We start from the raw sequence: 230,686 nt of genomic DNA on the forward strand, positions 1-230,686 counted from the left end.
GCCCTGTGCGACCATCTGGTTCGCCGCCGCCTGCACCATGAAATAGGCGCCGTGCAGATTGACCTCCATCGTCCGCCGCAGGGTCTCGACCGGCATGTCGAGGAAGGCGTGGAAGGGACAGATGCCGGCGTTGGACACGAAGACGTCCACCCGACCCAGCGCCTGAACGGCGGCGGCGACGAACTGCGTCGCGCTGTCGGGCTGGGCCACGTCGCCGTCGACGGCGATGGCGCGGCGGCCCAGGGCCTCGATCTCGGCGACCACCTCGGCGGCGGCCGCATCGTCCCGGAAGGTGTTGAGGGCGACGTCGGCGCCCTGACGCGCGGCCTCGATCGCCGTCGCTCGTCCGATGCCCCGCGATGCGCCCGTGACCAGGACGACCTTGTTCTCAAGCAGCATGGGGGCTCCGGCGTTCTTCAGGTTGCAGTCAGGATTTGGCCGACCAGCCCAGGTCGCCGCTGATGGCGTCTGCGGCCTCGGTGACGGTCTTGGTCAGTTCGGTCATGCGCGCGTCGGACATGTACTGGGCCGCCGAAGACACGCTGAGCGCGGCGACGATCTGGCCGTTGACCGAGCGGATCGGCGCGGCGACGCAGCGGATCTGGTCCTCGTTCTCTTCCAGATCGAAGGCGTAGCCCTTCTGGGCGTAACCGTGCATCCGCTCCAGCCAGACCGCGCGGGCGGTGGAGTCAAAGGCCTGGCCTGGTTCGGCGTACAGGTCGATCCAGTCCGCCTCGGTCTTGTCCAGGATCAGCGCCTTGCCCAGTCCGGTCGAGGCGATGGGGTGCCGTTCGCCCAGGCGCGAACCGATGTTGATGCGGCGTCGTCCCGCGACCTTGTCCAGATAAAGCGCATGGCGGCCGTCCAGCACGCCCAGATGCACGGTGTCGTCGGTCACGGCCGACAGCTGCTCCAGCCAGGGACGAGCGACACGCGGCAGGTGCATCTGCTGGCTGGCGGCATGACCCAGCTCCAGCAGTTTGGGCCCCAGCGAATAGCCCTCGCGCGGGCGGAAGGACAGCAGCCGCCGCTCCACCAGGGCCGAGGCCAGACGGTGGGTGGTGCTGCGGGTCAGCTCCAGCTTTTCGGACAGTTCGGCCAGCGGCAGGGAACCCTCGATCAGGGCGTCGATGACGTCCAGACCACGCAGCAGGGTCTGGCTGCCGGACGCCTTGGCGCCGACCTCTTCATCCCCATCGACCTGTGCGGTCTTGATTGACGGCGTTCGTCCCATTTCGTAATCCTCATTCTCAGAATGTAGCAAAACGCGCAAGTCGCTCCGTCACAAGAGCCTGACTTTGACGCCATGCACGGAGGAACGCCAGTGAAATCCCGCATTATGGGAGCGAATTGCCAAGCTTTGGTGATGACGCGATGACCCGCCTGCCCCGTATCAAACATGTGCGCGCCTTCGTCGTGAAGAACGACGGAACAGGCGGCGGCGCGGACTATCACGATCAGGGCGACGGCCACTGGATCGACGACCACATCGCCACGCCGATGGCGAAATACCCGGAATACCGCCAGAGCCGCCGCAGCTTCGGCATCAACGTCCTGGGCACCCTGGTCGTGGAGATCGAGGCCGAGAACGGCGTGGTCGGCTTCGCCGTGACCACGGGCGGCGAACCGGCGGCCTATATCGTCGAGAAGCATCTGGCCCGCTTCCTGGAAGGCCGCGATCCGTCCGAGGTCGAGAAGATCTGGGACCAGATGTATTTCTCCACCCAGTATTACGGCCGCAAGGGTCTGGTGGTGAACGCCATCTCCGGCGTCGATCTGGCGCTGTGGGATCTGCTGGGCCGCCTGCGTCAGGAGCCGGTCTTCGCCATGCTGGGCGGGGCGGTGCGCGACGAACTGACCTTCTACGCCACCGGCGCTCGACCCGACAAAGCCAAGGAACTGGGCTTCATCGGCGGCAAGATGCCGCTCCACCACGGCCCCGCCGAGGGCGAGGAAGGTCTGCACAAGAATCTGGCCGAGCTGGAGGCCATGCGCAACGCCTGTGGCGACGACTTCTGGCTGATGTTCGACTGCTGGATGGCGCTGGACCTCAACTACGCCACGCGGCTGGCGCACGAGGCCCACAAGCTGGGTCTGAAGTGGATCGAAGAGGCGCTCAGCCCCGACGACTACTGGGGCTATCAGGCGCTGAAGAAGAACGCGCCCAAGGGGATGCTGGTCACGACCGGCGAGCACGAGGCCACCCGCTGGGGCTTCCGCATGCTGCTGGAAATGGAATGCTGCGACATCATTCAGCCGGACGTGGGCTGGTGCGGCGGCGTCACCGAACTGCAGAAGATTTCGGCCCTGGCCGACGCCAAGGGCGTGCTGATGATCCCGCACGGCTCGTCGGTCTATTCCTACCACTTCGTGGTGACGCGCCATAACAGCCCGTTCGCGGAGTTCCTGATGATGGCCCCCGGCGCCGACGAGGTCGTGCCCATGTTCCATCCGCAGTTGATCGGCGAGCCGGTTCCCGTGAACGGCCGCCTGAAGGTTCCCGACACCCCCGGTTTCGGCGTCGAGCTGAACCGCGACATCGCCCTGCATCGCCCCTACGCGCGTTAAGACGAAAGCCCCTCCTCCACCATGAAACTGCTGCGTTACGGCCCCAAGGGCCAGGAAAAGCCGGGCACGCTGGACGCCGAAGGGCGCATCCGCGACCTGTCGGGCGTCGTCGCCGACATCACCCCGGATCAACTGCACGGCCCCGCGCTCGAAGCCCTGAAGGCCATCAATCCGACCACCCTGCCGCTGGTCGAGGGCCAGCCGCGTTACGGCGTGCCGGTCAACGGCAGCCGCAAGTTCATCGCCATCGGCCTGAACTTCGCCGACCACGCGGCGGAATCCAACCTGCCGATCCCCGAGGAGCCGGTCGTCTTCACCAAGGCCATCACCTGCCTGAACGGGCCGAACGACGACGTGATGATCCCGCGCGGTTCGCTAAAGACCGACTGGGAGGTCGAGCTGGGCATCGTCATCGGCAAGCCCGCGACCTATGTGACCAAGGCCGAAGCCCTGGATCACGTCGCCGGCTACGTCCTGATCAACGACGTGTCCGAGCGCGCCTTCCAGACCGAGCGCGGCGGCACCTGGGACAAGGGCAAGGGCTGCGACACCTTCGGCCCCGTCGGCCCGTGGATCGTGACCGCCGACGAGGTGGGCGACGTCCAGAACCTGGACATGTGGCTGGACCTGAACGGCCAGCGGATGCAGACCGGCAACACCCGGACCATGATCTTCGGCGTCGCCGAGATCGTCTCCTATCTGTCGGAGTTCATGACGCTGGAGCCCGGCGACCTGATCACCACCGGCACGCCCCCCGGCGTGGGTCTGGGCCAGAAGCCGCCGCTCTATCTGAAGCCGGGCGACACGGTGCGTCTGGGCATCCAGAAGCTGGGCGAACAGGGCCAGACCTTCGTGGAGTGGACGCGATGAACGCCTATCGGGACCGTTTCGCGGGCCGCGCCGCCGTCGTCACCGGCGGCGCCTCGGGCCTGGGCAAGGCCGCCGCCGCCCGCATCGTCGCCGAGGGCGGCAAGGTCGCCCTGTGGGACCTGAACGCCGACGCCCTGAAGGCCGCCGCCGAAGAGATCGGGGCCAGCCATGTGGTCGCCCTGGACGTCGCCGACGCCGATGCGGTGGCCGCCGCCGCCGAACAGACCCACCGGCTTCTGGGCGGCATAGACATCCTGATCGCCTCGGCCGGCATCACCGGCGCCACCGTGCCGGTGCAGGACTTCCCGCTGGACAGCTGGCGCCGTGTCATCGACATCAATCTGAATGGCGTCTTCTATTGCTGCCGCGCCATCACCCCCTTCATGCTGAAGGCGGGCTATGGCCGCATTGTCAACGTCGCCTCGGTCGCGGGCAAGGAAGGCAATCCCAACGCCAGCGCCTATTCCGCCTCCAAGGCCGGGGTCATCGGCTTCACCAAGTCGCTGGGCAAGGAACTGGCCGGCAAGGGCGTCATCGCCAACAGCCTGACCCCCGCCACCTTCGAAAGCCCCATCCTGGAGCAACTGCCCCAGAGCCAGGTCGACTATATGCGCTCCAAAATCCCTATGGGTCGCCTGGGCGAGGTCGACGAAAGCGCCGCCATGGTCTGTTTCATGGCCTCCGAGGAATGCAGCTTCACCACCGCCTCAACCTTCGACACATCAGGCGGAAGAACGACATACTGAAGGAATAGTCGGGTGGCGTCAGGTCTTCGCATCATCGATTCCCACGTCCATCTGTGGGACCTGTCGCGCGCCCGCTACGGCTGGCTTCAGGACGATCCCCTGCCGAACAATCCGGCGGGGGACATGACGCCCATCGCCCGCCGGAACTATCTGCTGGACGACTATCTGGCCGATACGGCAGGCTGGCGCGTGGACAAGATCGTCCATGTCGAGGCCGGTCAGCCCAGGGGCCGGCAACTAGCCGAGACAGACTGGCTGCAAGCCCTCGCGGACAAGCGCGGCTATCCCCACGGCATCGTGGCGGGCGCCGACCTGCTGGACCCCGATCTGGACGCCCTGCTGGAAGCCCACGCCGCGCGACCGAACGTGCGGGGCGTTCGCCAGATCGTCTGCTGGCATGAAGACCCGCTGAAGACCTATACCGACCGCGACCTGCTGCTGGACCCGCAATGGGTCGCGGGGTTCGCCAAACTGGCCCGGCATGGGCTGTCGTTCGACCTCCAGCTCTATCCGTCGCAGATGGCGACGGCGGCGGCCATCGCGGCGCGCCATCCCGACATTCCGCTGATCGTCAATCACGCCGGCCTGCCGACCGACCGCGACGATAGCGGCATGGAGCGCTGGCGCGCCGGTCTGCGCCTTCTGGCGGCCCAGCCGCAGGTGTCGATCAAGATTTCCGGCCTGGGCATCACCGACCGCGCCTGGACGCCGGAGTCGATCCGTCCCGTCGTGCTGGAGTGCATCGACGCCTTCGGGACCGAGCGGGCCATGTTCGCCTCGGACTTCCCGGTCGAAAGCGTCCACGGAAGCTTCGACGCCTTCTATTCCGCCTTCGACGCCATCACGGCCGACTTCTCGGCCGACGAGCGCGAGCGGCTGTTCGCGGGCGCCGCCGAGGCGATCTATCGACTCTGACGCCGCCCGCCGACGGCGTCAGGGCCTGTAGCCCAGCCGCGTCGCCGCCTCTTCCAGACTGTCGCCGATCAGGGCCAGATTCTCGATGGCCGCCAGGCTCCATTGCGCCGCGTCGTTGGTGGACACCTGCGCGTCCTCCTGAATGGGACGCAGCACGTCCACGCCGCCGACGGTCGTCGAACGCGCGCCGAGCAAGGCCTGCAGCTTGGCCGGGTCCTTGCCCAGGAACTCGCTCCAGGCCCGCAGGGCCAGGGCGGCGTCCTTCTCCTCGTGCGCGGCGAAGGCGGTCAGGCGCGAGTGCGCCTCCGTCAGCGCCCGCCCGCGCGGCGCCTGGCCCAGCAGACCGGCGATCTCGCTGTCCGGCGCATTGTAGTAGCGGCAGTATTCCAGCCAGGCGGCGCGATAGGACGGCACGTCCAGCAGGTCCAGCAGCTCGGCGTTCATCTCGGCCACGCCGAAGACGGCGTTCAGGTGCGACACGGCGACATAGTCGCCCTGGCCCTGATAGCGGCCGGTGGCCAGGTCGAACGGCGCCTCTCCGGCGAACCAGCGGCGCTTCAGCCCGCCGATGGTGGTCATGCCGTTGACGATCCGGTCGCGCCAGCGCCGGTCGCCGGTCCGCTCCCACTCGGTCAGCCAGGCGGAGATGAAGGCGCCCCAGCTGGTGCCGAAGCCGGACACCACCTGCCCCTCGGGCACGGCGCGACCCGGCGCGGGCGGCAGCTTGCGCGAGATGTCGACGTTCAGAAGCGCATGATCGGACGTGTTCAACTCACGCATCAGGTCGCCGACCCGCTCGTCCGCCGTCAGGAAATAGTAGATGCGGCGATAGGCGACGTTCGAGACGCGCGGCTGCTTGGACGAATCCGACCAGTGCTGCACCCCGTGGCGCGTGCCGAACCCCTTGAACCGGCCCAGGTGATAAACGTCCACCTCGCCCGTGTGGCGCGTCATGGCCTCGGCCAGTTTGAACACATCGGCGCGGCCCGTCCGCAGATAGCTGGTCCACAGCCACAGGTCGGTCGAAAGCTCGGAATTGTCCCAGGCGTATCCGCCCACGTCGTAACGCCACATATGACGATCCGGGTCGTAGGTGTGCATCACGTCGCCGTAGGACCAGAAGCCGTACCAGCGGCGCTGATCGACCTCGCGCACATAGTGATCCAGCAGATGGGTCAGGCGGCCTTCCAGCGCGGCGCGCACGGGCGTGGACGCATCCGGCAGGGACCAGTCGCCGAACACCCCCGCCGCGTGCAGCCGGGCCGGCTCGACCGTCAGCCGGGCCGGATCGGCGACCTGGGCCGCCATGTCCGAGAAGGTCTGGTGCGACGGGGTCGCGGCCAGCGCCCACAGGGTCAGCTCGGACGTGCGGGCGATGCCGTGCGCGTCGTCCCACCCGGCCTCGTAATCCTCATAGGTGATGTCCAGGCCGACCAGTTCCTCGGCCGTCGTGTCCATGCCGTTGGCGCTGCGATAGGGCCGCAGGTCCATGGCCGGCGCCTCGGGCGACCACATCCAGGCCGTCAGCTGGGCTGTGTCCGTATGGGCGTTGCGGATGTCCAGCGCGACCGGGGCGCGCTGCCAGAAATCCTTCAGACCCAGGGCCACCCCGCCCGAGACGCCGCCGACATAGGCCAGGCCCCGGCTGCGCTTGCCCGCGTTGGAATCGATCCAGGCGTGACCCTCGCTGGTCCGCTTGCGCAGGGTGAAGCCGTCGGGCGACAGCTGGTTGAAGGCGAAGTCGCCCCACTCCGGCACCCATTGCAGGCCGTCGTTCTTCAGGATGTCGGGCAGGTCGGCGAAGGCCACCGCCCGGCCCTCGATCTGGGCCTGGCGCACGGCGGCGGTCGGATTGGCGCGGGTGCGCAGGCCCGTCAGGGTGCGAACCGCCTCGCCCCACACGCCCTCGCCCTCACCGGCGAAACGGATGTGGCGGTTATAGCTGGCGTCCGTCATCGGCGTGTCGGCGACGACGCCCAGGCCGCGAATGAAGTCCGTCTTCGGATCGCCGTCGAAGATGAAGCTGTGGACGATCCGCACGGCGTCCGACCCGGCGTAGAAATACAGCCGCACCGACACCGGCAGCCAGTCGCGCGTTCCGTCCGTATGGACGCCGTCCAGCTTGATCACCGCCCGCACGGGGCCGGACTGTTCGACCACGGCCTGACGGATGCGGACGCCGTAGCGCGAGGACTTCACCGCCCCGCCCGCCTCCAGTTCCGGCTTGTCCTGAGACAGGGCGACCAGCGACAGCTTGCCGACCACGGACCGCCCGCCGCGCGTGGCGCCGGAAACCAGGGCGTCGCCCGACTTGGGCACCCGCCATTCCAGATCGCCGACGGTGACGACGATCTGCTGGCCCTGATCGGCCGCACGAACCGGCTGCGTCGGCGCGGCCGGGGCGCCGGGAACCAGCGTCAGCCCGTCCATCGCCGCATCGCCCGTCACGGCGTGGGCCGACCATTTCAGCGAGCCGTCGGGCCAATAGGCGATGGGCCAGGACTGAACCGGCGTCGCACGACCCGTTCCGTCACGGACGCCGAACGCCTGATTGGGGCGAAGCACGCCGCGCGGCCACGGCACGCCGAAGGTGGTCCCGTCCAGACGGGCGGGCTTGTCGCCGTCCAGCCAGCGCAGCGGCGTAGCGGGCGCGGCCTGGCGCGGCGCGGCGATCGCTGCGCCCGACATGGCCTGTGCCGCCGCGAGGGCGCCCGCGCCCATGAGCAGGTGACGCCGAGAAGGTTGGAACGACATGGTCAACTCCCGCCGCCCCAGCGGCGATTATACTCTGAAAGAAAAACGGCCGCCGCCCGCTGGGGCGACGGCCGTGATCGCCGCGACGATCAGTATTTGTAGGTCGCGCCCAGGAAGAAGCGACGGCCCGAATAGCCCCTGTTGATCAGGCGGATGTCGCCCGCGTAGGTGCTTTCATCCTCCTCCGTCAGGTTCTTGCCTTCCGCGAACAGCGTCAGCCCCTTCAGGCCCGGCTTCCAGGAGATCTTGCCGTCCAGATAGCCCGTCGGCTCCTTGATGACCGGATTGCCCGACTGATCGGCGGCAGTGACCAGATATTCCGACCGATAGTTGTAGGCCAGGCGAGCGTTGATCGGCCCACGCTCATACCACAGCGTCGCATTGTAGCTGTTGCTGGACAGACCGGGATAGGGCAGCGGCGAACCGTCCAGTTGGCTGAAGACGCCGACGTCCGAAGCTTCCTGATAGGTGTAGTTTACATCGGCGCCAAAGCCCGACAGCAGGCCCGGCAGGAAGGTGAATGCGGTCTTGGCAGTAAGCTCAATGCCCGAAATCTTGGCGCCTTTGCCGTTGATGTAGCTGTTGTACGAGTACAGCACGCCGTCGCCGAACACGTCCCGTAGACCAAGGTTGGTACGCGCCGGAACGTAGAAACTCTGGATATCCTTGTAGAAGAACCCAGCCGAGAACTGCGTATCCCGGTTCGGATACCATTCGAAGGACAGGTCGTACTGAGCCGCCTCATAAGGCTTGAGGTCAGGGTTGCCCGCCGAGCAGCTGTCCGGACCATCTTCTGCCGTGCTATCGTTGGCGTAGTTGATGGTGCAGGTCATGTTCGGCACCAAGAAGTTATACAGTGGCCGCGCCATCAACTGGGCGTAACCAACGCGCATGCTCAGTACATTGTCGATCAGCCAAGCGTTCACGTTGAAGCTGGGCAGCCATTTCGTATACTCGCGGGTCTGTTCAACAAGAGTGTTGGACACGACCGCTGTTGCAGCGGAGCCGCCAACCAGGCGCGTTTCGTTGCGAATAAACTTACCGAATGTCTGAGTCTGGGTATGCACTCGACGAAGGCCCAGGTTCCCGACCAGGTCCAAGCCGAAGATCGGCAACGCCCAATCCAGACGCACATACTGAGCATCTGTCTTCTCGTTCATTCCAGAAGGGATCTGGTTGTAGGTCTTACCGTCGTTAGCGACGCCCGAATAAAGGTTATCCAGATTGAAGTGGCTGGTGTCCAGATGTTGGGCGACGGCATTGAAGTTGGGGTAGAGCCAGTTCGCCGGCAGGGAGCCGCCGCCGTAGTGGAAATCTGACGGCAGCGGCGTCATCGCGTCCGCGAACACCGAATTCGAAAAGGCGCGGGACCAGACTTGGGTCGTGGACCAATAGTTTGTCTGATACGGGAACGGATTGGTGGGCAGGATAAGCGGATCGACGCGCGCCGTCGAATTGATCGAGTTTGAATAGAGGACGATGTTATCAATTTCGGAGGAAAGATTAGCGCCTGGATCGATAATAAATCCACCGTAATCGTAACCCTTGTTTTCCGATCTTGAATATCTTCCGCCAAACTTGATATTGGTCAGGAATGTCGTTCTCGGGTCGAAATCGACATCCAGCTTATACTGGTCTTCTTTCGCGCCCTGCTGAGAGGGTCGATACTGGATTTGATACTGACTGACAGCCGATAGATCCGAAGGTGAATAACCTTGAGCAAAGGTGAAAGTCGGCGCAGACGTCCCGGGCTCCAGGCTGACGACCAAGCCGGGGGTGTTGAAACCGACCGAGACATTGTTTGTCTCATTCAGGGTATCGGTTTTGGCGTTGGCCCCCAAGAAGTCGACCTTGAAGCGGTCGCTGTGCCATTTCAGGCCGTAGGTGATGTATTCGGAGGTGCTCTCCGACCGGAAGTCGCGCGACGAGATGCTGAACGCGCCTTCGCCGCCCCGCCCGGCAGTATTCACGCAGTTGCCGACGGTGTATTTAATGACGTTGTGGTTCGCATCGACCACCACGCCCGGGACGTTCTGGGCCGTCGCGGCGTTAACGCGGGAACAGTTCGCACCCGTGTAGTTTAGACGATCCAGAGATGTGAAGTCGGTGCCGTAGTTGATGTCGTTCAACTGCTGCGTCCGCTTGTTCGTCTGATAGGTGACGAAACCGCGCAGATTGTCCGTGAACTTGTATTCTGCCGTGAACTCGCCAGACGTGCGCTCATCGTCGCGGGTCCAGACGCGATAACGCGGGATACGCGGGTTGTAATCATACCATTGGCTTTGGCAGGCTGTGCGCGCCGCCGTTGTGGTCATAAGACTAGCGTCTGGCGTCGTGATGGTGGCGCAGGCCGCCTCGCTGTTGATCCCGGCGAAATAGTCATTCACCGCACGACTATAAGTCGGATTGTAGAAGGTGACCGTCTTGTCCGGCGAATTATCGAAGTCCCCCAACCGCGCCCACGAGTGATCGTCGTAGAAGTCGCCCCGCGTCAAAACATTGTCGTAGGTGACGTTGGCCATCAGGCCCAGACGGCCGTCAAGCAGTTGCGTCGCACCGAACAAGCTGGCGCGAGGCTTCCAGTCCGGCAGGGTGTCCAGCTTCTGTCCCGCCAGGGTCATGGAGAAGGTGGGCTTGCGGAAATCCAGGGGCTTGCGCGTCTGGACCGAAACCGTGCCGCCGATGGCGCCTTCGGTCATGTCGGCGGTGAAGCCCTTGAAGACGTCGATCGACTTGACGATCTCGGCCGGCAGTTCGCGGAAGTCGTTGGACCGGCCGCCGCCGCCATAGACGTTCAGATTGCCTGCCGTGGACAGGACGCTGACGCCGTTGATCTCGACCCGGTTCAGGTCCGGCTCGACGCCGCGGATGGAGACGGCGTTGCCTTCGCCGAAGTCACGCGACAGCTGAACCCCGGTGACGCGGCCCAGGGCCTCGCCGACGTTCTTGTCGGGGAACTGGCCGATGTCGTCGGCGACGATGGAGTCCGACACGGTGCTGGCCGAACGCTTACGGTTCATGGCCGACTGAAGGCTGGAGCGCGTGCCGACCACCACGACCTCGTCGACGGTCGAAACCGGGGCGTCCGACGCCTGGGTTCCCGTCGCCTGTTGCGCGGTCGCGGCGCCGGCGGACGCCAGCATGAGCGCGGCGGCGCCGGCGGTGTACATGAAGCGGCGAGCCCATCGCCCGTTCGACTGTGTCGTCACTGAAGTTCCTCCTCTGGCCTATGGCCTTATTGTTTGAGCGGCGCCTTCACCGCCCCCCGGCGGCTTTCATGGTTTGAAGGCTGTGGCGCGAGCATCGAAGGCTCGCCAGTTCGTCTGCGGCCGGTCCGCACGCCGACGTTCATTCGCCGGTCGCGAAGACGCGAACCTTCACGCTTTCCCTCCTGAGGCGGTCCTTGTCGGACTCGAATTCTCGTTGCGAGGCCAGCTATAGCACCGAGTGAGATTTGTGCCAAATATGAAATTGTTATTTCATATTGTGAGATTAAATCGGCACCTCCAGAAAATCTCGTGTCAGATCAGGCGATTGCGGCCCCACAGGCGCTCGAACTTCCAGCCAGTCAGGCTTTCGACGATCTGTCGCGCTTCAGGGTTGGAGGGTTCGGTTTCGCCCGCACGCAGACGGTCGATCTCGGTCATCAGGACCTTGTGGCTGGGCTGATCCAGACGGAACGACCAGGACAGGATCGCGCCCGCCGCCATGACCAGGATCGGTCCCGCGACCAGAAGACCGGCGACGGTGGCGACGGCGCCGGGCGTCTGGACGACGGCGGCCCCGCTGGCGGCCGCCTTGGGCGAGACATAGCCGCCCACCTCGATGATCCAGCCCGTCAGGATGATGGCCCCCGACTGGGCCACCTTGCGCACCAGGGTCATGACCCCGGCGAAGATGCCCTCGCGCCGCTGGCCCGTGACCGCCTCGTCCACGTCCGGCAGATAGTTATAGACCGACCAGGGCACGAAGTTCAGCGTGCCGCGCCCCAGCCCCGCCAGGACGATCGGCCCCAGCAGCCAGAAGGCGGCGCCCAGGTTGAACCCGCCCGACGCGGGATTGATCAGGGCGAACAGGTCGTGCCCGCCGATGCTGGGCCGCACGAAATAGAAGACCATCAGCAGCACCAGGGCGCTGGTGAAGAAGCCCGCTGCGATCCTATAGGCGATCACCGGGCCGATGCGGATGACCAGATTGATCGCCACCATCACCGAGATCAGCTGGGCGACATACATCACCGTCATCATCTGCGAGATCATCACCGTGGCGCCCAGCATCACCGTGGCCACGAATATCGGGAAGGCGGTGTTGAAGATGTCCTGCGAGATATAGCCGCCCAGATAGATCGACAGATGCTGGCGGAAGGCGCGGATGCGCAGCGTCGAGAACAGGTCGCGGAACATATTGATCGGGATCAGAGCCGCCCGGCGCAGGTTCAACGGCTCGGCCTTCATCGCCTTTTCGTCGTCGGTGAACGGCCGCTCCCAGGTGAAGATCACCACCAGGATCACCACGGCGCTGAACAACAGGCCGAAGATAGCCGCCATGATCAGGAAGGTCTGGGCCGAATCCTTGCCGCCGAAATTGTTGATAATCAGGGTCGGCAGATAGGAGGCCAGGATGGCCGAGCTTTGCGCCACCAGCATCCGCGCCCCGGCGAACTTGGCCTTTTCCTTGTAATCCTTGGTCATCTCGGCGGCGAGCGTCTCCCACGGAATGAGAAACATCGTGTAGAGCAGCTCGAAGAAGATGAAGGTCGTCAGATAATAGACGAAGGTCTGGCCGCTGATGAAGATCAGGGCGAAGCTGGGCAGCAGGGGAATGGTGATCAGGAGGAAGATCTTCCTGCGCCCCACCGTTCGCCCGATCCAGGTGTGGCGCAGATTGTCCGACACATAGCCGATCAGCGGACAGGTGACGGCCTCCAGCAGGCGCGGCAGGCCCAGGATCAGGCCCGCCTGCACCGGCGTCAGGTCGCAGAAGGTCGTGAAGAAGTAGAACAGCCAGCCGGTGATGACGGCCTGCGCCCCCGCCCCCAGCATGTCGCCGGAGCCCCAGCCCCAGTAGTTGTACCAGCGCGGGGTGCGGGGGGACGATTGCGTGGACGTCATCTCGACTTCTCCAGACCGCGCCGCGTCAGATGTACTGACGCAGGAATTCACCCAGGCACAGGATCGCCAGGGACTGGCCGTAAGGCATGGAGGTCAGGGGAATGTCCTTGTAGCCCTGCAGCTCGTCGAAGACCGGGGTGCCGAACGACACCTGCTGCAGTTCGCCGTCGTCGGAGATGTTGGCCAGGACGCCCTTGACCGCCTTCAGCGCCATCGGGGCGTATTCGGCGCCGATGTAGCGTTTGCGAACCGCCTTCAGGATGCCATAGGCGAAGCCGGCGGTGGCCGAGGCCTCCAGATAGCTGTCGTGATCCGGGATCAGGGTGCGCCACAGGCCGCTCTCGTCCTGATGCTGGGCCAGGGCCTTTACCTGGGCCTCCAGCGTCTCGATCAGGAAGCGACGCAGGCTGTCCTCGGGCGGCAGGTCCAGCAGTTCGATGAACTCCGGGATAGCGATCGTGACCCAGCAGTTGCCGCGCGCCCACAGGGCGTCGGCGAAGTTGTGGCGTCCCAGGAAGGTCCAGCCGTGGAACCACAGGCCGGTCTTGCGGTCGAACAGATATTTGATGTGGATGAGGAACTGCTTCTTGGCCTCTTCGACATAGTGCGGGCGGTCCAGAACCAGGCCGATCTTGGCCAGCGGCAGGACGCTCATCATCAAGGTGTCGTCCCAAAGCTCCTGCGGGTTCTCGTCGTTGAAGACGATGTGCTGGAAGCCGTCCTCCTCGGTGCGGGGCAGACCGTCCATCAGCCATTCCGCCCAGGTGTCGAGGTAGGGAATGAAGGTCTGGTCGCCCGTCTGCTCGTACAGATAGGCCAGGGTCAGGAAGGGCGAGACGGTGTTGATGTTCTTGGTCGGCGTCCCGGCGGCGAACCGGTCGCGGAACCAGTTGAGCATGATGTCCAGCGCGGCCGGATCATTGGTCTGCTCATACAGCTTGTAGATGCCGTACAGGCCGATGCCGTGCGTCCATTCCCAATCGTTCCAGCCCTTGGTGTCGATCACCCTGCCGTCTTCCAGACGCAGCAGGAACTCGCCGGTGTCGTCCTTGATGTTCACCAGATTGTCCATCAGGCGCGCGATGGCGTCGCGGACGTCGGCGTAGGGCAGGTCGTGGATCAGGTTCGGCATCGCGGATTCCCAAGGCGCCGGGGCGCCGTCATTCACATCAGGGCGGAGATGATCGGGCAGGGATTTCCACGGGCGCGACGGCGACAAGCCGTCACGCGCGTCCTTGGCCTTCCCGACAGTTTCCACCCTATTCTCGAAAACGACGCCTAGCAACGCCGTCCCATTTCTTATATGCCGCTCTCATTATGTGAGCATAAATGCCCCGTCAAGAACGCGGCTGACACTCTGCAAAGCCTTCGGGGCGGGCCGTTCGGCGAGAACGGCACGTCGCGATCAACCTGTTCGAGGCCAAAGACCATGTCCGACCCCATGTACGACAAGATTTATCAGGCGACCCACCCGGACATGATGGACGGCGCGACGAACCAGCAGCTGCGCGACCGCTATCTGGTCGGCGGCCTGTTCTCGCCAGACAAGGTCAGCCTGAACTATTCGCACAACGAGCGGATGGTGCTGGGCGGGGCCATGCCGGTCGCCGGCGCCCTGAGCCTGCCGACCCATTCCGAACCGCCGTCCCTGGCGGGCAAGCCCTTCCTGCACGCGCGCGAACTGGGCGTGGTCAACATCGGCGGCGCCGGTTCGATCACTGTGGACGGCGAAACGGTCGAGCTGGCCTTCCGCGACGGCCTGTATGTGCCGATGGGGTCGAGCGACATCACCTTCGCCTCGAAGGATGCGGCCGAACCGGCGCGCTTCTATCTGATCGCCATGCCGGCCCACGCCCGCTACGACCTGACCAAGATCTCGATCGAAGAGGCCGTGCCGCTGGAGATGGGGGCGCTGGAGACGTCCAACGAGCGCACCATCTATCAATATATCGTCCCGGCCAAGGTGAAGTCCTGCCAGCTGCTGCTGGGCGTGACGGTGCTGAAGCCCGGTTCGGTGTGGAACACCATGCCGCCGCACCTGCACGACCGCCGCTCGGAAGCCTATCTCTACTTCGGCCTGGGCGAGAACGACCGCGTCTTCCACTTCATGGGCGAGCCGGACAACGCGCGCCACATCGTCATGGCCGACGGCGAGGCGGTGATCAGCCCGCCGTGGTCGATCCACATGGGTTCGGGCACCTCCAACTACACCTTCATCTGGGGCATGGGCGGCGAGAACCTGGACTATACCGACATGTGCAAGCTCGACATCTGCCAGCTGCGCTGATCGGGACAGGGGAGAGAAACTTAAATGAGCAATCCGTTTGATCTGACGGGCAAGGTTGCGCTGGTGACGGGCGGCAACGTGGGTCTGGGTCAGGGCATCGCCCTGGCCCTGGCCGAGGCGGGCGCCGACATCGTTTCGGTGGCCCTGGCCGATTCCGACGACACCGTGGCCCGGGTGAAGGCCATGGGCCGTCGCGCCCACGCCGTCAGCGCCGACCTGACCTCCATCGAGCCCGTCGAGCGCGTGCTGGCCGAGGCGTTGGAGGCGATGGGCCGGGTCGACATCCTGGTCAACAACGCCGGCCTGATCCGCCGCGCCGACGCGGTCGACTTCACCGAGGCCGACTGGGACCTGGTGATGAACATCAATCTGAAGACCGTCTTCTTCATGAGCCAGGCGGTCGCCCGCCTGTTCATCAAGCAAGGCGACGGCGGCAAGATCATCAACATCGCCTCCATGCTGTCCTTCCAGGGCGGCATCCGCGTGCCCTCCTATACGGCGTCCAAGTCGGGCGTGGCGGGCCTGACCAAGCTGATGGCCAACGAATGGGCGCCGCACGGCATTACCGCCAACGCCATCGCCCCCGGCTATTTCGCCACCGCCAACACCCAGGCCCTGCGCGAGGACCCGGTGCGGTCGGCCGAGATCCTGGGCCGCATCCCCGCCGGTCGCTGGGGCCAGCCCTCGGACCTGGGCGGCGCCGCCGTCTTCCTGGCCAGCCGGGCCTCCGACTATGTCCAGGGCGCCATCCTGCCGGTCGACGGCGGCTGGCAGGCGCGCTGATCTGGAAATCGTCATCCTCGGGCCTGTCCCGAGGATCCATAATCACGGTTTCAAAGGTTGGCGCACTCTGCCGACCCACCGGGAGTATGGATCCTCGCCACAAGGGCGAGGATGACGACAAAAGACTGAAGGCGTTCGCTCTCGTCTCGCCTTCAGGCAAGGTGCATATCCGATCCCGCTGCGGTTAGTCTCATGTCCCAGAACGCCTTATCCAGACACATCCTCTGCTTCGGCGAGATGCTGCTGCGGCTGTCGCCGAACCAGAACGAACTGCTGCTGCAGTCCCCCGCCCTGACCGTGCGTCCGGGCGGGGCCGAGGCCAATGTCGCGGTGTCCCTGGCCCGGTTCGGCGTTCCGACGCGGATGGCCACCGTCCTGCCCGACAACGCCCTGGGCCGCGCGGCCCGCGATGCGGTGCGCCAGCACGGCGTCGACACCACCCCCATCGTCTTCACGCCGGGCCGGATGGGGCTGTATTTCCTGACGCCGGGCGCGGTCAGGCGTCCGTCCGAGGTTCTCTATGACCGCGCCGGTTCGGCCTTCGTCCAGCATGTGAACGCGGTCTTCGACTGGGACCGGCTGCTGGACGGGGTGGAATGGCTGCACGCCTCGGGCGTCACGCCCGCGACCGGCCCCAACGGCTCGGCCGCCGCCGTCGCCCTGATCGAGGCCGCCGTCCGCAAGGGCGTCAAGGTCAGCTATGACGGCAACTTCCGCGGCAAGCTGTGGGAGCAGTGGGACGGCGATCCGCCCGCGACCCTGGGCCGGATGCTGGCGGGGGCCAGCATCGCCTTCGCCGACGACCGCGACTTCGCCCTGGTGCTGAAGACGACGTTCGACAGCCCCGATCCGGCCGAGCGTCGTCGCCGGGCCGCCGCCGCCGCCTTCGCCGCCTTCCCTCGACTGGAGCGGATCGCCTGCACCCTGCGGGTTCAGGACAGCGTCGCCGACCAGGCCCTGTCCGCCGTCCTGCTGACCCGCGACGGCGACGAGGTGATCGAGACCCGAACCGAGGCCATCCATCTGACCGGCGTCATCGACCGCGTCGGCGGCGGCGACGCCTTCGCCTCCGGCGTCCTCTTCGGTCTGTGGAGCGGCTGGTCCGATCAACAGGCGCTGGACTTCGGCCTGGCCGCCGCCGGCCTGAAACACGCCATCCCCGGCGACTTCAACCTGGCCTCCGCCGAAGACGTCCACGCCGCCCTGGGCGACGGCGGGTTCGACATCCGGCGATAGGCCGAACCCTGACAAGGAAAGACCCGCGATGCTGACGGCGATCCTCATGGCGGCGGCGATTTCGACCTGGCGGTTCGATCTGGCGGCCCAGCCGACCGCGCCGGACCGGATCGCGGTCCAGCCGGGCCAGACCTATCAGCCGAACGCCTATGGGTTCGAGCCGGGCGCCGCGTCGGACGGCTATCTGTTTTCGGCCGCCGTGCCCGAAGGCGTCTATCGCGTCACCGTCCGCTTCGGCGGCTCCCAGGCGGGACGCACCACCGTCAAGGCGGAGGCCCGCCGGTTGATGGTCCGCGATGTCGTCACCGCGCCCGGCGCCTATCAGACCCGTAGCTTCCTGGTCCATGTGCGCGGCCCCGCCCTGCCCCCGCCGCCCGCCAATGCGCCCGGCGGAACGGCCGTGGTCCTGACGCCGCAGGAGCTGGCCTCGCGCACCTGGGACGACCGGCTGACGCTGGAGTTTCTGGATCGCCCGCAGGTGGCGGCCATCGACATCGAGCCGGTCGCGGCGCCGGTGGTCTATCTGGCAGGGGATTCCACCGTCACCGACCAACCGTCCGAACCGGCGGCTAGTTGGGGCCAGATGCTGCCCGCCCTGCTGACGCCCGATGTCGCGGTGGCCAACTACGCCCAGTCGGGCGAGACGCTGAAATCCTTCCTCAGCGAACTGCGCCTGGCCAAGATCCTGACCACGCTGAAGGCGGGGGACTGGCTGTTGATCCAGTTCGGTCATAACGACCAGAAGACCCAGTGGCTCCAGACCTATGTCGATCCCGACACCACCTATCCGGCCTATCTGAAGGTCTTCATCGCCGAGGCGAAGCGACGGGGCGCCCATCCCATCCTCGTCACCTCGCCCGAGCGGCGCAACTTCCGCGACGGGCGCATCCAGGACACGCTGGGAACCTACGCCGAGGCCGCGCGCCGGGTCGCGCGCGAGGAGGACGTGCCGCTGATCGACCTGAACGACGCCTCGCGCCGCATCTATGAGGCCCTGGGCCCCGATCAGGCGCCGCGCCTGTTCAACGACGGCGGCGCGGACCACACCCACCACGACAATGCGGGCGCCTGGCTTCTGGCCCGCGCCGTGGCCGCCCAGATCGCGGAAAAGGCGCCCGATCTGGCGGCCCATGTCGCGCCGGACTTCCGCCGCTTTACCCCCGACGCCCCGCCGATGGCCGAGACCGCCGTCGCGCCCAGCCTGACGGCCAGCCGCGAGCGCCCGCGCGGCGATTGACCGCGCCCAGACCGATTTGACGGGCGCGGCGCGACGCACTACCAAATGATGAAACAGAATACCGAATAATCGGAACTGGAGGAATCATGAGCTCGCTTCACGCCTTCCGCATGCAGCTGAAGCCCGGCGCGGTCCAGGAATACAAGGCGCGTCACGACGCCATCTGGCCCGAACTGGCCGAACTGCTGACCGCCAGCGGCGTCAGCGACTATTCGATCTTCCTGGACGAAGAGACCCTGTCGCTGTTCGCCGTGCTGCGCCGCGCGGACGACCACACGCTGGACGTCCTGCCCAACCATCCGCTGATGCGGAAGTGGTGGACGCACATGGCGCCCTTGATGGAGGTCGAGCCGGGCGACAAACCGTGCGAATGGCCGCTGCAACTGATGTTCCATCAAGCCTGATGCGCGCCCTTCTCCTCGCGGCCGCCGTCGCCGCCGCCCCGCTGGTTCAGGCTTCCGCCGCCGTCGCCCAGACGGCCCACGCCACCGCCGACTTCACCGCCCCCGCCCAGACCTTCGGCCGCGTCTCCTATGACGCCCGCTCCCTGATGATCGACGGCAAGCGCCTGGTCATCTGGTCCAGCGAGATGCACCCCTTCCGCCTGCCCAGCCCCGAGCTGTGGCGCGACGTGCTGCAGAAGATGAAGGCCAGCGGATTCAACACCGTCGCCTTCTATTTCGACTGGGGCTACCATAGCCCCAAACAGGGGGTTTACGACTTCACCGGCATTCGCGACCTGGATCGGTTGCTGAAGATGTCAGAGGAGGAAGGTCTCTATGTCATCGTCCGGCCCGGCCCCTACGCCAACGCCGAACTGACGCGCGGCGGCTTCCCCGGCTGGCTGGTCAATCAGCGCGCGCCGTCGCGGACGGACTCGCCGGACTATCTGGCCGCCGCCGACGAATGGCTGACCCACATCAACGGCATCATCGCCCGGCACCAGATCAACGGCGACGGCCGGGGCAACCAGGGTTCGGTCATCCTCTATCAGATCGAGAACGAGCTGGCGGTCACGACGCCCGCCCACCGGCGCTACATGGACCATCTGTACGCCAAGGCGCGGGCGGACGGCATCAATGTGCCGATCTTCCACAACGACCAGGGCCGCAACGGCTATTGGGCGCCCGAGAGTTCGCCCGTCGACAAGGTGGTCCACGGGCCGGTCGATCTCTACGCCTTCGACGGCTATCCGGGCGGCACCTGCACGGTCGGGGGCCAGACCACGCGCGGGGCGGCGGCGCCCGACTGGGGCTTCTATGGTCCCGGCGGAGCCAAGGGCGGGGCCTCGGCCTCGCCTTCGACGCCTGGCTTCATGGCCGAGATCGGCGGCGGCTGGTTCGACTACTGGGGCTCCAACGGCGGTTACGAGTGCAACGCCCGTCAGCGCGGCGAGCGGTTCCAGCGCGTCTTCTATGGCGTGAACCTGGCCAACGGCATTTCGCTGCAGAGCATCTATGTCGGCTTTGGCGGCACCAGCTGGGGCTGGCTGGCGGCGCCGGTGGTCTTCACCAGCTACGACTATGGCGCGGCCATCTCCGAGGCGCGCGACCTGCGGCCCAAGGCCGAAGAGATGAAACAGCTGGCGGGCCTGCTGGAGTCGGTTCCCGATCTGGCCGGGATGATCCCCGCCGGGCCGGTCGAAATCTCGTCGCCGAACATCCAAGTCTATCATAACCGCAGCCCGGAGACGGACGCCCGCTTCCTGCTGGTCACGCACAAGCCGTCGAACGGCCAGAGCCACGACGACTTCACCGTCACCGCCAGCCTGCCCGACGGCCGCTATGTCGTGCCGATGACGCTGAACGGGTTCGACGCCAAATGGCTGGTCGCCGGCGTGAACCTGGCGGGACAGCGGCTGGTCTATTCGACGTCAGAGGTTCAGGCCGTCCTGCCGTCCGCGCGCCAGCCGGTCGTCCTGATGTACGGCCGCAAGGACGAGCCGGGCCAGACGGTGCTGCGCTTCGCCTCGGCCCCGACGGTGACGGTGCTGGAGGGGCAGGTCCGTTCCGCCTTCGATCCGGCGACCGGCGACCTGAAGCTGGACTACGCCCATCAGGGTCTGGCCCGGGTGAAGATCAGCGGCGGCGGTCGTCCCGACCTGCTTCTGCTGATCGGCGAGGAGAAGGAGGCCGCGCGTTTCTGGCGTCAGGGCGATGTGCTGGTGCGCGGCCCGGCCCTGGTCCGTCACGCCCGCATAGAACGCGGCCAGCTGCTTCTGACCGGCGACACCAACGCCGAAACGCCGCTGGAGCTGTGGTCGTCGGCGCCGGTGCGGTCGGTGCGCTGGAACGGCGCGACGGTGGCCACGCGCGCCACGGCGTCGGGCGGGCTGGAGGCGCGCGCCGCCCTGCCCGGCCCCGCCGATTTCGCCCTGCCCGCCCTGACGAACTGGCGCGCAGCCCCCGGATCGCCCGAGGCCAAGCCGGACTTCGACGACAGCGGCTGGCAGGCCATCGACAACCGCGCCTACGCCAGCAACACCCTGCGTCCCGACGGCCAGCCGAATATGCTGATGGACGCCTATGGCTTCCACGAGGGGGACGTCTGGTATCGCGGCCGGTTCGAGGGCGGGCCGAACGCCCAGACGATCGAGCTGTTCTACGGCGCGGGCGGCGCGGGGATGTTGCAGCTGTTCCTGGACGGCGAACTGGTCGGTCAGGACGAACTGCCCACCGGAATGCCGCGCCCGATCACCACCGGACTGGCGCGCTTCCCCCTGCCCGCCGCCGCCCGCACGCCGGGCCCGCACGCCCTGTCGGTGATGGTGAGAAACAACGGCCACAACTGGAATCTGGACGCCAACGACTTCCACAAGGAGGCGCGCGGCCTGGTCTCGGTTTCGGTCGGGCCGCGCACCGGCCCCGGCTTCTCGGTCCCCGTCGCCTGGAAGATTCAGGGTCGTCAGGGCGGAGAGGACTTCACCGACGCCGTGCGCGGCGTCGCCAACAACGGCGGTCTGTTCGGCGAGCGGAACGGCTGGCACCTGCCGCAGTTCGACGACACGCGCTGGGGCGCCGCCACGGTGGGTCAGCCGCTGCCGCCGGGCGTGACCTGGTATCGCACCGGCTTCGACCTGAACGTGCCGCAAGGGCAGGACGCCTCCATCGGCCTGGCGTTCGGCGACATCGACACGTCGCGCTCTGACCGGGCCTATCGCGTCCTGATCTTCGTCAACGGCTGGCACATGGGCCAGTTCATCGCCAACGTCGGACCGCAGCGGGTCTTCACCCTGCCCGAGGGGATATTGAACGCGCGGGGCCACAACACCATCGCCCTGGCCGTCTCGACCGACGGGGCGCCGGGCAATGTGCTGGAGGACGTGCGCCTGATCACCCAGCGCAATGTGCGCGGCGGCGTCCAGACCACCACGGAAGGATCGCGTCGATGACTACGCCTCGTCTGCCCCGTCGCGCGCTGCTGGCGCTTGGCGCGGGGGCCCTGGTCGCCCCCGCCGTGGCCCCCTCCGTAATCCATGCCCAGACCCCGCCGACGACGCCCCCCGCGCCGTTCGAGGTCCGTCCTCTTTGGCCCGGCGCCGCGCCGGGCGGCGAGGCGGTGACGGTTCAGGAACAGGTCGTCCTGCGCAATCCGAACGGCGATCCCAACGACACAGCCTTCGTCCATGTGCGCGATCCGTGGATCATGCTGCGTCGCCCGGCGCGGCCCAATGGGGCGGCCATCCTGATGATCCCCGGCGGCGGCTATCAGCGCGTCGCGGTCAGCAAGGCGGGCGGCGCCATCGACGCGCGCCTGGCCGAGATGGGCTACACCGTCTTCATCATGGACTACCGCCTGCCCGGCGACGGCTGGGCCGCCGGTCCCGCTGTCGCCCTTCAGGACGCCCAGCGCGCCATCCGCATCGTCCGCTCGCGCGCGGCCGAACTGGGCTTCGATCCCAACCGCGTCGCCGTCGCGGGCTTCTCGGCCGGGGGCCATGTGGCGGGAATGCTGACCACGCGGTTCCACAGAGACGCCTATGCGCCCGTCGACACCATCGACCGCCTGTCGGCCCGGCCCGACTTCGCCGGACTGATGTTCCCGGTCGTGACCCTGACCCCGCCCTACGCCCACGGCCCGTCGGCCCGCGCGCTGGTGGGAAGCGATCCGACCGAGGCCGCCCGCGACGCCTGGTCCATCGAACGCCATGTCCCCGCCGACAGCCCGCCCGTCTTCATCGCCTCGGCCGCCGACGACCGGGTGGTCCCGGTCGAGAACAGCCTGATGCTGTGGCAGGCGCTGCGCGCACAGAACGTCGCCACCGAACTGCACGTCTTCGAAAAGGGCGGCCACGGCCTGACCGACCCCGGCCAGTCCGGCCCGCCCGCCTGGGAAGACCTGTTCGACGCCTTCCTGAAACGCGACCGGACGCCGAAACCCTAGCTGCGGCCGCCTGTCGCGCCCGGCGGCGTCGGACCGGACAGCCCTTGCGCGCAGGCCGCGATGGAGGAAACTGGCCCGGCCTTGCGTCTGGTTCGTAAGAGCAAAGTCAGGGGGCGTAGATCATGAGACTGAACCCAGCGGCGGCGCTTGCCGCGCTTGTGCTGGCATTGTGCGGGCCGGCGGCGCAGGCCCAGACGCAAACACAGACGCAGACGATCACCACGCCCGAGCAGGCGTTCGGTCATGCGGTGGGCGACGACTATCGGCTGATCAACTATCAGCAGTTCGAGCGGTATCTGCATACGCTCGCCGGCCAGTCGGACCGGATGAAGCTGCTGGAGATCGGCCGTTCGACCGAGGGCCGCACCCAGTATGTCGCCGTCGTTTCGTCGCCGGCCAATATCGCCCGGCTGGACCATTATCGCGACATCGCCCGGCGGCTGGCCAAGGCGGAGGGCGTGGACGAGGCCCAGGCGCGGGCGCTGGCGGCGGAAGGCAAGGCGGTGGTCTGGATCGACGGCGGGCTTCACGCCACCGAGACCGTGCCGCCCCAGGCCCTGATCGCCGCCGTTTACGAGTGGGTGACGGCCCAAGACCCCGAGGCGCTGCGGGTGCTGGACGACGTCATCATCCTGTTCGCGCCGCTCAATCCCGACGGCTGGGACCTGGTGTCGGACTGGTACATGCGCAACCCGGACCCGGAAAAGCGCGAGTTCGCCAGCCTGCCGCGCCTCTATCAGGCCTATGTGGGGCACGACAACAACCGCGACTATTACCTGTCGGCGATGACGGAGACGACCAACGTCAACCGGATGCTGTTCCGGGAGTGGTTCCCCCAGATCGTCTATAACCACCACCAGACCGCGCCAGCCGGAACGGTGGTGTTCATGCCGCCCTTCCGCGATCCCTTCAACTACAACTACGACCCGATGGCGATGACGGGATTGTCCGAGGTCGCCGCCGCCATGCACAACCGCCTGATCCAGGAAGGCAAGCCGGGCGCGACGATGCGCAGCGGCGCCTCCTATTCCACCTGGAACAACGGCATGGAACGGTCGATCACCTATTTCCACAACGCCATCGGCCTGTTGACCGAGATCACGGGCCACCCCACCCCCAGCCGCATCGCCCTGGTTCCCGACAACCAGTTGCCGCGCAACGACCTGCCGGCCCCCATCGCGCCGCAGACCTGGCGGTTCCGGCAGTCCATCGACTATTCCCTGTCGATCAATCGGGCTGTGCTGGACTACGCCTCGCGCAATCGCGACCGGCTGCTGTTCAACATCTGGCGGATGGGCGCCAATGCGATCGCCAAGGGCGAGACCGACACCTGGCGCGTGACGCCGTCGCGGATCGAGGCGCTGGAGACGGCGGCGGGCGAACGGTCGGGCCGAACGGCCGACCCCGCCCTCTACGACACGGTGCTGCGCGATCCGGCCCGGCGCGATCCCCGCGCCTATGTGATCCCGGCGGATCAGGCCGATCTGCCCACGGCGGTCGCCTTCCTGAACAGTCTGATCAAGACCGGGGTGGATGTGGATCGGGCCACGCGCGCCTTCACCATCGCCGGCAAGACCTATCCGGCCGGCTCCTATGTGGTGTGCACCAACCAGGCCTATCGCCCGCATGTGCTGGACATGTTCGAGCCGCAGGACCACCCGCATGATCTGCAATATCCGGGCGGGCCGCCGGCCCTGCCCTATGACGCCACCGGCTATACGCTCGCGCTGCAGATGGGGGTCCGGTTCGACCGTATCCTGGACGCCTACGCCGCGCCGCTGGAGCGCGTGCCGGACCTGATCGCCACCCCGCCCGGGCGGCTGAGCGGCCGTGGTCAGGCCGGGTTCGTGGTGGACCATGCGCCGGTCAACGGCTTCATCCTGACCAACCGCCTGCTGAAAGCGGGGCAGCCGGTCTTCTGGCTGCGCCAGCCGACGCGGGCGGGCGGGCGAACCCTGGACCCCGGCGCCCTGTGGATTCCGGCCAGCGACGCCTCGCGCGTCCTGGTCGATCAGGCGGTCAGCGATCTGGGTCTGAACGCCGAGGCGGTCGCCGCCAGGCCGGCCGGCGAGGCCATCGCGCTGAAGCCGATCCGCGTCGGCCTGGTCGACCGCTATGGCGGCTCCATGTCGGCGGGCTGGACGCGCTGGCTGCTGGAGCAGTTCGAGTTTCCGTTCGAAGTGGTCTATCCGCAGCGTCTGGACGCGGGCGATCTGAAGCGCGACTTCGACGTGCTGGTCTTCGCCCCGGACCTGCTGCCCAGCGACTTCCCGAACGGAAACGGCCGTCGCCAGCCCGCGCCGGACGCCATTCCCGAAGCCTATCGCGCCTGGCTGGGCGACATCACCGCCGAGCGGACCCTGCCCCAGATCGCCGCCTTCGCCCGCGCCGGCGGCACCGTCGTCACCGCCGGTTCGGCCCACCGTCTGGCCATGGCGCTGGGCGCGCCGATCGACGACGTGCTGTCGACCACAATCGACGGCCGCACCCGTCCCCTGCCCTCGACCGACCTCTTCATTCCGGGCGCCCTTCTGGCCCTGGACGTCGACCGGACCCATCCCGTCGCTTTCGGCGCGCCGGAGCGGCTGGACGTCTTCTTCGACGAGAACGCCGCCTTCAGGGTGCGCGACGGGGCGCAGGTCGCGGGCCGTTATCCCAGCCCGACCGTCGTCGCCAGCGGCTGGGCCATCGGGCCGGAGAAGCTGGCGGGCGCCGCCGCGCTGGTCGATGCGCCGATGGGCCAGGGGCGCGTCATCGTTCTGGGACCGGATGTCGTCAATCGCGCCCAGGCGCGGGCGTCGGTCCGCTTCCTGTTCAACGCCCTGCTCTATGGCCCGGCGACGGTGCGGTGATCGGCTGAGCGTGCAAACAAAAGGGGCGAAGACTGCGGTCTTCGCCCCTTCTTTCTGGTCCTGGAGAGGCGATCAGCGCGGGGCCAGTTGCGTCTCGAAGAAGGCGCCCAGCCGCTGGCGGACATCTTGGGTGGCGGCGGCGTTCGCAGGGACCGCCTGACGACTGCGGCTCGGATCGTCGAAGCCGTGGGCCGCACCCTCGTAAACGGTCAGTTCGACCGGCGCGCCCGCCGCCCGCGCCCGTTCGACCAGCCGCCGGCAGCTTTCGGGCGAGACTTCCTCGTCCGCCGTGCCGATGAAGACCTGCACCGGCGCATAGGTCTTGTAGCCCTGGCGAAAGCGGTTCTGCAGGCCGCAACCGGGATAGAGGGCGATCCCGGCGCGAAAGCCCAGACGCCCCATGTCGCCCGGCTTGTCGTCGGCCATGGCGGCCAGGGTCGCGCTGGCCCCATTCGAAAAGCCCATCAGGCCGATCCGGTCGTCCGCCACCCCGTCCAGCCCGCGCAGGAACCGCATCGCCCCATAGGCGTCCAGCGGGCGAACCGTGACCTCGTTGATCTCGGGCGGGCGGGTCGCATAGGTTCCGGCGGCGAAGCCGGTGGGATAGCCGCGCGGCCCGAAACTGTCGACGATCAGGGCGTAGTAGCCGCGATCGGTCCAGTAGTCGGCCCAGAACTTCAGCCGCCGCGTCAGGGTCGACGCCTCATAGACGCCGTTCGCCAGGGACGAATAGACCCCGCCCCGCCCGTGCATCAGCACGACCGCTGGCGCGCCCGCAGGCGACGGGGCGGCGGGCCTGAACAGATAGCCCACCAGTTCGGTGCGCGGCGCGTCCATGCTGCGGAACGTCACCCGCTCGGCCGCAGCCGGGGCGGATGCGGATGCGGGTGCGACGGCTGCGGCCTGCATCGCCCAGACCGGGCTCGCCGCCCCCATCAGAGCCGCAGCGATAGCGGCGGAAAGCGTGCGTTTCATCGCTCTCTTCTCCTGCATCGCGACCCGATTAGAAGGACTTGCGGATGCTGGCGTACCACCAGCGGCCGCGGTTGGAGTGGACGCTGCCCGAGAAGCCGAAACGGTCGTCGGTCAGCGGCGGATCTTCGTTGAAGATGTTGCGCGCGCCGACGCGAATGCGCGTGCCGCCGAACGGGCCGCTGCGGGGCAGTTGATACTGGACGTAGAGATTGTGGGTCAGCCACTCGTCCACGACCCAATACTGGTCGGAATTCACATAGGTCGCGCTGGTGTCGTAGAATTCGGAGACGTAGCTGGAATACCAGCCCGAGGTCCAGCGCCCCATGTTCCAGGTCAGGGAGGCCGTGACCTTCCACTCCGGGCGGCCGTTGCGGCGAACCAGATCCTCGACCCCGCCGATATTCACGCCCGCGATCGTGCCGGCCGCCAGGGCGTCCAGCAGGACCTGATGCTGGTCGCTGGCCTCCTGATAGAGTTTCAGCTTCTGGCTGGCGTTGAGGCTGAGGCGCCAGTCGCCCAACGGCGTATCGCGAAGGCTGTAATACAGCCTGAAGTCCAGCCCCTCCGACTCTCGCGGCTGGAGGTTCATATATTCGTCCTTGATCGACAGCAGCTTGCCGACCGGCGCCAGGCCCGCCGCCGCCCCGTCGGCGATCTGCTGGGCGTCGGGCGCGGCGCGGATGACGTTGGGATGGGTGCCGCCGATCTGGCGCAGATAATAGTCCATGATCAGCTGGTTCGTGCCGCCGAAGATGCCGACCAGATTCTCCTGCCGGATCTTCCAGTAGTCGACGGTGAAGGTCAGATCGCCGTATTTGTCGGACCAGAGCTGCGGCTCCAGCACCAGGCCGACGCTCAGGTTCTCGGAGTCCTCCGCCTTGAGGTTCTTGTTGCCCGACCGGCTCTCGATCCGATCCTCGCTGGTGCAGTATTCGTTGTTCGTAGTCAGCGTCGGGATGGCCTTTATGGCCAGTTGCACCGCGCAGGCCGCATAGTCGCGCCGCGAGTTCGAACGCTCGAAGTCAGACTGATGAAGCTGCAGAAGGTTCGGCGCGCGGAACCCTTGCGACCAGGCTCCACGGAACATCAGCCAGCCGTTCGGGCGATAGGCCACGGCCACCTTGGGCGCCCCGACCGTGCCGAACAGCGAATAGTTCTCCACCCGACCGGCCAGTTGCACATCGAAGGACCGCACGAACGGCACGTTCATCTCGGGCGAGACCACCGGCACGGCCAGTTCGACAAAGGCCGAATAGACGTTGCGCGCGCCGTGGCTGTCCGGCGTATAGGACACGCCCATGACGTCGCTCTGGGACACCTGGCCGCCCAGGTCGGTGAAGGTCGTCGTGCCGTCCAGACGAGGATCGCGATCCTCCGAAAAGGTCTCCCGACGGGCCTCCAGACCGGCCGCGACGCCGATATGGCCGGCGGGCACAGCGTAGAAGTCGCCCTTGGAGACCTTGAAGTCCCAAAGCATCAATTCGGTCTCGGCCTTGCGATAGACCTTGACCAGCATGGTGTCGATCGTCGCCTGGTCATTCAGGCCGAAGGCGCCGTCCTTGGGGCTGTTCAGATCGCCGCCGACGAAGGGATTGTAGGCGGCGCGGGTGGTCAGATTGATCGCGGCCTGCAGCCCCGTCATGCTGACCCCGTCCATCTTGTCGGTGGTTTCGGCCTTGCTGTACAGGACCGCGCTTTCCCAGTCGAAGCCGCGCCATTGTCCGCGCAGACCGCCCAGATACCGGGTGGTGACGTTATCCACGTCGATGGTGCGATAGCCCAGGTCCGAGAAGCGGAAGTCCTGAACCTGCACGGCCGCGCCGGTGCTGGGGAAGGCCGTCGTCCCCGTGCCGGTCGTCAGGCCCGGCAGACGCGCCGTCACCCCGACCGCGCCCAGCGGGTTCCAGTAGGCGGTGGGCGACATCAGCACCCGCTGGGTGTCCAGCGGCGTGTCCTGCTGACGCTGCGACCAGGTCTTGCCCCAGTAGTAGCCAAGCTCGCCGAAGAACTCGACGCCGTTGTCGAACTCATGATTGACGAAGGTGAACAGGTTGGCCCGATCCACCGCCGAGGTGATCGTCCGCATCGTGTCCAGATCGTAGCGGAGATTGACGTCTTCGCCCGTCGTGGCCAGGCTGGAATTGTCGAAACAGGTCCCGGCGACGAAGCCGTTGGCCAGACAGCCCGAATTGGTGCTGGGCTGGACGTGGAAGACGCCATTGGTCGTGCCGGTGGCGGAGGTCAGGGTCTGACCGTTGACGCGGGTGACGGCGCCGGCGGGCTGATAGGTCGTGGGGTTCAGGCGAACGCCCTCGGCCCAGGCGGTGATGGTGCTGTAGGTGCCGTAGTCCAACCCCGTGGCCCGGCCGTCGAAGCGCGCCACCCGGCCGGCGACCGTCGCATAGTCGCGCTCCCAGATGTAGAGCGGATCGCGGGTCAGATAACCGCCCATGACCGACACATTGGTCTTGCCGTTGTTGAAATCCTTGCCGGCCTGGAAGTCGAAGGAATATTCCTCCATCCCGCCCTCGTCCTGGCCCATGGCGGCCTGGGCGGTGAAGCCTTCGAAGTTGTCGCGCAGCACATTGTTGACCACGCCCGCGACGGCGTCCGTGCCGTACAGCGCCGCCGCCCCATCGGCCAGGACCTCGACCCGACGCAGGCCGAAGGTCGGTATGGCGTTGGTGTTGACCGTCTGGACCGGCACGAAGCTCTCGACCTGGGTGCCGGGGTGCGGCACCAGTCGCCGGCCGTTCAGCAGGACCAGGGTGTTGCCGGTCCCGATGGAGCGCAGGTCGATCGAGGCGACGTCGCCGCGCGCATTGTTGATGCCGCCATTGTCGGAATCCGCCTCGTTGAAGCCCACGTCGCCGATCTGGGCGATGGCGCGATAAAGGTCGTCCCCGTCGGCCGCACCGATGGCGTCCAGATCGGCCTGATCGACCACGGTGACAGGCAGGGCCTCGTTCAGCCGCGCGCCGGCGATGCGGCTGCCGACGACCACGACCTCCTGCACCTCAGCGGCGCGGGTGTCTCCGTCGGCCCGGCGTTGCAGGACGATGGTCAGGCCCTCGTGGGACGCGACATACAGATCGGTGTCGGCGAGAAGGGCGCTCAGCGCATCCTCGACATCCATGAAGCCGCTGACCGCAGGACCGCTGCGTCCGGCCAGATGCGCGGTCGGCGCCGAGATCGTCACCCCCGCCTGACGCGCCAGCTCGGGAATGGCCTGCGAAAAGGGCTGAGCAGGCACCTCGAACTGTTTGACCTGGGCCTGGGCGCCATGCGCCGCCAGAACCAGCACCGCCCCCGCCGCGCCTGCCGCCAGGCGCTTCTTCCACGACACCATGAGATCCCCCGATCCGTCAGCCTATGTTCCCCAGACACGCCGGGCTAAGGCAAAGACGAAGGATCGCGCGGATTTCCTCCACGCCGACCGTGATTTTCAGGCCTGGCTTAACAGAATTCTTTTCGGGCCGATCTCGGCGCGCAAATTCAGACTGTGGGCCACCGCCCGCGCAAAGCCCGCCGGGTCGTTGGCCTCGAACAGGCCGGTGATGCGCAACTGGGCGACCTTCGCCCCGCCGAACTGGATGGGCGCGCCGCGAAAGCGTGAGAACTGGGCGGCCGCGACGTTCAGGGTGTCGTCGTGAAACGCCAGCTTGCCGTCGCGCCAGGCCAACAGACTGTCCGCCCGGCCGGCTTCGATCAGGGTCGGCGCCGACGACGATCCGGCCATCGCTTCGTCGCCGAGGACGAGCGTCTGGTTCGCAGTCAGCGGAATGACCCGGTCCTGGTCCGACACCAGTTGCAGCGCGCCCTTCAACGTCGTCACCTGCAACGGCGACGCCTCCAGCCGCTTCACCAGAAAGGCGCCGCCCTGCGTCGTCATGGTCGCGTTCGCCGCCCGGATCAGGAACGGCCGATCACGTCGCGTCGCCACGTCGATCAGCGCCTCCCCGAACGACAGAACCACCTCCCGCACATCGCTGTTGAAGCGCACGTCGATGCGAGACAGCGTGTTCAGGCTGACGATGCTGCCGTCGTCCAGCGTCACGCTTCGGACCTCGCCTCGCGCGGTCTCGATCCGCCGCGACCGCCTCAGATAGGCCGCCGCGAACCCGACACCGCCCAGGGATGCGGCGCCGAGGCTGGCCGCGAGCAGAAGGCGGCGCGACGGCCGTGGCGCATCGCTCTTCGGCGCGGCGGTCAGGGCGGCCGCTCTTCGGCTGTGCAGGGCGACGGCGCGGGCCTTGGCATAGGCGCCCAGATGACGCGGATCTTCGGCGGTCCAGGCGTCCAGCGCCCGCTGCTCGGCCTCGGTGAACGGCGCGCGATCCAGCCGCGCCGCCCATGCGGCGGCCTGCCGGTCTATCGCCTCAGCCGTGTCCGTCTCGGCCATGAACCCTTCGCCTGCTACGTGCGTCACGCACCCTTGACGCACGCGGAGCATCATATCCTCCATCGGCATAGGCGGCCATCAACAGACCGAACGCCTTGGCGATGTGTTTTTCGACGGTGCTTTCCGGCGTTCCGGTCTGTTTCGCGATCTCCTTCTGCGACAGGCCGGAGATGCGGCTGAGGACGAAGATGCGACGGGTCTTCTCCGGCAAGGTCGCGATCATCTGCGCCAGCAGACGCAGTTCATTGCGCCCGACGACCTCGTCTTCCGGCGTGACCGCATCCTGCGGAACTTGCAGCCTGTCGAGGTCGGCGACCGCATCGATCGTCACCACGCTCTGACGCCTCAACCGATCGACAGCCGCCGAACGCGCCGTGCGAAAGAAATAGGCGCGCACATTGGTTATGCCGCTGACGTCCGGCAGCGTCACCAGCCGCGCATAGGCGTCCTGCACGATGTCGTCGACATCGGCGCTCTCCGCCCCGCGCCGCAACCAGGCGCGCACGGCCGGCTCATGCGGCATCACCTTGCCCGCAAGCCACAACGCCCTCTCGTCCGATACCCCCATGACCGAAAGGTGACACGCCCCTTCGCCGAACGACAAGCGTTGAATGATCTTGAAAATCGCGCGGCTGAAACGAGAGCCAATATTCAACCCCACGTGTCACCTGGCTGACACATTGCAGGGCAGGCGTGAAGGTTACGCCCGCCTAAGGCGACGGCGTCACGGCGAAGGTGCGGACGGCGTCGTCGAAGCGTCGCAGGTTGTCTTCGCCGTCATAGACGCCGTGCGGGCCGGCGAAATAGGCGACGGTCAGTTGGTCGGCCGGAACGCCGACCTGATCCAGGACATAGCGCCCGGCGTAGGCGGGGGTCGTCAGGTCGAAATAGCCGGCCGCCCAAAACAGCTTCATGGCGGGTCGCGCCTGCATCGCCCTGGCCAGCCCCTCCATGGCCTGCGGCGAATCTCCGTGGCTCCAGGCGGCGTTCACCAGGAAGTTGAGGCTGTAATAGGGGTCCGTCGTCGCGAAGCCGAGATCATGGCGGATGTAGTCGCCCAGAACCGTATTGACGATCGGGCCGATGCTGGCGGGGGTCGGGGCCGGCTCGCCCGCCTTGCTCTTGGGCGCGACGCCCAGCGACGGATCGTCCAGCGCGCCCAGGGCGCCGGGCTCCAGCGGCGCGGTCACGCGCACGTCCAGCATGCCGGTGCGGAGCCCCTGGTCTTTCAGCAGGTTGAACATCCACGCATTGCTGGAAATCCGCAGGTTCTCCCTCAGGATCAGTTCGACCGGCAGGCCGATCAGGGCCGACATCCGCTCAGCGATGCTGCGGCGGTCGGCCTCGGGCAGGCTCGCGCCCTGGATCAGGGCCGCGACATAGTCGGTACGGGCGAAGGCCAGCGCCTCCTGATAGACTTGATCGACGGTGCGTCCCGCCGCGTCGATCCGCCCGTGACGCCAGGCGCCCGCCGCCATGGTCGGCAGACTGACGACATAGGGCATTTCCAGCCCGGCCACAGGCGCGGCCAGGGCGACCAGCAGCACCCCGTCGAAGGTCAGGGTCCGGGTGTCCGCAGCGATCAGAGCGGCGCGGATCGTGCCATAGCTCTCGCCCATCAGATAGCGGGGCGAGGCTTCGCGTCCGTTCGTCTTCAGCCAGTTCAGGATGGCGGTCTGCACCGCCCGGGCGTCGGTTTCGCCGCTGTACCAATATTTGTCGTCCACGCCCGGCAGGGCGCGACTGAAGCCGGTGCCGACCGGATCGATGAAGACGATGTCCGCCGCATCCAGCGGACTGTAGGGATTTTCGACCAGTCCGCCCTGCCCCGACGGCGCCTTGCGAACCGGCCCCAGGGCCGACAGATGCAGGGGCGAGGACGAGGCGCCGGGCCCGCCGTTGAAGGCGAAGATGACGGGCCGTCTCGTCGGGTCCGCGACATCGTCGCGGGTATAGGCGATAGTGACGACCGAGGCGCCGGGTCGTCCATCCGGTCCCGGCACGAGGTTGTCGGCGACCGTGGCGCTATAGGTCACGGCCTGACCGTTGAACCGTCCGACGTGGCGGGTGATCGCGCGGCGAACGGGGATCGCGGCGGAAACGGACGGCGCCGCCTCCGTCGCGGGCGCCTGCGCCAGGACCGGCCCCGCCAGGACGAAGGCGGCGAGGATCAGGGCCGCTGCGCCCCTCATCGACGACCGCCCCGGATCAAGGCGCGCACATCGTCCGAAAAGGCCGCCGCCGTATCGCCGAGATAGAGCATATGGCCGGATTCATAGGTCTTCAGCGTCAGCCGATCCGTCGGCACGCCCGCCTTGGCCAGGGCGTCCTGCGCCGCGGCCGGGGTCGTCACCATGTCGTAATAGCCGCTGGCCACGAGAACCCGCAGATCGCCGTTGCGGCGCATGGCGGTCGCCAGATCGCCGGCGAAGGACTGGCCTTCGGGAACGCCGGTGCGTTTCCAGTTCCAGCCGGGGAGCAGATCACGCCAGACGATGGCGCCATAGGGCCGGTCCTCATGGACGTTCAGGTCCTCGCCTAGCATCTTGTGGAAGGCGGCGACGAAGCCGGGGACATAGCGTCCCATGGCCGGATCGTCGGCGACCGGCTCGCCGCCGTCATGCGCCGACGGCAGGGTGTAGCGGCCGTCGTACAGGCCGACCGTCAGGCCCAGATCCGCCAGCAGTTGCTGCGAGAAGGCCCTGGGCGACAGGACCAGCCCCGGCAGCCAAGCCTGGACCGGCAGGCCGGTATAGGCCGACAGCCGCGCCGCCATCGCCGCCCGCTCCGCCTCGCCCAACGTCCCGGCGGCCGCCTTGTCCAGCGCCTGGAGATAGTCGGTCGTCGCAAAGCGCGTCACCTCTTCATCAAAAGCCCGGATCGTCAGCCCCCGACGGTCGATCCGATGCTGAACCCAGGCTGTCGCGGCCATGGCGGGCAGGTTCAACGCCGCCTCACGGGACGGTCCCGGCCCCGCCGTTCCCGGCCCGTTCAGGCTTGAACCCAACAGGATGACGCCATTCACCGTGACGCCCCGCATGACCCCGCCATAGGTCGGGCCGCCCATCAGGGCGCGCGGCAGAAGCGCCGCCCGGGCGCTGCCATAGCTTTCGCCCATCAGGTATTTCGGCGCGTTCCACCGGCCGTTCCGCGTCAGCCACAGTTCGATGAACCGGGCCACGCTTTCCGCGTCCTCGTCCACGCCATAGAAGTCCTCGGGCCTGCCCTCGCCGACGATGCGACTGAAGCCTGTGCCGACGGGGTCGATGAAGACCAGATCGGCGACGTCCAGCAGACTGTCGGGATTGTCGACCAGACCGAAGGGCGGGACGCTGCCGGGGTTCACCTCCCGGTCCAGCCGCACGCGGCGCGGCCCCACGACGCCCATATGCAGCCACAGCGAGGACGACCCCGGCCCGCCGTTGAACACGAACAGCACCGGCCGGTCGCGATCCCCGCCCGTCTTGACGTAGGCGAAGCTGTAGATCGAGGCGATCGGCGCATCGCGGTCGTTACGCAGCAGAGTCGCCCCCGCCGTCGCCGTATAGGCGATCCGTCGCCCCCGAATGGTGATTTCATGTTCTGTCGTTACGGGCGCGGCGACCGCGACCGGCGGGTCCGCCCGAACCGGCGTCGAGACGCCCCCCACAGCCGCCATCGTCAGGGCCGACAAGGCGCCCGCGAACCATGTCGCGCGTCCCGGAAGCGTCCGCTCAGTGATCATGGTCGTCGTCCATCCCCTGGCCGAACAGGAAGGCTTCGCCCGCCACGCCCTCCGAGGCGTCTTCCCGCACCCTGGGCGGCTGGATGACGACCGGATCGGCGAAGGGCCTGACGCCGAGCGCCTGGTGAATCTCGCTCGGGAAATAGACCACGCCGCCCTTCATCACCATTCGGATCGCGCGGATGGCGTTGATGTCCTGGGTCGGATCGCCGGGGATCAGGAAGAAGTCCGCCAGCTTGCCGCGTTCGATGCTGCCCAGCGACTGGTCCCGGCCCAGATACTGTTCCGCCTTCAACGTGCCCAGGTTCAGCGCCTCGGCCGGCGTCAGGCCCGCCTTGACGTAAAGCTCCAGCTCGCGATGCACGGTGAAGCCGGTGCCCGCGTCCGTCCCCGGCAACAACTGTATGCCCGCGTCGTGCAGCAGCTTCACCGTGTCGAGAATCTTCTGGAACGCCGCCTTGTAGGTCTGATCGACCGCGGGGCTGTCGATGTCGACGAAGGACCGGCGCCGGTATCTCTGATAGCCGATGGGCATGTGATCGACATAGGCCGTCGCCGAAGGCGGGATTTCGCCGGCGCGGCTCAGCATCAGAACCTCCAGCGCCACGACGGTCGTGTCCAGGGCCACGCCCTTCTGTTGCATCAGTGCGACGGTGCGCCGAACCGGCAGGCTGCCCAGGTCCAGATCCGCCGCGCGCGCCATGCCCGTCAGACGCAGGGTGGTGCGGGAATCCTCGCCGGGCTTGAGCAGCCAGCCCAGCATCAGCTGGTTGACGTGCGCGATCTCGTCATATCCGGCCGCGATGGCCTGATCCGGCGTGACGAAGGCCGGGACGTGGCCCGTCACGCCCATGCCCAGACGATGGGCTTCCTGCGCCACCGGCGCGACCCAGTCGGGGTGCAGGGAGTTGTAGATCTTGATCTGACGATAGCCGCGCTGGCCGTACCAGCGAACATCCTCCAGCGCCTGATCCAGCGTGTCGGCCACCCGGCCGGTCCTCACCGAATAGGGACTGCGGCCCTCCAGCATCCCGTTTCTCGTAATGCGAGGACCGGCCACCAGCCCTTGATCGATGTCGCGCGTCAGGTTCAGCAGAAAGGCGTTGCCGTTGCCCATGTCCCGCACCGACGTCACGCCCGCGCCGAGGTAGAAAAGGCCGGTCTGCTGGCTGGAGTGCGAATGCATGTCGTGCAGACCGGGGACCAGCGTTCCGCCCTGACCGTCGATCACGTAATCGCCGGCCTCGGTCGGCAGGTCCGGTTCGGGCACGACGGCGGTGATCCGCTCGCCGAAGACCGACACCGACGACAGGGGCGACAGCGTTCCCGTCTGCGGCTGGAAGATGCGGACGTTTCGGATGCGGACGGGCGCATCGAAGCTATGCGCCAACTGGGCCTGAAGCGCATGGAGGCGCTCGTTCTCCAGCGCCGCCGTCATCTGCATGAGTTCCGGCGCGGTCGCCTCCAGCCCCTCGCGCACCGTCACCGACGCGCCCGAGAATTCCGCGACCATCCGCCCGGCCTCGTCCAGCATCACATAGCCCGGCTGAAGCTGAAGGCCGGTCAGGCGATAGATGACGACGGGCGTGTTCCGGGGCCCGAACGTCTGGCTGCGGACGACGCTGAGCGACAAGCGTCCGCCGGGGATGACGTCCAGGCTCTGCCCCGGCCTGGCCTTCAGGATGTTGGCGTAGAGCGCCAGACTCCAGGGGCTGTCGTCATTGGCGACGTAAAGCACCGGGTCCGCCGCGGCCCGCTCTCCGCCGTCCGCCTGACTGCGCCAGCGCGCCACGCCGCCCGCGCGTTCGAAACGCTCCTCGACCCGACCGCCGAACAGGGACACGCCGTCTATGGTCCACAGGTCCGGCACGCCGTCCGCGCCGAGGACCAGATGTTCCCGGTGTTTGGGGCCGCGCCCGTTGTCATCGACATGATAGTCGACATCGACGGTCGAAGCCGTCTGATCGACGACCAGCCATCCGACCTTTTCGCCATTGGAGACCACGGCGTAACGCTGGCTTTCCGCCAGAGCGGGCGCGGCGCCGAAACAGGCGGCGGCGACGGCGAACAGGGTCAGCCAGTGGCGCATGGGCGTTTCCTCAATGCGGGGACGCGAATCTGGAGATGGAAGGCGCGGCGTCCCGGCGCAGATCGAACAGCGCCTGATGCAGCCGGGACAGCCCACTGTCGATCGTCGCGGGTGGGATGCCGAAGCCCAGCCGCATATGCCCCGGCCGGCCGAAGAACTCCCCCGGCGCCGTGACGATCTCATGATCGCGCCACAGGGTTTCGGCCAGTCGGCGCGTATCGGCGTGACCGACGATGCGCGGGAAGGCGATGCAGCCGTAATCCGGCAGGTCGCCCTCGATCAGATCATCGGCCTGCATGGCCGCCATGTGACGTGCGACCACCGGCCGGCTGGCCTGCAGAACCTGTCGCCAGTGCGCCTCGAACGGCTCCGGCTTTTCCAGAACCAGGGCGCCTATGGCGTGGGTCAGCTTGGACACGCCGAACTCGCGCGCCGCATTGACGCCGGCGATGCGCCTCGCCGTCGCCCGCGTCGTCACGATCCAGCCGCATCGTAACGAAAACAGGCCGAACACCTTCGTCAGACTGTTGACGCTGATCAGATTGGGCGCGAGCCGCGTGGCGGGCGGATCGCCTCTGTCGGCGGCGAAGTCGGCATAGACCTCGTCGACCAGCACATGGGCGCCGACGGTCGCCGCCACGGCGGCCAGGGCCTTCAGCGCTTCCGCATCCAGATGACGCCCGGACGGATTGTGCAGATTGGTGATCATCACCAGCCGCGTGTTCGGTCTCAGCTTGTCGCGCAGTTCCTCAGGATCGATGTCGAAATGAACGCCTCGGCGCGGCAGCGCCTCGACATCCGCCCCCGCCAATCGCGCCAGCTCGCCCAGAACGTCGAAACCGGGCGTCTCGACCAGAACGTGGTCGCCCGGCGCGACAAGGGCGGCCAGCACCTGGGCGACGCCGTTGCAGGCCCCGGTCGTCGGCACGACGCCCTGTTCGTCCAAGCCATAGCGGTCGGCCAGCGCCGCCAGCAGATGGGGATTGCCGCGACCGAACACGCTCTCGAACCGATCGGTCACGCCATTGGCGAAGGCGTCGCCGACGACGCGGGCCAAAAGGGCCTCCGGCTCCGCCACCGTGCTTTCGAACAGGATGGAGGCCCCGGGCGGCAGGGGCATGTGGCGGTAGAGGGATCGTCCGAAGGCGGCGAAATCCTGGATGTCGTAGATCGCAGCCCTGGCTGCACGCTCGCGGCTCAAGGTCTCGGCTCCCGACGTTCTGGGCCTGGGGATCGGATATTCATGTGTCGCAAAGCCTGTCCCGCCGCGACCGAAGCCGCCCGTCCCTGATGCCTGCATTGTTAGCGCTGCGGCAGGGACGGTTCTTTGCGTTTCAGGGCTTGCCGTTTCCAAAGATTGAATAGCTAATGCCGAATATCGCCGAGTTGGAGACTAGACGATGTCCACGGGCCTGGACGCCATCGACGTTCGCATCCTGCAACAACTCCAGGTCGATTGCTCGATCTCGACCTCGGAGCTGGCCGAGCGCGTCGGCCTGTCGCAATCGCCGTGCTGGCGGCGTATCCAGCGCCTGCGCGAGGAGGGCTATATCAAGGCCCAGGTCGCCATTCTGGACCCGGAGCGGATGGGCTTCCAGATGCACATCTTCGCGCAGCTGAAGATGAACAACCTCGCCGAGAACGAGCGGGAACGGTTCATCCGCGAGATCGCCGCCATTCCCGAGATCGTCGAATGCTATTCCGTGCTGGGCGAACGGGACGCGATGATCAAGGTCATCGCCCCCGACATAAAATGGTATCAGGACTTCATCTTCCGAAAGATCCTGAAACTGCCCGGCGTCATCGACATCAGCTCGACCGTCGCCCTGTCGGAAATGAAACGCACCACCGCCCTGCCCGTGCGCCAGGGCGTCTGACCGGGCTCAGGCGGCCGTCGCGGCCCCTCGACGGGGCCGGGCGTAATAGGCCAGACCCAGGACCAGCCAGCCCGCCAGCAGCACATAGGGACGCCAGTCGGTCCCGAAGCCCAGGGCGGCGATGACGACGGCGGCGACGACGCCCAGCACTGACAGCAGCTTGACCGTGAGCCGGCTGAACCTAAGGTTCGCCTGGTCATGCACCTCGGGATGGGCGCGGGCGACATTGTAGGCGGCCAGGCAGGTGCCGAGATATTTCATCATCGTCGGCACGTTCACCGCCAGCAGCAGGAAAAGCAGGCTGGACGGCAGGAACAGAGCCGCCGACGAAGCGACGAAGGCGACGATGGTCGCCACGTGCGGCGTGCCGAACCGGGGATGGATGCGCGCCAGGGCCGACGGTAGGACGCCCGACCGTCCCATGGCGAACAGGAACCGCGAATAGACCAGGAAGACCGCGTTCATCGACTTGGCCAGGGCGATCACGGCCGCCGTGACGATCAGGGGCGCGGCCCATTTGCCCAAGGCGACCTCGGCGGCGGCCAGAAGCGGCGCCTCGCTGGTCGCCAGCACCTTCGGTCCCGCCAGGCTCAGGGCGGTGAAGGTGATCGCCAGATAGACCGCCACGGTCAGCAACAGACCCAGCGCGATCCCCAGCGGCACGACCACCCTGGAATTGCGCACCTCGTCCCCGACCTCGGTGGCGGTCTCGATGCCGAGAAACAGCTGGATCATCAGCGGCAGCGCCGCGACGATCGGCGTCCAGCCGCCCGAAACCGCCTGCGCCAGCAGACCCGGCTTCAGATCGGGCGCGCCGACGACGACGAAGACGGTGAAGATCGACAGCAGAACCAGCATCAGCACCGTCTGCGCCTTGGCCGCCACCGTCACGCCGACATAGTTCAGGCCGAAGACCAGCACGAACAGGCCGAACATGACCGGCTTGGCCGGCAGGGGCAGCACCATCGACAGATAGTTCACCAGAACCCGCGCCAGAACGATCATGACCACCGCATTGCTCAGCACCCTCAGCCAGACGATGGCGAAGGCGATCAGCGGGTGGGTGAAACGGCGCTGCCATTCATAGGAGGCCGCCGTGCTGGGCGCCGCCGAGGCCATATAGGCATAGACCAGGGCGAACAGGATCATGGGCAGGGCCGCGACCGCCACCGTGATCAGTATGCCCGCCCCGCCGACCGCCGCCGCCGGCCCCAGGACCGTGAAGATGCTGGCCCCGATCGCCGTGCCGGCGCCCAGCATCACCAGGTCGAGCAGGCCGACGCCGTGCTTGAGTTCGGTCGATGGGGCCGAGGAAGACGAACTCATGCAGCGTGTCCGGGCGAACGATCCGCGCCCATTTCAGGCGCACCTGATCCTAGCCTGCGACGCCAGACAGAACTATTCAAACCCATGCGCGCATCTGCCTAAGGGCGAATGCTTTAGTCGCGTCTGCGATTGACCCCGCATTGTCCATACCCTTTCGAGCGCATTCTCGAATGCAGCGCACCTTCTCTTTCCTCACAGCATGGGACTGCCCGCGCATTGATTATTCGCGTGAACCGAGGTTGCGGTTCCGGCGATGTCCGCGACGCCCGACTTGACGCCCACAAAGCAAGAAATGTGGCCGGGACATTTTCTAATGTAGATGTCGCAAGCGGAGTTGAAGATGACCGGACTTTCCAGACGACACCTTATCGGTGCGACCGCCGGCGCCGTCATTCTGCCCGCCGTCGACGCCCTGCCTGTCCTGGCCCGAACGCCGTCCGGGCGTCAGAGGCGGGTCGGCGTCTTCAACGGCCGGTCGATCGCCTATACCGCCGGTCTGGACGAGATCGTCGTCGCCGATGCTCAAGGCGCGCCCTTCGTCCGCTTCGTCTGCACCAGCTATGTGCGCGAGGACGTCGATCGTCGCGACCGTCCCGTCCTCTTCGCTTTCAACGGCGGCCCCAGCTCCTGTTCGGCCCCGCTGCATATGCTGGCCCTGGGTCCGAAGCGGATCGAACTGGAACAAGACCCGAAGGCCCCTGCCCTGTCGCCCGCCCGGCTGGTGGATAATCCCGAGACCGTGCTGGACGTCGCCGACATCGTCCTGATCGACCCGCCCGAAACCGGCTTCACCCGGCTGTTGTCCGAAAGCGGCCGCAGGAGCGCCTATTCGGTCGAAGGCGACGCGCGGGCGGTGTCGGACTTCATCCGGGGCTGGATCAAGGCCAACGGCCGCGAGACCTCGCCGAAATATGTCCTGGGCGAAAGCTACGGCACCATCCGCGCGGCGGTCATGGCCGGTCAGCTGGCCCAGGACATGCCGCTGGACGGCGTCTTCCTGTTCGGCCAGGCGGTCAACATGATCGAGACGTCCCAGCGCGTGGACAATATGATCGCCTATGCGACCAACCTGCCCGCGCTTGCCGCCATCGCCGTCTATCACGGCAAGGCCGACAAGGGCCGTCGCCCGATGAACCGCTTCATCGACGACGTCTATGCCTGGGGCATGACCGACTATCTCGCCGCCCTGGTCCAGGGTCGGTCCCTGCCGCAATCCCGCCGTCGCGCGGTGGCGGCCGAACTGGAACGGCTGACGGGGATCGACGCCGACGTCTATTTCGACGGCGATCTGACGATTTCGAAGGTCGCCTTCGCGGGTCGGCTGCTCGCGGACAGGGGGCAGAGGCTGGGCCTCTACGACGCGCGCTATGTCGGGCCGGCGCCGACCCAGGGCCAGCGCCCGCAGGACCCGTTCGGGGCCAAGGTGTCGGACGGCGTCCTGCCGATGATGCAGCAGTATCTGCGGAGCGAACTGGCGCCCGAACGCGACGCCGCCGACTATCGCCCGCTCGCTCCCGGCGCCGAGGCCTGGACATACGACCCTACCGGCGGCGGGGGCGGGCCGTTCAACGAATACGACTATCCCGCCCGGCTGGTCCCCGCCTTCAGGGCCAATCCGCGTTTTCGCCTGATGATCGGCACGGGAATCTACGACCTGACGACCACGGTCGGCCCGGCCCTCTATCTGGCGGCCCAGAGCGACTATCCCGCCGGGCGCGTCATCCAGCGGCGTTACGAGGGCGGACACATGGCCTACACCAACCGGCCGGCGCTGACGGCCTTCACCCGCGACATCCGCAGTTTCGTGACCGGAACCGCCTTCGTCGATTCCTGATCAGGCCCGTCCCATGCTCGTTCTGGACCGTGATTTCGTCCGCACCCATCTCGGCTACGAGGCCTGTATCCCCCTTATGCGCGAGGCCATGTCCGCCCTGTCCAGAGGCGAGACGCGCCAGCCGCTGCGTTCGATCGTCCCCCTCGACCGGGGCCGCGCGTTCGGCGTCATGCCCGGCGCGCTCGCGGCGGACGGCCCGTTCGGCGCGAAACTGGTCAGCGTCTATCCCCAGAACCACGCCATCGGTCTTCAGTCCCATCAGGGCGCCGTCGCCCTGTTCGATCCCGCGACGGGCGCTCTCGCCGCCCTCGTCCACGCCGGAGAGGTCACGGGCATCCGCACGGCCGCCGCCAGCGCCGCCGCCTCCCAGGCCCTGGCGCGCCCCGACGCCTCTCGGCTGGCGGTCCTGGGCACGGGCGAGCAGGCCGCAGCCCATGTGCGCGCCTTCCACGTCGCCTTCGACCTGTCGGCGGTGACGATCTGGGGTCGGTCGCGCGACCGCGCCTGCGCCCTGGCCGCCAGTCTGGCGCAGGAAACCGGCCTGCCGGTCACGGCGGTCCCGACCGTCGCAGAGGCTGCGGCCCGGGCCGACATCCTCTGCACGACCACCGCCTCGGCCGAGCCCATCCTGCGCTCCGGCGACGTGCCTGACGGATGCCATGTGAACCTGGTGGGCTCCAGCCATGACGGCCCTGTCGAGATCGACGACGATCTGGTGGCGCGCGCCCGGTTCGTCGCGGATTACAGGCCGGGCGTCCTGGCGCAGGGGGCCGAGTTCCTGTCGGCCAAACGCGCCGGGCGGGTGGACGACGCCCATGTCGTGGCGGAAATCGGCGAGGTCTTTCTGGGCCTGACGCCCGGCCGCACCTCAGAGCGGGACGTCACCCTTTACAAGTCGCTGGGCCATGTCGTTCAGGATCTGGCCAGCGCGCGCTATCTGGTCGACAGGGCCGTCGCCCTGGGACAGGGCGTGCAGATCGCCTTCTGACGGCGATCAGGCCGGCGGCGTCGCCGGCAAGGCTTCCAGCAGACGACCCACGTCGTTCATGTCGTTGAACACGGCCAGCGACACGCGGAACCGATGCTGGGACACGGTGATCCGCACCTTGGCGGCCGCCAGCCTGTCGGACAGTTTCGGCCGGGCGTCCTTCAAGGCGAAGGCGACCAGGGCGGTTCGGCTGTCCAGCGGCGTCAACGGTTCATAGCCGCGCCGCCTCAGCTCCGTCTGCACCGCATCGGCCAACGGTTGTCGCGCCCTCTGGATGGCGTCGACCCCCAGCCGGTTGATCCAGGTCAGCGAGTGATCCAACTGCACCGCCCCCGTCCAGGAGGTCGTACCCATGGCGAACCGGCCGGTCGCATCGTCCCGCGCCGCATAGTCGGCCGGCATCGGGCCGGGCGCATCGTAGGGGAAGGCGTGGCTCTGGAAGCTGCGAACCTGATGATAGCCCCACCAGGGCCGCCGGATTTTCTCCTGCACTTCCTTGCGGACATAGAGGAAGCCCAGGCCGAAGTCCCCCATCAGCCATTTGTAGGAGGCGCAGGCGGCGAAATCGACGCCCGCCGCCTTCAGGTCCAGGGGGGTCGATCCCGCCCCATGCACGATGTCGACATAGACATAGGCGCCGTGGGCGTGGGCCAGGTCGCAGACCCGTTTCAGGTCATGCTCGAAGCCGTTGATGGTGGAGACATGGCTGATCGACACCAGCCGCGTCCGCGCGTTCACCGCCGCCTCCATCGCCGCCATGTCGATCCGGCCCTCGGACGTCATGGGCAGGGTGACGACGTCCATCCCCGCCTTGGCCAGCTCGCCATAGGTGTAGAAGGAGCCGAAGAAATGCAGGGCGTCCGTGACGATCCGCCCGCCCGACGCCGGAATGTCCAGCGCCTGCAACACCAGATTCTCGCCCATCGTGGTCGACTGGACGAAGCACAATTCGTCGGGCTCGGCCCCGACCAGCGTCGCGAACTGCCGGATCGCATTCTCTTCCATAGCGCCGGGGTCCAGATCGGGCGCCCCGACCTCGCGCGTCTTGTAACGCAGATAGTCCTCCAGGGCGGCGCGCGCGCCCAGCGGCAGGGGGTGGGTCGCCCCGCTGTCCAGATAGGTCATCGGCATGGTCGCGAAGGCGGCGCGCGCGGGCAGGGTCAGCGGCGGCTCACCCGCGGCTTCGCGCGCCGCGACCGGCTGCGCCACACCTGTCGCCGGACCCACGGCGGCGGCGGCGATCAGGGCTCTGCGGGTGAAATGCACGGCGGACTCCGAAGCTGTTCGCAACGACCGGCGCCATATTAGGCGCGCGCCGTCGAATAATCCTTTCGTCTTCCGCGACGACGGCGGGACCGAAAGGCAGGAATAGTCCCCTGGCGTCTGTTAGCGTGCCGGATCATCGTTCGTCCGACAGGCGCCTTCATGTCCCCGGCCCGTTCCCTGAGCGTCCATGACGCCGCCGCCGTTCGCGCCGGCCTGGACCTCGCCGCCCTGCGCCCCGCCATCGCCGAGGCCATGATCGCCCTGTCCCAAGGCCGGGTGCGCCAGAATCTTCGCAGCTTCATCGGTCTGGGCGAGGGCCGCACCTTCGCCCTGATGCCTGCGGCCTTCGACGGTCAAGGCCTGTTCGGCGCCAAGCTGGTCAGCGTCTTCGCCGACGGCGCGGGACGCAAGGCGCACGAAGGCGTGGTGGTGCTGTTCGACGGGCGAACGGGCGTTCCCGTCTGCATCGCCGACGCGGGCGAGATCACCGCCCTGCGCACCGCCGCCGCCAGCACGGTCGCGACCCAGGCCCTGGCCCGCCCCGATGCAAGACTCCTGGCGGTTCTGGGCGCGGGTCGTCAGGCCGCCGAACACATCGCCGCCATCGCCCAGGTCCGTCCGTTGGAAGCCGTCCGCGTCTGGGGCCGCGACCTTGACCGCACCCAGGCCTTCGCCGCCGAAACGAGCGCCCGGATCGGCGTCGCCGTGACTGCGACGGAAACCCCGCGCGACGCCGCCCGCGACGCCGACATCCTTTGCACCGTCACAGCGTCGGTCGATCCGGTGCTTGAGGGCGCCTGGGTCGCGCCCGGCGCCCATGTCAATGTGGTGGGGTCCAGCGGCCCGACGGCGGCCGAAATCGACACCGATCTGGTGGCCTGCAGCCGCTTCATCGTCGATCACGCCGAACACGTTCGCGCCCACGGCGGCGAGTACCTGCGCGCCCTCGCCTCGGGGCGGATCACGGAGGATCATATCGCCGCCGAGATCGGCGCGGTCCTGTCCGGCGCCGAACCGGGGCGTCGATCGGACGCCGAAATCACCGTCTATAAGTCCCTGGGCCACGCGGCCCAAGACATCGCCGCCGCAGGTCTGTTGCTGGGCTAGGGTTTGCAGGCGGCGTCGGCGACGCCCTGAACCCGACGCCATTGATAGACGTCGACCTCTTCTCCGCGCGGCAGATAGGTCACGGGGAAGGTCCGGCCGTCCCGCGTCGTCTGAAGCGTCAGCCGGCGTGTCTGGTCGCCCTGAACGGCGTCCATCGCCACCGCATAGGTGACGACATCCCCGTTGCGGAGACCCGCCTGGTCCGCCGCCGAACCGGGGATCAGCCCCCGTATCGTCTTGACGTCCCCGACCAGCGAGCGGGGATCGAAACCCAGTTCGAAGCGCCGGGCCTTGCCCACCTCGCGGGTGAAACAGGGGCCGAAGTCGCCGGGCTCCGGCGTCATCAGCGCGCCCGCCTTCATGGCCGTATGCAGATCGCGCCCCGCCTCGCCCAGTTCACCGACCAGCAGCGCCACCCAGGCGGCCTCGTCCACCGTTTCGCCCGCGCGACGCCGGCGGTTCATTTCCGCGATCAGATCGTCGACGGATCGGGCGCCGTCGGAGGCGCGACGGATCATGCCGTTGACCGTCGCGAAATACAGGGCGCCGCGGTCATAGGGCAGAACGCGGATGCGGCTGTCGTCCCAGAACCGCGCCGCGATCTGATCGTCCGGCGTGCCGTTCAAAGGGTTGGAATAGTAGCGGCGCGCCGTATCGTTGATGTCCGCCAGATAGGCGTCTGCCGACATCAGCCCCGCCCGGAACGGCAGCAGCGCCTGATAATAGACGGCCACCCCCTCGCCATACCACTGGCCTCGCCCGTCCCACTGGGTCCAGGTGTGGATCATCTCGTGCGACAGGGTGGTCTTCAGATCCTCGGGATTGGTCTGGGCATTGTATGTGACCAGGAAGGATCGCGTCAGCGCCACGCCGCCCCCGGCGTTGATGGGGTTGAAGCGCATGAAGACCCGATAGGGCGGATCGCCGGGTTCGGCGAAGAAGCGGCTCATCCAGCCGTGCAGCCGATGGGTCCAGACCATCAACGGACGCGCCTCGAACGGCGTCTCGCCCAGCCAGGCGGCCGAGAACCCGGCGTCGCCGACCGTTTCCGGCTCGCGGTGCATCGGCCCGGCCATGAAGACGGTGGACGACAGCCGATCGGCGGCGCCCTGCCCCAGGTCCACGTCGCCCTCGCCATAGCTGGACGTCGCGCGCGCGCCTTCGCCCAGGCCGGCCAGATCCCAGCGCAGGGCGACGCGATAGTCCGTCCCGACTTCGGGCAGCAGGATGAAGGTGTTGCCGACGCCGGACACGCCGCCGCCCTCGGTCCTGAGGCTATAGGGCGGCCCCGACCCTCGCCGGGGCGGCGTATTGTCGATCGGCGCGCGATACCGCACCGTCACCTCGCCATCGACGTCGCGCGCCGCCAGCCAATGCCGGGAATAGACCAGGGCCGCGGGATCGTCCCGCACCGTCAAGGGCACGACGCCCCGGCTGTCGGTCACGACCAGACCGGTCAGGGTGTCGGCTATGGTGTCGGTGTTGGCGATCACCACCGGCAGCGTCAGCAGGGGCTCGCCCGCCTTCGCCTTCAGGTCGGAGGCGACCCACTGGACGTCCATCCGCCCCAGACCCCGCGCGACATCGACGGCGCCGGGCCGCAGGGTCACGGTCAGGGAAGGCGTCTCGGCCCAGACCGATGCGCCGCCAAGGACCGTCCATGCGACCAGGGCGGCCAGGCTGCGGCGCGAAAGGACAAAAAGGCTCATGACGACCGCATCCCTGGGAAAATGGCTCCGACGACACAGGCGTCGCCGGAGCCACGACGATCAAGATCAGAAGTGCGCGTTCAGGCCGACGAAATACTGACGGCCCAGAATGTCGCCATAGTTCCGCGTCGGATAGGACGGCTCCTCGTCGGTCAGATTGATCACCCCGGCGCGGATCGCATAGTCGCCGAAGCGATATTCGCCGGACAGGTTGTGACGGATGTTCTCGCTGATCACCGGCGTCGGCGTGGTCTCGATGGTGTCGAACCGGTTGACCCTCGAAACCGGCAGATAGTTCATCGTGTAGCTGAGCCGGATCGGCCCGCGCGCATAACGGGCGTCGAACCGCGACACCCAGTCCGGCGTCAGGGTGGTGTCGTCCGTCCTGTTGTAGTCGAAGCCGGTGACGGAGGTTTCCAGAAGGGCGTTGTGGGTGACTTCCAGCCCCAGTTCCAACCGGCCCCAGTCGGCGCTGCGACGGAAGGCGTCCGCCACGTCGAAGGCGTAGTTGACGGTGTAGATTTCACCCTCGTAGCGCACCGTGCCGGCGTTGAAGGTGGTCGATCTGGCGGTCGCCACCTGTCCCTGGCTGTTGAAGGTGAACTGGCTGCAGACATCCGCCGGCCTGGGCGAGGAATCGAAGCAGGTCGCCAGGAAGTTCTGCGGCGTGAAGGCCGACAGACCATCGCTCAGCTCCACCTCGACCCGGTCGGCCACCAGCGTCAGGCCCGGCGCGAACGTCGGCTGGAAGACGACGCCGAAGGTGGTCGTGTCCGAAACCTCGTTCTTCAGGTTCGGATTGCCGCCGGTCGTGACCAGGACGTTGGTGAAGTTCTCGCCCGGGTCCTGGAAGCCGGTCAGCGGCCCCCAGCCCGGATTGGCGGCGAACAGGGCCTGACAGTTGGCCAGACGCACGGAGGGATTGGGTCCGCTGTTGATCCGGTCGGAATCGCACGGGTTCTGCGCGATCGCATCCAGGCCCGTGCTGGACGGCGCGAACAGCTGATCCAGGGTGGGCGCGCGGAAGTTGCGGCTACGCGACGCGCGCAGGGTCAGGCCGCTCACGACCTCCCAGCGCAGGCCCGCGCCCCAGACGTTCTCCTTGCCGGCGATGGAGTTGTCGACGATGCGATAGGCGCCGTTCAGCTCCAGAGACTTGACGAACGGCAGGGTGAAGTCGCCGCCGAACACCGGCGCCAGGACCTCGGCCGAAAACTCGTTCGTATTATAGGCGCCGCGCGTTGCGGAAGTGGGCGTGCCCGATCCTACAAGGCCCTGCCGGTTGGCGTCGAACGGATTGAACTCCGCCTTCTCGCGCCGATACTCATAGGCCAGGCTGAAGCTGGCGGGACCGGCCGGCAGGGCGAACAGTTCGCCGCCGATGGTGGCCAGAAGGTCGTCCTGGGTGTTTTCGAACTTTTCTCCGACCGGCACGGCCACATAGTCGCGCATCGCGCTGGTGATGACGCCGGCGCCGAAGATGTTGATCGGCACGCAGCCGGGGGCGTCGTTGGTCGTCGAGGCGTCGGCGTTGACCGCGCAGACGGGCTGGCCTCCGCTGCTGACCGCGTTGACGGCGTTCTCCAGCCGCGAGGTCCAAGTGTCCCACCCGGACCGTTCGCCGCGGGTGACGCCCCGGCTGGCCGACACGCTCCAATAGAAGTTGCGATCCGCCCAGTCGAAGTCGCCTTCCAGCGCGACCAGACCGCGCCACACGTCCGTATCGCTCACGACCTCGCGGGTCGGCAGGATGTCCGCGAAATTCTTGGACAGCCATAGCGGCGCCCCGGCGGCGAAGCCCGGATTGGCGGCGCTGAGCTGGGCCAGGGCCGTCGGGGTCAGGAAGGGATTGGTGCGGAAGAAGGCGATGGGGCCGGCGCCGGAATCGGCCGAGTTCAGCACCGTGCGCGACGTGCCCTGCGTGCCATAGGGATCGCGCCCCTGGGTGTTGGCATAGAGCAGTTCGCCCTTCAGCTTGATCCGGTCGGTCAGGTCGTAATGGCCGATCAGGTTGGCGTTGAACCGTTCGACGCCGGTGTAGAGCGCCGCCAGATCGCGGAAGTCATAGCCGTCTCCGCCCGTGGCGAACGGCACGCCCGCCACCGCCCCGGTGTCATAGGCGACCAGACTGTTTCCATCGGCCGAAAACTGTTGGGGCACGCCGCCCGAACGCACCAGGAAACGCCCGACCGGCGCGGGGATCGAGAAGATCACCCCATTGTTGTTGAAGGGCCAGAAGTGCGCGTCCAGCAGCTCGCGCACGGACGGAATCCCGTCGGACGGGCCGGTGTTGGCCGAGTTGGACACCGTCAGCCGCGCCAGGTTCGAACGCGGACGGTCCTGACCATAGAGCGAGTCCGTCTTCGACCATTCCACATCGGCCGCCAGATTGGCGCGGCCGTCCAGGACGTTCTGGCCCAGCGTCATACGCAGGCTGCGCTGCGGATAGTCTCCGCGCGAAGAAACGCCGTACTGGGCGTCGACCTCCACGCCCTCGAAATCGTCCTTCAGCACATAGTTGACCACGCCGGCGATGGCGTCCGAGCCATAGACGGCCGCGCCGCCCGCCTGGACCACGTCCACCCGCTTCAGCAGGCCGACCGGGATCAGATTGGTGTCGACCACCCGGTCGCCCATGCCCGACGACGAGGTCACGAAGCGACGCCCGTTCACCAGCGACAGCGTGCGGCCGGCGCCCAGGCCGAACAGGTTGGGGAACTGCTGCCCCGAACCGGCCTCCGAACCGGACCCGTTGGCCACCGGCGCGGACGGCGTCGCCGAGGTGATCTGGTTCAGCGCCTGCCCCACCTGGACGAAGCCGCGCTCCGACAGCACTTCGGCGTCGATGACCGAAACCGGCGCGGCGGTCGTCGTCTGGACGCGACGAATGCGTGAACCCGTGACGACCACATCGTCAACGCTTTGGCTTTCATCCTGCTGCGCGACCGTCGGCGCCGTCTGGGCCAGGGCCGGAGCCGCGCCGCCGAACACCAGCAGGGCGGACCCCGCCATGGTCGTGGCCATCAGGCGCTTCTTCATCGACATGCGCGTCATCGTATCCCCTCGATCTGCGTTCTGACCGCGCGAGCGACATCCCCATCGCCGCGCCTCTGCCGAAAGGCTAACCCCGCCCAGCCGGCACATTCTTTCCTATTTCAGGCTCGACGCTGATCGTCACACAACTTTCATGCACGTGAGAGGACAAACAGGACTGAAATATCTCCACACATTCTCAGCGTTCAAAAGCGGCTTCATCCACGCCACGCTAGAGTCAGCTGCTGTTTCCCAACACTCATGCACCGGCGAAGCCGTTTCGGCGCCGCCCAGGGCGGCGACGCAAACCCGGGCCGCGACGCATAGATATTGCGGCGGACGACCGCGCCCCGCGAAACCCTCTATTCGCCGAGCCACAGACACGCGCGACGATCATGCCTCCGGCGCATCGGGAAAGCCTCCAGTTTGCATAACGCTTGCGCCCATAGCTGCGTAACCTGTTTCCAAACGACGGGGAGCGCAGGCATGAACCTTCTCACACGGATCGCCATGGGGTCGGGCGGCCTTGCCTGCGCGCTCGCCCTGACCCTCATGTCGGGACCGCCCGCCCATGCCGCCGAAACGCCTTCGGTCGCCTCTGGGCAAGACGCCGCGCCGCCCCCGACCGTGACCCACCACAGCCTTCGCCTGGCGCGCGGACGCCTCGACTATCAGGCCGAGATCGGCCGCATCGCCATCCGGGACGTCGAGACGTCCGAGGCGCGCGGCCATATGGGCTATGTCGCCTATCGCGCGCCCGGCCGCGAACCGCGCCCCCTGATCTTCATCTGGAACGGCGGCCCCGGCGCCAACTCCGCCACTCTGCATTTCGAAGCGGCCGGCCCCCTTCGCGGCGAGGACGATCATCTGGTCGACAACGCCGAAACCTGGCTGAGCGCCGCCGACCTCGTCTTCGTCGATCCGATCGGCACGGGGTTCAGCCGCCCGACCAGCACAGCCGCCGCCGACGAATTCTACGGCACGGTCGGCGACGTCGCCTCGGTCGCCGAGTTCGTCCGATCCTGGCTTCTGCTGCATGACGCCCAGGACCGACGTGTCTTCCTGGCCGGCGAAAGCTGGGGCGCCGGCCGCGCGGCGAACGTGGGCTATCGCCTGTTGAAGCAGGGCGTGCCGATCAGCGGCCTGATCCTGATTTCCGGCGGCGACGGCCTCGACACCGCCTATGTGTCGCCCGAGACGGCGACGGCCCTGCACGTCATCGACCTGGCGCCCGTCGCCCTGTTCCACCACAGGCTGCCGCCGGAACTGGGGCTGACGCCCGAAGCCGCCCGCGCCGCCGCCGAGGCCTGGGTTGGCACGACCTATGCGCCGGCCCTGGCCCGTCGCGCCGAACTGACCGACGCCCAGCGCAACGCCGTCATCGCCGACCTCTCGCGCTTCACCGGCGTACCGGCCGACCGGATCGACCCCGCCGCCCTGACCTTCACGCCCCGCCAGTATCTGCAGGGCCTGCTGCAGGATCAGGGCAGAACGCTGAACGTCTTCGACATGCGGCTGACCGAAAGCCCCCGGATCGGTTTCACCGGCGCCATCGACCGCTACCTGCGCCGGACGCTGAACTATGTGACGGACCTGGCCTATGTCGGCCTGGACGATGTTCAGGCCGGCTATGCGCCTTACGACCGTTTTCCAGCCGGCGTCGGCGCGCGCTGGAACTATGCGACCGTGGAAAATCCCAGCCCCGAGGCGGTCAAGGCGGCGATCGACGACGCCGTCCGTCGCGGCGGCGGACCACCCCGCATCGGCCCCCCGCTGCCCGCCACCGAAGAGGCCCTGGCCCTGTCGCCGACGCTGAAGGTCCTCATCGCCTCCGGCCGCTACGACTCCCTCGCCAGTTGCGCCCGCGACGCCGCTGTCGCGCAGACCCTGCCCCCGTCCCTGCGTTTCGCCCTGACCTACCGCTGCTACGACGGCGGCCACATGTTCTACCGCAACCCCGCCGCCCGCCTGCAGTTCAGCCAGGATGTCGCCGACATGGTTTCGCGATGAGGATTGTGACGAACTGAGCCGTCAAGTCGGGCGCTGAATCGCCGTCCGTAGGCGGCTGCGCGATCTTCACACGCCGTCCTGCGCCAGGATCAGGGCGCCCAGCACGCCCGCGCGGCCGCCCAGTCCGGGGGCGGTGATGTAAGCGTTCAGGGCGGTCGGGTCGTCGAGGTGGGGCAGGTAGCCGCCCAGTCGCTCGCCCAAGGCCCGGCGCACGCGCGCCAGAAGATGTTCGGCGCCGCCGACCCCGCCGCCGATGACGATCCGGCGCGGCGCCAGCACATAGGTCAGATTGGCGGCCATCTGGGCCAGGTGGCCGGCGACGATCTCCCAGACCGGATCGTCCTCACCCACGGTTTCGCCCGGCCGCCCCAGACGCGCGGCGACGGCGGGACCAGACACCAGGCCTTCCAGACAGTCGCCGTGGAAGGGGCAAATGCCCGCGAACGGGTCGGGATGGGCGGCGGTGCGGACCGACATATGGCCGGCTTCCGGGTGAAGCGCGCCGTGAACCAACCGCCCGTTGGCCACGACGCCCATGCCGACACCCGTTCCGACGGTGACATAGACGTGGTCGTCCAGTCCCCTGCACGCCCCCCATCGCCCCTCGGCCAGGGCCGCGCCGCCGACGTCGGTGGCCAGACCGATCGGCGCGCCGAACCGCCGGAGCGGTTCCAGCAGGTCGGCGTCGGACCATCCGGGCTTGGGCGTTCGGAGGATGCGGCCGTAATCCGGCGCGTCGGCCGCCACGCGAACGGGACCGAAACTGGCGACGCCGATTCCGGCCAGCCCGCCCGCGTCGGCCTGGCCTTGCAGCACCTCCACGACCGCGCCCAGGGTCGCCTCCGGCGTGGTGGTCTCGATACGGACGCAGTCGCCCAGATCGTTCGGTCCACGGCCAAACCCGACCAGGGTCTTGGTGCCGCCGATCTCGATCCCCGCATAGGTTTTCATTTGTCGGCGCTCCACCAGATCAATTCATAGGGCGCCAATCTGACGGGTCCGGCGGGGATGTCACGCCCCGTCAGCCGATCCCGACCGGCGACGTCCAGATGGGAGGGTCGGATCACGATCTGGGGCTCTGGCGTGAAGTTGGCCAGGCACAGGAAGGGCCGCCCTTCCGAGCGCGCAAAGGCCAGAACCTCGGCGCCGACATCGACCGGCGTCGCCCGCCCGGCGATCCCCGCCGGACCCAGCGCCCGCGCCCGATCCGCGAACAGACGCAGCGCGGACAGGGCGTCGCCGCCCTCCCCTCCGACCTCGGCCGCTTCGGCCCGCGCCCAGTCCATGTCCGGCCGATGCAGCCAGCGGCCTTCCGCCGCGCGGGCGGGGTCGTCCAGATAGGTCGTGTCGTTGCCCAGTGCGATCTCGTCGCCCATGTAGATCAGCGGCCAGCCGTCCAGCGCATGGATCACGCCGTACAGCAGCCGAAGCCGCGCCCGCGCCAGGTTCTGATCCACCCCGGACTTGCCGATGCCGACCAGGGCGGCCGCCATGCCGTTGGTCGAAGGCACGCCGCCGGGCGCGGTCTGGAAGCGCCGTCCGTCGGAGAAGCCGCCGCCGTCGTAGAAATCCGACCAACGGCGCAGATCCTCTGGCGGCGCATACTGGGCCAGGGCGTTCCAGATCAGGTCGTCATGACACCGGACATAGTTCAGCCAGGCGGCGTTGTCGGGCCGTTGGGCCGCCGCCGCCAGCAATCGGTTGACGATGCCGACATCGCCGTCGGCCAGCGCCCCCCACAGGGCTGTCATCACCCCGTTGTTGTAGGCCAGGCCGCACGCCGCCGAGGACACGCCGAAGAAGGGCAGCACATCGTCCAGGCTCTCGATCGCCTCGGCCAGCAGCACCACGCTGGGCGCCGCAATGTCCAGCGCCGCGCGGAAGGCCTCCACTATGGCGTAGGTCTCGGGCTGGTTGCGGCAGTTCGTGCCTTCCCGCTTCCAGAGGAAGGGCGCGCTGTCCAGCCGAAACCCCTGAACGCCCTTGTTGGCCAGGTGCAGCAGGACATCCAGCATCTCCAGGAAGACATCCGGGTTCGAATAGTCCAGATCCCATTGGAACGGATAGAAGGTGGTCCAGACCCAGGCGCCCATGTCGGCGTCGAAGGTGAAGCTGCCCGGCGCCGTATCGGGAAAGACATCGACCAGATGGGCTTCCCAACGGGCGACCTCCGCCTCATCCCTGGCCTGGCGATAGAAGGCGCGGAAATGCGGGTCGCCCGCGCGCGCCTTGACGGCCCACTCATGTTCGCGCGCCGTATGGTTGCAGACGATGTCCAGCAACAGCCCCATGCCGCGCGTCCGCAGTTCTGCGGCCAGCCGTTCCAGCGTCGCCATGTCGCCCAGGGCGGGTTCGACGGCCCTGTAGTCCTGAACCGCGAAACCGCCGTCGCTCTCGCCCTCGCGCGCCTTCAGCAGGGGCAAGGGATGAAGCCAGCGCACGCCGAGCGCCTGAAGATAATCCAGTCTGTCGATCAGACCGTTCAGGTCGTCGGCGAAACGGTCGACATAGAAGGTATAGACCCCCTGGCCCGACCGACCGATCCAGTTCGGGTCCGCCTTGCGCTGGACGTCCAGCGTCTTCAAGGCTTCGGGACGCGACTGGACGGCGCACGCCACGGCCTGGTCGACACGCGCCAGCAAGGCGGGCGCGGCGTCGCCGTACAGGGATTCAAGGCGATGGGTCAGGACCGCTCGCGCCGACACAGTGTCGAAGGCGGCGTCCGGCGTCGTTCGAACAGGCGCGCCGTTCATGCCGGAACCGACGGCTGTGCGGCGTCGGTCAAAGCCGGCCTATCGTGTTGTTCAACGACCACGACGGGCCTCCGTGACTTCACACGCCGACGACAGGCGCCGGCCATAACGAAAGAGGTGGCGGCGCGAAGGATCGCGCCGCCGCAAGTTGCTCAGTTCAGATCAAGGCGCAGGGTCAGGCCGATGGTGCGCGGACGCGGCCCCGCCAGCAGGGTCGGACCATTGGCGGCCGTCGGCCCCCGCTCGTCGCTCAGGTTCTCGCCATACAGACGCAGTTCGTACTGGTCGAACCGCACCCCCACGCTGGCGCGATAGAGCTGATAGGGGTCCAGGCTGTCGATAGTCGCATCACCGATCCGGTTGCGCCCGACCGCCGTGACCGACCCATTGGCGAAGACGTCGTACTTGCCGATGCTGCGGTCATAGTTGACGTCGAACCGGACATTGTAGGGCGGCGTATTGATCAACGTCTGACCGCCGGCCAGCCGAGGATTGGCCGCCGCGAAGCTGGCGTTGACGTCGGTGAACTCGGAATCGTTCACATTGGCCACCAGATTCAGGTTCAGCCCGTCGATCGGCGTGTCCCACGACGCCTCCACGTCGAGGCCGCGCGTTCTGGAATCGCCGAGGTTGGCGAAGGCCGACAGACCGATGGAGGTGTTGAAGGCGCTCTGAAGGTTCTTGTAGTTGATCTCGTACAGGCTGGCGGCGATCCGCACCTTGCGGTCGAACAGGCTGCCCTTCGTGCCGACCTCGACGTTCAGCAGTTCATCGGGCGTCAGGGCGATGCCGGTCGGCACGCCGTCGGCGATGACAGCGTCGGCCTGTGCCTTGGATTGCAGGATGCCGCTGCGGAAGCCCGTGCCCGCGTTGAAGAACATCATCCAGTTATCCGTCGGATAATAGGACAGGTTCGCGCGCCAGGTCAGGGCGTCGGGCTTGGAGGTGCTGGACACCGGCACGCCGTTCGAAATCGAGTCCGCCGAACGGGTGTCGCGGAAGTAGCGCAGCCCCACCAGCGGAACCAGCTTGCCGCCCATCAGGTCGTAGCTGACCTCGGAGAAGATCGAGGCGTTCTCGGTCCGGGTGATGGTCTGGCCGCTGAGATTCAGGGCGGGGAAGGCCAGGCTGAAGGTGTAGAGCCCTTCGGCCTTCTGGTAGAAGACGCCGCCGACCGCGTGCAGCGGCCCGGTTCCGTTGGTCGCCACGCGGAACTCGTTGACGAAGCTGTGCGAGTCGCCGCCGTTCGTCAGCGTCCCGATGCCCAGCGGCGCCCCCAGGTTCAGCCCCACCTGGAACCCGCCCGGCAAGGATTTCTGATAGGCGGTGGCGTTGGTCAGCGTCACGGAATCGAAGCGACGGGTGATGGTGCTGGAATAATATTCGGCGCGACGACGGTCATAGCCTTCGACATCGCCCTGGTAGGAGGCGTAGGGCGGATCGATGGAGTTCATCACGTTGAGGTAGTCCTGGTCCGTGCTGAACTTCCAGGCGCGCAGGCGGACCGAGGTGCGATCGTCCGGCGTCCACAACAGGACGGCCTGCATATCCTTGGCCACCACCGTATTGGCGTCGGTGACGCGCGGCGTGCCCGTCGGCGCGCCCGAGTAGATGTCGTTATAGCCCTGGCGATAGTCGTAGCCGCCGCTGACCCGCAGGCCCAGCTTGTCCTTGATCAGCGGCATCGAGACGGCGGCGGCGACGCGATAGTTGGGATCGCTGGCGTTCGCCGTGGTCGACACCTCGGTCTCGGCCTGGAAGGTCTCGTGATCCAGGTTGGGGTTGCGCGTCCGATAGATGATGGTGCCGCCCATCGAGCCGGAGCCGTACAGGGTGCCCTGCGGCCCGCGCAGCACCTCGACCCGCTCCAGATCGAAATACTGGACCGGCGGCGCGGCCTGGAAGTTCGGAACGCCGAACGGGGTGTCGTCGAGGTAGTAACCCACCATGCCGTCGCCGACGGGGCCGCCCGCGCCCGACCCCCGGAAGGAGAAGACGCGATAGCCCGCGCCGATTTCCTGGGCCTGGGAGGCGCCGGGGATCAGGGAGATCAGATCGGCGCCGTCCCGCACGCCCTTGTCCTTCAGCGTCTCTTCCGAGAAAGCCTGAATGGCGACTGGCGCGCGGTCCAGACGCTGGGCGCCCGTCTTCAGGGCCGTGACGACGATGTCGTCCACCGACGACGGCGCCTCTTGCGCCGGGGCGGTCTGCGCCCAAGCGGGCGCGGACGCCAGGGCGGCGCCGCACGCCAGAGCGATCACGCTGGCGGTGCGGACCATAGTGTCGCGCCTGTTGTTTTCCGATCTTCTCGTCATGACTTTGCCCCTCCCCAGGGCCGTTGCTTGTGCAATCGTTCAGGTGGTTTCGGGCGTGAAGTCGGACGCCCGGCCGTTTTCAGATCGCCTTCAGCCGCTGGCTGACGGCGGATGCAGCGCGGCCCTCAGTCCGCTTTTCCAGGCGGCGGCGAAGTCGCGCGACACCCGCGCCTGGGGCGCGATGAAGTCAAAGCCGTGATAGGCGCCGGGGGTCACATGCAGTTGAACGGGAACTCCGGCCTGGACTAGACGGCGCGCATAGTCGATGTCCTCGTTCACGAAGAGGTCCAGACCGCCCACGCCGATGAAGGCCGGCGCCAGACCGGCGACCGTGTCCAGGCGGGCCGGCACGGCGCCGTAGGGAACAACCGCCGACCCCGCCTCCAGGCCCAACAGGCAGGACCAGCCGAAACGGTTCCCGGCCTCGTTCCAGCCGATCGTGCCGATGAAGGGCGGCACGCGCATGGTCGATCCCGTCCGGTCGTCCAGCATGGGATAGATCAGCACCTGATAGCATAGCGGCGCATCGCCCCGGTCGCGCGAGGCGATGGCGACCATCGCCGCCAGACCGCCGCCCGCGCTTTCCCCCATGACCGCGACCCGCGCCGGATCGACGCCCAGCGCCTCGGCGTTGGCGTGAACCCAGGCCAGGACGGCGTAGCAATCCTCCATCGGCCCCGGAAAACGGGTTTCGGGCGACAGCCGATAGTCGACATTGGCCACGACGCAGTCGAACTCGGTCGCCAGATCCTGGCACATGACCGTCGTGTCCGAGACGCGGCCCAGGATGAAGCCGCCGCCGTGGATGTGGACGATGGCCGGGCGCAATGTGGCGCTGGGCTTGGCCCCGATCAGTTCGAACCCGACATCCGGCTGCCCTCGGCGGCCGGGCGCCGTGCGCCGTTCGACCGTCGCGGGGGATGAAGACGGCTGTGGATTCATGGGCGGAAAGGCGCGAAGCGCCGCCAGACTTTCCTCAGTCCAGGCCGGAAGCGGGCGCTCCAGAATCTTGATCGCGCCTTCGCGAAGCTCGGGATCGACACGGCTCAGGATCGGATCGGCGGCGGTCGCGGGCTGGCCAGCGGCGAAGGCGGCTTCGCCCCAGCCTGCAAGGGCCGTCGCGGCGACCCCGGCGCCCGCCAGGCCGAAAGCGAATGATCGGCGATTCATCGCCACCCTCCCCGTTTCGCGGTCTTCGCCGCTTCACAATCCTACTCTGACCGAAAAGCAATCGTTTGCAATAGGAGATTTGGCGTTTTGAAATCGATTGTGTCGGCAAAGACCCGATGATGGGTTCGAGCGGCGGCGCCCGCGCCAAGTTGATCTTGCCAGGTCGTGAAACCCGGCGCAGGATGAAAATGCAAACGATTGCGACGTCCATGGACGAAGAAGCGGTCGACACGCCAGGGAGGGCGGACAGATGAAGACGACGAAGGGGCGCGCTTGGACGCGCCTGGCCGGGCTGGTGCTGGCCGGACTGTCGCTGGCCGGGACGGCCGTGGCGCAGACGACCCCGGCGACGACGCCGCCGCAGGTTCTGGTCGACGCCGAGGGCACGGTGCAGGTTCCGGCCATGACCGTGCCGGTGTCCAGCCTGCTCAGCCCCCAGGCCCGCGCCTATGTGGCCGAACATCTGGTCCAGATGCAGAAGCCCGAACTTCTGGCCCAGAAGGACGGCGTGCCCATCTTCATGCAGCCCTATCTGGACCGCCAGAACGCCCAGTTCGCCTATGATCGCGCGGACACGCGCATCGGCGGCGTCCACGTCTATGACTATCGCCCCAAGGCGGGCGTCGCCGCCGAGAACGCCAGGCGCGTACTGATCAACCTGCACGGCGGCGGCTTCATGGGATGCTGGCCCGGCTGCGCGGAACTGGAGTCGATCCCGCTGACCGACCTGGGGCGCATCCGCGTCGTGGCGGTCGATTATCGCCAGGGGCCGGAGCATCGTTTCCCCGCCGCCAGCGAGGATGTGGCGGCCGTCTATCGCGAACTGCTCAAGACCTATCCGGCCCAGAACATCGGCATCTACGGCTGTTCGGCCGGCGGCATGCTGACCGGCATGTCGGTCGCCTGGTTCCAGTCTCACGACCTGCCCCGACCGGGCGCCGTGGGCGTCTTCTGCGCGGGCGCCACCCTGTCGGCGGCCGGTTTCGGCGGCGATTCCGACTATTTCAACGGGCCGCTGGGGGATTCGCGCCTGCCGCCGCCCTATCCCAATCCCGCCCAGGGCGACGCGGCCCGCCTGCCCTATCTGGTCGGGGCGGACCTCAGCGACCCGCTGGTGTCGCCGACCTCGTCCGACGCGGTTCTGGGCCGCTTTCCCCCCACCCTGATCATCACCGGCACGCGCGGCTTCGAACTCAGCTCCTCGGTCTATACCCATACCCAGCTGGTCCGTCTGGGCGTGGACGCCGAACTGCACGTCTGGGAGGGGCTGTTCCACGGCTTCTTCTACAATGCCGACGTGCCTGAATCCCGCCAGGCCTATGATGTGATGCTGCGCTTCTTCGACCGGAAGCTGGGTCGCTGATCCTTCCCATGACGACAGCGCCCGAAGCCGCCGGCTTCGTTCAGACGCCCGCGCCCTCGGGTCGCGGGCGTCTCTACGCCTCGACCGCCATGCCCTGCGCGCCCTTGCCGGAGCGCGAGGTCTTCGTCTGGACGCCGGACGGCTGGAACGGCGAAAGCCCCCTGCCCGTCCTCTATGTCCAGGATGGCCAGAACCTGTTCGACGCCCGCCGCGTCCCCTATGGCGCGGCCTGGGAAATCGACGCCTGCCTGTCGCGCCTGATCGCGTGCGGCGCCGCGCCGCCGATTCTGGTCGTGGGCGTGGCCTGTGCTGAAAACAGACTGGCCGAATATGCGCCCCATCCCATCCTTCAGCGCGCCTCGCCCTCGGCGCGGGCGGCCATCGACGCCGCCTGGGGCCGCCTGCCTCCCGCCGGGGCCTATGCGGCTCTGGTGGTCGAGCGGATCAAGCCGGTCATCGACCGGGCGTTTCCGACCCGCCGAGCCCCCGGCTCGACCTTGATCCTCGGTTCATCCATGGGCGGGGTCGCGGCGCTAGAGTGTCTGGCCCGCCATCCCGAGGTGTTCGGCGGGGTCGCGGCGCTGTCGGCCCACCTCAGCCTGCTGCCGGTCGATGGAACGGAGATGATCCCGCAGGATTTCGCCGCCGACATTGCCCAGGCCGTCGGCGCATTCGCCCAGGACCAGATGCCGCCGCCGGGCCGTCACCGCATCTGGCTAGACCGCAGCGAACTGGACATCGACCGTCACTACGGTCCCAGCCACGACGCTTTGGTCGCCGCCATGATCGCCAAGGGCTATCGGCCCGGCGTCGATCTGATGCGACGCGCCTTCACCGGCGTGGGCCACAACGAGGCGGCGTGGCGCGACCGTCTGGACGAAGTTTTGACCTTCCTTCTGGCCGACGTCCCTGCCTGACGGCCCCGCGCCTCAGACCGTCGCGGGCCTGGGGCGCGGCGTATGGGCCCACAGGGCGCAGACCGCCGCAATCCCCATCAGAACCCCGCACAGCGTCAGCACGTTTCGCGCGTCGCCGCCCAGCAGGCCGTTGAAATAAAGGGGCATGGTGACGGCGTTGATCAGCATGGGCGTCACGATCATCATGTTGAAGATGCCCATATAGACCCCGGTGCGCTCGGGCGGGATGCTATTGGCCAGCACGATATAGGGGTTGCCCATGATGCTGGCCCAGCCCAGTCCCACGCCGATTGCGGGCAGGAACAGCCAGATCTTGTCGTGGATATGCGGCAGGGTCGCCATGCCCAGGCCCGCCGCCAGCAGACAGGCGGCATGGGTGACGGCCGGTCCCCACCGCTTGGCCAGCGGCACCAGGGCGAAGGCGGCGACGAAGGCCACGCCGTTGTAGAATCCGCCCATCTCGCCATTGTCGATCACAGCCCGGCGGAAGCCCTCGGACAGCGGGTCGTGCTGATTGTAGATCGACCGGCTGATCGAATAGATCACATAGTTCCAGTAGCCGAACATCGCATACCACTGGAACAGGCTCATCAGGGCGAGCTTGCGCATCGTGACGGGCATGTCGCGGATGGCGCTCCAGATTTCCGACACCGTGCCCCAGGGCGTCATCGGCCGCGCCTTGATCGCCGCCCGCTCCGCCTCCGTCAGCGGCAGTTCGGGCACCCGCAGGATGGACCACAGGATGGTGCCCAGCGACAGCACCGCCCCGACGGTGAAGGCGATCCGGGTGATGATCGGGATGTTGTGCGCATCGACGGCGTTCACATCGAAGCCCAGCAGGTTCACCAGCAAGGACGGCGACAGATAGGCCAGCATCTGGCCCAGGCCGGTGAAGGCGCTCTGCGACAGGAAGCCGAGACGCCTCTGATCGTTGTTCAGCCGGTCGCTGACGTAGGCGCGATACGGCTCCATGGTGATGTTGTTGCCCGCATCCAGAATCCACAGGGTGCAGACGGCGGCCAGGATGGTGGGGCTCAGCGGCATGTAGAACAGGCCGATGGCGCACAGCACCGCCCCGACCACGAAATAGGGCGTCCTGCGCCCCCAGCGCGACGCGGTGCGGTCGCTCATCGCGCCGATGATCGGCTGGATCAGCAGGCCGGTGATCGGCCCCGCCAGCTGCAACAGCGGAATGCTGGCCTCGTTGGCCCCCAGATAGGAATAGATCGGCGCCATATTGGCCTGTTGCAGGCCGAAACTGAACTGAAGGCCCAGAAAGCCGATGTTCATCTCGATGATGCGCCAGAACGGCAGGTGCGGCTTATAGGACGTCACGGCGGATCACCTTGGAAAGAAGCACGGCGTCGGCGCGATCCGCCGACCGCGAAGATCAGTGAGAGGGGGCGAACAGGCGTCCCAGCCAGAGGTCGAACAGAACCGGCCATTGGCTGTTCGGCGTATCCGGCCGCCCCAGGCCGAACCCGTGCCCGCCCTGCTGGAACAGATGCGTCTCGACCGGCACGGCGGCCTGGCGCAGGGCCGTCAGCATCGACAGGCTGTTCTCCGGCGGCACCGCCGTATCGTCCAGGGCGTGGACCAGGAAGGTCGGCGGCGTCCGGGCGTCGACGTGACGGTCGGGCGACCGAAGCGCGATCAGCTCGGCCGACGGCTCCGCGCCGATCAGGGACAGGGCCGACTGGGGATTGGTGAAGGGCGGCGTCATGGCGATGACGGGATAGATCAGGCCGACGGCCGACGGCCGGGCGTCGATCCGGTCGATGGCGTCGCGGGGCGGCGTGGACCGAAGCTGATGCGCCGTCGCCAGCGAGGCGGCCAGATGCCCGCCCGCTGAATAACCCAGGGCCGCAATCCGGTCCTCGCCCACGCCATCGGCCGACGCGCGCGACCGGACGATCCGCAAGGCCCGCTGGGCGTCCTGCAAGGGCACGGTCCAGGGCGACGTCCATCCCTCGCCCGGCAGCCGGTAGATCAGGACATAGACGGTGTAGCCCATGCGGTTGAAGGCCTCCGCCGTCGCCGCCCCTTCGTGGGTTCCGACGACGAAACTATAGGCGCCGCCGGGCATCACCAGGAGCGACCGGCCGTTCGACCGCTCCGGCGCGAACCGCTTCAGAAAGGGCTCGGCGACATTGCGGAAAAAGCCGGGCGGGGCGTTCGCCGGAACCGGCACGGGCTTGAACCCGCCCTCGGGCGGCCCCTCGGGCCACAGCTTCAGTTCCTCGGCCCTGCGCCAGCTGTCAGGCAAGGGCCCGATCGGCGAACCGGCCGGCGCCGGGCTCTGGGCGGCGACGGCTGGACCGGACACCCCGGCCGCTGCGACCGCCGTAAGGCCGACCCCGATCAGATGACGCCTGTTCAGGCCATGGGGCTCGGTGCGCTTCATGGCTGCATCTCCGTCCGGCCGAACGCCGCCGCCAGGGCGGACCGCCAGGCCTGGGTGAACTGTTTGGACACGCGGGCCTCGGGGACCACGAAGTCGAAGGCGTGATAGGCGCCGGGGACCACCATCAGGGTCGTCGGCACGCCCGCCGCCACCAGTCGCCGCGCGTATTCGATGTCCTCGTCGACGAACAGGTCGATGGCCCCCACGCCGATGAAGGCCGGCGCCAGACCCGCCAGGCTCGAGACGCGCGCGGGCACGGCCGCCGCCGGAACCCCGGCCGATCCGGGCGTGGCATTCAGAAAGGCGCGCCAGCCGAAGGCGTTGGCGGCGGCGCTCCAGCCGATGGCGCCGATATGGGCCGGAACCGCGCCGACGCTGCCGGTGCGGTCGTCCAGCATGGGATACAGCATCACCTGAAGGCACAGCGGGACTTCGCCCCTGTCGCGCGCCATGATCGCCAGCAGGGCCGCCAGTCCCCCGCCGGCGCTTTCGCCCATGATGGCGATGCGCGCCCGGTCGACGCCCAGAGCGTCGGCCTCGTCGTGCAGCCATTTCAGGGCGGCGTACAGATCCTCGACCGGCCCCGGGAACGGCGTCTCCGGCGACAGGCGATAGTCGACGTTGACGACCAGACAGTCGAACCGCGCCGCCAGATCCTGACAGAAGGGCGTCAGATTCTTCGCCCGCCCGGAAATCATCCCGCCGCCGTGAATGTGCAGCACGGCCGGACGCTTCGGCCCCTCGGACCTCTGGCCGATGACCTCGACCGAGACGGGCGGCGCCGCGCCCAACCCCTTCACCGTCCGATCCACGACGGCGGGCGCCGGGGCTGGAAGACGCGCGGGCGCCGCCCAGGAAGCTCTCAAGGCGGGCAGTCCCGCCACGGTCAGGACCGGCAGCGGCTGGGCCATCTGCGCCTCGGCGCTGGCCCGCAGTTCCGGGTCGACCAGGCTCAACGGATCGACCGCGCCCGAGCGCGCCGCAGGCGACGCCATCGCACCCAGCGGCCTGATCGCGCAGGCTCCGGCCGCGGCCAGAGCGCCGGCGCCCAGCCAACGTCTCGAAATCAACATGACGCCTCCCTTGGCCACAATTGCAATCGATTGCAGCTCTTTCCATATCTCTACGCCGATTGCGACATTCGCGCAATCACTCGATGACCGCGTTGACCTGCGCGCGTGCGCGGGCCATCGATGATCCATGAGTTCCGGGTCAAAATCCGTCACCACCCTGGCCGATCTGGCCCGTTTGGCCGGCCTGTCGACATCGACCGTATCGCGGGCCCTGGCCGGCAATCCGGTGATCAAGCCCGCAACGCGCGAAAAGGTCGAGGCCCTGGCCAAGGCGCACGGCTATCGGCCCAATCTGGTGGGCCGCAACCTCCGAACCGGCCGGTCGCACGCCGTCGGCGTGGTCCTGCCTCTGGGTCACGAGGTGGGACAGCCCGTTTCCGACCCCTTCTTCATCACCCTGCTGGGCCATCTGGCGGACGCCCTGACGACGCGGGGGTACGATCTTCTGCTGTCGCGCGTGATCCCGCGTGGCGAGAACTGGCTGTCGGACATCGCCGAATGCGGCCGCGTCGACGGCGTCATCGTGATCGGTCAGTCCGACCAGATGGACGTGATCGAGGCCGTCGCCCAGCGCTATATGCCGCTGGTGGTCTGGGGCGCCCAGTTTCCCGGCTACGCCCAGACCGTGGTCGGCACGGACAATCGGCTGGGCGGCCAGTTGGCGACGCGCCATCTGCTGGACAACGGCCGTCGGCGTCTGGCCTTCTTCGGCAATCCCGAATACCCCGAGCTGGGCGAGCGGCATCGCGGCTTCCTCGACGCGCACGAGGCCGCCGGCGTCAGCGCCCCGGCCCACCTGTTGCCCGTCCACCTGACGCCCCAGACGGCCTATGAGACCATTCGCGCCTTTCTGGAGGTCGACGACACCATCGACGGCGTCGTCGCCGCCACCGACATCATCGCCATGGCCACGCTGAGGGCGCTGAACGAACACGGCCTGTCCGTCCCGTCCGACGTCGCCGTGGTCGGCTACGACGATCTGGAAATCGCCATCCACGCCTCCCCCCCGCTCACCACGATCAAACAGGACATCGCCGGCGGGGCGGAAGCCATGGTCGACATCCTGCTGGCGCGCATGGAGGGCCAGTCCAAGACCTCTGTCATCCTCCCCCCTCGACTGGTGATCCGCAACTCGGCGCCCCTGTCGTAGGCGCAAGGTCCGCAACGCCGCCTCGACAACCCTTGGCGAGCCCGCCTGTCCATCAGGGGATGAAAACGCTCGTTATTCCGATCACCCACATCATGAAATCAAGGACTTGGCCGCTCGCCGTAAAGGGCTTGTTGCGCAATCCATAATCAGGCCCACTGTCGGATCGACGGCTGCGCGGGCGCGGCCGCGAGGGGACGGACAGGAAGCGTATGACGACGGGCTTCGCCACGGATCGGGTCTTCATCGGCGGCGTCTGGCGGCCGTCGGACGGGGGCATGACCCTGCCGATCGAGAATCCGTCCACGGGTGAAGCGCTGGGCAAACTGGCGGCCGGAACCGCCGCCGACGTGGACGCGGCCGTCCAGGCCGCTCGCGCCGCGTTCGAGGGCGAATGGGGGCGGACGACGGCGGTGGAGCGCGGCCGCATCCTGGCCCGGATGAGCCGCGAGGTGGAGGCCCGCATCGACCAACTGGCCGAACTGGAGGCCCTGGATGTTGGCAAGCCGCTGAAACAGGCGCGCAACGACGTCGTCGCTCTGGCCCGCTATCTGGAGTTCTACGCCGGCGCGGCGGACAAGCTGCACGGCGAGACCCTGCCGTTCCAGGACGGCTACACCGTCTATACCCTGCGCGAGCCGCACGGGGTGACGGGGCACATCATCCCCTGGAACTATCCGATGCAGATCATCGGCCGCTCGGTCGTGGCGGCCTTGTGCGTCGGCAACGCCGTGGTGCTGAAGCCGGCCGAACAGGCGTCGCTGACCGCCCTGGCCTTCGCCCATGTCGCCGCCGACTGCGGCCTGCCGGCGGGCGCCCTGAATGTCGTGACCGGCGCGGGGGCCGAGGCGGGCGCGGCCCTGGCGGCCCATCCGGGGATCGACCACCTGTCCTTCACCGGCTCGACCGGGGTGGGCGTGGCGATCCAGCAGGCGGCGGCGGTCAACGCCGTGCCGGTGACGCTGGAACTGGGCGGCAAGTCGCCCCAGCTGGTGTTCGACGACGCCGATCTGGACAAGGCCCTGCCCTTCCTGGTCAACGCGGGCACCCAGAACGCGGGCCAGACCTGTTCGGCGGGATCGCGCGTCCTGGTCCAGCGCGGCGTCTATGACGAGGTCGTTCGCCGCATGGCCGAACGCTTCAACGCCCTGACCGTCGGGCCGGCGATGGACGACCGAGACGTCGGCCCGCTGGTCTCGAAGAAACAGCAGGCCATGGTCGAACGCTTCATCGACAGGGGCCGCGACGACGGCCTGATCGCGGCGCAGGCGACGTTGGGCGACCTGCCCCAAGGCGGCGCCTATGTCGCGCCCACCCTGTTCGCCGGGGTCGCGCCCGATCATCCGCTGGCGCAGCAGGAAATCTTCGGTCCCGCCGTCGTCGTCATGCCGTTCGACACCGAGGAAGACGCCGTCGCCATCGCCAACGGCACGCCCTACGGCCTGGTCGCCGGGGTCTGGACGGCCGACGGCGGGCGCCAGATGCGGCTGGCCCGACGACTGCGGGCCGGACAGGTCTTCATCAACAACTATGGCGCGGCGGGCGGTGTCGAACTGCCCTTCGGCGGCGTCGGAAAATCGGGCCACGGTCGCGAAAAGGGGTTCGAGGCGCTCTACGCCTTCACCGCCCTGAAGACCGTCGCGGCCCATCACGGATAACAGGGGAGCAGACGTCGTGGAGGGGAACAGATCCAAGCGGCTGGAGGGCAAGCGGGCGATCGTCACGGGCGGGGCCTCCGGCTTCGGCGCCGGCATCGCGCGCCGCTTCGCCGAAGAAGGCGCCCGCGTCATCGTCGCGGACCTGAACGGCGAGGCCGCCCGCGCCCTGGCCGCCGACCTGGGCGACGCCGAACTGGGCGCAGCGGTCGACGTCTCGAACGCCGCCGACGTGGCGGCCCTGGCCGAGACGGCCAATCGCCTGCTGGGTGGGATCGACATCGTGGTCAACAACGCCGGCGTCGGTCATACGCCCCAACCGCTGGACGAACTGGCGGACGAGGCTTTCGACCGCATCGCCGCGGTCAACATGCGCGCCATCTATCTGATGTCCAAGGCCTTCGTCCCGGCGATGAAGGCGCAAGGCTCGGGCGCCATCCTGAACATCGCCTCGACCGGCGGCGTCAGCCCCCGCCCGAACCTGACCTGGTACAACGCCTCGAAAGGCTGGGTCATCACGGCGACGCGGGCGATGGCGGTCGAGCTGGCGCCCTTTCAGGTGCGGGTGAACGCCCTGAACCCGGTGGCGGGCGACACCCCCCTGCTGAAGACCTTCATGGGGGCGGACACGCCCGAGGTGCGGGCCAAATTCCTGGCCTCCATCCCCATCGGCCGCTTCTCGACGCCCGAGGACATGGGCGCGGCGGCGGCCTTCCTGTGTTCGGACGACGCCTCGATGATCACGGGCGTAGCGCTGGAGGTGGACGGTGGCCGCTGCATCTGATCGGGTCTTCGACCTGCTGGTCCTGCCGGGCGACGGCATCGGGCCCGAGATCATCGGCGAAACCCTGCGCGTCGCCGACTGGTTCGGCCGAAACGCCGGCCTGCGCCTGAACCTGACCCAGGGTCTGGCGGGCGGGGCCAGCATCGACGCCGTGGGCGCGCCGGTATCGGGAACCGTCGTCGATCAGGCCCTGGCCTCGGACGCCGTCCTGTTCGGCGCCGTGGGCGGGCCGAAGTGGGATCACCTGCCCCGCGCCCAGCGGCCCGAGATGGGCATATTGCGCCTGCGTCAGGCGCTGGACCTCTACGCCAATCTGCGGCCCGCCGTCTGTTTCGACGAACTGCTGGACGCCTCGGCCCTGAAGCCCGAGCTGATCCGGGGGCTGGACGTATTGATCGTGCGCGAGGCGACGGCGGGCGTCTATTTCAGCCTGCCCCGCGCCAACGAGGTCGATGCGAACGGCGCCCGCCGCGCCTATGACACCCAGGCCTATACGGAAGGCCAGATCGCCCGCGTCTGCCGCACGGCCTTCGAACTGGCCCGCACCCGCAGGCGCCGCCTCTGTTCAGTGGACAAGGCCAATGTCATGGAGACGGGCGCCCTGTGGCGCGCGGTCGCCAGCGAGGTCGCGGCCGACTATCCCGATGTCGAGCTGTCGCACATGTACGCCGACAACTGCGCCATGCAGCTGGTGCGGCGGCCGGACCAGTTCGACGTCATCGTGACCGACAATCTGTTCGGCGACATCCTGTCGGACGCGGCGGCCGCCCTGACGGGATCGCTGGGCCTGCTGCCCTCGGCCTCGCTGTCGGGTCTGGGGCAGGGCGGACGCAGCCGGGGCCTTTACGAGCCCATCCACGGCTCGGCGCCGGACATCGCGGGCCAAGGCGTCGCCAATCCCATCGCCGCCATCCTGTCCTTCGCCCTGTGCCTGCGCTGGTCGCTGGACCGGGCGGACCTGGCCGACCGGCTGGAGCGGGCGGTGCGCCGGGTGGTGTCCAGCGGCGTGCGCACCCCCGACATAGCCCAGCCTGGCGTCGCCGCCGTCTCGACCACCCGGATGACCGACGCGGTTCTGTCCGCGCTGGACGCCGAGACCCAATGAGGTTCGACCGATGAGCGCCCCGACAATCCAGACCGTGATGGACCTGATCGACGGCCGCACCGACGATCTGGTGGCCCTGACCCAGGACCTGATCCGCTTTCCGACGGTGAACCCGCCGGGCGAGGCCTATCGTCCCTGCGCCGAATACATCGGCGATCGGCTAAAGCGGCGCGGCTTCAAGGTCGAATACGTCCGGGGCGAAGGCTCGCCCGGCGACAGCGACAAATATCCCCGCACCAATGTCATCGCCCGCTGGGAAGGCGCCGAGCCCGGCCCTTGCGTCCATTTCAACAGCCATATCGACGTGGTCGAGGTCGGCGCCGGCTGGACGGTCGATCCCTTCGGCGGAGAGGTGAAGGACGGTCGCGTCTATGGCCGGGGCGCCTGCGACATGAAGGGCGGGCTGGCGGCCTCCATCCTGGCGGTCGAGGCCCTGATCGATTCCGGCCTGCCCCTGCCCGGCGCGCTGGAGATTTCGGGCACGGTGGACGAGGAATCCGGCGGCTACGGCGGCGTCGCCTATCTGGCCGAACGCGGCTGGTTCTCCGAACCGCGCGTCAACCACGTCATCATCCCCGAGCCGTTGAACGTGGACCGGGTCTGCATCGGCCATCGCGGCGTCTGGTGGGCCGAGATCGAGACCAAGGGCCGCATCGCCCACGGCTCCATGCCCTTCCTGGGCGACTCGGCCATCCGCCACATGGGCGCGGTGATGGAGGCGTTCGAGAGCAAGCTCTATCCCGCCATGGCCGCCCGCCATTCCGACATGCCGGTGGTGCCGGAAGGCGCGCGCCAGTCGACGATGAACATCAACTCCATCCACGGCGGCCAGGCCGAGGGTTTCGACGGCCTGCCGGCGCCCTGCGTGGCGGATTCGACCCGCATGATCATCGACCGCCGCTTCCTGATCGAAGAGACGCTGGACGACGTTAAGGGCGAGGTGAAGGCCATACTGGACGGGCTGGCGGCTGGGCGTCAGGGCTTCCGCTACGAGATGCGCGACCTCTTCCAGGTGGCGCCCAGCATGGCGGACCGCGACGGGCCGGTGGCCAGCACCACCGCTGCCGCCATCCAGACCGTCCTGGGCAAGCGGGCCCAGTTCGTCTGCTCGCCCGGCACCTACGACCAGAAGCACGTCGACCGCATCGGCAAGCTGAAGGACTGCATCGCCTATGGTCCCGGCGTGCTGGACCTGGCGCACCAGCCGGACGAATGGGTCGGAATCGAAGACATGACCAACTCGGCCAAGGTCATGGCCCGCGCCGCCTACGACCTCCTGACCCGACGACGGAGCTAGGGCCCTTGGACGACGAGAACATCATCGGCCCGCGCCTGCGCGCCTTGCGCGACCGTCTGGGTCTGTCGCAGCGCGCCCTGGCCCGCAAGGCCGGCGTCCCCTCCAGCACCGTCAGCCTTGTCGAGAGCGGCCGGACCAGCCCCTCGGTCGGGTCGCTGAAACGCCTGCTGGACGCGGCGGGCGTGTCGCTGGGCGAGTTCTTCAGCTCCGACTTCGAAGCCCCGACCAAATATTTCTATCGCCACGACGAACTGACCGACATCTCGCGCGGCGAGGTGTCCTACCGCCAGCTGGGTCGCGGCCACGACAGCAGCCTGCAGATTCTCTACGAGACCTATCAGCCCGGATCGGACAGCGGCCGGGTCATGCTGTCCCACGAAGGGGAGGAAGGCGGGCTGATCATTTCGGGCCGTCTGGAGGTCACGGTGGACGGCCAGTCGCGGGTGCTGAAGGCCGGCGACGGCTATCTGTTCCCCAGCCCCCTGCCCCATCGCTTCCGCAATGTGGGCGACACGCCTTGCATCGTGATCAGCGCCTGCACGCCCCCGACGTTCTGACAACGCGATTATTTGATCAGAATCCTGATCAAGTTTCTTTATTTCCGAGAGATGTCAGCTATTTGCTGGCGACAAGAAATAGGCTTGCCGCGCCTCGCGTTTGGTCAGCTACTTCTCATGTGGCGACGGGGTGGAACGGGGAGCCGGCGGCTGGCGCCGCAGGGTTCGACGGGGGCCATCCGGGTCGATCACAGGGACGGCGGGCCCCGTAAGTCTCGCTGATCGGTCGCGCAAGATCGCTCAGAACGATCCGGCGACCACGCAGGGGGTGTGGACGATGAATCGTCTTTTGGTCAGCGTATCCGCCGGGGCGCTCGCCGCCCTGATGTCTGTCGGCCTGGCGTCCGGCGCCCAGGCCCAGGCTCAGTCCCAATCCAAGCCGCAAGAGGCCGAGCGCGCCGACCGTGTGGACGACGTCATCGTCACCGCCCAACGCCGCGAACAGGCGGCGCAGGACGTCGGCATCGCGCTCAGCGTCCTCAGCGGCGAGACCCTGACCAAACAGGGCGTCACCAACGTCAACCAGCTTCAGAACGTCACCCCGAACCTGGAGGTCGAACCGGCCTTCGGCGGCGGCGCGGCCCAGTTCCGCATGCGCGGCGTGGGCTTTCAGGACTACGCCTCCAACAACTCGCCCACCGTCGGCGTCTATGTGAACGAGGTCGCCTATCCGGTCCCGGTGATGACGCAAGGGTTGATCTTCGACATCGACCGGGTCGAGGTGCTGCGCGGGCCGCAGGGCACCCTGTACGGCCGCAACACCACCGGCGGCGCCATCAGCTTCGTGACCAAGCGGCCGACCGAGGATCTGGCCGCCGGCCTGATGACCGAATGGGGAACCTTCGAACAGTTCCGGGCCGAAGGCTATGTCTCGGGTCCTCTGGGCGGCGGTCTGCGGGGCCGTCTGGCCGTATCGACCGAACAGGGCGGCGCCTGGCAACGCAACCGCGACACGGGCGAAAGCCTGGGCGACGCCGACCGCACCGGCGCACGCGCCCTGATCGCCTGGGATCCGACCGAGAACCTGTCCCTGTTGCTGGACGTGCACGGCGGTATCGACAAGTCCGAGAACCAGGGTCTGTATCTGCTCAGCGACCTGACGACGCGCGGCGGTCGCGCGGGCAGCCGCCTCATCCCCGCCGACCGGGATCACTCCAAGACCGGCTGGGGCATCTCGCCCCGTTTCGCCGCCTCCATCGGCCGCAGCCCGGACGCCAAGCCCGGACGCGACAACTCCTCCTGGGGCACGTCGCTGAACGCCAACTGGGCGCTGAACGGCCTGAGCCTGATCAGCATCACCAGCTATGAGACGCTGAAGCGCAGCGAATACGGCGACTGGGATTCCAGCCCCTCGGTCGAGGCCGACACCTTCTTCGGCAGCGACGTGGACGTCAGTTCGCAGGAACTGCGCCTGGCCTCGGACGGCGACGGGCCGCTGACCTGGGTGGCGGGCTTCTATGCGTCCAAACAGGATCTGAACGAGCGCTATTTCTCGGACTTCATCGACATCTACGGCACCTACGCCCAGGTCACATACGACCAGTCGGTCAAGTCGTGGAGCGTGTTCGGCCAGGGCGAGTACGCCATCACCGACAGGCTGAAGGCCATCCTGGGTCTGCGTTACGAGGAAGAGACGCGCGAACTTCAGGGCTTCGGCTCGGCCTTCGGCGGCGCCACGGCCCTGCCGCCGACCACGGTCGAGACCAAGATGACGCCCCTGACCGGCAAGGCCGCGCTGGAGTTCAAGCCGACCGACAATCTGCTGATCTATGGCTCGGCCAGCCGGGGCGCCAAGTCGGGCGGCTTCACCACCTACAACACCGGCGACCGCAGCGGCATCCAGCCGTTCAACCCGGAAATCCTGTGGGCCTATGAGGTCGGGTTCAAGGCCGATCCGTCGCGCATGCTGCAACTGAACGGCGCGGCGTATTTCTACAAATACACCGACCAGCAGGTGCTGTCGGCGGTCTGGGGCCAGAACGGTCCCGTCGGACGGTTCGCCAATGTGCCGTCCTCGCACATCTGGGGCGCCGAGCTGGAGGCGGTGCTGCGGCCCGTCGCCGGCCTGCGGATCAGCCAGTCGCTCAGCTACAAGAAGGGCGAATACGACGAATACGAAGCGATGGACGTGCCGGCCTCGCGCCTGGCCGGTCGCGCCGTCTATGTCGACAAGTCGGGCGATCCCATCCTGTTCCCCGCCTGGTCCTATTCCGGGTCGATCAGCTACGACTGGTCTGTCAGCGGCTTCGCCGTCACGGCCGAAACCAACTACAGCTATCGCGATGAATATCCGTCCTGGCTGGGCGCCAAATACGACGTGCCCGCCTACTGGCTGGCCAACGCCAGCGTGACCGTGGGCCCCGAGAACGCCAACTGGTCGGTCGCCTTCTGGGCGCGCAACCTGTTCGATCAGGAATACGACCTGACGCGCAACTTCTTCACGACCGCCGACATCGCCCAGCCGGGCCGTCCCCGCACCATCGGGGTGCGCCTCAGCCTGGCCTATTGAGGTCCGGCCGGGCGGTGCGACCCCGCGTCGCATCGCCCGCCGCGCCCCTGATCGCGCCGCACGAAATCCTGATCGGAACGCGGGCGAAGCCCGTCTTTTCAAGATGTTGAAGCGTCGGAATAACAGGCTTTCCTTCGTGGGCCTTTCATCCGCTATTGGTCGTTGCGAAAGGACTTCTGCATGACCGCCCAGGCCGCCAACGACCTCGATCCCTTCTGGATGCCGTTCACCGCGAACCGCAGCTTCAAGGCGCACCCCAGGTTGCTGGCCTCGGCCAAGGACATGCACTATTTCACGCCCGACGGCCGCCGCATCCTGGACGGCACGGCGGGCCTGTGGTGCGTCAACGCCGGCCATGCGCGCAGGCCCATCGTCGAGGCGATCCAGCGCCAGGCCGAGGTGCTGGACTACGCCCCCACCTTCCAGCTGGGCCATCCGCTGGTGTTCGAACTGGCGGCGCGGCTGGGGATGCTGTTCCCGGGCGACATCGACCACGTCTTCTTCGCCGGTTCGGGTTCCGAGGCGGTGGACAGCGCCCTGAAGATCGCCCTGGCCTATCAGCGGGCGCGCGGCTTCGAGAACCGCACCCGCCTGATCGGGCGGCAGAAGGGCTATCACGGCGTCGGCTTCGGCGGCATTTCCGTGGGCGGGCTGGAGAACAACAAGCGCGGCTTCCTGACCCTGCCCGGCGTGGATCACCTGCCGCACACCCTCGATCTGGACCAGGCCGCCTTCTCGCGGGGACAACCGGCCTGGGGCGCGCATCTGGCCGGCGATCTTGAGACCCTGATCGCCCGGCACGGCGCCGAGACCATCGCCGCCGTCATCGTGGAGCCCCTGTCGGGTTCGGCCGGGGTCATCGTGCCGCCGGTCGGCTATCTGGAGCGTCTGCGCGAGATCACCGCGCGCCACGACATCCTGCTGATCTTCGACGAGGTCATCACCGGCTTCGGCCGCGTGGGCGGGGTGACGGCGGCCGAGACTCTGGGCGTCATCCCCGACCTGATCACCTGCGCCAAGGGGCTGACCAACGGGGCTGTGCCGATGGGAGTGGTCGGGGTCCGCAAGGAAATCTACGACGCCGTGGTGAACGGCGCGGCCGGGCCGGGGATCGAATTCTTCCACGGCTACACCTATTCCGGCCACCCGCTGGCCGCCGCCGCCGCCCTGGCGACCCTGGACGTCTATGAGGCCGAGGGGCTGTACGACCGGGCGCACGACCTGGGCGGCTATTGGCAAGAGGCGGTCCACAGCCTGAAGGGCCTGCCTAACGTCATCGACGTGCGTAATCTGGGCCTGGTCGCCGCCGTCGAACTGGCCCCCCGGCCCGAGGCGCCGGGCGCCCGCGCGACCGAGGTCTTCCACCGCGCCTTCGATACCGGCCTGCTGATCCGGGTGACGGGCGACGTCATCGCCCTGTCGCCGCCGCTGATCATCGACAAGGCCCAGATCGACGAACTGATCGGGGGTCTGGCGGACCTGCTCAAGACCACGCCCTGAAAGACGTCCTGACGGGACACGCGATTTGGGCGATGCTGCACCATCGGCGAAGAGGAGACGGCGCGACGTGACGAGGGGGGAGGCAGACAAGGTGTGGAGCCGGTTCAGCCGCGCCCTGCTGGCGGCCGCCCTTCTGCTGGGCCTGACCGCCCTGCCCGCCGTCGTTCAGGCGCAGGCGTCCCCCCGAACTCCCGGTGATCGGCTGGTGCTGGGCCTGCCGCTTGAACCGCCGAACCTGGACCCGACCTCGGGCGCGGCCGCGGCAGTGGACGAGGTGGTTTACGCCAACGTCTTCGAGGGCCTGACCAAACTGACCCAGAACGGCGCCGTCGCGCCGCTTCTGGCCGAAAGCTGGGAGGCGTCGCCCGACGGCCTGACCTGGAGCTTCCACCTGCGGCGCGGCGTGACCTTCTCCGATGGTTCGCCCTTCGACGCCTCGGTCGCCAAGTTCAGCCTGGACCGCATCACCGCGCCCGGCTCCACCAACGCGCAGAAGGCGCTGTTCGCCCCGATCCAGCGGGTGGAGGTCGCCGATCCGGCGACCCTTCGCATCCATCTGTCGCGACCGATGGCGACCCTGCCCTATGTCCTGGCTTGGGGCGATGCGGTGATGGTGTCGCCCAAAAGCGCCGCGACCGAGGCCGTCGCCCCGGTCGGCACCGGCCCGTTCCGCCTGCAGAGCTGGCAGCGCGGCAGCCAGCTGACCCTGACGCGCCGCGACGGCTATTGGGGGACGCCGCCCCGGCTGAACACCGTCGTCTTCCGCTTCATCGGCGACCCCACCGCAGCCTTCGCCGCCGTCAGCGCCGGGGACGTGGACGCCTTCCCCAACTATCCCGCCCCCGAGAACGCCGCCCAGTTCCAGCGCGATCCGCGATTCCGCGTCGTGGTCGGCGCGTCCGAGGGCAAGGTCATCCTGGGCATCAACAACGCCAAAGCGCCCTTCAACGACGTGCGGGTGCGCCGCGCCCTGTCCTACGCCATCGACCGCGACGCCCTGATCCAGGGGGCCATGTTCGGCTTCGGCCAGCCGATCGGCAGCCACTATTCGCGTCAGGCGCCGGGCTATGTCGATCTGACCGGCCTCTATCCCCACGATCCGGCCAGGGCGCGGCAATTGCTGGCCGAGGCGGGCTATCCGAACGGGATCGACGTGACCCTGCGCCTGCCGCCCCGCCCCTACGCCCGGCGCAGCGGCGAGGTGCTGGTCTCGCAACTGGCCCAGGCGGGCATCCGGGCCAGGATCGAGAATCTGGAATGGGCTCAGTGGCTGGATCAGGTGTTCAAGCGACATCAGTTCGACCTGACCATCGTCGAACACGTCGAGCCGATGGACTACGACATCTACGGACGGAAGGACTATTATTTCGGCTATGACAGTCCCGCCTTCGACGCCCTGCTGAAACAGGTCCAGGCCGCGCCCGACGAGGCGACGCGCACCCGCCTGCTGGGCGATCTGCAACGCCGCATCGCCGAGGACGCAGTCAACGGCTTCCTGTTCCAGTCGTCGCGCATCGGCGTGTGGAAGGCGGGTCTGAACGGCCTGTGGATCAACGCCCCCATCGCCGCCAACGACGTGACCGGCGCATCCTGGGCCGGAGCGGGCGCGGCGGGCGCGGCGACGGGGGACCGCAGCGCCGGCGGCCTGGCCTGGGGCTGGATCGGCCTGATCGCGGGGGCCGGCCTTCTGGCCTTCGTCGGCTGGCGGTTCGGCGCGGCCTGGCTGGCGAAGAAGCTGGGCGGCCACGCCCTGACCCTGCTGGCGGCGACGGTCGTGATCTTCCTGTTGCTTCAGGTCGTGCCGGGCGACCCGGCCAGCTACATGATGGGGCTGAACGCCAGCCCGGAAAGCATCGCCGCCCTGCGCCAGCAGATGGGTCTGGAGGGCTCGGGCCTCGAACGCTACTTCGCCTGGCTAGGCGATCTGCTGACCGGCCGCTTCGGGACCAGCTACACCTATCAGGTGCCGGTCGGCGGTCTGATCGCCGAGCGTCTGGCCGTCTCCGCCCCCCTGGCCCTGATGGCCACCGTTCTGTCCCTTCTGGTCGCCCTGCCCATCGGCATCGCCGCCGCCAGCCGTCGCGGCACGGCCGTCGACACCGGCCTGATCGGCCTGACCCAGATCGGCGTCGCCCTGCCCAATTTCTGGATCGCCATGCTGCTGATCCTGCTGTTTTCGGTGAACCTGGGCTGGTTCTCGGCCGGCGGTTTTCCGGGCTGGAGCGCCGGCTTCTGGCCCGCCTTCAAGGCCCTGATCCTGCCGGCCGTCGCCCTCGCCGCGCCTCAGGCCGCCATCCTGGCGCGGGTGCTGAGAACCGCCCTTCTGGACACGATGAACGAAGACTATGTCCGCACCGCCCGCGCCAAGGGTCTCAGCGTCAATCAGGCCCTGTGGCGGCACGCCCTCAGGAACGCCTGGATTCCGGTCCTGACCATCCTGGGCCTTCAGTTCCCCTTCCTTCTGGCCGGCGGCATCATCATCGAGAACGTCTTCTCCCTGCCCGGCCTGGGTCGTCTGGTCTTCCAGGCCATCACCCAGCGCGACCTGATCGTGGTGCAGAGCGTGGTGGTGGTGCTGGTCTTCGCCGTAGTCCTGGTCAGCTTCCTGATCGACCTGGCCTATCTGTTCGCCGATCCGCGTCTGAGGGGGCGTCGCGCATGACCGAAGCCGTCGCTCTTCCCACCTCGACACAGGCGCGCGCGCATTGGCCCCTGTCGCTGGTCGTCGGCCTTGTCCTGACGGCGGCGGTGATCGCCACCGCCCTGACCGCCCTGGTCTGGACGCCCTACGACCCGGCGGCGGTGGACATCGCCGCCAAGCTGACGGCCCCATCCGCCGCCCACTGGATGGGGACCGACCATTTCGGCCGCGACGTCCTGTCGATGATCATGGCGGGGGCGCAGAACTCCCTGATCGTGGCCCTGGTCGCGGTCGGCGTCGGCGCGAGCGTCGGCACGCCGCTGGGCCTGCTGGCGGCGGCGCGCGGCGGCTGGATCGACGAGCTGGTGATGCGCGGCAACGACCTGATCTTCGCCTTCCCCGCCCTGTTGCTCGCGGTCATGATCACCGCCGTCATGGGGCCGGGCGCGATCAATGCGATCATCGCCATCGGCGTCTTCAACATCCCCGTCTTCACCCGCGTGGCGCGCGGCGCGGCGCAAGGCTTGTGGACCCGCGAATATGTGCTGGCCGCCCGCACGGCCGGCAAGTCCAGGGCCCTGATCTCGGTCCAGCACATCCTGCCCAATCTGACGAGCCTGCTGATCGTCCAGGCGGCCATTCAGTTCGCCGTCGGCATCGTCGCCGAGGCGGGCCTGTCCTATGTCGGACTGGGCGCCCAGCCGCCGGCGCCCAGCTGGGGCCGGATGCTGGCCGAGGCCCAGACCATGATCGGCTTCGCGCCCTGGCTGGCCGTCATGCCGGGCCTGGCCATCTTCGTGACCGTGCTAGGCCTCAGCCTGACCGGCGACGGCCTACGCGACCTGTTCGACCCCCGCGTCCGGCGGGAGCGTTGACCATGACCGTGCTGGACATCCGCGACCTGACCCTGACCATCGGCGCGACGCCGATCCTGAAGGACGTGTCCCTGTCCGTCGCCCCCGGCGAGATTCTGGGTCTGGTCGGCGAAAGCGGCTCGGGCAAGTCGATGACGGCCCTGGCCGTTCTGGGCCTGACGCCGCCGCGCGCGACCCTGACCGGCGACATCCGCCTGAACGGCCGGGTGATCTCCAACGCCCCCGACGCCCTGATGCAGCAGGTGCGCGGGCGCGAGGTCGGCATCGTGTTTCAGGAGCCGATGACGGCCCTGAACCCTGTCATGACCATCGGCGATCAGGTGGCCGAGACGGTGCGCCTGCACAGGAAGGTGTCGCGCAAGGCCGCCCTGGCCGTGGCCCGTTCGGTGCTGGACCGTGTCGGCCTGCCTGCCGACCGCTTCCCTCTGTCCCGCTATCCCCACGAACTGTCGGGCGGCCAGAGGCAGCGCGTCGCCATCGCCATCGCCATCGCCCTGACGCCGAAACTGCTGATCGCGGACGAGGCGACGACGGCTCTGGACGTGACGACCCAGGCCCAGGTGCTGGACCTGTTGAAGCGGCTGGTGCGCGAGGACGGCATGGGCCTGATCCTCATCACCCACGACCTGGCCGTGGTGGCCGAGACCTGCGACCGCGTGGCGGTGATGAAGGACGGCGAACTGGTGGAGGCGGCGCCCGTCGGCCGCATCCGCACGGGCATGACCCATCCCTATTCGCAACGCCTGCTGGCCCATGCGACCCATGCGCCCGTGCGCCGCAGCCGCCCCCAAACCGACGCCGCCCCGGTGCTGGAGGTCCAGGGTCTGGTGCGCGACTACGGCGGCGCACCCGTCCTGTTCGGCAAGTCCAGAACCTTCCGCGCCGTCGACGACGTCAGCCTGTCGATCCAGCCGGGCGAGAGCGTCGGCCTGGTGGGCGAAAGCGGCTGCGGCAAGTCCACCCTGCTGCGCGCCATACTGGCGCTGGAGCCGCCCCAGGCCGGCCGCGTCCGGGTCAAGGGCCGCGACATCACCGCCGCGCGCGGCGCCGCGCTGAAGGCCATTCGCCGCGACATCCAGGTGGTGTTCCAAGACCCCTACGGCAGTTTCGACCCGCGCTGGAAGGTGCGCGATCTGGTCGCCGAAAACTTTCACCTGCTGGACGCCCGCCCCGCCCCCTCGGAGGCCCGCCGCCGCATCGACGAAATGCTGGAGCGCGTGGGCCTGAACAGCAGCGCCGCCGACCGCTATCCGCACGAATTCTCGGGCGGCCAGCGCCAGCGCATCGCCATCGCCCGCGCCCTGATCACCGAACCCTCGGTCATCTGTCTGGACGAGGCGGTCTCGGCCCTGGACGTCTCGGTGCGGGCCCAGGTTCTGGACCTGCTGGCGGACCTGTCGGATCGTCTGGGCCTGTCCTACCTCTTCGTCACCCACGACCTCGGCGTCGTCCGCAGGGTGACGGATCGCCTGCTGGTCATGCAGGCCGGACAGATCGTCGAACAGGGCGAAACCACCGCCGTCTTCGCCGCCCCGTCGCACCCCTATACGCGGAAACTTCTGGCGGCGACGCCGGATCTGGTCCGCAATCACGTTCTGGAAAAGGAAACCGCCGGATGAACCGCAGAACCGTCCTCGGCTCGGCCCTGATCGGCGCCGCCGCCTCCGCCGCCTCGGCCGCTTCGGCCAGGCAACCCGCCGCCGGATCGGCCGCCCGCGTGTCCGGCCGCACCGGCCCGCTGAACCTGATCACGGATGTCGAAGGCATCAAGATCGGCCAGGCCCACGACGCCGACGTGCGCACCGGCGTCACCCTCATCCTGGCCGAAAAGCCGGCGACGGCCGCCGTCGACGTGCGCGGCGGCGGCCCCGCCGGACGCGAGACCGACGTGCTGCGTCCCGAGAACCTGGTGCAGGAGGTGGACGCCATCATCCTGTCGGGCGGCTCGGTCTATGGCCTCGGCTCGGCCGACAGCGTCGCCGCCTGGATGGGGATGCGCGGGCGCGGCTACGGCATGGGCGGGGCGCCGGGCGTGCCGCCCTCGCCCATCATCCCGACCGCCTGCCTCTACGACCTGGCCAATGGCGGGAACAAGCAATGGGGGATGGAGCCGCCCTATCGCCGCCTGTCGGTCCAGGCGCTGGAAGCCGCCGGCGACCGCTTCGACCTGGGCACGGCCGGCGCGGGCTATGGCGCGGAGGCCGGGGCGCTGAAGGGCGGGATCGGCTCGGCCTCGGCGGTGATGGACTCGGGCTGGACCGTCGGCGCCGTCGTCGCGGTCAACAGCGTCGGCTCGGTCGTGGCGCCGGGCGGCAAGACCTTCTGGGCCGCCCCCTATGAAATCGGCGACGAGTTCGGCGGCCTGGGCGCGGCCGGCCTGCACGCCTCGGCCGAGGATTGGGGCCTGTCCAAATTCCGCCCCCGCCCGCGCGAGAACACCACCATCGCCTGCATCGCCACCGACGTCGCCCTGACGCGGGTGGAATGCCTGCGCATGGCCATCATGGCCCAGGACGGCATGGCCCGCGCCATCCGCCCCAGCCACGCCCCCTTCGACGGCGACACCCTGTTCTGCCTGTCCACCGGCAAGAAACAGATCGACAACCCGGCTCTGCGCCAGGTCGCGGTGGCCCAGCTGGGCAACGTCGCCGCCGACGTCCTGGCCCGCGCCGTCGCCCGCGGCGTCTATCACGCCGCCAACTACCAGGGCGTCACCGGCAAGACCTGGCGGGAACTGGGGGCGTAGATCGACTTAAGCGACTCGATTTACGCGCGTCCGGCGGGCCTCTGCGAATGTCGATTCACTCGAAGGCGTCGGATAAGGCCCCGTCGGCGCAAACAGGATTTGCGCGTCCTCTCATCTATCGCCTCTCAGCCGGAGTCTCCAGCTCCCTCGCCAGCCGTCCGGCACGGCGTCCGCGCTGCAGCGCACGAGGGTTCGGAATGGGCCGACTGGCGACTGGTGCACGGCGTTTGGCGCATGGACGGCGCACGTCAGCCCATCGACTTCAAAGGCTGACACCGCGCCCGTCTCGAATGTCACGCCTGCGGCCGTGGCCTGAGCGCCAGACGAAAAGCTTGCGAACTCCAGCTCGACTTTCGAAATGCGCACGCCTTCTCGTGGGACGGCCACGTCGTGACGGGTGATTTCGCCCGGAGAGAACACATAGTCCGTCGTCATGCTCAGCCGGTCATCTCGAATCGGAGCCGTCTCGCCCATCCGATCCAGCGCCGCCAACCGATAGGTCACCCGAGCGACATCGCCCTGGGTCGTCGTTCGAACGTCTTGGAACCAGGAAAGGGGTTGGAGCACCGTTCCGTCTGAAAGGGTGATCCGTGGGATCAGTTGAGGATATGTCTCATCCGCCGCACCCGCCAGAACGCCCGGAGAATAGGGTATGGGGAAATAAGGGGTGTTCATATGCTGGGTCGGGCCGCCGTTGACTAAAGGCAAGCCGATCACACGTTCGCCGTCGCGATAGGTGATCAGCGCTCGATCCAACGCCCCGCGCGCAAACCAGGTCGTCGTCGAACGCGGCAAGGTCTGCAACCATTGAGCAAACCCCGGGTCCGGTGCGCGATCCTTCCAACCGAGCCGATTCCAGATCGCATTGGTGTAGAACAACTGGTGCGAGAGGCTGATGTTTTCGCCCAGTATCCGGTGTTTGCCGCGATAGGCGTCCGTTCGGCGCCCATGATCCCACATGTTCACCGAGCCAGTGCCGCTATCCAGCCAGAAGTCAGCGTAACGCGCCGCGATCCGTGAAGAGAAGGCGTAGGCCATGGCCTCTTCCTGATCGGTCAGCAGGTCCAACGCCGCTGCGGCGCTCAAGATTTCCAGAAAGCTCGTCTCGCCATAGACGCCGATGCTGCGTCCGTATTCGAAGCCTTCCCCGCGGCGGTTTGATCGTAGCAACACCAGGTCCACCGAACGACGCAGCCAGTCTCGGACCTCTTGAGGGGGCTGGACGCCAGTTTCGATGAATCGTTGCGCGATCTCACCGATAAGAAGCACGCTATACCGATCGAAACGCCCCTCCCCATCGGTTTCATCGGCGAACCCAAACTCACCCGAATACTGCCGGAAGTGATCGAGCGTCTTCACCAGCAAGGCTTCGCTGGCGGTCGCATCCTCCCACCCCAGAAGGTATCGAAGTCGGGCGATGCTGAAGGCGACGCCGAAATAATTGTTCGGCAAATCGATCAGCGTCAGCTGGTCTTCACGGACGAAGGTGCGCCAGTCCAACTTCATTCGCAGACGCGCCAATACGTCCGGGGCCACCGCCTCGTCCAGCAAGCCGGCCTGCTGAAGCTGATGGAGCGCAGACAGGTAGTAGTAGATCCCCCAGGTCTCGTTGTCGTCTTCCATCGTCAGTTCGGACAGACGACGGAACCCTGTCAAAAGGCGGGTGCGGCGCGCATCGCCAGGCGCCGTATCCAGAACGGCCTCGGCCAGACCGATGGCGATCTTCCCGGGAAGGAATTTATCCTTCGCCTCGAACACCTTGACGTCGTCCAGCGTCATGGCTCGTCCACTGGTCGTCAGCTGATCCAACAGGGCGGACATCTGCGGCTTCACGCGATTATGGACGACGGCGTTCATGGCGGGAGCGTCATCGTAGAGGACGCCGCGTTCGACCTGCGCCTGCGTCGGCGCGGCGAGGCCGAGAAGCACGGCGGCGGCGGCGGCGCAAACGCCCGGTCCGCGATTTCGCGTCGAGAAATCCCCGATGAAGGCGCCCCCGGTCGAAGAAGATCCGCGCGCCCCCAGAGCGCATCGGCTCACAGCGACGTTTAGAGGAAAGCCTGCGCCTGAACGCCAAGCGTCGCGGATGCCAAAGGTCATGAAACGTCCCTCCCCAAAGACCGAAAGACCGCGCTGAGATTTTCGGCCGATTCTCATTACGCCAATCTTGCCACCGGTGTCATTTCCAGTCTAGCGTCTGCGACGACACGACACCCGACGAACGGGTGCGACCTGGAAACACTCCTGCTGGGGACTCAAATGTTCGATCAGAAACCGCGCCTGCGCACCATTCTCCTGGCCTCTGCGGCCCTGACCATGACCGCCGCTCCCGTCATGGCGCAGCAGGCGGATTCGTCGCCGCAGCCAATGCCTCAGGAAGGGCAGGCGCAGATCGACGATGTCGTGGTGACCGGCCTGCGGGCGACCCAGCGCAACTCGATCGAGTTCAAGCGCAGCGCCGCGGTCATCGTCGACGCCATCGTCAACGACGAGATCGGTTCGCTTCCCGACAACTCGGTTGGCGACACATTGGAGCGCGTTACCGGTGTCACCGCCGACCGCTTCAAGGGGAACGCCAACGAACTGTCGGTGCGCGGTCTTGGCCCGACGCTCAGCTTCTCCACCTTCAACGGTCGCGAGGTCTCGACCGCCGGACCCGACCGTTCGGTAGCCTTCCAACAGTTTCCGTCGGAACTGGTGAATGGCGTTCTGGTCTATAAGAGCCAGCAGGCCGACTTCGTGGACGGCGGCATCGCCGGCGTGATCGAATTGCGCTCCATTCGCCCCCTGGAAGCCAAGCCTCGACTGCAGTTCGAGTACCGCGGCGTCTATCAGGAGAAGGACGCGGCGATTAACGGTCGCGACGGGCTGGGCTATCGAGCCAATGTCTCCTGGACCAACCGTTGGCTGAACACGGGCGCCGGCGATTTCGGCGTGAGCCTCGGTTATCAGCATCAGGATCAGGCGTCGCCCGAAGACTATTACATCACCAACTCCGCCTTCATTCCCTGCAGTTCGGATGCTTTGAACCCCAGCCTCGTTACGGGGACATCCGCGGCCCAGACAGCGGCGGGAGCGAGCTTCAACTGCGGCCTGCGCGGCGGCATGACCACGGCGCAGCGCGCCGGAACGACGGACGCCCCGCTCTATTTCGCCACGACGTCACGCACGTTCCGGCAGAATGCGACGGACGAGACGCGCGACGGCTTCATGGGGGCGTTGCAGTGGCGTCCGACCGAGCGGCTCGATTTCCTGCTGGACACGCAATACTCGAAGCGTTCCAGCCTCGAAAACCGCAACCAGTTGGCGATCACCGAGGCGGCCCGAGGGATTGAACCGATCATCATCGGCGACGGCGGCCGTTACAGCGAAGGCGCGCTCATTTCCTATCGCGGCAACTCAAATCTGGAAATCCAGACCGAGAACCGTCTGCGCGATGAAGAATACCGGGCGGCCGGGCTGTCGGGACGATGGAACGGCGATCGACTGCAACTGTCCGGCGATCTGTCCTACTCCGAATCTCACCGCACCGAGACGCAGAAGGCCACGAACATGCGGTCGCCGACACGGGTGGCCTATACGTTGGACGCCTCGGCCGATGTCGTGCCCACCGTGGACTTCGGAGGGTTCGACATCACCAATCCAGCGTCTTTCCTGACGACCACGATCGCGTCCAACACCAACTACGCCCGTTATCGCCTGGCGACCGATAGGCGGGACAAGATTGCTGCGGTCCGGTTCGACGGCGTTTACGATCTGTCGCAGACTGGGTTTTTCCGCACTCTGAACATGGGCGTTCGCTACTCGGAGCATGAGCGCAAGACCGATCTGGCCAACAATGGCGACGTCAACACTCCTATCGCCCGCGACGGTCTGACCGCCGCTCAGCTCGTGGCCCAGGCCAACCAGAACTGCCGGGTGGCCTTCCCGGCCTCGGAGTTCATGACCGAGTCCACGACCAACGTCCGGTCTTGGGCCAGCTTCGACAACGATTGCCTGTTCCGCACCTACACGGGACGAGACACCAATCCCCTGATGGCGGACTCGCGCGGCCCCGAAGACATCGACGTCAAGGAGACGATCGGAGCCGCCTATCTGATGACGACCTTCGGCGGGGAACTGCGCAACACGCCCTTCAGCGGCAATTTCGGCCTGCGTTATGTGAAGACGGACGTGGACTCCCGCGGCTATCGCTCGGAGGTCCTGGTGACGCCGTCGGTCGGCGGTTCGGCGGCCACGATCACGACGGCGCCGGGCACCCTCAGCGAAGTCCGCGGCAAGGGGTCCTATGACTACTGGCTGCCCAGCGCCAATGTGAACTTCGACCTCAGTGATCGCACCCGCCTGCGGTTCGGCGTTTCGCGTTCCATCGCCCGTTCCGGGATCGAGGACTTCAATGTCGGCATCAATCCCCAGCCCGACACGACCGCCACGACGGTCCAGGGCGTCCTGGCCAACTCCCAGACCGGCAACCCCAATCTGAAGCCGCTGGACAGCTGGAATCTGGACGCCTCGATCGAATACTACCTCAATCGGGACACCGCCTTCTCGTTCGCCATCTACCAGAAGTGGATCAAGAACGCCTCCTTCGACGCGGTACAGCCCTTTACCACGTCGATTATCGCCAACGGCGTGGAAACGACGTTCAACGCCGTCGCCCCGGCCAACGACACGGCCCAGCGTCAGTTGACCGGATTCGAAGTCACGGGCGGCACCGTCTTCAGCCAGCTTCCCGGTCTGTGGTCCGGTCTCGGCGTCAGCGGCGGCTACAACTATGCCGACGCGGATTTCGAATTCCCAGACCCGTCAACCGTCGCGCCCTATGTCGCGCCGGCCGGCCTGCGCGGCCTGTCGCGTCACAACTTCAACGCCTCGGTGTTCTGGGAAGGCTCAGGTCTTCAGCTTCGGGCCGCCTACCGTTATCGCTCGGAGTATTCGAAGCCGAACAGCAGCACGAACCGCAGCGTTCGCGGCTCGGGCATTCTGAACCTATCGGCCAACTACAACATCAACCGAAACGTCCAACTGAAGCTTCAGGCGTTGAACGTGACCAACGCCCGCGACATCATGTTCAAGCCCGGATACGACGCCGTGACGGAAGTCAGCGAGAGCAATCCTCAGTACTATTTCGGCGTTCGCTTCCGCTACTGACCGCAAACACCCGGCCGTCGCCTTTTCTGGGCGACGGCCGGCCAGGACACTTTCCATAATGAAACGCCTGATCCCCTCGTTGACGGCGCTCGTCGCCGCCTGCGCCGCCCAAGCAGCAGCCGCCCAGTCTGCTGTCGTCGAGTCCAACGCGGCCCCCGTGTGCGACGGCTCCGCCGGCTACTCCGCCGTTTTCGAGGGAAGACGGACCTTTCTGTGGCGGCCCGACTGGCTATCGACGATCAAGGTCAGGTTGAGCGCAGACGCATCGCTGCAGCCGGCCTGGACCGCTCTGAAGGATCGCGCCGACGCCGCCTTGAGCCGCGCGCCCTACACTGTGGTCGACAAGACGATGACGCCCGCCAGCGGCGACAAGCATGACTATATGAGCATGGGCCCCTATTGGTGGCCCGACCGCTCCAAACGCGATGGCCTGCCCTATGTCCGCCGCGACGGTCAGTTCAACCCGGAGCGGAACACCGACGCCTTCGACGTCGTCCGGTTGGAGGCGATGAGTCAGGATGTTCAAGCCCTGGCGTTGACCGGCTATTTCACCGGTGATCCGCGCTACGCCGTCAAGGCCGGAGACATGATCCGCGCCTGGTTCCTGACCCCCGCCACGAGAATGAATCCGAACTTCAATCACGGTCAGGCCGTGCCCGGGCGCGTATCCGGGCGCGCCGAAGGCGTCATTGACGCCCATCGCCTGATGCGCGTGGTTGAGGCGGCGGGGCTTCTGTCGCCCACCGGCGCCCTGACCTCCGACGAAAACCAGGCGCTTCAGGACTGGTTCGGCGATCTGGTTCAATGGATGGCCACCAGCCCCATCGGCCGCCAGGAGAGGGCCGCAGAGAACAACCACGGCCTCTATTACGATACGCTGATCACCCATTTCGCCCTCTTCGCCGGAATGGATGATGTCGCCGCGGCCGTCGCCGAACGCGCCAAGACCCGACGACTGGCGGCCCAGATCGAACCGGACGGCAGTCTGCCCAAGGAACTGACGCGAACCCGGTCGCTGCACTATACGACCTGGACGCTGACCGCCGCTTTCGATCTGGCGGATGAAGCGCGTTGCGTCGGAGTCGATCTGTGGAACTATCGCTCCGACGACGGCCGTTCGCTGCGCGGCGCGACCGACTTCGTCGCAGCCTATGCCGGTCGCGAAACGGAATGGCGCTGGCCGGAACTGAACAAGGCGGAGACTGAAGGCATCTACGAGGTGCTGCAGCGCGCGGCATGGGCCTGGAGCGATCCGTCCTACGCCGACAAGGCCGCCCTCTACGCCGAACGCAACGCGGGCCTAAGCCTGAACCTGCGGACGCCGCCCTACACGCGATAGGTCGCCCGACCGCGCTGTCTTCAGCCGATCCACGGGCGGTTAAGCCGCACATCGCGCCTTGAATGTCGATCTTCACGGCGCCGATCGCCGTGCGGCGCCGTTGGCGTCCGCCTGTCCCGCCTCCTTCCGCTCGCGGTCGCGGGCGTCCCCGCCAAACGTCTGCAGGCGACGAAAAGGCCGGGCTTGCGAGCCCGGCCTTTCCGCTTTTACGAAGAGGTTTGGTCCTCAGACCTTGGCTGGCGCATAGTTGGGCGACAGCAGATGCACGACCAAGAGGGCGATCAGATAGGCCGATGCGGCCACGATGAAGATCGGCGTATAGGTGCCGATCTTTTCCAGGACGAAGCCGGCGTATTTTGCCATAGCCATGCCGCCGATGCCGCCCAACATGCCGCCGATCCCCACGACCGACCCCACGGCCGCACGGGGGAAGACATCGGCCGGAAAAGCGTACAGATTGGCTGAAAACCCTTGGTGAGCGGCCGTGGCCAGGCCGATGATCCCAACGGCGACCCACAGGTTCGAAGCGGAGGCTGCGAAGGCCACTGGAACCGCGCACAGGGCGCAGATCAGCATGGTGATCTTCCGCGCTCGGTTCAGCTTCATGCCCCGATGCATGAAGCGCGACGACAGCCAGCCGCCGCCTACGGACCCGACATCGCTGAGCAGATAGATGGCCACGATGGGAGGACCGAACGTCTTCAGATCCAGTCCATAGGTCTTGCCCAGGAAATCCGGCAACCAGAACAGGAACATCCACCAGATTGGGTCGATCAGGAACTTGCCCAGCGCATAGGCCCAGGTTTCCTTGACCGTCAGCAGCTTGGTCCACTTCACCTTTTCGATCACGTCGGCAGGGTCTTGTTCGATATAGGCCAGTTCTGTCGCCGACAGCCCCCTCACCTCTCGCGGGCGGCGATACATCAAAAGCCAGATCGGAAGCCAGATCAGACCCAATAGGCCTGTGATGACGAAGGCCATCTGCCACCCGAACGCCAGAACCAGACCCGGCACGATCAGGGGCGTGACGATCGCGCCGATGTTCGTGCCGGCGTTGAACAGACCCGTCGCCAGGGCGCGCTCCTTCTTGGGGAACCATTCGGCGACCGCCTTGATGCTGCCCGGAAAGCCGCCGGCCTCCCCCACCCCCAGAACCATGCGCGCCATCATGAAATGCGACAGATCACGGGCGGCGCCATGCATCATGTGGCCGATCTGCCAGATGCCGAACGCGATCCCCAGACCCCAGCGCGCTCCTATTCGGTCCATGATCCGCCCCCAGAGCAGATAGGCCACCGCATAGGACGCCTGAAACCAGAAGACGATGTCCGCATAGTCCGTTTCCGACCATCCGAACTCGCCCGACAGCGTCGGCTTCAGAAAGCCGATCATCTGGCGATCGACATAGTTGATGACCATGGCCGCGAACAGCAACCACATGATGATCCAGCGATATTTTCCTGGTGACGGCGCCTTGATCTTGATCGGCGGCGCGACTGAGGCGTCTGACATTCTCTTACAGCCCGTTTCTGATGTTTCCTCGACACGTCCCGTCTCTGATCGCCGAGGCGATGGACAGGTTGGCGTCCGGTGATGGTTTAGTCGCCGTCGGCCGGGACGACCGAGCAGTGAATCTCCGTCACACCGCGAAAGATGCACACCGCCTCGTCGCCGGCCTGCGCGCGATGAACGCCGGTCACGGCGCCGGTGGTCACCAGGGTTCCAGCCGTCAAGGGGCGGCCCCATCGGGCGCAATGCTCCAGCAGGAAGCGCACGGATTCCAGCGGACCTCCTTCCAGCGATCGCGAACCGCCTCGACCGACGCTGGCGCCGTTGATGACCGTCTCGACCGCGATGTCGTCGATCTGTTCGCGCCAGTTCTTCACTTCGGGCCCGACGACCACCCCTCCGTTGTTGCCGAAGTCCGCAGCGACGACGGTCGGTCCCAGGTCGTTGATGCTGGCCAACGGACTGCCGGCCAGTTCGACGCCGACGAAGACCTTGTCGACGACATTCCGCGCCTCGTTCAAGGTCCATTCCGTCTTGAGCGGATCGACGTCGGCGCCGATGCGCGCGATGAACTCGGCTTCGACCGCCGCAAAGCCCCCATTGATGACCGGCAGAAGCGTGGGCGCACGGCCGTCATAGAACCAGACATTGCGGTCGAACACCGCGCCGGCCAAGCGATGCACGCCCAACGTCGCCTGAAGCGACGCAGCGACCCCTCCGACTTTCCATCCCGCCAAACGATCGGGAAACAGATCGATGGCGATGTCCTGAATGGCGTAGGCCTCGGCCATCGCGCGGGGTTCGACCCCTGGAAACCCAGGCAATGAACGCCGTTCCAGACGCGCGGCGACAAATCGCTCCGCGATCTCCGTGCTTTTGGCTGGCTGGTGGGATGACGTGACGACCGTCGCGTTCATCGCCCGGAACTCAGAAAGGGAATCGTGGAAATCAAGGAAACGGCCTCGTGAAGACCCGTCGATAAAAACGACGATGGTAACCGGTGTCAATCTAGTTTTGCGGCTCACGATGGCGTCGCGCGTCGCGAGCGGCTATGCCTAGAGTTCAGACAAGGGAGGAGCCGGCCTTGGCTCAAGACGATCCGCGATCCGGCAAACCGGGCAAGCGGGCCACGATCAACGACGTCGCCCGTGAGGCGAAGGTCTCCAAAAAAACCGTCTCGCGGGTCATCAATCAATCGCCCTTCGTCAAGGCGGACACGCGCGAGCGGGTGAACGCCGTCATTGAGGCGCTGGGTTTCACCCCAGACCCCCAGGCCCGCGCACTGGCCTTTCGCCGCTCGCTGTTGGTCGGCCTCATCTACGACAACCCCAGCCCGACCTATGTAGTGAATATGCAGCAGGGCGTGCTGGACGCCCTGAAAGGTTCGGGCCTGGAACTCGTCGTCCACCCCTGCAACCGCGATATGCCGACCTTGCTCGACGACATCCGCGGCTTTGTGGAGCGTCAGCGCCTTTCCGGCGTCATCATGCCCCCTTCGGTGTCCGAGGATCAGAGGGTCATCGCTCTGTTGCGCGAAATGGACTGCCCCTATGTCCGCATCGCCTCCGTCGCTCTGGACGAACCCGAGGCGATGCTCGTCACCAACGACGGGATGGGCGCCGCAGAGGCCGCCAACCATCTGGCGTCTCTCGGACACCGGCGGATAGGGCTGGTGCGCGGGCCGGACCTCTTTCGGTCTTCCGCGGTGAGAAGCAAGGGCTTCCTGGACGCCCTTGCCGAGCGGGGTATTCCGCTGGACCCGTCTTATGATTTCAAGGGCGCCTATACTTTCGAATCAGGCGTGGCGGCTGGTCATGCCCTGCTGGCTCTGGAAACGCCGCCTACCGCGATCTTCACTCTGAATGACGATATGGCCATCGGCGTCATGCAGGCGGCTCGCGAGCGGGGATTGGAGCTGCCGCGCGACCTCTCGGTCGTGGGATTCGACGATCTCCCCATGGCCGCCAGGGTCTGGCCGAACCTGACGTCTGTGCGTCTGCCTATCCGCGACATGGGACGAATGGCGGCGGAAAAACTGTTGGCGCCGATGCGTGGCCTCGACCCGACAGGCCTGAACCAGGCCGAAGTCCGTCCGACCTTGATCGTGCGAAACTCCGCCATCAAAGCCGCCTGACCATTCAGGGCCTCGCAGGGGGGCGATACGTCGATCCCGACGTTTCGCCCCCGGCGCCTGTGAACTCTACGCCGTTTCGACAGCCGAAGACGAAGCGAGAACGCCCTTCAGATAGTCGCGGATGCCTTCGTCCGTGGCGTTGGCGAAGAAGTAGTCCTGGAAACGCTCGCCGGCGATGGCGGCCTTCAGCAGGTCCTGATCCATCGCCTTCAACACCGTCAGCAGATCGTGGCAGGCAGCCGCCTTCAGGTCGCTGAGGACGCCGCGGTTCTTGCGCATGATCTCGGCGCGCTCCTTGGGATAGCCCAGCCCCCGCTCGCCGTCGAACAGCTTGCGATAGACGTCCTGCAGGTTCAGTTCGGCCGCCCAGCCGAAGCCCTTGGCGTAGGGCATGGAGATGGCGTTGCCGTCATTGATCTGACCGAACAGGAAGGCGTCCGTCGGATCGATCACCAGACCACAGAAGACGCCCGGCATGCTGTTGCAGGCCAACATCGAACCCATGCCCGTCCCACAACCCGTGACGACGAAATCCGCCGCGCCTGAATTCAGAAGAATGGCGGCCAGCACCCCGTTCATCACATAGGTCAGCGACGCCTTATCCTCGGCCGCATACATTCCATAGTGAAAGACCTCGTGACCCAGCGGCTTCGCCACGGCGGTCAGCGCGGCATGCACCGTCTCGCTTTTGGCGGCCTGGCTGTTTTCGATGATGAGAGCGATCTTCATGGATGGGGATTCCTCAAAAGGGTGGCGGCGCAACACCGGACAGATGTCGATTATGGCCTAGTCCATTGCATCCTAATATGACACCGGTTACCAAGTCCACAGCAAGCGTATCGCAGACGTCATAGGCACGCCCGTTTCCAGCGCGCCATTAGCGATCGACAGCTCACGAAGAAAACAGGATAGGACGAGGAAACCAATGAGCAATCCGTTTGATCTGACGGGCAAGGTTGCGCTGGTGACGGGCGGCAACGTGGGTCTGGGTCAGGGCATCGCCCTGGCCCTGGCCGAGGCGGGCGCCGACATCGTTTCGGTGGCCCTGGCCGATTCCGACGACACCGTGGCCCGGGTGAAGGCCATGGGCCGTCGCGCCCACGCCGTCAGCGCCGACCTGACCTCCATCGAGCCCGTCGAGCGCGTGCTGGCCGAGGCGTTGGAGGCGATGGGCCGGGTCGACATCCTGGTCAACAACGCCGGCCTGATCCGCCGCGCCGACGCGGTCGACTTCACCGAGGCCGACTGGGACCTGGTGATGAACATCAATCTGAAGACCGTCTTCTTCATGAGCCAGGCGGTCGCCCGCCTGTTCATCAAGCAAGGCGACGGCGGCAAGATCATCAACATCGCCTCCATGCTGTCCTTCCAGGGCGGCATCCGCGTGCCCTCCTATACGGCGTCCAAGTCGGGCGTGGCGGGCCTGACCAAGCTGATGGCCAACGAATGGGCGCCGCACGGCATTACCGCCAACGCCATCGCCCCCGGCTATTTCGCCACCGCCAACACCCAGGCCCTGCGCGAGGACCCGGTGCGGTCGGCCGAGATCCTGGGCCGCATCCCCGCCGGTCGCTGGGGCCAGCCCTCGGACCTGGGCGGCGCCGCCGTCTTCCTGGCCAGCCGGGCCTCCGACTATGTCCAGGGCGCCATCCTGCCGGTCGACGGCGGCTGGCAGGCGCGCTGATCTGGAAATCGTCATCCTCGGGCCTGTCCCGAGGATCCATAATCACGGTTTCAAAGGTTGGCGCACTCTGCCGACCCACCGGGAGTATGGATCCTCGCCACAAGGGCGAGGATGACGACAAAAGACTGAAGGCGTTCGCTCTCGTCTCGCCTTCAGGCAAGGTGCATATCCGATCCCGCTGCGGTTAGTCTCATGTCCCAGAACGCCTTATCCAGACACATCCTCTGCTTCGGCGAGATGCTGCTGCGGCTGTCGCCGAACCAGAACGAACTGCTGCTGCAGTCCCCCGCCCTGACCGTGCGTCCGGGCGGGGCCGAGGCCAATGTCGCGGTGTCCCTGGCCCGGTTCGGCGTTCCGACGCGGATGGCCACCGTCCTGCCCGACAACGCCCTGGGCCGCGCGGCCCGCGATGCGGTGCGCCAGCACGGCGTCGACACCACCCCCATCGTCTTCACGCCGGGCCGGATGGGGCTGTATTTCCTGACGCCGGGCGCGGTCAGGCGTCCGTCCGAGGTTCTCTATGACCGCGCCGGTTCGGCCTTCGTCCAGCATGTGAACGCGGTCTTCGACTGGGACCGGCTGCTGGACGGGGTGGAATGGCTGCACGCCTCGGGCGTCACGCCCGCGACCGGCCCCAACGGCTCGGCCGCCGCCGTCGCCCTGATCGAGGCCGCCGTCCGCAAGGGCGTCAAGGTCAGCTATGACGGCAACTTCCGCGGCAAGCTGTGGGAGCAGTGGGACGGCGATCCGCCCGCGACCCTGGGCCGGATGCTGGCGGGGGCCAGCATCGCCTTCGCCGACGACCGCGACTTCGCCCTGGTGCTGAAGACGACGTTCGACAGCCCCGATCCGGCCGAGCGTCGTCGCCGGGCCGCCGCCGCCGCCTTCGCCGCCTTCCCTCGACTGGAGCGGATCGCCTGCACCCTGCGGGTTCAGGACAGCGTCGCCGACCAGGCCCTGTCCGCCGTCCTGCTGACCCGCGACGGCGACGAGGTGATCGAGACCCGAACCGAGGCCATCCATCTGACCGGCGTCATCGACCGCGTCGGCGGCGGCGACGCCTTCGCCTCCGGCGTCCTCTTCGGTCTGTGGAGCGGCTGGTCCGATCAACAGGCGCTGGACTTCGGCCTGGCCGCCGCCGGCCTGAAACACGCCATCCCCGGCGACTTCAACCTGGCCTCCGCCGAAGACGTCCACGCCGCCCTGGGCGACGGCGGGTTCGACATCCGGCGATAGGCCGACCGATGAGACATCCGCCTCGATCTGCACCCAGCCCCATCCAGGGCGAATGTGTCGAAAGCGGCCCTCTCTCGGCCTCGGCATAGTTATGGATCAGGCGACATGATCCCCGGCGAGCATTCCGGCCAGACGACGGCTGATTATCGTTTCGGCGTCGGCGATCATCGTGGCGAGCAGGTCGCGGCAGGTCGGGATGTCGTGGATCAGGCCCTGGACCTGTCCGGCCCAGATCAACCCCTTGTCCAGATCGCCGGTCTCAAGGGCTTCGCGCCCCAGCGCGCCCGAGACCAGCGGGCCAACGTCCTCGAAGACCGCGCCGGGCTTCAGGGATCGGGCCACGACCTCGTCCGACACGCTGTTGCGCGCGACGCGGCCGGTGTTGTGGAACTGGCGGAAGATCAGGTTCGTCGCCCGTTCGTCATTGGCGACCAGGAACTGTTTGATCTTGTCGTGGATCGGGGCCTCGACCGTCGCGCAGAACCGGGTGCCCATATTGACCCCTTCGGCGCCCAGGGCCAGGGCCGCCGCCAGACCTCGACCGTCCGCGATCCCGCCCGAGGCGATGACCGGGATCGCCACCTTGTCCACGGCCGCCGGGATCAGGACCAGACCGGCGATGTCGTCCTCGCCCGGATGACCCGCGCATTCGAAGCCGTCGATGGAGATGACGTCCACGCCCATCCGTTCGGCCGCGACCGCATGGCGGACGGCCGTGCATTTGTGCAGCACGGTCACGCCGTGGGCCTTGAAGTCCTCGACATGTTCCTGGGGCCGATGGCCGGCGGTCTCCACGATGGTCACGCCGCTGTCGATGATCGCCTTGCGATATTCGGCATAGGGCGGCGGACTGACCGAGGGCAGGATAGTCAGGTTCACGCCGAAGGGCTTGTCGGTCAGGGTCCGGCACCGATCGATCTCGCGACGCAGCGCATCGGGCGACCCCGGCGTCAGACCCGTCAGAATGCCCAGGCCGCCCGCATTGGAAACGGCGGCGGCGAGTTCGGCGCGACCCACCCACATCATGCCGCCCTGGACGACGGGGTGTTCGATGCCGAGCAGGGCGGTCAGGCGGGTTCTTATCGCCATCAGCCCGCAAACCTTCTGGTTACGCCCATCACAAGGCCTCGACGATGGTGACGTTGGCGACGCCGCCGCCTTCGCACATGGTTTGCAGCCCGTATTTCCCGCCCCGCGCGCGCAGGGCGTGGATCAGGGTGGACATCAGCTTGGTCCCCGAGGCGCCCAGAGGATGGCCCAGGGCGATGGCGCCGCCGTTCACGTTCAGCCGGTCGGGATCGGCGTCCAGCGCCTGGAGCCAGGCCAGCGGCACGGGCGCGAAGGCCTCGTTGACCTCATAGAGGTCGATGTCCTGAATCCGCAGCCCGGCCCGTTCCAGCGCGCGCTTCGTCGCCGGGATCGGTTCTTCCAGCATGATGACCGGATCGCCCGCCGTGACCGTGAAGTTGTGAATGCGCGCGATCGGCGTCAGGTCGAAACGCTTCAGCGCCGCCTCCGACACGATCAGCGCGCCGGATGCGCCGTCGCAGATCTGGCTGGCGTTGGCGGCGGTGACGACCCCGCCCTCCGTCAGGGTCTTGACCGAGCCGATGCTGTCCATCGTGGCGTCGGGACGAACACCCTCGTCACGAAGATGCGTTTGGGGGCCGTCGGGCGTCTGGATTTCAAGCGGCACGATCTCGGCGTCGAAGGCGCCCGCCCCGGTCGCCGCGGCGGCCCGCTGGTGGCTTCGCAGGGCGAAGGCGTCCAGGGCCTCGCGGTCGAAGCCGTATTTGCGCGCGATCATCTCCGCGCCCTCGAACTGGCTGAAGACGTCGCGGCCGTAGCGCGCCTTGATCCGGGCGCTCAGCGGGCCTTCGCCGATGCCCTTTTCCTGATGAAAGCTCATATTGGTGAACATCGGCACGCGGCTCATGCTCTCGGCGCCGGCGGCGATGACCACGTCCTGGGTTCCGCTGAGAACGGCCTGGGCGGCGAACTGCACCGCCTGCTGGGACGAGCCGCACTGGCGGTCGATGGTCACGGCCGGGACCGATTCCGGCAGACGCGAGGCCAGCACGGCGTTGCGGCCGAAGGCGAAGGCCTGCTCGCCCGCCTGGGTGACGCAGCCCATGATCACGTCGTCGATCGCGGCCGGGTCGATGCCCGAGCGCTCGACCAGGGCGTTCAGGATTTCCGCCCCCAGGTCCGCCGGATGCCATCCGGCCAGACGGCCGTTGCGGCGTCCGCCGGCGGTGCGCAGGCTCTCGACGATATAGGCTTCGGCCATGGCCGTTTCTCCCTGATCAGATTCAGCGCGGGGCCATGCGGATGGCGCCGTCCAGACGGATGGTCTCGCCGTTCAGCATCGGATTGGTCACGATGGCCTCCACCAGCTGGGCGTATTCGTCCGGGTCGCCCAGGCGGGCGGGGAACGGCACCTGCTGGCCCAGCGAATCCTGCGCCTCCTGCGGCAGGGTCGCCAACAGCGGCGTCAGGAACAGGCCCGGCGCGATGGTCGTCACCCGAATGCCGTATCGGGCGAACTCGCGCGCGATCGGCAGGGTCATGCCCGCGATGGCCGCCTTGGACGCCGCATAGGCCGCCTGTCCGATCTGGCCGTCGAAGGCGGCGACGCTGGCGGTGTTGACGATCACGCCGCGCTCCTCGCCCACGGTTTCGGCGTCGTGCAGCCGCTCTGCGAACTTGGACAGGACGTTGAAGCTGCCGATCAGATTGACCGTGACGATCCGCACGAAGTCGGCCAGGGGAATGGCCTTGCCGTCGCGGCCGATGACCTTGGCGGGCGGGCCGATGCCGGCGCAGTTCACCAGGATGCGCGCCTTGCCGTTCAGGCCCTCGGCCTCGGCCAGGGCGTCGGCCACCGCCTGTTCGTCGGCGACGTCCGCGACCGCGAACCGGCCGCCGATCTTGGCGGCGGTCTCGGCCGCCAGGTCGGGGTTGCGATCCAGGATCGTGACCTTGGCGCCGGCCCTGGCCAGGCGGGCGGCGGTCGCCCCGCCCAGGCCCGAAGCGCCTCCGGTGACGATGGCGGCATGTCCGGCGATGTTCATGTCTCGGTCTTCCTTGAAAGGGTGATCGCCGGGGCCAGCGGCCGACAGCGGCGCCGAGCCTCTCCAGCAGGCGATTTCACGCTAGGGCCGATCGGGGGCGAAGGCTTTGCCCTCGATTGTTGCAAGATTTGACGTTTCTTGCGCCGCCCTTGCGCCGCACCTCCGACTTCGGCTCGCATCGGCTCAACAAGATTATCGGGCGGCCCGGGATGGACCTGGCGCATGACCCGAAACCGGAGGAGTCCCTCGATGGCGCAGGCCGCACACCCGCTGGGCCATGCCCGGCGCGTGCCCGACAAACCCGCCTGTATTCTGGCCGAGACCGGCGAGGCGATGACCTATGCCCAGCTGGAGGCGGCGGCCAATCAGGGCGCGCGGCTGATGCGGGCGCTGGGGCTGAAGCGCGGCGACGTCGTCGCGGTGGTGCTGGACAACGGCTTCGACACCTTCCGCATCGCCTGGGCCGCCCAGAGGATCGGGGTCTTCCTGACCAGCCTGTCCACCAAGAGCAGCATCGCCGACCTGACCTATATCCTGAAGGACGCCGACGCGCGGCTGGTGATCGCCTCGGACGGTCTGGCCGAAAACGTCCGCGAGGCGGCCGCGACGCTGGACATCGCCGCCTATTCCATCACGGGCGCCGCCGGACTGAGGAACTGGACAGAGGAACGATCCGCCCTTTCGCCCGACCTGCCCCAGGATGCGGAGCCGGGGACGGACATGCTCTATTCGTCGGGCACCACCGGACGGCCCAAGGGCGTGCGTCCGACCCTGCCGACCGGCCCGCTGGACGCCTCCACGCCCCTGATGGCGATGGGGCGCGATCTGTATGGAATGGATCAGGACACCGTCTATCTGTCCACGTCGCCGCTATATCACGCCGCGCCCCTGCGCTGGGCCATGACGGTGCATCGGTTCGGCGGCGCGGTGGTCATCATGCGCCAGTTCGATCCCGAACAGGCCCTGGCCCATATCGAACGCTATCGCATCACCGCCAGCACCTGGGTTCCGACCCATTTCGTGCGGATGCTGAAACTGCCCGAGGCGGTCCGCGCCCGATGCGACATGTCCAGCATGACGGCCGTCATCCATGCGGCGGCGCCCTGCCCCGTGCCGGTCAAACAGGCCATGATCGACTGGTGGGGGCCGATCATCCACGAATATTATTCCGGCACCGAGACCTGCGGCATCACCGCGCTGTCGGCCCAAGAGTGGCTGGCCAAGCCCGGCTCGGTGGGCCGGGCGGTGCTGGGAAAGGTGCGCATCCTGAACGCGGCGGCCGAGGAACTGCCGGTCGGAGAAGTCGGAGAGGTGTTCTTCTCCGACGGCCCGGCCTTCGCCTATCACAACGACCCGGAAAAGACGGCCCAGGCCCACAGTCCCCAGGGCTGGGCCACCCTGGGCGACATCGGCCATCTGGATGCGGACGGCTATCTGTTCCTGACCGACCGAAAGGGGTTCATGATCATATCCGGCGGGGTGAACATCTATCCGCAGGAGATCGAGAACCTGCTGATCACCCACCCGGACGTGGCCGATGTCGCCGTCATCGGCGCCCCGGACGAGGAAATGGGCGAACGGGTCGTGGCGGTGGTGCAGCCCGTGCGCTGGTCCGACGCCGGGCCTGAGCTGGCCCAGGCCCTGACCCGAATGGCGAGGGAACAGTTGGGCGGGGTCAAGACGCCGCGCCAGATCGACTTCCGCCAGACCCTGCCGCGCGAACCCACCGGCAAGCTGCTGAAACGCCTGATCCGCGACGACTATCACGCAAAGGACGCCCCCTCTTGACCCCGATTTCAGACGAGGCGCGCGGCATCGCCGCCCGCGTCGAGACCTTTGTGCGCCGGCAAGTGGCTCCCTATGAGCGCGACGCGCGATGCACGGCCCATGGCCCGACCGACGACCTGGTGCGCGAACTGCGGGACCTGGCCCGCGAGGCCGGCGTGCTGACGCCGCACATCCGACCCGACGGGTCGCACCTGAGCCAGCGCGAGACGGCCGTGGTGCTGCGGGCGTCGGGCCTGTCGCCTCTGGGCCCCATCGCCGTCAACGTCGCCGCGCCCGACGAAGGCAATATGTATCTGATCGGCAAGGTCGGCTCGCCCGAAATCAAGGCGCGCTTTCTGGAGCCGCTGGTGTCGGGACGCGCGCGGTCGGCCTTTTTCATGACCGAACCGGCCGAGGACGGCGGCGCGGGTTCGGACCCGTCGATGATGCGGACCACCTGTCGGCTGGACGGCGATCACTGGGTCGTCAACGGCCGCAAGGCCTTCATCACCGGCGCGGACGGGGCGGACATCGGCATCGTCATGGCGAAGTCGGACGAAGGCGCCTGCATGTTCCTGATCGACCTGCCCGATCCGGCGATCAGGATCGAGCGCATCCTGAACACCATCGACACCTCCATGCCCGGCGGCCATGCGGTCGTGACCATCGACAATCTGCGCATTCCGGCCGACCAGATGCTGGGCCACAGCGGCGAGGGCTTCAAATACGCCCAGGTCCGCCTGTCGCCTGCGCGCCTGTCCCACTGCATGCGCTGGCTGGGCGCCTGCACCCGCGCCCAGGAGATCGCCGTCGCCTACGCCGTGAAACGCCAGGCCTTCGGCAAGCCCCTGATCGACCACGAGGGCGTGGGCTTCATGCTGGCGGAAAACCGCATCGCGCTGAAACAGGCCGAACTGATGATCGACTGGTGCGCCGGCGTTCTGGACACGGGCGCCCAGGACACCGGCGCCTTGGGCACGGTCGAAAGCTCGATGGCCAAGGTCGCGGTGTCGGAGGGCCTTTACGCCGTGGCGGATCGCTGCGTTCAGGTCATGGGCGGAACAGGCGTGACCGACGACAGCATCGTGGCCCAGATCTATCGCGAACTGCGCGCCTTCCGCATCTACGACGGTCCCACCGAGGTCCATAAATGGAGCCTGGCCAAGGCCATCAAGCGCGAGGCGCGAACCGATGACTGACAACCCCAACGCCGGTTTCACCGCCGTCAGCGACAAACACCGTTTCGACGAGGCCGCGCTGGCGCAATGGATGGCCGCGGCCATTCCCGACTTCGCCGGTCCCCTGTCGGTGCATCAGTTCAAGGGCGGTCAGTCCAATCCGACCTATCGGCTGTCCACACCGGGCCGGAACTATGTTCTGCGCCGCAAGCCGCCCGGTCAGCTGGCGGACGGCGCCCATGCGGTCGAGCGCGAGGCCCGCATCGTGTCCGCCCTGGGCACGGTCGACTTCCCCGTGCCAAGGGTCCACGGCCTGTGCGAGGACGCCTCGGTCATCGGCACCGCCTTCTATGTGATGGATCTGGTCGAGGGCCGCATCTTCTGGGACGCGACCCTGCCCGACGTCCTCGCCGCCGACCGGCCCGCCTATTTCCACGCCATGGCCGACACCCTTGCCCGGCTGCACGACATCGACTACCGGGCCATCGGTCTGGAGGACTATGGCCGCCCGGACGCCTATGTCGCCCGTCAGGTCAGGCGCTGGAGCCGTCAGTATCAGGCCGATCTGGCCGAGGCCGGGCCGGAGAAGAATCTTGAGGCCCTGATCGACTGGCTAACGCAGCATATGCCGCCGGACGGCGCCCCCTCCATCGTCCACGGCGACTTCCGCATCGACAATATGATCTTCCATCCCACCGAGCCGCGCGTGGTGGCGGTGCTGGACTGGGAGTTGTCCACCATCGGCCAGCCCATCGCCGACTTCGCCTACAATATGATGATGTACCGCATCCCGCCGATGATGCTGGCGGGTCTGGTCGGCGCGGACCTGAAGACGCTCAATCTGCCCGGCGAGGCCGAATATGTGGAACGCTATCGCCGCCGGAGAGGCTTGGACGCCGTGCCCGACCTCGACTTCTACGTCGTCTTCAACCTGTTCCGCCTGGCGGCCATCTTCCATGGCATCAAGGCGCGGATCGCGCGGGGCACCGCCTCGTCCGCCCATGCGCGCGAGATGGTCGCCACCCTGCCCCTGATTTCCGAAATCGCCCTGCAACAAGCCCGACAGGCCCGCCTATGACCGAACCCGCCCCCCTGATCGTCGAGCGCCAGGGCGCAGTCGTCCGCCTGATCCTCAACCGCCCCGCCGCCGGAAACGCCATCGACGTCGCCTTGGCCAAGGCGCTGATGGAGGCGGCGATCGACTGCGATGAAGACCCGACGGTGCGTTGCGTGGTCCTGACCGGGGCCGGGCGCATGTTCTGCGTCGGCGGCGACGTGAAGCTGTTCGCCTCGGCCGGAGAGCGCATCCCCCATCTGCTGAAGGAACTGACCAGCTATCTCCATTCCGCCGTCTCCCGGCTGGCGCGGATGCAGAAGCCGCTGATCACCGTCGTCAACGGCCCGGCGGCGGGCGCGGGCTTCAGCCTGGCCCTGCTGGGCGACATCGCCCTGGCCTCGCCCAGCGCCAGCTTCACCCTGGCCTATGGCAAGCTGGGCCTGTCGCCGGACGGCGGCTCGACCTGGCTGCTGCCGCGCCTGATCGGCCTGCGAAACGCGCAGGAGCTGATGCTGACCGACCCGACCCTGTCGGCCGCGCGCGCCGCCGAACTGGGTCTGGTGACGCGGGTTTGCGATGCTGAGGATGCAGGGACCGAAGCGTCGCTGTCGCATCAAGCCGAGCAACTGGCGGACCAGTTGTCACGCTCGGCCGTCGGCGCTTGGGGCCGGACGCGCGAGCTGTTGCTGGGCGCTTACGGCGCCTCTCTGGAAGCCCATCTGGAGGCCGAGGCCCGCGCCATCGCCCTGGCCGGACGCGCCGCCGAAAGCCGCGAGGGCATCTCCGCCTTCGTCGCCCGCCGTCCCGCGGAATTCATCAGCGCGACCTGATCCGGCGGATCAGGTCGCCAGCACCTCGGCCGTGGCCCCGTTCGTGACCCAGGCCCGGCCCTTCATGAAGTCCTTGGCGGCGTTGATGGCGTCCACGGCGATGATCCGCCCCTCGCGCAGATAGACGACCGAAAAGCTGCGCGCCGCCGGATCGCCGCGCACGATCTCCTGATCATATCCGCCCGACAGGCCGATGGTCTGCAGCTTCAGATCGTACTGGTTGGACCAGAACCACGGCAGGGCGTCATGGTCGCGCCCCTGCCCCGTCAGTTCGCGCGCGACGGTGGCGGCCTGCTCCGTCACGCTGGGCACGGATTCGATGCGGATGCGGCCAGTCCCGGCGAAACGGCTGGCCTGATTGACGCAGTCGCCGATGGCGAAGACGTCGGGCAGGCTGGTGCGGCAGCGGGCGTCCACGTCGATGCCGTTCGTCGTCCGGGCGCCCGCCGCCTCCAGCACCGCGACATTGGGGGTGATGCCGATGCCGACTATGACCAGATCCGCCGCGATCCGCTCGCCGTCCGCCAGCACGACCCCGGCGACCCGGCCCACGCCTTCCAGATGATCCACGCCCACGCCCAGCCGGAGGTCCACGCCCCGCGCCCGGTGTTCCTCGGCGAAGAAGGCCGACAGCTGCGGCCCCGCGACCCGCGCCAGCAGCCGGTCCTGGGCCTCAATCAGGGTCACGGCCTTGCCGAACTTCCGAAGAACCGCCGCCGCCTCCAGCCCGATATAGCCGCCGCCGACGATGGCCACGCGCGTCACGCCGGGCAGTTCGGCCAGGATGGCGTCGATGTCCGCCCGGCTGCGGACGGCGTGAACCCCGGCCAGACCGGCGCCCTCGCACGTCATCCGGCGCGGCGACCCGCCCGCGGCCCAGACCAGGACGCCATAGCTCATCCGTCGGCCGGAAGCCGTCTCGACCTCCCGACTCTCGGGGTCCACGCGCACCACCGTCTCGCCGGTGATCAGGGCGACGGCCTTTTCGCTCCAGTAGGCGGCGGGGCGCAGATGCAGCCGGTCGAAGGTCTTGTCGCCGGCGAAATACTCCTTGGACAGGGGCGGCCGCTCATAGGGCGGTTCCGGCTCGTCCCCGACGATGGCGATGGTCCCCTGAAATCCGAGCTGGCGCAGCGAGATCGCGGTCTGGGCGCCGCCCTGGCCCCCGCCCACGATCAGCACGTCCGCATGATCAAGCTGCGCCGTCATGTCTCACTCCTCCGGCGCGATGCGCACGACCAGCCCCGCCGTGGCCGCCGTCACCGGCAGTTGGCAGGACAGGCGCGAGTTCGGCTGGCGATAGAGGCTGCATTCCAGCATGTCGGCTTCGTCCGCCCCCATCTCGGGCAGGGCCTCCGCCCCCTCCTCCACGAAGACATGACAGGTGGCGCAGGAGCAGGAGCCGCCGCACAGGGCCACAACCTCGTCGATCCCGGCGTTGCGGATCGCCTCCATCATCGACACGCCGATCTCGGCCTCGACCGCGACGGCCTCGCCTTCGCGCAGGATCACCGTGACGCCGGGCATCAGAGACGCTCCATCGTGGATTGGGGTTTCGGTTGGGACAGCAGGAACATCGGTCGACTTTCGGGAAAGGGCCGCCGATCAATCGCCGCGGGGCGACGATCGGCGTAGTTTTCCGGGGAGGGAACAGGAGCGTGACGGCGCGGGCCGCCACGAAACGGATCAGGGGATCAGGACGGCTTTCACGCATTCACCCTTATGCTGCGCCTCGACGGCGGCGTTGATTTCGGACAGGGGCCAGGTCCTGGTCAGCTTTTCGATGGGGAACCGGCCCTCGCGGTGCAGGGCCACCAGCTGCGGAATGAAGCCATCCAGGTCGCTGTCGCCCTCAATGATGCCCTGGATGCGATGGCCATAGGTGATCAGCCCGGCCAGATTGACCGACAGGCTGCTTTCGGGCCTGGGCGGCACCCCCACCAGACCCAGGACGCCGTGGCTGGCCAGGCTGGCCAGGGCCGCCTCGACCACCGGCTCGCGCCCGCTGGTCTCGAAGGCGTAGTCCACGCCGTCGGGCAGGATGGCCCGGATCGCCTCGGTCACGTTTCCGGCCGCCGGGTCGATCACATGGGTCGCCCCCAGCTCCAGCGCCAGGTCGCGCCGCGCCGCGATCGGCTCGACCAGGATGATGGTCGCACAGCCCTGGATGACCGCCCCCATCACCGCCGACAGACCGACCGGCCCGCCGCCGAAGACCGCCAGGGTCGACCCCGCCGGACAGGCCAGCGACCGCATGATCCCGCCCGCGCCCGTCTGAAAGCCGCAGCCCAGCGGCCCCAGGATTTCGAGCGGCGCATCGGCGTCCTCGATCTTCACGATGTTGCGCTCGAACGCCAGGGCGTGACTGGCGAAGGACGACTGGCCGAAGAAGTTGGACGAGACGGGCCGGCCGTCGATGCTCAGGCCCGTCGAACCGTCCTTGCGCGCCCCGGCGTAGTTCAGGGCCGGAAACTCGCGGCAATAGGACGGCAGATGGTCGTTGCAGCGCGAACAATGGCCGCAGCTGGCGAAGCTCAGCACCACCCGGTCGCCGGGCGCCACCTTGGTCACGTCGGCGCCGACCGCCTCGACGATGCCCGCGCCTTCATGGCCCAGCACGGCGGGCAGGGCCACGGGAATGAAGCCGTCGCGCGTGATCAGGTCGGTGTGGCACAGGCCGACGCCGGTGATCCGCACCCGCACCTCATCGGCGCGCGGGCTCTCCATCTCGACGCTCTCGATCGAGAAATCGGCGTGCGGTTTGCGGGCGACGGCGGCGGTGATCTGCATGGAGATTATCCTTGGAACGCAAGACAGAGAGGCGCGGTCACGGCAGGGCCATGACGACGGATTTGGATTCGAGGTAGGCGTCCAGAACGTCCGGGCCGTTCTCGCGCCCGAGGCCGGAGCGTTTCATGCCGCCGAAGGGGAAGGCCGGGTCGGCCGACAGAATGCAGTTCACGAACACGGTCCCGGCCTCCAGCTCGGCCGCCGCCCGGTGCGCCGTGCCCAGATCGCGGGTCCAGATGTGGGCGGCCAGGCCGTAGTCGCTGTCGTTGGCCAGGGCGACCGCCTCTTCGAAGGTGTCGAAGGGGGTGACGGCCAGGACCGGCCCGAACACCTCCTCGCGCGCGATCTCGGCGTCCGGCGGCACGTCGCGCAGGACGGTGGGCGGATAGAAATGCCCGCCCTCAGGCGCGGCGGGCGCATCCCCATGACGCTGGATGCCCGACGCCAGGGCCCGATCGACGAAGCCTGCGACCCGGTCATACTGACGACGGCTGATCAACGGCCCCAGCTGGGCGCCGCGATCCGAACTGACGCCCATCGGCAGGGCCGCCGCCGTCGCCGCCAACCCATCCAGCACCGCCTCGTAGATGGAGCGATGCGCGTAAAGCCGCGTGCCCGCATAGCAGACCTGTCCCGAGTTGAAGAAACAGCCGAAGGCCGCCTCGGGGATGGCCTTGGCCAGATCGGCGTCCGCACAGAGGATCGAGGGCGACTTGCCGCCCAGCTCCAGAGTCACCCGCTTCAGGTCCGGGACCGAGGCGGACAGCACCGCCTGCCCCGTCCGGGTCGATCCGGTGAAGGCGACCTTGGCGACGCCGGGATGGGCGGCCAGCCGCGCGCCGACCTCGCCGCCGCCGGTCACGACCGACAGCACGCCCGGCGGCAGTCCGGCCTGAAGCGCCAGCTCGGCCAGACGCAGGGCCGACAGGCTGGTTTCCGGCGCGGGCTTCAGCACCACCGTGCATCCCGCCGCCAGGGCCGGGGCGATCTTCCACATCGACAGCACCAGCGGGAAGTTCCACGGCGTGATCGCCGCCACGACGCCCACCGGCTCGCGCCGCGTATAGACATGGTGGCCGCCCGGCGTGGCCGACAGGGCGCCCGCCCGCCCTTGAATCTTGGACGGCCAGCCCGCATAGGCTCTCAGCCAGCCGACGGTCGCGGGGATGTCGATGGTCTCGGCCATGCCGATCGGCTTGCCCGCATCCAGCGCCTCCAGCGCGGCGAGACGCGGCAGGTCGGCCTCGATGGCGTCGGCGAACCTGTGCAGCAGGGCCTCGCGCTGAAGCGGGATCAGGTCGCGCCAAGCCGGCGATTTCAGCGTCGCCCGCGCGCCCTCCACGATGGCGTCCAGGTCCGAAGCCGACGCCTCCGGGATCTGGGCGAAGACTTCGGCGCGTGACGGATCTTCATCGTCAAAGGCGTGGGTCGTCGCCAGAGCGTCCCCTCCGGCCCGGAGCGTCAGCTCCGGCAGCGACAGATCGTCGAAACCCTGTATTCCGGCCATCAAGCGGCCTCCTTGCCGCGCCGGCGATAATCGCTCGGCGTCTCCTGGAAATGTTGGCGGTAGGCCCGCGTGAAATGGCTCTGGCTCTTGAAGCCCAGATTGTCGGCGATCTGCGCCATCGACAGTTCCGACCCGCTCAGCAGGAACCGCGCCCGGTCCAGCTTGGTCCGCATCACGAACTGATGCGGCGTCGTGCCCGTCGCGCGCCGGAAGACGCGGCAGAAGTGCGAGGGCGTCAGCCCGGCGGCCGCCGACATCTCCTCCAGACTGTGATCCGCCTCCGGCGCCTTCTTGATCTGGTCCATCACCGTATGCAGCCGGAACGACGAACTGGCCGAACTGGGGATCAGCGGCGCCTGTCCCCGATCGGCGCCGCGCAGAACGTGAGACGTCAGGGCGGTCATCAGGGTCGCGACATAGCCGTCCCTCTCGGCCGAATCCGGCGCATAGAGTTCCGACAGCACCTGCCGCGTCAGGGCGGCGCCCAGATTGTCCGAAAAGGCGAAACGAAGCTGCTGGAACCGCGCCGACTGCGGCGAGGCGTTCAACAGATGCGGCGCCAGGCTCAGCGTGACCGTGTCCAGCTCGCCGTCGACGCGCCAGCGCGACGCCATCCCGGCCGGCACGATGGTCGCGTCGCCGGGCATGGAGCTGTTGTCCGTCCAGCCGTCCCGGTCCCAGGTCTTCACCGGCTTGCCGCCGATATGCATGACGAAGACCGGCGTGGGCAGGGGCGGCAGGGCGTAGTTGCCGACGAACCGCCGCCAGCGCGACAGCCGCCACCCCTCGGCCGGCCCGCCCAGGGCGATATCGGGCGTATCGCACAGGGTATCGCTGATGATCGCTTCGGTCGCCCAGTCATCGTCCGCCATGTTCGCTTCCTCAAGCCGGGACCAGCCTGGTATCCAGGTTCTTCAGTCCGTTGATGAAGTTCGATCTGAAACGGCGCGGTTGTGCAACGACTTCGAACCGGCTGACCCGCTCGCCCAGCAGCCGGAACGCCACCCGCAACTGCATCTCCGCCAGGCGGGAACCGACGCAGACGTGCTGGCCCGACCCGAAGCCGACATGGGCGACGCCCTTGCGCGTCACGTCGAAACGGTCGGCGTCCTCGAACACCGTCTCGTCGCGATTGCCCGAGGCGTAGAACAGCACGACCTTGTCGCCCTTGCGGATCGCCTGGCCGCCGATCACCGTGTCCTGCGTCGCCGTGCGCCGCATATGGATGACCGGGCTGGCGTGCCGCACCATCTCGGCGGTCGCGGTCTTCAGCAGCTCCGGCTCAGCCCGCAGGCGATCCCATTGCGACGGGTCGTTCGACAGGGCCAGTATGGTGTGGCTGAGGGAGTTGCGGGTGGTCTCGTTGCCGCCCACCAGCACCAGGATCAGATTGCCGATGAAGTCGCGAAACTGCGTCGGCTGGCCGTCGATCTCGGCATTGGCCAGCAGGCTGGCGATGTCGGGGCCGGGCTGGGCGCGACGCGCCTCGAACAACTGCTGACCGAAGGCGAAGAACTCGCCCATGATCGCACCCATGGCTTCCGGCGACTGGCGGAACTCGGGGTCGTCCTCGCCGACGAAGGCGTTGGTCCAGCGATACAGGTCCAGCCAGTCCTCCGACGGCAGGCCCAGAAGCTCGGCCAGGGTCAGCAGCGGCAGGGGCGCGGACAGCCGGGGCACCAGATCGACGGCCTCGCCCAGCGGAATCTCGTCCAGCAGGCGACGCGCCCGCGCCTCGATCCGCGCCTCGATGTCGCCCAGGCGCACCGGCGACAGAGCCGGCATGATCACCTTGCGATACTGGGTGTGGGTGGGCGGATCGATGGAGATGAAGGGGATGCCGACGGCGGAATCCCCCGCCCCCGTCAGCCCGACCTCGTTCTCGTTGAAGATGCGGTGCCCGCCGTTGGCGTAGGCCGACGAGAACAGCAACGGCTGTTTGGACACCTCGACGATGTCCGCATGGCGCGTCACCGCCCAGAATCCGGCCCCGTCCGTCTCGGGATTCCAGTGGACCGGGTCTTCGCGGCGCAGGGCCGCGAAGACGTCGTGAGGCATATGGTCGACATAGAGGTCGGGGTTCTTCAGGTCGGGACCATCGACCCCCGGCGTGTGGGCGAGCGCGCTCATCAGAAGGCCTTCGAGATTGTCAGCCCGTAGGTGCGCGGCGCGGCCGGCACCAGGAAGTTGAACGGGAAGCCCGCCCCGCGCAGGTCCAGACCATAGGAATAGGTCTTCTCCTCGAAGGCGTTGTTGACGAAGGCCCGAACCGTCAGGTCGTCGCGCACCCACGACAGCGACGCATTCACCTTGGCGTAGGCACCCTGCTGCAGTTCGGCGTTCACCTGCCCCGTGCCCGGCGCGTTCTTCTCGTTGAACGGCGAGAAATACTGGCGGCTGAAATAGCTGACCGTCGGCGATAGGGTGAGAGCGCCGCCACCCGGATGCGCGAACGTCCAGTCAAAGCCCAACTGCGCCGTGACCTTGGGCGCGAACGGCAGATCATTGCCCGACAGGTCCACGCCCTGCAGCGTCAGGTCCTTGTAGGTCGCGTCCAGATAGCCGAACGAGCCGTTCAGCTTGAAGTCCGGCGTGGCGCGATAGCCGAACTCGACCTCGCCGCCATAGACCTCGGACTTGGGCGCATTGACCAGGAAGGACACGGGGCCCGCGCGCAGGTCCTGCACCTGCTGGTTCGAATAATCATAATAGAAGACGGCCGAGGACAGCGTCAGCCGGTTGTCGAAGAAGCGCCCCTTCAGCCCCGCCTCATAGGCGTTGACCTGCTCGGGCTCGATATAGGTGATGCCCGCCGACGAGGTGTAGCCCCCGCCGTTGAACGCGCCCGACCGATAGCCCCGGCTGTAGCTGGCGTAGGCCAGAACGCCGTTGTCGAAGCTGTAGGCCAGCGCCAGCCGCCCGGTGACGGCGTCGGATTCGCCGTCGATATTGTAGCGCGCGGCCGGATCATAGGCGCAGGTGCCAGCAGGCGTGGGGCACGGCACGGTCGAGGCGATCGGCGTCACGGGTCCGCCGATGTTCCCGCCGAACAGATAGGCGAAGCCGTCGCGATACTGGCCGTCGTCCTTGGTGTAGCGAATGCCCGCCGTCGCCGTCAGCTTCGGCGTCAAGACAAAGTCCGACTGGGCGAAGACCGCCCAGGATTTGCGCTTCTGCCTGTAGTGCTGGAAGAAGCCGCCGTTGACGCCCGGCGCGAGCGCGCTGCCGATGTTGAACAGGTTGTCGGTGGTGATCTCGTCCTCGCCGTAGAAGCCGCCGAACACCGCGTGGATCTTGTCGGTGTCGTAGTTCAGGCGCAGTTCCTGACTGAACTGGTCGAAGTCGGACTTCCAGTTGATGTCCAGAATGTCCAGCGGCGCGCCGTCGGCGGCCTGCTGCAGATCCTGCTTGCCGCCGTCCTTGGAGGTGATGGAGGTGACGGTCAGCGTCGGGCTCAGTTCCGCAGCGATGTTCAGCGCCACGCCCCAGGCGTCGGTCTTGTTGTCGCCGACGCGGTTCTCGTTGATCTCGAAGAAGCCGGTTCCGCTGCTGGGGCCATACAGGCCGTGGATGCCGGCCTGGGCGCCCCGGTCGCGCCCGGCGTAGGCGCGCAGATTGACGTCCACCGGACCGTCCTTGGGTTTCCAGCGCAGGGACAGTCGGCCCTGCAGCGTGTCGACCGAGTTGGCGTCGCGTCCGTTGGGCGCCAGGTTCTTCAGCCAGCCGTCGCCCTTCACATAGTTGACCGCCGCCCGCACCCCGAACTCGTTCTCGACCGGGGTGAATTCCACCGCGCCCTGGGCGCTGACGGTGTTGAAGTTGGCGTAACCCGCCTCCACCCGGCCCTCGGTTCCCGACAGGTCCGGCCGCATGGTGATGAAGTTGATGGCCCCGCCGGTCGTGTTGCGCCCGAACAGAGTGCCCTGCGGGCCGCGCAGCACCTCGACCCGATCCAGGTCGAACAGGCCCATGCCCTGGCTGGTGCGCGAGGCGATATAGACGTCGTCGATATAGACGCCGACCGGCGACGCCTGGTTGGCGTTGTATTCGTTGGCCACCGAAATCCCGCGCAGCGAGAAGTTCGGCTGCGTATTGCCGTATGGGCTGGACACCTGAAGGTTCGGCACCGCCGTCGCCAGATTGGCCGAATTGGTGACGCCCTTGTTGGTCAGGGTCTCGGTGTTCAGCGCCGAAATCGCCAGCGGCACCTCCAGCAGAACCTGCGTCCGTCGCTGCGCCGTGACCACGATGTCGTCCACGGAAGACGCCGCCTCTGCCGGAGCCGGAGTAGCCGTCTGAGCCATGGCCGCCCCCGCAGCCGAACTCATCAAGGCGGCCAGCAAGACGCACCTGTGACGTTTAACGCCCATGTCATTCTCCTCCCAAAGGATCAAAGGCCGTGTTTCGACCCGTTCTTATTGACCCTGACGCTAGGTCGGATTTCCCCCGCTGGCTTTGCCCCCGCTTGCTTCACAATTTGACGATTCTTGCGGTGTGTTCGCGCGCTCGGACATGGGGTTTTCGGCGGTCTGAGAGAGACCTCTCTGATCGGCGAATGCCTCTTGGGCGAAACCTGGCCCGGAGTTTCCTCACCGCCTCCGGCGCGGTCGACAACACCTTCTACAGCCAGAAAACCTTGTCATTCGCCCACCCCCTGCGGTGCTTTCATGCCAGAGCAGAGGCGGTATGGTTGGCGGCGACTGTCTGACGGTTGGCCCATCAGGGTAAGCACGGCCGACGCCGGTTAAGCTGACAGCGCTCGAAGAAGGACTTTGATTATGAAAACGCCGCCGTCCGGTCCTTGGAGATTCTGGATCGACCGGGGCGGCACCTTTACGGACGTGGTGGCTCGCGCACCTGACGGCGCGCTTCGGACGCAGAAGTTGCTCTCGGTCAATCCCGAGCAATACGCCGACGCGGCGGTGGAGGGCATCCGTCGCGCAGTGGGCGCGCCGGACGGCCCGCTGCCGCACGGTCTGGTCGAGGACGTGCGGATGGGCACGACCGTGGCGACCAATGCGCTGCTGGAGCGCAAGGGCGCCCCGACCTTGCTGGCGATCACGGCGGGCTTCGGCGACGCGCTGCGCATCGGTTGGCAGGCGCGGCCCGAACTGTTCGTGCGCAACATCGTCCTTAACGACCAACTCTATGATCGCGTCGTGGAGATCGACGAGCGGGTCATGGCCGACGGGACCGTGGATCAGGCGCTGGACGAGGATAAGGCGCGCGCCGATCTGACGGCCGCCTATGCGGCGGGACTGCGCGCCGTCGCCGTCGTCCTGATGCACGGTTGGCGGTTCACGGCGCATGAGGCGCGCCTGGCGCAGATCGCGCGCGAGGTCGGGTTCCAGCAGGTGTCGGTCAGTCACGAGGTCGGGGCGCTGATCAAGCTGATCGGGCGCGGCGATACGACCGTGGCGGACGCCTATCTGTCGCCGATCCTGAGAGCCTATATCGAACAGATCGGCTGCAATCTGGGCGAGGCGACTCCGCTCCAGTTCATGCAGTCGTCGGGCGGATTGACGGCGGCCGACGCCTTTCGGGGCAAGGACGCCATCCTGTCGGGACCGGCCGGCGGCGTGGTCGCGATGGCGGAAACGGCCAGGGCGGCGGGATTCGATCGCGCCATCGGCTTCGACATGGGCGGCACCTCGACCGACGTGTCCCACTTCGCCGGCGATTACGAACGCACGTCCGACGCCGTGGTGGCCGGCGTGCGTCTGCGCGCGCCGATGCTGAGCATCCACACCGTCGCGGCCGGCGGCGGATCGATCTGCCGGTTCGACGGCGGGCGTCTCCGGGTCGGACCGGAATCCGCCGGCGCCGTTCCGGGACCGGTCGCCTATCGGCGCGGCGGGCCGCTGACGGTGACGGACTGCAACATCATGCTGGGCAAGTTGAGCCCGGAATTCTTTCCCGCCGTCTTCGGCCCGAACGCCGACCAGCCGCTGGACGCAGAGGCCGTGCGCGAAAGCTTCACAGCCTTGGCGGCCCAGGTCGAAGCCGCGACGGGACGCGCGACGACGCCCGGCGAACTGGCCGAGGGTTTCGTCACCATCGCCGTCCAGGACATGGCCGAGGCGATCCGCAATATCTCGATCCAGCGCGGCTATGACGTGACGCGCTATGTGCTGAACTGTTTCGGCGGAGCGGGCGGACAGCATGCCTGTCTGGTCGCCGACGCCTTGGGGATGACAAAGGTCATGCTGCACCCGTTCGCCGGGGTGCTTTCGGCCTATGGCATGGGCTTGGCGGAGGTCCGCGCCATCCGGCAGGCGACCGAGGCCGCCCCGCTGGACCCGGCGCGCGATCCGGCCTTCGCCGAACGCATCGCCGCCCTTGCCGACGCCGCGCGGGCCGACCTGCACGCTCAGGGCTTCGCCAGCGAGGCCATCTCCACCCACGCCCGCGCCGAGATCAAGTTCGCCGGGTCCGACACGCCGCTCGTCGTGCCTTTCGGCCCAGCCGAGGCCATGGCTGAAGCGTTCGAGGATCTGCACCGCCGCCGGTTCGGCTTCTTCGCCGAGAACAAGGCCCTGGTCGTCGAAACACTTGAGGTCGAGGCGATCGGTCATTCCGGCGAGCGGCCGTCAGGCCAGACGCCTTTGAGCATGGAGCCCCTCGCTACGTCCGGCCCGCCGGACATCGCCGCCGAACTGACCGTCCGCATGGCGGGCGAGGATCGGCGGACACCCGTCTATCGCCGCGACGCCTTTGCACCGGGCCATGCAGTCGACGGCCCGGCCATCCTGCTGGAAGACACCGGCACCACCGTCGTCGAACCCGGCTGGCGCGCGACCATCGACGCTCAGGCCAACCTGCTGCTGGAGCGCGTCGTCCCCCTGCCCGCTCGAACGGCCATCGGCACGGCGGTCGATCCGATCATGCTGGAGGTGTTCAACAGCCGCTTCATGGCCTGCGCCGAACAGATGGGCGAGGCCCTGCGCGCCACCGCCTATTCGGTGAACATCAAGGAGCGGCTGGACTTCTCCTGCGCCATCTTCGACGGCGCCGGCGCCCTGATCGCCAATGCGCCGCACATTCCCGTCCACCTCGGGTCGATGGGCGAGAGCATCCGCACGGTGATCGCATCGCGCGGAGAAGATCGCGATGGACGCGGCATGCGGCGTGGCGACGTCTATATGCTGAACGCGCCCTATAATGGCGGCACTCATCTGCCGGACATCACCGTCATAACGCCGGTGTTCCTGGACTGTGACGACGCGCCGACATTCTTCGTCGCCGCGCGGGGACACCATGCCGACGTCGGCGGGACGACGCCGGGCTCCATGCCCGCTTCGTCGCGAACGGTGGACGACGAAGGCGTGCTGATCGACGACTTTCTTCTGGTGGACTCAGGCCGGCTTCGCGAGGCGGAGACCCGCGCCCTGTTCGCCTCGGGCCGCTATCCATCCCGCAACGTCGATCAGAACCTGGCTGACCTGAAGGCCCAGATCGCGTCCTGCACCCGCGGCGCCGACGAACTGAAGCGAATGACCGATGAGTTCGGCCGCTCCGTCGTCTCGGCCTATATGGGCCATGTTCAGGACAATGCCGAAGAGGCCGTCCGTCGCGCCATCGCCGCCCTGAAACCCGGCGCCTTCGCCTATGAGATGGACGACGGCGCGATCATTCGCGTGCGCATCGACGTCGATCCAGCGAACCGCACCGCCGTTGTCGACTTCACCGGGACCAGCGAACAGAGACCGACCAACTTCAACGCGCCCCTGTCGATCACGAGGGCGGCGACCCTCTATGTCTTCCGCACCCTGGTCGATGACGCCATTCCTCTGAACGAGGGATGCCTGAAGCCGATCGAGTTGATCGTGCCGGAAGGATCGATGCTGAATCCCCGCTATCCGGCCGCCGTGGTCGCCGGCAATGTCGAGACCAGTCAGGCGGTCGTCGACACGCTTTACGGCGCCCTGGGCGTACTGGCCGCCAGCCAGGGGACGATGAACAACTTCACCTTCGGGGATGATACGCGCCAATACTATGAGACCATCGCCGGCGGCTCCGGCGCGGGCCCCGGTTTCGACGGAACCAGCGCGGTCCAGACCCACATGACCAACAGCCGCCTGACCGACCCGGAGGTGCTGGAGACACGCTTTCCCGTCCTCTTGGAAGAGTTCGCGATCCGTCGCGGCTCAGGCGGCGAGGGCCGCTGGCGCGGTGGCGACGGCGCGGTGAGGCGCGTGCGTTTCCTTGAACCGCTGAGCGCCGCCATCCTGTCCAACCACCGCCGCGTCGCGCCGTTCGGCGTCGAGGGCGGCGCATCCGGTGCGACAGGGATCAACCGCATCGAACGGGCGAACGGAACCGTCGAAACGCCCGGTTCGACGGCCGAGGTTTCGATGTCGCCCGGGGATGTCTTCGTCATCGAAACACCCGGCGGCGGCGGCTTCGGCGAATGAGGCTTTCGCCGCCGACCGAAGCACGCGATCCTTTCTGCAGAGGGGGATGAACCATGCTGGTGCTTATTGGAATCGCGGTGGTGGTCGCGGGCTTCGTCGCCCGGATCAATCCGCTGGTCGTCATTCTGGCGGCCGCCATCACGACGGGGGTGCTGGCGGCGGTCGGTCCCGGCGTCGACGCCCGCGACCTGGTGACGGCCGGGATCGACACGATCAGCCGGTTTGGAAAGGCGTTCAACGACAACCGATACTTCCACATCACCTGGCTGGTGCTGCCGGTCATCGGATTGCTGGAGCGCGCCGGGCTGCAAGAAAGGGCGCGTGATCTCGTCACCCAGGTCAAGGCGGCGACCGCCGGGCGATTGATGTTCACCTATCTGGTCGTCCGGCAGGCGACCTCGGCCCTTGGCCTGACCTCCCTGGGCGGCCATCCGCAGATGGTGCGTCCGCTGATCGCGCCGATGGCCGAAGGCGCCGCGGAGACCGAGCATGGCCCGCTGACGAACAAGGCGCGCTTCCGCATTCGCAGCATGGCGGCCGGCACCGACAATATCGGCCTGTTCTTCGGCGAGGACATCTTCATCGCCATCGGCTCCATCGTCCTGATCGTCGCCTTCCTGGAGCAGGCCGGGGTGCGGGTCGAGGCTCTGCACGTCTCCCTTTGGGCCATTCCCACCGCCATCGTCGCCCTGCTGGTTCACGGCGGGCGCCTGCTGATGTTCGACCGGCAGATCGGCAAGGACATGGCCGTCCCGGATGCCGCGGACGACACGCAGCCCGAGCCGGAAATCGGTCGATGATCACCCTCGAACACGCCTATGTCGCGACCGGACTGATGTTCGCCGCCTTTTCGGTCCTCAGCCTGCGCGATCCGCTCAACCCGACCCGGTTCCGCAGCGTCCTGTTGTGGGGGCTGATCGCCGTTTCCCTGCTGTTCGGCTCGTGGCTGGGCGATTTCGGCAACGGCCTCCTGGTCATCGCCCTGGTCGTGATCGGCGCGATGGGCAGGCTTGGCGTCGGCAAGCCCGTCACGACCACGGCGGAACAACGCCAGGCCAGCGCGTCACGTCGGCGCAACGCCCTGTTCGCGCCCGCCCTGATGGTGCCTCTGGTCGCTGTCGGCGGGACGCTTCTGGCCAAATACACGCCGGTCGGAGCCGGGCTGATCTCTCCCGTGCAAACCACCCTGATTTCGCTGGGCCTGGGCTGTGTCGCCGCCTTGGTCGTCGCCATGGTCTGGTTTCGACCGCCGGTCATGGCGCCGGTCCAGGAGGGGCGTCGACTGATGGATTCCATCGGCTGGGCCGCCCTCCTGCCGCAGATGCTGGCCTCGCTGGGCGCGGTGTTTCTCGCCGCAGACGTGGGCCAGGTCGTCGGCGATCTGGTGTCGCAGGTCATGCCGATGACCTCGGCCTTCCTCGCCGTCCTGGCCTATTGCATCGGCATGGCTCTGTTCACCGTCATCATGGGCAACGCCTTCGCCGCCTTCCCGGTCATGACCGCCGCCATCGGCCTGCCGATCGTGGTCCACAAGTTCGGCGGCGACCCGGCGATCGTCTGCGCCATAGGCATGCTGGCGGGTTTCTGCGGAACGCTGATGACGCCGATGGCGGCGAACTTCAACGTCGTGCCCGCCAATCTGCTCGAACTGCCGGATCGCAATGCGCCCCTGAACGGGGTCATCCGCGCCCAACTGCCCACGGCCGCCCTCATGCTCGCGGCCAATATCCTGCTGATGTACTTCCTCGCCTTCCGGTTCTGACATGCCCCAGATCGACGCCGCGCTCGCTTCCCGCTTCGCCTCTACCGCCCTTGGCCATGTGATGCGTGAATATCCGAACATCATCCAGCATGTGCTGACCGGCCCTCAGGACGCGCGAACGCCGCGTGATCTGCATCCGATCTTCTTCGGCAGCTTCGACTGGCATTCCTGCGTTCACGGTTGGTGGACCCTGTTCACCCTGTATCGCCTCCACCCCGACATGGCGGAAGCGGACGAGATCCGCGCCAGGGCCGACAGCCTGTTCACGCCCGAAAACGTCGCTGGCGAGATGGCCTATCTGGCCCGTCCCGAATCGCGAGGGTTCGAACGGCCCTACGGCTGGGCCTGGCTGCTGATGCTCGCCGCCGAGCTCGGTCGCCATGAAACGGATGAAGGCCGCCGCTGGTTCGCGGCCGTGCGACCGCTTGCCCAGGTCTTTGTCGAACGCTTCAAGGCCTTCCTGCCTCTGGCGGATTATCCCATCCGTGTCGGCGTCCATTCCAACACGGCCTTCGCCCTTCGTCTGACGCTGGATTACGCCGACGCCCACGATGCGGATTTGGCCGCCTTGTGTCGCAAGGCCGCTCTGCAATGGCATTCAAGCGACCGCGACTGCCAGGCGTGGGAACCGTCGCAAGACGAGTTTCTGTCGCCCGCCCTTATGGAGGCGGAGTTGATGCGGCGCGTTCTGCCGGCCGCCGAATACCGCGTCTGGTTCGCCGCCTTCCTGCCGCGCCTGGCGGAAAACGAACCCTCGACCCTGCTGTCGCCCGCCCGCGTCAGCGATCGCACCGACGGCAAGATCGCCCATCTGGACGGCCTGAACCTGAGCCGGGCCTGGTGCTGGCGAGCGATCGCCTCATCCCAACCGGCCTCCGACCCGCTGCACGCCATCGCGACCGACGCCGCGCAACGCCATCTCGACGCCGCCCTTCCCCACGTCACCGGCGACTATATGGGCGAACACTGGCTGGCCAGCTTCGCCCTCCTGGCGCTCCTGCAGTCTTCTGGCCCGTTGAAGGCAACTAAAAACTGAGACCCGTCTGAAGCAGTGCGATGGGCCCGCAATCGACCCTATCGCGGTTGATCGCCGTACAATCAAGCCAGGAATTATGGGTTTATTTACTCGTAGAAGTTGCTTTACACGATGTGGGTGAAAACTTAGGGGCGTAGTGTGAACCGACGGAGGGCGTCGATCGTCGAGGTTGGTCGTCTCTTGATCGGTGAACCGCGCAAGCAGTTCGAACTGCAACGTAACACTGGGGCCAGGTTTGGAGGCGCTTGGGGATGACGATGAGTGAGGCCGCCCTGACCGACAACCTGCAGGCGCTGTTCTCAAAGATGCAGGCCCTTGAACCCGCGCCGATCACGCACCGCCTTGCGCGCTTTTTCGAGGACTGGCGCTCGCTCCAGCGCGCATCCGTCTCGAATGGAATGGAGACGGCCGTTGCGCCGGTCGCGGATGCGGACGCGCTCCGGTGCATGTTCGAACGGCTGCGGCCGCTGCTGGACCAGAATCACCGTTCCGCAGCGGACCTCAACATCTGGGCGGTGAGCCGCCTGGGAACCGATGAGATACGCACGTCCGCCGTTCTGGCGTGGTTTCTCGACCCTTCCGGCTCCCACGGGGAAGGTCGGTTGTTCGCCGATGCCCTGTGGTCCGCAGTAGGCGCCGATCTCGGCTTCAATCTGCGGAACCTGCGGCGGACAGCGACCGAGGTTTGTCCGTTGGCCGATGCGGCCGATCGGGTGGACGTCGTGCTTGAGGGCGATGACTTCGCCGTCTTCATTGAGGTGAAGATTTATGCCGGGCTGCAGCCCGCCCAGCTTGAGCGGTACGCGGCTGCCGCCGAGCGCTCGGCGTCGTTGCGCGACAAGGCGCATGCCGCCTTGATCTATCTGGCGCCCTATCCGACCAGATTGCCGTCCGAACGGTGTCGGTGGCTGTCATGGCGAAGCCTCGCGCGCGCCTTCCGTCTAGCCGCCGAAAAAAGCGGCACGCCGTTCGTCCGCCAGGCTACCGACCAATTCGCTCAACATATCGAAAGACTCCGCTGAACATGAGCTCGCCCGAACTGGATCGTCTGATCGTTGAACATATCGCGGACCTCGACAGCGCCGCGACGCGCATCGATCTCATCGAAGAGCGCATCTGGAAGGCCCACGCCGAAGCGCTCGAAGACTGGTCGCGCGCCATGGGATGGGGCGGCGACTTCGATATCGAGGACGACCTCATTGCGGCGCCCGCACACTGGGAGGTCGACGAAAGCAAACAGGCCTGGTTCGAAATTGACTTCGGCCCCGAGGACGATGAACTCGGGCTCCATTTCAATCTCATGCGGCTCACGGGAGCGGGCGGACGAGTGTGCCTGAGGTTTGGATACAACGGTCTGCGAAAACCTTGGAAGGCTGCTGCGCGCCAGCACGCAGAGGCGCTGCAGCAGTTCGGGTTCGTGATGACGCCCTATGCCGATTTCTACACCGACTGCACGCCGGTCTTCACCAACATGATCGAGGCTGTCGAAAGCGGCGACTTCAGTCCGGCGACCGACCCGCTGCGAGCGGCGCTGGATCGCGCCAAGGCCGCCGAGCCGACCTTCACCGCCATCCTCAAACAGCTGAAGGCGATCTGAGCGGTCCCGCCTGGAAGACCGCAGCCTAAATCAGAAGCTGCGATTTCACGAAGCCCCCGGCCATCGACCTGGGGGCTTCGCTTGATCGTCGGATCGAGGCGTCCTCAGCCCTTCACCGCCCGGTCCAGCGCATCGTACAGACGCGACGGTTCCAGCGGCTTGGCCAGCCAGTCGGTCATGCCGGCCGCCCGGCTGGCGGCGACCTGCTCCGCCTCCGACCCCGCGCTGAAGCCGATCACCGGGGTAGCCGCGTTCAGTCCCCCCGACGCCCGCAGTCGTCGCGTCGTCTCGTTGCCGTCCAGCCCCGGCATGTTCACGTCCATCAGCACCACGTCGAACGCCTGCATCGCCAGCAGTTCCAGGGCGGACAGGCCGTCCGACGCCATCGAGAGATCGGCGTCCAGCGGGCTGAGGACCAGAGCGAGCGTGCGCCGGTTGATCTCGTGATCGTCCACCGCCAGGATTCGCAGCCGGCGGCTCTGCTCCGTCGGCGTGGCCGCCGTCTCGTGATGCTCTATGGTCGCGACGCCCGGAGACAGGGTGATCGCCAGTTCGAAAATCGCGCCCTCCCCCGCCACACTTCTTGCGGTCAGTTCGCCCCCCATCAGGCGGGCCAGGTCGCGGCTGACGGTCAGACCCAGGCCCGTCCCGCCATAGGTCCGCGCGACCTGCGCCGATCCTTGGGCGAAGGGGGTGAACAGACGCGCCATGGCGTCGGGCGGGATTCCCGGCCCCTGATCCGCCACCTCAAGGACCAGATCGACCCGGCCGTCCGCGCCGGTTCGGGTCGTCACATTCAGGGACACGGCGCCGCCGCGCGGCGTGAACTTCACCGCATTGGACATCAGATTGTTGACGATCTGGCGCAGGCGAAACGGATCGCCTTTCAGCCACAGGGCCTCGCTCAACGTCGCGACGTGCAGCGCCAGCCCCTTCTCCTCCGCGGCCGCCGCCCAGAAGCGTCCGGTCTCCGTCAGGAAGGTGGACAGATCGAAGTCCTGAACCTCCAGCGTCATGCCCCTCGCCTCGATCTTGGAATGGTCCAGAAGATCGTTGAGCATGCCGGTCATCAGGCGGCCGGCGTCCATGATCAGCTGCGCCGTCTCCGGCGTCGTCTCGGGCGAACGCCCCTGACGGATGACGTGCGCGCCCGCCAGAATGGCGCTGACCGGCGTGCGAAGCTCATGGCTGACGATGGCGGCCATCGCGGCGCGATCCGCCATGGCCTGCTGCGCCTGATCCAGACGGTTCTGCGCCTCCGCCAGCGCCGCCAGCTCCTGGGCCCTGGACGACTTCAATCGCGACCAGATCACCGTCACGGCCACGACCAGCAGGACGACCGACCCGATCAGCGGCGGCAGGGCCGGCGACCTCGGGTCCGGCGCGATCACGGGCATGGCGAACAGGGTCGTGAAATAGGGCAGCGCGCCGATCAGGAACAGGGTCTGGGACCCGATGCCGGACACCATATTGCTGACCAGCGTTCCGGCGATGGCCATGACGGCGATGGCCGCCATCACCTGATCCCCCTGGCTCCACATCACGCCGATGGCGATCGCGAAGGCGACCGAGAACAGGCCCGCACCCGACAGGGCCGCCAACACATAGGCCGGCGCCTCCAGTTCGGCCGAAGGGCGCCGACGATAGGGCTCCATCGCCGCATATTCGTAGATCTGGACCGCCGTGCTGATGACGAGCCAGGGCGCGACCAGATGACCAAGGCCGCCGACCCAGAAGACCCAGGCGATCAGCAGCCCCATCGTCACCCGAACCGGGGTCTGTTTCAGCCTCTCGCGCGCCGCCAACGCCAGATGCGGCGCCATCCTCGCATACCAGTTCACGCCATCCGCCTCCGCATTCGAATCGGCGACAAACCTAGCAATGTTTCGCGGAACATGGCGTCCAGAGCGAGATCGGACCACGAAGGCGCATAATGGGGCGATGCGAGTCCCCGCCGCGCGCATACAGGATTCCTAAAATCCACATCGGCGCCGACGCGACCGTGTCGGCGTCAGCGCTCCGGCGGCGCCAGTTCGTCGACCATCCGCACCAGATCGGTCAGGGACGCCGCGCCCATCTTCTTCATGGATTTGGCCCGGCGGACTTTGACGGTGATTTCCTTGACGTCCAGTTCGGCGGCGATCTGCTTGTTCAACTGGCCCCGCACGACCAGGCGCACCACGTCGCGTTCGCCGGGCGTCAGGCTTCGCCAGCGGTCCTGAAGCGACGAGGTCGAGACGGCGCGGGCCAGCCGCTGGCGGTCGCGTTCGAGGGCGACCTGAACCGCGTCCAGCAGTTCCTGATCGCGGAACGGCTTGGTCAGGAAATCGACCGCCCCGTCCTTGATCGCCTTGACCCCCATGGCGATGTCGCCGTGGCCGGTGATGAAGATGACCGGCAGATGGACGCCCAGCCGCTCCATCTGCTGATGAAAGTCCGTGCCGCTCTGGCCCGGCATACGCACGTCCAGGATCAGACAGGCGGGGCCGTCTCCGCGCGGCTCGGCCAGAAAATCCTGCAACGACGCAAAGACGCGGGCGTTCAGCGAGACGGACTCCAGCAGGTCCGCCAGACCGGCGCGCAGCGCGGCGTCGTCGTCGATGACATAGACTGTGGCCCCCGGAACCTGAGGCGAGGATTGATCCGAACTCATGTGTCGTCTCCGGCGACAGGCAGGTCAAAGACGAAACAGGCGCCGCCCAGGGGCGAGGCCTCGGTCCAGATGCGCCCGCCATTGGCCTCGACGATGGCGCGGCAGATGGTCAGGCCCAGGCCGAAGCCGCCGGCCTTGGTGGTCCAGAAGGCGTCGTACAGATGTTCGGCCGCCTCCGCCGACAGCCCCTCGCCATCGTCGGCGACGGCGACCCTCAGGCGATCCCCGACTGCGCGGGTCATGACGGCGAGACGACGCAGACGTTTCGAAACGGCGGGCGCCTCCATCCCGTTCAGCAGCAGGTTGCTGACCACCTGCTGCACCTGCACCCTATCGGCGAAGGCGGACGGCAGGCCCTCGGCGAGGTCGGCGTCGATCATCGCGCCGCTGGCGCCCGCCGCCGACGACGACAGGGCGATGATCTCGGTCACGGCGGCGTTCAGATCGAAGACGGACGAGGCCGGCGCCTCGTTGCGGGCCAGGCGTCGCACCCGGTCCAGAATCTCGCTGGCGCGGTCGGCCTCGCGGATGATGCGATCGACGGCCGCCAGGGCCTTTTCCGTCCTGGGCTCGGGCTGCACCAGCCAGCGGCGACCGGCTCCGGCGCTGGTGGCGATGGCGGCCAAGGGTTGGCTGACCTCATGGGCGATGGAGGCGGTCAGCTGACCCAGGGTGGTCAGGCGGGCGATGCGGGTGATGCGTTCGCGGGCCTCATGCACCTGCGCTTCCGCGCCCTTCAGCTTCAGGCCCAGATAGGCGGTGACGCCGATGGCCACGACGCTGATGCCGGTGTTGATCAGGCCGATCTTGTAGTCGCCCGCCGGCGTCAGGACGAAGCTGAGGCAGGTCAGGACCACGCACGCCGTCGCCAGCGCCGCCACCGCCCGCACGCCCACGAACCGCGTGGCCACCAGCATCACCGCCGTATGGAAGATGGCCACGGCGACCGCATAGTCGGTCACGGTGTCGGCGATGAAGATGGCCGCCACGGCGACGACCAGGGCGGCCAGCACGACGGCGTAGTTCGATCTGATCCGCGCCGCGCTCGCCAAGTCCGTCGTCCCCTTTCCGGCGCCCAGCTTAGGTCAAGGCGCCGCTCTTGTCGCCCGCTTGTCAGGCCTCGGCGATGCGCCAGCGGGCGGCGGTGATGCGGGGTTCCAGGCTGAGGCGGCCGACGATCTGTTCGACCAGACGGTCCTGCCGGTTCTCGGCGTGGATGGCGGCGCGCACCTCGACATTGGTGGACCCCGTGAGATCGGCGCTGACCAGTTCGCGGATGTGAAGCCTGTCGCCCAGCCCGCCCAGCAGCAGGGCGCGGACATGGGCCTCGGCCTCGCTGCGGCAGATCACGCTGATGGCGTAGCAGCTTTCCAGCTCGGTATGGCTGACGGGCTGGCGGTCCAGCAGTCGCACCAGCGGCCGCAGCAGGGCGTTGACCGCGATGACGAAGCCGGCGGCGACGGCGGCGTGGAAGAAGAAGCCCGCCCCGCACATGGCCCCCACCGCCGCCGAACACCACAGGGTCGCGGCGGTGTTGAGGCCGCGCACGTTCAGCCCTTCCTTGAAGATGATGCCGCCCCCCAGAAAACCGATGCCGGACACGATCTGGGCCGCCACGCGGGTCGGGCTGGCGTCGCCGTCGAACTGGGCCGAGAACTGCACGAAGGTCGCGGCGCCCAGGGCGACCAGGGTGTTGGTCCTGAGCCCGGCCAGCCGCTGACGCCACTGCCGCTCGAACCCGATCAGTCCGCCCAGCAGAAAGGCGCCGCCCAGCGCCAGCACCGCCTGCCCCAGGGTGTTGAAGTCGGTCATGACCCGTCCTTTCGTCTCAGTTCCAGCGGTGGCGACGCCCCGCAAGGTCAGTCCTCAGCGGACGAACGTCAGTCTGGACAGGGCCAGACGGTTGAATCGGGAAAAGGGCGGTCGGGGGCGATCCCGCCGACCGCCGGCTGGACGGCTCCGATCAGAACCACTGGCCGAAGCGGCGCACGTACAGGGTCTTCACGCCCTGGGTCAGCACGCAGTAGGCCAGCAGGATGCCGACCAGCCACGGGAAATAGGCCAGTGGCAGAGGCGTCAGGCCGATCATCGACCCGACCGGCGAAAACGGCAGATAGACGCCCAGCGCGCACACCAGAGCCGTCGCCAGCAGGACCGGCAGGGCCGCCGTACTCTGGACGAAGGGAATCCTGCGGGTCCGCAGCATATGCACCACCAGCGTCTGGGACAGCAGCCCCTCGACGAACCAGCCCGACTGGAACAGCGACTGCACCTGGACCGAGTTGGCCGAAAACACGAACCACATGACCGCGAAGGTCGTGATGTCGAAGATCGACGACGTCGGCCCCATCCACACCATGAACCGGCCGATGTTCCTGGCGTCCCATTTGCGCGGCGTCTTCAGGAACGCCTTGTCCACCCGATCCCACGGCAGGGCCAGTTGCGAGAAGTCGTACATCAGGTTCTGGATCAGCAGGTGAATGGCCAGCATCGGCAGGAAGGGGATGAAGGCGCTGGCGACCAGCACCGAGAAGACGTTCCCGAAGTTCGAGCTGGCCGTCATGTTCAGATATTTGATGATGTTGCCGAAGGTCTCGCGCCCCTTGATGACGCCCTCCTCCAGAACCATCAGGCTCTTTTCCAACAGGATGATGTCGGCGGATTCCTTGGCGATGTCGGCGCCGCTGTCGACCGAGATGCCGACGTCGGCGTCGCGCAGGGCCGGGGCGTCGTTGATGCCGTCGCCCAGGAAGCCGACCGTGTGGCCGTTGGCCTGAAGGCTTTTCAGCACACGCGACTTCTGCATCGGCGTCAGCTTGGCGAAGACGGCGCGTTCCTCGACCAGGCGGGCCAGGGCGGCGTCGTCCATCGCCTCGATGTCGCGGCCCAGAACCGGCTCGCCGGGCTCCAGACCCACCTCGCGGCAGATCTTGGCCGTCACCACCGCATTGTCGCCGGTCAGGACCTTCACCGTCACCCCATGCTCGGCCAGGGCGGCGATGGCGGGGCGAGCCGTCTCCTTGGGCGGATCGAGGAAGGTCAGGAAGCCTTCGACGACCAGATCGGCCTCGTCCTCGACCCCGTAACGGATGCGGGCCTGATCGGCGGGCACGGCGCGGGTGGCCACGACCAGCACGCGGAAGCCGTCGGCGTTATAGCCGCGCGCCATCAGTTGCAGGCGGCGACGCTCGGCGTCGTCCAGCGGCCGGGTCCCCTGCCCGTCGCGCACGGCGACGCAGATGGCCAGCATCTCCTCGACCGCGCCCTTGCAGATCAGCCTCTGTCCGCCCCGCTCGTCCTCGACCACGATGGACAGACGACGCCGCACGAAGTCGAAGGGCAGTTCGTCGATCTTGCGATAGGCGGCGGCCGTGGCCACGGCCTCCGGGCGACGCCCGGCGAAGTCCACGACGGCGCGGTCCATCAGGTTCTTGACCCCGCTCTGATGACGGCTGTTCAGCCAGGCCAGTTCCAGCACCCGGTCGTCCGCGCCGCCCGACAGGTTCAGGTGATGCGCCAGGATGATCCGGTCCTGCGTCAGGGTGCCGGTCTTGTCGGTGCAAAGCACATCCATCGCGCCGAAATTCTGGATGGCGTTCAGGCGCTTGACCACCACCTTGCGGCGCGACATCGCCATCGCCCCCTTGGCCAGATTGGACGACACGATCATCGGCAGCATTTCCGGCGTCAGCCCGACCGCCACCGCCAGGGCGAACAGGAAGGCGTTCATCCAGTCGCCCTTGGTGAAGCCGTTCACCAGCAGCACGATGGGAACCATGACCAGCATGAACCGGATCAGCAGCCAGCTCACGCTGTTCACCCCCCGGTCGAAGGCCGTCTCGGCGCGCGAGCCGACGATGGCCTTGGCCAGCGACCCGAAATAGGTGCGCGGCCCCGTGGCGACGACCAGCGCCGTCGCCGCGCCGCTGACGACGTTGGAGCCCATGAAACAGACGCCGGGGCGGTCCAGAGGATCGCTGTCGTCCGCGACGCCCGCCTCGGCGGACTTGGCCGAAACGGCGCCCAGGGCGTCGTATTTCTCGACCGGAATGGCCTCGCCGGTCAGGGCCGCCTGGCTGACGAACAGATCGCGGGAATCGATCAGGCGCACGTCCGCTGGCACCATGTCGCCCGCCGACAGATAGACGACGTCGCCGACAACGACCTGGGCCATCGGGATTTCACGCAGTTCGCCGGACGTGGCGTCGTCGGCGCGGCGCATCACGGTCGCCGAGTTGCCGACCATCGCCTTCAGCGCCTCGGCCGCCCGGGCCGAGCGGAACTCCTGCCAGAAGCGCAGCACCGCGCTCAGCCCCACCATCACGAGGATGATCAGCACCCCGACATAGTCCGGCGCCTCGCTCGCCCGGATCGGCAGGACGATGTCGGTGACGCTGCTGATCGCCGCCAGGGCCAGCAGCACGCCGATAAACGGGTTCCTAAACGCCAGCAGGAACTGCACCGGGGCCGACAGACGGCGCTCGCGCGCCACCAGGTTCGGCCCGTCCTGCAGCAGCCGACGCGCCGCATCCTCTTCGGTCAGGCCGTCGGAGGAACGGGGCGTGATGGCGATGTCGGCCGCAATCCCTGCGGGGTGCGGCCCGCCTGCATCGACCGGGCGGCGTTCGCGCCCTGCGAACTTGACGATGGTGTTCATGGCTTGGGTCTCCTGGCGTCATCGAGACGGGCGGCGCGACCCCGCCGCACGCAGCGCGCACGGAAAGGCCGGGCCGGACGCCGTCTGCGGCCGGATCGAAAGGGGTCAGGGTCTGATCAGCCCCGCGAAGGGGCGCAGGCGTCCGCTAGGGCGCGCGGTCTCGCGGCGGATGCAGCACAGCCGAATGCGGCGGCCTGCAGAGGATGCGGATCGTGCGCCTCATGGCCGAAGCCCACCCTCGACGCCGCGCGCCTGATAGGCGCCCAGCATCAGCCCGGCCCGCACAAACCACGGACGACCCCAAAGCGGTGTTTTCGTCATCGCGCGAACGCGCAGGCAGGTCGGCGATACGGCCGCCCGCCGCGCCTGAAGGACGAGGTTCATGTCTCTCACTCCTCGACGGCCGCACAGCCCTCAAGACGAGACCGATCCCTCAGCCCCGTCCCAAAACCCCGTGCGCCGCCATGTGTCGACGACTGTCGTCTGGCATCTGGGTTTCCTGTTTGCATCCAGCCGACGATCGCCGCCTGAACGGGTTCCATTCTAGCGAACCCCGGCGCCGAAGCCATGCCGCATCGGGTTTACGCCAGCATGGCTTTGGGATGCGCCGGATATACTTTGGTTCACGGGCTTTTGGCATCCGCCAGAAAATACGACGCGAGCGGTCACTCGCTCCCCGTTCGAAGCCGACGTCCACAAGCCGTCATCGGCCCTTGGCGCTCAGGCCTTCTTGCGTCGTCGTTTGGGCGATCCGCTCGGGTTGCCCCAGAAGGTGACGACGGCCAGTGATCCCAGAAGCGTCAACGCCAGGCCCGCCACAGCCACGACCAGCCGATAGGCCAGTCCCCCGACCTTGGCTGCGTGGATAGGATATTGGGCGTTGGCGACCCGCAATCCCAGCGGCAGGGTCAGGGCGTCACGGGCGCCGACGATGCGGCCATCGGCAGGGTCGAACCACACCTGGGTCCGGCCGTTGGGCAGCCATTCCGCCGCCCTTCGCAGGCGCAGGCCGATCAGCCCGCCAGGCTTGGTCGGCAGGGACAGGATACGCGGCTTGGCGTCGGGGAAACGGTTTTGCGCCGCCGTCATCATGGCGGGCCAGTCCAGATCGGGCGACAGCGCGCCGCCCTCGACCTTCGGCGCGGCCATAACGGCCTTCAGGTTCTTGCCCGGCGACAGGGCCATGGCCAGGCCGTCGTACAGGGGCAAGGCCAGGATGGCCCCGGTCGTCATGACCAGCGCCAGCACCGGCGCGGCCCAGACGCCCATGTCGCGGTGATGTTTGACGATCCCGGCCCGCTTCAAGGTCCTGGGCAGGACGGCGAAGACGAATGTCCGCCGCGTCGGCCACCACAGGATCACGCCGCTGACGACGAAACCCAGACCCGCCAGGCCCGCGATCCCGGCGATGGTCTTTCCGACATCGCCGATCAGCAGATAGTGGTGCAGGTCGAACAGCCAGAGTTCGGGCCGCACCCACAGACTGTCCCAGCGCGCGACGACCTGACCCGACTGGGCGGCGTAGGCCCCGCGCGTCTTGTCTTCATAGTTCAGGCGGTGAACGCCCAGCCGGTCGTCCGCCAGAACGACCGAGCGCGGCCGGTCGGCGGCGGAAAACACCCGGTCCAGCGCCGCACCGATCCGTTGCGGGTCCGCCTCCCGCGCCTCGCCGGCGTGGGGCACGACGGCCCGCAGCCAGTCGTCCTTGAACACCAGGATCGTCCCGGTCAGCCCAAGCACGAACAACAGAAGCCCGACCAGCCCCCCGGCCCAGCGATGCGCCAGTCGAACCAGACGCATCAGAAACGACGGTCCCACCCGAGGGTGAAGGACCGGCCCCGACCGGCGAAATAGCGCAGATTATCGGTCGGATTGCTGGTGTCCGAGGCGTAGGTCACATAGTCCGCATTGAAGAGGTTTTGCACCGCCAGCGACACGCCGCCGAACGCGAAGTCGTAGCGCACATAGGCATCCGCCACGGTATAGCCTTCGAAATTGTTGCGCGGATCGCCGCCCTCGAAGTCGCGCGCCAGATAGGTCTGAACCTGCAGGCGCGCCGACAGGGGGCCGTTGGCATAGACGGCGGCGGCGTTGATGCGATCCGGCGAGATGTTGGCCCCGTCCAGATCGCGATCCACCCGCCCGTCGTCATTGGTGTCGGTCTGGCCGCGCAAACGGGCGTAGCCGGTCGAGAGCGTCAGCCCCTCGATCGGGGTGCGGGCGCTCACATTCAGCTCCAGGCCCTCGATCTCGACCGCTTGCCGCTGCACGTCGTAGATTCCGTCGGCGTTTCGGACCAGGAACTGACCCAGATCCGACGCGGACCAGAAATAGGTCGCGCTGGCCTCGAACGGCCCGCGCTTCACCTCCAGGCCGATCTCCTGATTGTCCGAGATCACCGGACTGATGTCGAGGAAGCCGTCGACCTTGACCCCGTCGACATTGATCGAGCGCAGGATGCGGCCGACGTCCGGCACGGTATAGCCCTCGGCGTAGCTGGCGTAGGCGCGCACCCCCTCCAGCGGTTCATAGACGACGCCGCCATTGACCAGGGTGGCCTCGAACCTGGGCTTGCCGCCCGTCACGCGACGCGAGCCATAGGAGGCCAGGGTGGTGAAGTCGTCGACCGACAGCTCGACGCTCTCCTGACGCACGCCGCCCGCCAGACGCACCTTGCCGTCGAACAGACGCATATTGGCCTGAACGAAGGGGGCGACGCTCTGGAACTCGGTCGGCGGCACCCAGGCGCGGTTGGTGGCGATCAGACGCTGCTCGGTGCGGTCGGTCATCGCGTCCAGACCCAGGGTCGCGGTCAGGCCCGGCACGCCCGGCACGGCCCGTTCGTAGCTGGCCCGCGCGCCCAGCTTGCGCGAGCGGTTCGAGGACTGGTCGAACAGGGTTCCGATCGGCGCGATGCGGGCGTCCTGCATGGTGTTGGAACGGTCGCCGCCGAAGGTGTCTCGCGTGCGGTTGAAGAAGACCTGGGCGCTGAAATCGCCGCCCCACAGATCGCTGTCGGTCAGCGAGGCCGAGACCGTCTCGCCCCGGTTGCCGGCGGGCTCGCCCTCTATCCGGCCGCGCCGGCTGCTGGCCGGACGGCCGACGGTGCGGTCGCCGGGAACGATGACATAGTCCCCGTCGCCCTTCAGCTCGAAGCGATTGGCCAGAAGGTCCAGCCGCACCGTGTCGGTCAGGTTCCAGCCGAAGCGGCCGAAGAAGGACAGGGCCTTGGAATCCTGCACCTCTCCCTGGGTGTTGTCGACGCCGACGCGACGACCGTTGGCGTCATAGAAGGCCCCGCGCTGGTCATAGGCGACGCCGAAGACGCCATCGAGATCGCCATGGCGATAGGCGGCCAGGCCGCCCAGCTTGGCCCCGATCCCGTCGCCCTCCGGCCCGCCCGAGCTTGAGACCTGGGCCAGCGTCCGGCCCGTCAGTCCGTCCCGGGTCGGCGCCCCCACCGTCACCTGATTGACCACGCCGCCGGTGGCGCCGATGCCCTGAAGGGCGTTGGAGCCGTAGATCAGCTCCACCCGGTCCACGAAGAAGGGGTCGATCGTATAGCCGTCGCGCGAGCCGTCGCGGATCGGCGTCGATTGCGGAATGCCGTTGATGGCGTACAGCGGCGAGCGCCCCCGCAAGCTTTCGCCCGAGCCCGTCAGCTTCTGCCGCGTCGGCGAGAAGGACGGCGACAGGGTCGCGACCGCGTCGATCACCGAGCCGCTGATGGCCACCTGTTCCGACAGGCTCTTGCGGTCGATGACATCCACCGTCATCGGCAGGGCGCTGGCCGGCAGGATCGTCCGCGCCGCCGTCACCACCACATCCTCGACCCGACCCACCTCGACCTCCTGCCGCGTCGCCTGGGCGGCGGCGGTCGAGGCGAAAGCCGTTCCAGCCAGCAGGGCGGAACCGGCCAGCAAGCCGGATGACCGGCGCAGCGACAAGGCGGACGAGACGAAAGACATGCGGAGCCTCCTGAAGACGGCCCCGCGCTTAAATGAAATTGCGAGCGAGTTGCAATATACGATCTACAAAAATCGCCTCGATCGACGGGCGCTTTCCACATCGCGCAGTCGCCCCAATGCCCGACACTATCAGTCTGTCGTCGGCTTGGCCCGTGGGACGGCGCGGCCTCGCCTAATCTGACAGAGCGACCCTATCGCGATACCTCGTAATCCGCGCGAAGGCCCTGAGCCGGCACGGGAGCCTTTAACAGTTCGCCATCTCCCAGCACGCCGTGGTCGAACGGGCGGTGGTCGAAGACCTGGAAGGTGATGGTCGTGTCCGGTCGGACGGTGGTCGTGTAGCGATAGAGGGTCGGGTCCGCGGCGTCCGGGGCGAGGCGGATGGCGATGTCGTTGGCGCCCAGGAAGTCGCCCCAGAGCCACAGCGGTCCCGAGGCCCCGGCGGGGCGGCGCAGCGTCAGGGTCACGGGGGCCGCTTCCTGATAGGCGGCCTTGGCGAAGCTGGCGGCGGGGGTGGCCTCGTTGTCGCGACGCCAGTCGAAATAGGTGGCGTTCTCCCAGTTCGAACCCTGTCCCCAGCGCGTCGAACAGGGGGTGGAGACCCAGGCCGGCTCCCAATAGACCACGCCGACGCCGCCCGCGAACTTCACGCGCTGGGTCAGGTCGACCATGTAGCGGCGCTGACCCTCGTAGGTCGCGGGATAGTCGGGCAGCAGGGAATCGGCGCCCAGCAGATTGGGCGAGGAATCGGCGGCGTCCGTGGTGAAGGGATAGGCGGTTTCGACCACCACCACCTCGGCCGGATAGCGATGCCGCAGGCGGTTGATCGTCTGCTCCAGCCCGTCCAGATCGCGCGTCGACCATTTGCGATAATAGCTGAGGCCGATCAGGTCGAAGTCGCGAACACCGTTTGCCCAGGCGGCCGCGAACCAGGGTTCGACATTCTCGGGCTGGGCGATGTGCAGCATGACCAGCGGCTGGATGGCCGATTGCGCCCCGGCGTCGCGCACCGCCTTGATCCCGGCGTTCAGCAGGGCGGCGTTGCGCGCCCAGTCGATGCCCGGCCGGGTCGTCTTCCAGTCCGCCTCGCCCATCAGTTCGGGGTTGGTCTCGTTGCCGACCTGGACCTGATCGGGCATCAGCCCCTCGGCGTCCAGCGTGCGCAGGGTCTGGAAGGTGTAGTCGTACACCGCCCTGGACAGGGCGGGCGTATCGTCGCGAATGGACCGCCAGGCGGCGGGCACGATCTGCTTGTCGCCATCGGCCCAGTCGTCCGAATAGTGGAAGTCGAGCAGGACCTCCATGCCCGCCGCCCGGGCGCGTCGGATCGTCTCGCGCACGTCGTCCAGGTCGCTGTATTTCGTCCATTGCGCGTCATGCCACAGACGCACCCGCACCAGGTTCGTACCCAGATCGGCGAACAGGGCGTAGGGATCGCGCGCCTGGCCGTCCTTGCGATAGACGGCGCCGCAGTCCTCCATCTCGTTCACATAGGACAGGTCGGCGCCGAAGTAGAAGGGCGGCGCCGGCCGCGCCTCCTCGGCCTGCGCGGGCAGGGCGAAGAGGGCGACGAGGGCGGAAAGAACCAGACGACGCATGGTCGGCCTCCGAAAGTGATCGAGAACGGATGGGCTGCGGCGCGTCGGCTCAGTAGCGGAAGGTGGCGTCCAGGCTGAACCGGCGTCCGAACCGGGTGTCGCTGGCCAGTCGGTTCTCGGTGTTGTCGTAGTGAAGCCGGACACGCTCGTCGGTCAGATTGCTGGCCTGGAAGCGCAGGCCGACCTGGCTGGTCAGCTGATAGGAAGTGCTGAAATCCAGCGTCTTCTCGCTCTCCAGGGTGCGAAGCGCCGAGCCGTCCCAGCCGGAAATAACGGTGAAGGGGCTGTGGTATTTGAAGCCCAGACGGCTCTCCAGCCTGCCGTCCGAATACCACAGATCGACGGTCGCGGTTTCCTTGGCCAGGCCCGTCGCCGACAGCGGATTGTTGGACGGATAGAACTCCTTCAGATCGGAATCCACATAGGCGAAGTTGGCGTAGATGCCGAAGTTCCGCAGCGCCGGGATGAAGCTGAACGGCGTCTGGAAGGTCAGTTCCGCGCCGGTGATGCCGCCGCCGCCGCCATTGAACGGCCCCGTGACATTGTAGGTCGTGCCGCCGATGGTCACGGGCTGGGTCGAATAGCCGATGTGGCTTTCGACGTCCTTGTAATAGACGGCGGCGGCGAACAGGGCCTCGGGCGCGAAATACCATTCGTAGGAGAGGTCGACCTGATTGGCGATGTAGGGCTTCAGCAGCGGGTTGCCGGCCGTTCCCGTCGGCGGCGGCGTGGTGTTGTACAGGGTGCGTCCCGCGCGCAGTTCGTCCAGCGGCGGACGCGCCATGGTGCGGGCCAGGCCGAAGCGCAGCTGCCGTCCCTCGGCCAACGTCAGGGTCAGGTTCAGGCTGGGCAGAAGCTGGAAGTCGTCGTTGTCGACGCTGACCGGCCTATAGGCGCCGTCGTTGACCGATTCCTGGCCGTGGCTCGATGTGTCGACCTGAACCGCGCGGGCGCCGAGGTTTCCGGTGAAGGGCAGGCCCATCATCGTTCCGGCGAACTTGGCCTTCACATAGGCTTCGGCCACGGTCTCGTCGACGGACCAGCCGGACTTGGGATCGGCGCTGTTGGCGGGCTGGACGAAGCCGCCGATGGCGGCCTTGGCCACCGCGTCGAAATCGCCGTTGATGAAGGACGGCGTGTCGAAGTCGGGAACCGTGAAGCTGGTCAGCAGACCGGCCGGCAGGGTCGCGATGATCGGCGTCTGGGTCCAGAAGGTGCGGTCGTAGGACTTGGTGCGGTCGGTCACGCGCGCGCCGAACGACAGTTCCGTGATCCCGCTGTCGCCCAGGTAACGGGTGGCGTCGAACCGGGCTGAAGTCAGTTCGTCCGACAGATCGCCGCCGTCCGCCTGGGCCGGTCGATAGCTCTGCAGCGGCTGATTGGCCGGGTTGCCGGTGTCATAGACGGCATAGGCCGACGGCCGCCGACCGGGGGTCATGTCGACGCCGGCCAGCGACGGATACTGTTCGGTGAAGATCGCGCGCCACAGGTTCTCGCGCTTGGCCGACGAATAGGCGACATCGGCCACCAGGGTCCAGTCGCCCAGCGACCACTTGCCGTTCAGGCCGGTGGCGAACAGGGTCTTGTCCTCGGTGTATTTGGCGATGACGTTCGTGACCGAGGCATAGGGCAGACGCGCCGCGACCACCGTGCCGTCGATCAGGGTGTAGGAGGCCTGAGGGTCGCTGTAGGCCCAGGACGAGCCGCCGCCCCAGTTGCCGTAGGTTCCGTTGTTTCCGTACCAGATCTGGTTCTGGTCCTCGTCGATCTTGATGTCGGAATACAGGGCGTCGAAGTTCAGTTCGAACCGATCCGACGGCCGCCATTGCAGGGCGCCGTTGACGCCGTTGCGCGTCTCGGTCAGCCGCTTCACCTGGCTCTGCGCGCCATAGAAGGTGGCGTCGGGGCGGCCGTCGTTGTTGATGTCTCCGGGCGATCCGCCCGTCGCGGCGTCGTTCCAGCCCCAGCCTTCGAACGTCGCATAGCCGTTCTTCTGCACCTGGCGCGTCACGCCCAGGTTCACGCCGAGCGTGTCGCTGAGGGCATGATTGACGTTGGCGCTCAGGCGATAGCCCAGCGGATCGTAGTCCGGCAAATCCTTGCCGGCGTCATAGTAGGCGGCGCCCGCAGTGCCCACGAAGCCGGGCCCACGATAGTCGAGCGGGCGGGCGGTGCGGATGTCGATGGTGCCGGCGATGCCGCCCGAGACCAGATCGGCCGATTGAGACTTGTACACCTCCACGCCGGAAACGATTTCCGACGGATAGATTTCCCAGCGGATATTGCGGTCGGGCTCGGACGAGGCGACCTCGCGCCCGTTGACGAGGCCCAGCACCAGACGCGGCCCCAGGCCGCGGATCGCCGCCTGGCTCTGGTTGCCGCGGTCGCGCGTGCCGTTGATGCCCGGCAGGCGCACCAGCTCCTCGGCGATGGTGACGTTGGGCAGCTGGCCGATGTCCTCGGACGAGATCGCCTCGACCACCAGGTCCGAGCGACGCTTGACGCCGATGGCGCTGCGAAGCGCGCCGCGAATGCCGGTGACGACGACCTCGTCCACCTGCGTCGCCGTGTCGGCCTGCGCCGGGGCTTGGGCGGGGGCCGGCGTCGTCTGGGCCAGGGCCGGCGCGGCGGCGAAGAGTGCAGAGACGGAAACCCCTGCGGCGATGATGGTCTTGCGGTTGATGGTCATGGTGGTCCTCCCCTGGTCGCCTGATTTCAGGTCGATTGTCTGGTTTGTCTGGCGTCGAGCCGCAGCGAAGCGGGGCGCAGGCCCTGCGCGCTGGCGGTGATGGTGATCGGCCCGCCCTGGCGACCCGTTTGCAGGATGGCCTGGGCCAACCCGTTGAAGAGGCGTCGTCGGTCGGCGCGGTCGGCTTCGTGACTGACGGGATTTCCATTGCCGACGCCGATGATCCGGCCGTCGCCCGTCGTCTGGAACTGGATCAGGTCGTCGGCGCGCGGACACGGACGCCCCCGCGCATCCACCACGCTGACCGCGACCATCGCCACGTCTTCGCCGTCGGCGGCCAGCCTCGACCGATCCGCCGACAGGCGCAGGGCGGCCGGCGCCCCGGCGGTTTCGCGCCGTTGGGTGGCGACCAGCCGTCCGTCCTTCCACCCGCGCGCTTCCAGCACGCCCGGCGCATAGGCCACGGTCCAGGCCAGATGGCGGTTACGGACCACAGGCTTCGCCCCCAGCGAGCGACCGTTCAGGAACAGTTCGACCCGGTCCAGGTTGGAATGGACCCAGACCTCAATGTCCTGACCCTCGCGGCCTTCCCAGTTCCAGTGCGGGAAGAGGTGCAGCAGCGGCTCTGGCCGCCACCACGCGCGGTAGTACCCGTAATTGTCCTTGGGAAAGCCGCAGGAATCCATCGCGCCGAAATAGGAGCCGACGCTGGGCCAGCGGTTGTAGGGCGTCGGCTCTCCGCGATAGTCGAAGCCGGTCCAGATGAAGCCGCCCGCGATGTAGGGGCGATCCGCCGCCAGGGTCCACCAGTCCTCGGCGGTCGACGCCCACCAGGGATGTTCGCGGTCATAGGCGGGCACGATGTGGCGTGCGGCGTCCAGGATGTATTCGCCGCGCGTGGCGACGGTGCTTCCCGTCTCGGTGCCCATGATCGGCTGGTCCGGGAAGCGGGCGTGATAGGCTTCCATCTGCGGCGTGCGATAGTTGAAGCCCAGGATGTCGACGACGCGCGACACGCCCGTCCCGAAATCCTGATCCTTCGCCGCCGTGACCGGTCGGGACGGATCGAGGCGATTGACCACCCGCTTCATCGTACGGGCGATGGCGGCGCCGACCGCCGTGCCCTGGATCGCCTGTTCCTCGTTGCCGATGGACCAGGCGATGACCGAGGGCCGGTTGCGGTCGCGCCGCACCAGAACGGCCAACTCCTCCAGCGAGTCCGGGTCGGACGACATCCGCCGGGTTTCGGCGACGACCAGCATCCCCAGCCGGTCGCAGGCGTCCATCAGCTCCGGCGTCGCGGGATTATGAGAGGCGCGATAGGCGTTGCAGCCCATGGCTTTCAGCTGCTGGATGCGCCAGACCTGAAGCGCGTCCGGGATCGCCGCGCCCACGCCGGCGTGGTCCTGATGGCAACAGGCGCCCAGCAGTTTCAGCGGCTGTCCGTTCAGCAGGAACCCTCGCTGCGGATCGAAGACGGCGGTGCGAACCCCGAACGGAACGTCGACCGCGTCGCGCACGACGCCGTCCAGTTCGACCTGGACCGAAAGACGATGAAGCTGCGGATCGGACGGCGACCACAGCGGCGCCGCGTCCCAATCCAGTTCCGCCTCGCCCCGCCCTTCGCCCCATGCCGCGACCGCCACCGACCGCTCGGTCGTCGCCATCGCCAGTCCGTTCGGCGCCAGGACCGTCATTCGCACCCGCGCCTGTCGGGGCGCGTCGGACTGGTTGCGCAGCGCGACCTCGATCTTGCCGACCGCCCCGTCACCGCGCGGCGCGGCCTGGATGAAGACCCCATCGGGCGCGACATGAAGCGGATCGGTCGCCGTCAGCCAGACATGGCGATAAAGCCCCGCGCCTTCGTAGAACCAGCCCTCGCCCAGGCTGGCGTCGACCCGGACGACCAGTCCGTTCGCCTCCCCCGGCCGGGCCACATCCGTAATGTCGATGTCGAACGGGGTGTAGCCGCCGGCGTGTTCGGCGACGATCACGCCGTTCAGGAAGACGATGACGCTGCGAAACGCGCCGTCGAACGTCAGGCCCAGACGCCGGCCGGCCCAGTCCGCCGGAATCTCCAGCTTGCGTCGATACCAGCCGACGCTGTTTTCGGGATGGTCCCGCCCCAGGGCCTTGTAGCCATGCGCGGCCCGCGGATCGTCCTGCCCCTCGGCGACCACCGCCGCGCCGGGATCGTAAGGCAGGTCGATCGCCCAGTCGTGCGGCAGCTGAACGGACGCCCAGGCGGAATCGTCGAAGCCGGCCATGGCGGCCTGGGCGATGGGCGCCGCCTCCGACCCGCCTGTCTTGGCATAGGTGCGCTGGTCCCGCCCGAAGCCGAAATCCTTGTCCTGATCCGCGGCATGCCCCAGGGCGTGCTTCCATCCGAACGCCAGCTTGACGCGGCGTCGCGAAATCTCTGGCCCGGCTGCGGCCTGCGCGGCGCGCGCGTCCCCGGCGGACGACAGCCCCGCCGCCACCGCCAGCCCGCCCGCCCCCTGGATCAGAGCGCGCCGGTCAACGCCCGACCTTGACCCCTGATGCCGCAACACACCGCCTCCCCGCCACGGAGTTTCATCCCCGCCTGTGGCCCAGAGATGCTACCCGCACCCATATTCTGTCAATGAAAGAATTTTTACAGGTAGTTTTATTAGTTTTCTTTACGCACTGGGTCGTGTGGCGAAGGGCAAGTCCCTCGCCGCATCCAATCGCGGAGTCGATCGCCCTCGTCGCGCAGCGCGCCGAGGGCGATGACGTCGCCGGCGAACTTGTGACGACATCGACGACGGCTCCGTTGCCACGGCGGTTTCGCGGCCGCGGCGGACGATGTGACACCAAGCGACGTTAAACTGCAGATGAAACGGCTTGAAGAATATCTGGGCCAGCCCTGTTCGGCCGATCCGCGCGAACACCCGCCTAACGCCGCTGGCGCCTGAATTGTCTGAGAACATCCGCATCGCCCTGGAATCCGTCGAGGCGGCCAGGACGCGCCAGACTGTGACCCTGACAGGACGTGTCATACGGAAGACGATCCGTTCGCGTCAGCCGACCCTGGCGCCGCTTGTTCTCGCCGAGATCAGCCAGCGCCACCCCGACCTCAGCGTGCGCGTTATTCAGGGTGATCCCGTCGAACTGCCGGATCAGTTGAAGGCAGAGCGTCGCGGCGGTGTTCAGGAAATGCGGGCGTGGTTGAGCCATAACATGACGAGACAGCGAGAAGGGGACACGGCGCTCGCCGCCTCCCCTCCTGCCAACCTCGGCTCTTCGCGCGTTAGAACGGCTTGGCGATCGTCAGTCGCACTGAGCTGACCGTCTCCTTGGCCCCCAGACGTGCGCTGAGGTCGCCATCGACTTTCCATCCGCTCTGCGAATACATGCGCAGGGTGGCTCCGATCAGCGCACGTGATCGATCCCAGCCGTTCTCATCGAGATTGTAAGCTGGACCGGTAAGGAAGTCGGCGTATCGGATCGTCTGGCTGCCGGCGTCGCCGAACTCGTGCGACCACTCCAGGCGCAGGCCTGGCGTCCACACGGTTGTTCCGCTCACGGTTCGACGCTCGTAACGGACGCCCAGCGCCGCCTGACGCGACTCGACGGTCCGGTCTTCGAAGGCGAGAGACCAAGACGGCGACCCCGTCTCGGTATAGCCGTCCAGCGAGGCGGTCATGAGATCGAGGCGACCATAGCCGATCCAACGGGCCGGTCCGGACATCCGGTCGATACCGCCTGTGACGGACCCGAACCACATCCCCCCCTCACGCTGGCCGAACACGAGACTCTGGTCGGCGGTGACCCTGCGGGTCAGATCGTAGTCGAGAGCGCCGTAGCCCGTCAGACCGTCCACGAAGACGCCGTCGGTCGGCCGCCAGCTGGCGTAGATGACCCCCACCCAGCTTTCGGCGCTGACATTGGAGCCGGTCGTACCCACGTCGGTGTCTTCCTGACCGAAGCCGACGCCAAGGCCAATATCCAGCGTGTCGGAGGCGCTCATGTCCGCCCCCACGCTGATGCCCGACGTGTGGATCGACAGCTTGGCCGTCTGGCTAGTGGCGTCCCGCTCGCCAAGGCTGATCGCCCCGCTGGTCCAGACCCGCACTCCGCCGGCCTCCGGACGCGATCCTGCGGGACCGGACACAGGCATGCTGTCGGTGGTTTGGCTGTCGGCCGCCCGCAGGGCATTCATCAACGCTTCCGCCTCGCTACGGATGCTGCGTTCGCGAGCACCCATCAGCGTTTGGCCCAGCGGCATCGCCCCCTTAGCCCTGTTGGCCTGGTCCCCTCCCCGCCCCATCAACGCGGAGGCGTCGAGCGAAAGATTCATCGACGACGCGGCCGATCCGCTGTGCAGTTGCTCAAGGCGGCTCTGGAAGTTGCTGATCTGCGTGTCGGCGAAGCGACGGACGGCGCTGGCTTGGGCTGACGCAAGACCCCGGACTTCCGGGTCCAACGCGGGGTTCGGCCGCGCCGTGACGGTAAGGGAAAACGCCGCCATGCCGGTGTTGCCGAAGGCGTCGGTGGAGCGGATGGTGAAGCTATAGACGCCGCTCGCCGTCGGACGACCGCTGATCAGGCCTGACGTCGAGAGCGTCACATCGGCCGGGAGAGCCCCGGACGTGACGGCGTAGCTATAGGTCCCATATCCGCCGGCGGTCGACAGCTGTTGGCTGTAGGACATGCCTTCCACAACGGAAGTCAGGGCGCCGGGCGTGATCGTCAGGGCCGCCGCCGAAATCGAAACCGAATAGGCCTGAACGCCGGTATAGGGTCCGCCGCCTGTCGAGCTGTCACGCGCGGTCACGGTGAAGTTGAAGGTTCCCGTGCCGGTGGGCGTGCCACGGAGGACACCCTCCGCCGTCAGGCTCAGGCCTGCGGGCAAGTCGCCTGACGTGACGCTATAGGTATAAGGGGCCGTGCCGCCCGTGGCCGACAGCGTCTGGCTGTAGGCCGCTCCGCGCGTGCCGCCGGGCAGGCTGGCCGGCGTGACGGTGATGGCCGCAGCCGAAACCGCCAGCGTGTAGTCGCCCGTCGAGGTCAGCCCCGGAGTGTTGGAATCGGTCGCAAGGATGGTGAAGCTGAACGATCCGCCCGAGGTCGGCGTGCCGGAAAGAACACCATCGGCGCTCAGCGTCAGACCCGTTGGCAGGCCCCCGCCGACGATCGTATAGCTATAGGGAGCCACGCCGCCGGAAGCGGTCACCGTTTGCGAATAGCGCGTTCCGACCTGCGCCGTCGCCAGCGCCCCGCCAGGGACGGCAAGGGGGGTGTAGGTGAAGGCGCCGCTGGTGAGCGCCGATGTATTCCCGGCTTCGTCCATCCCACGCAGTCCATAGGTGTGCGAACCCGCGCTCAGGGCAGTCGGCCAAGCATAGCGCCATGCCCCGTCTGCATCGACGGCGATCACGGGAGAAAGCGTGGTCTCGTCCAGCAAGATCTGGATCACCGATTTGGCTTCTGCGGTTCCCTGGAACACGACGGAACCGGACAGGGTGAAACCGTTCTGCGGCGATGTGACGATGGGTGCGGCCGGCGGTGTCGTGTCGATAATCATGACGACAGGCCGTGAAGCGCCACTGACGTTGCCGGCGGCGTCGCCTGCTTTGGCCGTGATCGTATAGCTTCCGTCCGCAAGCGGCGTGGCGGGGCGGTAGGTGAAGACGCCGGCGCCGTCCGCTCTCGCCTGCCCCGAACCACCGCCGCCATTGATGACGATATCGACGAGCAGGTCAGGCTCTGTCTTGCCCACGATCAGGGGGTGGTTCGAGTTGGTTTTGGAGCCGGAAAGAGGATCGGTGATCTCCGGCGCGGCGGGCGCGACGCGATCGACCGCATGGGTCTGGCCCGTGGCGAACGCCTGTGTCGTGCCGTTGACGCCGCCCCCGTTGCCGTCGAGATCGCGAATGGCGTTCTGGGCCAACAGATCGACACGAAGCGTCCCCTCGCCCTGGACGTTGCCGACGACGACCTCCACGGTCGAGCCGCTGGTCGATACTGAGAGGATTTCGCCGGTGGCGCCGCCCGTCGTGGTGAGGCCGAAGTCGCCAGCCGTCACATTGGCGACCGGCTCGTCGAAGCTCGCGCGGAAGGTCACGCTGTCGGCCGTCGAACCGGCCGTCAGCGGTGCGATCGCCGTGACGACGGGAGGTTTCGGCGGAGCGGTAAGCGCCAGCGTAAAGTCGCGGCTATCTAAACCGTAGGCCGATCCTTCATCCGCGGTGATCCCGAGAGCGAATGCGCCGCCGCCGGAAAGGGACACGGCGTTGATTTCGGCCAGGGCGTCCGGACTCAGCGTGATCGTGAAAAAACCGCTAGCCCTGCTCGCCTGTCCGTACGTCTTGCCGGATCGAAAATCGGCGGCGGCGGACATGACGTCTGTCAGCGAACTTGTGGACCCATCCCACGTCGTAATCGGGCCTGATGAAGTCCCGGATACCGAGACCACGCCAAGACTCAGTACGGCGCCAGAGAAGGTTTTTCCGGCTGGTATCGTGAAGACCATCGCCGCCGAGACATTAACACTGGCAACCTTAAAGGTATTGACGGTGTCCCCAGCGCCCAGCCGGGTCAGGCTTCCTGGGCTGGATGATGTGTCGATCTCGTAGATCGCGGTCGGGGCGAGGGCCGTCTGCGCGAGAGCGGGATGCGCAAGGGCCGCCGTCATCAGCGCCAGCAGACCCAGAGCGATATGGGATAGGCGGCGCGTGACGGCGCCGAAAGCCTCAGACAGGCCTTTGAGACGAAGCATAACGAAAATCTCGACGACAAATGCCGCGCCCGGCCGTCGGGTCGCGGTTGGGCTTTCGCCCATGGTCGCCGCGTTATCAGGCCGCCTGAAATCTGAAAGACGGCGCAGCGGGCCTTTCATCTCGTTGCATGCATTTGATAGCGGATGACATCATTTTCGAAGGCCCCGGATAGAGCGGCGGAGCGCGTCCCGAGGTCAGCCGAGAATGCGTTCGAGCAGGGGACCGATTTCCGGGTCGGTCCGCCAACGCGCGAAGGATGCGCCTGGAAACCGAAGGTCTCGCCAATTTTCCCCGCTCGCCTCTACGATCCTGAGCCTTTTCAGCAGTGCGCCACGATCGCCGATCATGGATGCCGCGATCGACGCCGGCAGATTGCCGCCATGCCAGAACGAACTCGGCATGGCCTCCGAGGCCGCCATCATATGCAGCGTTGCGGCCGATCCGCCCTGTTCGAACGCCAGATGTTCGCGGCGCACACGCGCGATCTGGTTCGGGTCGCCGATCAACGTCGCCCACCGCGCTGAATCTTCCAGATAGCCCTCGACGTCGCCGGCCTGGAGACGGAACAACGCAGCGGCGCCCGGAGCCCCCGAGTGGGTCGGAAATCTGCGCTCTACGTCGGCCAGTCTGCGCAACGCCTCATGTGACTCGCCGGTCTGCCATAGGGCGATCGAATAGTCGGTGATCACCGCCGGCGAGTCTGGCGCAAGCCTGACCGCCTGCGTCAACTGTTCGGTTCCATCGGCGATTTCACCCGCATCGACCAGGGCGTTGCCGTACCAGAGATGAGACAGATAGCCCCTCTGATCCGCCCCCAGTGACCGCCGGAAATAGGGCCGCGCCGCAGCGATGTCCCGGTCCGTCCAGTAAACGAGGAAGCCCATGATGCGGTTTGCGTCGGCGTCGTCAGGCTCTAAAGCCAAAGCGGTCGTCGTCGCTGCTCTGGCGTCTCGGAAGGCCTGATTTCGGCTGACGTCGCCGAACTCGCAGGAAAGAATATAGGCATCGGCCAAACCCGAAAAGCCGAGCGAAAAATCAGGATAGCGTGCAACTATCGTTCGGAACTTTACGATCGCGCTCCGCAAGCTTTCAGGCGTTCGCGCGGCCCAGTCCGATCTTGCGTCAAGATACAGCTCCTGCAATTCGGTATCGCGGATCTCCTTCGGTCGCTCTGTTTCCCGCGGGCGCAGGAGCAACAGTCCGCCGCCCACGCCGCCTGTAACGACCACCGTCAGCACCGTTCCGATCAGCAAAGCTCGACGACGCAGCTTGACGGCGGGGGGCGAAATCGTCTGCGCCGCTTGAGGCTCATCGTCCTCAAGTCTCCGCCTCAGCCAGGCGTCGAGGTCCGATGGGCGAGCATAGACCGTCGCGCCGTCCGAAGCACGCTGGACCGGAAAGCCCGGCTGTTTGGACCAGCGGATCGCGGTGCTGGAAGTCACCCCCAAATAAGCCGCGATGGTCTTCCAGCCCTTCAACGATTTCTCGGTCGAGGCCATGTCGCCTGCTGCGGTTGAACGATGATTGTAAGAGGCCGTCCGCTTTACCCGAAGACGGAGGCCCCTGACCAGCGCCCCAGTGGGGTGCCGTCAGTTTAACGCCAACAAGGGTGCTGTCAGTCTAACGCTAACTTGTCTCCACTGAAGGCCGGCGCAGGCGGCGGATTGGGATGAGTTTCGTTGAAGCCGTTATCGTTCAACCGCCATCGCTTCCCGGCGGAGGTCATTCGCCATGCCGTATGGCTCTACTTTCGCTTCAGCCTGAGCCTTCGGGACGTTGAAGAGTTGCTTGCGGCGCGAGGGATCGACGTCAGCTACGAGACCATCCGCTGCTGGACGATCAAGTTTGGACCCCAGATCGCAAAGCGGCTGAAGCGGCTCCGCCCCTCCCCTTCCCCTCGCTGGCATCTGGACGAGGTCGTCTGTTCGATCGGCGGAAAGCGCATGTTCCTGTGGCGCGCCGTGGACGACGAAGGCGAGGTGTTGGACGTTGTCGTTCAGCGACGGCGAGACACGGAGGCGGCTCTGGTGCTGTTGAAGCGATTGCTGCGGAACCAGCCTGTCGAGCCAGAACGCATCGTCACCGACGGTCTTCGATCATATCCAGCTGCTCTTGAGGCGTTGGGCCTGCGCCATCTGCATTCACCCGGCCGGCTTAGGGAGAACAATCGGGCGGAGAATTCACACCTCCCGATCCGACGACGCGAGCGACAACAGCAGCTGTTCAAGTCCCAGGCTTCAGCCCAGCGTTTCCTCATCACCCACGCAGCGATCTACAACACCTTCTACACCCAACGTCACCTCATCGGCCGGCCCACGCTTCGACGCTTTCGCGCTGAGGCTGCCTCGGCTTGGGTGGCGGCTGCGGCTTGAGATTTCGGTAGGTTGGGCAAGTTGCCGCTGCCGGCGACTAACCTGACAGTGCTTAACCACGGACTTGGCTCGGATCATCGTGGTTCGGCCTTCTTCGATGTCCTCAGGTGCTTATCGCGACAAATAAGGCGTTCTCAGTTTCCTTGCTCGGAAACTTGAGCTTTGCATCAGCTCAATGCGCATTGCATTGCTCACCGCGCCGAATGCGAAAAATGAGCGCAAACTCAAGCGTAACCGCGTTGGTGGGTGAACACCCAACGACATCAAAAAATCGTTCTAAAACAACGCGCGTGGCGGACAGAGAGGGATTCGAACCCTCGGTAGGCTTTCACCTACACACGCTTTCCAAGCGTGCGCGATCGACCACTCCGCCACCTGTCCGTTTCACGCCAACTCGTGCGCGCCGCCGGAGGTCGATCCGGCGGGAGGCGGGCCTGATAGAACACCCTCGCCCCCTCGGCAAGCGCCTCTCGCGTCCCCATATGCGGATCGAAGTCATTTTCCGCCGAGGAACCCGCCCATGCTGTTCAAGAAAAGCGCCGAACTGCCCACGCCAGAGACCGCCCTGCCCGGCCGCGCCGAGCCGCTGGCCACCGACGCCCACCACTATGTTAGCGGCCATCCGCTGAAGGGCCCCTATCCCGACGGGTTCCAGACGGCGATCTTCGGCATGGGCTGTTTCTGGGGCGTGGAGCGCATCTTCTGGCGGTTGCCGGGAGTGTGGGTGACGTCGGCCGGCTATTCCGGCGGGATCACGCCCAATCCGACCTATGAGGAGACCTGCACCGGCCGCACCGGCCATACGGAGGTGGTCAAGGTCGTGTTCGATCCGGCCGTCATCACCTACGCCGAACTGCTGAAGACCTTCTGGGAGAACCACGATCCGACACAGGGAATGCGCCAGGGCAACGACGTCGGCACAACCTATCGCTCGGCCATCTATACGCTGAACGCCGAGCAGCAGGCCGAGGCGCAAGCCTCGCGCGACGCCTATCAGGCCGCCCTGACCCAGGCCGGGCGCGGGACCATCACCACCGAAATCGCGCCGGCGGGCGACTATTTCTACGCCGAGGGTTATCATCAGGGTTATCTGGCCAAGAACCCGGCCGGATACTGCGGCATCGGCGGGACGGGCGTGGTCTGCCCCATCGGCGTCGGCGTTGAAGCCTGACGCCTAGCCGCCCATCCGACGGCCGCCGGGTTTCGTCCGGCGGCCGACCGGCCTATGGATCGGCGAAAAATGGGAGCCATCATGTCCGCCTTCGTCCATCCCGACGACATTCGCAGCCGGTTCTCGGCCGCCCTGTCCGCCATGTACCGGGCCGAGGTGCCGCAGTACGGCGATCTGCTGACGCTGGTGGCGGACATCAATGCGAGCGTGCTGAAGGCCGATGCGGCGGGCGCCGACCGGCTGGCGGCGTCGGGCGAGCTGGCGCGTCTGTCGGAGGAGCGCCACGGCGCCATCCGCGTCGGCACGGCGGACGAACTGGCCACCATCGCCCGCGCCTTCGCGGTCATGGGAATGGCGCCGGTCAGCTATTACAATCTGGCCCCGGCGGGGGTGCCGGTGCATTCCACCGCCTTCCGGCCGGTCGATCCGGCGGCCCTGGCGCGCAATCCGTTCCGGGTCTTCTGCTCTCTGCTGCGGCTGGAGCTGATCGAGGACGAGGCCCTGCGGGCCGAGGCGGCCCAGACCCTGGCCCGGCGCGACATCTTCACCCCCGACGCGCGCGCCCTGATCGAGACGGCCGAGCGCGAGGGCGGTCTGGACGCGGACCAGGCCGACCGCTTCGTCGCCGAACTGCTGGAGACCTTCCGCTGGCACGCCGAGGCGACGGTCAGCGCGGCGACCTATGAACGGCTGGTGGCGGCCCACCGGCTGATCGCCGACGTGGTCAGCTTCAAGGGGCCGCACATCAACCATCTGACGCCGCGCACCCTGGACATCGACGCGGCCCAGGTCGCCATGCCCGCGCGCGGCATCGCGCCCAAGGAAACCATCGAGGGGCCGCCCGCCCGCGCCTGCCCCATTCTGCTGCGCCAGACCAGTTTCAAGGCGTTGCAGGAGGCGATCACCTTCCCCGGCGCCGACGGCCCCACGGCTGGCGCCCACACCGCCCGCTTCGGCGAGATCGAGCAGCGCGGCTGCGCTCTGACGCCCGCCGGCCGCGCCCTGTACGACCAGGCGCTGGCGACCCGGGACTTCTCCGCCCTGCCCGACGACTGGGACGCGCTGCGCCGGGGCGAACTGGCCTGGTTCCGCTATCGCCCGACGCCCGAGGGTCTGGCCAGCCGGGCCGAGACCGCCGATCTGGACGCCCTGATCGCCCTGGGCCGCGTCGTCGCCGAGCCGATCACCTACGAGGACTTCCTGCCGGTCAGCGCGGCCGGCATCTTCCAGTCCAACCTGGGCGCCGAGGCCCGCCAGACCGCCTACGCCGTCGACCCCGCCCGCGCCGACTTCGAAACCGCCCTGGGCCGCCCCGTCCAGGACGAGATGGCCCTGTATCGGGCCGAACAGGACGCCAGCATAGCCGCCACTCTGAAGGCGTTGGGGCTGGCGACGACGGCCTAAGTTTTTCCGCTCATCCCGGCGAAAGCCGGGACCCAGCACTTTGGGCGTTTCGATGCGAGACCAAGGACTCGGCGCCGATCCCATGCCGCTGCCCCATGGACGGACTGGGTCCCGGCTTTCGCCGGGATGAGCGGATGAGGAGTCTGCCCGAGACCATCCGTCGTCTTGCCTGACCGCGCAGCTGGTCGCATAGACGCGGCCGTGAACCCGCCCGCTTCCACGACCCAGCGCCGTTACGATCTCGACTGGATACGGGTCGGCGCCTTCGGCCTGCTGATCCTGTATCACGTCGGCCTGGTCTATGGCGTCTATGACTGGCACGTCCACAGCGCCCACACCTTCGAGTGGATGCGCGAGGCCATCCTGATCACCAATCCCTGGCGGCTGACGCTGCTGTTTCTGGTGTCGGGCGCGGCCTTGCGGTTCATGACCCTGCGTCGCACCCCGCGCCAGGTGGCCCGCGCCCGGTTCGAGCGGCTGGTCCCGCCCCTGCTGTTCGGGGCGGTGGTGCTGGTGCCGATCCAGGCCTGGATCGAGGCGATGGACAAGGGCGGCTGGCCCGGCGGCGTCGCCGGATACGTCGCCTGGATGGGGCGCGAGTTCGGGCCCAGCGGCCTGGCCGACGGGGTGCCGGTCAATCACCTGTGGTTCATCGTCTATATCGCCGCCTACAGCATCGTGGCGATCCTGCTGTGGCGTCGGGCCGGCCTGATCGAGGGGCTGGGGCGCGGGCTGGAGCGCGCGCTGAGGGGACCGTGGCTGCTGGTCCTGCCCATCCTCTATCTCTTCGCCATCCGCTACAGCCTGTTTCCCACCTTCGGGATCACCAACGTCCTGCACTGGGACTGGTACAACCACGCCCTGTCGCTGGCGGCCTTCGTGTTCGGCTTCGCCATCGTCGGGCGCGAGGATCTGTGGCGGACCATCGAACGCTATCGCTGGATCGCCGCCGGACTGGCGGTCACGGCCCTGCCGATCATGATGATCCAGGTCTGGCATCCCGGCGCGCGCGCCTTCTGGGACGTGCCGCGCGCCCTGGTCTATGCGATCGACCAGTGGGCCACCATCGTCGCCATCTTGGGCTTCGGCTCGAAGCATCTGCGCGACCACAGCGGGCCGGTGCTGACCTATCTGACCCAGGCGACCTTCCCCCTCTATCTGGCGCACCAGACCGTTCTGGTCGCCGCCGTCTGGATCATCCGGCCCGCCGCCCTGCCGGCGGGGCTGGAGGCGCTGGCCCTGGTCGCCGTCACCTTCCTGGGCAGTCTGGCGATCTACGAGGTCGTGCGCCGCATCCCCGCCATCCGGCCGCTGTGGGGGCTGAAGCCGCTGGACGACCGCCCCTGGCCGCTGGACCTCAAGGCCCTGCTGAAGCCCAAGCTGCGCTATCACCGTCGCCGTCGCCTGCTGGGCGTGGGGGTCGCGGCGCCCCTTCTGGCCCTGACGGTGGTGGCCGTCGCCATCCTCGCCTACCCCGGCTTCAACAACGCCACCCAGTATCTGAGCGAGCTGGGCGGGGCCAAGGCCCAGGCGCCGATCATCTTCAACGGCGGGGTCTTCGTCGCCGGGATCATGGCCGGGCTGGCGGGCGTCGGATTCGGACTGGCCATCTACGCCCTGACCGGCGCGCGGGTGGCGGGCTGGGTCGTCGCCGTCGTCTTCGTTTTGGCGGGCGGGGGCATGTCGGCCTCGACCCTGTGGCCCTGGCCCGATCCGCGCCACATGGTCATCAACCTGGCCCTGGGCATCCAGCTGGCCCCGCTGCTGCTGCTGTGGGGGCTGGCGAAACGGCGCGACATGCCGCGTCTCAAGGTCTTCCTGATTGCGACCTTCGTGGTCATGGCCGTCCTGACCGTCCTGACCAAACATCTGGTCCTGCCCGGCACGGTCAACGACGCCAACGTCGGCTGGTGGGAGCGGCTCTACGCCCTCGTCCTGGTGTGCTGGGTCGGGGTTGCGGCCTGGGTTCTGGACCGTAAACTGCTGTCGGTCGCCACAGAGTCGCCGCCGCATCGCCCGACCGTCGCCCCCTTCGACGTCCCGGCTTGACGAAACCCCCACAATTTTCGGTTTCATCAACATTGCGTGATTGAAAATCGCGCGAATGTGATCGATTATGCAGGGCGTGTTGCAGTGCAGCACTCCGCGTCGTTCCCAGCCCTCGGGACGGCGTTCGGTTCACTCGGGGGCGTCCAGAGCGGCATGAACAAGCTGGCGATCCGGCCTGTCGAACAGGCTGAAATCCAGACCACGATTCCCGGCGCGAACACGCCGTCCTGGTCGTGGCTGCCCGACGAGGCGCGACTGGCCATGCCGGTGCAGTCGCTGGCGGCGCCCGACGCCGTCGCCGAACTGACGCCCGCGACCTCGCCGCGCACGGTGGCCCTGCGCCGTCTGGCCCTGCTGGCCGGCACAATCGTCATGACGGGCCTGTCCGCCATCGCCCCCTTCTACCTGTACGCCCGCAAGGGTTGGGACGGGACCGAGATCCTGGCCTTCAGCCTGTTCATGGTGCTGATCACCGCCATCTCCTGCTGGTTCGTCAGCGGCCTGATGGGCCTGTTCGTCATGCTGCGCGGCAAGGATCAGCAGGATCTGGCCTTCTCGCCCCATCCGGCCATGCCGCGCACCCGCACGGCCCTGTTGATGCCGCTGTACAACGAGGACGCCCGCGCCTCCTTCGCCCGTCTGGCCATGATCGACCAGTCGCTGGCCCGCCTGGGCGCCGCCTCGGCCTTCGACATCTTCGTCCTCAGCGATTCGACCAAGGAAGACGCCGCCGCCGACGAGCGTTCGGTGTTCCAGTCGTTCCGCCTGACCGCCCATTCCAAGGCCTTCTACCGTCGCCGCACCGACAACGCCGAGCGCAAGGCCGGCAATCTGGCCGAATGGGTCCGTCGTTTCGGCGGCGCCTATGAGAACATGATCGTCCTGGACGCCGACAGCACCATGGCCGGCGAGACCCTGCTGCGCATGGTCGACGCGATGGAGCGCAATCCCGGCGTCGGCCTGATCCAGACCGCCCCGGTCATCATCAAGGCCCGCACCATCTTCGCGCGCGTGTCGCAATATTCGGTGCGTCTGTACGGCCGCGTCGCCGCCGCCGGCCTGGCCTACTGGACCGGCTCGGAGTCGAGCTACTGGGGCCACAACGCCATCATCCGCACCCGCGCCTTCGCCGCCTGCTGCGGTCTGCCGCACCTGAAGGGCCGCAAGCCCTTCGGCGGCCACATCATGAGCCACGACGTCGTCGAGGCCGCCCTGATGCGCCGCGCCGGCTGGGCCGTCCACGTCACCGCCTCGCTGGACGGATCGTGGGAGGAAACCCCGCCCTCGATCACCGACTTCATCCGCCGCGACCACCGCTGGTTCCAGGGCAATCTGCAGCACCTGGGCCTGATCACGGCCAAGGGCCTGTCGCCGATGAGCCGCCTTCAGCTGCTGATGGGCTGCATGGCCTATATGTCCTCGCCCCTGTGGCTGGCGTCGCTGATGGTCGGCCTGTTCATCCAGATGTTCTATCCGGTCGACTGGTCCAGCTTCTTCTACATCCTGAACCCGCAGTTCACGCCCTTCATGCTGGCGTCCTTCCTGTCGGGCATCCTGCTGATCGGGCCCAAGTTCATGGGCGCGGCCCTGGTGCTGAGCCGCCCGGCCGAGCTGCGCGCCTTCGGCGGCCGCCGCGCCATCGCCCGCGGCATGGCGGCCGAGATCGCCCTGTCCGCCATCCTGGCCCCCATCCTGATGGTCGCCAACACCAAGGCCTTCCTCCAGATCGTCTCGGGCCACGACACCGGCTGGTCGACCCAGCAGCGCGAGGCCGACGGCCTGGCCTGGTCCGACGCCTTCCGCGCCATGCGCTGGCAGATGGTCGCCGGCGTCGGCTTCCTGATCCCGCTGGCCGTCCGCCCCGACCTGGCCACCTGGTTCGCCCCGATCGTCCTGCCGCTGCTGCTGGCCGCCCCGATCGCCGTCTGGACCTCGCGCGTCCGTTCCGGCGACGCCCTGGCCAAAAAGGGCTTCCTGGTCACGCCGGTTCAGGATGGCGTCAGCGTTTCGCCGGCCGTCCTGCACACGCCCCGTTCGCCGCTGCGCGCGGTCGCCGGCGGCGTCCTGGCCCCCGTCGCCGCCCCCGCCATGGTCCCGGCCCGCGCGCCGGAGCTGTAAGGGTCCACCGATGCGTGGCGGCCACAGTGTCGCCACAACCGTTACGGTCAAGCTCGACGCGGAGGCGACTTCGCATCACCTTCGACCTCTGACCTTTTCGGGGAGACGTGATTCCATGGCCGCCAAGTCCAACGGTTCCGACACCAAGCCCGACCTGCGGCTCGTCGCGGCCGAGGCCGAGATATACGATCTGATGAAAGCCCCTGAAACCACCGCCGACCGCGTCAAACGCCTGCAGCTCGAAGCCCACGCCCTGGCGCTGGAAGAGATCGAGGCGCTGGAGAAGCTGCTGCTGGACGCCGCCGCCAAGGCCAAGGCCATCGCCGACGGCGGCGACGCCTATCCGGTCGGCGCCCGCGAGATCGCCTCGCGCCTGGCGACCGACCTGCCCAATCGCGCCGAGACCATCAAGACCATCGTCCACCGCGTCGGCTGACCGCCGAACCTGAGCCGTCGGAACGACTGGCGCTCCCGACCGCTCTCCTGAGGCCCCCCTCTTCAGGAGACGATCCATGGACGACAAGACCCACGCGCGCGCCGACGCCGTCGCCGACCACGAACGCGCCATCCAGCGCGACATCGACGCCAGGGACCGGGCGTCCGGCGACGCCACGCCGTCCGGCGCGGTCCAGGCCGGCGCCCGGCCCTATCCCGAACCGCCCTTCCCCAGGCAGCACCAGACCAAGCCCGGCGACGAGGCGGCGCTCGATCCCGCCCCCTTGTATGATGCGCCGTTCTGGAAAGGGTCGGGCAAGCTCGACGGGTTCGCCGCCCTGATCACCGGCGCGGATTCCGGCATCGGCCGCGCCGTCGCCGTCCTGTTCGCGCGCGAGGGCAGCGACGTCGTCATCTGCCACCTGGACGAGGACGCCGACGCCGAGATCACCAAAGCCGCCGTCGAGGCCGAGGGCCGACGCGCCCTGGTGCTGAAGGGCGACGTCTCCGATCCCGCCTTCGCCGAGGCCGCCGTAAAGGCCACGCTGGACGCCTTCGGTCGCCTCGACGTCCTGGTCCCCAACGCCGCCTTCCAGGAACACGTCCCCGCCTTCGAGGACCTGACCTACGACCATTTCGACCGCACGCTGAAGACCAACCTCTACGGCTATTTCAACATGACCAAGGCGGCGGTCCCGCATATGCGGAACGGCGGCGCCGTCGTCATGACCGGCTCCGTGACGGGGCTTCAGGGCAACAAGGACCTGCTGGACTATTCCCTGACCAAGGGCGGCATCCACGCCTATGCCCGATCGCTGGGCACGCATCTGGCGCCGCGCGGCATTCGCGTGAACGTGGTCGCGCCCGGCCCCGTCTGGACCCCGCTGAATCCCGCCGACAAGGATGCCGAAGCCGTCTCGGAATTCGGGTCGCAGACGGTCATGAAACGCCCCGCCCAGCCTGAAGAGATCGCCCCCGCCTACGTCTTCTTGGCCTCGCCCCAGATGTCCAGCTACATCACCGGCGAAATCCTGCCGATCATCGGCGGCTATTCGGGGGGCTAGGACGCCGCGTCATCCTCGCCGCGCCGGCGAGGATGACGGCCCGCACGGAACCTACGCCAGCACGTCGTCGTAGTCTGGATGTCGCTTGTGCCAGGCGACGGCGTAGCTGCACTGCGGATACAGCTTCATCCCCGTCTCGCGCGCGCGTTCGGCCAGGGCCTGCATGAACCGCCCCGCCGCGCCCGATCCGCGCAGGGCGTGATCCGCCTCGACGTGCAGGATCATCCGCGCATCCCCGCGCACGGCGTAGTCGGCCCAGACCTGGCCCGCCCCGCCCTCGCTGTTGAAATCCTGTTCGAAGCGGTTCTCGTCCGCCTTGTCGATCAGTTCGCCCCGGCCGTCGGTCATGCGTCGCTCCTGTGTGTCCAGGCATCAACCGCCGACCGGGCCGCCGCGTTCCCGCCCTTCAGATCGGCCGGTTCTGCACCAGATTGATCAGCCCCAGCACGCTCTTGACCGTGAACCATACGCTGAGCAGGAACCAGATCAGCACGAACAGCAGCAGGAACGGTATGCCGATCAGAAACACCGAGGCGACGGCGCTGATCCCGATGCCGATCCAGGCCGCGATGGTCCACCAGAACACCGACCAGAACAGGGCGATCTGCGCCTCGACGTGCTGGCGCGCCACGCCCGTCGCCGTGCCGCGCGTGACGTAGGACACGACCAGGCCGATCAGCACCAGCACGTTCGCGCTGGGGATCGACAGGATGAACAGCGCCCAGGCGATCAGGGCGCCCACCTTGCCCTCCGGCTCGCGTCCGGCGGAGAAATCGGGGGCGTCGGTCATGGTGATCCTTGGGTCTTAGAACAGCCAGCTGCGGGGCTTGGGAACGGCCTGGCCGCTCTTCAGTTTCAACACCCCATAGGCGCCGCGCGCCAGAATCCAGATCGCCACGGCGAACAGGACGATCACTCCGATATTGACCACCACCAGCACGGCGCCGAGGACGGCGGCGGCGATGGCGCCGACGATGGTCCGCTTCTGATACTGGGCGTGGCTGCCTTCCAGCGTGTCGGTCGCCGCGTCGCGCCGCATCACCGCCAGCAGCGCAACCAGGCACGAGGCGCCCAGCGTCGGCACCGCCAGCAGGATCAACACATAGACCGCATACAGCCGCATCGGCACGGCCGGTCCCGGAACGCGGTCGGGAACCCGCGACGCCTCGGCCCGCATCTGCTGGCGCACGGCGGCGTGGGGCGCGGCGGCGCGCGACGGCGCATGCGGCGCGAACCGGGCCACGGGCTGCACCCCCTCGCTGCGGTCGAACGGCCCGGGTTCCGCAGGCAGGGATTCGGGCGGCAGCGGCGGATCGAACAGGTCCGGCTCCTCGTCCGGCTCCGGCGCCGCGACCGGCTCGGCCGCGCGCGTCCGCCCGGCCAGAGAGGCGGGCGAGACGAAGCCGACGTGCGCGTCGTGATCGGTCTCGTCCTGCGCTTCGGCAGGGGTCTTGGGATCGCCGGGCTCGGCCATGAACAACGCTTCTCTCACGCCGGACGCCCGGCTGGACTCATCGGGGCGACAATGGCGGTCGATGCGGCGCGAAGCAACCGGCCTTCGCCCTCTAGGGTCAATCGACATTCAGCCCAAGACAGTCATTCCGGGGCGTCCGAAGGACGAACCCGGAACCCAGGAGGCGGGCATCAGGCGTTGGATGCGTTCAACAACGTGACCGCCCCCCTGGGTTCCGGGTTCTTCGCTCCGCTCAGCCCCGGAATGACGAGCCGAGACACCTGCCTTCACGACTGTCGATTGAACCTAGCGCCCCAGCACGATCTCGCAGCCCGGCGCCGCGACGGCCGCCAGGGCGCCCGGCTTTTCGATCCGCACCGTGGCCCGCCGCACCCGTCCGTCCTCCAGACAGGCCCGCGCCAGCCGTTCGGCGAAGGTCTCCACCAGCCCCACATGCCCCGCCTCGGCGATGGCGCGCGCCGCATTGGCCACGGTCTCGTAGTTGATGGTGTCGCCCAGCCGTTCGATGGGGCGCGGCTCCAGCTCCAGCGTCACGTCGATCACCAGCCGCTGCAGCCGCCCGTGTTCGTGGTCATAGACCCCGATGCCCGCCTCGACCTCCAGCCCGCGCACGAAGACGCTCAGCCGTTCGACCCGCACCGGATCGGGCGCCGGGAACGGCGAAACCTGCGACGACTGGACCACGCGGCCTACTCCTGGATGTCGGGGGTGCGCCAGGCCAGATGCTGGCCCCCGTCGACGGCGATCATCTGGCCCGTGACCATCCGGGCGTCAATCAGCCACAGCACCGCCTCGGCCACCGCCTCCGGGCTGCCGGGCGTCTCCAGCAGGGTGGCGCGCGCCTCGGCGGCGAATTCCTCGGGCGTCTGATGGATGGACGGCAGGGTCGGCCCCGGCCCCACCCCGTTGACGCGAATGCCCGGCGCCAGCGCCTGGGCCAGGGTCTGGGTCGCCCACCACAGCCCGTTGCGCGACAGGCTGTAGGAGAAGAAGCGCGGGTCCGGCTTCAGCACCTTCTGGTCCAGCAGATTGACGATGGCGCCCCGATCCGTCTGGGCCGCGAACGCCTCGGCCAGCACCAGCGGCGCCCTCAGATTGGTCTCGATATGCGTGTCCCAGCTTTCGCGCGTCAGCCCGCCGATCCGGTCGTCGTGGAACACCGAGGCGTTGTTGACCAGAACCGTCACCGGCCCCAGCGCCTTGGCCGCCGCCGGGATCAGCCCGCGCACCCGCGCTTCGTCCGCCAGATCCCCCTGCACCAGACACGCCCGCCGCCCCAGGCCCGCGATCTCCTCGGCCAGACCCCGCGCCTCGTCGCCCGACGCATGATGGTGGATCGCCACGTCGAACCCGGCCCGCGCCAGCCTCAGACAAATGGCCCGCCCGATCCGACGCGCCCCGCCCGTGACCAGGGCGACGCCGCGAGGCGAGTCAGTCAACCCGACCGAACTCGAACACATTGAAAGCCGCGATGACGGCGATGAAGCCGAAGATAATGCCGAGCGCCAGCATGATATGCTCCTGTTGTCCCCCTTGGCTTAGAGCGGGACGGGACGGGGTTCAAGCGGGGATGGATCGGAGTTTATGTCCAAGAAGCGCTTGATAGCGGCTTCCGATCACCGTGTGCGGCCCAAAACGATGAGCACCATAGTCCGTGGACTTATAGTCGCCGTCCGAACAAGCATTGCACTGTGAACAATGCCAATCTTGTCATCCTTGGTCAGCGCATAAGGGAGCGTCGTAAGACGTTCGGTTGGACGCAGGAAGAACTGGCTGACCGCGCCGGGATTGATCGCTCCTACGTCGGCGGAGTGGAGCGAGGATATCGCAATTTGACGTTCACAGTCCTCTGTCGATTGTGCGCGCCACTTCAATGCGATGTCGCAACACTGACCGTTGGCCTTCCGGAAATTGACCAATGAAATGGCTGCGGACTTTGATCTTGTTTGATCAAGGGGATGTCCTGTCTTCCATGGATTGGAAAACGCTCCATGAAAGCTACCTCCGCTCCATACAAAGTATCGACAACCCTGCTGGCTCAAAGACCCTCACCCTCCGGCGCAAATTACGGGCGCCGAACGGTCAATGGTCCCGTAACGGCGTCGGCTTTCTCCGAACGCGATTTCTCGAACACATCCGCGATGTCGAAGGCTGGAAACCCGAGGGCGTCGTTGATCTTAAGCGTGATCGGGAGCAACCGACCATCCGCCTATACCCAAGTCTTGAAAGCTACCAAGAGCCGATAACCTCAGATTTCGGTGGATTTGATCTTGTGACCACTGGAGAAAACGGTACCAAGATTGCTATCGAATGGGAAACGGGAAACATCTCGTCATCCCATCGCAGCATGAATAAACTAGCGATCGCGCTTGGCGCTGGCATCGTTCAGGTTGGCGTCCTAATCCTTCCAAGCAGGGCGCTCTACGAACACCTAACGGACCGGATTGGAAATATCGGCGAGTTGTCGGGCTATATTTCCATGTGGGAAAGCCTCAAGGCGAGCGTCGGAAAAGGACTTCTTGCTATTACAGTCGTCGAGCATGACGAACTAACCGATGACCCCTCTTTGCCGTTCTTGAGACTTGGCAACGATGGACGTGCAGCAGAGGGCCGCGCGAAAGTCTAAAGGATCAATTCTCGTCGCCCATCGACGCGTTCACACGCGCACTCACGTTCATCCTGCGCAACCCTGTAATCCGGATGTAGAGGACGACCCGCTTTACGCCGCTGCGTTAGATCGGCCCGAGTGAACAAGACATTCTTATTCTGATGGATTTCTTTCAGGTGCTCCCGGTCCCCCTCAAGGGAACTGAATCTATCTACTATAGCAGAACAATCGAGTTCGCTGCCAATCCACTGGCGCTTATTGAGTTCGGCCGCTACGAAGGTAGTGCCCGAACCGCCGAATGGATCAAGAACTAGCGACCCAGGGTCGCTCGCCATACAGATGATGCGGTCCATGAGTTTCAGGGATAACGCATTAGCGTCACGACGCTTGTACTTTGCGTGTCGAACCGGGGGAATGTCTGTCCAAACATCCGTGAGACTTACCCCCCTAGGGTTCATCTTAGCTTTATAACCGCCATAGTCCCGTTGCTCGCCACCACAGTGGCGGCAGCAAGGAACGGGGAGGCGGTCAGGATGGAATATCGCCGGCTTTTTGCCCTTCACAAAATACAAGAGCGCGTAATGAGACGGATAAAGCCTGCCCTGAATGGGAAGAGAAAACTTTATATCGACCGAGATCCAGTGCCGGAAAGTCAACGATTGGCCAATATACGCCCCGAGTGGCAGTGACCACTTTGGTAGGTTCCAAAAGAACAACGCCCCCCCAGGCTTAAGCGTCCGGATCATTTCATCGATCCAACTCTCCGACCACGCGATATAGTCGTGGTCGGCCATGTTATCATCGATACCTGACGTGTACTTTTTCCCGAGATTGAAAGGGGGATCGGCGAAAGCCAAGTCAACACTGTCGTCTTCGACTGAGAGCAGGAAATCTAGGCAGTCCGCTTGATGAAGCTGACCCAACGGCGTTTCTAAAATGGGTATCATAGACATCATTGTGACAGCTAAAAAGAGAGAACGCAATTGCACAGCTGCATGGGGTGAGGATGAACACGGAGCAACAGTTTCTAATGCCCCAAGCCGCTTTCTAATCATATCTGACGGCTCGCTCCTTACCTCGTCAAAGATCGTGAACCGATCTTCGCCCTTCCCCAGCACACACCCATGACCTGGCGCACCCACGTCGAACCCTTCACCCGCCCCCTCTTCTTCGCCTGGTCGCGCCTGACGCGCGGCAAGACGCTGGGCGTGCGGGCGGTGGCGGTGGATGCGCAGGGGCGGGTGTTGATGGTGCGGCACACCTATCTGAAGGGCTGGTGGCTGCCGGGCGGCGGGGTGGATCGGGGCGAGACGACGCAGGCCGCCGTGGTGCGCGAACTGCGCGAGGAGACGGGCCTGATCGCGCGCGGGGCGCCGCGTCTGGTCTCCATCCATGCCAACGACCGTGTCTTTCCCGGCGACCATGTGGTGGTCTTCCGCATCGAGGCCTTCGAGGCGGGGCCGCGCGCGGGCGACGGCGAGATCGCCGAGATCGGCTGGTTTCCTCCCGCCGCCCTGCCGGACGATGTGAACCGGGGCTGTCGCGCGCGTCTGGCCGAACTCTTCGACGGCGCCCCAGTCGATCCCAACTGGTGAGACACGTCCGTATCTGACGCAGGCGCGTGGCAGGCTGCGTCCATGACCCAAGCCGCCCCCGTCTATCGCGTCCGTTCGCCCGAAATCTGGGACATGGCGCGCAAGGACTATCTGGCGGGCGAGCCGGCGCGCGTCGTCTGCCGCCGCTACGACCTGGGCGTGTCGGCCTTTCGCATCCGCGCCCGCAAGGCGAAGTGGCGGCGCGAGGATCAGGACGACCCCGACCTGTATGATCCCGCCGTCGAGCTTGAGGCGGTCGAGGACATCGCCCTGTCCGACATGGCCGTCTCGGCGCGCCGTCGACTGCAGTTGGCGCTGGAGGACGGCGAGGCGACCGAGGCCCAGCGCTGGCTGAAGATCTTCGAGACCCTGTCGTCCATGGCCGCCGACGCCCCGCCCGCCGCGAACGACGATCTGCACGGATTGCACCCCGATTTTTCGCCCCGCCCGTCCGATCCCGACGCCGCGCCCACCCCTCGCCCCCTGACCGGCGACGCCGGGTCCGACCCGGACGAACTGCACAGATTGCACCCTGTTTTATCGCCGCCCCCCCCGACCCGGCCCCGTCGCCAGCCCCGTCGCCGCCCCCGAACCGGGCCGAGCGCCGCCGCCTGCGTCGCGCGGATCGCCGAAAGCCGGTCTCCGCAACCGGCGACGGCCGTGCTAGCCAGGGACCATGAACCCGTCGCTGATCGCCCTCTTCGTCGTCGTCCTGGCCGGGGGCGCCACCGCGCTTCAGGCCCCGACCAACGCCCGGCTGGCGACCGCCGTGGCCTCTCCGGTCAACGCCGCCTTCATCTCCTTCGCGGTGGGGACGACGGTGCTGGGGGTGCTGGCCGCCGTCCTGCACACCCGCCCCGACATGACGGCCGTGCGCGCCCTGCCCTGGTACGCCTGGATGGGCGGGGCCTATGGCGCCTGTTTCGTGGTCGCCGCCGCCTGGGGCGTGCCGCGCCTGGGGGTGGCCATGACCATCACCCTGATGGTCGGCGGCCAGCTGCTGCTCAGCCTGGCGCTGGATCATTTCGGCGCCCTGGGCGTGCCGCGCCAGCCGCTGAACCTCGGCCGCATCGCCGGCGTGGGTCTGGTTCTGGCCGGCGTCCTTCTGGTCCGGCGCTCCTGACCCTATATCCCGCCCGATGACCGAGGCGCCGCCCGATTCGAAACTGACCGCCGCCGCGCTGATCGCCGACGAGGCGCGCCGCGCGCCCGACAAGCCCGGCGTCTATCGCATGTATGGCGAGGACGGATCGTGCCTCTATGTCGGCAAGGCCCGCAGCCTGAAGAAGCGCATAATCCAGTATGCGCAGGGCCGCTTCCACACCCAGCGCATCGGCCTGATGGTGGCCCAGACCCGGTCGATGGAGCTGGTGGTCACGGCGTCGGAAACCGAGGCCCTGCTGCTGGAATCCAACTTCATCAAGAAGCTGAAGCCGCGCTTCAACGTCGTGCTGCGCGACGACAAGTCCTTCGCCGAACTGATGATCCGCAGCGACCACCGCGCGCCCCAGATCCGAAAGCATCGCGGCGCCCACACCACGCCCGGCCAGTATTTCGGCCCCTTCGCCTCGACCTGGGCGGTCAACCGGACGCTGAACACCCTGCAGAAGGCCTTCCTGCTGCGGTCCTGTTCCGACAGCGTCTATGAGACCCGCACCCGCCCCTGCATGCTGCATCAGATCAAGCGCTGCTCGGCCCCCTGCACCGGCCTGATCTCGCTGGAGGACTACGGCGAACTGGTCGACGAGGCCGAGGCCTTCCTGCGCGGCAAGTCGCGCGCCGTCATCGGCCGTCTGTCGGGCGAGATGCAGGCCGCCTCGGACGCCATGGACTTCGAACAGGCCGCCCGCGTGCGCGACCGCATCCGGGCGCTTTCGGCCATTTCGATGGAGAACTCCGTCAGCGCCGACAGCGTGGCGGAGGGCGACGTCTTCGCCCTGCATTCCGACGGCGGCCAGGCCTGCGTCCAGGTCTTCTTCTATCGCGCGGGCCAGAACTGGGGCGGGCGGGCCTATTTCCCGCGCGTGGACAAGTCCGACACCGACCCGGAGATTCTGGCCGCCTTCCTGGGCCAGTTCTACGAGGACAAGCCCATCCCGCGCCTGATCCTATCCAACGTCCGCCCGCATGAGCTGGAGCTGCTGGAGGAGGCCTTCTCGATGAAGGCGGACCGCAAGGTCGAGATCGTCCGACCCCAGCGCGGCGAGAAGCTGGCCCTGGTCGACCACGCCCTGACCAATGCGCGCGAGGCCCTGGGCCGCCGCCTGGCCGAAAGCTCGGCCCAGGGCAAAATCCTCGACGAGGTGTGCGAAGCCTTCGGCCTGGAGGCCCGGCCCGAGCGGATCGAGATCTACGACAACGCCCATATCCAGGGGACCAATGCGGTCGGCGGCATGGTCGTGGCGGGGCCGGAGGGCTTCCAGAAGTCCCAGTACCGCAAGTTCAACATCCGGGGCGAGGACCTGACCCCCGGCGACGACTACGGCATGATGCGCGAGGTGATGCGCCGCCGCTTCGCCCGCCTGGTCAAGGACGAGGAAGAGGGTGAAGACGTGGTACGCCCCGACCTGCTGCTGATCGACGGCGGCGCGGGCCAGCTGGCCGAGGTGCTGGCGGTCATGGCCGATCTGGGCGGGCTGGACGACATCGCCGTGGTCGGGGTGGCCAAGGGGCCGGATCGCGATGCGGGGATGGAAAAGTTCTTCATGCCGGGCAAGGCGCCCTTCATGCTGCCGCTGAAGTCGCCGGCCCTCTACTATCTGCAGCGGCTGCGCGACGAGGCCCACCGCTTCGCCAACGGCGCCCACGCCAAACGCCGCTCGATGGACATCAAGAAGAACCCGCTGGACGAGATCGAAGGCGTCGGCCCCGGCCGCAAGAAGGCCCTGCTCCACGCCTTCGGCTCCGCCAAGGGCGTCAGCCGCGCCTCCGTCGTCGATCTGGTCAAGGTCGAAGGCGTCAGCCAACCCCTGGCCGAACGCATCCACGCCTTCTTCAGGAAGGCGTGAACCGTGTCACCATTCCAGCAGCTTCAGACCAGGAATGTCACGAAAGTCGTCGCCATTGCGGGTGACGAGCGTGGCGCCCGCCGTGATCGCCTGCGCCGCAATCATGCGATCCAGCACCTTGCGACGCGAAAAACCGCAGGTCTCGATGATGGCCCGATACGTCTGCGCCTCGGCCGAGCCGAAAGGCAGCACCGGCACGGCGTCGAGCAAGGCGTTTAGCCTTGCTCGACGATCTCCTGCACTGGCGTCCAGCCGACCGAGATCCGCCTCCAGTTCCACCCTGCTCACGATCGAAAGCAGCAACGGCGGGCTCAAGGCGTCCACGCGCGCATCGATCACCGCATCGCCATCCCTCAGATGAATGGCGACGTTCGTATCCAGCATATAGGCCACGCCCTAGAGGCCCGGCCGCTCGGGGATTTCGACCTCGTGCCGGACGCCGATGGTGTCGGGCTTGGGCAGGCTGCGCAGCTTGGCCAGCATCTCCTTCACCGACTTGCGCTTGGGCGAGATGGTCACGACGTCACCCTTGCGCTCGATCTCGACCTCGACGCCCGGACCGAACGAGATTTCCTTGGGCAGCCGCACGGCGTCGCTGTTGCCGCTGCGAAAGGTTCGACTGGTGACGGGCATGACGGTCTCCTTCGTATAGACACGTATACACCATTTATCGCCGCCCCCCAAAACGCTACAGGCGCAGCATGAGCGACACCGAAGACGAACTGACCGCCGGCTATCGTCGGTTTCGCGCCGACCACTGGCCGGCCGCCCGCGCCGAGTATGAAAGCCTGGCCACCAAGGGCCAGAAGCCGCACACCCTGATCGTGGCCTGTTCGGACAGCCGCGCCGATCCGGCCCTGATCTTCGACGCCAAGCCGGGCGAGCTGTTCGTGGTCCGCAACGTCGCCAATCTGGTCCCGCCCTATGAACCGGACGGCAAGCTGCACGGCGTGTCGGCGGCGCTGGAGTTCGGGGTCAAGGTGCTGGGGGTCAAGCGGATCGTGGTCATGGGCCACGCCCACTGCGGCGGCGTCAGCGCCATGATCAACGGCGCGCCCGACATCGTAGCCGATTTCGTCGGCCCCTGGATCGCGCAAGGCACGCCGGTCGTCCAGCACGTCGCCGAAACCGTCGCCCCCGATCAGCTGGAGCGCGCCGCCGAGGAGGCCATCGTGCGCCTGTCGATCCGAAACCTGCGCACCTTCCCCTGGATCGCCGAGCGCGAGGCCAGCGGCGAGCTTCAGCTCAGCGGCCTCCACTTCGGCATCGCCGAGGGCGCCCTGACCGCCATGACCGACAAGACCCGGTTCGAACCGTTGGCCTGAATATCAAAGATTGATATGGTGAACCTATGGGAACCAACGTCCATCTTACCGCCGAGCTTGAGAAGTTCGCCCGGGATCGGGTGAGTTCCGGCCGCTACAACAACGTCAGCGAAGTTGTGCGCGAGGGTCTGCGCCTGCTTCAGGATCAGGAAATCGCCAGGCGCAGCGCCGAGGCTGCGCGCCTGGAAGAAGACCGCCGCCGCGAAATCGAGCGCGAACGTCGCAAGGCGGCTCTGCACGCCATGCTTGATCGATGGGCGGCCATGCCGACCATCGACATCGGCCCCTGGACCCGAGACGAGCTTTACGATTGAGGATCGCCCTCGACACGAACCTTCTCGTCTATGCCGAGGGCGTGAACGGCCCCGAACGTCGCGACGACGCCCGCCGGATCGTCGATCGCCTTCACCTTGAGCACGAGATCGTCATCGCCGTTCAAACCCTGGGCGAGCTTCACCGCGTCCTGACCGAAAAGGCCAGGATGCCGAGCGCTCTGGCGGCCGAAGCCGCGCACGGCTGGCGACGTCTGGCGCACATCGCCCCCAGCGACGAGACGACGCTGATCGCCGCCTATGATCTGATCGACGCCCATCCGCATCAGATCTGGGACGCCATCATCCTCTCCGCCGCCGCCGAAGCCGGGTGCGGGCTTCTGCTTTCCGAAGACATGCAGGACGGCTTCGTCTATCGAGGCGTGACCGTCGCCAATCCGTTCGCAGAGACGCTGCATCCCCTGCTGGCGTCCTTGCTGGAGACCCTGCCATGACCGCCCATCGCGCCAACCCCATTCCCAACATCCTGACCGGCGCGCGCCTGGCGGCCGGGGTGGTGATGTTCCTGATCCTGGCGGGGGCGACCAGCGGCTTCCCCCTGGCCGATCAGTGGATGAGCCCGGACGATCAGTTCGCCCTCTATCGCGTCGCCTTCTGGATCTTCGTCATCGCCGCCTCGACCGACTGGATCGACGGCTTCCTGGCGCGGCGCTGGAACGCCACGACCCGCTGGGGCGCCATCCTGGACCCCATCGCCGACAAGGTGCTGGTCACGGGCGCCATCCTGGGCGTGCTGACCTCGGGCTCGGTGCCGCAGATCATCATTCCCTGCGGCCTGATCCTGTTCCGCGAATTCGCCGTCTCGGCCCTGCGCGAGACCATGGCGGGGCGGATCGAACTGCCGGTCACCCTGGCCGCCAAGTGGAAGACCACCCTGCAACTGGTCGCCCTGGGCTGCCAGCTGTTCGCGCGCAACTGGGACGGTTTCGGCCTGTCGCTGGACTGGCTGGAGAACTTCCAGTTCTTCTCGGACGTGCTGATCTGGCTGGCCGCCATCATCACCCTGTGGACCGGCTGGCAGTATTTCCACGAAGCCCGCCGCCAGATGAAGGATCTCTAGGGCCTCAGCGTCAAACTGGTCGGCGTCGCCTCGAACGCCGACAGCCGGCCCAGATAGCTCATGCCCAGCAGGGAGTATTCCAGCCCCTGCTCGACCACCAGGGCCTCGACCTGATCGACCCGCGCCCCGGCGACCGAAACGGTCTTCAACCGGACCGGCGCGGCGCGCGCCAGGCCCGAGGCGGTCTGAACCTGGCCGGTGAAGGCCGCAGGCTCGGGATCGACGCCCAACCGCGCGGCGTCCGCCCGCGTCAGGGCGACCACGCTGGCGCCGGTGTCCACCAGCAACCGCACCGCCCGTCCGTCGATCCGGGCCTGGGCCCAGTAGTGACCGTCCGCGCCCTTGACCACCTGGGCGGCGGTTCCGACGGCGGCCGGGGCCACGATGGCCACAGGCGCCGTCGCCGCCTGGGCCGCGCCGTCCCCCTCCAGATGCCGGATCGTCAGGGCCGTGGCGAAGGACGCCGTCAGGGCGACGCCGAACACGATGACGGACTGGAGGTCGATGCGGATCATGCCCCCTGTCTAGCCGGGCGATCTTTGGATGCCGTGAAACGACGTGGCTGACGAAAGCTTAAGCCCGATCCCGCTCAGGCCAGCTTGGCCGGATCGATCCGGTCGCGACGCCCCGGCAGATCGGCCATCACCGCCGCCCGTTCGTCGTCGCTCAGCGCGCGCCAGCCGGCGATCTCCTTCAGGGTGCGAAAACACCCCAGGCACAGGCCGCTCTCGCCGTCGACGGCGCACACCATGACGCAGGGGCTGGCGATGGCCCTGGGCGGGCCGGGACGGTCGGGCGCGGAAACGGTCATTGTGACACCGAAACGAAAATCACTCCGACTCCTGACGAATAAATTTGCAAATTCACGAAACTGTCTTATCTTGTCCGATGACGCGAAACGACTGACGGTGGAATCCCATTGGTACGACGTGTCTCTTTTCATCGTTCTGCGAAAGGAGACGCCAAGATGAACGATAAGGAGCGCAACCTCCAACACGCCATGATGTCCTTCGCCCTGTGGGGCGGGATGCTGGTCAACAGTCGGCACATGCCGTCGAACTCGGGCCGGGTGGTCAGCCATCCGTCCAACTTCGTACCCTATACGATCAAGAAACGCTGACGGCGTGCAGACCGCCGAAAGCCCCGAAGAAGCCCTGGCCCAGCCGGGGCTTTTTCAATTGCGGGCTTGCCTGACGCGACGTTCCCGGCCGATGACGCAGGGGAACGAGGAGACGACGCATGGGCCTGATCGCCGAAGAGAGACGGGGCGCGATCCTGATCTGGACGCTGGACCGCGAGGCGCGGCTGAACGCCCTGCCCGACATGGGCGACGGCGACGAGGTGGCGACGGCCTGCGAGCGGGCCAACGCCGATCCGTCCGTCCGGTGCGTGGTGCTGACCGGGGCCGGGCGCGCGTTCTCGGCCGGGGGCGACCTGACGGCCATGCGCGACCGGCGCGATCTGTTCGAGGGATCGGGCGCGGCCATTCGCGAACGCTATCGCCGCCTGGTCCACCGGATCGTGCGGGCGCTGTACGGGCTGGAGGTTCCGCTGATCGCCGCCGTCAACGGGCCGGCCATGGGGCTGGGGTGCGACATCGCCGGGCTGGGCGACATCCGCATCGCGTCGGAGCGCGCCAGCTTCGGCGTGCCCTTCCTGAAGCTGGGCATCATTCCCGGCGACGGCGGATCGTGGCTGCTGCCGCGCAACATCGGCTATGCGCGCGCGGCCGAGATGCTGTTCACCTCACGCGCCATCGACGCCGCGACGGCCGCCGAATGGGGTCTGGTCAATCGGGTGGTCGCCCACGATCAGTTGATGGACGAAGCCCTGGCCACGGCCGCCCAGGTCGCGGCCCAGCCGCCCCAGGCGCTGCGGATGGCCAAGACCCTGCTGCGTCAGGGCCGCGACACGACCTTCGACCAGATGCTGGAGATGTCGGCGGCCATGCAGGCCCTGGCCCATCTGACCGACGACCATCAGGAAGGCGTCGCCGCCGTGCTGGAGAAACGCCCCGCCGACTTCTCCGGCCGCTGATCCCCCGATACGAAAAAGGGGCGCCGCGGCGCCCCTTCCCCGTCGTCGATGTCGAGACGCCGTTACTTCTGGCCCGCCGGACGCATGGCCTGGCTGGCGGTGACGCCGGCCTGGACCGGGCGGGCGACGCCGGCCTTCTGACCCGGCTTCATGAACTTCACCAGCACCCGCTGACCGATCAGGAAGGGGGCGTTGTCGGCCGAGACCACGACCTCGACCACCCGTTCGTCGGTGCGGGCCGAGGGGTCTTCGGACTGCAGCTGGCGGGCGCCGAAGACGGCGGCGCGGCGCAGGACGTGGCCCACGGTGATCTTGGTCGGGTCGCCTTCGGGAGTCAGTTCGACCTCCTGGCCGACCGTGACGTTGGGAATGTCGGCCTCGACGATCTCGGCGCGCACGATCCGGGCGGTGTCCGGCTCCAGATCGAACATGGCCGTGACGTTCAGGGTCGAGGCGCCGGCGCCGGGCTGGGCGTAGCGGCGGGCGATCCGGCCGTCCATCGGGGCGCGGATGACGGTCAGTTCCTGATTGTAGCGGGCCTCGGCGAGACGCGACTGGGCCGTCTGGATGGCGGCGTCCTGAGAGGCGATGCGCGCCTCGGCCTGGGCGATCTGGTCGCGGGCCTGGTCCAGGCGCTGGGCGGCGACGTTGTTGGTGGCGGCCAGTTTCGACAGGCGGTCGTATTCGCGACGCGCCGTGGTCAGCTCGACCCGCGACATACCCAGCTGAGCGCGCGCCTCGGTGACGGCGGCGGCGGCGCTCTGGGCGGCCAGGCGCGTTTCGTCGTCTTCCTGACGGGCCAGGATCTGGCCGGCGACGACCCGGTCGCCCTCGTTGACATAGACCTGGTTGACGATGCCGCCGCGACGCGCGGCGACCTTGATCACCCCGCCCTCGACGTCGGCCTTGCCGTTGGCGATGGCGGCGTAGGGGCTGTCGATCTTCTGGGACGCCTCCTTCTCGACCTGGGCCTTCTTGGCGGCGCCGGCCTTGGAGAAGGCGATGAAGCCCCCGACCAGCAGGACGACCAGCACGAGGCCGATCCAGAGCCATTTGTTCTTCAGGAAGGCGGGCATGACGGCAGGGTCCGTTGCAGAAGGGGCTTAGTGAGACGCCAGATGGGCGTCGGGATCGGGGATGCGGCGCTGATCGTCCAGGATCTTGCCGTCTTCGATATGGATGACCCGGTCGGCCCAGGCCTCCAGGCGCGGATCGTGGGTCACGCAGATGACGGCCGCGCCGTATTCGGTGGCGGCCCGGCGCAGCAGGCGGATGACCACCTGGCCGTTCTCGCCGTCCAGGGCCGAGGTCGGTTCGTCGGCGAACAGGATCTGCGGGTTCTTGGCCAGGGCGCGGGCGATGGCGACGCGCTGCTTCTCGCCGCCCGACAGGGCGCTGGGCCGCTGGTTCAGGCGATGGCCCAGACCGACTTCCTCCAGCGCCGTGGTGGCGCGCTTCTTCGCCTCGGACGGCGACAGGCCCTGGTATTTCAGGACGGTCATCACCTGCTGCAGCGCCGTCAGCGACGGGAACAGGTTGAAGCCCTGGAAGATGAAGCCGCAGTGATCCAGCCGGAACTTGTCGATCCGGCCCGAGCCGTAGGCCCACAGGTCGTCGACGTCCAGGATGTCGACCCGGCCCTCCTCGGGCTTCAGCAGGCCCGACAGATTGGCGATCAGGGTCGACTTGCCCGAGCCGGACGGCCCCATGACCATGGTCAGGTCGCCGTGGCGCGCGTCGAAGTCGACGCCCTTCAGCACCTCGACCCAGCTGCGGCCGGTCTTGAACCGCTTGACCAGCCCCTTGGCCTCGATGGCGAAATCGCCGTGCTTGCCGTGCGTCGTCGTATGAGAGGTCATCGCAGCAGATCCGCAGGCTGGCTCTTCTTCAGGACGCCCAGCGACAGGAAGCCGGACCCCAGGGCGATCAGCACCAGCATGGCCGAGACCATCAGCACCATCGTCGGCGGGAAGGACATGGTCAGGCCGGTCCCGGCGGCCAACAGGCTGACCAGCCAGGTCAGGACATAGGCCGCCAGCACCCCGGCGATGCCGACCCAGAAGCTCAGCTCCAGCACGATCCGGCGCAGCGATCCCATCGACACGCCCAGCGCCCGCAGCGAGGCGAATTCCTTGATGTTGGCCATGATGGCGCCGCGCAGCGTCTGCCAGGTGATGGCCACCCCGATCAGGACGCCCAGGAACAGCGAGAAGCCCAGCATGATGGCGATGAAGCTTTCCTTCATCATCGCGCCCTCGTTGGCCTTGGCAAGGTCCTGACGGGTCCAGGCCTTGAACTGGCCGTTGGCGATGGCGTTCAGCTGGGCCACCACGATGGGCGCGCGGGCGGGGTTCTTGATCTGAACCATCAGCGGGCCGACGCGCTCGCCGGTGTTGGCCTCGCCCAGCATCCGCAGGGTGTCGCGCGACATGACCACCGTGGCCTGCATCATGTTGGGATAGCCCTGGGTCACGGCCGCGACCCGAACGGTCTTGCCGTTATAGGACGCCTGGTCGCCCAGCTTGACGCCCAGCCGGCCCAGCGCGGTCTGGTCCACCGCCACCGCATAGGGCTGGCGCAGCGCCTCGACCAGATCGTCGGAATAGTCGATCGGCACCGTCACCGCGCCGGGCACGGCGTCGATGGTGGTGACGTTGACGAACTCCATCTTCTTGGCGGCGGCGTCGGACTTGCCTTCGCCGCCGGGGTTCTGGCCCTTGACGATGTTCTGCCAGCGGCCGCCCGATCCATCCAGATCGGCGACGGCGACCACGTCGGGGTGCTGATAGACGACCGGCATGATGCGGCGCGGCACGCCCGACGGCCCGCCGTTGAACAGGGCCGTGGCGCCGGGGCTCAGGATCATGATGTCGGCGCGCGCGCGGTCGATCTGGGCCGTGAAGGCCTTGCCGATGCCCATGAACATCCCGACCTGCGCCAGGACCAGAAGGCCGGAAAAGGCCAGCGCCACGATCGCCGCCATGTAGCGGCGCCATTCGTAGAGCAGCGTTGAAAGTGCAAGCGACATGAACCGGCGGTTCCCCCGAAACGGGTGCTATCTGACCGCGAGCCGTCGCACCGCCAAGTTAAATCGGCGTAAGGCGGAGCCGTATTGGGGCGGGCATGGTCGGTTGCGCCAAAAACCACGGCGGCCTAAGGCGGCCATCGGCTCTTGGCGCCGCACGCTGGTCGGCGCTAGTTACAACATAACAGACGGGACCCCCGTCCCGCGCTCCGGGAGATACCCTTGATGTCCTTGCCTTCGCTTCGCCTCACCGCCTCGCTCGCCGCCCTGGGCGCCGCGACCGCCGTCCTGTCGGCCCCCGCCTCGCCCGCCAGGGCCGACGAGGGGATGTGGACCTTCGACAACTTCCCCATCGCCACGGTGAACCAGAAATACGGGACCAACATCGACCAGGCGTGGCTGGACCGGGTCCGCAACGCCGCCGTCCGCCTTCAGGGCTGCTCGGCCTCGCTGGTGTCGGCCGAAGGGCTGGTTCTGACCAACCACCACTGCGTCGTCTCTTGCGTGCAGGACCTGTCCACGGCCCAGAACGACTACGTCAAGAACGGCTGGATGCCCGGCTCGCGCGAGGAAGAGAAGAAATGCCCCGGCCAGACGGCCGAGATCCTGACCGACATCGTCGACGTCACCGACCGCGTCACGGGCGCCGGCGCCGGGCTTGAGGGCGCCGCCTTCGTCCAGGCCCGCGCCGCCGAGATCGACAAGATCCAGAAGGAGACCTGCGGCGACGACCAGAAGCTGACCTGCCAGGTCATCAGCTTCTATCGCGGCGGCCAGTACAAGCTGTACAAGTTCCGCAAATACGACGACGTGCGCCTGGTCTTCGCGCCCGAGTTCCAGGCGGCCTTCTTCGGCGGCGACCCGGACAATTTCAACTTCCCGCGCTACGCCCTGGACGCCGGTTTCCTGCGCCTCTACGAGGACGGCAAGCCGGTCGCGACGCCGAACCACCTGACCTGGAACCCGAACGCGCCCAAGGAAGGCGACGTCACCTTCGTCGCCGGCAACCCCGGCTCGACCCAGCGCCTGCTGACGGTGGCCCAGCTGGAGGTCCTGCGCGACCAGCAGATGCCGCTGACGCTGATCCAGTCGTCGGAACTGCGCGGCCGCCTGATCGAATATTCGACCACCGGCGAAGAGGCCAAGCGCGTCACCGTCGATCCGCTGTTCGGCCTGGAGAACAGCTTCAAGGTCTTCTACGGCCAAGAGGGCGCCCTGACCGATCCGTCCTTCATGGCGACCAAACGCCGCGAGGAGCAGGAACTGCGTCAGCGCGTCGCCGCCGCCCCGGCCCTGGCCCAGCGCATCGGCGATCCGTGGGCCGATCTGGAGCGCGTCTCCACCGCCCAGCGCGACCTCTATCTGCCCTATCGCCAGCTGGAATCGGCGGCCGGCCAACGCTCGCAGCTCTACAGCTACGCCAAGGCCATTGTCCGCGCCGCCAAGGAGCGGGCCAAGCCTGTGGCTGAGCGCCGCGCCGGCTATTCGGACGCCGACATCGCCTCGCTGGGCCGCCGCCTGGCGACCGAGACGCCGATCTCGACCGATCTGGAAAAGATCTTCCTGGACTTCTGGCTGTCCAAGACGCGCGAATATCTGACGGTCGACAATGCGAACGTGAAGGCGCTGCTGGGCAAGGAAAGCCCCGAACAGGTCGCCGCGCGCCTGATCGACGGCACGCGCCTGGCCGACCCCGCCTTCCGCGCCCAGGCCCTGGCCATGACGCCGGAGCAGCTGGCCGCCTCCGGCGATCCGCTGATCCAGTTCGTGCTGGCCAATGACGACGCGGCCCAGGCGATCCGCACCCAGTGGGAATCGGCCGTGTCCGGCCCGACCAGCCGCGCGGGCGAAAAGATCGCCCAGGCCCGGTTCGCGGTGTACGGCGCCAACCTGTATCCCGACGCGACCTTCTCGCTTCGCCTGTCCTATGGCCAGGTGAAGGGCTGGACCTATCGCGGCGTGACGGTGGAGCCGTTCACCCACATCGGCGGCCTGTACGAGCGCAACACCGGCGCCGAGCCGTTCAACGCCGCGACCGACTGGCTGGCGGCCGAGAACAAGGTGGACAAGGCGACCGTTTATGACTTCGTCTCGACCAACGACATCATCGGCGGCAACTCGGGCTCGCCCGTCATCAACGCCAAGGGCGAGGTGATCGGCGCGGCCTTCGACGGCAACATCCACTCGCTGGGCGGCAGCTTCGGCTACGATCCCGAACTGAACCGCACGGTGACGGTCTCGACCGCCGCCATCACCGAGGCCCTGCGCAACGTCTATAACCAGCCGCGCCTGCTGCGCGAACTGGGCGTGCGTCGCTAGGACGACCACGAAGTCTCCTCCCCGCTTTGCGGGGAGGGGGACCGCGAAGCGGTGGAGGGGCTCTTCACCAGCGCACCGGCGCCTGTCATGTATTGAAGAGCCCCTCCGTCACGGCGCTGAAGACGCGCCGCGCCACCTCCCCGCAAAGCAGGGAGGAGACATCAAGGACTTGCCCATGCGCCCTCTTCTCCTCGCCTCCGCCGCCGTCCTCGCCTTCGCCGCCACTTCGGCGCGCGCCGAGGAAGGCATGTGGACCTATGACAACTTCCCCATCGCCCGCGCCAACCAGACGCTGGGCACCAACATCGATCAGGCGTTTCTGGATCGGGTGCGGCTGTCGTCGGTGAAGTTCGGCGGCTGTTCGGCGGGGGTGGTGTCGGGCCAGGGGCTGGTGATGACCAACAACCACTGCGTCGCCACCTGCGTCGCCAACCTGTCCACGCCCCAGCAGCAGTATGGCGAGACCGGCTTTACGCCCAAGACGCGCGAGGAAGAGCGCAAATGCCCCGGCGCCACGGCCGAAATCCTGACCGACATTTCCGACGTGACCGAGCGGATGCACAAGGCGGGCGAAGGACTGGACGGCCAGGCCTTCACCCAGGCGCGCGAGGCCGAGGCGGGGCGGATCGAGACCGAGGCCTGCGGTAACGATCCCAAGATCCGCTGTCAGGTCGTCAGCCTGTATCGGGGCGGCCAGTTCAAACTCTACAGGTTCCGCAAATATACGGACGTGCGCCTGGCCTGGGCGCCGGAAGACCGCGCCGCGACCTTCGGCGGCGATCTGGACAACTTCTCCTTCCCGCGCTTCGCCATCGATGCGGCCTTCATCCGCCTGTACGAAGACGGCAAGCCGGTGGAGACGCCGACCCACTTCGTCTGGAACGCCGACAAGCCGACCGAGGGCGAGGCCGTCTTCGTCTCCGGCAATCCCGGCGCGACACAGCGCCTGCTGACCATGGATCAGCTGGCCACCATCCGCGACGTGGTCCTGCCGCTGGACCAGCTGATCGCGTCCGAACTGCGCGGGCGTCTGATCCGCTATGCCGAGGAAGGCGAGGACCAGGCCTTCATCGCCATGGACCCCATCGTCGGCGTCGAAAACACCTACAAGCGCGGCCTGGGCCGGATGCGCGCCCTGACCGACGCCGGTTTCATGGGAACCAAGGCGGCGGCCGAGGCCGACTTCATGCAGCGCTACGCCGCCGCCAACGCCAACGGCTCGAACCCGTGGGAGGCGCTGAAGACCATCCAGCCGCTGGCCCGCGAACTGTATGCGCCCACCGCCTTGCTGGAAGGCGGCACGGCCATGGGCACGACCTCCGTGGCGGGCGGATCGCAGCTGTTCCAGTGGGCCAAAGCCATCGTTCGCGGCGCGCAGGAGCGGGCCAAGCCGTCCGATCAGCGTCTGGCCGAGTTGGCCGACAGCCGCCTGCCCGGCGTCGAATCCGGCCTGTTCGCCGAAAAGCCCACCTATCCCGAACTGGAGCAGATTCGTCTGGAGTGGTGGCTGTCCAAGACCCGCGAATGGCTGACGGTCGACAGCCCCTATGTCCGCACCCTGCTGGGTCGTGAAAGCCCCGAACAGCTGTCGGCGCGCGTCGTCGCCGGCACCAGACTGGCCGATCCGGCGGTGCGCCGCGCCCTGTGGACCGGCGGTCTGGCGGCGGTTCAGGCGTCGGACGATCCGATGATCCAATATGTGCTGTCGATCGACGCCGACGCCCGCGCCGTTCGCGCCGAATGGGAGAACAAGGTCAAGGCCCCGACCGACCGCGCCTCCGAACAGCTGGCCGCCGCCCGCTTCGCCGCCTATGGCGACGCGGTCTATCCCGACGCGACCGGCACCCTGCGCCTGACCTATGGCAAGGTCGAAGGCTCCGACGTGCCGGGCCAGCGGTTTTCCGCCTTCACCACCTTCGCCGGCCTGTGGGACCGGGCGACGGGCGCCGAGCCGTTCAAGGTCGCGCCCAAGCTCATGGCCGCCCGGGACCGGATCGACCCCAATGCGGTGATGGACATGGCCGTGTCCACCGACACCATCGGCGGCTCGTCCGGCTCGCCCGCCGTCAACGCGAAGGGCGAGATCATCGGGGCCAATTTCGATTCCACCGTCCTGACCCAGCGCAACGCCTATGGCTACGACCGCAACACCAACCGCAGCGTCATCGTGACGACCCAGGCGGTGACGGTCGCCCTGCGCGACGTCTATGGGATGGATCATCTGCTGGCGGAGCTGGGCGTCCGCCGTTGAGCGAGATCGTCTTTCGGGCGGCGACAGCGAACGACATCGCCGCCCTGCATCCGCTGATCGAGCGGGCCTATCGCGGCGAGACGGCCAAGGCCGGCTGGACGCACGAGGCCGACCTGCTGTTCGACGACCGGACCAGCGCCGAGGAGTTGGGCGGCCTGATCGCCGATCCCGCGCGGGTCATCCTGCTGGCTCATGACGGAGACATTCTGGTCGGCTGCGTCCAGGTCGCCCGCGCCGGTCGGGACCGGGCCTATCTGGGGATGCTGACGGTCGAGCCGACGGTGCAGGCGTCCGGTCTGGGGCGTCACCTGCTGGCCGCCGCGGAAACCGAAGCCGTGGCCCGTTTCGGCGCGCGGCGCATGGAGATGACCGTCATCCATCGCCGCGCGGAACTGATCGCCTGGTATGGGCGACGCGGCTATGCGCCCACCGGCGAGACCCGCCCCTTCCCCGTCGATCCGCCCCGGCCGGCGCTGGACTTCGTGGTGCTGGAAAAGGCGCTTTAGTCCTCTTCTTTCGTCATTCCGGGCGAAGGGCCGCTTGGCCCGAAGACCCGGAATGACGAAAACAAAGGGCTTGCAAAACGGACACGACTGTCCATTTAAGCGCCTCGTCATGTCGCGCCCCGCCCCCAAGCCTGTCCGAAAGGACGCCGTTCAGAACCGCGCCGCCCTGTTGCAGGCGGCGCGCGTCGTGCTGTCCGAACAGGGGCTGGACGCGCCGCTGGACCTGATCGCGGAAAAGGCCGGGGTCGGGCGCGGCACGCTTTATCGGCATTTCGTCGACCGCACAGAACTGGCCCTGGCGGTGCTGGAGGCCGATGTGGCGGACCTGGGGCGGCGCACGGCCGAACAGGGCGACGATCCGGCCGTCTTCTTCTGGTTCCTGGACCGGCTGGCCGAGGACATGATCCGCAATGCGGGTCTGGCGGGGCTGGTGCGGAACGTGCGGTCGCCGGATGCGCTTACCCCCCTGCGGCAGAGCTTGATGGAGGCGGGCGCCGCGTCGCTGAAGCGGGCCCAGGCCGCCGGTCTGGTGCGGGAGGACTTGCGGCCGATGGACATTCGTCTGATCGCCACCCTGCTGGGCGCCGGGTTCCAGGGCGCCGACGCGGCCGAGCGCGAGGCCGTGTCGCTACGCACGCGGGCGATCATCCTGGACGGCCTGAAACCGCGCGCGGAGGGCCGCTGATGGCCCGCAACAACTGGCATCTGCCCTGGGACCAGTATGTCGAGACGCTGAAGCCGCACGAGCGGCCGATGATGCCCGGCTCGCCCGCCACGCCCGACCATTCCTGGCCGATGCGGATTCAATACGCCCTGACCGGCGTGCTGGTCGCCATGGTCGGATCGCTGGGCAACGCCGCCGTCACCGCCAACATCCAGAACCTGCAAGGCTCGCTGGGCGTCACGGCGACCGAGGCGGCCTGGCTGCCGGTCGTCTTCGTCATGACCAACGCCTGCATGAACCTGATCCTGGTCAAGTTCCGAATGCAGTACGGCCTGCGCCTGTTCACCCAGATCTTCCTGGGGGCCTTCGTTCTGGTCTGCATGGCCCACCTGCTGGTCGACAACTATCAGTCGACGCTGCTGGTGCGCGCCATCGCCGGCATGGCCAGCGCGGGCTTGAGCAGCCTGGGCTTCCTCTATCTGATCCAGGCCTTTCCGGCGGCGCACCGGCTGAAGGGGCTGATCATCGGCATCGGCCTGGCCAGTTTCGCCGTGCCGATCTCGCGCCTGATCATGCCCAGCCTGCTGCAGATGGGCGATTGGCGCGCTTTCTATCTGTATGAGCTGGGGATGTGTCTGGTCGCCTGGGGCGCGGTGCAGATCCTGAAACTGCCGCCGTCCGAGCGGATGCGCGTGTTCGACCGGCTGGATTTCCTGACCTTCGCCCTGTTCGCGCCGGGCGTGGCCCTGCTGTGCGCCGTGCTGGGGCTGGGGCGGATCGTCTGGTGGACCGAGGCGGCGTGGCTGGGCTGGGCCCTGGTCGGGTCGATCGTGCTGCTGGCCGCCGCCGTCCTGATCGAACACAATCGCGCCAATCCGCTGATCAACACCCGCTGGCTGACCGGGCCGGACCTGCTGCGGCTGTTCGGCGCCATCCTCTTGATCCGCATGGTGCTGTCGGAACAGACCTCGGGGGCCGTGGGCTTTCTGACGGTCGTGGGTCTGGGGCCGGACCAGCTGCACGGGCTGTTCCTCGTCATCCTGCTGTCCATGATCGCCGGCACCCTGGTCAGCGCCTTCACCCTGAACATGGCCAAGCTGAACAAGCCGATCGCCATCGCCCTGGCCCTGATCGCCCTGGGCGCCTGGATCGACAGCCATTCGACCGTGCTGACCCGACCGGCCCAGCTCTATTTCAGCCAAGCGCTGATCGCCTTCGCCTCGGCCATGTTCATCGGCCCGGCCCTGATGATCGGCGTCGCCAAGGTGCTGACCCAGGGCAAGGAGAACCTGATCAGCTTCATCGTCATGTTCAGCGTGTTTCAGAACGTGGGCGGCCTGGCCGGCGCGGCCCTGACCGGCAGCCTGCAAGTCGTGCGCGAGAAATACCATTCCAACCAGCTGGCGGCCGGCATCTCGGCCATCGACCCGCAGGTGGTCCAACGCCTGCGCCAGCTGTCGGGCGCCTATGCCTCCACCCTGACCGACCCGGCCCAGCGCAACGCCGAGGGCGTGGTCCTGCTGAGCCGACAGGTGACGCAGCAGGCCAATGTGCTGGCCTATGACGACGTCTTCCTGGTCATCGCCATGATCGCGGCCCTGGGCTGCGCCTGGGTGACTGTGACCCACCTGCGGCCGCGCTGGGCCGCCCGGCGCACCGCCCGCCGGGCCGACAGCGACGCCGCCTCATCCGACACGGCCGCCAAGACCGCCGCCGTCGCCGCCGCCGACTGAACCGAGACCCGCCATGACCGACGCCGCCCCGCCCGCTCCCGCTCCACAAGCCCCCGCCGCCCCGGCCGCCGCGCCTGCCCCCGCGCCCAGGAAGAACGTGCTGTGGACGGTGATCGCCGCCGCCGTCGCCCTGTTCGGCGTCCTGCTGGTGCTTTACGCCTGGCAACTGCCGCCCTTCACCGGCGCGGTCCAGCGCACGGACAACGCCTATGTGCGCGGCCAGGTGACGCTGATCAGCCCGCAGGTCAGCGGCTATGTCACCGCCGTTCCGGTTCAGGACTTCCAGACGGTGCAGCAGGGCCAGCTGCTGGCCCAGGTGGACGACCGCATCTATCGCCAGCGGCTGGAGCAGGCCCAGGCCAGTCTGCACGCGGCCGAAGCGGCCCTGTCCAACTCGACCCAAACCCAGGCGTCGGCGCGCGGATCGGTGGCCCAGCAGCGCGCCTCCATCGCCGCCGCCGAGGCGACCCTGACCCGCGCCCAGGCCGACGCCCAGCGCGCCCGCACCCTGAAGGCCGGCGGCTGGGTGGCCCAGGCCAATGTCGACATCGCCGAGGCCGCCCTGCGCAGCGCCCAGGCCCAGGTCGCCCAGGCCCGCGCCGCCGAGGGCATCGCCCAGACCGGCGTCACCTCCGCCGTGGTCGGCCGCGACAGCTTGGCCGCCGCCGTCGAGAACGCCCGCGCCGCCGTGCGCCTGGCTCAGATCGACCTGGCCAACACCCGCATCGTCGCCCCGCGCGCCGGCCGCCTGGGCGAGGTCGGGGTGCGTCAGGGCCAGTATGTCACCGCCGGCACGCAGCTGATGGGCCTGGTGCCCGACGTGGTCTGGGTCACGGCCAATATGAAGGAGACGCAGATGCGGAACATCCGCATCGGCCAGCCCGTCGTCCTGACCGTCGACGCCCTGGGCGGCCAGAGCCTAACCGGCCGCGTCGAACGCATCGCCCCCGCCGCCGGGTCCGAGTTCAGCGTCATCCGCCCCGACAACGCCACCGGCAACTTCACCAAGGTCGCCCAGCGCATCCCCGTGCGCATCCGCATCGACCCGGGCCAGGACGCGGCCCAGCGCCTGGCGCCGGGCATGTCGGTGGTGGCCAAGGTGGATACGGCGGGCTGATCCGCAGAAAAGCTGGGGGAACAGGTTCGCCCGCCCCACGCTCCCTTCTGTTCAGGCAGGAGACGATCATGGACCGCAAACAGACCAAGGGCCGGGAAAAGAACGGCGCCGACCCCGCCGGCAAGCCGGACGGCGCCACCTCCGACAAGGCCGTGAAGCGCGTCGGTCAGGCAGCGCGCAAGAGCGCCGGGCCGGACGGCCCGGACGCCTCGGTCATCGGCGACACCTTCAAGCGCAAGCCCTAGGCGGCGCGGCGCGGCGACACGCGCGCCGCCAGCAGGTGGGCGTCGTGCGCCCGCATCCGTTCGAAATTGCCCAGGCCCAGCGCCAGGGCGCGCATGATCTCGGTCTGGCGGGTGTGTTCGGGACAGGCCGGCAGGGACGGCTCGGCCCGCGCCAGTTCGGCGTCCAGTTCGGCCATCATCTGGGCCAGGATTGCATCGTTCATCTGATCCTCCATCACGCCGCCGACCGCCGCAGACGGTTAGAGCATGGTTGGAACAAATGCGGAACACACAGTCTGTCGCCAAACTGTGGACGAACGAAAAAGGGCCGGGCGACGTATCGCCCGGCCCTTCGTTTTCAGCTTCGCGACGGGATCAGCCGTCGGCCTGCCAGCCGCCGGCCAGGGCGCGGAACAGGGCGATCTGATAGGTCGTGACCAGGGCGTCGGACTGGGCCAGGGCCGCGTCGGCCGCCGCCTGGGTGCGCTGGGCGTCCAGGACCAGCAGGAAGCTGTCGGCCCCGGCGTTGAAGCGCAGGCGCGACAGCTCGGCGGCGCGGGCCGCCTGGTCGCGCGCCTCGGTCAGGGCCGCGCGGCGGTCCAGCTCGTTGGCGTAGTTGCTGAGCGCCGTCTCCGTCTCCTGCAGGGCCGTCAGCACCGTCTGGTCGAACGTCGCCAGCGCCGCGTCCGACCGGGCGCCGGCCGCCCTGATCTGGGCGCGGGCGGCGAAGACGTTGGGGAAGGACCAGCTGATCAGCGGGCCGAAGCTGAAGCGGAAGTTCCGGTCCTCGCCCAGATCGCCGGACTTCAGCGCCGTCGAACCATAGGAACCGCCCAGGCTGATGCGGGGAAACAGATTGGCGGTCGCCACGTTCACGCGGGCGGCGGCGGCGGCCAGTTCCGCCTCGGCCTGACGCACGTCGGGGCGACGGGCCAGAAGCGCCGCGCCGTCGCCGACCGGGATCGGCTGGGTCAGCTGGGGCGGACGCACGCAGGACGCCGCCGCCTGGCTGGCCTCGGCCGGGGTGCGGCCGATCAGGGTCGACAGACGGAACAGCGCCTCGTTGCGGGCGGCGCGCAGGGTCGGCAGGGTCGCCGCCGTCTGGGCCACGGCCGCGCGGGCGCTGGCCACGTCCAGCCCCGTGCCCGCTCCGCCGTCGAGCAGGGTCTGGGTCAGACCGGCGGTGTTGCGTTGCAGCTCCAGCGTCCGTTCGGCCACCGCGATCTGGGCGTTGGCCGAGCAGACGTCGGCATAGGCGCGGGCGGTCTCGGCCGCGACCGTCACCTGGACCGTGGCCAGGGCGGCCTTGGCGGCGCGGGCGTCGGCGCGAGCGGCGCGGATGGTCGATTCCACCCGGCCGAACAGATCGACCTCATAGGCCGCCTGAACGCCGACGTCATAGGTGTCGACCTCGGGCGCCTTTTCGCCCGCCGGCAGGCCGGGAACCGTGGCGGCCGAGGCGCGGCTGCGCTGGGCCTGGGCGCTGGTGGTCGTGGTCGGGAAGCGGCCGACGCGAGCCTCCGACAGGGACGCCCGCACGGCGCGCAGATTGGCGAAGGCGGCCTCCAGCTGGTTGTTCTCGGCGAAGGCCTGCTGGATCAGGGCGTCCAGCGCCGGGTCGTCGTACAGCCGCCACCAGTCGTCGCGCGCCTGTGCGGTCGAGACCGTCGGGCTGGCCGAGCCGACGAAGGCGCCGGTTCCGGCCGTCGGCAGGTCCGCCGGCGGCGCCTTCGGCCCGACCGCGCAGGCGGCCAGAAGCGCGCTGGAGGCCGCGGCGGTCAGGAGGCTGAGGGTGGTCTTGCGGGTCATCGGATGTCCCCTCCCCGGCCGGTCGCGGGCGCAGGCGCGTTCGGATCGGTCAGGTCGCTGGTTTCGTCGTAACGCTCGATCCGGTCAGGGTTCGAGGTCGGTTTCGGTCCCGGCTTGTGGCCCTGCGGCAGTTTCGACGACAGCCAGCGGCAGACCACATAGAAGACCGGGGTGAAGATCAGGCCGAAGAAGGTCACGCCCAGCATCCCCGAGAAGACGGAGGTGCCCAGCGACTGACGCATCTCCGCGCCCGGACCCGAGGCCAGCATCAGCGGCACGACGCCGAGGATGAAGGCGAAGGAGGTCATCAGGATCGGACGCAGGCGGGTCTTGGCGGCGGCGACCGCCGCATCGAACCGGTTCATGCCCTGCTCTTCCTCGGCCTGTTTGGCGAACTCCACGATCAGGATGGCGTTCTTGGCCGCCAGGGCGATCAGCACCACCAGACCGATCTGGACCAGGATGTTGTTGTCCAGACCGCGCAGGTTCACCCCGATGATCGCGGCGAGCAGACACATGGGCACGATCAGGATGACCGCGAGCGGAAGCGTGAACGCCTCATACTGCGCCGCCAGCACCAGGAAGACGAACACCACCGCCATCAGGAAGATGACCGTCGCGCCCGAACCGGCCGCCTTCTGCTGATAGGCCAGGCCCGTCCATTCGTAGGAGAAGCCCTGGGGCAGGGTCTGGGCGGCCATGTCTTCCATGACCTTCAGCGCCTGGCCCGACGACACGCCCGTCGCGGCGTTGCCCTGAAGCTCGGCGGCCGGGAACAGGTTGTAGCGCACGATCCGCGCCGGCCCCGAGTCGTTCGTCAGATTGGCCACAGAACCGATCGGCACCATGGCCCCCGACGCCGACTTGGTCTTCAGATTGGCGATGTCGGCGATGTCGTCGCGCGCCTGCGGCTCGGCCTGCGCCGTCACCCGGAAGGTGCGGCCCAGCATGTTGAAGTCGTTGACGTAGGACGAGCCGAGATAGACCCCCAGGGTGTCGAACACGGCGCCGGGCTGGACCCCCATCATCAGCGCCTTGTCGCGATCGACGTCGGCGGTGATGCGCGGCGAGGCCGTGTTGTAGGTCGAGAAGACCTGGTTCACCTGGGTCGGCGCCTGGGCGGCGGCGCCCATCATGGCGAAGGTTGCGCCCTCCAGCGGCCGATAGCCGGCGCCTTCGCGATCCTGGATCATCATCGAGAAGCCGTTGCCGGTGCCCAGACCCTGAACCGCCGGCGGGGCGATGACGAAGATCTGCGCGTCCTCGATCTGACCCGTGGCCTGGGTGATGGCCCCGGCCAGGGCGGTCGCGGCCTCCTGCTTGGTGCGATGCTCGAACGGATCGAGGCGCACGAAGATGGTCGCGGCGTTGGAGCCGAACGAGAAGCTGGACCCGTCCAGACCGGCGAAGGCCACGGTGCCGTTCACCCCGTCGGTGCCCTGGATGATCTTGGTGGCGCGGCTCATCACCGCCTCCGTCCGATCCAGAGAGGCGCCGGCGGGCAGCTGGATGACGCCGATCAGGAAGCCCTGATCCTGCTCGGGAATGAAGCCCGAGGGCGTGTCCACCAGACGCCAGGCGGTCAGGCCCAGCAGACCGGCGTAGATGATCAGCACCAGACCGACCGTGCGCACCAGACGCGCGGTCAGGCGACCATAGCGATCCGACAGCCAGTCGAAGCCCTCGTTGAACTTCCGCCCAGCCCAGCCGCCGTAATAGACGACCGCGCCCAGCACGCCCGGCTTGCGGGCATGGTCGTGGTCCTTCCTGTGCGGCTTCAGCAGCAGGGTGGCCATGGCCGGCGACAGGGTCAGCGACACGAACAGGGAGATGATCGAGGCCGAGGCGATCACGACCGCGAACTGGCGGTAGAAGATGCCGGGGATGCCGGGCACGAACATGGTCGGGATGAAGACCGAGATCAGCACAAGGCCGATGGCGATCAGGGCGCCGGACACCTCCTGCATCGAACGATAGGCGGCCTCCTTGGGACTGAGGCCCTCGCCGATGGCCCGCTCCACGTTCTCGACCACGACGATGGCGTCGTCGACGACGATGCCGACCGCCAGAACCAGGGCGAACAGGGACAGGGAGTTGATCGAATAACCCAGCGCCAGCTGCACCGCGAAGGTGCCGACCAGGGCGACGGGAATGGCGATGATCGGGATGATGGCCGCGCGCCAGGTCTGCAGGAAGACCATGATGACGATGACGACCAAGATGACGGCCTCGACCAGCGTATGCTGGACCGACTCCACCGAGGCGGCGACGAATTCGGTCGGGTTGTAGGGCACCGAGACGGTCATGCCGGCCGGCAGGTCGGCCTTCAGCGCCTCGACCTCGGTCAGGACGCGGTCGGCGGTGCCCAGGGCGTTGGCGCCCGGCTGCTGCACGATGGCGATGCCGACGCCGCGCTGGCCGTCGAAGAAGCCGCGAATGCCGTAGTCCTGGGCGCCCAGTTCGATCCGCGCCACATCGCGCAGATAGGTGACGCGGCCCTGGGCGTCCGTCTTAAGGATGACCTTGGAGAATTCGTCGGGGTCGCTGAGACGGCCCTGAACCTGAACCGGCAGCTGGAAGGAGGCGGCGCTGTTGGCGAACGGCGGCTGGCCGATGGAGCCGGCGGCGGCCTGGACGTTCTGGGCGCGCAGGGCCGAGACGATCTCGGGGCCCGTCAGGCCGCGCTCGGCCGCCTTGGCCGGGTCGATCCAGACCCGCATCGAATAGTTGCCGCCGCCGAACACCTGGACCGCGCCCACGCCGTCGATGCGCAGCAGGCGGTCCCGCAGCGTGGAGTTGGCGTAGTTGCCGACATAGTCGTTATCCAGCGTGCCGTCCGGCGACGTCAGGCCCAGGATCATCAGGAAGCCGCTCTCGGCCTTGTTGACGACCACGCCGGTCTGACGCACCGCCTCGGGCAGGCGGGGTTCGGCCAGGGCGACCCGGTTCTGGACCAGCACCTGTGCGGCGTCGAGGTCGGTTCCCGGCTGGAAGGTCACGGTGATCGCCACCGCCCCGTCCGAGGTGGACGAGGAGGTGATGTAGAGCATCTTCTCGACGCCGTTCACCTCCTGCTCGATGGGGGCGGCGACGGTCTCGGCCAAAGTCTCCGCCGAGGCGCCGGGATAGGCGGCGTTGATGGTGATCGTCGGCGGGGCGATCTCGGGGTACTGCGACAGGGGCAGCAGCGGATAGGCGGCGATGCCGATGATCGAAATCACCACCGCGATCACGGCCGCGAAGATCGGCCGATCGATGAAGAAGCGGGAGATGTTCATGGCTTAGCCGGCCGGCAGGCTGTTGGCGAAGGAGGCGCTGGACGCCGGAGCCGCCTGGGTGACGGGCGCCTGGGCGGCGTCGCCGGCGACGGGTTCGATCTTGCCGTTTTTCGGCGTGACCTTGGAGCCCGGCTGGGCGGCGCGTTGCAGTCCGGCGATGATGACGCGGTCGGTCGGGGCCAGGCCCGAACGGACGACGCGCAGACCCTGGACGATGGGGCCCAGCTGGACCGCCTTGTTCGTCACCGTGCCGTCGGCGTTGACCACGGCGACGGTGCGGCGGGCCTGATCGGTGCCGATGGCCGAATCCGGCACCAGCAGGGCGTCGTAGGACCCGGCGCCGGCGACCTGGGCGCTGCCGAACATGCCGGGGCGCAGGAAGCCGTCGGCGTTGGGCAGGATGGCGCGCAAACGGATCACGCCGGACGCGGTGTCCACGGCGTTGTCCGAAAAGTCGAGACGGCCGGTGTGCTTGTAGGTGCTTTCGTCCTGCAGGCGCACATTGACGACGGCGCCCTGATTGGCCCCGCCCTGACGCAGATATTTCAGCAGGACCGCTTCCGACCCGTCGAAGACGAAGTGGATCGGCCCGCCCGAGATGATGGTGGTCAGGATGTCGCCGGCCGACGATCCGCCGGCGATGACATTGCCCGGATCGACGCGGCGATCCGACACCCGGCCCGAGGTCGGCGCCGTGACGCGGGTGTAGTCCAGGTTCAGACGCGCGTTGCGGACGGCGGCGTTGGCGGCCGCCAGATTGGCCTGGGCCGCGTCGACGGCGGCCTTGTTGGCGTCATACTCGGCCCGGGACACGGCCTGGGACGCCAGCAGGCTCTCGCTGCGGGCCAGGTTGGCGCGGGCCAGGGTCAGTTGCGACTGCATCTGGGCGACCTGGGCCTGGGCCTGGGCCAGGGCGGCCTGGGCCGGGCGCGGGTCCAGGGTGAACAACAGCTGGCCGCGCTGGACCATCTGGCCGTCGCGGAAATGGACCGCCTGGATATAGCCGCCGACGCGCGCGCGCACGTCCACGGTCTCGACCGCCTCGAACCGGCCGGTGAACTCGTCCCAGTCGCGCACCTTCTGCTGCAAGGGCGTGGCCACCGTCACCGGGGGCGCGCCCTGCGCCGGCGCTTCCGCCTTCGGCGAACAACCATAAAGCGCACCCGTCACCATGACGGATACCGCTGCAATCTTCAGCCCGCGCATCTGCGCAATCTCCCTGTCGGAGGCAAATCCCTGTCGAGCGGACGTCGGCCGATGGGGAGTCGGCCGTTGTCAACGCATGGTGACTTAATGGTCAGGGCCGTGGCGCTTGTCAACACGCGATGACAAAGCCATATGGAGGTTACGGTTATTGTTCTGTGGAGTGTCACACCCTTGTTATGTCCCGGCACACGCCCGAGAAACGCCGCCGCCACGCGCACGGCCATTCTCGATGCAGCGCGCGAACGGTTCGCGGCCGAGAGCTATGACGACGTCGGCATGCGCGACATCGCGCGCGACGTGGGCGTCGATGCGGCCCTGATCAGCCGCTATTTCGGCTCCAAGGACGACCTGTTCCTGGCCGCGCTGGACAGCTGCGGCGACGGCAGCAGCCTGATGCAGGGCGAGAAGTCCGAGTTCGGCGCGCGCGTGGCCAACGAGATCGTGTTCGAGCCCAAGACCGCCGAAAAGCTGAAGGGCATGTCGATCATGCTGCGCTCCATCGGCTCGACCAAGGCCGCGGAGATGGTCCAGACCACCTGCTCCCAGCGCTTCTTCGGCCCGCTGGAGGAATGGCTCAGCGGACCCGACGCCACGGCGCGCGCGCGGCTTCTGGCCGGCTTCATCATGGGGATGTCCGTCAGCCGCGAACTGGGCGGCGGCAGCTTCAACATCGAGCCGGCCCAGTGCGAGAAGATGCGCGACCGGCTGGCCCCCATCCTCCAGGCCCTGATCGACGGCTGATCCGTCTCGGAAACGAAGAAGGGCGCGGAGGTTCCCCTCCGCGCCCTTTATTCTGTCCGGGGACCGGGCCTAGTGGGTCACGGTCGTCGTCACCTCGGCCCGCGCCTTGGTGCGGATGCAGGCGATGGCGAAGACCGTCAGCCCGACATAGCCCAGCATCGGCACGATGAAGGCCGGCTGCAGATTGCCCGCCGCATCGGCGATGCGCGCCGCCACCTGGGGCAACAGGGCGCCGCCGATGATGCCGAACACCAGAAGGCCCGAGGTCGCCGAGGTCGGGGCGGTGGACCGCTCCAGCGTCAGGGTGAAGATGGTCGGGAACATGATGGAGTTGAACAGGCCGATGGACAGGACGGCATAGGCCGCCGTGGGTCCGCCCAGCTGGCTGACGGTCAGGCACAGGATGGCGGCCGCGACCGTGCAGAAGGCCAGGACGATGCCCGGACGCACCTTGGTCAGGACGGCCGAACCGATGAAGCGACCGACCATGGCGCCGCCCCAGTACAGGGCGACCATCTTGCCCGCCGTCTCGATGGGGGCGTTCAGGATGTCGGGGCTTTCCAGGAAGTTGGTCAGCATCCCGCCGATGGCGACCTCCGACCCGACATAGAGGAAGATGGCCAGGGCGCCGAAGATGGCCCAGGGCGAGGACAGGGCCTTCAGCGGCGAGACGGCCTCGGTCGTCGCGGGCGCGGCGGCGTTGATCTTCTTGCGCGCCGTGAAGATGAAGACGGCGACCAGGGCGAAGAAGGAGCCCATGCCCAGGAAGGCCATGTCGATGCTGCGCAGCGACTGGGTGCGGGTGGCGGCGGTCACGACGGCGCCGGCGGCGAAGACGCCCCCGGTCAAGAGGACGTGCGACCCCAGCCACGGCCCGACCGTGGTGCCCAGCGAGTTGAAGGCCTGCGACAGGTTCAGACGGCTGGAGGCGCCCTTGCGGCTGCCCAGTTCGGCGACCAGCGGATTGGCGGCGACCTGCAGCAGGGTGACGCCCGAGGCGATGACGAACAGGGCGATCAGCACGCCCGGATACCAGTCGGCGGCGGTGGCGGCCGGCACGATCAGACAGCCCGCGACCATGACAATCAGAGCGCCGATGATGGAGCGGCTGTAGCCCAGCTTGCTCAGCACCGAGGCGGCCGGCAGCGACATCAGCCCATAGGCGATGAACCAGGCGAAGGTCGTCAGGAAGGCTTCGGCGTTGTTCAGGTCGAACACCCGCTTCACCGCCGCGATCAACGGATCGATCAGCGAGGTGGCGAAGCCCCAGGCGAAGAACAGGGTGGTGACATAGGCGAAGGCCAGGCCCGCGCCCTGGCGTTTTCCGGCGTCCGGAACGGTCATTGGATGGAATCCCCCAGTGGAACAAGACGGCCGCGCTGGTTCGCGCGGTTCTCCTCGCCTGCTGGTTCCGACATCGGACGGCGGGCGTCCAGTGGAAAAGCGGACGCTGTAACGAAACTTGCCCGCCGAGCGGCCGAACGTGGGCAAAGAAAAGGGCCGCTGCGCGAACGCGGCGGCCCAGTTGCTCGGAGAGAAGGAGGATCAGAACTTGTAGTTCAGACCGACCGCGAAGGTGCGGCCGTAGTGCTGGTAGTCGATGGCCTGACGCTCATCGCCGTTCTGGAAGGTCTTGAACGGTTCGTCGGTCAGGTTGTTGACCTGGGCCAGGATGGACAGCCCCTCCAGAGCGCCCGACTGGAACTCGTAGCCGACCTGGGCGTCGACGACGGTTTCCGCCGCGACCGAACGCAGGGTGCGGCCGTTGCCGAAGCCGGAAACCTCACCCAGGAAATCCGAGCGATAGCGGGCCGAAATCCGCGACTGGAAGCCGTAACGCTCATAGTAGAGCGAACCGTTGATCACGTTCTCCGACAGACCCGGCAGGGCCGTGGGGGCCTGGGTCGGATCAGGCTGGACCTCGCTGTCGGTCGTGGAGGCGCTGAACTGGGCGCCGAAGCCTTCGAGCGCGGGGTGGAAGATGTCGAAGGGCGCCGAGATCGACAGTTCCAGACCCTTGATCCATCCGCCCTGACCGTTGTCGGGCGCCGACGACTTGCCGAAGTTGATGACGGGCGTCACGCCGCCGGTCGGATAGCCGGTGAAGTCGAAGATCTGGTCGTGATTATAAACGTAGCTTTCCAGATGTTTGTAGAAGGCCGCCAGCGAGATGTAGCCCTTGCGGTTGGCGAAATACTTCTCGAACGAAATATCCGCGACGTCGGCGATATAGGGCGTCAGCGTCGGATTGCCGCCCGAGGCGCTCCAGGGCGAATTCTGGTCCGCCGAGGCGCCCGGCACGTTCTTGCCGTTGTCGAACGAATAGTTCCGCGATGCGCGCATATCGTCCATGCGGGCGCGCGCCAGGGTGCGGGCCGCCGCGAAGCGCACGAAGCTGTCGTCCGCCACCTGAAGGATGAAGTTCGAGCTGGGCAGGATTTCCAGATAGTCCTTGCCGCCCGAAACGGCGATCGTCTGGGACACGCCCGGCCCGACCTGACGCGCCGAGAAGCCCGACGAGCTTTGGTCCGTATAGACGAACTGCATGCCGACGTTGCCGGTCAGGGGCATGCCGAACAGGTTGTGGTCGATGTTGGCGCGGACATAGGCGGTCGAGACCTTTTCCGTCACTTCCCAGTTGCCGGCGGCGACGTCGGCGTTCGGATTGCGGATGCGGTTCAGCGCGCCGCTGTTGACCAGGCCCAGGGCGTCGTAGCTCAGCACCTGCGAGATGCCGAGATAGCCCAGGTCGGTCGGGTCCAGCAGGAAGGCGGTCGGCACGGTCAGATCGCCGCCGCCGGGGACGCCGAGATAGTATTGATCGTTGACGAAGCTCTTCTGGCGTTCGGAATAGTTGAAGCCGAAGTCGATGGACTTGAACGGGCTCTGGTGCAGCTGGCGCGTGACCGAGAAGCGGGCGGCCTTCAGTTCGTCCTCAACGGACGGCGTATTCAGATAGCCGGCCTGCCCCTCGGGGATCACGTCGCCGCCCCAGCCTTGCGGGCTGGTGATCTTGATCAGGGTCGGATCGGCGTAGTTCAGGCGGCTGGTGAAGCGCGTCACGCCGTCGCCGGTCAGCTGGAAGCCCAGGGTGTCCAGGGCGCCGTTGATGTTGCGGCCCGTGCCCGCGTTGGTTTCCAAGACGATGTCATTACGCTCGACCTTCGAATAGCTGAGGTCCAGGTTCGCCGACCAGTCGTCGCTGAGGGTGAACTCGGTGTTCCAGCCCAGGGCCGTGATGTTGCTGTCGCGCTTGTTCAGGTCGTTGCGGACCACGCCCTTGATGTTGTCCCACGTCCCCGCGACGATCAGGCCGTTCTCAACGGTGTAGCCGGGACGCAGCGACGGGCCGGGACGGCAGATCGCCGACGGCACGTTCACGGTGCAGTTCCCGGCCGAACCGCCCCAGGCCAGCGGGAATTCGATGCCGCGCAGGACCTGGGTGTTCTTGAACTCGGAATAGAAGGCGTCGATCGTTGAGTGGATGCGGTCGTTGGGGCGCCATTCCAGCACGCCCATATAGCCGTCGCGCTCCAGCTCCGACGACATGACATAGGGCTTGACCCCGCCGGTGATCAGATTGCCGTCGCTGTAGTTGGGATAGCCCCAGGCGTTGAACCGCTCGGACTGATAGGGCGAGTTCATGTGGGCGTAGCCCAGGGCCACGCCCAGCGTGCCGTCCAGGAACTGGTCGACGTAGGAGACGGTGTAGCGGTCGCCCTTGTCGGTGGTGCCCGAGTTCAGGGCGCCGATGTCGTTCCATTCGTGGCGATAGTTCAGGGCGATGGCCTGACGGCCATAGGCCAGAGGGCGCACGGTGCGCAGGTCGACGGTGCCGCCCAGACCCTGGCCGATCAGGGCCGAATCCGGGGTCTTGTAAACGACGACGCTGGACAGCAGTTCGGCGGGGAACTGGTCGAACTCGACGCCGCGGTTGTCGCCGGTCGTGACCAGTTCGCGGCCGTTCAGCAGGGCGGTGGTGAAGTCCGGGCCCAGGCCCCGGATCGAGATTTGCTGGCTGCGGCCGTCCAGGCGCTGCATCGTCACGCCCGGCAGGCGCGCCAGGGATTCGGCGATGGACACGTCCGGCAGCTTGCCGATGTCCTCGGAGGAGATGACCTCGACGATCGAGGTGTTGTTGGCCTTGGCCGAGATCGAGGCTTCGATCGAGCGACGGATGCCGGTGACGACAATTTCGCCCACCTCGGTCGGCTGGTCGCCGGCCTGAGGGGTCGTCGCGGCGGTCTGGGCGTGGGCCGAGCCGACGGCCATGACGGCGGCGGCGCCGAAGGCGACGCCGGACAGCAGACGCGCGCGTCGGTTGAGACGTTGGAACATGATCATCCTCCCTGGGGCTTGTCGCGTTTCTGAACGTCGCGACCGCAAGCTGTCGCAAAAATATGCAAATCCGCGCGAACCTTGCAAGCAGTTAATGTCGCCGCCCCTTTCTCGCCCTCGAACGCGCGGGATTTTTGCAACTGTATCGCCCGCTGTCAGGCGGCAGGCGCGCTGAGACTTGGCGTCGCAGCAAAAACGACCCGCGTTGACAGGGCGGCCCATTGCTGCAAAATCTTGCAAACTGATCTGGAAGGCTTTGCATCGGCCAGACGTGTGGGAGCGACGAATGATCAAGACCGCCACGACACGGACCCGATGGCGCGCGGTTGCGGCCGCAACCGCCCTGATGTCGGCCGTCGCCAGCCCGGCCCTGGCCCAGACCGCCCCGACGCCCGCCGTGCTGGAGGCGTTGCGCCAGCGCCCGCCGCAGGACGAGGTGATCTATTTCCTGCTGCCCGACCGGTTCGCCAACGGCGATCCCGCCAACGACCACGGCAGCTATGCGCCCCGCCGACTGGTCAGCGGCTTCGACCCGACCAACGCGGACTTCTATCATGGCGGCGATCTGGCGGGGGTGATCCAGCGGCTGGACTATATCCAGGGCCTGGGCGCGACGGCCGTGTGGCTGGCGCCGATCTTCAGGAACAAGCCGGTCCAGACGCATGGCGACTACACCGGCGCGGCGCACCACGGCTACTGGATCACCGACTTCACCACGGTCGATCCCCATTTCGGCGACGAGGCGACGATGCGCGCCCTGGTCGATGCGGCCCATGCCCGGGGCATGAAGGTCTATCTGGACATCGTGGCCAACCACACGGCCGACGTGATCCGCTATCTCGAATGCCCCCGCAACGACTGCGCCTATCGCAGCCGCGCCGACTATCCCTATACGCGCAAGGGCGGGGTGGAGGGAGCGCCGATCAACGACGGCTTCGACGGTCGCGACTTCTCGCGCCTGACCCGGCCCGACTACGCCTACACCCCTTACGTCCCGGCGGGCGAGGAGAACGCCAAGGTCCCCGCCTGGCTGAACGACCCGATCCGCTATCATAACCGGGGCGAAAGCACCTTTTCGGGCGAAAGCAGCCTGGATGGGGACTTCGCCGGTCTGGACGACCTGCTGACCGAGGACCCGGTGGTCGTTCAGGGCATGATCGACGTCTTCGGCGGCTGGATCGACCGATACGGCATAGACGGCTATCGCATCGACACGGCCCGCCATGTGAACCCCGAATTCTGGCAGGCCTTCATCCCCGCCATGAAGGCCCGCGCCGCCGCCAAGGGCATTCCCAACTTCCACATCTTCGGCGAGGTCTATGACCCCGACCCGGCGGTCACGGCGCGGTTCACGCGGGTCGACGCCTATCCGGCCGTGCTGGACTTCCCGTTCCAGAAACAGGCGACCGATGTCGCGGCGGGAAAGGTCGGGACCGACGTCCTGGCCCGGCTGTTCGACGCCGACGCCCTCTATGCGGACGGGGCCGACACGGCCGCCATCCTGCCGACCTTCCTGGGCAATCACGACATGGGCCGGATCGGCTTCTTCGTGAAACAGGCCAACCCGAACGCCGACGACGCCGAACTGCTGGCCCGGATCACGCTGGCCCATGCGCTGATGATGTTCAGCCGGGGCGTGCCGACCCTCTATTACGGCGACGAACAGGGCTTCGTCGGCGCGGGCGGATACGGAAACGCGCGCCAGGACATGTGGCCCAGCCGCACGCCGGTCTATGCGAACGAGACGCCCGTCGGCGGGCGCCGACCGGCCTATTCGACCGAGGCCCCGCTTTACCGGGCCGTCGCGGAGATGGCGCGGCTGCGGGCCGCCGAACCGGCGCTGCGTCGCGGTCGCCAGATCGTGCGCGCCTCTGGCGACAAGCCGGGCCTGTTCGCCCTATCTCGCGTAGATGAGGCCCGCATGACCGACGACGGCGGCGAGGTGCTGGTCTTGTTCAACAGTTCGACCGCCCCCGTCAGCGCCAACGTCGAGGTGGAGCCCGGCTCGCTTCGGTGGCAGGCTCTGCGTGGCGATTGCGTCGCCCGTTCGTCGGCGCCCGCCAGCGTCGCCGTTCGCGTTCCCCCTCTCGACTACCTCGTTTGCAAGAGCGTTCCGTGACCGCCCAACCCCTCGATCTTTCCCCTGTGGACGCCGCATCGACCCCGGCCACGGCGCGCGACTGGTGGCGGGGCGCGGTTCTGTATCAGATCTATCCGCGCAGCTTCGCCGATGCGAACGACGACGGCGTGGGCGACCTGAAGGGGATCGCCGACCATCTGGATCACGTCGCCAGCCTGGGCGTGGACGGGGTGTGGCTTTCGCCCTTCTTCAAGTCGCCGATGAAGGACTTCGGCTATGACGTATCGGACTATTGCGACGTCGATCCGATCTTCGGCGACCTCGCCGACTTCGACGCCCTGGTCGCGCGCGCCCATGCCCTGGGGCTGAAGGTCGTCATCGACCAGGTGTTCTCGCATACCTCGGACGAACACCCCTGGTTCGCCGACAGCCGCGCCAGCCGCACCGGCGACCACGCCGACTGGTACGTCTGGGCCGACGCCAAGCCCGACGGCTCGCCGCCCTCGAACTGGCAGTCGGTGTTCGGCGGCCCGGCCTGGACCTGGGATGCGCGGCGCGGCCAGTATTACATGCACAACTTCCTGGCCTCCCAGCCCCAGTTGAACGTCAGGAACCCGGCGGTGCAGGACGCCCTGATCGCGGCGGCGCGGTTCTGGCTGGACCGGGGCGTGGACGGCTTCCGTCTGGATGCGATCAACTTCGCCATCCACGACCCGTCCCTGCGTGACAATCCGCCGATCGACGACGGCAAGAAGCGGACGCGGCCGTTCGACTTCCAGGACAAGATCTACAATCAGTCCCATCCCGACATCATCGGTTTCCTGAACCGCATCCGCGCCCTGACCGACAGCTATGACGCCCGGTTCACGGTGGCCGAGGTCGGTGGCGACCACGCCGACCGCGAGATGAAGGAATTCACCGCCGGGACCGACCGGCTGCATTCGGCCTACGGCTTCCTCTACCTCTACGCCGACACGCTGAAGGGCGAGCTGATCGGTCAGGGCGACCGGATGTGGCCGGACCAGCAGGGCGAGGGCTGGCCGTCCTGGACCTTCTCCAACCACGATGCGCCGCGCGCGGTGTCGCGCTGGGCCAGGGGCCGCGACGAGAAGGCGTTCTCGGAGATGGCCCTGCTGCTGCTGATGTGCCTGCGCGGCAATGTCTTCGTCTATCAGGGCGAGGAGCTGGGCCTGCCCCAGGCCGAGGTGCCGTTCGAACGGCTGGTCGATCCCGAGGCCATCGCCAACTGGCCCCAGACCCTGGGCCGCGACGGCGCCCGCACGCCGATCCCCTGGATCGCCGCGGCACCCAACGCAGGCTTCTCGACCGTGGAGCCTTGGCTGCCGGTCGATCCCCGTCACAAGGCGCTGGCGGTGGATGCGCAGGAGGCGGACCCGACCTCGATCCTGCACGCCGCGCGCCGCATCATCGCCCTGCGTCAGGCCCATCCGGCGCTGCGGATCGGCGGACTGGAGATCGAGCGCGCGGGCGACCTGGTGGTCTTCCGCCGGTTCGAGCGGGCCGAGGGCGGCGAGCGGCTGCTATGCGTGTTCAACCTGGGCTTCGAGGCCGTGGACTGGTCGCCGCCCGCCGGGGCGCGTCGGATCGCGGCGGTCAACTGGACCGAGACGGACGGGGCCGCGCTGAGGCCGCTGGCCGGTCTGATCTTCGCCGACGCCGGATGAAGGGGTCAGCCGCCGCAGGTCTCGCGAACGATCAACTCGGTCGGAACGCGCTCGGATCGGCCCGCAGCGGCGCCGCCGTGGTCCAGCAGTTTGGAGACCATCAGCCGACCGGCCTTCATGGTGTCCTGGGCGATGGTGCTGAGCGCCGGGCGCGAATAGCGGCTGAACGGCACATTGTCGAAACCGATGACCGAGACCTGGCCCGGCACGTCGACGCCGGCGTGCAGCAACGCCCTCACAGCTCCAAGCGCGATCTGGTCCGACGCCGCCACCACCCCGTCGAAGGCGACCCCGCGTCGGATCAGGGCGTCCACGGCGGCCTCGGCCGACTCGACCTCGAAATGGGCGGGCACGATCCGTTCGGCCTCCGCCTCCAGCCCGCTCTGGCTCAGGGCATCCAGATAGCCGCGATGCCGCTGCATGGCCTCGGGCGGATCGAGGTCGCCCAGGAAGACGATGCGCTTTCGCCCCAGCCGCGCCAGATGCAGGGTCGCGCGCCGTCCGCCCGAGATATTGTCCGAACCGATGGAGCAATAGTCCTGGTCCGGCAGTTCGGCGCCCCAGACGACGAACCGATGGTCGGCGTCCACCAGCCGGTTGAAGGCCGAATGCAGGCTGGACTGGCCCAGGAAGATCACCCCGTCCGCCCGGCTGGTGTTCAGCGCCGCCGACAGCTCGTCATAGTTGGCGGGCGAGATATGGCTCATCAACAGGTCGCAGCCGCGTTCGCGCGCCGCCTCGCCCACCCCGGCCAGAAGCTCCAGGAAGAAGGGATCGCTGAGACGCCCTTCCCGCCCCTGTGGGCGCGGCACGACCAGGGCGATGGTGCCCTGGGCGCCGATGGGGCCGGCCGGCATGTGGCGGCGGAACGGATAGTCATGCTCCTTGGCCAGCTTCCAGATCGTCTGTTTGGTGCGGTCGTTGACGGCGGGGCTGTCGTTCAGGGCGCGCGAGGCGGTGGCGATGGACACCCCGGCCAGGCGGGCGATGTCTTCCAGTCGGGTGGTCTTGCGGCTCAAGGTCGCGGGTCCTCACGGCAGCATGGTGAAGCTGCAAAATTTTCTGCAAATATTTCAGCCACCGTTCGCGGCGGTTGGCAAGAGGCGGCGTAACGGAGTTCCCATGATGCAGCGCAGATCCTTCCTGGCCCTCGGCGGCGTGTCGATCCTAGCGTTCGGCGCGACCGGCGTGCGCGCCCAGACCTCGCCCGCCCACGCCCGCGCCTCGTCGCCCGGCGGGGTGCTGACGATCGAGGCCTTCACCGACAACGACGGTCGGCCGATGTATTCGGTCCTGCGTCAGGGCCGGGTCGTGGTGGCGCCGTCCAAGCTGGGCTTCCTCTTGACCGACGCCCCGGCCATCGAACGCGGCCTGGCCCTCACCGCCGGCCAGCCCGTCACGGTGGACGAGACCTGGGAGCAGCCGTGGGGCGAACGCCGCTTCATCCGCAACCACTACAACGAATGGCGCGTCGCCTATGCCGAGACGGGCGGCCTGCAACGCCGCGTGGACGTGGTGTTCCGCCTGTATGACGACGGCCTGGGCTTCCGCTACGAATTCCCGGACCAGCCCGCGCTGAAGACCGCCCGCATCGGCTCGGAACTGACCGAGTTCAACCTGGCCGAAAACGGCGAGGCCCTGTGGTGCCCGGCCTGGGAATGGAACCGCGAGGAATACCTCTACAACCGCACCCCCATCGACGCGGTCGGCAGCGCCCAGACCCCGATGACGGTCAAGGGCCAGTCCGGCCTGCACGTCTCGATCCACGAAGCGGCCTGTATCGACTATGCGGGGATGAACCTGCGCCGATCCGAGGGAACCCGCTTCCGCGCCCAGCTGACGCCCGGCCTGACCAATGCAGCCGTGGTGCGCGACGCGCCGTTCGACACCCCGTGGCGCACGCTGCAGATCGCCGACAATGGCGCGGGCCTGATCGAATCCAGCCTGATCCTGAACCTGAACGAACCGAACAAGCTGGGCGACGTCAGCTGGTTCAAGCCGATGAAATACGTCGGCGTCTGGTGGGAGATGCACCTGGAGCTGAAGACCTGGAACTCCGGCCCCAAACACGGCGCGACGACCGAGAACGCGATCAAACACATCGACTTCGCCGCCCGGCACGGCCTGGGCGGGGTGCTGGTCGAGGGCTGGAACAAGGGCTGGGACGGCCAGTGGTTCGCCAACGGCTCGGACTTCAGCTTCACCGAGGCCTATCCCGATTTCGACATCGAGGCGGTCTGCGCCCACGCCCGGTCCAAGGGCGTGCAGCTGATCGGCCACCACGAGACGGGCGGCAACGCCTTCCACTACGAACAGCAGCTGGAACCGGCGATGGCGCTGTACGAACGGCTGGGCGTCCATTCGGTCAAGACCGGCTATGTCGCCGATGCGGGGGGGGCGCGCGTCGCCGGGCCGGACGGCCGGATGGTCATGGCCTGGCATGAAAGCCAGCCGATGGCCCGGCACCATATGCGGGTGATCGAGGCGGGCGCGCGCCACAAGGTCGCCGTCAACGCCCACGAGCCGTTCAAGGACACGGGCCTGCGCCGCACCTATCCCAATATGATCAGCCGCGAAGGCCAGCGCGGCATGGAATATTCGGCCTGGGGCAACCCCGGCAATCCGCCCGAGCATGAGCCGAACCTGGTCTTCACCCGTCTGCTGGCCGGGCCGATGGACTATACGCCCGGCATCTTCGGCATGGAGACGCGCAGCCCCGGCGGGGTGCAGACGACTTGGGCGAAACAGCTGGCCCTCTATGTCGTGATCTACAGCCCGATCCAGATGGCGGCGGACCTGCTGGTCAATTACGAGGCCAACCCCGGCCCGTTCCAGTTCATCAAGGACGTGCCCTGCGACTGGGCCGAGACCCGCGTTCTGGCCGCCGAAATGGGCGACTATGTCGTCATCGCGCGCAAGGACCGCGCCTCCGACGTCTGGGCCCTGGGCGCCGTCACCGACGAGCATCCGCGTGTCCTGACCGCCCCGCTCGACTTCCTGGACGCCGGCCGACGCTACCGCGCCGAAATCTATCGCGACGGCCCGGACGCCGACTATCGCGGCAAACGCGAGGACATCGTGATCGAGCAGCGCGAGGTGACGTCCGGCGACGTCCTGACGCTGGCCCTGGCCCCCGGCGGCGGCCAGGCGATCCGGTTCGTGCCGGTAGGAAGGGCGCGGAGGGGATGATGACTACTCAGCCGTATTCCCAGTCGTCGAAGTCACAGCGAAATGCGTCGTCGAATTCTCTCACGAATAGCACCCCCCTTTCGTCATCCTCGGGCTTGACCCGAGGACCGGGCGCCGATCGGGCGTTGCGTCGCCCGTTCGCACGAGCCGTTGACTGTCCGATCCTCGGGTCAAGCCCGAGGATGACGGGTCGAGGGAGGATCGCTTGACCCTGCTCGCCCACCGCCCGCGCCTGTCCGGTCTGGCGATCTGGAACATGTGCGTCGGCTTCTTCGGCATCCAGATCGGCTTCGGCCTGCAGAACGCCAACACCAGCCGCATCTTCCAGACCCTGGGGGCCGAGGTCGATACGCTGGCCATCCTGTGGATCGCCGCGCCGCTGACGGGCCTGCTGGTCCAGCCGATCATCGGCCATTTCAGCGACAGGACCTGGACCCGGTTCGGGCGTCGGCGGCCCTATTTCCTGATCGGGGCCATCGCCACCACCCTGGCGCTGATCGCCATGCCCAACAGCCCCGGCCTGTGGTTCGCCGCCGCCATGCTGTGGATCATGGACGCCTCGATCAACATCACCATGGAGCCGTTCCGCGCCTTCGTCGGCGACAATCTGCCCGAGGAGCAGCGCACCACAGGTTATGCGATGCAGAGCTTCTTCATCGGCGCGGGCGCGGTCTTCGCCTCCACCCTGCCGTGGATTCTGTCCAACGTCTTTCACGTCGCAGCGACCGCTCCGGCCGGGGTCGTGCCCCTGTCGGTCAAGATCGCCTTCTACGTCGGCGCCGCCGGTCTGTTCTCGGCCGTGCTGTGGACCGTGCTGTCGACGAAGGAATACAGTCCCGAACAGATCGCCGCCTTCGAACGCGCCCGCGCCCCGGTCGCCGACGACGACGCGCCCGAGGCCCCGGCCCGGTCGGTGCGGGGCTGGCTGGGTTCGGGCCTGATCTGTCTGGTGCTGGGGATGCTGGCGCTGGGTCTGATCGCGGCCTTACGTCTTGAGAAGGAACTGCTGATCCTGGGCGGCTTCCTCGCCGGGTTCGGCCTCTTGCAGATCGCGGTCGGCATGATGCAGCGCCGGGGCATGGTCAACGCCGCGACCGAAATCCTGAACGACATCTTCCGCATGCCCGAGACGATGCGTGGCCTGGCGGTGGTTCAGTTCTTCAGCTGGTTCGCCCTGTTCGCCATGTGGATCTACACCACCGCCGCCGTGACCCGCGTCCATTACGGCGCGACCGACGCCGCATCGGCCGCCTATGCGACCGGCGCGGACTGGGTGGGGGTGCTGTTCGGCGTCTATAACGGGGTCGCGGCCCTGGCGGCCTTCACCCTGCCGGTCATCGCCAGACGGATCGGGCGAAAGGCGACCCATGCGCTGATGCTGCTGCTGGGCGCAGCGGGTCTGTTCGGCGTCTTCGCCATTCGCGAGCCGGGCCTGTTGTGGCTGCCGATGATCGGCGTCGGCTTCGCCTGGGCGTCGATCGTCTCCATGCCCTACGCCATCCTGTCGGCGGCGGTGCCGGATCGGAAAATGGGCGTCTATATGGGGGTGTTCAACATCTTCATCGTGGTGCCGCAACTGCTGGCCGCCACCGTTCTGGGCCTGATCCTGAAGACCCTGTTCGACGGCCAGGCGATCTGGGCCCTGGTGCTGGGCGCAGGCTCCTTCGTGCTGGCGGCGGCCAGCGCCCTGCTGATCAAGGAGCATCGCGCATGAACCGGCGCAGCCTGCTGACCCTGATGGCCGCCCTGCCCTTCGCCGGCGCGGCCGAGGCCGAAGGCGCCGTCGCGGGCGGCCGTCTGATCGTCCATGAAGCCATGACCTCGGCCCATGTGAAGCCGCGCAACGTCTCGGTCTGGCTGCCGCCGGAGTACGAGGCGTCCGACGCCCGCCACCCCGTCCTCTATATGCACGACGGCCAGAACCTGTTCGATGCGGCCACGGCCAACTTCGGCGAATGGGGCGTGGACGAGCATCTGACGCGGCTGATCGCGGGCGGTCAGGTGCGCGCGCCCATCGTCGTCGGCGTCTGGAACACCGACCTGCGCCTGAGGGAATATGTCCCCGCCGACCTGATCGCCGCCCTGCCCGCCGACATGCGCGACGAGGTTCAGGCCATATACGGCGGGCCGTCGCTGTCCGACGGCTATCTGCGGTTCCTGGTCGAGGAACTGAAACCCTTCGTCGACGGCGCCTATCGCACCCTGACCGGGCCGCAGGACACGATGATCGCGGGCTCCAGCATGGGCGGGCTGATCTCGATGGCGGCGGTGATGAAGCGGCCCGACGTCTTTTCCGCCGCCGCCTGTCTGTCGACCCACTGGCCGCTCAAGGTCGAGGGGCTGGAGGCGGGCGCGGCGCTGGACGCCTGGCGCGAGCGACTGGTCGCGGCCTGGACCGGCGTGATCGAACGCGGCCTGCCCGCGCCGGGCGCCAACCGCTTCTATTTCGACCGGGGCGACGAGACGCTGGATCAGTTCTACGCCGCCTTCCAGACCCAGGTGGACCGGACGTTCCGCCGTCGCGGCTATGGCCCCGGCAATGTCCAGAGCCTGGTCTTCCCCGGCGCCCAGCACAACGAGTCGTCCTGGAACCAGCGTCTGGACGTGCCCCTGACCTTCCTTCTTTCCCCCGCCCCCACGCGCAACCCGTGAGGACCACAATGCGTCACTTCCGTACCTTCTGCCTCGCCGGCGCCGCCGGTCTGGCCCTCGCCTCCACGGCGGCCGCCCAGTCGGGCGTCGCCCCCGGCGCGCCCGGCGCCCCGCCCGTCTGGTCCAGCGCCGCCAAGACCGGCGCGGGCGCATCCTACGAAGCCTATGTCGACGGCCAGTATCGCGACGGCGGCCCGACCGGGGCGGTGTCCAAGGTCTGGTGCTCCATCGCCGACGGCGTCCTGACCGAAACCATGTACGGCCTGATCCACGAGGCCCAGATTAAGGCCCTGCGCTTCGCCGGCGTCACCGCCGACGGCCTGGTCGTCGAGGGGCCGGACACCACCAGCCGCACCGAATATCTGCACGTGGACGCGCAGGGCCGCCCGTTGTCGCCCGCCTATCGCATCACGACACGCGACAAGAACGGCCGCTTCCAGATCGAGAAACAGATCTTCAGCGACCCGGATCGCAACGCCCTGGTGCTGCGCGTCACCCTCACGGCGCTGAAGGGCGAGGTGACGCCCTATCTGATGCTGGAGCCGCACATCGCCAACACCGGGATCGACGACCGGGGCGCCGTGACGCGCGACGGCTTCCACGCCTGGGAGGGCGACACCCATCTGGTCCTGAAGCCCAGCCAGGCGTTCGAAAAGGCCAGCGTCGGCTTCGTCGGAACCTCCGACGGTCTGACCGATCTTCAGGACGGCAAGCTGGACTGGACCTACGCCTCGACCGGCGATCAGGCCGGCAACACCATGATGACCGGCGCCCTGCCCCGGATGCGCGAAAGCAGCCAGATCACGCGCGACTTCGTCATCGGCTTCGGCCACAGCGAGGCCGAGGCCCGCGCGGCGGCGGACGGGTCGTTCGCCACGGGCCTGGACGAGGTGCTGGCCCGCTTCAACGGCGAGGGCGACCGCGTGGGGTGGGAGGATTACATCGCCTCGCTGACCGAACTGCCGCGCATCGCCGAACAGGCGACCGACGGCGGCAAGCTGGCCTACGCCTCGGCCCTGATGCTGAAGGTGCAGGAGGATCGCACCCACGCCGGCGCCCTGATCGCCAGCCTGTCGAACCCGTGGGGCGACACGGTGGACGCCTCCAAGTCCTCGACCGGCTACAAGGCCGTCTGGCCGCGCGACTTCTATCAGGTGGCGATGGCCCTGGCGGCGCTGGGCGACAGGCAGACGCCGCTGGCGGCCTTCAACTATCTGCCCCAGGTGCAGGTGGGGCCGAACACGCCCGGCAACACCGGCGTCGGCGGCTGGTTCCTGCAGAAGACCCATGTGGACGGCGAACTGGAATGGGTCGCGGTCCAGTTGGACCAGACGGCCATGCCGATCATGCTGGGCTATCGCCTGTGGAAGATGGGCTGGCTGTCCGACGCCCAGATGACCGAACACTATCGCTCCATGCTGAAGCCGGCGGCCGACTTCCTGGTCGACGGCGGCAAGGTCGGCCTGCTGTGGAACGACGCCGAGATCAAGCCGCCCTTCACCCAGCAGGAACGCTGGGAGGAGCAGCAGGGCTATTCACCGTCATCGACCGCCGCCGTGGTCGCGGGCCTGACGGTCGCGGCCGAAATGGCGCGCGCATCCGGCGACGCCGCGAACGCCGCCCGCTATCAGGCCGCCGCCGACGATTACGCCGGCAAGATCGAGGCGCGGATGTTCACCACCAACGGCGACTTCGGCGACGGACGCTACTTCATCCGCATCACCCGGAACCAGAACCCCAACGACAAGGCCCCGATCGGCGCCGCCAACGGTCAGGTCGCCCCGCCGGAAGACAAGGTGGTGGACGGCGGCTTCCTGGAGCTGGTGCGCTATGGCGTTCGCAAGGCCGACGATCCGCACATCGTCGCCACCCTGCCCGTCTATGACGACCAGGCGCTGGAGCCGCTGTACCGCGTCCGCTACGACTTCGGACCCGAGGGCGACAAGACGCCGGGCTGGCGGCGTTACGGCGTCGACGGCTATGGCGAGGATCATGTCACGGGCGCCAACTACGGCGTGGGCGGCCAGATGAGCCCCGGTCAGCGCGGGCGGGTCTGGCCCTTTTTCACCGGCGAACGCGGTCACTATGAACTGGCGCGCGCCGGCGTGAACGGCGCGCCCTCGGCCGCCGACATCGCCGCCATCCGCCAGACCTATGTGCGCGGCATGGAACGGTTCGCCAACGACGGCCTGATGCTGGCCGAACAGGTCTGGGACGGGGTCGGCAATCCGACGGCGAAAGACTACGCCCTGGGTCAGAACACGGACTCGGCGACGCCCCTCGCTTGGACCCATGCGGAATATCTGAAGCTGCTGCGGTCGCTGGCCGACGGCAAGGTCTGGGACAGCTACGATCCGGTCCACGACCGTTACGCGCGATAAGAAAAAGGCCCCGGGGATCGCTCCCCGGGGCCTTCCTGCTTCTGGTTGCAGCGTGGATCAGAAGGTCAGCTTCAACCCGCCCACGATGCGGTCGTCGGCGGCAGGCGTGCCTTTGACGTTGGTGTCGTAGTAGCGGACATCCAGGCCCAGCTTGTCGGTCAGGGCGTAGCCGACGCCCAGGTTCCAGGTGTTGTAGTCCTTGCCAACGTCCAGCCACTGGCGGCCCACGGCGCCCGAGACGGTCCATTTCGGAGCCGGGGCGAAGGCGCCGTTGAGTTCGGCATAGGTCGCCTCCTTGTCCGCGCCGTAGAAGTCCGGCGAGTAATAGACGGCGGCGCCGAGAGTGGCGGGGCCCACGGCGCGCGAGGCGGCGGCCTTGAACTCGGCGTAGTTATAGTCGGCGCCCTTCGGCTCGCCGGCATACAGATAGCCGATGACGCCGAAGTCCCAGGCGAAGCCCGCCGCCTCGGTGCGATAGCCGCCATAGACATCGACTTCCGCATCGGTCTTGTCGCCGAAATCGACGTTCGAGGCCCAGGCCCCGGCGTAGAACTTGCCCGAGGTCAGATCGACGCCGCCCTGAATGGCCGGGTCCTCGCCCGTCTGGCTGAAGCCGCGGAAGATGTAGTCGCTGACGACGCCCACATTCCAGGCGACCTTGACGTCGCTCTGGGCCAAGGCCGGGCTGGACAGGCCGATCAGGGCCGTGGCGACGGTCGCGGCGGCGGCCGCACGAAACAGGTTCTTGCTCATAGTCTTATCCCCTTTTGTTGTCTTGGATGGTCGAACCGGCGGTGATGGCCGGGCGCGGGGATGGAGCCGCGCCCGGCCGCCGGGATCAGGATTCCAGCGCTTCGCCGTGCAGCGACGTGTCCAGGCCGGCCGCCTCTTCCGCCTCGCTGACCCGCAGTCCGGTGGTGAACTTGCAGATGAACAGGATGATCAGTGTGCCGACGGCGCTGTAAACGATGGTCCACAGCAGACCCAGAGCCTGGGCGCCGACATTGGCGCCGGCCGAAAGGCCGTTGATCGCGGTGGTGGCGAAGACGCCGGTCAGCAGGGCGCCGATCAGGCCGCCCGCGCCGTGGATGCCGAAGGCGTCCAGGCTGTCGTCGTAACGCAGCAGCTTCTTGATCCACACCGACGAGGCGTAGCAGGCCGGGCCGGCGATCAGGCCGATGATGACCGCGCCCTTGGGATCGACGAAACCGGCCGCCGGGGTGATGGCGACCAGACCGGCGACCACGCCCGACAGCATGCCGATCAGCGAGACCTTCTTCTTCTCGATATATTCGACGATCTTCCAGGTCAGGGCGGCGGCGGCGGCGGCCAGCAGGGTGTTCAGCAGCGCCACGCCCATCAGGTCGTTGGCGGCGCCCGCCGAGCCGGCGTTGAAGCCGATCCAGCCGACCAGCAGCAGCGAGGCGCCGATCATGGTCAGGACGGGGTTGTGGGCGGTGATGGCCTCTGTGCCGTAACCCTTGCGGCGACCCAGGAAGATGGCGCAGACCAGACCCGCGACGCCCGAGTTGACGTGAACGACCGCGCCACCCGCGAAGTCCAGCACGCCCGCCGAACCCAGGAAACCGCCGCCCCAGACCCAGTGGCAGATCGGCGCATAGACCAAGAGCGACCACAGGGCGGTGAACAGCAGAAGCGCGGAATATTTGAACCGCTCGGCGAAGGCGCCGGTGATCAGCGCCGGGGTGATGATGGCGAAGGTCATCTGGAAGGAGATGAACAGGAACTCGGGAATGCCCGGCAGCAGGGCGTTGGCGGTCTTCAGCGACACGCCGTTCAGGAACAGCATGTCCAGGCTGCCGACGAAGGGCTGAAGGCCTGAGCTCTCGTTCTTGCCGAAGGCCAGGCTGTAGCCGGCGATGAACCATACCAGCGACACCACCGCGAACACGCCGACGGACTGGGTGATGGTGGCGATGACGTTCTTCTTGCGCACCATGCCGCCATAGAACAGCGCCAGACCGGGGAGGGTCATCAGCAGAACAAGGGCGGTCGAGGTGCCGAGCCAGGATGCGCCGGCGCTATCCAGCACCAGGGCGGCCTGATGGCCCAGAAGGGCCGGCGCATCGGTCTGCGCCTGGGCGGCGCCGGCGCCGACAAGACAGAGTGTGGGAAGGACGAGGCCTGCGGCCCCGATAAGCCGTTTTCCGATCTGCGACATGAAATAGTACCCCCTATGCAATCTCGCAGTTGCGAAGGTTTTACCGCAATTGCGTGATGCGCAAGAGGTCACGTCGCGAACAGCGCAACTTTCTTGCAACGGTCAGGGCACAAAAAGTTAAAGGCGCACGATCCTTCGATCATGCGCCAGAAACATGATTTCAGATTGCCGTTACAGCCCAGGTTCGCGAAACGATTTTCGCGGGCTGTCGAGCGATTTCAGGCCCAGTGCATCTGCACCCGGTGCGCCGCCGCCCAGTGGATGGCGCGGATGGCGTCGATGACGGCCTCGGTGGCGGCGCGCGTGCCCAGTTCGCCGCCCAGATCGGCGGTCACGGCGCCGGCGGCCAGAACGGCGGCGACGGCGGCCTCGATCGAATCCGCCTCGTCCTCCATCTTCAGACTGTGGCGCAGCAGCAGGGCCGCCGACAGGATGGCTCCCACCGGATTGGCCAGGTCCTGACCGGCGATGTCCGGCGCCGAGCCGTGGATCGGCTCGAACAGGCCCGGCCCCTGGGTGCCCAGGGACGCCGACGGCAGCAGGCCGATGGAGCCGCCCAGCACCGAAATCTCGTCCGACAGGATGTCGCCGAACATATTTTCGGTCAGGATGACGTCATAGTCGCGCGGCTTGCGGATCAGGTGCATGGCCATGGAATCGACCAAGGCATGCTCCAGCTTGATCTCTGGGAACTCCTCGGCGTGAATGCGGGTCACGACCTCGCGCCACAGGCGGCTGGTCTCCATGACGTTGGCCTTGTCGACCGACGTGACCTTGCCGCGACGCTGGCGCGCGGTCTGGAAGGCGGCGCGGGCGACGCGCTCGATCTCCACCACCGTATATTCGCACAGGTCGGTGGCGCCCTTCTCGTCGCGGGTCTTCTTGCCGAAATAGACACCGCCGGTCAGTTCGCGGAAGACGATCAGATCGACGCCCTCGACGATCTCCTTCTTCAGTGGCGAGCGGTGCGCCATGACGGGCGAGACCTGCAGCGGGCGCAGATTGGCGAACAGGCCCATGACCTTGCGGATGGCCAGCAGCCCCTGTTCGGGCCGCACCTTGCCGCCGTCCCACTTGGGTCCGCCGACCGCGCCCAACAGAACCGCATCGGCCTCGATACAGGCCGTGCTGGTCGCCTCGGGCAGGGCCTCGCCGGTCGCATCGATGGCCGCGCCGCCGATCAGATGTTCGGTAAAGGCGAAGTGGTGGCCGTAGAAGTCGGCGATGACGGACAGCACCTGACGCGCGGCGCCCGCCACCTCGGGTCCGACGCCGTCGCCCGGCAGGACGACGATATTATAGGTCTTGGGGGCGGCGGTGGTCATCGGACAGTCTCTCTCGATCGCTCGTAGGCTTCGATCTCAGGCAGGTTTGATTGCAGCCAGCCCAGGGTGTCCACCCCGTCCAGCAGGCATTGGCGGGCGAAGGATTCGACCCCGAACGGCACGGGCTGGGCATTGCCGCGCCGAATCTCGTTCGCCTGAAGGTCGATCGTGACCGGTTGATCCGGCTGTGACGCCAGATCGTCCCAAACGGCCTGGCTGACGACGATGGGCAGAAGGCCGTTTTTCAGCGCGTTCGATGTAAAAATGTCAGCAATCTCGGTCGAGATCACAGCCCGGAAGCCATAGTCGTAAAGCGCCCAGGGCGCGTGTTCGCGCGACGAACCGCAGGCGAAGTTCCGTCCCGCCAGCAGGATGCGATGCTGCGTCGGGTCGATGCGGTTCAGGATCGCCTCGGGCTTCTCCGACCCGTCCGCCTCGTAACGCCAGTCATGGAAGGCGGCCTTGCCCAGCCCCTCGCGCGTGGTGGTGGTCAGGAAGCGCGCCGGAATGATCTGGTCCGTGTCGATATTGGCCTGGCTGAGCGTGACCGTCCTGGAGGTCAGGGTGATGAAGGGCTCAGACATGAAAAACTCCGCTCATCCCCGCGAAAGCGGGGACCCAGTTCTGTGGGCGAACGGCCTTTCCTGTCAGGCTTTGGCGGAGATCCCGCGCATGGTGCTGCGCGAAAGCACTGGGTCCCCGCTTTCGCGGGGATGAGCGGAAGGGAATGGCGTTACGCATTCATCGCCTCGCTCAAAAACACCCGCGGGTCGGTCAGCACGCCCGCCACCGCCGTCGCCGCCGCCGTGGCGGGACTGGCCAGAATGGTGCGGGCGTCCTTGCCCTGACGCCCTTCGAAGTTGCGGTTGGAGGTCGAGACCGCCAGCTGCCCCGGCGCGACCACATCGCCGTTCATGGCGATGCACATCGAACAGCCCGGAATGCGCCATTCGGCCCCGGCGGCGATGAAGACCTGGTCCAGGCCCTCGGCCTCGGCGTCGCGGCGCACCGCCTCCGATCCCGGCACCACCAGCATCCGCAGGCCGGGCTTGACCTTGCGGCCGCGCAGCACCTCGGCGGCGGCGCGCAGGTCAGGCAGGCGACCGTTGGTGCAGGAGCCGATGAAGACCACGTTCACCGGCTGGCTGGTCGTCGCCTCGCCGGCGGTGAAGCCCATATAGGCGATGGCCTTGCGGTCCGACTCCGATTGGGGCTGCGGCACGGGCGATCCGACGGGGGCGCCCGCGTCCGGCGTCGTGCCCCAGGTCGCCATCGGACGAATCGCCGCGCCGTCCAGCACGACCTCCTTGTCGAACACCGCGCCGGGATCGGTGGCCAGTTTCAGCCACTCGGCCGACGCCGCCTCGTAATCCGCCGGAACGTGTTTGCGTCCGCGCAGCCAGTCGAGGGTCGTCTGGTCGGGCGCGATCATGCCCGCCCGCGCGCCCGCCTCGATGGACATGTTGCACAGGGTCATCCGCCCCTCCATGTCCAGCGACCGCACCGCCTCGCCGGCGTATTCGATGACATAGCCGGTGCCGCCGCCGAAGCCGATGGCGGCGATGACGGCCAAGGCGACATCCTTCCCCGACACGCCGGGCTGCAGTTCGCCGTCCACCGTCACCCGCATGGCCTTGGCCTTGCGTTGCAACAGGCACTGGGTCGCCAGCACATGGCCGACCTCGGAGGTGCCGATGCCGAAGGCCAGGGCGCCGAACGCCCCGTGGGTCGCCGTATGGCTGTCGCCGCAGACCACCGTCATGCCCGGCTGGGTCAGGCCCAACTCCGGCCCCATGACATGGACCACGCCGCGATCCTCGGAGCCCCAGCCCGCCAGCGGCACGCCATGGGCGGCGCAGTTGCGTTCCAGCGTATGCACCTGGGCCTCGGCCTGGGCGGTGACATAGGGCTTCAGGCCGTTCGCCCCGGCCGGCAGGGTCGGGGTCGAATGGTCCAGTGTGGCGTAGGTGCGGTCGGGACGGCGGACCTTCAGGCCACGCGCCTCGATCTCGCTGAAGGCCTGTGGGCTGGTGACTTCGTGGACCAGATGCAGGTCGATATACAGCACCCCCGGCGTGTCGGCCGTTTCCGGGCGCACGACGTGGGCGTCCCACACCTTGTCGAACAGGGTCTTGGACTCAGGCATATTGGGCGACGACCTCGGAGACGCCATCGACCTGGTCGATGATGGCGATCAGTTCTGCATCGTTGATCTCGCCGATCTGGTCGGCCCGACGCTTGAAGCCGGCGACCACCCCGGCCAGACGCTCGCCTTCGATGGGACGGCCGATGGTCTCGGCGCGCTTGGCGATGGCGTGACGGCCGGAATGTTTGCCCAGCACGAACCAGCTGCCCTCGAATCCCACGTCCTGGGGCCGCATGATCTCATAGGTGCGGCTGTCGGCCAGCATCCCGTGCTGGTGGATGCCCGCCTCGTGGGCGAAGGCGTTGATGCCGACCACCGACTTGTTGCGGGCGATGACCGTCTCGGTGATCTCGCACAGGATCTTGGAGGCGCGCACCAGGTGGCGGCTGTCGGCGCCGGTCGTGACGCCATACAGGTCCTCGCGGACCTTCAGGGCCATGATGACCTCTTCGATCGAGCAGTTGCCGGCCCGTTCGCCGACCCCGTTGATCGCGCCCTCGACCTGACGGGCGCCGCCCTCGATGGCGGCCAGGGAGTTGGCGACGGCCATGCCCAGGTCGTCGTGACAGTGGGCCGAAAAGATAACATTCGGATGACGCTGCTTGATCCGCGCGGCCAGGGCGGCGAACCGCTCGCGTACCTCGTGCGGCGTGGCGTAGCCCACGGTGTCGGGCACGTTCAGGGTGCGGGCGCCGGCGGCGGCGGCGGCCTCCATCACGTCGGCCAGGAACTCCGGCTCGGTGCGGAAGGCGTCCTCGGCCGAGAACTCCACGTCGTCGAACAGGCTGCGCGCATATTCGACCGACCGCACGGCCGTCGACAGCACCTCGTCGGCGGACATCTTCAGCTTGGCGGCCCGGTGGATCGGGCTGGTTCCGATGAAGACGTGGCAGCGACGATGTGACCGGGGCGCCGGCGACAGGGCGCGGAAGCTGGCGTCGATGTCCTTTTCGTTGGAGCGCGACAGCGAACAGAAGATCGGTCCCTCGACCTCGCCTGCCACCCGCCGGATGCAATCCTCGTCGCCCGGCGAGGCGGCGGCGAAACCGGCCTCGATAACGTCGACGCCCAGGTCCTTCAGGACCTGGGCCATCTTCACCTTGGCTTGGGCGGACATCGAGAAGCCCGGCGCCTGCTCTCCGTCCCGCAACGTCGTATCGAAGACGATGACGCGGTGGGGATCGGCCGCGATCGCCTCGGTGCGCGACACGCCCGATACTCGGGGGTCTTCGGGAGGTTTCATCACGCGGCCTCGGATTGAATCATATCGTTGCCGATACGGCGAACGCCGAACAGCCGGTCGATCTGGCGGCCCAGATTGTCCTTGCAGCGGCCGGCGTCGCGGCCGCGCACGGTCAGGGCGATGCGGCGGAAGGCGCCTTCATCGAACATGCTCATGCCGTCGATGTGGAAGCCCCGGCGCTCCACCAGGCCGATGAGACGCTGAAGCGAACCGTCCGCACGGTCGATCTGGATGTGGATCGTGTCGCTCATCTCAGGAGCCCTCCATCATTTCAGCGTTGTTCTTGCCCGGCGGAACCAGCGGCCAGACATTGTCTCGGGGATCGATGACTACATGGGCCAGGCAGGGGCCGTCGGCGGCCAGCAGGCGCTGGATGCCGTCCGACACCTGATCGCGGCGATCGATGCGGAAGGCCTCGACGCCGAAGGCTTCGGCGACCTTCACGAAGTCCGGGTTGTCGGACAGGTCGATCTCGGAATAGTTCTCGGCGAAGAACAGCTCCTGCCACTGGCGCACCAGGCCCAGCGATGAGTTGTCGATCAGCACGATCTTGAGCGGAATGCCGTAACGCTTCAGCGTCGCCAGCTCCTGGATGTTCATCATGAAGCCGCCGTCGCCGGCGATGGTCACGACCGTCGCGGACGGATCGGCCAGCTTGGCGCCGATGCCGGCGGGCAGGCCGAAGCCCATGGCTCCCAGGCCGCCCGAGGTGATGTGCGCCTCGGGCTTGGCGAAGCGGCAGTGCATGGCCGCCCACATCTGATGCTGGCCCACGTCGCAGGCGGCGACGAAATCATCGCCCGCCGCTTCCGAGATTTCCTTCAGCAGGGCGGGCGCATAGACGCCCTCGCCCGGCGCGTCATAGCGATGCGCGCCGTCCCTCGCCGAGCGGATGCAATCGCCGGCCCAGTCCTGGATGTCCAGGGCCGCGCCCGCGCGCATCCGCTGGGTCAGGGCCTCGACCCCTTCGCGCAGTTCGCCGACCACGGCGACATTGGCGCTGCGCAGCTTGCCGACTTCCGAGGCGTCGATGTCGAAATGGACGATGCGGGCGTTCGGCGCGAACTCGGCCAGCTTGCCGGTGGCGCGGTCGTCGAACCGGGCGCCGACGACGATCAGCAGGTCGCTGTCCTGAACCGCGTGGTTGGCCGCGCGGGTGCCGTGCATGCCCAGCATGCCCAGCATGCTGGGCGCGTCGGTCGGGATGGTGCCCAGGGCGTTCAGGGTCGAGACCTGCGGGATGCCGGTCGCATCGACAAAGGCGCGCACGGCGTCGGTCGCGCCGCCGATCTTCACGCCGCCGCCGATATAGACCAGCGGCTTCTTCGCGGCCCGGATCGCGGCCTCTGCGGCGGCGATGGCGTCGTGATCGACGCGCGGGGCGTCGTTGGGAATGGAAAAGCCGTGGTCGTCGGCAGTCGTCTCGAACTGCACATCCTTGGGCAGATCGACCAGAACCGGCCCCGGCCGACCCGACCGGGCGATGTGGAAGGCTTCCTCGATGGCGGCCGGAACCTCGGCGGCCGAACGGACCAGGATGGAGTGTTTCACGATGGGCAGGGTGACGCCCAGGATGTCGATCTCCTGGAAGGCGTCCGTCCCCATCAACCCTTGGGCGACATTGCCGGTGATGCAGACCATCGGCACCGAATCCATCATCGCATTGGCGATGCCGGTGATCAGGTTCGTGGCGCCCGGACCGGAGGTGGCCATGCACACCCCGACCTTGCCGCTTTTGCGGGCATAGGCGTCGGCCGAGAAGGCCGCGCCCTGCTCGTGGCGGACCAGGATGTGCTTCAGCTTCGACCCGGCCAGGGCGTCATAGACCGGCATGATGGCGCCGCCCGGATAACCGAACACCACCTCCACCCCCAGCCGCTCCAGGGTGGAGACCAGCAGGCGCGCCCCCGATCGGGGAGCGGCCTCGGCTGAGGGTTTGAAGGCGGCGGCGGTCATCACGGTCATCCGGTCTTTCGTTTGCGGCTCAGGCCGCTTCGGCCTTGGGCGCGTTCAGCCAGGCCATGCGTTCGCGCAGACGCGCGCCGACCTGTTCGATCTGGCTTTCGCGATCCTGCTTCAGCCAGGCTTCGTACTGGGGCTTGCCGGCCTCGTTCTCGGCGATCCAGTTGCGTGCGAAGGTGCCGTCCTGGATCTCGTCCAGAATGGTCTTCATGCGGGCCTTGGTCTCTTCGGTGACGACGCGCGGGCCCGAGGCGACGGCGCCGTATTTCGCCGTTTCCGAGATGAAGTGGTGCATCTTGGAGATGCCGCCCTCGTAGAACAGGTCCACGATCAGCTTCAGCTCGTGCAGGCATTCGAAATAGGCGATCTCGGGCTGGTAGCCGGCCTCGACCAGGGTGTTGAAGCCCTGCATGACCAGTTCCTTGGCGCCGCCGCACAGGACGGCCTGTTCGCCGAACAGGTCGGTCTCGGTCTCTTCGCGGAAGGTGGTCTCCAGCAGGCCGCCGGTCGCGCCGCCGTTGCCCTTGGCATAGCCCATGGCGCGGTCGCGCGCCTTGCCGGTGACGTCCTTCTCGATGGCGAACAGCGAGGGCACGCCGCGGCCGCGCTGGAACTCGCGACGGACCAGATCGCCCGGTCCCTTGGGCGCGACCAGGATGACGTCCATGTCCTCGCGCGGCTTGATGCGCTCGTAGATGATCGAAAAGCCGTGGGCGAACAGCAGGGCCGAGCCTTGCTTGGCGTTCGGCTCGATCACGTCGCGATAGACTTCGCCCTGGATCATGTCGGGCGTCAGGATGGCGATGATGTCGGCGCCCTTGACGGCCTCGGCCGGCTCGGCGGTCGGGATGCCGTCCTCGGTGGCGTGTTTCCAGCCCGTGCCGCCGTGACGAACGCCGGCGATCACGTCATGGCCGCTGTCGCGCAGGTTCTGGGCGTGGGCGCGGCCTTGCGAGCCATAGCCGATGATGGCGATGCGCTGACCGGCGATGGCGCCCGGTTTGATGTCTTCGTTGGTGTAGATGGTGATGGCCATGGGGATCAGGCGTCCTGAGCAGCGTTGGTCTTGTGAGATGCCGGAACTTGCGCCGGCGGCGGGTTGGGAATGGTGACGGCGCCCTGGGCGGCCGAGGCGACCGAGGCGCGGTATTTGGCGAAGACACCTCGCGCCGGGCGGACTACGTGGGGCGTAAAGCCCGCCCGGCGCGTCGCCAGATCGGCGTCAACGTCGATCCGGCGGTTGGTGACGTCGATGGTGATGCGGTCACCATCGCGAATGAGGGCGATCGGGCCGCCGACGGCGGCTTCCGGCGAAACGTGTCCGGCGACGAAGCCATAGCTGGCGCCCGAGAAGCGGCCGTCGGTCAGCAGCGCGACGTTGTCGATCTTACGGCCCTTCAGGGCGGCGGTGACCTGCAGCATCTCGCGCATGCCGGGGCCGCCCTTGGGCCCTTCGTAGCGGATGATGATGACGTCGCCCTCGCCGACCGTTCCGTCCTGGACGGCGTGGAAGGCGTCTTCTTCCGAATCGAAGACGCAGGCCGGACCTTCGAAGACATCGACCTTGTGGCCCGTCAGCTTGATGACCGCGCCTTCCGGGGCGACGTCGCCATAGATGACGGCGTAGCTGCCGCGCGCCATGACCGGCGCGTCGAAATGGGCCACGACCACCTGGCCCGGCGTTTCCTCAGCCTCGGCCGCCTCGGCGAACAGGCTGCGGCCGGTGACGGTGGGGGTGTTCACGATCTTACCCGCCTCGGCCATCCGCTGTGCGACCAGTCGGGTGCCGCCCGCCGCGAACAGGTGCGAGGCCAGGAAACGGCCGCCCGGCTTCAGGTCGCAGATGACCGGCGCCTCGGCGCAGGCCTGGTGGCAGTCCTCGACGCCGAAATCCACGCCCGCCTCGGCGGCGATGGCCGTCAGGTGCATGACCGCATTGGTCGAGCCGCCCGAGGCGGAAACCGCGACGGCGGCGTTCTTCAGGCTGGCGCGGGTGATGTATTTGCGGGCGGTGTCGCCGGCGAAGACCCGCTCGACGATGATGCGGCCGCAACGCTCGCCCTCGGCCGCCTTGTTCGGATCGACGGCCGGAACGTCGTTGGCGCCCATCGGCGAGATGCCCATGACCGACAGTGCCATGGCCATGGTGTTGGCCGTGAACTGACCGCCGCAGGCGCCGGCGCCGGGGCAGACCGCGCTCTCGACCGCCTTCAGGCCCGCGTCGTCCAGCGCGCCGGCGGCATGGGCGCCGATGGCCTCGAACACTTCCTGGACCGAAACCTCCTTGGTCCCCCCAGGAGCAGGCAAGACGCCCGGCATGATGGTGCCGCCGTAATAGACCAGGCCGGGGATATCCATGCGCGCCAGGGCCATGGCCGCCGCCGGGATCGTCTTGTCGCATCCGACGATGCAGACCACGCCGTCCAGCTGATGGCCCTCGACGGCCAGTTCGATCGAGTCGGCGACGACCTCGCGGCTGATCAGCGAGGCCTTCATGCCCGCCGTGCCCATCGAGATGCCGTCGGTGACGACGATGGTGTTGAAATCGATCGGATAGCCGCCCGCCGCGACGATGCCCGCCCGCACGTCCTTGGCCAGACGGTCCAGATGCATGTTGCAGGGCGTGACCGTCGACCAGGTGTTGACGATGCCGATCATCGGCTTGTCGAAGTCGGCGTCCTGCATCCCGGCGGCGCGCAGATAGGACCGGGCGGCGGCCCGGTTCGGGCCAGCCGTCACCGCCGCGCTGCGCGCATTGGGCTTTTTGGGCTGAGGGGTAGAATCTTGCGTCATCGGTCCGGTTCTTTTCGAACCGCCGCGCACTAAAAACCCCGCGTCCTTTCGGAGGCGGGGTGGTGCGAGGCGATCCTGAGTGTCTCTAGGTCAGGTCGCGGGCATCCACGCCGCTTGCGTAAGCAGGCCGAGGAGTACGAGGAGAATAAGGGAAATCGGGCCTTCCAGGCCGATAGGCGCGCGAATGGTCGCAACCGCCTCGGCGGTACGTCCCTTCGTCATGTCGCGCATCATCGTGGCCACGGGCGGCTCCCTGTTCTGACGGCAAGAAACCATACCGCCGGGACGCGCACAAGCCCCGTCGCAAAAATTTTGCTCAATAGGAGCCGACAGACGCCGAGAGGGGTGTTTCTTGCCCGAACCTAGCCAGCCGCCCCTTCAAGCGTAACGGTTCATCACATCACGTTACAGCCGCAGGGTTGCAAGCCGCGCCCGACCGCTCCATTGAGACGCCCACCTATATAAGCGTCACCCCTATCCGTTCAGAGGAGCCTCCATCATGACCGTCCGCGTCGCCATCAACGGCTTCGGCCGCATCGGCCGTCTCGTTCTTCGTTCTATCGTCGAGCATGGCCGCAACGACATCGAGGTGGTGGCGATCAACGATCTGGGTCCGGTCGAGACCAACGCCCACCTGTTCCGCTACGATTCGGTCCACGGCCGCTTCCCCGGCACGGTGACGTCGGGCGAGGACTGGATCGACGTCGGCACGGGCAAGATCAAGGTCACGTCCGAGCGCGATCCGGCGAATCTGCCCCACGCCGAACTGAAGGTGGACATCGCCTTCGAATGCACCGGCATCTTCACCTCCAAGGACAAGGCCAGCGCCCACCTGAAGGCCGGCGCCAAGCGCGTGCTGGTCTCGGCCCCGGCCGACAACGCCGACAAGACCATCGTCTTCAAGGTCAACCATGAGACCCTGACCGCCGACGACATCGTCGTGTCGAACGGGTCTTGCACCACCAACGCCCTGGCCCCGGTGGCCAAGGTGCTGAACGACCTGTTCGGCATCGAGCGCGGCTATATGACCACCATCCATTCCTACACCGGCGACCAGCCGACGCTGGATACGATGCACAAGGATCTGTACCGCGCCCGCGCCGCCGCCCTGTCGATGATCCCGACCTCGACCGGCGCCGCCAAGGCCCTGGGTCTGGTCCTGCCCGAACTGAAGGGCAAGCTGGACGGCTCGTCGATCCGCGTCCCGACCCCGAACGTCTCGGTCGTGGACCTTAAGGTCGTCGCGGCCCGCGACGTGACGGTGGAAGAGATCAACGCCGCGCTTCAGGCCGCCGCCGACGGCCCGATGAACGGCGTCCTGTTCACCACCACCGATCCGCTGGTGTCGCACGACCTGAACCACATCGCCGCCTCCTCCACCGCCGCCCTGCCCCAGACCCAGGTCGTCGACGGCAAACTGGCCCGCGTCCTCAGCTGGTACGACAACGAATGGGGCTTCGCGACGCGCATGAGCGACACCGCGCTCCAGATGGCGAAGTTCCTGTAAGCCCTTCGTTTCCGCTCATCCCGGCGAAAGCCGGGACCCAGCTCTTTGGGCGCGCCGCTCCGCCCGTTACGCACCGCTCATGATCCCAGCCCTCTCGCCAGCGAAAGGACTGGGTCCCGGCTTTCGCCGGGATGAGCGGAAGGAAAAGCACATGACCTTCCGCACCCTCGACGACGCCAAGGACCTCGCCGGCAAAACGGCCCTGGTCCGCGTGGACTTCAACGTCCCGATGGAGGGCGGCAAGGTCACGGACGACACCCGGCTGCGGGTCGCCGTGCCGACCATCCAGCGTCTGCGCGACGCGGGCGCCAAGGTGGTGCTGCTGGCCCACTTCGACCGCCCCAAGGGCCAGCGCGTCCCGTCCATGAGCCTGAAGCCGGTGGTGGAGCCGCTGGAGACCGTGCTGGGCGGGCCCGTCCGATTCGCCGACGACTGCATCGGCGCCCCGGCCGTCGAGGCCATCCGCGATCTGGACGCGGGCGGCGTGGTCCTGCTGGAAAACGTGCGCTTCCATGCGGCGGAAGAGGCCAACGATCCGGTCTTCGCGCAGAATCTGGCGGACCTCGGCGATCTCTATGTCAACGACGCCTTCTCGGCCGCCCACCGCGCCCACGCCTCGACGGAAGGCGTCGCCCACCACATCCCCGCCTATGCCGGCGAATCCATGCGCCGCGAACTGGACGCCCTGGACGCTGCGCTCGGCAAGCCGCAGAAGCCGGTCATCGGCATCGTCGGCGGCTCCAAGGTCTCGACCAAGCTGGACCTGTTGAAGAACCTGGTCGGCAAGCTGGACAAGCTGGCCATCGGCGGCGGCATGGCCAACACCTTCCTCTATGCCCAAGGCGTCGACATCGGCGGCTCGCTGGCCGAAAAGGACATGGCCGACACCGCCCGCGAGATCATGGCGGAGGCCGAGGCCAAGGGCTGTGAAATCCTGCTGCCCGTCGATGTCGTGGTCGCCGTCGAGGTCAAACCCGGCGCCGAGGCCCGCACGGTCAAGACCGGCGAGACCCTGTCGGCCGAAGACAAGATTCTGGACGCCGGACCCGAGACCGTCGCCCGGCTGAACGCCGCCGTCGACGCCTCCAAGACCCTGATCTGGAACGGTCCGTTGGGCGTGTTCGAGGTTCCGCCCTTCGACGCCGCCACGGTTGTGGCCGCCCGACACGTCGCCGAACGCGCCAAATCAGGCGCCCTGATCGCCGTCGCGGGCGGCGGCGACACGGTCGCGGCCCTGAACCACGCCGGAACGTCGGACGACATGACCTTCGTCTCCACCGCAGGCGGCGCCTTCCTGGAATGGATGGAGGGCAAGGTCCTGCCGGGCGTCGAGGCCCTGCGCGCCTGAAGGCCGGAGTGCGGGCGCGTCCCGCCCGCATCTCCTCAAAGAATTGGTCTTGAAACGGCTGTTACACGGCGTGACTTCGCCGTGCCCTGCGGCTAATCTCCGCCCTAATCAAAAAAGACTATTCGGCTCAGGAGACTATCATCATGGCGCGCATCACGCTGCGACAGCTGCTCGATCATGCGGCGGAAAACGACTACGGCCTTCCGGCCTATAATATCAACAACATGGAGCAGGGCCTGGCGATCATGGAGGCGGCCCACGAGGTCAACGCCCCGGTCATCATCCAGGCCTCGCGCGGCGCCCGCAACTACGCCAACGACATCGTCCTGGCCAAGCTGATCGACGCCTTGGCCGAGCTCTACCCGCACATCCCGGTCTGCATGCACCAGGACCACGGCAACGGCCCGGCGACCTGCGCCACCGCCATCCAGTACGGCTTCACCAGCGTCATGATGGACGGCTCTCTGGAAGAGGACGCCAAGACCCCCGCCTCCTATGAATACAATGTCGACGTCACACGTCGCGTCACGGAAATGGCCCACGCCTGCGGCGTCTCGGTCGAGGGCGAACTAGGCGTGCTGGGCTCGCTGGAAACCGGCATGGGCGAGGCCGAGGACGGCCACGGCTTCGAGGGCAAGCTGGATCACTCGCAACTGCTGACCGACCCGGATCAGGCCGTCGATTTCGTCGCCGCCACCAAGGTCGACGCCCTGGCCATCGCCATGGGCACCTCGCACGGCGCCTACAAGTTCACGCGCCAGCCGGACGGCGAGGTCCTGGCCATGAACGTGATCGAGGAAATCCACCGCCGCCTGCCCAACACCCACCTGGTGATGCACGGCTCTTCGTCGGTGCCTCAGGATCTGCAAGACATCATCAACGCCTATGGCGGCGAAATGCCCCAGACCTGGGGCGTGCCGGTCGAGGAGATCCAGCGCGGCATCAAGCATGGCGTGCGCAAGGTCAACATCGACACCGACAACCGCATGGCCATGACCGGCGCCGTCCGCAAGGCCCTGATGGAGAAGCCGGGCGAGTTCGACCCGCGCCACTATCTGAAGCCCGCCAAGGAAGCGATGAAAAAGCTCTGCATGGAGCGTTACCTCCAGTTCGGCTGCGAGGGTCAGGCCTCCAAGATCCGTCCGCTCTCCACCGCCCAGATGGCCAAGCGCTACGCCTCGGGCGACCTCGATCCGTCCTTCCGGGGCGCATCGGTGAAGGCCGCCTGAGGCCGACGTCTAGACCGGGTAGCGGCCGCTGAGTTCGAGCCGCACCCGGCGAACGTCCCATTCGGCCTGGTCCAGCGCGTCGCGGGCCTCTCGGGCGTTTCGGCGCGCATCGCGGATTTCGCCCCGGACTTCCCGAATGCGGTCTCGGATACGGTCCCGCTCCTCGTCCGTCAGGCCCTCGCCGTGCAGTTCGCGCTCCTTGGCCTCCAGCTTGTCCTCGCGGTTTGCGATCCGGGCCTCAGCGCTGTTCAGCGCGCTTTCCGCCGTCTCGAACGCCGCCTCGACCGCGTGCAGCCGCAAGCCGTCCTGATAGGCCGGCATGAAGGCCCGCTCCTCCTCCGGCCGACAGACGCCGTGATAGGTATTGCCCGACCGACCTTCCGCCCATCCCCGCTCGAAGGTGCAATAGGACCGCAAGCCGTCCTCGCGCGCCGAGCCATAGGCGGTCGGATTGGGCGCGACCTGATATTTGGCGCAGGCCTTGGCGTGATCGTCCAGCCGGCTCATCGGATAGCCCGCCGCCCCGTCGGCATAGCCCTTCTCGCCCCAGTCGCCCGCCAGGCACTGGTCCTTGCTCATGGTGGCGCAACCGGCCAGCAAGCCGCCCGCCACCGTCAGCGCGCCGACCAGACCCCCCGCGATGATCCATCGCCTCATCGATCGTTTCCCTGAACGCCCCCGGCGTCACTATCGAACGACGCTCGCCCCTCGCGCAAGCGGCCTGTCATGCTAGGGAGGGCTGTGTCCGATCCCGACCTGACCGACGACGACGACCTGTCCTCCCCTTCCGCGCCCGCCGAGGTGATGGAGGCCCGGATCGACGCGCCCGGCGTGCGTCTGGATAAGGCCCTCGCCGAGGCCTTTCCGACCCTGTCGCGCGCCCGGCTTCAGGCCCTGCTGGCCGAGGGCGCCGTGCGTCGCGACGGCGTGGTCCTGACCGGCGGTTCCGCCAAGGCCCTTGCGGGTCTCTACGCCGTCGCCCTGCCGCCCGTCGCGCCCGCCACGCCCCAGCCCCAGGCCATCCCCCTGACCGTCCTCCACGAGGACGCCTACCTGATCGTCATCGACAAGCCCGCCGGCATGGCCGCCCATCCGGCGCCCGGCACGCCCGACGGCACCCTGGTCAACGCCCTTCTGGCCCATTGCGGCGACAGCCTGTCGGGCATCGGCGGCGTGGCCCGCCCCGGCATCGTCCACCGGCTGGACAAGGACACCTCGGGCGTCATGGTCGCCGCCAAGACCGACCGCGCCCACGCCGGGCTTTCGGCCCTGTTCGCGACCCACGACATCGAACGCACCTATATCGCCCTGACGCGCGGCGCCCCGTCGCCCGCGACCGGCCGCATCCACACCCGCATCGGCCGCTCCACCGGCGACCGCAAGAAGATGGCGGTGCTGAAGGCCGGCGGTCGCGAGGCCGTCACCGACTATGTGGTCCAGCAGACCTTCGGCGACCCCGCCAAGGCCGGCGGCGCCCCTATGGCTGCCCGCGTCGCCTGCACCCTGCATACCGGCCGCACCCACCAGATCCGCGTCCATCTGTCGTCCAAAGGATCGCCCATCCTCGGCGACGCCACCTATGGTTCGGGCAGCCCGGCCGTCCCCGTCCGCGCCGCCATCGCCGAGGCGGGCCTGACGCGCCAGGCCCTGCACGCCGCCGTCCTGGGCTTCGTCCATCCCGTCACGGGCCAGCGGATGCGCTTCGAGACCGCGCCGCCCACTGATATGATGCGTCTCGAAACCCTGCTGTCCGAACTCTGAGGGCCATCATGCTCGATCCCGACATCCGCGACGACGCCGAGTTGAAGCGCTACGAACTGCCTGTCGAAGGCGATGTGGCGGTCGTCACCTACAACCTCTCGCCGCCCAATCTGATGATCACCGAAACCCTGGTCCCGGAGCGTCTGGAAGGGCGCGGCATCGCCAGCCGCCTAGCCAAGCACGTCCTGGCCGACGCCAGGGCGCGCAACCTGCTGATCCTGCCGGTCTGTCCCTTCTTCTCGGCCTATCTGCAGAAACACCCGGAATACGCCGACGTGGTCCATCCGACCTATCGCGGCATTCTGGGTCTGTGACCAAGCCTCGCAAGCAGGTCTTGAATAGAAACTGACCCGTTCCTACATTCGCCCTCGTTCGGCGCGAGTGGCGCCGGGGTCACGGTCACGCCTTCGTGTGACGCTCCGCCTCTACAAAAGGCGGCAACCCATCGCCACTTGTCCGGTTGAGGGGTGAGGCGTCGGCGCACACAGGTGGCCGGCAACGAAGAACCCGCTCGTTCGATACGGTCGGAGGGACCTTGAATATGGCTGCCAATAGTACGCTCGCGGTGATGTCGCCTGAACAGGGCCTGTCGCGTTATCTGACGGAAATCCGCAAGTTTCCGATGCTGACCAAGGACGAGGAGTTCATGCTCGCCAAGCGTTGGTCCGAGCATCAGGACCCTGAGGCCGCCCACCGTCTCGTCACCTCCCACCTTCGCCTCGTGGCCAAGATCGCCATGGGTTATCGCGGCTACGGTCTGCCGATCGGCGAAGTGATTTCCGAGGGCAACGTCGGCCTGATGCAGGCGGTCAAGAAGTTCGACCCGGACAAGGGGTTCCGTCTGGCCACCTACGCCATGTGGTGGATCAGGGCCTCGATCCAGGAATACATCCTGCGCAGCTGGTCGCTCGTGAAGATGGGCACCACGGCGGCGCAGAAGAAGCTGTTCTTCAACCTGCGCAAGGCCAAGAGCCAGATATCGGCCTTCGAGGAAGGCGACCTGCATCCCGAACACCTGTCGGCTATCGCCACCAAACTGGGCGTGACCGAGGAAGAGGTCACGAACATGAACCGCCGTCTCGGCGGCGACGCCTCGCTGAACGCGCCCCTGCGCGCCGACGGCGAAAGCGAATGGCAGGACTGGCTGGCCGACGACACCGCCGTCTCCCAGGAAACCCAGCTCGCCGACGACGAGGAAAAGGGCATCCGCATGAGCCTGCTTCAGGAGGCCATGGAGGAGCTGACCGACCGCGAGAAGCATATCCTGACGGAACGCCGCCTCAAGGACGATCCGGTCACGCTGGAGGAGCTGGCCGGTCAGTACGGCGTGTCGCGCGAGCGTGTGCGTCAGATCGAGGTCCGCGCCTTCGAGAAGCTGCAGAAGGCGATGCGCGCCGCCGCCGAGGAACGCAATCTGGTCGACGCCTGACGGCGCCGGCCGTCGGCGTTCAGGACGCCTGGGCCAGGGGCTCGGCGTCTGCGGCGCGGGCGGCGTTCACCACCGCGTTCACCGGCTGCATCAGCCCGGCCTTCGTCACCTGTCCGGTGGCCAGATAGGCCTGCAGCGTCGCCACCACCATCGCCAGCTTGGCGTCGCCGGCCTTGATCGCCAGGCCGTTCAGCGTCTCCGCCTGCTGGCGAATGGCGCGGGTGGCCTGCGACGGGTCCTGTTCGAACTGGGTCATGGCCGAGATCAGGATGCGGGTGGCCTGATCGCGCACTTCCGCCGCGCCCCCGGCCGCGCCGTCGCTGCGGCGTTTCTTGGCCCCGGTGTATTCGCCCGAGTTGAACCGCCTGCGATCCGGCCCGACATAGCCGACCGCCTCGATCCACGGACGCGGCTTCAGGGCGACGTTCTCGACCCGCTTGAACAGATCGCCGGTCGTGAAAGGCTTTTTCAGGAACTCGTGGACGCCGGCGTCGCGCGCGCCCTTGATGGCGGCGGCCGTGGCCTCGCCCGTCACCATGATGATCGGCGACATCCGGCACGACATGCTGGAGCGCCGCACCCGCCGCGCCAGGGTCTCGCCGTTCAACGTCTCGCCCGAGCGTTCGATGAAGATCACGCCCGGCTCGACGTCGCGCAGCAACTCCAGCGCCCGCTCGTCGTCGCTCTCGCTATAGACCTCGCGCGCGCCCATCCCCTTCATGATGTCCGTCAGCAGCCGGACGGCCGAGACGTTGGGATCGACGATCACCACCCGCCGGATGGCGGGTTCGATACGGCTCAGGGTTCTGGCGTTGGTAGAGAACACAGCTGGCTCCGGGGTTGGAACCGTCAGGCTTACTTCGCCCGGGTTAAGGCCTGTTGAATCCGGCCTTTCCCTGCCTCACCCCTGGAACGGATCGCGCATCAATATGGTGTCGTCCCGCTCGGGGCTGGTCGACAGCAGGGCCACCGGCGCGCCGATCAGCTCCTCGATCCGGCGCACATATTTGATGGCGTTGGCGTTGATGTCTTTGAAGCTGCGAACGCCGGCGGTGCTTTCGCTCCACCCTTCCAACTCCTCGAACACCGGCTCGGCGGCGCCCTGCGCCTTCAGGCTGCTCGGCAGATAATCCAGCACCTCGCCGTCGACCTTGTAGCCGACGCAAATCTTCAGCGTCTTCAGCCCGTCCAGCACGTCCAGCTTGGTCAGGGCGATCCCGTCGATGCCGTTGATCGCCACCGACTGACGCACCAGAACGGCGTCGAACCAGCCGCAGCGCCGCGCCCGGCCGGTGTTGACCCCGACCTCGCGCCCCACGGTCGCCAGATGTTCGCCAACCGCGTCGTTCAGCTCGCAGGCGAACGGACCTTCACCGACCCGGGTCGTATAGGCCTTCACGATGCCCAGCACATAGCCGACGCCGCGCGGCCCGATGCCCGATCCCGCCGCCGCCTGGCCGGCCACGGTGTTGGAGCTGGTCACATAGGGATAGGTGCCGTGGTCCACGTCCAGGAACGCGCCTTGCGCGCCCTCGAACAGCACGCGCTTGCCGCCCTTCTGCGCCTGGTCCAGCACCCGCCACGCCGGCTTCACAAAGGGCAGGATTTTCGGCGCGATCTCCAGCAGCTGCGCCAGCAGCGCCTCGGGGTCGATCGGCTCCAGCCCCAGGCCCGCCCGCAGCGGATCGTGGTGCGAGCGCAGACGGTCGATCTTGACCTTCAGGTCGTCTTCGTTGGCCAGGTCGCAGACGCGGATGGCCCGGCGCCCCACCTTGTCCTCATAGGCCGGGCCGATGCCGCGCCCGGTGGTGCCGATCTTGGCGCCCGGCGCACTGGCCGCCGCCTCGCGCGCCACGTCCAACGCCGGGTGGATCGGCAGGATCAGACAGGCGTTGTCCGCGATGGTCAGAATCTCGGGGCTGATCACGACGCCCTGGGCCGCGATCTTCTCGATCTCGCCGACCAGATGCCAGGGATCGACCACCACGCCGTTGCCGATGATCGACGGCTTGCCCTGAACCACGCCGCTTGGCAGCAGCGCCAGCTTATAGACCTTGCCGTCCACGACCAGCGTGTGGCCCGCGTTATGACCGCCCTGGAACCGCACCACCATGTCGGCGCGATTGGACAGCCAGTCCACGATCTTGCCCTTGCCCTCGTCGCCCCACTGGGCGCCGACCACCGCCACGTTCGCCAAAGCACTGTCTCCGCTGAATGCGGGCGCAGCCTATAGCCGGGGAATCGTCCGGTGTCGTCCCAGAAGTCGGATTATCCGACCGTGTTCGCCGCCGTCTCGAACGCCCACTCCAGCCACGGCGTCGCCGCGACCACGTCCGCCGTCTCGACGGTGCAGCCGCACCACAGCCTCAGGCCCGGCGGCGCATTTCGATGCGGTTCCATGTCGAACACCGCCGCCTCGCCTTCCAGCAGGGCCTTGAAGCGGGTGACGAAGGCCTTTTGCCCCTTCTCATCCAATCCCGTCACGCGCGGATCGGCGAACTTCAGGCACACCGACGTCGTTGAGCGAATCTCGGGCCGTTCGGGCAGGAAGTCGATCCAGTCGGTCTTTTCCACCCACGCCGCCAGCGCCGCGTAGTTGGCGTCGGTCCGGCGGATCAATTCGCTCAAGCCGCCGATGTCGCGCGCCCAGTCCAGGGCGTCGATCCAGTCCTCGATGGTCAGGACCGAGAAGGTGTTGATCGCCACCCCGTCGGCCAGCGCCCGGTCGAAACCCTTACCGTCCGTCAGTCGCAGCAGCTTGGGAATGGGCCGATCCGGCCGATATGTGTCCAGCCGCTCCACCGCGCGCGGCGACAGAACCATCACCCCGATCCCCGCCTCGCCGCCCAGCGCCTTCTGGAAGCTGAACGTCACCACATCCAGCTTGTCGTAGGGCAGAGGCATGGCGAAGGCGGCCGATGTGGCGTCGCAGATCGCCAGCCCCTCGCGGTCGTCGGCGATCCAGTCGGCGTCCGGCACGCGCACGCCCGACGTGGTGCCGTTCCAGGGAAAGATCACGTCCCTGGACCAGTCGGCCCGCGACAGGTCGGGCAGTTCGCCCCACGGCGCGGTCAGGGCCTCGGGCTCCAGCCCCAGGTGGTCCTTCACGTCCGCCAGCCAGGTCAGGCCGAAATTCTCATAGGCGACCACCTGAACCGGCCGCGCGCCCAGCATCCCCCACAGCGCCGCCTCGACCGCGCCCGTATCGGACCCCGGCGTGTACAGCATCACATGGCTGTCGGGCACTTCCAGCACCTCGCGCGTCAGCCGCAGGCCATGGGCGAACCGCTCCACCACCTCCGGCGCGCGAATGCCGCGCCCCAGCAGGTCCGACGGCAGGCCGCCCAGCGCATAGCCCGCGCGTTTGGCCGTCGGGCCGGCCGAGAACCACGGCCGCGCCGGCTTCACATCGGGCTTCACACTCATCATCGTCTCCTGGCGGGCGGGTTCAGCGACCGGGCGTATAGGGCCGGTTGGCGCGCCAGTCTTCGGCGAACCGGGTCAACGCCTCGTCCGGCGCATCCGGCAGCGTCACCACCAGCCGCGCCAGCAGGTCGCCGCGCCGCCCCTGGGCGAACGCCCCGCGTCCTTTCAGACGCAAAACCTTGCCCGAGTTGGACCCCGCCGGCACCGTCATCTGCACCGCCCCTTCGGGCGTCGGCACGCGCACCTTGGCGCCCAGCACCGCATCGGGAACCGAGATCGGCAGGTCCATCGTCAGGTCGGCGCCCTCGCGGCGATAGATCGGATGTGTCTCGATCTTCAGCTCGATCAGGGCATCGCCGTTCTCCGCGCCCCGGCCCGGCGCGCCCTGTCCGCGCAGACGGATGGTCTGGCCGTCCGACGCCCCCTTGGGAATGGTCACGTCCAGCGTGCGTCCGTCCGAGAACTGGATGCGCCGCGTCGCGCCGGCGATGGCGTCTTCCAGGCTGACGTCCAGCGTCGCCTTGACGTCCTGGCCGCGCGCGGTGAAGTCCCGCGCCCCGCGCTGACGCCCCGCCCCGCCGAACATGCCGAACAGGTCGTCCAGATCGACGCCTTCGAAGTTGGCGCGCCCGCCCGGTCCCCCGCCCTGACCAAAGGGGTTGCCGCCCTGGCCGAACGGATTGCCGCCGGGACGTCCGCCGCCGAAGCCGCGGAACTGTTCGTTGCCGTCGCCGTCGATCTGGCCCGCGTCGTATTTGGCGCGCTTGTCCTTGTCGCCCAGGATGTCGAAGGCGGCCGTCACCCGCTTGAACTTGTCCTCGGTGATCTTGTCGCCGGGGTTCTTGTCGGGGTGCAGTTCCTTGGCGAGCTTGCGGTACGCCTTCTTGACCTCGTCCGCGCTCGCGCCCTTCGAAACGCCCAGTTCCTTATAGGGGTCGCCTGCCACGTCCGTTGTCGCTCCAACTGAAAACCGATGGGTGGTCAGTTAAGCCATGCCCCCGCCCCCGCAAAGGGCCGGGCCCGTCATATTTCGTCAGACCGCGCCGATTTCCAGCGGGACCGCCGCTTCCACGCCCCAGCCGAAGCCCTCGCCCCACTGCGCCACGCCGATCCGGGCCTCGTCTCCCGCCCCGTGCGGAAAATCCTCCGCGAACGCCGCCGCCGGATAGAGCAGGCGGGTCCCCTCGACCTCGAACGCCCGCGCCACACGCTCGCCGTCCAGCACCCGCACCCGGAACCGCAACGGATCGACCGCCGCCGGGTCGCCCTCCCACCCGTCGCCATACAGCCGCACGCGCGGCGTCCACCGCACCGTCCGCCCCGCCGCCGTGGGCTCGACGGTCAGGCCCGACGGCGACCACGGCCGCGCATGGACGCCCGTCAGGGTGAAGCCGACCTCCCGGAATCCGCCGCCGCCCGGCGCCGCGCCCACCGGTCCCGCGCGACAGACCAGCGTCAGACCCCGCTCGCCGCGCCCGATCTCGGCGCGCGCCAGCCGGTCGTCCAGAAACACCGCCGTCGCCCCGACCGGCGCCCCGGCCCTCATCTCCATCTCGGTCCCCTGTTGCGCGCGCAGCAGGTCGGTCAGCCGCCACGTCCCCGGCCCGACCAGGGCGGCCGAGCGATACTGGATCACCTCCCATCCCGCCGCCGTCTCGACCGCCATGGCGTTGGCCCCGCCCAGCACCGCCGCCGCGACCACGCTCTCAGGCTCCCCGCCCTCGATCCGCACGATCACGGCGTTGGCGACATCCCAACGCCAGCGCACGCCCGGCGCCAGCGGCTGAACCAGCGTCCCGACCCTGGCCGAGGTCTCCATGTCCGCGCGCGGCGTCAGGACATCGGCGTCGGCCCCGGCGTGCAGCCGCATCGTCCACCACGGCTCCCCCGCCGCCGCGACCAGCGGACGCCCATCGTCCTCGGCCCCCATCAACGGCGGCAGGTCCAGCAGCTTCAGGAACGGCGCCCCGACCACGGCCGGCGCCTCGCCCGCGCGCCAGTCGCCGTCGTCCTCATGACCGCCTCGCGCCGTCGCCGGCTCCAGCACGGCGGACGGCGTCTCGTCCGCCGTCGTTCGCATCACCCGCCAGTCGCCGGCCCGCTGCGCCAACCGCACGACATCCCCCGGCTCCAGCCGCATCGCCTCCAGCGGCCCCAGCGCCACGGTCACGGCCTCCATCCCGGCGCCCGCCAGCACGTCCAGCGCCGCCGCCCTGGCCAGACCGCCGCCGCACACGACGGGCAGGTCCAGATCGACTCCGCCGCCGGTCGCCCCGGCGTCGTCGCCCCGCACCACGACCGCCCCGGTCTGATAGTCCGCCGTCTCGTCGATATAGCGCACCCGCACGACGGACGGCCGCGCCTCCAGCGTCCGCGTCGCGCTGACCGACGCCCCGCGCTCGGGCAGGGCCAGGGCGTCCTCCGCCAGCTCCCCCTCGACCGCCACACGTCCCCTGACCGCGACCCGCCCGTCCCGTTCGGACGCGACCGCGTCGAAGGCGGCCAGCAGCGGCTCCAGCACGTCGCGCGTCCGCATCGGCCGGTCGATGACATAGCCGGCCGCCGCCCCCTCGACGCCCTCCACCGACATCTCGTCCGGGCTCAGGCCTCCCCGCGCCAGCACCGCCGCGATCAGGTCGCGCCCGTCGCCCGCCAGCCGCCCGTTCAGCCAGTGTCCGGCCCGCCACGCCCCCGCATCGGCCCAGACATCGCCCCGCGCCGGAAAGGCCGGATAGGGCCGCGCGTCCCAGCACCAGGCGTCCGCCGCCTCCAGCATCCGCCCGCCATAGACCGCCGACGTCGGATTGTTTTCGGCCTGACCGAAATGCGTCAGCACCGCCTCCAGCGCCGCCCGCTGCATCCCATCGTCGCGCGCGCCGGTCGAGGCGGGCGGCAGATGGCTCTCGCTGCTCTTGGGGTCCTGAAACAGATTGGGCGCATTGCCGCCCCGGTCCACCGCCGCACAGCCGAACTCCGACAGCCGCACCGGCTTCATCCCCGGAACCCAGGCCGTGGGCGTCGCGCGCCGGACCCCGCCCGGCCGGTCGTGGTGCGGGTTCGACCACCATCCCTTCACGTCCTTGGGCCGGAACACCCAGTCCTCGCCATACGCGCTGTCGACGATGGGCGTCCGCACCTGCGCCGCCCGGTCCGCCGCGCTGGCGTAGAACCAGTCGAACCCGTCCCCGCCCGCGACACCGGCCGCCAGACAGGCCGGGTCCGCCGCTCCGCCGAACGCCGCCGCATCGACCCCGCCGTCGCCGGCCCGCCAGTCGCTCAGCGGCGGATACCAGTCGATGGCCACATAATCGATGTTTGCATCGGCCCACAGCGGATCGAGATGGAACACCACCTCCCCGCCCGTCCGCCGCCCGAAATATTCGCTCCAGTCGGCCGCATAGGACAGCTTCACCCCCGCCCCGACCACCGCCCGGCATTCCGCCGCCAGCGCCCGGAACTGCTGGACCGCCGGAAAGCCCCCGTCCGCATCCCGCGTCCCGGTCACGCCCCGCATCTCCGAACCGATCAGCAGGCCGTCCGCCCCCTCCTCGGCCGCGATCCGCGCATAGTGCAGCGCCATCCGCCTCAAGCCCCAGCCGTCCGCCGTCCCGAACAGGGCCGCGATCTCCGCCGTCGCCCCCGCGCCGTCCACGCCCGCCACGCGCCCCCGCCACGGATAGCCGGGGCAGTCCATGAAGACGAACGGATACAGCGTCACCTCCAGCCCGCGCGTCTTCAGCTCGCGGATCGCCTGTCGCACGCTGTCGTCCGAAGGCGTCCCGCCATAGGCCGGCGCCCCGTCCACCTGACTGACGACATAGGCGTCTGCGCGCCCCACCCCCGCCACGGACCAGTCCATCGGTTCGGTCGGCTTGTCGCGTCGCTCCACGCCCGGCCGCACACGGCATTCGCCCGCCCTCAGGTCGCCGCCGAACCAGCCGACGACCAGACTGACCCGCTTCAGGTTCGGCAGTTGCGCCTGAAGCTGATCCAGCGAGACCAGCAGGTCCGCCCGCCCCTCGCCGTTATGGACGTTCTCCGCCGTCGTCCGCGTCAGCCCCTCGCGGCGCAACACCGCTTCCGTCGCCAGGGCGAACTCCCCCGCCCCGGGGATCAGGCACACGCCCTCCAGCCTATCCTCCAGCCGGAGCGACTGCCACCTCGGCCGCCGGAACACCTCGAAACTCAGCTGCGGAACCCGGTCCCCGAACGGCCCCAGCGGCAGGTCCTCGAACACCACATAGGCCACGCCCCGATAGGCCGGAGCATCCCTCTCCACCGCCTCGATCAGGGGATCAGGCGTCTGGTTCTCGCCGCCGCGATGCACCCGCATTGCGACGCCGTTCATGTCCATCGGCCGCCCGTCGGCCCACACCCGCCCGATCCCGTCGATCTCGCCCTCGCACAAGGCCACGGCGAAACTCAGCGAATAGGCATAGTCGACCGTCTTCGGCCCGCCCTTGCCCGCCCGCCCCTTGATCCTGCTCTCCAGAAACCGCGCGGCCCAGATCACCTGACCCGTCACCCGCGCCCGGCCGAAGACGCAGGCCATGGGCGACCCTTCCGCCGTCCCCTGCACCTTCAGCGTTTCGATCCGCGGCCCGATCTGGCGCGCCGGCCCCAGCGACGCGATCACCCGATTGTCGATCGCCCGCCCGATGGTCGCGCCGATCACGCGCCCGATCCCGCCCCCGACCTGCTGCCCGACCGCGCTCAGTACGACTTGCGCCATCTACGCCTCCAAAGATCCTCCCCCGTTCACGGGGGAGGGGGACCACGAAGTGGTGGAGGGGGCGACCGCACCTCCGACCTCTGAACCTGTTTCAAGAAAAGCTGTGGGACTTTCGCCCCCTCCACCCCGCTTCGCGCGGTCCCCCTCCCCCGCTTCGCCGGGGAGGATTGGAAACCGGAAAACCGCGACCAGCCGTCGCCGCCACCACGTCCCCATCCAGCTTTCGACCACCGCCCGCCCCCAATAGGCGTGGATCATCCTCGGCTCCGGCCCGTCGTCCGCGCTCAGGATGGCGCAGTGTTTCACCGCCGCCCCCGGCGACATCCGAAACAGCAGCACATCGCCCGGCCGCATCGCCGCCACGGCAACCGGCCGCATCCACCGCCCCGCCGCCTCCAGCAGCGTCTCGCGCCCACCCACCTCGGCCCAGTCCGCCGAATAGGCCGGCAGAACCTCCGGCTCCTCGCCCACGACCTCGCGCCACACCCCGCGCACCAGTCCCAGACAGTCCGCGCCCGCGCCCCTGACGCTGGCCTGATGCCGATACGGCGTCCCCAGCCAGGCCCGCGCCGCCGCGACGACCGCACAGACCTCTCCCTCCCCCTGCGGGGGAGGGTCGTCGCGCAGCGACGGGGTGGGGGCGGCCCAGCGACCGGGCTTCGATGGCTCGGCCGCCCCCGCCCGATCTCGCCTTCGGCTCGACCACCCTCCCCCACGGGGGGAGGGAGAGGTCATCTCGCCGTCCCTCACCGCCGGCTCCCGCCGTCATTCCGCGCCCCGCCCGCCGGATAGGCGGTCAGGAAGTCGTCTCCCGGCACGTCGGGGAAGCCGCGAAAGTTCACGCCGTTCGCGAACGTCCCCACGCAGGTCGCCCATCGCCTGTCGCAGGCCCGTCCCGCCGCATTGGCGACCCCGCACCGGGCGTCCCCCAGCCGCGCGTCGCACATCCGGCCATAGGTCCGCCCGACCACCCGCTCCAGCTTCGCCAGCGGCCCTTCAAGCTCGGCTATGAAAGTCCCCTCTTCGCGCCTGATCCGCGCCAGCGTCCCGACCCACAGCCGCACCCTCAGCGTCGGCTGCGTCCAGTCCACGCGCCACAGTTCGACCGACGCCTGATCGTACAGGCCCGCCGCCACGTCCGCCTCGGTGATCGCCGCACCGTCCAGCGCCCCCGCCGCCGAAACCGATCCGGCCGCCAGCCCCACGGCGCTTTCGCCCGCCCCCGCCGTCCAGCCGCTGGCCGCGCGGCAGATCACCCCGTCCATGACCAAATCCCGGTCGTGATCGGTGAACCCCATCGCTGCCCCGTCCCGCCGCCTCAGCCGCCAGACATGACAAAGCGTCGCCGCCCCGCTCTCGACGCGGGCGGCCAGGTCTTCCGGTATATGTCTCATGTTCGCTTTCGCTCGGGAGTGGCGAATGATTAGTGGTTAGTGACGAGTGGCGAGGGTCGCCGAAGCACGGCGAATGACGGCGCCACTGGCCTTGGACAACAGGAACGGCGACGCTCACTCGTCACTCGTCACTCGCCACTCGCCACTCGCCTTCAAACCCTCACCTCGATCAGCGGAACCGCCGCCATTCGGCCCGCCTCGAAACTTTCCAGCGTCGTCTCGATCCGGTCGGTGTCGAACCGCACAGGCGTGTCGAACAGGAAGCCCGCCGTCACCGGAACGCCCACGCCGGGCGCGGTCGCCAGCGTCACCCGTCCCGTCGCCGCATCGACCGCAAAGGCCGCAGTCTCCACCCCGCCGACCGCGACGCGCACCGATCCCTCGACCGGCTTGGCGATCGGCCGCGCCACATCGCCATAGGTCTTGATCAGGTCGAAGCCCGTCCGCGTCCCGTCGCCGACGCCCAGCGCCTGATCCTGGGCCGACGCCGTCCCGCCCGGCGCGCACGACTTGAAGTCGGCGAAATCCTTGAACCGGAACCCGTACAGCCGCCCGCGCCGCGCCTCGAAGAAGGCGGTCAGCGCCGCCATGTCGTCCAGCGACCTCAGGTTCGCCCCGATCAGATACCGTCGGCGGCCCAGCGCCCAAGGCGTCGAGCGCCGCTCGAACCCCGAGGCCAGGGTCGCGATCTCGGTCCTGCGCTCCACCCCGCCGGTCGACCCGAACGCCAGCCGCGCCGGCAGCCGCACCTCATGAAAGGCGCCCATGTCACTCTCCTGTTGTGTCCAACCGCCCGCCCGGTCCAAGATTTGGCGGCGGCGCCTCGGCCGCGTCTTTCAGGGAACCGGGCCTTGCGCGGCGAAATCCTCAGCTACGATCCCGCGACCGGCGACGGTCTGATCAGCGGCGACGACTTGCAGCGCTATGCTTTCACATCGGCCGCCGCCGGTCTCGAACCCGGCCGCCGCGTCGATTTCGTGGTTCAGGACGACCAGGCGCTCAGCCTGATGGTCCTGCGCGACGGCCCGCTGCCGCCGGCCGTCTATCCGCCCGAACCGGACCTGGGCCTATGGGGCTATTTCGTCCGCTGCATCACCGACCTCTATATCGAAGGCCACGGCCGGGCGCGGCGAAAGGAATACTGGTCCTTCGCCCTGTTCCACTTCCTGATCCTGATGCTCGCCTTCATGCCGATCATCGGTCTGGCCGTCCTCGAGGCCGAGGCCGGCTACGATATGGAGGTCTGGGGCGTCGCCTGGATCTGCATCGTCGCCCTGGTCTATTTCGCGCTGATTGTTCCCTACGTCTGCGTCACCATCCGCCGCTTCCACGATGTCGGGCTCAGCGGCTGGCTGATCCTGATCGGCCTCGTCCCGTATGTCGGCGGCCTGTTCACCTTCATCGTCAGCCTTCTGCCCTCGCAACCAGCCGTGAACGTCCACGGCGCGCCGCCCAAGGGCCTCGGCGCATTACAATACCGTCAGGTTTCGCCGGCCTGACCTTTTCCGGTTGCTGGGATTGCACGGGTCGGCGATGCTGCCCGCGCGCCGAACCGGGCGCCATTCATGGAGATCTCAGTGCGCGGTGAAATTCTCAGCTACGACGCCACGACCGGCGCCGGTCTGATCAGCGGCGACGACGGCGCCCGCTACGACTTCACCTCGGACGCGCTCCAGTCGCCGGCCGTGCCCGC

At 67.6% G+C, this 230,686-nt stretch carries 179 protein-coding genes and 1 tRNA gene (2 of these 180 only partly in view); 87 read left to right on the plus strand and 93 right to left on the minus strand.

The annotated features are described in order from the left end of the window. A protein-coding gene (locus tag SH203_RS07420; RefSeq protein WP_087120247.1) for an SDR family NAD(P)-dependent oxidoreductase crosses the window boundary here: on the minus strand, positions 1-399 show its 5' portion. The gene continues 363 nt to the left of window position 1, outside the view; 399 of the gene's 762 nt are visible here — the first part of the coding sequence; its start codon is at positions 397-399; its stop codon lies off the left edge, out of view. Between the two features lie 28 nt (positions 400-427). Further along, complete coding sequence (locus SH203_RS07425; protein WP_087120248.1) at positions 428-1,234, minus strand: IclR family transcriptional regulator; 807 nt, start codon at positions 1,232-1,234, stop codon at positions 428-430. Positions 1,235-1,374: 140 nt separating this feature from the next. On the opposite strand from SH203_RS07425, the gene rhmD reads away from it, so the two are divergent. From rhmD to SH203_RS07445, 4 genes are read left to right on the plus strand one after another with little or no spacing between them, the layout of a single operon-like run. Then, a complete protein-coding gene (gene rhmD / locus SH203_RS07430; protein ID WP_087120249.1) occupies positions 1,375-2,568 on the plus strand; it encodes an L-rhamnonate dehydratase in 1,194 nt (397 codons plus the stop codon). Between the two features lie 21 nt (positions 2,569-2,589). After that, the gene (locus SH203_RS07435) at positions 2,590-3,438 is read left to right on the plus strand and encodes a fumarylacetoacetate hydrolase family protein (protein WP_087120250.1); all 849 of its coding nucleotides are present in this window, start codon (positions 2,590-2,592) and stop codon (positions 3,436-3,438) included. Beyond that, a complete protein-coding gene (locus tag SH203_RS07440) occupies positions 3,435-4,184 on the plus strand; it encodes an SDR family NAD(P)-dependent oxidoreductase (protein WP_087120251.1) in 750 nt (249 codons plus the stop codon). The genes SH203_RS07435 and SH203_RS07440 overlap by 4 nt, the downstream gene beginning before the upstream one ends. Positions 4,185-4,196: 12 nt before the next feature. Then, positions 4,197-5,099: an amidohydrolase gene (locus tag SH203_RS07445; RefSeq protein WP_087120252.1), complete on the plus strand. Its 903-nt coding sequence runs from the start codon at positions 4,197-4,199 to the stop codon at positions 5,097-5,099. Positions 5,100-5,117: 18 nt separating this feature from the next. On the opposite strand, the gene SH203_RS07450 is transcribed toward SH203_RS07445, so the two are convergent. From SH203_RS07450 to SH203_RS07465, 4 genes are all read right to left on the minus strand, one after another. Beyond that, on the minus strand, positions 5,118-7,853 hold the full coding sequence (locus tag SH203_RS07450) for a Tat pathway signal sequence domain protein (RefSeq protein ID WP_087120655.1): 2,736 nt from the start codon (positions 7,851-7,853) through the stop codon (positions 5,118-5,120). Between the two features lie 89 nt (positions 7,854-7,942). Next, on the minus strand, positions 7,943-11,023 hold the full coding sequence (locus SH203_RS07455; RefSeq protein ID WP_087120253.1) for a TonB-dependent receptor: 3,081 nt from the start codon (positions 11,021-11,023) through the stop codon (positions 7,943-7,945). A gap of 351 nt (positions 11,024-11,374) precedes the next feature. Beyond that, positions 11,375-12,964 (minus strand): MFS transporter, encoded by a 1,590-nt coding sequence (locus SH203_RS07460; protein WP_087120254.1) that lies wholly within the window; start codon positions 12,962-12,964, stop codon positions 11,375-11,377. A gap of 25 nt (positions 12,965-12,989) precedes the next feature. Then, positions 12,990-14,096: a glycoside hydrolase family 105 protein gene (locus SH203_RS07465; protein WP_087120255.1), complete on the minus strand. Its 1,107-nt coding sequence runs from the start codon at positions 14,094-14,096 to the stop codon at positions 12,990-12,992. Between the two features lie 309 nt (positions 14,097-14,405). Between SH203_RS07465 and kduI the strand changes: the two genes are divergently transcribed. The 8 genes from kduI to SH203_RS07505 all read left to right on the plus strand — a co-directional run bounded on the left by kduI (position 14,406) and on the right by SH203_RS07505 (position 25,742). After that, the gene (kduI, locus tag SH203_RS07470; RefSeq protein ID WP_087120256.1) at positions 14,406-15,251 is read left to right on the plus strand and encodes a 5-dehydro-4-deoxy-D-glucuronate isomerase; all 846 of its coding nucleotides are present in this window, start codon (positions 14,406-14,408) and stop codon (positions 15,249-15,251) included. A gap of 24 nt (positions 15,252-15,275) precedes the next feature. Further along, complete coding sequence (gene kduD, locus SH203_RS07475; protein ID WP_087120257.1) at positions 15,276-16,034, plus strand: 2-dehydro-3-deoxy-D-gluconate 5-dehydrogenase KduD; 759 nt, start codon at positions 15,276-15,278, stop codon at positions 16,032-16,034. Between the two features lie 192 nt (positions 16,035-16,226). Then, positions 16,227-17,270: a sugar kinase gene (locus SH203_RS07480; RefSeq protein WP_087120258.1), complete on the plus strand. Its 1,044-nt coding sequence runs from the start codon at positions 16,227-16,229 to the stop codon at positions 17,268-17,270. Between the two features lie 28 nt (positions 17,271-17,298). Next, the gene (locus SH203_RS07485; RefSeq protein WP_087120259.1) at positions 17,299-18,507 is read left to right on the plus strand and encodes a rhamnogalacturonan acetylesterase; all 1,209 of its coding nucleotides are present in this window, start codon (positions 17,299-17,301) and stop codon (positions 18,505-18,507) included. 86 nt (positions 18,508-18,593) lie between these two features. Further along, a complete protein-coding gene (locus tag SH203_RS07490) occupies positions 18,594-18,911 on the plus strand; it encodes an L-rhamnose mutarotase (protein WP_200808851.1) in 318 nt (105 codons plus the stop codon). Beyond that, a complete protein-coding gene (locus SH203_RS07495; RefSeq protein WP_087120260.1) occupies positions 18,911-21,898 on the plus strand; it encodes a beta-galactosidase in 2,988 nt (995 codons plus the stop codon). The genes SH203_RS07490 and SH203_RS07495 overlap by 1 nt, the downstream gene beginning before the upstream one ends. Then, on the plus strand, positions 21,895-22,890 hold the full coding sequence (locus SH203_RS07500) for an alpha/beta hydrolase (RefSeq protein ID WP_087120261.1): 996 nt from the start codon (positions 21,895-21,897) through the stop codon (positions 22,888-22,890). Before SH203_RS07495 ends, SH203_RS07500 begins: the two co-directional genes overlap by 4 nt. A 122-nt stretch (positions 22,891-23,012) precedes the next feature. Continuing rightward, positions 23,013-25,742, plus strand: coding sequence for a M14 metallopeptidase family protein (locus SH203_RS07505; protein ID WP_087120262.1), 2,730 nt, complete (start codon positions 23,013-23,015; stop codon positions 25,740-25,742). A 72-nt stretch (positions 25,743-25,814) separates the two neighbouring features. Here the strand turns inward: SH203_RS07505 and SH203_RS07510 are convergent, their stop codons facing one another. The 8 genes from SH203_RS07510 to SH203_RS07545 form a co-directional block, all read right to left on the minus strand. Next, a complete protein-coding gene (locus SH203_RS07510) occupies positions 25,815-26,717 on the minus strand; it encodes a dienelactone hydrolase family protein (RefSeq protein ID WP_159457547.1) in 903 nt (300 codons plus the stop codon). Positions 26,718-26,745: 28 nt separating this feature from the next. After that, a complete protein-coding gene (locus tag SH203_RS07515; protein ID WP_159457548.1) occupies positions 26,746-30,063 on the minus strand; it encodes a TonB-dependent receptor in 3,318 nt (1,105 codons plus the stop codon). Positions 30,064-30,162: 99 nt separating this feature from the next. Next, complete coding sequence (locus tag SH203_RS07520; protein ID WP_159457549.1) at positions 30,163-31,119, minus strand: FecR domain-containing protein; 957 nt, start codon at positions 31,117-31,119, stop codon at positions 30,163-30,165. Further along, a complete protein-coding gene (locus tag SH203_RS07525) occupies positions 31,097-31,780 on the minus strand; it encodes an RNA polymerase sigma factor (RefSeq protein ID WP_143275698.1) in 684 nt (227 codons plus the stop codon). The genes SH203_RS07520 and SH203_RS07525 overlap by 23 nt, the downstream gene beginning before the upstream one ends. A gap of 49 nt (positions 31,781-31,829) precedes the next feature. Further along, on the minus strand, positions 31,830-33,311 hold the full coding sequence (locus SH203_RS07530; RefSeq protein WP_087120267.1) for a S10 family peptidase: 1,482 nt from the start codon (positions 33,309-33,311) through the stop codon (positions 31,830-31,832). Beyond that, complete coding sequence (locus SH203_RS07535; RefSeq protein ID WP_087120268.1) at positions 33,308-34,843, minus strand: S10 family peptidase; 1,536 nt, start codon at positions 34,841-34,843, stop codon at positions 33,308-33,310. Before SH203_RS07535 ends, SH203_RS07530 begins: the two co-directional genes overlap by 4 nt. After that, positions 34,833-36,932 carry an amidohydrolase family protein gene (locus tag SH203_RS07540; protein WP_087120269.1) on the minus strand — a complete coding sequence of 700 codons (2,100 nt, stop codon included), beginning with the start codon at positions 36,930-36,932 and terminating at the stop codon, positions 34,833-34,835. Before SH203_RS07540 ends, SH203_RS07535 begins: the two co-directional genes overlap by 11 nt. Positions 36,933-36,942: 10 nt before the next feature. Next, positions 36,943-38,133, minus strand: coding sequence for a pyridoxal phosphate-dependent aminotransferase (locus SH203_RS07545; RefSeq protein WP_159457550.1), 1,191 nt, complete (start codon positions 38,131-38,133; stop codon positions 36,943-36,945). A 199-nt stretch (positions 38,134-38,332) separates the two neighbouring features. On the opposite strand from SH203_RS07545, the gene SH203_RS07550 reads away from it, so the two are divergent. Continuing rightward, a complete protein-coding gene (locus SH203_RS07550) occupies positions 38,333-38,809 on the plus strand; it encodes an Lrp/AsnC family transcriptional regulator (protein ID WP_087120271.1) in 477 nt (158 codons plus the stop codon). A gap of 6 nt (positions 38,810-38,815) precedes the next feature. Here the strand turns inward: SH203_RS07550 and SH203_RS07555 are convergent, their stop codons facing one another. Continuing rightward, the gene (locus tag SH203_RS07555; protein WP_087120272.1) at positions 38,816-40,135 is read right to left on the minus strand and encodes an APC family permease; all 1,320 of its coding nucleotides are present in this window, start codon (positions 40,133-40,135) and stop codon (positions 38,816-38,818) included. A 340-nt stretch (positions 40,136-40,475) separates the two neighbouring features. On the opposite strand from SH203_RS07555, the gene SH203_RS07560 reads away from it, so the two are divergent. Further along, positions 40,476-41,969: a S10 family peptidase gene (locus SH203_RS07560; RefSeq protein ID WP_159457551.1), complete on the plus strand. Its 1,494-nt coding sequence runs from the start codon at positions 40,476-40,478 to the stop codon at positions 41,967-41,969. Between the two features lie 13 nt (positions 41,970-41,982). Further along, entirely contained in the window at positions 41,983-42,957 is a 975-nt protein-coding gene (locus SH203_RS07565) for an ornithine cyclodeaminase family protein (protein ID WP_087120274.1), read from the plus strand. 6 nt (positions 42,958-42,963) lie between these two features. Here SH203_RS07565 and SH203_RS07570 read toward each other — a convergent pair whose 3' ends face one another. Further along, complete coding sequence (locus SH203_RS07570) at positions 42,964-44,223, minus strand: aminotransferase class V-fold PLP-dependent enzyme (protein WP_200808853.1); 1,260 nt, start codon at positions 44,221-44,223, stop codon at positions 42,964-42,966. Between the two features lie 159 nt (positions 44,224-44,382). Between SH203_RS07570 and SH203_RS07575 the strand changes: the two genes are divergently transcribed. Beyond that, positions 44,383-45,330, plus strand: a complete 948-nt coding sequence (locus SH203_RS07575) for an ornithine cyclodeaminase family protein (protein ID WP_087120275.1) — start codon at positions 44,383-44,385, stop codon at positions 45,328-45,330. Here SH203_RS07575 and SH203_RS07580 read toward each other — a convergent pair. Beyond that, on the minus strand, positions 45,327-47,039 hold the full coding sequence (locus SH203_RS07580; RefSeq protein WP_087120276.1) for a hypothetical protein: 1,713 nt from the start codon (positions 47,037-47,039) through the stop codon (positions 45,327-45,329). The genes SH203_RS07575 and SH203_RS07580 overlap by 4 nt on opposite strands. A gap of 66 nt (positions 47,040-47,105) precedes the next feature. After that, positions 47,106-50,093: a TonB-dependent receptor domain-containing protein gene (locus SH203_RS07585; RefSeq protein ID WP_200808854.1), complete on the minus strand. Its 2,988-nt coding sequence runs from the start codon at positions 50,091-50,093 to the stop codon at positions 47,106-47,108. A 465-nt stretch (positions 50,094-50,558) separates the two neighbouring features. Here SH203_RS07585 and SH203_RS07590 point away from each other — a divergent pair, with 465 nt between their 5' ends. Further along, positions 50,559-52,082 (plus strand): hypothetical protein, encoded by a 1,524-nt coding sequence (locus SH203_RS07590; RefSeq protein ID WP_087120277.1) that lies wholly within the window; start codon positions 50,559-50,561, stop codon positions 52,080-52,082. Positions 52,083-52,148: 66 nt separating this feature from the next. Here the strand turns inward: SH203_RS07590 and SH203_RS07595 are convergent, their stop codons facing one another. From SH203_RS07595 to SH203_RS07610, 4 genes are all read right to left on the minus strand, one after another. Continuing rightward, positions 52,149-53,033 carry an ROK family protein gene (locus tag SH203_RS07595; RefSeq protein ID WP_087120278.1) on the minus strand — a complete coding sequence of 295 codons (885 nt, stop codon included), beginning with the start codon at positions 53,031-53,033 and terminating at the stop codon, positions 52,149-52,151. Then, positions 53,030-54,835, minus strand: a complete 1,806-nt coding sequence (locus SH203_RS07600) for an alpha-amylase family glycosyl hydrolase (protein WP_087120279.1) — start codon at positions 54,833-54,835, stop codon at positions 53,030-53,032. The genes SH203_RS07595 and SH203_RS07600 overlap by 4 nt, the downstream gene beginning before the upstream one ends. A gap of 152 nt (positions 54,836-54,987) precedes the next feature. Further along, a complete protein-coding gene (locus tag SH203_RS07605) occupies positions 54,988-57,114 on the minus strand; it encodes a TonB-dependent receptor (protein ID WP_234989422.1) in 2,127 nt (708 codons plus the stop codon). Positions 57,115-57,240: 126 nt separating this feature from the next. Further along, positions 57,241-58,320, minus strand: a complete 1,080-nt coding sequence (locus tag SH203_RS07610; protein ID WP_087120281.1) for an alpha/beta hydrolase — start codon at positions 58,318-58,320, stop codon at positions 57,241-57,243. 250 nt (positions 58,321-58,570) lie between these two features. On the opposite strand from SH203_RS07610, the gene SH203_RS07615 reads away from it, so the two are divergent. Both SH203_RS07615 and SH203_RS07620 read left to right on the plus strand, forming a co-directional pair. After that, on the plus strand, positions 58,571-59,683 hold the full coding sequence (locus SH203_RS07615; protein WP_087120282.1) for an alpha/beta hydrolase fold domain-containing protein: 1,113 nt from the start codon (positions 58,571-58,573) through the stop codon (positions 59,681-59,683). Positions 59,684-59,691: 8 nt separating this feature from the next. Further along, entirely contained in the window at positions 59,692-60,600 is a 909-nt protein-coding gene (locus SH203_RS07620; RefSeq protein ID WP_087120283.1) for an alpha/beta hydrolase, read from the plus strand. A 12-nt stretch (positions 60,601-60,612) separates the two neighbouring features. Here SH203_RS07620 and SH203_RS07625 read toward each other — a convergent pair whose 3' ends face one another. Genes SH203_RS07625 through SH203_RS07635 form a run of 3 tightly spaced genes read right to left on the minus strand, consistent with a single transcriptional unit; the run spans position 60,613 to position 64,077 of the window. Further along, positions 60,613-61,935 (minus strand): MFS transporter, encoded by a 1,323-nt coding sequence (locus SH203_RS07625; protein WP_234989423.1) that lies wholly within the window; start codon positions 61,933-61,935, stop codon positions 60,613-60,615. A 55-nt stretch (positions 61,936-61,990) separates the two neighbouring features. Further along, entirely contained in the window at positions 61,991-63,004 is a 1,014-nt protein-coding gene (locus tag SH203_RS07630) for an alpha/beta hydrolase (protein ID WP_087120284.1), read from the minus strand. Further along, a complete protein-coding gene (locus SH203_RS07635) occupies positions 63,001-64,077 on the minus strand; it encodes an alpha/beta hydrolase (protein ID WP_087120660.1) in 1,077 nt (358 codons plus the stop codon). Before SH203_RS07635 ends, SH203_RS07630 begins: the two co-directional genes overlap by 4 nt. A 127-nt stretch (positions 64,078-64,204) precedes the next feature. Between SH203_RS07635 and SH203_RS07640 the strand changes: the two genes are divergently transcribed. From SH203_RS07640 to SH203_RS07695, 12 genes are all read left to right on the plus strand, one after another. Further along, on the plus strand, positions 64,205-65,227 hold the full coding sequence (locus SH203_RS07640) for a LacI family DNA-binding transcriptional regulator (protein WP_087120285.1): 1,023 nt from the start codon (positions 64,205-64,207) through the stop codon (positions 65,225-65,227). Between the two features lie 209 nt (positions 65,228-65,436). Next, positions 65,437-66,882 carry an aldehyde dehydrogenase family protein gene (locus SH203_RS07645; protein WP_087120286.1) on the plus strand — a complete coding sequence of 482 codons (1,446 nt, stop codon included), beginning with the start codon at positions 65,437-65,439 and terminating at the stop codon, positions 66,880-66,882. Between the two features lie 16 nt (positions 66,883-66,898). Further along, complete coding sequence (locus SH203_RS07650) at positions 66,899-67,663, plus strand: glucose 1-dehydrogenase (protein ID WP_087120287.1); 765 nt, start codon at positions 66,899-66,901, stop codon at positions 67,661-67,663. Next, the gene (leuB, locus tag SH203_RS07655) at positions 67,647-68,768 is read left to right on the plus strand and encodes a 3-isopropylmalate dehydrogenase (protein WP_087120288.1); all 1,122 of its coding nucleotides are present in this window, start codon (positions 67,647-67,649) and stop codon (positions 68,766-68,768) included. Before SH203_RS07650 ends, leuB (SH203_RS07655) begins: the two co-directional genes overlap by 17 nt. Before the next feature lie 10 nt (positions 68,769-68,778). Beyond that, a complete protein-coding gene (locus SH203_RS07660; RefSeq protein ID WP_087120289.1) occupies positions 68,779-70,065 on the plus strand; it encodes an acetylornithine deacetylase/succinyl-diaminopimelate desuccinylase family protein in 1,287 nt (428 codons plus the stop codon). A 5-nt stretch (positions 70,066-70,070) separates the two neighbouring features. Then, on the plus strand, positions 70,071-70,622 hold the full coding sequence (locus SH203_RS07665; RefSeq protein ID WP_087120290.1) for a cupin domain-containing protein: 552 nt from the start codon (positions 70,071-70,073) through the stop codon (positions 70,620-70,622). A 277-nt stretch (positions 70,623-70,899) separates the two neighbouring features. After that, positions 70,900-73,131, plus strand: coding sequence for a TonB-dependent receptor (locus tag SH203_RS07670; RefSeq protein WP_087120291.1), 2,232 nt, complete (start codon positions 70,900-70,902; stop codon positions 73,129-73,131). A 180-nt stretch (positions 73,132-73,311) separates the two neighbouring features. Further along, the gene (locus SH203_RS07675; RefSeq protein WP_087120292.1) at positions 73,312-74,631 is read left to right on the plus strand and encodes an aspartate aminotransferase family protein; all 1,320 of its coding nucleotides are present in this window, start codon (positions 73,312-73,314) and stop codon (positions 74,629-74,631) included. 67 nt (positions 74,632-74,698) lie between these two features. Next, positions 74,699-77,293, plus strand: a complete 2,595-nt coding sequence (locus tag SH203_RS07680) for an ABC transporter substrate-binding protein (protein ID WP_234989424.1) — start codon at positions 74,699-74,701, stop codon at positions 77,291-77,293. Further along, positions 77,290-78,147: an ABC transporter permease gene (locus SH203_RS07685; protein ID WP_087120293.1), complete on the plus strand. Its 858-nt coding sequence runs from the start codon at positions 77,290-77,292 to the stop codon at positions 78,145-78,147. The genes SH203_RS07680 and SH203_RS07685 overlap by 4 nt, the downstream gene beginning before the upstream one ends. A gap of 2 nt (positions 78,148-78,149) precedes the next feature. Beyond that, on the plus strand, positions 78,150-79,766 hold the full coding sequence (locus SH203_RS07690; RefSeq protein WP_087120294.1) for an ABC transporter ATP-binding protein: 1,617 nt from the start codon (positions 78,150-78,152) through the stop codon (positions 79,764-79,766). Further along, positions 79,763-80,893 (plus strand): P1 family peptidase, encoded by a 1,131-nt coding sequence (locus SH203_RS07695; RefSeq protein WP_087120295.1) that lies wholly within the window; start codon positions 79,763-79,765, stop codon positions 80,891-80,893. The genes SH203_RS07690 and SH203_RS07695 overlap by 4 nt, the downstream gene beginning before the upstream one ends. Before the next feature lie 111 nt (positions 80,894-81,004). Here the strand turns inward: SH203_RS07695 and SH203_RS07700 are convergent, their stop codons facing one another. Continuing rightward, the gene (locus SH203_RS07700; protein ID WP_143275699.1) at positions 81,005-82,993 is read right to left on the minus strand and encodes a hypothetical protein; all 1,989 of its coding nucleotides are present in this window, start codon (positions 82,991-82,993) and stop codon (positions 81,005-81,007) included. A gap of 159 nt (positions 82,994-83,152) precedes the next feature. Between SH203_RS07700 and SH203_RS07705 the strand changes: the two genes are divergently transcribed. Together SH203_RS07705 and SH203_RS07710 are read left to right on the plus strand one after the other, a co-directional pair. Beyond that, positions 83,153-86,044 carry a TonB-dependent receptor gene (locus SH203_RS07705; protein ID WP_087120297.1) on the plus strand — a complete coding sequence of 964 codons (2,892 nt, stop codon included), beginning with the start codon at positions 83,153-83,155 and terminating at the stop codon, positions 86,042-86,044. Between the two features lie 58 nt (positions 86,045-86,102). Continuing rightward, positions 86,103-87,383, plus strand: coding sequence for an alginate lyase family protein (locus SH203_RS07710; RefSeq protein ID WP_087120298.1), 1,281 nt, complete (start codon positions 86,103-86,105; stop codon positions 87,381-87,383). 225 nt (positions 87,384-87,608) lie between these two features. Here SH203_RS07710 and SH203_RS07715 read toward each other — a convergent pair whose 3' ends face one another. Both SH203_RS07715 and SH203_RS07720 read right to left on the minus strand, forming a co-directional pair. Next, entirely contained in the window at positions 87,609-88,895 is a 1,287-nt protein-coding gene (locus tag SH203_RS07715; RefSeq protein WP_087120299.1) for an MFS transporter, read from the minus strand. An 86-nt stretch (positions 88,896-88,981) separates the two neighbouring features. Continuing rightward, the gene (locus tag SH203_RS07720) at positions 88,982-89,917 is read right to left on the minus strand and encodes a 2-keto-4-pentenoate hydratase (RefSeq protein WP_234989425.1); all 936 of its coding nucleotides are present in this window, start codon (positions 89,915-89,917) and stop codon (positions 88,982-88,984) included. Positions 89,918-89,976: 59 nt separating this feature from the next. Here SH203_RS07720 and SH203_RS07725 point away from each other — a divergent pair, with 59 nt between their 5' ends. After that, a complete protein-coding gene (locus SH203_RS07725; protein WP_234989426.1) occupies positions 89,977-91,026 on the plus strand; it encodes a LacI family DNA-binding transcriptional regulator in 1,050 nt (349 codons plus the stop codon). Between the two features lie 66 nt (positions 91,027-91,092). On the opposite strand, the gene SH203_RS07730 is transcribed toward SH203_RS07725, so the two are convergent. After that, positions 91,093-91,755, minus strand: coding sequence for an RpiB/LacA/LacB family sugar-phosphate isomerase (locus SH203_RS07730; protein ID WP_087120301.1), 663 nt, complete (start codon positions 91,753-91,755; stop codon positions 91,093-91,095). Between the two features lie 196 nt (positions 91,756-91,951). Between SH203_RS07730 and kduD (SH203_RS07735) the strand changes: the two genes are divergently transcribed. Together kduD (SH203_RS07735) and SH203_RS07740 are read left to right on the plus strand one after the other, a co-directional pair. Then, positions 91,952-92,710 carry a 2-dehydro-3-deoxy-D-gluconate 5-dehydrogenase KduD gene (kduD, locus tag SH203_RS07735; protein WP_087120257.1) on the plus strand — a complete coding sequence of 253 codons (759 nt, stop codon included), beginning with the start codon at positions 91,952-91,954 and terminating at the stop codon, positions 92,708-92,710. Between the two features lie 192 nt (positions 92,711-92,902). Then, positions 92,903-93,946 (plus strand): sugar kinase, encoded by a 1,044-nt coding sequence (locus SH203_RS07740; protein ID WP_087120258.1) that lies wholly within the window; start codon positions 92,903-92,905, stop codon positions 93,944-93,946. A 96-nt stretch (positions 93,947-94,042) separates the two neighbouring features. Here the strand turns inward: SH203_RS07740 and SH203_RS07745 are convergent, their stop codons facing one another. From SH203_RS07745 to SH203_RS07755, 3 genes are read right to left on the minus strand one after another with little or no spacing between them, the layout of a single operon-like run. Further along, complete coding sequence (locus SH203_RS07745; protein ID WP_087120302.1) at positions 94,043-95,035, minus strand: nitronate monooxygenase family protein; 993 nt, start codon at positions 95,033-95,035, stop codon at positions 94,043-94,045. 28 nt (positions 95,036-95,063) lie between these two features. Continuing rightward, entirely contained in the window at positions 95,064-96,236 is a 1,173-nt protein-coding gene (locus tag SH203_RS07750; protein ID WP_087120303.1) for an acetyl-CoA C-acetyltransferase, read from the minus strand. A gap of 22 nt (positions 96,237-96,258) precedes the next feature. Continuing rightward, entirely contained in the window at positions 96,259-97,020 is a 762-nt protein-coding gene (locus SH203_RS07755) for an SDR family NAD(P)-dependent oxidoreductase (RefSeq protein WP_087120304.1), read from the minus strand. Between the two features lie 249 nt (positions 97,021-97,269). On the opposite strand from SH203_RS07755, the gene SH203_RS07760 reads away from it, so the two are divergent. From SH203_RS07760 to SH203_RS07775, 4 genes are read left to right on the plus strand one after another with little or no spacing between them, the layout of a single operon-like run. Further along, on the plus strand, positions 97,270-98,808 hold the full coding sequence (locus SH203_RS07760) for an acyl-CoA synthetase (protein WP_087120305.1): 1,539 nt from the start codon (positions 97,270-97,272) through the stop codon (positions 98,806-98,808). Continuing rightward, positions 98,805-99,986, plus strand: coding sequence for an acyl-CoA dehydrogenase family protein (locus SH203_RS07765; protein ID WP_087120306.1), 1,182 nt, complete (start codon positions 98,805-98,807; stop codon positions 99,984-99,986). The genes SH203_RS07760 and SH203_RS07765 overlap by 4 nt, the downstream gene beginning before the upstream one ends. Further along, entirely contained in the window at positions 99,979-101,043 is a 1,065-nt protein-coding gene (locus SH203_RS07770; RefSeq protein WP_087120307.1) for a phosphotransferase, read from the plus strand. Before SH203_RS07765 ends, SH203_RS07770 begins: the two co-directional genes overlap by 8 nt. Then, entirely contained in the window at positions 101,040-101,852 is an 813-nt protein-coding gene (locus tag SH203_RS07775) for an enoyl-CoA hydratase/isomerase family protein (RefSeq protein WP_087120308.1), read from the plus strand. Before SH203_RS07770 ends, SH203_RS07775 begins: the two co-directional genes overlap by 4 nt. Before the next feature lie 9 nt (positions 101,853-101,861). Here SH203_RS07775 and SH203_RS07780 read toward each other — a convergent pair whose 3' ends face one another. The 7 genes from SH203_RS07780 to SH203_RS07810 all read right to left on the minus strand — a co-directional run bounded on the left by SH203_RS07780 (position 101,862) and on the right by SH203_RS07810 (position 110,453). Further along, positions 101,862-103,061, minus strand: coding sequence for an NAD(P)/FAD-dependent oxidoreductase (locus SH203_RS07780; protein ID WP_087120309.1), 1,200 nt, complete (start codon positions 103,059-103,061; stop codon positions 101,862-101,864). Between the two features lie 3 nt (positions 103,062-103,064). Beyond that, on the minus strand, positions 103,065-103,379 hold the full coding sequence (locus SH203_RS07785) for a 2Fe-2S iron-sulfur cluster-binding protein (protein WP_087120310.1): 315 nt from the start codon (positions 103,377-103,379) through the stop codon (positions 103,065-103,067). A 159-nt stretch (positions 103,380-103,538) separates the two neighbouring features. Continuing rightward, on the minus strand, positions 103,539-104,642 hold the full coding sequence (locus SH203_RS07790; protein WP_087120311.1) for an NAD(P)-dependent alcohol dehydrogenase: 1,104 nt from the start codon (positions 104,640-104,642) through the stop codon (positions 103,539-103,541). Between the two features lie 37 nt (positions 104,643-104,679). After that, positions 104,680-106,149, minus strand: coding sequence for an aldehyde dehydrogenase (locus tag SH203_RS07795; protein ID WP_087120312.1), 1,470 nt, complete (start codon positions 106,147-106,149; stop codon positions 104,680-104,682). Next, the gene (locus tag SH203_RS07800; protein WP_087120313.1) at positions 106,149-107,021 is read right to left on the minus strand and encodes a helix-turn-helix transcriptional regulator; all 873 of its coding nucleotides are present in this window, start codon (positions 107,019-107,021) and stop codon (positions 106,149-106,151) included. Before SH203_RS07800 ends, SH203_RS07795 begins: the two co-directional genes overlap by 1 nt. A 10-nt stretch (positions 107,022-107,031) precedes the next feature. Then, the gene (locus SH203_RS07805) at positions 107,032-108,279 is read right to left on the minus strand and encodes a cytochrome P450 (protein ID WP_087120314.1); all 1,248 of its coding nucleotides are present in this window, start codon (positions 108,277-108,279) and stop codon (positions 107,032-107,034) included. After that, positions 108,279-110,453 (minus strand): TonB-dependent receptor, encoded by a 2,175-nt coding sequence (locus SH203_RS07810; protein WP_200808855.1) that lies wholly within the window; start codon positions 110,451-110,453, stop codon positions 108,279-108,281. The genes SH203_RS07805 and SH203_RS07810 overlap by 1 nt, the downstream gene beginning before the upstream one ends. 474 nt (positions 110,454-110,927) lie before the next feature. Between SH203_RS07810 and SH203_RS07815 the strand changes: the two genes are divergently transcribed. The 6 genes from SH203_RS07815 (at position 110,928) to SH203_RS07840 (ending at position 118,958) form a co-directional block, all read left to right on the plus strand. After that, a complete protein-coding gene (locus tag SH203_RS07815; RefSeq protein WP_087120316.1) occupies positions 110,928-114,563 on the plus strand; it encodes a hydantoinase B/oxoprolinase family protein in 3,636 nt (1,211 codons plus the stop codon). Between the two features lie 53 nt (positions 114,564-114,616). Next, positions 114,617-115,363, plus strand: a complete 747-nt coding sequence (locus SH203_RS07820; protein ID WP_087120317.1) for a DUF969 domain-containing protein — start codon at positions 114,617-114,619, stop codon at positions 115,361-115,363. After that, positions 115,360-116,325: a DUF979 domain-containing protein gene (locus SH203_RS07825; RefSeq protein ID WP_087120318.1), complete on the plus strand. Its 966-nt coding sequence runs from the start codon at positions 115,360-115,362 to the stop codon at positions 116,323-116,325. Before SH203_RS07820 ends, SH203_RS07825 begins: the two co-directional genes overlap by 4 nt. A 1-nt stretch (position 116,326) precedes the next feature. Beyond that, a complete protein-coding gene (locus SH203_RS07830; RefSeq protein ID WP_087120319.1) occupies positions 116,327-117,361 on the plus strand; it encodes a DUF2891 domain-containing protein in 1,035 nt (344 codons plus the stop codon). A 257-nt stretch (positions 117,362-117,618) separates the two neighbouring features. Then, entirely contained in the window at positions 117,619-118,383 is a 765-nt protein-coding gene (locus SH203_RS07835; protein WP_159457552.1) for a PD-(D/E)XK nuclease family protein, read from the plus strand. 2 nt (positions 118,384-118,385) lie between these two features. After that, complete coding sequence (locus SH203_RS07840) at positions 118,386-118,958, plus strand: hypothetical protein (RefSeq protein ID WP_087120321.1); 573 nt, start codon at positions 118,386-118,388, stop codon at positions 118,956-118,958. A gap of 104 nt (positions 118,959-119,062) precedes the next feature. Here SH203_RS07840 and SH203_RS07845 read toward each other — a convergent pair whose 3' ends face one another. From SH203_RS07845 to galA, 11 genes are all read right to left on the minus strand, one after another. Continuing rightward, positions 119,063-120,799, minus strand: a complete 1,737-nt coding sequence (locus SH203_RS07845; RefSeq protein WP_234989427.1) for an ATP-binding protein — start codon at positions 120,797-120,799, stop codon at positions 119,063-119,065. A gap of 170 nt (positions 120,800-120,969) precedes the next feature. Then, positions 120,970-121,611 (minus strand): response regulator transcription factor, encoded by a 642-nt coding sequence (locus tag SH203_RS07850; RefSeq protein WP_087120323.1) that lies wholly within the window; start codon positions 121,609-121,611, stop codon positions 120,970-120,972. Next, positions 121,608-122,663: a sensor histidine kinase gene (locus SH203_RS07855; RefSeq protein ID WP_200808856.1), complete on the minus strand. Its 1,056-nt coding sequence runs from the start codon at positions 122,661-122,663 to the stop codon at positions 121,608-121,610. The genes SH203_RS07850 and SH203_RS07855 overlap by 4 nt, the downstream gene beginning before the upstream one ends. A 61-nt stretch (positions 122,664-122,724) precedes the next feature. Beyond that, complete coding sequence (locus SH203_RS07860; RefSeq protein WP_087120324.1) at positions 122,725-123,423, minus strand: MgtC/SapB family protein; 699 nt, start codon at positions 123,421-123,423, stop codon at positions 122,725-122,727. Positions 123,424-123,574: 151 nt separating this feature from the next. Continuing rightward, complete coding sequence (mgtA, locus tag SH203_RS07865; RefSeq protein ID WP_087120325.1) at positions 123,575-126,268, minus strand: magnesium-translocating P-type ATPase; 2,694 nt, start codon at positions 126,266-126,268, stop codon at positions 123,575-123,577. Positions 126,269-126,487: 219 nt separating this feature from the next. Next, entirely contained in the window at positions 126,488-126,652 is a 165-nt protein-coding gene (locus SH203_RS15510) for a hypothetical protein (protein ID WP_159457553.1), read from the minus strand. Between the two features lie 336 nt (positions 126,653-126,988). Beyond that, a complete protein-coding gene (locus tag SH203_RS07870) occupies positions 126,989-128,068 on the minus strand; it encodes a PepSY domain-containing protein (protein ID WP_087120326.1) in 1,080 nt (359 codons plus the stop codon). Continuing rightward, positions 128,068-130,236 (minus strand): TonB-dependent receptor, encoded by a 2,169-nt coding sequence (locus SH203_RS07875; protein ID WP_087120327.1) that lies wholly within the window; start codon positions 130,234-130,236, stop codon positions 128,068-128,070. Before SH203_RS07875 ends, SH203_RS07870 begins: the two co-directional genes overlap by 1 nt. A gap of 191 nt (positions 130,237-130,427) precedes the next feature. Next, positions 130,428-131,834, minus strand: coding sequence for an arabinogalactan endo-1,4-beta-galactosidase (locus SH203_RS07880; RefSeq protein ID WP_087120328.1), 1,407 nt, complete (start codon positions 131,832-131,834; stop codon positions 130,428-130,430). 49 nt (positions 131,835-131,883) lie between these two features. Beyond that, positions 131,884-134,523, minus strand: a complete 2,640-nt coding sequence (locus tag SH203_RS07885; RefSeq protein WP_087120329.1) for a TonB-dependent receptor — start codon at positions 134,521-134,523, stop codon at positions 131,884-131,886. 26 nt (positions 134,524-134,549) lie between these two features. Beyond that, on the minus strand, positions 134,550-137,072 hold the full coding sequence (gene galA / locus SH203_RS07890) for a beta-galactosidase GalA (RefSeq protein WP_087120330.1): 2,523 nt from the start codon (positions 137,070-137,072) through the stop codon (positions 134,550-134,552). Between the two features lie 316 nt (positions 137,073-137,388). Here galA and SH203_RS15285 point away from each other — a divergent pair, with 316 nt between their 5' ends. After that, the gene (locus tag SH203_RS15285; protein WP_143275700.1) at positions 137,389-137,832 is read left to right on the plus strand and encodes a hypothetical protein; all 444 of its coding nucleotides are present in this window, start codon (positions 137,389-137,391) and stop codon (positions 137,830-137,832) included. Here the strand turns inward: SH203_RS15285 and SH203_RS07895 are convergent. Together SH203_RS07895 and SH203_RS07900 are read right to left on the minus strand one after the other, a co-directional pair. Next, positions 137,795-141,385: an autotransporter domain-containing protein gene (locus SH203_RS07895; RefSeq protein ID WP_087120331.1), complete on the minus strand. Its 3,591-nt coding sequence runs from the start codon at positions 141,383-141,385 to the stop codon at positions 137,795-137,797. The genes SH203_RS15285 and SH203_RS07895 overlap by 38 nt on opposite strands. Before the next feature lie 75 nt (positions 141,386-141,460). Further along, a complete protein-coding gene (locus tag SH203_RS07900) occupies positions 141,461-142,765 on the minus strand; it encodes a tetratricopeptide repeat protein (protein WP_087120332.1) in 1,305 nt (434 codons plus the stop codon). 180 nt (positions 142,766-142,945) lie between these two features. On the opposite strand from SH203_RS07900, the gene SH203_RS07905 reads away from it, so the two are divergent. Then, on the plus strand, positions 142,946-143,638 hold the full coding sequence (locus SH203_RS07905; RefSeq protein WP_087120333.1) for an IS6 family transposase: 693 nt from the start codon (positions 142,946-142,948) through the stop codon (positions 143,636-143,638). Between the two features lie 291 nt (positions 143,639-143,929). Here SH203_RS07905 and SH203_RS07910 read toward each other — a convergent pair. Then, positions 143,930-144,019, minus strand: a tRNA-Ser gene (locus SH203_RS07910). 139 nt (positions 144,020-144,158) lie between these two features. On the opposite strand from SH203_RS07910, the gene msrA reads away from it, so the two are divergent. The 6 genes from msrA (at position 144,159) to SH203_RS07940 (ending at position 151,879) form a co-directional block, all read left to right on the plus strand. Beyond that, on the plus strand, positions 144,159-144,809 hold the full coding sequence (gene msrA / locus SH203_RS07915) for a peptide-methionine (S)-S-oxide reductase MsrA (RefSeq protein WP_087120334.1): 651 nt from the start codon (positions 144,159-144,161) through the stop codon (positions 144,807-144,809). A gap of 81 nt (positions 144,810-144,890) precedes the next feature. Next, a complete protein-coding gene (locus tag SH203_RS07920) occupies positions 144,891-146,213 on the plus strand; it encodes a VOC family protein (RefSeq protein WP_087120663.1) in 1,323 nt (440 codons plus the stop codon). 201 nt (positions 146,214-146,414) lie between these two features. Then, positions 146,415-148,262, plus strand: a complete 1,848-nt coding sequence (locus SH203_RS07925) for an acyltransferase family protein (protein ID WP_234989428.1) — start codon at positions 146,415-146,417, stop codon at positions 148,260-148,262. Positions 148,263-148,415: 153 nt separating this feature from the next. Further along, a complete protein-coding gene (mdoH, locus tag SH203_RS07930; RefSeq protein WP_087120336.1) occupies positions 148,416-150,380 on the plus strand; it encodes a glucans biosynthesis glucosyltransferase MdoH in 1,965 nt (654 codons plus the stop codon). A gap of 115 nt (positions 150,381-150,495) precedes the next feature. Continuing rightward, positions 150,496-150,816, plus strand: coding sequence for a hypothetical protein (locus SH203_RS07935; protein ID WP_087120337.1), 321 nt, complete (start codon positions 150,496-150,498; stop codon positions 150,814-150,816). Positions 150,817-150,892: 76 nt separating this feature from the next. Beyond that, positions 150,893-151,879, plus strand: a complete 987-nt coding sequence (locus tag SH203_RS07940) for an SDR family oxidoreductase (RefSeq protein WP_087120338.1) — start codon at positions 150,893-150,895, stop codon at positions 151,877-151,879. Between the two features lie 51 nt (positions 151,880-151,930). On the opposite strand, the gene SH203_RS07945 is transcribed toward SH203_RS07940, so the two are convergent. The 5 genes from SH203_RS07945 to SH203_RS07965 form a co-directional block, all read right to left on the minus strand. Further along, the gene (locus SH203_RS07945) at positions 151,931-152,227 is read right to left on the minus strand and encodes a GNAT family N-acetyltransferase (protein ID WP_087120339.1); all 297 of its coding nucleotides are present in this window, start codon (positions 152,225-152,227) and stop codon (positions 151,931-151,933) included. A gap of 58 nt (positions 152,228-152,285) precedes the next feature. After that, a complete protein-coding gene (locus SH203_RS07950; protein WP_087120340.1) occupies positions 152,286-152,669 on the minus strand; it encodes a hypothetical protein in 384 nt (127 codons plus the stop codon). A gap of 15 nt (positions 152,670-152,684) precedes the next feature. Then, positions 152,685-153,353 carry a hypothetical protein gene (locus SH203_RS07955; RefSeq protein WP_200808857.1) on the minus strand — a complete coding sequence of 223 codons (669 nt, stop codon included), beginning with the start codon at positions 153,351-153,353 and terminating at the stop codon, positions 152,685-152,687. Between the two features lie 285 nt (positions 153,354-153,638). Beyond that, complete coding sequence (gene folB / locus SH203_RS07960; RefSeq protein WP_087120342.1) at positions 153,639-154,037, minus strand: dihydroneopterin aldolase; 399 nt, start codon at positions 154,035-154,037, stop codon at positions 153,639-153,641. A 5-nt stretch (positions 154,038-154,042) separates the two neighbouring features. Then, positions 154,043-154,792, minus strand: a complete 750-nt coding sequence (locus SH203_RS07965) for an SDR family oxidoreductase (RefSeq protein ID WP_234989429.1) — start codon at positions 154,790-154,792, stop codon at positions 154,043-154,045. Between the two features lie 252 nt (positions 154,793-155,044). Between SH203_RS07965 and SH203_RS07970 the strand changes: the two genes are divergently transcribed. Next, positions 155,045-155,275, plus strand: a complete 231-nt coding sequence (locus SH203_RS07970) for a helix-turn-helix domain-containing protein (RefSeq protein ID WP_087120344.1) — start codon at positions 155,045-155,047, stop codon at positions 155,273-155,275. Next, positions 155,272-155,979: a hypothetical protein gene (locus tag SH203_RS07975; RefSeq protein ID WP_087120345.1), complete on the plus strand. Its 708-nt coding sequence runs from the start codon at positions 155,272-155,274 to the stop codon at positions 155,977-155,979. The genes SH203_RS07970 and SH203_RS07975 overlap by 4 nt, the downstream gene beginning before the upstream one ends. Here the strand turns inward: SH203_RS07975 and SH203_RS07980 are convergent. Then, positions 155,976-156,944 (minus strand): site-specific DNA-methyltransferase, encoded by a 969-nt coding sequence (locus SH203_RS07980; RefSeq protein ID WP_200808858.1) that lies wholly within the window; start codon positions 156,942-156,944, stop codon positions 155,976-155,978. The two genes, SH203_RS07975 and SH203_RS07980, sit on opposite strands and share 4 nt — an antisense overlap. Positions 156,945-157,085: 141 nt before the next feature. Here SH203_RS07980 and SH203_RS07985 point away from each other — a divergent pair, with 141 nt between their 5' ends. From SH203_RS07985 to uvrC, 3 genes are all read left to right on the plus strand, one after another. Beyond that, positions 157,086-157,556, plus strand: coding sequence for an NUDIX domain-containing protein (locus tag SH203_RS07985; protein WP_087120346.1), 471 nt, complete (start codon positions 157,086-157,088; stop codon positions 157,554-157,556). A gap of 676 nt (positions 157,557-158,232) precedes the next feature. Beyond that, entirely contained in the window at positions 158,233-158,679 is a 447-nt protein-coding gene (locus SH203_RS07990; RefSeq protein ID WP_087120347.1) for a DMT family transporter, read from the plus strand. Between the two features lie 16 nt (positions 158,680-158,695). Then, the gene (gene uvrC / locus SH203_RS07995) at positions 158,696-160,564 is read left to right on the plus strand and encodes an excinuclease ABC subunit UvrC (RefSeq protein WP_087120348.1); all 1,869 of its coding nucleotides are present in this window, start codon (positions 158,696-158,698) and stop codon (positions 160,562-160,564) included. Between the two features lie 6 nt (positions 160,565-160,570). Here the strand turns inward: uvrC and SH203_RS08000 are convergent, their stop codons facing one another. Both SH203_RS08000 and SH203_RS08005 read right to left on the minus strand, forming a co-directional pair. Then, entirely contained in the window at positions 160,571-160,948 is a 378-nt protein-coding gene (locus tag SH203_RS08000) for a PIN domain-containing protein (protein WP_234989430.1), read from the minus strand. Positions 160,949-160,960: 12 nt separating this feature from the next. Continuing rightward, positions 160,961-161,197 (minus strand): antitoxin, encoded by a 237-nt coding sequence (locus tag SH203_RS08005; RefSeq protein WP_087120350.1) that lies wholly within the window; start codon positions 161,195-161,197, stop codon positions 160,961-160,963. A gap of 68 nt (positions 161,198-161,265) precedes the next feature. On the opposite strand from SH203_RS08005, the gene SH203_RS08010 reads away from it, so the two are divergent. Genes SH203_RS08010 through pgsA form a run of 4 tightly spaced genes read left to right on the plus strand, consistent with a single transcriptional unit; the run spans position 161,266 to position 163,281 of the window. After that, a complete protein-coding gene (locus tag SH203_RS08010; RefSeq protein ID WP_087120351.1) occupies positions 161,266-161,889 on the plus strand; it encodes a carbonic anhydrase in 624 nt (207 codons plus the stop codon). A gap of 26 nt (positions 161,890-161,915) precedes the next feature. Next, on the plus strand, positions 161,916-162,203 hold the full coding sequence (locus SH203_RS08015; protein WP_087120352.1) for a type II toxin-antitoxin system ParD family antitoxin: 288 nt from the start codon (positions 161,916-161,918) through the stop codon (positions 162,201-162,203). Then, positions 162,200-162,655 (plus strand): PIN domain-containing protein, encoded by a 456-nt coding sequence (locus SH203_RS08020; protein ID WP_087120353.1) that lies wholly within the window; start codon positions 162,200-162,202, stop codon positions 162,653-162,655. Before SH203_RS08015 ends, SH203_RS08020 begins: the two co-directional genes overlap by 4 nt. Continuing rightward, entirely contained in the window at positions 162,652-163,281 is a 630-nt protein-coding gene (gene pgsA / locus SH203_RS08025; RefSeq protein ID WP_087120354.1) for a CDP-diacylglycerol--glycerol-3-phosphate 3-phosphatidyltransferase, read from the plus strand. Before SH203_RS08020 ends, pgsA begins: the two co-directional genes overlap by 4 nt. Here pgsA and SH203_RS08030 read toward each other — a convergent pair. After that, the gene (locus SH203_RS08030; RefSeq protein WP_087120355.1) at positions 163,278-163,796 is read right to left on the minus strand and encodes a TIGR02281 family clan AA aspartic protease; all 519 of its coding nucleotides are present in this window, start codon (positions 163,794-163,796) and stop codon (positions 163,278-163,280) included. The genes pgsA and SH203_RS08030 overlap by 4 nt on opposite strands. 74 nt (positions 163,797-163,870) lie before the next feature. Beyond that, positions 163,871-164,092: a DUF1289 domain-containing protein gene (locus SH203_RS08035; protein WP_087120356.1), complete on the minus strand. Its 222-nt coding sequence runs from the start codon at positions 164,090-164,092 to the stop codon at positions 163,871-163,873. A gap of 156 nt (positions 164,093-164,248) precedes the next feature. Here SH203_RS08035 and SH203_RS15630 point away from each other — a divergent pair, with 156 nt between their 5' ends. Both SH203_RS15630 and SH203_RS08040 read left to right on the plus strand, forming a co-directional pair. Beyond that, positions 164,249-164,401 (plus strand): hypothetical protein, encoded by a 153-nt coding sequence (locus SH203_RS15630; RefSeq protein WP_017505113.1) that lies wholly within the window; start codon positions 164,249-164,251, stop codon positions 164,399-164,401. Positions 164,402-164,520: 119 nt separating this feature from the next. Further along, complete coding sequence (locus SH203_RS08040; RefSeq protein WP_087120357.1) at positions 164,521-165,318, plus strand: crotonase/enoyl-CoA hydratase family protein; 798 nt, start codon at positions 164,521-164,523, stop codon at positions 165,316-165,318. A 62-nt stretch (positions 165,319-165,380) separates the two neighbouring features. Here SH203_RS08040 and SH203_RS08045 read toward each other — a convergent pair whose 3' ends face one another. From SH203_RS08045 to SH203_RS08055, 3 genes are read right to left on the minus strand one after another with little or no spacing between them, the layout of a single operon-like run. Then, positions 165,381-166,394, minus strand: coding sequence for an HlyD family secretion protein (locus SH203_RS08045; protein ID WP_087120358.1), 1,014 nt, complete (start codon positions 166,392-166,394; stop codon positions 165,381-165,383). 27 nt (positions 166,395-166,421) lie between these two features. Then, a complete protein-coding gene (locus SH203_RS08050) occupies positions 166,422-167,177 on the minus strand; it encodes an ABC transporter ATP-binding protein (RefSeq protein WP_087120359.1) in 756 nt (251 codons plus the stop codon). Then, positions 167,174-168,346: an ABC transporter permease gene (locus SH203_RS08055; protein WP_087120360.1), complete on the minus strand. Its 1,173-nt coding sequence runs from the start codon at positions 168,344-168,346 to the stop codon at positions 167,174-167,176. Before SH203_RS08055 ends, SH203_RS08050 begins: the two co-directional genes overlap by 4 nt. Positions 168,347-168,568: 222 nt before the next feature. Between SH203_RS08055 and SH203_RS08060 the strand changes: the two genes are divergently transcribed. From SH203_RS08060 to SH203_RS15635, 7 genes are all read left to right on the plus strand, one after another. Next, positions 168,569-170,662, plus strand: a complete 2,094-nt coding sequence (locus tag SH203_RS08060) for a S46 family peptidase (RefSeq protein WP_087120361.1) — start codon at positions 168,569-168,571, stop codon at positions 170,660-170,662. A 175-nt stretch (positions 170,663-170,837) separates the two neighbouring features. Then, positions 170,838-172,913: a S46 family peptidase gene (locus SH203_RS08065; RefSeq protein ID WP_087120362.1), complete on the plus strand. Its 2,076-nt coding sequence runs from the start codon at positions 170,838-170,840 to the stop codon at positions 172,911-172,913. Continuing rightward, positions 172,910-173,419, plus strand: a complete 510-nt coding sequence (locus SH203_RS08070) for a GNAT family N-acetyltransferase (protein WP_087120363.1) — start codon at positions 172,910-172,912, stop codon at positions 173,417-173,419. Before SH203_RS08065 ends, SH203_RS08070 begins: the two co-directional genes overlap by 4 nt. 109 nt (positions 173,420-173,528) lie before the next feature. Beyond that, a complete protein-coding gene (locus SH203_RS08075) occupies positions 173,529-174,104 on the plus strand; it encodes a TetR/AcrR family transcriptional regulator (RefSeq protein WP_087120364.1) in 576 nt (191 codons plus the stop codon). After that, positions 174,104-175,816, plus strand: coding sequence for an MFS transporter (locus SH203_RS08080; protein WP_087120365.1), 1,713 nt, complete (start codon positions 174,104-174,106; stop codon positions 175,814-175,816). Before SH203_RS08075 ends, SH203_RS08080 begins: the two co-directional genes overlap by 1 nt. Positions 175,817-175,829: 13 nt before the next feature. After that, complete coding sequence (locus SH203_RS08085; RefSeq protein ID WP_087120366.1) at positions 175,830-176,933, plus strand: HlyD family secretion protein; 1,104 nt, start codon at positions 175,830-175,832, stop codon at positions 176,931-176,933. Between the two features lie 68 nt (positions 176,934-177,001). Beyond that, on the plus strand, positions 177,002-177,178 hold the full coding sequence (locus SH203_RS15635; RefSeq protein ID WP_200808859.1) for a hypothetical protein: 177 nt from the start codon (positions 177,002-177,004) through the stop codon (positions 177,176-177,178). Here SH203_RS15635 and SH203_RS08090 read toward each other — a convergent pair. From SH203_RS08090 to SH203_RS08105, 4 genes are all read right to left on the minus strand, one after another. After that, positions 177,175-177,381: a hypothetical protein gene (locus tag SH203_RS08090; RefSeq protein WP_234989431.1), complete on the minus strand. Its 207-nt coding sequence runs from the start codon at positions 177,379-177,381 to the stop codon at positions 177,175-177,177. The two genes, SH203_RS15635 and SH203_RS08090, sit on opposite strands and share 4 nt — an antisense overlap. Before the next feature lie 151 nt (positions 177,382-177,532). Continuing rightward, the gene (locus SH203_RS08095; RefSeq protein WP_087120368.1) at positions 177,533-178,966 is read right to left on the minus strand and encodes an efflux transporter outer membrane subunit; all 1,434 of its coding nucleotides are present in this window, start codon (positions 178,964-178,966) and stop codon (positions 177,533-177,535) included. Continuing rightward, the gene (locus tag SH203_RS08100; RefSeq protein ID WP_087120369.1) at positions 178,963-182,244 is read right to left on the minus strand and encodes an efflux RND transporter permease subunit; all 3,282 of its coding nucleotides are present in this window, start codon (positions 182,242-182,244) and stop codon (positions 178,963-178,965) included. Before SH203_RS08100 ends, SH203_RS08095 begins: the two co-directional genes overlap by 4 nt. 3 nt (positions 182,245-182,247) lie before the next feature. Continuing rightward, positions 182,248-183,450, minus strand: coding sequence for an efflux RND transporter periplasmic adaptor subunit (locus SH203_RS08105; protein ID WP_087120370.1), 1,203 nt, complete (start codon positions 183,448-183,450; stop codon positions 182,248-182,250). Between the two features lie 132 nt (positions 183,451-183,582). Between SH203_RS08105 and SH203_RS08110 the strand changes: the two genes are divergently transcribed. Further along, positions 183,583-184,191 (plus strand): TetR/AcrR family transcriptional regulator, encoded by a 609-nt coding sequence (locus tag SH203_RS08110; RefSeq protein ID WP_159457554.1) that lies wholly within the window; start codon positions 183,583-183,585, stop codon positions 184,189-184,191. 69 nt (positions 184,192-184,260) lie between these two features. On the opposite strand, the gene SH203_RS08115 is transcribed toward SH203_RS08110, so the two are convergent. After that, positions 184,261-185,535 (minus strand): sugar MFS transporter, encoded by a 1,275-nt coding sequence (locus tag SH203_RS08115; protein ID WP_087120371.1) that lies wholly within the window; start codon positions 185,533-185,535, stop codon positions 184,261-184,263. 201 nt (positions 185,536-185,736) lie between these two features. Next, positions 185,737-188,529: a TonB-dependent receptor gene (locus SH203_RS08120; protein WP_200808860.1), complete on the minus strand. Its 2,793-nt coding sequence runs from the start codon at positions 188,527-188,529 to the stop codon at positions 185,737-185,739. 286 nt (positions 188,530-188,815) lie between these two features. Here SH203_RS08120 and SH203_RS08125 point away from each other — a divergent pair, with 286 nt between their 5' ends. Both SH203_RS08125 and SH203_RS08130 read left to right on the plus strand, forming a co-directional pair. Then, the gene (locus tag SH203_RS08125; protein WP_087120373.1) at positions 188,816-190,648 is read left to right on the plus strand and encodes an alpha-amylase family glycosyl hydrolase; all 1,833 of its coding nucleotides are present in this window, start codon (positions 188,816-188,818) and stop codon (positions 190,646-190,648) included. 26 nt (positions 190,649-190,674) lie between these two features. Further along, positions 190,675-192,294 (plus strand): alpha-amylase family glycosyl hydrolase, encoded by a 1,620-nt coding sequence (locus SH203_RS08130; RefSeq protein ID WP_087120374.1) that lies wholly within the window; start codon positions 190,675-190,677, stop codon positions 192,292-192,294. Positions 192,295-192,299: 5 nt separating this feature from the next. On the opposite strand, the gene SH203_RS08135 is transcribed toward SH203_RS08130, so the two are convergent. Then, entirely contained in the window at positions 192,300-193,313 is a 1,014-nt protein-coding gene (locus SH203_RS08135; RefSeq protein ID WP_087120375.1) for a LacI family DNA-binding transcriptional regulator, read from the minus strand. Between the two features lie 103 nt (positions 193,314-193,416). On the opposite strand from SH203_RS08135, the gene SH203_RS08140 reads away from it, so the two are divergent. The 4 genes from SH203_RS08140 to SH203_RS08155 all read left to right on the plus strand — a co-directional run bounded on the left by SH203_RS08140 (position 193,417) and on the right by SH203_RS08155 (position 200,516). Continuing rightward, a complete protein-coding gene (locus tag SH203_RS08140) occupies positions 193,417-195,483 on the plus strand; it encodes a glycoside hydrolase family 97 protein (RefSeq protein WP_087120376.1) in 2,067 nt (688 codons plus the stop codon). 256 nt (positions 195,484-195,739) lie between these two features. After that, positions 195,740-197,197, plus strand: a complete 1,458-nt coding sequence (locus SH203_RS08145) for an MFS transporter (RefSeq protein ID WP_200808879.1) — start codon at positions 195,740-195,742, stop codon at positions 197,195-197,197. Further along, the gene (locus SH203_RS08150) at positions 197,194-198,135 is read left to right on the plus strand and encodes an alpha/beta hydrolase (RefSeq protein WP_087120378.1); all 942 of its coding nucleotides are present in this window, start codon (positions 197,194-197,196) and stop codon (positions 198,133-198,135) included. Before SH203_RS08145 ends, SH203_RS08150 begins: the two co-directional genes overlap by 4 nt. A gap of 8 nt (positions 198,136-198,143) precedes the next feature. Continuing rightward, positions 198,144-200,516, plus strand: coding sequence for a glucan 1,4-alpha-glucosidase (locus SH203_RS08155; protein ID WP_087120379.1), 2,373 nt, complete (start codon positions 198,144-198,146; stop codon positions 200,514-200,516). Between the two features lie 57 nt (positions 200,517-200,573). Here the strand turns inward: SH203_RS08155 and SH203_RS08160 are convergent, their stop codons facing one another. From SH203_RS08160 to SH203_RS15515, 11 genes are all read right to left on the minus strand, one after another. Further along, complete coding sequence (locus SH203_RS08160) at positions 200,574-201,269, minus strand: TorF family putative porin (protein ID WP_087120380.1); 696 nt, start codon at positions 201,267-201,269, stop codon at positions 200,574-200,576. A gap of 85 nt (positions 201,270-201,354) precedes the next feature. Continuing rightward, positions 201,355-202,698, minus strand: coding sequence for an ammonium transporter (locus SH203_RS08165; RefSeq protein WP_087120381.1), 1,344 nt, complete (start codon positions 202,696-202,698; stop codon positions 201,355-201,357). Positions 202,699-202,916: 218 nt separating this feature from the next. Then, a complete protein-coding gene (gene leuB, locus SH203_RS08170) occupies positions 202,917-204,023 on the minus strand; it encodes a 3-isopropylmalate dehydrogenase (protein ID WP_087120382.1) in 1,107 nt (368 codons plus the stop codon). After that, positions 204,020-204,607, minus strand: a complete 588-nt coding sequence (leuD, locus tag SH203_RS08175; protein ID WP_087120383.1) for a 3-isopropylmalate dehydratase small subunit — start codon at positions 204,605-204,607, stop codon at positions 204,020-204,022. Before leuD ends, leuB (SH203_RS08170) begins: the two co-directional genes overlap by 4 nt. Positions 204,608-204,756: 149 nt before the next feature. Next, positions 204,757-206,169 carry a 3-isopropylmalate dehydratase large subunit gene (leuC, locus tag SH203_RS08180; RefSeq protein WP_087120384.1) on the minus strand — a complete coding sequence of 471 codons (1,413 nt, stop codon included), beginning with the start codon at positions 206,167-206,169 and terminating at the stop codon, positions 204,757-204,759. Further along, positions 206,162-207,412, minus strand: a complete 1,251-nt coding sequence (locus SH203_RS08185) for a 2-isopropylmalate synthase (protein WP_087120385.1) — start codon at positions 207,410-207,412, stop codon at positions 206,162-206,164. Before SH203_RS08185 ends, leuC begins: the two co-directional genes overlap by 8 nt. Then, positions 207,412-207,663, minus strand: coding sequence for an ACT domain-containing protein (locus SH203_RS08190; RefSeq protein ID WP_087120386.1), 252 nt, complete (start codon positions 207,661-207,663; stop codon positions 207,412-207,414). Before SH203_RS08190 ends, SH203_RS08185 begins: the two co-directional genes overlap by 1 nt. A 1-nt stretch (position 207,664) precedes the next feature. After that, on the minus strand, positions 207,665-209,377 hold the full coding sequence (ilvG, locus tag SH203_RS08195) for an acetolactate synthase 2 catalytic subunit (RefSeq protein WP_087120387.1): 1,713 nt from the start codon (positions 209,375-209,377) through the stop codon (positions 207,665-207,667). Positions 209,378-209,396: 19 nt separating this feature from the next. Next, positions 209,397-210,410, minus strand: coding sequence for a ketol-acid reductoisomerase (gene ilvC / locus SH203_RS08200; RefSeq protein WP_087120388.1), 1,014 nt, complete (start codon positions 210,408-210,410; stop codon positions 209,397-209,399). A gap of 5 nt (positions 210,411-210,415) precedes the next feature. Then, the gene (locus SH203_RS08205; protein ID WP_087120389.1) at positions 210,416-212,167 is read right to left on the minus strand and encodes a dihydroxy-acid dehydratase; all 1,752 of its coding nucleotides are present in this window, start codon (positions 212,165-212,167) and stop codon (positions 210,416-210,418) included. A gap of 90 nt (positions 212,168-212,257) precedes the next feature. Beyond that, positions 212,258-212,410 carry a hypothetical protein gene (locus SH203_RS15515; RefSeq protein ID WP_159457555.1) on the minus strand — a complete coding sequence of 51 codons (153 nt, stop codon included), beginning with the start codon at positions 212,408-212,410 and terminating at the stop codon, positions 212,258-212,260. Positions 212,411-212,666: 256 nt separating this feature from the next. Here SH203_RS15515 and gap point away from each other — a divergent pair, with 256 nt between their 5' ends. From gap to fba, 3 genes are all read left to right on the plus strand, one after another. Next, positions 212,667-213,674 carry a type I glyceraldehyde-3-phosphate dehydrogenase gene (gap, locus tag SH203_RS08215; RefSeq protein WP_087120391.1) on the plus strand — a complete coding sequence of 336 codons (1,008 nt, stop codon included), beginning with the start codon at positions 212,667-212,669 and terminating at the stop codon, positions 213,672-213,674. 151 nt (positions 213,675-213,825) lie between these two features. Continuing rightward, the gene (locus SH203_RS08220) at positions 213,826-215,022 is read left to right on the plus strand and encodes a phosphoglycerate kinase (protein WP_087120392.1); all 1,197 of its coding nucleotides are present in this window, start codon (positions 213,826-213,828) and stop codon (positions 215,020-215,022) included. Positions 215,023-215,165: 143 nt separating this feature from the next. Further along, positions 215,166-216,251: a class II fructose-bisphosphate aldolase gene (gene fba / locus SH203_RS08225; RefSeq protein ID WP_087120393.1), complete on the plus strand. Its 1,086-nt coding sequence runs from the start codon at positions 215,166-215,168 to the stop codon at positions 216,249-216,251. Positions 216,252-216,260: 9 nt separating this feature from the next. On the opposite strand, the gene SH203_RS08230 is transcribed toward fba, so the two are convergent. Then, positions 216,261-216,908, minus strand: a complete 648-nt coding sequence (locus tag SH203_RS08230) for a DUF2799 domain-containing protein (RefSeq protein WP_087120394.1) — start codon at positions 216,906-216,908, stop codon at positions 216,261-216,263. An 84-nt stretch (positions 216,909-216,992) separates the two neighbouring features. Between SH203_RS08230 and SH203_RS08235 the strand changes: the two genes are divergently transcribed. The 3 genes from SH203_RS08235 to rpoH all read left to right on the plus strand — a co-directional run bounded on the left by SH203_RS08235 (position 216,993) and on the right by rpoH (position 219,441). Next, a complete protein-coding gene (locus SH203_RS08235; RefSeq protein ID WP_375600720.1) occupies positions 216,993-218,012 on the plus strand; it encodes an RluA family pseudouridine synthase in 1,020 nt (339 codons plus the stop codon). Between the two features lie 8 nt (positions 218,013-218,020). Further along, the gene (locus SH203_RS08240; protein ID WP_200808862.1) at positions 218,021-218,326 is read left to right on the plus strand and encodes a GNAT family N-acetyltransferase; all 306 of its coding nucleotides are present in this window, start codon (positions 218,021-218,023) and stop codon (positions 218,324-218,326) included. A 227-nt stretch (positions 218,327-218,553) separates the two neighbouring features. Next, positions 218,554-219,441, plus strand: coding sequence for an RNA polymerase sigma factor RpoH (gene rpoH, locus SH203_RS08245; protein WP_087120666.1), 888 nt, complete (start codon positions 218,554-218,556; stop codon positions 219,439-219,441). A 19-nt stretch (positions 219,442-219,460) separates the two neighbouring features. On the opposite strand, the gene SH203_RS08250 is transcribed toward rpoH, so the two are convergent. The 8 genes from SH203_RS08250 to SH203_RS08285 form a co-directional block, all read right to left on the minus strand. Next, the gene (locus SH203_RS08250; protein ID WP_087120397.1) at positions 219,461-220,267 is read right to left on the minus strand and encodes a two-component system response regulator; all 807 of its coding nucleotides are present in this window, start codon (positions 220,265-220,267) and stop codon (positions 219,461-219,463) included. Positions 220,268-220,342: 75 nt separating this feature from the next. Next, positions 220,343-221,638: an adenylosuccinate synthase gene (locus SH203_RS08255; RefSeq protein WP_087120398.1), complete on the minus strand. Its 1,296-nt coding sequence runs from the start codon at positions 221,636-221,638 to the stop codon at positions 220,343-220,345. Positions 221,639-221,709: 71 nt separating this feature from the next. Further along, positions 221,710-222,867: a phosphoserine transaminase gene (locus SH203_RS08260; protein ID WP_087120399.1), complete on the minus strand. Its 1,158-nt coding sequence runs from the start codon at positions 222,865-222,867 to the stop codon at positions 221,710-221,712. A gap of 22 nt (positions 222,868-222,889) precedes the next feature. Further along, positions 222,890-223,813, minus strand: coding sequence for a DnaJ C-terminal domain-containing protein (locus SH203_RS08265; protein WP_087120400.1), 924 nt, complete (start codon positions 223,811-223,813; stop codon positions 222,890-222,892). Between the two features lie 87 nt (positions 223,814-223,900). Then, on the minus strand, positions 223,901-227,599 hold the full coding sequence (locus SH203_RS08270; protein ID WP_087120401.1) for a glycoside hydrolase/phage tail family protein: 3,699 nt from the start codon (positions 227,597-227,599) through the stop codon (positions 223,901-223,903). Then, entirely contained in the window at positions 227,600-228,334 is a 735-nt protein-coding gene (locus SH203_RS08275) for an NlpC/P60 family protein (RefSeq protein ID WP_087120667.1), read from the minus strand. A gap of 11 nt (positions 228,335-228,345) precedes the next feature. Further along, positions 228,346-228,993: a DUF2163 domain-containing protein gene (locus SH203_RS08280; RefSeq protein WP_087120402.1), complete on the minus strand. Its 648-nt coding sequence runs from the start codon at positions 228,991-228,993 to the stop codon at positions 228,346-228,348. 152 nt (positions 228,994-229,145) lie between these two features. Next, a complete protein-coding gene (locus SH203_RS08285) occupies positions 229,146-229,760 on the minus strand; it encodes a DUF2460 domain-containing protein (RefSeq protein WP_087120403.1) in 615 nt (204 codons plus the stop codon). Between the two features lie 84 nt (positions 229,761-229,844). Here SH203_RS08285 and SH203_RS08290 point away from each other — a divergent pair, with 84 nt between their 5' ends. Both SH203_RS08290 and SH203_RS08295 read left to right on the plus strand, forming a co-directional pair. After that, positions 229,845-230,492 carry a DUF805 domain-containing protein gene (locus tag SH203_RS08290; RefSeq protein ID WP_159457556.1) on the plus strand — a complete coding sequence of 216 codons (648 nt, stop codon included), beginning with the start codon at positions 229,845-229,847 and terminating at the stop codon, positions 230,490-230,492. 66 nt (positions 230,493-230,558) lie between these two features. Continuing rightward, positions 230,559-230,686: the 5' portion of a DUF805 domain-containing protein gene (locus tag SH203_RS08295; RefSeq protein WP_087120405.1), read on the plus strand. 586 nt of this gene lie beyond the right edge of the window; 128 of the gene's 714 nt are visible here — the first part of the coding sequence; it begins with the start codon at positions 230,559-230,561; its stop codon lies off the right edge, out of view.

It is taken from the genome of Brevundimonas sp. SH203 (genome assembly GCF_002157625.1).
In the GTDB taxonomy this organism is placed as follows: domain Bacteria; phylum Pseudomonadota; class Alphaproteobacteria; order Caulobacterales; family Caulobacteraceae; genus Brevundimonas.

Bases quoted from the DNA above. Each gene is read 5' to 3' on its own strand.
- SH203_RS07745 (WP_087120302.1), bottom strand. From the start codon at position 95,035: ATGGCGATAAGAACCCGCCTGACCGCCCTGCTCGGCATCGAACACCCC.
- SH203_RS07435 (WP_087120250.1), top strand. From the start codon at position 2,590: ATGAAACTGCTGCGTTACGGCCCCAAGGGCCAGGAAAAGCCGGGCACG.
- SH203_RS08140 (WP_087120376.1), top strand. From the start codon at position 193,417: ATGATGCAGCGCAGATCCTTCCTGGCCCTCGGCGGCGTGTCGATCCTA.
- SH203_RS07755 (WP_087120304.1), bottom strand. From the start codon at position 97,020: ATGAACATCGCCGGACATGCCGCCATCGTCACCGGAGGCGCTTCGGGC.
- SH203_RS08015 (WP_087120352.1), top strand. From the start codon at position 161,916: ATGGGAACCAACGTCCATCTTACCGCCGAGCTTGAGAAGTTCGCCCGG.
- SH203_RS07760 (WP_087120305.1), top strand. From the start codon at position 97,270: ATGGCGCAGGCCGCACACCCGCTGGGCCATGCCCGGCGCGTGCCCGAC.
- SH203_RS08080 (WP_087120365.1), top strand. From the start codon at position 174,104: ATGGCCCGCAACAACTGGCATCTGCCCTGGGACCAGTATGTCGAGACG.
- SH203_RS07490 (WP_200808851.1), top strand. From the start codon at position 18,594: ATGAGCTCGCTTCACGCCTTCCGCATGCAGCTGAAGCCCGGCGCGGTC.
- SH203_RS07600 (WP_087120279.1), bottom strand. From the start codon at position 54,835: ATGAACGGCGCGCCTGTTCGAACGACGCCGGACGCCGCCTTCGACACT.
- SH203_RS07540 (WP_087120269.1), bottom strand. From the start codon at position 36,932: ATGCGCCACTGGCTGACCCTGTTCGCCGTCGCCGCCGCCTGTTTCGGC.
- SH203_RS07450 (WP_087120655.1), bottom strand. From the start codon at position 7,853: ATGTCGTTCCAACCTTCTCGGCGTCACCTGCTCATGGGCGCGGGCGCC.
- fba (WP_087120393.1), top strand. From the start codon at position 215,166: ATGGCGCGCATCACGCTGCGACAGCTGCTCGATCATGCGGCGGAAAAC.
- SH203_RS07820 (WP_087120317.1), top strand. From the start codon at position 114,617: ATGCTGGTGCTTATTGGAATCGCGGTGGTGGTCGCGGGCTTCGTCGCC.
- kduD (WP_087120257.1), top strand. From the start codon at position 15,276: ATGAGCAATCCGTTTGATCTGACGGGCAAGGTTGCGCTGGTGACGGGC.
- SH203_RS08095 (WP_087120368.1), bottom strand. From the start codon at position 178,966: ATGACCCGCAAGACCACCCTCAGCCTCCTGACCGCCGCGGCCTCCAGC.
- SH203_RS07480 (WP_087120258.1), top strand. From the start codon at position 16,227: ATGTCCCAGAACGCCTTATCCAGACACATCCTCTGCTTCGGCGAGATG.
- pgsA (WP_087120354.1), top strand. From the start codon at position 162,652: ATGACCGCCCATCGCGCCAACCCCATTCCCAACATCCTGACCGGCGCG.
- SH203_RS07805 (WP_087120314.1), bottom strand. From the start codon at position 108,279: ATGAGCGCGCTCGCCCACACGCCGGGGGTCGATGGTCCCGACCTGAAG.
- SH203_RS07550 (WP_087120271.1), top strand. From the start codon at position 38,333: ATGTCCACGGGCCTGGACGCCATCGACGTTCGCATCCTGCAACAACTC.
- SH203_RS07880 (WP_087120328.1), bottom strand. From the start codon at position 131,834: ATGCGTCGTCTGGTTCTTTCCGCCCTCGTCGCCCTCTTCGCCCTGCCC.
- SH203_RS07580 (WP_087120276.1), bottom strand. From the start codon at position 47,039: ATGAGCCTTTTTGTCCTTTCGCGCCGCAGCCTGGCCGCCCTGGTCGCA.
- SH203_RS08115 (WP_087120371.1), bottom strand. From the start codon at position 185,535: ATGACCGTTCCGGACGCCGGAAAACGCCAGGGCGCGGGCCTGGCCTTC.
- SH203_RS07750 (WP_087120303.1), bottom strand. From the start codon at position 96,236: ATGGCCGAAGCCTATATCGTCGAGAGCCTGCGCACCGCCGGCGGACGC.
- SH203_RS07850 (WP_087120323.1), bottom strand. From the start codon at position 121,611: ATGAGTTCGGATCAATCCTCGCCTCAGGTTCCGGGGGCCACAGTCTAT.
- SH203_RS07595 (WP_087120278.1), bottom strand. From the start codon at position 53,033: ATGAAAACCTATGCGGGGATCGAGATCGGCGGCACCAAGACCCTGGTC.
- ilvC (WP_087120388.1), bottom strand. From the start codon at position 210,410: ATGGCCATCACCATCTACACCAACGAAGACATCAAACCGGGCGCCATC.
- SH203_RS07610 (WP_087120281.1), bottom strand. From the start codon at position 58,320: ATGAATCGCCGATCATTCGCTTTCGGCCTGGCGGGCGCCGGGGTCGCC.
- SH203_RS07510 (WP_159457547.1), bottom strand. From the start codon at position 26,717: ATGAAACGCACGCTTTCCGCCGCTATCGCTGCGGCTCTGATGGGGGCG.
- SH203_RS08275 (WP_087120667.1), bottom strand. From the start codon at position 228,334: ATGACCTCTCCCTCCCCCCGTGGGGGAGGGTGGTCGAGCCGAAGGCGA.
- SH203_RS07560 (WP_159457551.1), top strand. From the start codon at position 40,476: ATGACCGGACTTTCCAGACGACACCTTATCGGTGCGACCGCCGGCGCC.
- SH203_RS07860 (WP_087120324.1), bottom strand. From the start codon at position 123,423: ATGACCGACTTCAACACCCTGGGGCAGGCGGTGCTGGCGCTGGGCGGC.
- rpoH (WP_087120666.1), top strand. From the start codon at position 218,554: ATGGCTGCCAATAGTACGCTCGCGGTGATGTCGCCTGAACAGGGCCTG.
- SH203_RS07985 (WP_087120346.1), top strand. From the start codon at position 157,086: ATGACCTGGCGCACCCACGTCGAACCCTTCACCCGCCCCCTCTTCTTC.
- SH203_RS08145 (WP_200808879.1), top strand. From the start codon at position 195,740: ATGTGCGTCGGCTTCTTCGGCATCCAGATCGGCTTCGGCCTGCAGAAC.
- SH203_RS07790 (WP_087120311.1), bottom strand. From the start codon at position 104,642: ATGCAGATCACCGCCGCCGTCGCCCGCAAACCGCACGCCGATTTCTCG.
- SH203_RS08065 (WP_087120362.1), top strand. From the start codon at position 170,838: ATGCGCCCTCTTCTCCTCGCCTCCGCCGCCGTCCTCGCCTTCGCCGCC.
- SH203_RS07465 (WP_087120255.1), bottom strand. From the start codon at position 14,096: ATGCCGAACCTGATCCACGACCTGCCCTACGCCGACGTCCGCGACGCC.
- SH203_RS07770 (WP_087120307.1), top strand. From the start codon at position 99,979: ATGACTGACAACCCCAACGCCGGTTTCACCGCCGTCAGCGACAAACAC.
- SH203_RS07615 (WP_087120282.1), top strand. From the start codon at position 58,571: ATGAAGACGACGAAGGGGCGCGCTTGGACGCGCCTGGCCGGGCTGGTG.
- SH203_RS07645 (WP_087120286.1), top strand. From the start codon at position 65,437: ATGACGACGGGCTTCGCCACGGATCGGGTCTTCATCGGCGGCGTCTGG.
- SH203_RS07885 (WP_087120329.1), bottom strand. From the start codon at position 134,523: ATGACCATCAACCGCAAGACCATCATCGCCGCAGGGGTTTCCGTCTCT.
- SH203_RS08240 (WP_200808862.1), top strand. From the start codon at position 218,021: ATGCTCGATCCCGACATCCGCGACGACGCCGAGTTGAAGCGCTACGAA.
- mdoH (WP_087120336.1), top strand. From the start codon at position 148,416: ATGAACAAGCTGGCGATCCGGCCTGTCGAACAGGCTGAAATCCAGACC.
- SH203_RS07795 (WP_087120312.1), bottom strand. From the start codon at position 106,149: ATGGCCGGAATACAGGGTTTCGACGATCTGTCGCTGCCGGAGCTGACG.
- SH203_RS07825 (WP_087120318.1), top strand. From the start codon at position 115,360: ATGATCACCCTCGAACACGCCTATGTCGCGACCGGACTGATGTTCGCC.
- SH203_RS07660 (WP_087120289.1), top strand. From the start codon at position 68,779: ATGAGCGCCCCGACAATCCAGACCGTGATGGACCTGATCGACGGCCGC.
- SH203_RS07565 (WP_087120274.1), top strand. From the start codon at position 41,983: ATGCTCGTTCTGGACCGTGATTTCGTCCGCACCCATCTCGGCTACGAG.
- SH203_RS08090 (WP_234989431.1), bottom strand. From the start codon at position 177,381: ATGAACGATGCAATCCTGGCCCAGATGATGGCCGAACTGGACGCCGAA.
- SH203_RS07460 (WP_087120254.1), bottom strand. From the start codon at position 12,964: ATGACGTCCACGCAATCGTCCCCCCGCACCCCGCGCTGGTACAACTAC.
- SH203_RS07740 (WP_087120258.1), top strand. From the start codon at position 92,903: ATGTCCCAGAACGCCTTATCCAGACACATCCTCTGCTTCGGCGAGATG.
- rhmD (WP_087120249.1), top strand. From the start codon at position 1,375: ATGACCCGCCTGCCCCGTATCAAACATGTGCGCGCCTTCGTCGTGAAG.
- SH203_RS07440 (WP_087120251.1), top strand. From the start codon at position 3,435: ATGAACGCCTATCGGGACCGTTTCGCGGGCCGCGCCGCCGTCGTCACC.
- SH203_RS08085 (WP_087120366.1), top strand. From the start codon at position 175,830: ATGACCGACGCCGCCCCGCCCGCTCCCGCTCCACAAGCCCCCGCCGCC.
- SH203_RS07635 (WP_087120660.1), bottom strand. From the start codon at position 64,077: ATGTTGATTTCGAGACGTTGGCTGGGCGCCGGCGCTCTGGCCGCGGCC.
- SH203_RS07920 (WP_087120663.1), top strand. From the start codon at position 144,891: ATGTCCGCCTTCGTCCATCCCGACGACATTCGCAGCCGGTTCTCGGCC.
- SH203_RS08105 (WP_087120370.1), bottom strand. From the start codon at position 183,450: ATGCGCGGGCTGAAGATTGCAGCGGTATCCGTCATGGTGACGGGTGCG.
- SH203_RS07990 (WP_087120347.1), top strand. From the start codon at position 158,233: ATGAACCCGTCGCTGATCGCCCTCTTCGTCGTCGTCCTGGCCGGGGGC.
- SH203_RS07670 (WP_087120291.1), top strand. From the start codon at position 70,900: ATGAATCGTCTTTTGGTCAGCGTATCCGCCGGGGCGCTCGCCGCCCTG.
- SH203_RS08125 (WP_087120373.1), top strand. From the start codon at position 188,816: ATGATCAAGACCGCCACGACACGGACCCGATGGCGCGCGGTTGCGGCC.
- SH203_RS08040 (WP_087120357.1), top strand. From the start codon at position 164,521: ATGGGCCTGATCGCCGAAGAGAGACGGGGCGCGATCCTGATCTGGACG.
- leuD (WP_087120383.1), bottom strand. From the start codon at position 204,607: ATGTCTGAGCCCTTCATCACCCTGACCTCCAGGACGGTCACGCTCAGC.
- SH203_RS08010 (WP_087120351.1), top strand. From the start codon at position 161,266: ATGAGCGACACCGAAGACGAACTGACCGCCGGCTATCGTCGGTTTCGC.
- SH203_RS07935 (WP_087120337.1), top strand. From the start codon at position 150,496: ATGGCCGCCAAGTCCAACGGTTCCGACACCAAGCCCGACCTGCGGCTC.
- SH203_RS08055 (WP_087120360.1), bottom strand. From the start codon at position 168,346: ATGTCGCTTGCACTTTCAACGCTGCTCTACGAATGGCGCCGCTACATG.
- SH203_RS07485 (WP_087120259.1), top strand. From the start codon at position 17,299: ATGCTGACGGCGATCCTCATGGCGGCGGCGATTTCGACCTGGCGGTTC.
- SH203_RS07940 (WP_087120338.1), top strand. From the start codon at position 150,893: ATGGACGACAAGACCCACGCGCGCGCCGACGCCGTCGCCGACCACGAA.
- SH203_RS15510 (WP_159457553.1), bottom strand. From the start codon at position 126,652: ATGAACCTCGTCCTTCAGGCGCGGCGGGCGGCCGTATCGCCGACCTGC.
- SH203_RS08060 (WP_087120361.1), top strand. From the start codon at position 168,569: ATGTCCTTGCCTTCGCTTCGCCTCACCGCCTCGCTCGCCGCCCTGGGC.
- SH203_RS08270 (WP_087120401.1), bottom strand. From the start codon at position 227,599: ATGGCGCAAGTCGTACTGAGCGCGGTCGGGCAGCAGGTCGGGGGCGGG.
- SH203_RS07530 (WP_087120267.1), bottom strand. From the start codon at position 33,311: ATGAGGGGCGCAGCGGCCCTGATCCTCGCCGCCTTCGTCCTGGCGGGG.
- SH203_RS08150 (WP_087120378.1), top strand. From the start codon at position 197,194: ATGAACCGGCGCAGCCTGCTGACCCTGATGGCCGCCCTGCCCTTCGCC.
- SH203_RS07705 (WP_087120297.1), top strand. From the start codon at position 83,153: ATGTTCGATCAGAAACCGCGCCTGCGCACCATTCTCCTGGCCTCTGCG.
- leuB (WP_087120382.1), bottom strand. From the start codon at position 204,023: ATGACCACCGCCGCCCCCAAGACCTATAATATCGTCGTCCTGCCGGGC.
- SH203_RS08155 (WP_087120379.1), top strand. From the start codon at position 198,144: ATGCGTCACTTCCGTACCTTCTGCCTCGCCGGCGCCGCCGGTCTGGCC.
- SH203_RS07700 (WP_143275699.1), bottom strand. From the start codon at position 82,993: ATGACCTTTGGCATCCGCGACGCTTGGCGTTCAGGCGCAGGCTTTCCT.
- SH203_RS07945 (WP_087120339.1), bottom strand. From the start codon at position 152,227: ATGACCGACGGCCGGGGCGAACTGATCGACAAGGCGGACGAGAACCGC.
- SH203_RS15635 (WP_200808859.1), top strand. From the start codon at position 177,002: ATGGACCGCAAACAGACCAAGGGCCGGGAAAAGAACGGCGCCGACCCC.
- SH203_RS07800 (WP_087120313.1), bottom strand. From the start codon at position 107,021: ATGGCGGACGATGACTGGGCGACCGAAGCGATCATCAGCGATACCCTG.
- SH203_RS07950 (WP_087120340.1), bottom strand. From the start codon at position 152,669: ATGACCGACGCCCCCGATTTCTCCGCCGGACGCGAGCCGGAGGGCAAG.
- SH203_RS07575 (WP_087120275.1), top strand. From the start codon at position 44,383: ATGTCCCCGGCCCGTTCCCTGAGCGTCCATGACGCCGCCGCCGTTCGC.
- SH203_RS07535 (WP_087120268.1), bottom strand. From the start codon at position 34,843: ATGATCACTGAGCGGACGCTTCCGGGACGCGCGACATGGTTCGCGGGC.
- SH203_RS07585 (WP_200808854.1), bottom strand. From the start codon at position 50,093: ATGACGCGCATGTCGATGAAGAAGCGCCTGATGGCCACGACCATGGCG.
- SH203_RS07675 (WP_087120292.1), top strand. From the start codon at position 73,312: ATGACCGCCCAGGCCGCCAACGACCTCGATCCCTTCTGGATGCCGTTC.
- SH203_RS07710 (WP_087120298.1), top strand. From the start codon at position 86,103: ATGAAACGCCTGATCCCCTCGTTGACGGCGCTCGTCGCCGCCTGCGCC.
- SH203_RS08050 (WP_087120359.1), bottom strand. From the start codon at position 167,177: ATGACCTCTCATACGACGACGCACGGCAAGCACGGCGATTTCGCCATC.
- SH203_RS07785 (WP_087120310.1), bottom strand. From the start codon at position 103,379: ATGCCCGGCGTCACGGTGATCCTGCGCGAAGGCGAGGCCGTCGCGGTC.
- SH203_RS07975 (WP_087120345.1), top strand. From the start codon at position 155,272: ATGAAATGGCTGCGGACTTTGATCTTGTTTGATCAAGGGGATGTCCTG.
- SH203_RS07835 (WP_159457552.1), top strand. From the start codon at position 117,619: ATGAGTGAGGCCGCCCTGACCGACAACCTGCAGGCGCTGTTCTCAAAG.
- SH203_RS08190 (WP_087120386.1), bottom strand. From the start codon at position 207,663: ATGAGCGACACGATCCACATCCAGATCGACCGTGCGGACGGTTCGCTT.
- SH203_RS07810 (WP_200808855.1), bottom strand. From the start codon at position 110,453: ATGGCTCAGACGGCTACTCCGGCTCCGGCAGAGGCGGCGTCTTCCGTG.
- SH203_RS07685 (WP_087120293.1), top strand. From the start codon at position 77,290: ATGACCGAAGCCGTCGCTCTTCCCACCTCGACACAGGCGCGCGCGCAT.
- SH203_RS07780 (WP_087120309.1), bottom strand. From the start codon at position 103,061: ATGACGGCGCAGCTTGATCATGCGGACGTGCTGATCGTGGGCGGGGGC.
- SH203_RS08005 (WP_087120350.1), bottom strand. From the start codon at position 161,197: ATGCCCGTCACCAGTCGAACCTTTCGCAGCGGCAACAGCGACGCCGTG.
- SH203_RS08110 (WP_159457554.1), top strand. From the start codon at position 183,583: ATGGAGGTTACGGTTATTGTTCTGTGGAGTGTCACACCCTTGTTATGT.
- SH203_RS08220 (WP_087120392.1), top strand. From the start codon at position 213,826: ATGACCTTCCGCACCCTCGACGACGCCAAGGACCTCGCCGGCAAAACG.
- SH203_RS08260 (WP_087120399.1), bottom strand. From the start codon at position 222,867: ATGAGTGTGAAGCCCGATGTGAAGCCGGCGCGGCCGTGGTTCTCGGCC.
- SH203_RS07630 (WP_087120284.1), bottom strand. From the start codon at position 63,004: ATGAAGCGCACCGAGCCCCATGGCCTGAACAGGCGTCATCTGATCGGG.
- SH203_RS07715 (WP_087120299.1), bottom strand. From the start codon at position 88,895: ATGTCAGACGCCTCAGTCGCGCCGCCGATCAAGATCAAGGCGCCGTCA.
- SH203_RS07555 (WP_087120272.1), bottom strand. From the start codon at position 40,135: ATGAGTTCGTCTTCCTCGGCCCCATCGACCGAACTCAAGCACGGCGTC.
- SH203_RS07425 (WP_087120248.1), bottom strand. From the start codon at position 1,234: ATGGGACGAACGCCGTCAATCAAGACCGCACAGGTCGATGGGGATGAA.
- SH203_RS07690 (WP_087120294.1), top strand. From the start codon at position 78,150: ATGACCGTGCTGGACATCCGCGACCTGACCCTGACCATCGGCGCGACG.
- kduD (WP_087120257.1), top strand. From the start codon at position 91,952: ATGAGCAATCCGTTTGATCTGACGGGCAAGGTTGCGCTGGTGACGGGC.
- SH203_RS07870 (WP_087120326.1), bottom strand. From the start codon at position 128,068: ATGCGTCTGGTTCGACTGGCGCATCGCTGGGCCGGGGGGCTGGTCGGG.
- msrA (WP_087120334.1), top strand. From the start codon at position 144,159: ATGCTGTTCAAGAAAAGCGCCGAACTGCCCACGCCAGAGACCGCCCTG.
- SH203_RS08205 (WP_087120389.1), bottom strand. From the start codon at position 212,167: ATGACGCAAGATTCTACCCCTCAGCCCAAAAAGCCCAATGCGCGCAGC.
- SH203_RS08075 (WP_087120364.1), top strand. From the start codon at position 173,529: ATGTCGCGCCCCGCCCCCAAGCCTGTCCGAAAGGACGCCGTTCAGAAC.
- mgtA (WP_087120325.1), bottom strand. From the start codon at position 126,268: ATGAACACCATCGTCAAGTTCGCAGGGCGCGAACGCCGCCCGGTCGAT.
- SH203_RS07695 (WP_087120295.1), top strand. From the start codon at position 79,763: ATGAACCGCAGAACCGTCCTCGGCTCGGCCCTGATCGGCGCCGCCGCC.
- SH203_RS07500 (WP_087120261.1), top strand. From the start codon at position 21,895: ATGACTACGCCTCGTCTGCCCCGTCGCGCGCTGCTGGCGCTTGGCGCG.
- ilvG (WP_087120387.1), bottom strand. From the start codon at position 209,377: ATGACCGTGATGACCGCCGCCGCCTTCAAACCCTCAGCCGAGGCCGCT.
- kduI (WP_087120256.1), top strand. From the start codon at position 14,406: ATGTACGACAAGATTTATCAGGCGACCCACCCGGACATGATGGACGGC.
- SH203_RS08035 (WP_087120356.1), bottom strand. From the start codon at position 164,092: ATGACCGTTTCCGCGCCCGACCGTCCCGGCCCGCCCAGGGCCATCGCC.
- gap (WP_087120391.1), top strand. From the start codon at position 212,667: ATGACCGTCCGCGTCGCCATCAACGGCTTCGGCCGCATCGGCCGTCTC.
- SH203_RS08285 (WP_087120403.1), bottom strand. From the start codon at position 229,760: ATGGGCGCCTTTCATGAGGTGCGGCTGCCGGCGCGGCTGGCGTTCGGG.
- SH203_RS08045 (WP_087120358.1), bottom strand. From the start codon at position 166,394: ATGCCCGCCTTCCTGAAGAACAAATGGCTCTGGATCGGCCTCGTGCTG.
- SH203_RS07495 (WP_087120260.1), top strand. From the start codon at position 18,911: ATGCGCGCCCTTCTCCTCGCGGCCGCCGTCGCCGCCGCCCCGCTGGTT.
- SH203_RS08185 (WP_087120385.1), bottom strand. From the start codon at position 207,412: ATGAAACCTCCCGAAGACCCCCGAGTATCGGGCGTGTCGCGCACCGAG.
- SH203_RS07455 (WP_087120253.1), bottom strand. From the start codon at position 11,023: ATGTACACCGCCGGCGCCGCCGCGCTCATGCTGGCGTCCGCCGGCGCC.
- SH203_RS08160 (WP_087120380.1), bottom strand. From the start codon at position 201,269: ATGAGCAAGAACCTGTTTCGTGCGGCCGCCGCCGCGACCGTCGCCACG.
- SH203_RS07955 (WP_200808857.1), bottom strand. From the start codon at position 153,353: ATGGCCGAGCCCGGCGATCCCAAGACCCCTGCCGAAGCGCAGGACGAG.
- SH203_RS07520 (WP_159457549.1), bottom strand. From the start codon at position 31,119: ATGGCCGAGACGGACACGGCTGAGGCGATAGACCGGCAGGCCGCCGCA.
- SH203_RS07620 (WP_087120283.1), top strand. From the start codon at position 59,692: ATGACGACAGCGCCCGAAGCCGCCGGCTTCGTTCAGACGCCCGCGCCC.
- SH203_RS07875 (WP_087120327.1), bottom strand. From the start codon at position 130,236: ATGTCTTTCGTCTCGTCCGCCTTGTCGCTGCGCCGGTCATCCGGCTTG.
- SH203_RS08230 (WP_087120394.1), bottom strand. From the start codon at position 216,908: ATGAGGCGATGGATCATCGCGGGGGGTCTGGTCGGCGCGCTGACGGTG.
- SH203_RS07775 (WP_087120308.1), top strand. From the start codon at position 101,040: ATGACCGAACCCGCCCCCCTGATCGTCGAGCGCCAGGGCGCAGTCGTC.
- SH203_RS15630 (WP_017505113.1), top strand. From the start codon at position 164,249: ATGAACGATAAGGAGCGCAACCTCCAACACGCCATGATGTCCTTCGCC.
- SH203_RS08000 (WP_234989430.1), bottom strand. From the start codon at position 160,948: ATGCTGGATACGAACGTCGCCATTCATCTGAGGGATGGCGATGCGGTG.
- SH203_RS07900 (WP_087120332.1), bottom strand. From the start codon at position 142,765: ATGGCCTCGACCGAGAAATCGTTGAAGGGCTGGAAGACCATCGCGGCT.
- SH203_RS08030 (WP_087120355.1), bottom strand. From the start codon at position 163,796: ATGATCCGCATCGACCTCCAGTCCGTCATCGTGTTCGGCGTCGCCCTG.
- SH203_RS08280 (WP_087120402.1), bottom strand. From the start codon at position 228,993: ATGAGACATATACCGGAAGACCTGGCCGCCCGCGTCGAGAGCGGGGCG.
- SH203_RS08120 (WP_200808860.1), bottom strand. From the start codon at position 188,529: ATGTTCCAACGTCTCAACCGACGCGCGCGTCTGCTGTCCGGCGTCGCC.
- SH203_RS07505 (WP_087120262.1), top strand. From the start codon at position 23,013: ATGAGACTGAACCCAGCGGCGGCGCTTGCCGCGCTTGTGCTGGCATTG.
- SH203_RS07895 (WP_087120331.1), bottom strand. From the start codon at position 141,385: ATGAAAGGCCCGCTGCGCCGTCTTTCAGATTTCAGGCGGCCTGATAAC.
- SH203_RS07830 (WP_087120319.1), top strand. From the start codon at position 116,327: ATGCCCCAGATCGACGCCGCGCTCGCTTCCCGCTTCGCCTCTACCGCC.
- SH203_RS07605 (WP_234989422.1), bottom strand. From the start codon at position 57,114: ATGGTCCGCACCGCCAGCGTGATCGCTCTGGCGTGCGGCGCCGCCCTG.
- leuC (WP_087120384.1), bottom strand. From the start codon at position 206,169: ATGCCTGAGTCCAAGACCCTGTTCGACAAGGTGTGGGACGCCCACGTC.
- SH203_RS08100 (WP_087120369.1), bottom strand. From the start codon at position 182,244: ATGAACATCTCCCGCTTCTTCATCGATCGGCCGATCTTCGCGGCCGTG.
- SH203_RS07730 (WP_087120301.1), bottom strand. From the start codon at position 91,755: ATGAAGATCGCTCTCATCATCGAAAACAGCCAGGCCGCCAAAAGCGAG.
- SH203_RS07840 (WP_087120321.1), top strand. From the start codon at position 118,386: ATGAGCTCGCCCGAACTGGATCGTCTGATCGTTGAACATATCGCGGAC.
- SH203_RS07590 (WP_087120277.1), top strand. From the start codon at position 50,559: ATGAACCTTCTCACACGGATCGCCATGGGGTCGGGCGGCCTTGCCTGC.
- SH203_RS08165 (WP_087120381.1), bottom strand. From the start codon at position 202,698: ATGTCGCAGATCGGAAAACGGCTTATCGGGGCCGCAGGCCTCGTCCTT.
- SH203_RS07815 (WP_087120316.1), top strand. From the start codon at position 110,928: ATGAAAACGCCGCCGTCCGGTCCTTGGAGATTCTGGATCGACCGGGGC.
- uvrC (WP_087120348.1), top strand. From the start codon at position 158,696: ATGACCGAGGCGCCGCCCGATTCGAAACTGACCGCCGCCGCGCTGATC.
- SH203_RS07640 (WP_087120285.1), top strand. From the start codon at position 64,205: ATGAGTTCCGGGTCAAAATCCGTCACCACCCTGGCCGATCTGGCCCGT.